The following is a 230,686-nucleotide window of genomic DNA, read 5'->3' on the forward strand; positions in this document are numbered from 1 at the left end:
GGCCTTTTGATCGACCAGATCGGCGAGGTGTTGCGGCTGCCCGACGACGGCCGTGAGGACAACCCGGTCAACCTCGATCCCCGCATGGCCAAGCTCGCCGGCGGCGTCCACCGCCTCGACGGCCAGCTCATGGTCGTCCTCGATATCGATCGCGTGCTCGAACTGGTGCCTGATGCCAAGGCGGCCTGAGACGGGCCGATAGAACAGAAGAACTGAAACATCCCGCCGGGGATGAGGAAGTAGAGGTCGCAGATGAGAACGTGTCTTGTTGTCGATGACTCCAGCGTCATCCGCAAGGTCGCCCGCCGTATCCTGGAAGGGCTCGATTTCCAGATCGTCGAAGCCGAGGACGGCGCCAAGGCGCTCGAAGCCTGCAAGCGCGCGATGCCCGAGGCCGTGCTGCTCGACTGGAACATGCCTGTGATGGACGGCTACGAGTTTCTCGGCAATCTCCGCCGCATGCCCGGCGGCGATCAGCCCAAGGTCGTGTTCTGCACCACAGAGAACGATGTCGCGCATATCGCACGCGCGCTGCATGCCGGCGCCAACGAATACATCATGAAGCCGTTCGACCGGGACATCGTCACCGCGAAGTTCCAGGAGGTCGGGCTAATCTAAATTCTACCTTCGATCCGGCGGCAGAAGCCTTCGGCTCAACGGTTGTTGTGCGTCGTGTTGCGTCGCTGGTGAAGTCATGAGTGTTGCGTTGACAAGTACTGTGGTCCCGACATCGACCCGATCCGACAAGGTGCGGGTGATGGTCGTTGACGATTCCGTGGTCATCCGCGGGATGATCTCGCGCTGGATCGGCGCCGAGCCGGACATGGAGGTCGTGGCCTCGCTGCGCACCGGCCTCGATGCCGTCAACCAGCTCGAGCGCTTCAACCCCGACGTTGCGGTGCTCGATATCGAGATGCCCGACCTCGACGGCATCTCGGCGCTGCCGCAGCTCCTGGCCAAGAAGCGCGACCTCGTCATCATCATGGCCTCGACGCTGACCCGCCGCAACGCGGAGATCAGCCTGAAGGCGCTCTCGCTCGGCGCGTCCGATTACATTCCGAAGCCTGAGAGCACGCGCGAGGCCACCGCCGCGGAAACTTTCCGCCACGACCTGATCCAGAAGATCCGTCATCTCGGCGCCAAGGCGCGGCGCAGCACGGTGCACACCACGGCGAGCCCGCCGCTCGCGCCCGGACATGACAAGCCGCGCACGGGGCTGGCCCCCGCCGCAGCACCCGCCCAGGTCGCGCGCCGTTCGTTCGGCCTGCTGCAGCCGAAGGTGCTGCTGATCGGCTCCTCCACCGGCGGCCCCCAGGCGCTGATGTCGCTGGTCGCAGAGATCGGCCCCGTGATCGATCGCGTGCCGGTGCTGATCACCCAGCACATGCCGCCGACCTTCACCACCATTCTTGCCGAGCACCTGGCGCGCACCAGCAAGCGGCCAGCGCATGAGGGGATCGACGGCGAGACCATCAAGCCGGGCCAGATCTATCTGGCGCCGGGCGGACGCCATATGCGCATCGTCCGCCACGGCATCGATGCCACGATCGCGCTCGATGACGGGCCGCCGGTCAATTTCTGCAAGCCCGCGGTAGATCCGATGTTCACCTCCGCGATCGATGTCTGGCAGGGCAGCATCATGTCGGTGATCCTGACCGGCATGGGCTCCGACGGCATGCGCGGCGGCAAGGACATCGTCGCCGCCGGCGGCAGCGTGATCGCCCAGGACGAAGCGAGCAGCGTGGTGTGGGGCATGCCCGGTGCCGCGGTCCATGCCGGCATCTGCGCAGCCGTGCTGCCGCTCAATCAGATCGCACCGAAGCTCGTTCGCGTGTTTGCGGGAGACCGTTCGTGACGCCGCTGGACTACGAGTATCTGCGTAAGCTGCTGAAGGAACGTTCCGGTCTCGATCTGTCGGCCGACAAGCAATATCTCGTCGAGAGCCGCCTGTTGCCCCTGGCGCGCAGATCGAACCTCGCCGGCATTCCCGAACTCGTCCAGAAGATAAAGGGCGGCGCCGAGATCCTCACGTCGGAGGTGGTCGAGGCGATGACCACCAACGAGACCTTCTTCTTTCGCGACAAGATCCCGTTCGACCATCTGAAAGAAGCGGTGCTGCCGGCGCTGGCGCAGGCTCGTGCCGCGCGCCGCAGCTTGCGGGTCTGGTGCGCGGCCTCGTCGACCGGGCAGGAGCCGTATTCGATCGCGATGCTGCTGAAGGAGATGACCGCGCTGTTCGCCGGCTGGCGCATCGAGATCATCGCCACCGACCTGTCGCAGGCGGTGCTGGAAAAGTCCAAGGCCGGCCTGTTCAGCCAGTTCGAGGTGCAGCGCGGGCTGCCGATCCAGCTGCTGGTCAAGCACTTCGTGCAGCAGGGCGAGTGCTGGCAGCTCAATGCCGATATCCGCGGCATGGTGCAGCACCGCCAGCTCAATCTGCTGCAGGACGTTTCGCATCTCGGCACCTTCGACGTGATCTTCTGCCGCAACGTGCTGATCTATTTCGATCAGCAGACCAAGGCATCGATCTTCGGCAAGATCTCCCGGATGCTCGAGCCCGACGGCGTGCTGGCGCTCGGTGCGGCGGAATCCGTGGTCGGCATCACCAATCTGTTCAGGCCCTATCCGGACCGCCGCGGGCTCTATCAGCCCAGCACCGCGCCCGTCGCGCGCGCCGGCGCCGCGCATGTGCTGAAGGCGGTCGCGTCCGCTGCTCGTTGAGCAGAATGCGCTGAGGCGGCGTCCGCTTTCTCCGTGTCATTGCGAGCGAAGCGAAGCAATCCATTCCGCCGCGAGCGAAGAAATGGATTGCTTCGTCGCTATCGCTCCTCGTAATGACGGCGATGCAAAGTCCATCTTCTCGGGATGACGGGGTGAAGACGCGCGCTTGCGTCAACGCCGCTACAAAATCGCGTGCGGCAGGAAGCGCGAAGTGTTGCCGGTGATCGGGTTCTCGTCCTCTCGGATCGAGAGCCCGCAGGGCGTGTGGTCGACCAGCCAGCTGCCGACCACCGGGTACTGCCCGGAGAAATTCGACAGCGGCGCGAGCGCCTGCTGGATGAAGCCCTCGGCGCCGTAGGGGCCTTGCTCCGCGACCAGCGTGATGCCGGCGCTGACCAGTTCGACATTGGCGCCCTCACGCGAATAGATCGGCTTGCGCACGAACGAGGTGCCGAGCTGCGCGGCCTGCGGGTCGTCCTCGAAATAGGCCGGCAGCAGGTTGGGATGATTTGGGAACATTTCCCACAACAGCGGCAGGATGCCCTTGTTGGAGAGGATCGCCTTCCATGGCGGCTCGATCCATTGCGTCGGTGCCGTCGAGAGGTTCTTGCCAAACGCGTCGTGGAACATCCACTCCCATGGATAGAGCTTGAACGCGAGCGCGATCGGGCGTTCGTCGAGGTCGACGAACTGGCCGTCATTGCGCAGCCCGATCTGTTCGATGTCGAGCAGCGTCGTCTTCAGCCCGGCCTGCGCCGCGGTATCCTCGAGATAGGCGAGCGTGCCGGCGTCCTCGGAATTGCCGGTCAGTCCGGTGAGATGCAGCGGGCGGGTCGCGCCGATCGTCTTCCAGGCCGCGATCAACGCTTCGTGGATCGAGTTGAACTGGTCGGCGCGCTTCGGGATGATGTTGCGTTCGATTGCCTGTTCGAGCCAGGTCCATTGGAACACCGCGGCCTCGAAGATCGACGTCGGCGTGTCGGCATTGTATTCGAGCAGCTTGGCTGGGCCGCTGCCGCTGAATTTGAGGTCGAGCCGGCCGTAGAGGCTCGGCTCCTTGCGGCGCCAACTCGCCGCGATCATATCCCAAAACGCCTCCGGTATCTTCATCCGGCGCAGATAGCGTTCATCCTTGACCGCACGCCCGGCGAGTTCGAGGCACATCGCGTCGATCTCGCCGGTCGGCGCCTCGATATCGCGCTCGATCTCGTCGAGCGTGAAGCCGTAATAGGCGCGCTCGTCCCAGTAACGTTCGCCGTCGATGGTGTGGAAGGTGAAGCCGGCGCTTTCGGCGGTCGCCTGCCAATCGTCGCGCTCGGAACATGCGATGCGTTGCATAAGGGAGTCCGTGATCTTCAGACGATGCGTGTCAGCTCGGTGTCAGCCGCCGCCGAAGCCGAACGCATGCGCAAACGAGCCGAAGCCGCCGCGGCTGACCGACGAAGTTGACGATGAACCCGACGAGGATGAAGAGCCGCCGGACGAGGAACTGCTGCTGTAGAAGCTGCTGCGCGACGAGCCGCCGCCTCCACCGCTGCCGCCCGATCCGGATGACGAACTGCGCGGCGCGCAATCGGCGCCGGGCTGCGGGACGGCCGGCGCGGTCACGCCCGCAGGCGTTGGTGGGATGGGCTGGCAATTCTGCCGCGGCATCAGCGCATAGGCGCCGCCGCCAACCGCGAGCGTGCCCATCACCAGCAGCGCGACATGGTTGGAGCGTTTGGAAGGCGGTTCCAATCGCGGCGGTACCGCCGGCACCACCGGCCGCCGCTTGCCGAATTCCGGGTTCGGTTTGCGCGCCATGGTCAGCTCAATCGCTCAGTAGATCATGCAGGCCGCGTTCAGCGCGCCTGCGGCCAGCGAGGACAGCCCGAGCCAGATCGCCGCCGCCATCTCGCCGGAGGCGATCCGCGCCGACAGGTTCGGCACCGGGATCTTGACGATGTAGAAGACGATGATCTGCACGATCAGCGCGATGATGCTCCAGATCATGCAGTCGATCACATTGGCCGAATGCGCGATGGCGCTGACAACAGGCAGCACGAAGCCGAGCAGGCTGAGGCCGAGCGCAATCGCCGCCGCCGGATCGTTGTCGCGGATCAGCTGGAATTCGTCATGCGGGGTGACGCGTGTGTAGACGAAGAGGTAGGCGACCACGGCGATCAGCGCTGTGCAGAAATAGACCAGGAACGCCGGCAGGCCGGCGAGGGATTGCAGGATCATGTGATGCGCCCGAACAGCCCTAGATAGTCATCCTATAGCTGATTGGTCGCGGTTCGCGAAGCTTCGGTTCGATTTGAGCTGTGGGCTGGCCGCCGACCGCCGGCAGAAAATTGCTGCGCGGCGGTGTGAGCCGCTTCACAGCGGTTTCAGCGATAGTCGTCTATACGATATGCAACCAGAAGTGAATGTCGCGAATGGGCTCGGTGATCCCGATGACGACCAGCTTTGGCAACGACATCCTGCCGATGTTTCGACCGGGGGACATCGCCTGCATGGCGCCGAAGGGCGTTCGGCTCGGCGACGCCGACTGGATCTGCGACCCGGCCGGCAATGATGACTTCGCCGATCATGCCAACGCACGCCGCGTCTTCGCTGCACTGTCGTCCGGCTTCATGCCGCCCGGTCACCGATGGTCGCAGGACGCGCTCGACACCTATGCGAGCTGGATGGGGGACGGATTCCAACCTTGAACGGATTGCAACCTTGAACCCCAACCTTGAATCCAATGTGGAGAGCAAGATGAGAAGATCGATCGACACGCTGCTCGTCTGTGGTCTGCTGGTGCTTCTCGGGCTTCCGGCTGCGGCGCAATCGCCGCCGAACCCTGCGATGAGCGCGCCGGATCAGGTCGCCTGGCAGCTCTTCATCCAGGCCAACACCCGCGCCGGCGGCAGCAATTCGACGTTCGAGACTTGGGCGAGCGATACCGATCTGTTCCAGCCCAATCCGCAGTTCCCGGCCGCAGCGACGCCGCCGTCGCTGCGGCCGCCGATCCTGCCGCAGGTGGCGCGCGAAGGCGTGCAGCAGAGCGGCGGATTGTTGCCGGCGCTGCCGCCGGGCGCCGCGCAGGGGCAGATGGAGGAAACGCGTCACAACAAGCCGACGTTCGATTTCATCGTGCAGAACAATCTCTACAAGCGCTCGGGCGTGAAGGCCGCCTTCGGCAAGCAGCTGTCGTTCCCGGTCGATTCGATCGAGGTGAAGGGCAATTGGATGCCGGTCAGCGACATTCCGCAATTCACCAACAACAAGGTGACGGTGGCGCAGGTGCCGCAGCTCTATCACGTCAACAGCGCGGCCGGCGTGCAGTACGCCCTGGTCTCGATGCATGTCATCAGCAAGCAGGTGCCGAACTGGACCTGGGCGACGTTCGAGCACCGTTTCAATCCGGGCCGCTGCGACATCATCGGTTGCCGCGATAATTTCGGCGCGCAGACCGCATTCGTGCCGTCGAACCGGATCGCCGGCCAGGGCTATCCGGATTGCGTGAAGACGGCCGCACTGACCGCGATGCTGTCGAGCGCGGATATCGATCCCGTCTACAACAACTACTGCCTGAAGGGATCACAGGCCGATTTCGTCGACAACGTCGGGCTCGACATCAGGGTCGGCAATTCCGTCACCGAGGACGGCTTCGTCGCGACGTCGTCCTGCATCACCTGTCACGGACGAGCGGCCTTCAAGGCCGACGGCACGCCGGCCTCGCAGGCGGGATTCCTGTCGTTCGGTCCGAATGGCCCGGTCGCTCCGCTCGGGCCGCTGCTGCCGGAATGGTACTGGAAGTTCTCGGGCCAGCCGCCGATCTTCGAAGGCAAGCCGGGCCTCACGCGCATCGCAACGGCTGCGGACTTCGTGTGGTCGATCCCGTTCTGCGCCTACGACGATACGCAAACTCCGGTACAGCCGACGCCATGTAGCGGCAAGTGAGATCGCAGCGATGGCGGGCGCCTCCGAGCGCAGGGTTCCGCTAGCCGGCAGCAACCGCGCCGCGCCCGTCGGTGCGACGCTGGTCGGCGATGTCGATCCCGATGGGCGGATCCCCATCGTGGTCTATGTGAAGCGGCGCACCCCCGACAAGTTTGCGCCGGGCAGCGCCGGTGATCTTGCCCGGCTCGCCGGGCCGATCACGCGGCACCAGCTCGCGACGGAGCGTCACCGCAGTCATGCCCGCGCCATCGCCCGCGTGGTGCGGCTGGCGGCCGAGCGAGGCTTGACCGTCGGCCGCAGCGATCCGGTCGCGCGCACGGTCGAGCTGCAAGGCACCGCGCGGCAGATGGCCGAGATCTTCGGCGCGACGCTGCGCACCTACCACGACGGCGAGCGCACGTTTCGCGCCCGCGTCGGCGGCCTGACGGTGCCGGCCGAGATCGCGCCATGGACCCGCGCCATTCTCGGCTTCGATCAGCGGCCGCTGCGGACCAGGACGCCGCTTGTGAGGGCCGAGGCCGACACGGGCAGCGGCAGCGGACTGTGGCCGACCGACGTCGCGGCGCTCTACGGCATTCCGCTCGATCGCGACGTGTCGTCGATCTGCGTCGGCGTCATCGCGCTCGGTGGCGGCTATCTCGCGAGCGATCTCGCCATGGCGGTGGCCGGCATGGACCGGCCGCCGCCGGTGGTCGTCAACGTGCCGCCGGCCGGCAATGATGGCAGCTTCGGCAGCAACGATGTCGCCGATCAGGAGATCGCGCTCGATCTCCAGGTGCTCGCCGGCCTGCTGCCGAAGGGCAAGATCGCGGTCTACTTTGCCGAGAACTCCGCCGCCGGTCTCACCGGCGCGATCCATCAGGCGGTGTTCGATGAGAAGCACGCGCCGCAGGTAATCTCCGTCAGCTGGGGTAGCGCCGAGAAATACTGGACCGAGCCGGGGCGCGACGCGATGCAGGCGGTGCTGGCCGATGCCGCGCGGCTGCGGGTCAGCGTGCTGTTCGCCTCGGGTGATCAGCTCGCGACCAGCGGCCTGACCGACGGCAAAGTCCATGTCTGGTTTCCCGCCTCGAGCCCCTATGCGACGAGCTGCGGCGGCACCCAGCCCGTGGGCAATGGGGCGGCCGCCGCGGAGGCGGTCTGGAACGCCGGCGCGGTCGGCACCGGCGGCGGCATCAGCGACGCGTTTCCCGTCCCCGACTATCAGTTGCATGTGACGCTGCCGGAATCGCAGAACGACGGCGCCATCAGGCGCGGCGTGCCCGATGTCGCCTGCGCGGCGTCGGCGAGCCCGGGCTACCGCATCATCGTCAACGGACAGGCAATGGCGATGAGCGGGACCAGCGCCGCGACGCCGCTATGGGCCGCGCTGGTCGCAATAGCTGTCGCCGCGCGCGGCGAGCAGATCGGCTTGCTCAACGCGGCGCTGTATTCCAACCCTGGCGCGTTCCGTGCGGTCGTGCAGGGCAATAACCGCGTCGGCGGCAGGGGTTACGATGCCGGCCCCGGTTGGAACGCCTGCACCGGGCTCGGCGTTCCGAAGGGCGCGGATCTGCTTGCCGCCTTGACCGCGATCCCGGTGGCGTAATTTCTCAAACAAAAACCCCGCCATTTGCGGCGGGGTCCAGGAGGTTTGCTGTAGAAAGCGAAGCGTCAGGCGGGAATGCGTTCGTCAGCCTCGTGCGGCTCGCGCAGCACGTAGCCGCGGCCCCACACGGTCTCGATGAAATTGCGGCCCTCGGAGGCGTTGGCGAGCTTCTTGCGGAGCTTGCAGATGAAGACGTCGATGATCTTCAGCTCCGGCTCATCCATGCCGCCGTAGAGATGGTTGAGGAACATTTCCTTGGTGAGCGTGGTGCCCTTGCGGAGCGAGAGCAGCTCCAGCATCTGGTATTCCTTGCCGGTGAGGTGGACGCGCTGACCGCCGACCTCGACCGTCTTGGTGTCCAGATTGACCACGAGATCGCCGGTCTGGATCACCGACTGGGCGTGACCCTTGGAGCGGCGCACGATCGCGTGGATGCGGGCGACCAGCTCGTCCTTGTGGAAGGGTTTGGTCATGTAGTCGTCGGCGCCGACGCCGAGACCCTTGACCTTGTCCTCGATGCCGGCGAGGCCGGAGAGGATCAGAATGGGAGTCTTGATCTTCGAAACCCGGAGCTGCTTGAGCACGTCGTAGCCGGACATGTCGGGCAGGTTGAGGTCGAGCAGGATGATGTCGTAGTCGTAAAGCTTGCCGAGGTCGACGCCTTCTTCACCGAGATCCGTCGTGTAGACGTTGAAACTCTCGGATTTGAGCATCAATTCGATCGACTGCGCGACGGCGCTATCATCTTCAATCAGCAAAACGCGCATGCCAGTCCCCTATAGTCGCCGCTCCGGGCGTCAGGTCGGCCGCACTTGCGGCACTCACAAAACGCCTTTGAACAACTGATTCGGATCCTGACGAGATATGGTTAACAAAAACTGATTCCTCGACGCAAGCTCTAACCGTGCAATTTTTGTCGAATCGCCCTAAGATATTGCGTAGAAGAAGCTTTTCCTAACCGCGCTCGTTCAGTTTCCACATTAAGAGCCGGGCCTAACCGACTCTCGCGACTCGCCCTTCTTCTGATGGGCGAGCGACCTCAGTCACCAAAGACAGTGACGCAATGATTAATGATGCGGGTAAACACGAAGTTAAGCGGCCGGAGCAAAATTGCCGAAACTTAAGGTTTTCGCAATGAAGGCACTCGCGGAGCAGATCGGCGACATCGACGGCGTCAATATTTATGGCCGCGTGGTCGGCGTCCGCGGGCTGATGGTCGAGATCGCCGGTCCCATTCATGCGATGTCGGTCGGCGCGCGCATCGTGATCGACGTCGGCGCCGGCCGCTCCATCCCGGCCGAGGTGATCGGCTTCTCCGGCGAGAACGCTGTGGTGATGCCGTTCGGCGGGCTCGAGGGCGTCAGGCGCGGCTGCCGCGCCGTGATCGCCAACGCGGCGAGCCAGGTGCGGCCGTCGCCGGCCTGGCTCGGCCGCGTCGTCAACGCGATGGGCGAACCGATCGACGGCAAGGGGCCGCTGGTCCAGGGCGCTTCGCCGATGTCCTACCGCAACTCGCCGCCCCCGGCACATTCGCGCAAGCGTGTGGGCCCGCCGCTCGACCTCGGCGTGCGCGGTCTCAATACTTTCCTGACCTGCTGCCGCGGCCAGCGGCTCGGCATCTTCGCCGGCTCCGGTGTCGGCAAGTCGGTGCTGCTGTCGATGCTGGCACGCAATGTCGATGCCGCGATCTCGGTGATCGGGCTGATCGGCGAACGCGGCCGCGAGGTGCAGGAATTCCTCCAGGAGGATCTCGGCGAGGAGGGGCTGGCGCGCTCGGTCGTGGTGGTCGCCACCTCGGACGAGCCGGCCCTGATGCGGCGCCAGGCGGCCTACCTCACGCTCGCCATCGCGGAATATTTCCGCGACGAGGACCAGGACGTGCTGTGCCTGATGGATTCGGTGACGCGCTTTGCGATGGCGCAGCGCGAGATCGGGCTCTCGGCGGGCGAGCCGCCGACTGCCAAGGGCTACACGCCGACCGTGTTCACCGAACTGCCGAAGCTGCTCGAGCGGGCAGGGCCGGGCACCGGCGAGGGCACCATCACCGCGATCTTCACCGTGCTGGTCGACGGCGACGACCACAACGAGCCGATCGCTGACGCGGTGCGCGGCATCCTCGACGGCCACATCGTGATGCAGCGGGCGATCGCCGAGCGCGGCCGCTACCCCGCGGTCAACATCCTCAAGTCGGTTTCCCGCACCATGCCGCGGTCCGCCGACCCTGAGTTCCTGCCCTTCATCAACAAGGCGCGGCAGGTGATGGCGACCTATGCCGACATGGAGGAACTGATCCGGCTCGGCGCCTACCGGCCGGGCTCCAGCCCGGAGGTCGACGAGGCGATCCGGCTGCACGAGCCGCTGGAGGCCTTCCTGCGCCAGGCCAAGGACGAAGCGACCAGTCTGGGCGATGGCTACCGGCAACTCGCTCAAATCCTGTCGGGTTTGGAAACGGAACGCTAACTTTGTCAGGCCATCATCCCCGGCACACCATAGCTATGCCGGCGGGGCCCAGCGGGGAGCCGGTTCTGTCCCGCGTTCAGAATTGGGACTTCTGGGGAGTATGAGTCGATGAAGTCACGTGAAACGCTGATCCGCCTGAAGAAGTTTCAGGTCGATGAAAAGCGCCGTCGGGTTACCCAGATCGAAGGCATGATCGCCGACTTCCAGCGCATGTCCGTCGAGCTCGAGCGCGAGATCCAGACCGAGCAGGAGCGCGCCGGGATCAACGATCCCTCGCACTTCGCCTATCCGACCTACGCCAAGGCCGCGATCCAGCGCCGCGAGAACCTGACCCGTTCGGCCGACGAACTGCGTACCCAGCTCGACGACGCCAAGGCGCTGCTGTCGGAAGCATTCGAGGAGCTGAAGAAGGTCGAGCTGCTCGACGAGCGCGACCAGGCGCGCGAACGCGCGGAGGAGAGTGCCCGTGAACAAGCCGACATGGATTCGATCGGCCTGATGCGGGCCCGGCTCGGCGTCATCGCCTGAACCTCGCTTTCCTCCGCTGACCAGATTGCGAGCCCGGGCCGATCACCCGGGCTTTTTGCTGGGCGCCTGTCCACAAGCCCGCCGTCTGTCGACCACTTGGCGGATCGTGGTGTCCCAAAATATGCTACCACCGGTCCGGACCAGATGATGATCGGCAGCGCGGTGGCAATGAGGCGGTGGGGGATGCAGGCTCGGAGGGCGCTGAATGCTGACGCCGGCTGAGCTCGTCTGGCTGATCGCCGCCGTCGCGAAGGGGGATCAGGCCGCCTTCGAGCGGCTGTACGCCGCGACCCGGGCGAAACTCTTTGGCGTCGTGCTCCGTATCTTGCGGCGTCAGGACCTCGCCGAGGAGGTCATTCAGGAGGCTTACGTCAAGATCTGGAACAGCGCCGGGCAGTTCAATCCGGCCCTGTCTTCGCCGATCACATGGATGACGTCGATTGCGCGCAACCGCGCCATCGATGTCGTGCGCAAGCGAGGCGAGACCTCGCTGGAAGAAGAGCCGGCGGCGATGGAAGTCGCCGCCGACCAGCCCGATCCGCTGGCGCGGCGGGAAATGACGGAAGAGTTGAAGCGGTTGCTGGAGTGCGTCGGTCGTCTGGAGCCCGATCGTCAGAAGCTCGTGCTGCTCGCCTATTACAACGGCTGGAGCCGCGAGCAGCTCGCCGCAAAGTTCGAGACACCGGTGAATACGGTGAAGACCTGGCTGCGCCGCAGCCTGATGGATATCCGGGAGTGTCTTGGACTCTGATTGATGGCCTATAGCGAAGACCATATCGCGCTCGCCGCGGAATATGCGCTCGGTACCCTCGATGCCGACGAGCGTACGCAGGTCGAGACCATGATGGCCGTCGACAACGAGTTCGCAGCCCTCGTGCAGGCCTGGGAGTTCAGGCTCGGGACGCTGAACCAGATGGTCGGCCTCGTCGAGCCGCGTCCGGTGGTCTGGGAGAACATCAAGGCGGCGATCGGCCATGCCGGCCCGCCGCAGGCGCCGCTGGTGCTGCCTGAGACGCCGGCCGCGACGGTGACGCCGCCGCCTGCGCCGACGACCGACGATCCCGAATTCGGCTCGGCGTTCGATCCGGAGCCGCCGCCGTCAGCCGGGATGCCGCAGTCAGCCGAGCCTAGGCGGCTGCCCGAGCTCCGGCAGCCACGGGTCGTCTTCGACGAGCGCAACGTGACCGCGCTTTCGAACCGCGTGAAGCGCTGGCGCGGCATCGCCTCGGCCGCGACCGCGATCGCGGCCGCGCTGCTGGTGACACTCGGATTGCAGATCTACCGGCCCGACGCCTTGCCGAACGCGATCCGGCCGAAGCCGCGCATCCAGACCGTCGAAGTGAAGACGCCGGCGCCGGCGCTCGCGCCGTCGGCGCAATATGTCGCGCTGCTGCAGGGGCCGAATGGCGGGCCGGCCTTCATCATGACCATCGATGGCGCGACCAAGAATTTCACGGTGCGCAAGGTCGACGCCGCGTCCGAGCCCGGCAAGAGCTTCGAGCTCTGGCTGATCTCCGACAGACTGCCGCAGCCGCGCTCGCTCGGCGTGATCGGCGCCGATGATTTCACTGCGCGCCCGGTGCTGTCGGGCTACGATCCCGATGTAATCAACGGCGCGACCTACGCGGTGACGGTCGAGCAAGCCGGCGGTTCGCCGAACGGCCAGCCGACCTCGGCGCCGATCTTCACCGGCAAGCTGATCGAGACCGTGCCGGGCGCGTCGGGGTCGCCGCGATAGGCGCGAACTCAATATTCCATTGTAGCCCGTCATTGCGAGGAGCGTCAGCGACGAAGCAATCCATCCTTCCGCGTGCTCGGTGACAATGGATTGCTTCGCTTCGCTCGCAATGACGTGGATGGAGTTTGTGCGTTTCAGGGTGTGACTTCGCGCAGCTCATCCGCAAAAAAAGAAAACGCCCGTGGGGAGCGGGCGTTTTCGATAGTCAACTTGGGGGTAGTTGGGGGTCTTAAATATCCACGTGGCGACTTTGGGGGGCTGTAAAGAACACCACGTGAATTCGTGAAACTCTCCTGTTAGCGGACCAGCGACGTGCCCGAACTAGTGATCGCGACCGGCTTGCCGGCCTTCATGACCCGCGCCGTCTGCGTGTAACCATCATCCGACGAGTTATGTGCCGCGATGCCAAAGCCCGCGACCAGGATACCGGCGAACAACGCCACGACCACAATCTTCAGGTGCGTCATACGATCGGCGCTGTAGATCGAGTGGTTCATGGAAGTCTCCTGCCGCCTTCCTGCTCTCGCTAAATCTGTCGGTTCGGTTTGTTGTCCGGTTCAACGTCTCGTGCCCCACTAACGTAGGATTTGCCGATTCCGTTCCCCAGAGGTCATCACAAGGGCGTGATGATACGTGATCAATCGCGATCAAAAGCTGCCTTCAGCTTCCAAAGCCAACATTAACTGCACGTAATATCAGTAACTTGCTAAGTATCCGGATCATATTACCCGATAAAGGGCCGTTCCGGATAGTTTCACATAAATCAGTTGCCTGTGGCGAGAAAGCACAGGCGAAAACGCAAGTGATTTGCGACGGCTAGAGCGATTTTGAGTGAAGCCTATCTCGCACTTGATGCGGGATGGACGCCGGGTTTGCGTGAAGAAAACGCGTCCAGACAAGAAGCCCTACACGCTGCCGACGGTCTTCAGCCGGGCCCGCGGATGGATCTCGGCCTGCGACAAAACGGTGGTCTGCGAGCGGAACCGTTCCACCAGAGAGCGAACGAACGGCCGGATCGCCGCCGATGTCACCAGTACCGGCGCCTCGCCTTCGCGCGCCGCCTGCTCGAAGGCGTTGCGCACGGCCGTCATGAATTCCGACAGCTTCGAGGGCTGCATCGCCAGGCTGCGGTCGTCGCCGGTGCCGACGATCGACTCGGCAAACGCCTGCTCCCAGCGCGCCGACAGCGCGATCAGCGGCAGGTAGCCGTTCGGCGAGGTGTTCTGGGCGCAGATCTGGCGCGCCAGCCGGGCGCGGACGTGCTCGACCATGGTGGCCGGATTGCGCGAGAACGCCAGCGCGTCGGCGATGCCCTCGAGGATGGTCGAGAGGTCGCGGATCGAGATCCGCTCGGCGAGCAGCAATTGCAGCACGCGCTGGATGCCCGACACCGTGACCTGGCTCGGGACGATGTCCTTGATCAACTCGCCCTGCTCCTTCGGCAGGTCCTTCAAGAGCTTCTGCACCTCGCCGTAGGACAGCAAGTCCGACATGTTGGTCTTCAGCAGCTCGGTCAGGTGCGTCGACAGCACGGTCGCGGCGTCGACCACGGTGTAGCCCTTCAGCGCGGCCTCTTCCTTCAGGCCGGCGTCGACCCATGTCGCGGGCAGGCCGAAGGTCGGCTCGATGGTGTGGATGCCGGGCAGCTGCACTTGGTTGCCGGCGGGATCCATGACCATGAACTGGCTCGGCCAGATCTTGCCGGTGCCGGCGTCGACTTCCTTGATCTTGATGGCGTAGCTGTTGGCCTCGAGCTGCACATTGTCGAGGATGCGCACCGCCGGCATCACGAAACCCATCTCGATCGCGAGCGAACGGCGCAGCGCCTTGATCTGCTCGGTGAGGCGATCGGTGCCGTCGGGGCCGTTGACCAGCGGCAGCAGCGCATAGCCGAGCTCGATCTTGAGGTCGTCGATCTTCAGCGCGGCGGCGATCGGCTCCTCCGCGGCGGCAGCGGCGGCGGCCGCGGCTGCAGCGGGGGCGGCGGCCGCTGCCGTTTCGGCCGCCTTGGCCGCGCGCTTCTGGTTGCGGGCATTCCAGGCCAGCGCCGCGGCGCCAGAGCCCAGCGCCAGGAACGGCAATGTCGGAATGCCCGGCAGCAGCGCCAGCACCAGCATGACGCCGGCCGACATACCGAGCGCCTGCGGATAGCCGGAGAGCTGGCGCATCAGCGCCTTGTCGGCGGCGCCGGTGATGCCGGCCTTGGAAACCAGGAGGCCGGCGGCGGTCGAGACGATCAGCGCGGGCACCTGGGTGACGAGGCCGTCGCCCACCGTCAGCACGGTGTAGGTGCGGGCGGCTTCGCCGAAGGAGAGGCCCTGCTGGGCGACGCCGATGATGATGCCGCCGACGATGTTGATGCCGACGATCAGGAGGCCGGCGATGGCGTCGCCGCGGACGAATTTCGAGGCACCGTCCATCGCGCCGAAGAAGCCGCTCTCGTCTTCCAGTGCCTTGCGGCGCTCCTTGGCGGCCTTCTCGTCGATCAGGCCGGCGGACAGGTCGGCGTCGATCGCCATCTGCTTGCCGGGCATCGAGTCCAGCTGGAAGCGTGCCGCGACTTCGGCGATACGGCCCGAACCCTTGGTGATGACCACGAAGTTCACGATCACCAGGATCGCGAACACGATGATGCCGATCACGAAGTTGCCGCCCATCACGAAGTTGCCGAACGCCTCGATGACGTGGCCGGCGGCCGCGGTGCCCTCGTGGCCGTGGCTCAGGATCAGGCGGGTCGAGGCCATGTTCAGCGACAGCCGCAGCATGGTCGAGATCAGCAGGATGGTCGGAAACGACGAGAATTCCAGCGGCGCCTGGATGAACAGCGAGGTCATCAGGATCAGGATCGAGACAGTGATCGAGACCGCCAAAAACAGGTCGAGCACGATCGCGGGCAGCGGCAGGATCAGCACCACCAGGATGGTGAGGACGCCGAGCGCCAGCGCGAGATCGCCGCGCTTGAGGATGTCGCCGATCTCGCCGAGACCAGGCAATCCGCCCTTGCCTGCCGTGCCTTGCCCCGCCGTGACGTCGACCATGGTAGCCGCTCTCCCCCGCGACTGGCGGCTACGGCCGCCAAGCGTCTGCGCGACGGCCGCAGGGCCGCCGTTCCGAAAGTGAGGCACCGCGCTGGCGTTCACGGGGATCTCCGCCCGTTAGACGCGTTCGACGACACTCGACTTCACTCGGCAATTCTTGCCGGGTGTATGGTTAGCAAAGGGTTAATAAATGCCGTCCAGGGGCCGCGCGGGACGTCGCAGGCTTCAGGTCACTGGGATTTTGGGCCAGGAGGGGCGGGACCCGCCCGGCGGTTCCGGGCGCGGGGGTCACCGGCCTCTATCGGAGCGCACCGAGCACGGTGCCCGAAGCTGCGATGATGCCGAGCCCGATGACGCTGGCGCGCCACAGCAATTGCCGCCGGGCGGCGCGCCGATCGTGGAAGGCCAGCCAGTCGTGGACAAAGCCGGCAGGGATGTCGAACACGACTGCCGCCTGATCGCGATAGTGCGTCTCATGCTCGCAATACATCGTCCGGACCGTCGGCACGCCCAGCCGCTCGAGCTCGCAATGCCATTCCCAGGCATGCTTGCCGTTCGTCCAGCGATTTTCGAACGGGATTACGTGTGATTCCATGACGAGCCTCCTGGCCCACCCTTGAACCTCACGTGGCAATCCTAGCTCAATCTACCGAGCGGCGCGAGATCGGCGTTGGCCTGGAGCCGGTCATGGCCGCCTTAATTGGCTGACTGCACCCATCTGCGCCAATGCGTCGGCTGGATGTCGAGTGGCTTGCTGCTGGCATGGTGGACCCACGCAGTGCCGTCGCGGTGGCAGGGGAACATGAGCGCGTGAACCATGCCGTCATAGTCGAGGACGCAGACCTCGAGCTCCCGGTCCGACGGCGCTGACGCAACGGGTAACCATTCTGCTGACAACGAATGCATGACGATCCTCCGGCAGTGTGCGCTTCGATCCGGCTACCTTGCGAGCTGCGCGCCATCCGACGGGATGATAGGTCCGGACGGCAAGCCGCCAATGTGAACCGGCTCGCATTGTAGCAGTTTTTCTCGTCAGTATGGATCGCGGCTCGACGGGCGATATTCCCGGTCGGGTGGACTGCGATTCCCGCGGCGCACAACGCAGATTGAACTTTAGCGGCCCGGTCCCCGACGAAACGCCAGCAACGCCACTCAGCCGCCAGAGGCCATCCATGACCAATCAGGCAGGTCGAACCGTGACGGCAGGATTTGCTGCCGCAATTGCGCTGCTGTCGCTGCCGGCATCGGCCGCAACGCTGCCGGACGACCGCGCCTGGATGATCCGCATGATCGCCTGCAAGGGTAACGGTGTCCTGATGGAGGTCTACCTGCCGCAATCGGTGGTCTTCGCGCCGCATGGCGGCATGGCCGCAGGCAAGACGGCGGATGGCTACTACACGCTCGATCTGACCGAGCTCAACAAGGGCAAGGATCTCGAGCCGGTGCACGTGACGATGAGCGCGGACAAGAAATTCGTCACCGTCGACCAGTACACGCGCGGCTTGCCGCCGACGCGCATACCGGTTGGCGGTGGCACCGTGGACTTCGACCACCGCTTTGGCCTCGATGCGAAGTGCGGTCCGTTCCAGGCACAGGATCCGAACTACGGCAATTGAGGCGCGTCACGCATCGGTGGGTTCGGCGCGTCCCCTTGTTGGTGCATGCCTAATCTCTCGGCAACGCGCTTGACCTCGAGGCAAATGCCGACGAAGTTCCGCGTGCCGTGGTAATTTCTTCTGAATATTCCCCCGAAGCCGCATTGTTCATTCCGGACTCGCGCCGGGCATGGCTGCGCCTCGCCGTCGCCGTCGTCATCGGCTCGCTCGGCAGCGTCGGCATGTGGTCGGTGGTGGTGGCGCTGCCAGCGGTGCAGACCGACTTCGGCGCGACGCGCGGAACGGCCTCGCTCGCCTTCACGATGGTGATGCTCGGCTTCGGCATCGGCCAGGTCGTGACCGGCAAGATCAGCGATCGCTTCGGCATCGTCGCCGCGATCGGCGCCGGGATCGGCATTCTCGGTCTCGGCTATATCGGCGCCGGCTACGCGCCGTCGGTCTGGGCCTTCATCCTGCTGCATTTCGCGATCGGCCTGTCGTCGGCTGCGACCTTCGGTCCGCTGATGGCGGAGGCCTCGCACTGGTTCGAGCGCTACCGTGGCCTTGCGGTCGCGATCGCCGCGAGCGGCAATTACATCGGTGGCACGGTGTGGCCGCCGCTGGTCAATTTCGGCATCCAGAGCGTCGGCTGGCGGACCACCCACATCGTGATCGGCATTTTCACCGCGGTCGCGATGATGCTTGCACTCATGTTGCTGCGCTTGTTGATGGGGGCGGCCGTCAGGCGCAACCATGTCAACGCGGCGCCGCCGCGGGTCGACATGCGGCTCTCCACCAATGCGCTGACCGCGATGCTGTCGCTCGCATCAATCGCGTGCTGCGTGGCAATGGCGATGCCGCAGGTCCACATCGTCGCCTATTGCGGCGATCTCGGCTACGGCGTGGCGCGCGGCGCCGAGATGCTGTCGCTGATGCTCGGCTTCGGCATCATCAGCCGAATCGGCTCCGGCTTCCTCGCCGACCGGATCGGCGGCATCCGCACGCTCTTGATCGGCTCGATCGCGCAGGGCACAGCGCTGCTGTTCTATCTGTTCTTCGACAGCCTGACCTCGCTCTACATCATCTCGGCGATGTTTGGCCTGTTCCAGGGCGGCATCGTGCCGAGCTACGCCATCATCGTGCGGGAGGCGATGCCGGCGTCGGAGGCTGCGACCCGGATCGGCATCGTGATCTTCGCCTCGGTGTTCGGCATGTCGTTCGGCGGCTGGATCTCCGGCGTGATCTTCGACGCCACCGGCTCCTACGCCGCTGCCTTCACCAATGGTCTCGCCTGGAACCTGCTCAATGTCAGCATCATGCTGCTGCTCCTGATGCGGGCGCGGCAGCGGCTCGCCATCGCCTGATCCATTAAAGATCGAGCGAGATCCGCGCGATCGCCTTTTCCAGGCGGTTCTTGATGGAGTCCATCTTGCCGGTGAGTTGCTGCAGCTCGCGCAGGTCGAGGTCGGCATAGACGAACTCGTTCAACTCCTTGCGCTGCGCCGACAGGTTCGCCATTTGCTTCTTCGCATGCTCGGTCAGCGACAGGTTCACGACCCGGGCATCCTCGGTCGAATTTTTGCGGCGCAGCAGGTTCTTCTTCTCGAGCAGCTTCGACTGCGTCACCACAAACGACTGATCGACGCGCAGCGCCCGCGAAACCGCGCCGACCGGCAGGCCGACGCTGCGGTCCTCGGCGTTCGCCAGCACCGTCATGATCATCCATTGCGGTCCGGTGACCCCGATCATCTTGGCCCAGATGCTGCGCAACTCGTCGAGTCGGATGCTGGTCGACACGATCTCCCAAGCCAAACGTTCAGCCGCGTCCTGCACTTTGTCGGTCGATCTGCGCTCGCTCATGGCGTTCCTTAACAAAAATTCATCTTCACCTATATCGGGCGATTTTTGAAGCTGGCCTGACAAAAATGTTCGTCGATGCGTTGCCTGAATGACACATGGGTGCGCAAACATATGGTGACTAACTAATATAAGTTGAATATGTGACTACCCGATTGCATTGTTCCCCGTCGTAGATGGGGGGCATCCACCATCTCACGCCTGCAGTGGCCGAGTTTGACCACGAGCATCTTGAAAATGGCTGCGCCGCAGCGGTTTTCGGGAGGGGAACGTTTGTCGCTTTGCCAGCAGTGCAAGGCATCACTTGGAGGATAGCATGAAGATAATTAAGGGCCTCTTGTTGGCCTCGGTGGCAACTCTCGCCGCGAGCAGTGGAGCCATGGCGGCCGATCTTCCGGTCAAGGCCAAGGCAGTCGAGTACGTGAAGGTCTGCTCGCTCTATGGCCCGGGCTTCTACTTCATTCCGGGCACCGACACCTGCATCAAGCTGGGCGGCTACCTGCGCGTCGACGTTCTGGCGAACACCAACTCGGACCACACCGGCAACTACGCCGGCGCGGGCGGCGCACAGAACCGCTTCACCAACGGATACACCTGGCGCTCGCGTGAAGACCTCAACGTCGACACCCGCACCGCGACCGAGTACGGCGTGGTTCGCACCTTCTTCGATGCGACCTTCAGCTGGACCTCGGACAGCTACGGCGCGGGCGCGGCGGCTGGCTCGACGGTCTACTCGCCGATCGGAACGTCTGCTGCGCCGAACAACGCAAGTTCGGGCGGTGTCGCCGCCGGCACGGTCGGCGTCTACTACGCCTTCATCCAGTTCGCCGGCTTCACCATGGGTAAGGCGGTCTCGCAGTTCGCGACGCCATGGGCCAACTATCCCGGCAACAACTTCGACGGTCTCGTCGGTGGCGGCGGTACGGTCACGGGTGTGAACCAGTTCACCTACACCGCGCAGTTCGGCAACGGCGTGTCGCTGGCTTTGTCGGCCCAGGATCAGTCGGCCTACTATCAGGCCGGCGTGCAGAATCTCGGCGTGCAGGGGACCGGCGCGCTCGGTCCTTACGGTGCGAGCGACTATGCCGGCACGATTGCTCCGGATCTGGTCGCCTCGCTCCGCGTCGACCAAGCCTGGGGTCTGTTCCAGGCGTCGTTCGCGGCGCATGACAATCACGCGGCCTATTACGGCGCCACCGAGTTGACCGGTCATCCCGACGACAAGTGGGGCTGGGCGGGTCAGCTGGCGCTGTCGATCAAGAACATCCCGACCGGACCCGGCGATACCATCAACGTCCAGGGCGTCTATACCAACGGTGCGACGCGCTACAACATCCAGGATCTCTCGGGGGCCGGTGCGTTCACCACCTTCGGCAACACCAGCGTTCCCGGTGCCTACCAGAGCATCGGCTTCGGCATCGCGCCGGACAGCGTGTTCGTCAGCGGCGGCTCGCAGCAGCTGATCACGACGTACGGCGTGCGCGGTGCATACGTGCACAACTGGAATCCCTATTGGAACACCAGTGTCTATGGTGCGTGGGCCCAGGTGAACTACAACGGCACCGCCAAGAGCTACATCTGCGGCCCGGGCGGGACCGGCGTGGGCGGCTCGTTCGGCGTCCTGATCGGCGCCACCTCGAACCTGACCTCGTGCAATCCGGACTACAGCGTTGCCCAGATCGGTACGCAGACCCAGTGGACCCCGGTGAAGAACCTGACCTTCTCGGCTGACTTCACCTACACCCATCTGGATCAGAACTACGCGGGCACGATCACCTACCCGGGTAGCGCTGCGATCGGCAAGCCGGCCGCGGTCTACTCCCTCAGCAACCAGGATACCTACATGTTGCTGCTGCGCGCGCAGCGCAACTGGTAAGGCCCGGTAGATCCGGACTTGATCGCGACCCAAAGCCTCGACGGGAAACTGTCGGGGCTTTGATTTTGAAAGAAGAGCCCAATATGTGATTTACTAACATTATTGCATCATGTACAAACCGTGTGTCGGTTGCTCTGCCGACCATGACGAGGAGATATCAGACTTCTTCATGAACTAGCCTCCAAGCCTCCGGCAATGCCCTGCCGGAGGCTTTTTATTTGCGATGAACGACGATGAATTCGCGATCTGTGAAGTCACGGCCGAGTGAAGTGCGGCACGCTGGTTCTCGCGATCTCGTGAGCGCGCTGCAAGTTCGCTGCACGAGGCAAGCGAGTTGGCGGTATCCTGAACATGACCGAGCATCTGCTCGGCAACGATTGCCGCAGCAACATTCCACTCAGGCATAAGCGCAACGCATTCCTGCGCCGCCATATCAACATTTGCCGCCGCCGAATTACTTCAATTATATGAATCAGTATTGGAATAATTTCTTGGGAGAGCCGGGTGATTGGCGTTCGCGATTTCAGCGCCGATTTCGCGCGGCCACCGAGGCGCCGGCACGCCGACGCCAATGGGCGGACTCGTATCGATAACGCGTACCGGCGGCAGAGCCGGGCTGCGAACGAGTTGACCAAATATGCGTGACCACTGTGGGGCGCGTGGTGCCTCGTCGAGCAGCGTCGAGTTCGATGACAAGGGCTGGCCCGCCTGGCCGGATCGCGAGGATCTGTCGGCGGAGTTCATCAAGCTGCTGGCCGCAGCACAGGAAGGCGGTTCGACGGTCTCCGAATGCTGGTTGACATTGAGCAAGATAAACCTCGCTTCGGAGAGCTCGTGGTCCGCGGAGTGGATCAAGACCGCGGAACGGAACGAGACGAGAGCCGAGCATTCGCTGCTGAACAACAATCTGGTCACCGCACGTCGCAACTGGCTTCGGGCTACGACCTACTTTCACGCCGCCGCAAGGCCTCCCGGATACGCCAACGATTTGCTGAACCGTGCCGTCGACGGCATGCGGCGGTGCGCAACCAGCTTCTTGAAGAGCCGGGTTCCGGTCGGCCAGGTGCTCTCGATTCCCTGGACCGAGGACCTGTCCCTTCAAGCCTACTATCTGCCGTCAGCCTTTCGCGACGATGGACCCGTCATCGTGTGCGTCGGCGAGCCGGGTTCCTACAAGGAAGAGTTGATCACCAAATACGCAGGTCATGCCAACGAGCGCGGGTTCTCGCTGCTCGCCGTGGATCTGCTGGGGACGCAGACGGCCTTGTCGCCGGAACGGCTCGAGGGCCACAAGTTCGAAGCCGCCATGAGCCGGGTGCTCGATTTTCTTTCGGAGAAGCCCGGTGTCGACAGCACGCGGATCGCCATCGTCGCGGACGCCTGCAACTCCTCCTTGGTCGCCCGCGCGGCCGCAAGTGACGCCCGCTTTGCCGCCGCGGTGTGCGACGCCGGAATTTGGGACTCGCACGAGAAGAGTTTCTTCTATCGGCAAGCCGGCGACGGCGAGCAGGCCGGATGGCTCGACGAAGCCAATGCGATCTCGCGGAGCATCGATTGTCCGCTCCTGGTCACCGCGGGCGAGGGCGGCTGGCTTCTTCCCGGCGCCCTGATCGAATTCGGCGATCAATTGAGCAGCATTCATCGCGACGCCAGCCTGATCCTGTTCAGGCGCGCCGAAACCGCTGCGATGCAGGGGCATATCGACAATCCTACTTTGGCGAATGAAGTCATCTTCGACTGGCTTGAAGACAGGCTTCGGCTGAGAAAAGGCTTGTCCTGAAGCGACCGGCCCAAGGCGACCGATGCGGCGCCGATCCGTGCGGTCACACCGCCTGGCCTGCCTTCTGCAATGAGCAGCCGGTGATCTTCAAACTGCCGTCGGCCTGCCGCTCCAGCGTATAGAGCGCCTCCCACGCCTCGCCATTGGCGTCGACGATCTGAACGCGCTGCGCGATCCGGTCGCCGTCGCTCTGCGCCGCGCCGAATTCGAAGCTCCTGTGGCGATAGACCGGCGCGTACTGGTTCTGCACCATCGACATGAAGATATCGGCCTGCGGAAAGATCTGCCGGATCGCCGGCGCGGCATAGGAATAGGCCGCCGCGGCATCGTCGCGGCCGAACGCCTGCTCCTGGGCGCGGATCACGCCTTGCGCGGTGGCGACGTCATCGGCGATCGCCGGCGAGGCGAGGGCGAACAGGATGGCGGCAATGAGGGCGATCGCGCGCATGCGGATGCTCCGTGGCGACTGCCCCAGCTTACGTGAAAGCCGGTCGCATGGTTTCACCAACGATCGATCTCCTCAGAAAATTGATCTGCCGCAAGGTTCCTTCCGGCCGGCGCACTAGCCTTGATTCGTCAACCTTGGAGGACTGCCATGACCCTCGATACCATTCTCGTTGTCATCGCCGTAACCATGATGTTCGGGACGGTCGCCTTCGTGATCGCCTATGGCGACAGGCAGACGCGCAATTTGTGACCGTAACAGCCCGCCATCCGACTCTTCAGCGGATCGAGCCCTTGAGATTGTCGATGTCGGGCGAGGGGCGGGCGGGAAACAGCCGCGCAGTCGAGGAGTTGTCGAGCCGGCGCTTGCATTTGGCTTCGTCGGCGCCGTCGTCGGTGCGCTTCTTGGCAAAGGCGTCGTCCTGCCGGTTGACGATCAGCATCGCGTGGTCGCGCTCGAGCGTATCCGGATTCTTGCGCTGCGCGTCGGAGCGGAATGCGCCGCCGATCATCTTGCCCGTCATCTCGTAATCGCAGCCGGCCCTCCAGTCGCCCTGGTCCCACTTCCATCCGACGGCCTTCAGCGTGCCGTCCTTCTCCGCGGTGACCTTGATGATGGCGTTGTAGGCGAGCCAGATGCCGGCCAGCCCGCTGCGCTTGTCGTCGAAGCCGTCGAGCAGCGCCAGGCGCTCGCGCTGCAAGCCGTTGACGTGATCGCGCGCATCGACGGTGAAGTGGACCTGCGAGCTCTGCTTGTTCCAGGCCGGATGCAGGAATTCCGGGAATTGTTCGGTCTGGCTCTTCACCCAGTTGCGCTGGTCGTCGATCAGCGCGCGTCGCGTCGCCGCGTCGAGCCGCGGCTGTAGCGTCTTCCAGGCGCGGTTCAGCCGCTGGTCGTTGTCGGCGAGATCAGGATCGGCGCAGATCTCCTCGTCGGTTGCGGTCTCGGGCCTGGTGCAGTCGAAGGTCGGCGCGACGAACGCGGTGTCGGCCTTGTCGGATGCCGCATCCTTGCCGACAGCAAAGTAGCTGCCGGTGACCTGCCACATCGACGAGCAGTCGTTGAGCCCGGCAAACTCCTCGTCATCGATGCTGCCGACGATCCGCAAGGTCTCGCCCTGGCGGCGGAGTTTTATTGAAGGTGGTTTGGCGGGGACGGCGGCCGCGTCTGTCTTGGGCTTGTCGGCGGATGCGTCCGCTTCGATCACCACGGCACCAGAGGGCCAGCCAGTCCCCGAGGTCTTCAACTCGGCGGTGAGCTTGCAGCTCCGCCTGCGGTCGCCGCCATAATCGCCGCGCAGATCGGCGGCGAGGCGATAGCCGCCGCCGTCGGCCGGCGTCAGCTTGACACTGCCGAACGCATTGACCCATGTGCCTGACAGGCCGCTCCGGCCGGATCCGATACCGTTGAGGGCTGCCGCCCGGCGCCGTAAAGCCTCGGCAAAAGCCTGCTTCAGCTCGTCCTCGTTGGCATCGGCGAGCACCTCGGCGGCGTCGATGATCATCTCGTTGAACCAGGCTTGGTCGCGCTTCAGCAGCGGCTTGACATTGGCCGGCAGCTTGCTAAGCGCCGCATCGAACGCCTTGTCGATCTGCGCCACGAGCTTGTCATAGCCGGCCTTCCTGCAGTCGGCAGTCTTGATCCGGTCGTCGCCGCTATTGCCGCACAGGCTGATCGTGGTCGGTGCGCTGCTCAAGGCCCGCAGATAATCGTCCATCGCCAGCGATGGGCCGCCGGAGGCAAGGACCGTGATGGCCGCGACGGCGGCGGCAAGCCATGGGGAGCGAGGCATCGATGTCACCCGCAAGGCCGCGACATGCGGCTCTTGCGGCTTGGGTCGCGCAGCGCCTGCGCCGGGTTCAAAATGTCGGCGGCGTGCAGGCCGAGATCACCTCGCATGGCTTGGCGCCGATGCAGCGGAAGCGGTGCGGGCGGCGGCTTTCGAAGTAATAGGCATCGCCGGCATTGAGCACCCGCCGCTCGTCGTCGACCGTGACCTCGAGCCGGCCCGAGACCACGATCCCGCCTTCCTCGCCTTCGTGCACCAGCGGCACCCGGCCGGTGTCGCTGCCGGGCTCGTAGCGCTCTTTCAGGATCTGCAACGCCCGTCCGAACAGGCTGTCGCCGATCTGCAGGTAGGAGATCGGCTTCTTGCCGATCTCGGTCAGCTCGTCGGCGCGATAGAACGCCTTGCGCGGCCGCTCCGGCTCGATCGCGAAGAACTCCGCAAGCCCCATCGGAATGCCGTCGAGGATCCGCTTCAGCGCGCCGACCGACGGGTTCATCTGGTTGGATTCGATCAGCGAGATCGTCGAATTGGTCACGCCGGAGCGCTTGGCGAGCTCGCGCTGCGACATCTTGTGCCGCGCGCGGATGAATCGAAGCCGACCGCCGATGTCGACGCTCATGACAGATCCCTGTTGCAGGTGTTGCGGATCGAACAAATCTTGGCAGACCGCCTCAGCAAGATCAATGGCTTGCGCTGCGACAGAAAAGGACTTGTTGAGTGCACCGAAGAGTGGTCCGACTACGCATCCCCAGCCCATGGAGTGCGCCGTGACCGTTCATCAGATTCCGAACACCATCAAGACCGATTCGTTCTGGATGCCGTTCACGGCCAACCGGCAGTTCAAGAAGGCGCCGCGGCTGTTCTCCTCCGCCAAGGGCATGTACTACACCTCGGTCGATGGCCGGCAGGTGATCGACGGCTCCGCGGGTCTCTGGTGCGTCAACGCCGGCCATGGCCGGCCGCAGATCGCAGCCGCGGTCGAGCGCCAGCTGTCGACGCTGGACTTCGCGCCCTCGTTCAACATGGGCCACCCGCTGGCGTTCGATTTCGCCGAGCGGCTCGCCGAGATCGCCCCGAAGGGGCTGGACCGGATCTTCTTCACCAATTCGGGCTCCGAATCGGTCGACACCGCGCTGAAGATCGCGCTGGCCTATCATCGCGCCGCCGGCCAGCCGACCCGCACCCGGCTGATCGGCCGCGAGCGCGGCTATCACGGCGTCGGCTTCGGCGGCATGTCGGTCGGCGGCATGGTCGCCAACCGCCGCCAGTTCGCGACCCATCTGCCGGGCGTCGACCACATCCGCCACACCCATGACCTCGCCCGCAACGCCTTCGCCAAGGATCAGCCCGACCATGGCGCCGAGCTCGCCGACGACGTCGAGCGGATGGTCGCGCTGCATGGTGCGGACACCATCGCGGCCGTGATCGTCGAGCCTGTGCCGGGTTCGACCGCGGTGCTGCCGGCGCCGAAGGGCTATCTGCAGCGGCTGCGCGAGCTCTGCACCAAGCACGGCATCCTGTTGATCTTCGACGAGGTCATCACCGGCTTCGGCCGCCTCGGCGCGCCGTTCGCCGCCAACTTCTACGGCGTGACGCCGGACATGATGACCACCGCCAAGGGCATCACCAACGGCACCGTGCCGTGCGGCGCGGTGTTCGCCAGCCGCCAGATCCATGACGGGCTGATGGTCGGTCCTGATAACGCCATGGAGCTGTTCCACGGCTACACCTATTCGGCGCATCCGGTGGCCTGCGCGGCGGGTCTTGCCACGCTCGACATCTACAAGGACGAGGGTCTGTTGACCCGCGGCGCCTCGCTCTCCGAATACTGGCGCGATGGCCTGCATTCGCTCAAGGGCCTGCCGAACGTCGTCGACATCCGCAATCAGGGCCTGATGGGCGCGGTCGAAGTCGCACCGCGCGAGGGCGTCGTCGGCGCGCGCGGCTACGACATCATGGTCGACTGCTTCAACCGCGGCCTCTACTTCCGCATGAGCGGCGACTCGCTCGCGCTGTCGCCGCCCTTGATCGTCGAGAAGTCGCACATCGACGACATCGTCTCGATCCTCGGTGACTCCATCAAGCGGGTGGCCTGATAATTGCTAGCTGGCTGATCGCTAGCTCTACAAATTGCTGTCGCCGTTGCGAAGCAGAGTGGTTTCGCAGCGGCGATTGCGTTTTCGCTGCAGGATGTGAGGAAAAGTGAAGGTCCTGGTTCTCGGCAGTGGCGTGATCGGCGTCACCTCGGCCTATTATCTTGCGCGCGCCGGCCACGAGGTGACGGTGATCGACCGTCAGCCGAAGCCCGCGCTCGAAACGTCCTTTGCCAATGCCGGCGAGGTGTCGCCGGGCTATTCGTCGCCCTGGGCCGGCCCCGGCGTGCCGGTCAAGGCGGTGAAGTGGCTCTTGATGAAGCACGGCCCGCTGGTGATCCGCCCGAAGCTCGATCCCGTGATGTGGCTCTGGCTTCTGAAGATGCTGCGCAACTGCACCACGGCGCGCTACGCGGTGAACAAGAGCCGGATGATCCCGATCGCGGAATACAGCCGCGACTGCCTGCAGGCGTTGCGCAGCGAGATCGGCATCAAATACGACGAGCGCGCGCAGGGCACGCTGCAGCTGTTTCGCGAGCAGGCCCAGCTCGACCACACCGGCGACGACATCGCCGTACTCAAGCAGTATGGCGTCCCATTCGAAGTGCTCGACCGTGACGGCTGCATCAAGGCAGAGCCGGCGCTGGCCGGCGTGAAAGAGAAATTCGCCGGCGGGCTGCGGTTGCCGCATGACGAGACCGGCGACTGCCACATGTTCACGCAGGCCCTAGCGCTGGAAGCCGAGAAGATCGGCGTGCGCTTCAACTTCAATATCGGCATCGACGGCTTGAACGCGGATGCCACCCGCATCACCGGCGTTGCCACCAGTGCCGGCCTGATGACCGCCGACGCCTATGTGCTCGCGCTCGGCAGCTACTCGCCGCATCTGGTGCGGCCGCTCGGCATCTCGCTGCCCGTCTATCCCGTGAAAGGCTATTCGATCACGGTGCCGATCAAGGACGCGGCGGGTGCGCCGGAATCCACCGTGATGGATGAGAGTTACAAGGTCGCGATCACCCGGCTCGGCGATCGCATCCGGGTCGGCGGCACCGCGGAGATCTCGGGCTATTCGACCAAGCTCTACGACGCGCGGCGCGCGACGCTGGACCATTCGCTGACCGATCTGTTTCCGCGCGGCGGCGATCTTCCGAAGGCCACCTTCTGGTGCGGCCTGCGCCCGATGACGCCGGACGGCCCGCCGGTGATCGGCGCGACACGGTTTGCCAATCTGCATCTCAACACCGGCCACGGCACGCTGGGCTGGACCATGGCCTGCGGCTCGGGCCGGGTGCTGGCCGACATGCTGTCCGGCAACAAGCCCGAGATCGACACCAAGGAGCTGTCGATCAAGCGATACGACGCGAGGTTCGGCTGACCACTCAAGCGGGCGGGCTAGTCGTAGCCCGCGCGCCTGATCAGCGGCGGGGCAGTGCCGGCGAGAGGCGAGGCTGGCCTTCCTCGGCGATGTCCCAGCTGCAATTTGCGCGCGCACCGGGCCTAGGCGATGTCGAACTCGTCCTGCATCGCCGTCACGGTGTCGCGCAGTTCTCTTTTCTTTGCCTCATCCAGCGCGGTCTGTCGCGTGCCGCCGAGATCCCAACTTGGGCTGTAGCCCTTCAGGCGGATCAGCTTCAGTCCTTTGACGCCGGATCGCCTTTCCAGTTCGGCCGTGATCTCGTGCTGCATCTGAAGTGCTTTCATCGGGCATCTCCGGGGAACGCTGTTTCCGCTCAACAGGGCAGCCCGCATCATGTTCCTCGCGCTGCGCTGAACGTGAACCTGCTGCCCAGGAACGACTGCCTCGCGGACTTCGTTGCTCCGGCTCGAACCAGGAAAGGATGTCACATGAAGAAATTGGCTATGATCGGGTTGGCCGCGGCGATGGTGCTCTCGACACCGCTCGCCTTTGCGCAAGGAGCGGGTGGTGGAGCAGGCGGGGCCGGGGGCGGATCGGCTGGCGGCGCGGGCGCAGGGACGGGAAGTTCGAGCTCAGGAACCGGCACCGGCACCGGCTCGTCGGGCACCGGCGGCACCACGGGAATGGGAACGGGCTCGGGCATGAGCAATCCACCCGGCAGCAGCACCGGCAACATGAACAACCCCGGCAGTTCGACGCCGAATTATTCGACCGATCCGAATAACAATTCCGCGACCGGGACCGGAACGTCGAACCTTCCAGGCAACAACAGCGGAACGCGGACCAATCCGCGATAGTCATAAAAGCCCCGCCTCGCGCGGGGCTTTTCGTTGCCCAGGATCGATCAACGAAAAGCCCGGCACGCCGGCCGGGCTGGATCGCAAATATTCACTACAGCAAATATGAGTTTGGACTTAGCAATGTGCCGATCTAGCCGAAAGCCGGCCAGTTGGTCTGTGCACTTTGGCACATTTGCCGGGGGCTTCTTTCGACTGCTCCGGTAGGCTATGCTTGGCGCGGTTTTCGCTTCGGTTTCTTCGCAGGCTTTGCCGTCGGCGCCTTGTGATCGGGCTGCACCCGCAAGCCGTCCACGAACACATCGAGCAGCCTGAGCGCCGTGGTCTGCCAGCCCGGCTGGTCGTGCATGTAGCACATGCCGATCAGCGCGCGCAGCACGTCCTCGGCGCTGATGTCGTCGCGAATGGCGCCGGCGGCGACGGCGCGCGCGAGCAGGGTGCCGATCGCCTTGGTCAGGCGATCGAACGAATAGGCTTGTAGCTCGCTCGAGCCGGCCGCGACCAGCGCCAGCGCTGCGACCATGCCCTTCTTGGTCGCGACGAATTCAACATTGGCGCGCAGCCAGCGCCGCAGCGCCGCAACCGGCTCGGGCGCGCATTGCAACTGCTCGGCAAGATCGCCGAGCTGCGCGACCTCGCGGCGATAGACCGCCTCATACAGCGCCTCGCGGGTCGGGAAGTGGCGATACAGCGTGCCGATGCCGACGCCGGCATGGCGCGCCACGGCCTCCAGACTCGCCTCGTTGCCGCCGGCCGAGAACACAGCCTTGGCCGCTTCCAGCACGCGCTCGCGGTTGCGCACCGCGTCGGCGCGCGGCTTGCGGACTATTTCTGGTGAAGAATCGGCCATCCTTTTCTTTTCATCCTCCCTTGTAAACGGAGGATGCCTCCGTATATGGCGGACCAGCACCGGGCCTGACAAGGCGCGCCGATCATGCATCGGCGGCCACGGGTTCGCGTTGCCTCGATTCAACCCGACCATACACGGATCGGAGCCCCGCATGAATCTTCCACTCAGTCTCACCATCAACGGCGTGCGCAGGGAAATTACCCTCGACGACCCCCGCGTCACCCTGCTCGACCTGCTCCGCGAGCGGCTCGACCTCACCGGAACCAAGAAGGGATGTGACCGCGGCCAGTGCGGCGCCTGCACCATCCTGGTCGACGGCCGCCGCATCAATTCCTGCCTCGCGCTCGCCGTCAGCCATGACGGCGCCGAGATCGTCACCATCGAAGGCGTCGGGCACGGCGGCGAGCTACATCCGGTGCAGGCCGCCTTCATCGCCCATGACGGCTTCCAGTGCGGCTTCTGCACCCCGGGCCAGATCATGAGCGGCATCGGCCTGATCGGGGAAGGCCAGGCCGGCGACGACCCGGAGCGGGTGCGCGAATGCATGAGCGGCAATTTGTGCCGCTGCGGCGCCTATCAGGGGATCACCGAAGCCGTGCTCGAGGCACAATCCAACATGACCGCCAGCAAGCAGAGGCGCTCCGCATGATGAACTTCGATTATGTCAGGCCGGCCAGCGTCGCGGACGCGATCGCGGTGGGCTCCGAGAAGGGCGCGAGCTATCTCGCCTCCGGCACCAATCTGCTCGATCTGATGAAGGGCGGCGTCAGCCGGCCGAGCCGTCTCGTCGACCTCACGCGGCTGCCCGGGCTCGATCGCATCGAGCATCTCGCCGACGGTGGCCTGCGCATCGGCGCGCTGGTGCGCAACGCCGATCTCGCGCATGACGCCGGCTTCGCGCGCAATTATCCCGCGGTCGCCGAGGCATTGTTGTCGGGCGCGTCTGCGCAGCTGCGCAATGCCGCGACGGTCGGCGGCAATCTGATGCAGCGGACCCGCTGCGCCTATTTCTACGACGCCGGCAGCGCCTGCAACCGGCGCTGGCCGGGTGCCGGCTGCGATGCGCTGAACGGCGAGAACCGCCTGCACGCGGTGCTCGGCTGGAGCGAGGGTTGCATCGCGACCCATCCGTCGGATTTCTGCGTGCCGCTGGTCGCGCTCGATGCCATCGTCGAGATCGAGGGCAAAAGCGGCCGGCGCGAGCTGCCGCTCGAGGCGCTGCATCGGTTGCCCGGTGAGACGCCGGAGCGCGAGACCGCGCTGGAACGCGGCGATCTGATCGTCGCGCTGCGCCTGCCGGCCGAGGCGCAGGGCTTTGCGAAGCATGCCCGTTACATCAAGGTGCGCGAGCGGACCTCCTACGCCTTCGCCGTTGTCTCGGCGGCAGCTAGCCTGCGCATCGAGGACGGCAGCATCCGCGAGGCGCGGATTGCGCTCGGCGGCGTCGCCGCCAAACCGTGGCGGGCGCGCGAGGCCGAGCAGGTGCTCGCAGGCGCTGCGCCGGATGTGGCTGCTTATCGCGAGGCGGCACGCGCCGCACTCGCCGGCGCGAAACCGTCCGGCGACAACGCCTTCAAGATCGAGCTCGCGCAGCGCATCCTCGTGCGCGCGCTCACCCTTGCTGCCGCAGGCACGCCGGACCGGATTCCCGCTTTGCCCGGCTCTCCCTTTTCCTCCGTTGCAGGAGCGTAACGCATGACGGTTGAACTCAGTCTGACCCGCGACCCCGCCCATATCAGGCACGGCTCGAATATCGGCCAGCCGATGACCCGCACCGACGGTGTGCTGAAGGTCACCGGCAAGGCGCGCTACGCCGCCGACAACCATCCGCCCGGCATGGTCTATGCCGTGATCGCGACCAGCTGCATCGCACGCGGCCGTGTCAAATCGCTCGACGTCGCCGCCGCCAAGCGCCATCCCGGCGTGATCGACGTGATGACGCCGGCGCACAAGCCTGAACTTGCCGAAGACCCCGACGCCAAGGGCAACCCGTTCGCCTTCCGCATGGAGCTGTTGCAGAGCGACGAGGTGCGCTACGCCAACCAGGCGATCGCGGTCGTGATCGCCGAGACGCTGGAGGCCGCGACCGAGGGCGCCGCGCTGCTGTCGCCGCGCTATCAGGTCGAGATCGCACGCGTCGGCCTCGACGCCGGCGAGCCCTACACGCCGCCGGTGGTCGGTATCGGCAATCCCGCCGAAGTCCGCCACGGCGACATCGACGCCGGCATCGCTGCCGCGTCGAAGCTGACCGATTCGACCTACGAAACCCCGGCGCAATATCACAACGCGATGGAGCCGCATGCGATCGTCGCGGTGTGGGACGGCGACCGGCTGTTCATCGATACGCCGAGCCAGGGCATGGGCTTCGCACAGATGCGCATCGCCGGCTTGTTCGGCATTCCGCCGGCGAACATCCACATCAACAGCCCGTTCCTCGGCGGCGGCTTCGGCTCCAAGGGGCTGATCTCCGGGCCGCAGGTGCTCGGGATCATGGCCGCCAGGCTGATCGGCCGTCCGGTGAAGCTCGTGCTGCGCCGCAGCCAGATGTATGGCCCGGTCGGCCATCGTCCGCCGACCCGCCAGCGCATCCGGATCGGCACCGACGATGCGGGCCAGCTCACCGCGATCAATCACGAGGCGCGCGTCACGACGTCGAGCTTCGACGATTTCTACGAGCCCGCCGCCGACGCCTCGCATACGCTCTATGCCAGTCCTGCGATCCGCACCGCGCACGAAGCGGTGCGCGTCGACACCGGCACGCCGCTGTTCATGCGCGCGCCGGGCGAGGCTACCGGCTCAATCGTGCTGGAGAGCGCGATCGACGAGGCGGCGTTCGCCTGCGGCATCGATCCGCTGGAGTTTCGGCTGAAGAACTACGCCGAGGTCGAGCCGACCACCGGCAAGCCGTTCTCCTCCAAGGCGCTGCGCCAGTGCTACGCCAAGGCCGCCGAACGGTTCGGCTGGGCGGGCCGTCCGTTGCAGCCGAAGCAGATGCGCGACGAGAACGGCTTTCTGGTCGGCTGGGGCATGGGTACCGCGACGTTCCCGGCGATCATGTTCCAGGGCAATGCGCGGGCGGTGATCCGCGCCGATGGCAAGGGCGTGATGGAGACCGGCGCGCACGACATGGGGCAGGGCGCCTGGACCGCGCTGGCGCAGATCTCGGCCGACTCGCTTGGTCTGAATTTCGATCAGCTGACGTTCCGCTCCGGCAGCTCCGATCTGCCCGATGCCGGCATCGCCGGCGGTTCGGGGCATACCGCAACCGTCGGTGCTGCGATCCACAATGCAGGTGCGGCCGTGATCGCAAAGCTCGCCGAGCTTGCGACCTCGGATGAGCGCTCGCCGCTGTTCGGCGCCGGCAATGCCGGCGTGGTGGCGCGGGCCGGGCGGCTGCACCGCCGCGACGACGATGCGCGCAGCGAAAGCTATGCCGAGATCCTGGCGCGCGCCGGCCTCGCCGAGGTCGACGCGACAGGCAGCGGGGCAGCCGATGCGACGGCGCAGTCGCAATATGCGATGCACGCGCACGGTGCTGTCTTTGCCGAGGTCAAGGTCGATCCGGAGCTCGGCCAGATCCGCGCCACGCGGCTGGTCGGCGCATTCGCTGCGGGCCGCATCATCAATCCGTTGCTGGTCGAGAGCCAGCTCCGCGGCGGCATGATCTGGGGCCTGTCCTTTGCGCTGCACGAGGAGGCGGTGATGGACCATCGTTCCGGCCGCATCCTCAATGCGAACCTCGCCGAGTATCATGTGCCCGTGAATGCCGACGTGCCGCCGATGGATGTCATCACCGTCGACGAGCACGATCCGCACGTGAACCCGCTCGGCATCAAGGGCGTCGGCGAGATCGGCATCACCGGCAGCGCCGGCGCCGTCGCCAACGCCGTCTTCCACGCCACCGGCATCCGGGTGCGGAATTTCCCGATCAAGATCGAGGAGATCGTGATGGGGTTGGGAAGCTAGCTTTCTCCGTCATTGCGAGCCACCCGATCGGCGCGAAGCGGCGCCGGATGACAGGCTCCGCGAAGCAATCCATATCACCGCGCATGCGGAACGATGGATTGCTTCGTCGCTTCGCTCCTCGCAATGACGGCAGCCGAAAATCACCCCGCCGCCGTCACGGAATTCACCCACAGCACCACGGCCTTGGCATCGCGGGCCGGATTGGAAAAGCGATGCGGCCTGCGGCTGGCGAAGCGGAAGCTGTCGCCCTGCTTCAGCGTCCAAGTCTCGCTATCGACGGTCAGCGTCATCTCGCCTGACAGTACGAGGCCAGCCTCCTCGCCGTCATGGGTGTAGAACTCGTCGCCGGTGTTGCCGCCGGGGTCGAGATGGACCAGGAACAGATTGAGCCGGCTCTCGCTGCCCGCCGGGCTCAGCAGCTGCTTTGAAATGCCGGTGCGCCACAGCTTCAGCTCGGCGCGCTGCACCTCCCGGGTGACAACGCCATTGGTGTTGTCATCCCGCGGCGCTGCGCCGAACAGCGCGGCGATGCCGACGCCGAGCACGTCGGCGAGTGTCGCCAGCACGCGCAGCGAGGGCGACGACAGGCCGCGCTCGATCTGGCTGATGAAGCCGATCGAAAGCTCGCTGCGCGCGGCGACAGTTTCCAGCGACAAGTGCTTGGTGCGACGCAGGTCGCGGATCCGGCGTCCGACCGCGAGATCCATCGCGGGTTCGGCCGGCTTCTTCACGGGCTTTTTGGCCGCACGGCGGGCTGTCACGAGCTTCGCTGCCGCGCCTTTGCGCATTCTCCTGCCGCCGCTCAAGTCAGTCCGCTTCCTTCATGTGCATGAAAACCGCTTGCATTGGCCGCGGTTTCGTGACCACAATTTCATATTGGTGAAAATAGGCCGGAACGGCGTGGCCCGCAACCAAAAGCGCCGAAACAGCGGGCGAGGCGGCACCGGCGCCAGTTTGGGAGTGGTGCGATGTCCTTTCAGCGTCTCGTTCAGGCCGCAGTCGCGGCGCTCGCCCTTGCCGTGAGCGCGCCGTCGGGCGCGCAGCAGGTGCTCAAGGTCGGCTCGACGCCGACCGGCATCCCCTTCACCTTCCTCGACACCAAGACCAATTCGATCCAGGGCATCATGGTCGATCTCGCCACCGAGATCGGCAAGGACGCCGGCTTCACCGTGCAGATCGAGCCGATGCAATTCTCGGCGCTGATCCCCTCGCTGACCGCGAACAAGATCGACATCATTGCCGCCGCGATGTTCGCCACCGCCGCGCGCAAGGAGGTGATCGACTTCTCCGAGCCGGTCTACACCTATGGCGAAGGTCTGGTGGTGCCGAAGGCCGACACCAAGGCATATGCGTCGCAGGAGGACCTGAAGGGCACGGTGGTCGGCGCCCAGGTCGGCACGGCGTTCGTCGACGCGCTGAAGAAGACCGGGCTGTTCAGCGAGGTCAAGGTCTACGACACCATTCCCGACATCCTGCGCGATGTGAATGCCGGCCGCCTCAAGGCCGGCTTCGCCGACTATCCGATCCTCGCCTACAACCTGCAGCAGGGCAATTTCGCGGACGTCCGGCTGGTCGACGGCTACAAGCCGGTCACCGTCGGCACGGTCGCGATCGGTGTCCGCAAGAGCGACACCGAGCTATTGGCCAAGATCAATGCCTCGCTGGCGAAGCTGAAGGCCAACGGCACGATCGCCAAGATCCTGGAGAAATGGGGCCAGAAGGCCAGCGCGTCGTGAAGGCCGGTGCTTCGGCGGAATTCAAGTGATCCGTCATCCTGAGGAGCCTGCGCAGCAGGCGTCTCGAAGGATGCACGGCCCGGCCGGTGGCCGTCGACCCTTCGAGACGCGTTGCGCGCTCCTCAGGGTGACGGAAACGATATTCGAGCGTGTGACGGGACTGGATATCTCTAACCGATGCAGAAATTCTTCCATGACGCCGTCGAGTTCGTGCCGATCCTGTTGCAGGGCGTCTGGCTGACCATCGTCGTCACGGTCGGCTCGCTCCTGCTGTCGACCGTGCTCGGGCTGGTGTGGGCCTTGATGCGGGTGTCGGGAATTCGCATCCTCACAGGGCTCAGCGCCGCGCTGATCAACGTGATCCGCGGCATCCCGATCATCGTGCTGCTGTTCTACATCTATTTCGTGATGCCCGATTTCGGCATCGCGCTGTCGGCGCTGCAGGCCGCGATCATCGGCCTCGGCATCGCCTATTCGGCCTATCAGGCGGAGAACTTCCGCGCCGGCATCGAGGCGATCGACAAGGGGCAGATCGAGGCGGCGCAGACCATCGGGATGGGCTGGTGGCTCACCATGCGGCGCGTGGTGCTGCCGCAGGCGGTCAGGATCATCCTGCCGCCCTACGGCAACATCATGATCATGATGCTGAAGGACTCCTCGCAGGCATCGACCATCACGGTGGCCGAGCTCGCATTGCAAGGCAAGCTGATCGCCTCCTCGACCTTCAAGAACACCAGCGTGTTCACGCTGGTGGCGCTGATGTATCTCACCATGAGCATCCCGCTCATCCTGCTGGTTCGGCACTTCGAGAACAAGGCGAACCGCAAATGATCGAGCTGCGCGACGTCCACAAGAGCTTTGGCAAGGTCGAGGTGCTGAAGGGCATCACGGCCTCGGTCGCCAGGAGCGAGGTGGTCTGCATCATCGGTCCGTCCGGCTCCGGCAAGTCGACCATCCTGCGCTGCATCAACGGGCTCGAGAGCTACGATCGCGGCGAGATCAGCGTCGAGGGCGCACGCGTCGACAGCAATGACCGCTCGATCGTCGCGATCCGTACCCAGGTCTCGATGGTGTTCCAGCGCTTCAACCTGTTTCCGCACCGCACCGCGCTCGAGAACGTCATCGAGGGCCCGCTCTATGTGAAGAAGGAGCCGCGCGAACAGGCGATCGCCCGCGGCCGCGCGCTGCTGGCGCAGGTCGGCCTTGCCGACAAGGCCGAGGTGCATCCGCCAAAGCTCTCCGGCGGCCAGCAGCAGCGCGTCGCGATCGCGCGAGCGTTGGCGATGCAGCCGAAGGCGATCCTGTTCGACGAGCCGACCTCGGCGCTCGATCCCGAACTGGTCGGCGAGGTGCTCTCGGTGATGCGCAAGCTTGCCGATGACGGCATGACCATGGTGGTCGTTACCCATGAGATGGGCTTTGCCCGCGACGTCGCCGACCGGGTGCTGTTCATCGACGGCGGCGTCGTCGTCGAGCAGGGCGCCGCCAAATCCGTCCTCAACCAACCGCAACACCCGCGCACCCAGGATTTCCTGCGCCGCGTGCTGCACCCGTTGTGATTGGAAGATGATGTCGTCTGGTCGAGTCGTTGCATCAACGGTTCACCTCTCCCCTTGTGGGAGAGGTCGGATTGCATCGTCAGATGCAATCCGGGTGAGGGGTTACGCTCTCTCGTGGGACCTGAATCCCTCACCCGCGCCTTCGGCGCGACCTCTCCCCGATGGGGAGAGGTGAAACGCGAGCTCCAGTCATGACCGCAATATCACGCCTGCCGCTGCCACCGAGTCTCTACGCCGACACCGCGGTGGAGGCGACGCCGACGCCACCGCTGACATCGGACAAGAGCGTGCCGGTCGCGATCATCGGTGGCGGCTTCACGGGTCTGTCCACCGCGCTGCATCTCGCCGAGCAGGGCGTGTTCGCGACCGTGCTGGAGGCGCAGGAACCGGGCTGGGGCGCCTCCGGCAACAATGGCGGCCAGACCAATCCCGGGCTGAAGCACGACCCCGACCAGATCGAGCAGGATTTCGGCGCCGATCTCGGTCGCCGCATGATCGAATTTTCCTACGGCACCACCAACTTCACCCACGATCTGATCCGCCGCTACCAGATCCCCTGCGAGGCGCGGCAGAACGGCACGCTGCGCGCCGCCTACAATGAAGCCAGCGCGACCGCGATCGAGACCACGGCCAAGCAGTGCATCCGGCGCGGCATGCCGGTGAAACTGCTCAACGCCGCCGAGCTGCGCGAGATGACCGGCAGCGACCGCTATCTCTGCGCCATGCTGGATGCGCGTGGCGGCGACCTGCAGCCGCTGAGCTACGCGCGCGGCCTGGCGCGTGCCGCGATCGGCGCCGGCGCCGCCGTCCATGGCGAGACGCCGGCGCTGTCGCTCCGCCGTGATGGCGGCCGCTGGCGGATCGAAACGCCGCGTGCAATCGTCCATGCCGACAAGGTGCTGCTCGCGACCAACGGCTTTACCGACGATCTCTGGCCGGCGCTCCGCCGTACCATCGTGCCGGTGTTCTCGTCGATCGCGGCGACCGCGCCGCTGTCCGACGCGGTCGCAGCCTCGATCATGCCGGGCCGCCCGGTGCTCTACGAAAGCGGCCACATCACGGTCTATTACCGCATCGACCAGCACAACCGCCTCTTGATGGGCGGCCGCGGCCCGATGCACTGGATCAGCAAGTCGACCGACGTCGCCTACCTGATTCGCTACGCCGAGCGGCTGTGGCCGCAGCTCAAAGGCGTCAGCTGGACCCATGGCTGGAACAGCCGTCTTGCCATCACCGCCGATCACTATCCGCACGTCCATGCGCCGGCCGAGAATCTGCTGATCTCGCTCGGCTGCAACGGCCGCGGCGTCGCGCTCTCGACCGCGATGGGCGCGCAACTCGCCCGCCGGCTGATCGGAGGTGCGAATGCCGAGATCGACATGCCAGTGACCGGCATCAAGCCGATCCCGCTGCACGCCTTCTGGCGGGTCGGCGTCACCACGGCGGTGCTGACCGGGCGGGTGAGGGACCGGCTCGGTGTGTGAAGGATTTAACACAATTACAGAATGTGCTGGGCTAATCTGACGCGTCGGATATATTCGCAGTCTTTATTGAAAGGCTGTTCATGCAGTGCGAGCGATGCGGTCATGCAAACCGGGCTGGCAACGATTATTGTGAAGATTGCGGTGCGCCGTTAGGCCTCAAATGTGATTCCTGTCACCATGTGAACGGGCCGTCCAGCCGCTTCTGCGGCCGCTGCGGAACCGTGCTCACCGCGACAGCCGCCCGTCCCGACGTGCCCTCGCAGCGGATGCTCCGTTCGCTCAGCAGCAAGGGCGGCGAGCGCAAGAACCTCACTCTGCTGTTTGCCGATATCCGCAATTCGACCAATCTGATCGACAGCCTCGGTGATCCCGAACTCGGCATGCGGCGCCTGGAGCCGGTGCTCGACCTGATGAAGGAAGCCGTCCACCGCTACGACGGCATCGTCAACAAGATTCAGGGCGACGGTGTGATGGCGCTGTTCGGCGCACCGCCGCGCCCCCATGAGGACCATGCGGTCCGCGGCTGTCTCGCCGCTCTTGCGATGCAGGATTCGGTTGCACGGCTGGGCGATCCCGGCATGCAGATCCGGGTCGGGCTGCACACCGGCGAAGTCGTCGTTCAGACGGTGGAAAACACCATCTATCAGACCTACGACGCCGCCGGCGCCAACGTCCATATCGCCAACCGGATGGAGCAGATGGCGGATGAGGGGGCGATCCTGGTCACCCGCGACACTTATCTCGGCGCCAGGCAATTCGTCGAGGTCCTGCCGCTCGGTATGCAGACCATTCGCGGCATCTCGACGCCCGTGGAGGTCTTCAGGCTGACCGGGCTGCTCAATGCGCCCGCGAGCGACGTCTTCCGCAGCGGCCGGCGCCTGACCTCGATGGTCAACCGAGTCGCGCAGACGGCGGCGCTCGACCATGAGCTGTCGCGTGCGGTTGGCGGCGCCGGCCGGGTCGTCGGCATGGTCGGCGACGCCGGCATCGGCAAGAGCCGGCTCTGCTTCGAGTTCACCGAAAGCTGCCGGCGCAAGGGTATTCGCGTCTACGAGGCCCGTGTGCTGGCGCACGGGCGCGCAACACCGTTCCAGCCCGTGCTCGAGCTGCTGCGCGACATCTTCGGCATCCGCAACAAGGAGCCGGTCGAGACCTCCCGGCGTCGCGTCATCGACCGGTTTGCCGAGATGGGCTCGTCGGACCAGGAACTGCTCGTGATGCTCGAGTTTCTCGGGCTCGCCGATCCGGAGCGGCCGGCTCCAAAGCTCGATCCGCGCGCGCTGAAGCTGCAGCTGCTCGATCTCGTTCGAACGCTGGTGCGTGTCCGCCCCGGTGATACGCCGACGGTCGTCCTGATCGAGGATTTGCACTGGATCGACGCCGCGAGCGAGGAGTTCATCGAGACGCTGGTCGATGCGACCGTCGGCACCCCGACCTTGCTCGTGGTCAATTTCAGGCCCGGCTTCGCCGCTCCGTTCATGCAGCGTTCCCATTACCGTCAGATCGCGATACCTCCGCTGCCTTGGTCCGATTCGAACGAGCTGCTGCGCGAGCATTTTGGCAAGCATCCCTCGCTGGCCGCGCTGAGCAGCAATGTCATCGAACGGGCGCAGGGCAATCCGTTCTTCATCGAGGAACTTGCCAACACCGTCGTGGAACGCGGCAATGTCGAGGGCGAGCGCGGCAATTACCGGCTCAAGCACGGCGTCGACGCGGTGCCGCTGCCCGCGACGGTGCAGGCCGTCGTTGCCGCCCGTATCGATCATCTCGAGGAAGTCGCCAAGCAGGTGCTCGAAACGGCGGCCGTCATCGGCCGGCTTGTCGCGATGTCGGTGCTGCGTCCGGTTGCGGCGCTGCCGAACGACGATCTGCAGAACGCCATCGCGCAGCTCCGGCAGGCCGAGCTGCTGTACGACCTGCCGCCTTACGACAAGGGACTGCTGGCGTTTCGCCATCCATTGATCCAGGAAGTGGCCTATGCAACCCAGTTGCGATCGCGGCTCGTCACATTGCATGCCACCGTCGCCAAGGCGATCGAGAGCTTCGACTGGGGCAAGCTCGACGAGTTTGCCGGGTTGCTCGCCTATCACTACGAGGCCGCGGGCCAGCCACTGGAGGCGGTCTCGCATTTGCAGCGGGCGGCGCGCTGGATCGGCAAGACCAACTCCGCCGAGGCGATGAAGAGCTGGAAAAAGGTACGTGCCCTGCTGCAGGACCTGCCTTCGTCCGAATACGTCGACCGGCTGCGGGCGATGTCGAGCGGCCAGATCCTCAATTTCGGCTGGCGCGAGGGGATGTCCGCCGAAGAGGTCAAGCCCTACGCCGAGGAGGCGATCAAGTACGCACGCGCGGCGGACCCGGTGCACGAGCCGATCCTGCTCGGCGCCTATGGCAGGATCCTGGCCGCGACCGCGGCCGCCGACGACTATGTCAATCTCGTGCAGGGCGCCTTGAAGCTCACCTCCGGCACCGGAGACGTCGGACGATTTGCGACGGTCAACGCCATGCTGAGCCAGGCGTTCTTCCTGTCGGGCCGCCTCGGCGAGGCGCTGGATGCCGGGCAGGTCGCGGTCGACGCCATCGCCGAGCAGGGTGGTTTTCACGACAACGTCACACTCGGCCTCAACCCGAACCAGATTCTCGGCTTCGACGTCGAGCATTGGATCAAGTGCCTTGGCACCAGGATTCTGGTTCGGCTGGGCCGGTTCGATGAGGCCGAACGGCGGATTGCCGAGCTGTTGCGGGCCGAGCCGGAACGCTTCGCGGCCGTCGTGCAGTTCATTCCACATTTCGCGATGGTGGAGATGGGCTGGAGCCGCGGCCGGCCGGAACTCGCAAAGCCGCATGCGGCGAGGATCGCCGAACTGGCCGAGCAGTCCGGAACGCCCTACCTCAGGGTTGCCGCGGTCGCCAGTGCCGGCCTCGCCAGCGGCGCTGCCGGCGACTTCAAGGTCGCCGCGGCCCAGCTTCGGGAGGCAATCGACTTTGCACGCTCCGCGCGAGCCGGGCTGGAATTCGAGGCTCGCATGCTCGCCGATCTGGCCGAAGCGCTGTATCGCGCCGCCGACCATCACGCGGCCCTGCAAACGGCGGACGAGGCGCTGATGGTCGCGCGGCGAAGGACCGATCGCATCGCCGAGCTGCACGCGACCGTCATGCGCGGCCTGATCATCTGTGCCTTGGGCAGTACGTCACATGATGAGCTTGACGAGATTGTCGGCGGCGCTCAGAATCTGCTCGATGTCTCCGGGGCAGTCTACTTCACGCCACAACTCGATCAGCTTCGATTGCACCTTGAGCGACGCCACTAACGCGACGATTTTTTCATTTCTGGAAACAGCGTACTGAGGGGGTTTTTGATGGGACGGATGATTCAAGACGATACGACGCGCGATGTGCTGGACATGCTGAACAAGCGGTTTGGTCCCGGCGGGATCATGGAGATGGTCGAGCTGCAAAAGGAGTTCGACATCTTCTCTTCCGATCATCCCCTCGAGCAGTCCTTCAGGCTGATCGGGATCGAGCCGGCGGACCGGGGCGAGCGGCAGCGTTGGTACAACTTCCTCGGCACGCTGAAGGACTATCCGTCCGATCAGCCCAATGTGAACGGATACAAGCGGGTGATCCAGGCGTTCCGGCAAGCGCTCACGCAGAGCCCGTATCTGCCGGTGCTCGTGAGCGTTCACGCCATGAAGGAAAACCCGCAGGTGACGTTTGCGGCCGATGGCAGCGCGCCGCTGATCTACTCGACCCAGTCGTATCGGGTGCTGTCGATCCCGACCAAGCCGAGCCAGGTCGCCCGCAAGGAGCTTGCGGCGGTGGCAAAGCAACGGCGGGCCAAGAAGGCCGCCAAGAAATGAGTGAGACATGAGCATGGCAACGGAGACCGCAGGTTCCGGCGTCGACGGCAACCGGGCGCGGTTCTCCGGTCTGTGTGCCGATGTCGAATCCTACTACAGCGCGCGGGTCGCCAAATACGGCGCCACCCCGCGCGGAGTGGACTGGTCTTGCCAGGCCACCCAGGACCTGCGTTTCGTCCAGCTGCTCAAGCTCTGCGATTTTTCCGCGCCGTTCAGCCTGAACGACATCGGCTGCGGATACGGCGCGCTGTGCGCCTATCTCGCGAAGCGCCACCCGCAGGCCGCGATCGACTATCTGGGGATCGACCTGTCGCTCTCCATGGTCAGCCGCGCGCGCCGCCGTTTCTCGGCGTCGGGACGGCGTTTCAAGGTCGGCAAAGTCAGTCCGCGTCGCGCGACCTATTCGGTCGCGAGCGGCATCATGAACATCAATGTCGGCGGCTCCCGTGCATCATGGGAAGCGTTCGTCGCCGAAATGCTGGCCGACCTCTGCCGCGCCAGCCTGCGCGGCTTCAGCGTCAACTTCATCATCGGCGAGGTCGCAGGCACGGCGGATGCGGATGCAGCACCAGTGCAGCTCTATCGCACCAGCCCCGAGCCTTGGATCCAATATTGCGAACGGGAGCTCGGCTGCACTGTCGAGACGATCGACGGCTACGGCATGAACGAAGTCACCCTGCTGGCGCGGTGCAACGAGTCCTGATCGGACCGCGTCCGCGCTCAGCGCGTTCCCGCTTCGCCCAGATGCTTTCTGAAGAACGCGACGGCCTCGGCGTGCAAGCGCTGATGAAACGCGACGCGATCGAAACCGGGCGCGTCGGTGCAGATGCTTGGAATCTTCTCGGCCTCCTTCGGTGTGCAGGTTGCAAGGAAAGAGAAGTGCTTTGCGTCCTTCACCAAATGATAGTCGGGCGGCGACGGAAGCATGTCCCTGACGTCGGCGGCGCAACAGCCCGACAGACCGTCGCCGCTTTGCGCGGGATCCGAGCTCCAGAGTTGCACGGGGATCGTGACAGTCTTGAGGTTCTCGACCGCGAAGAACAGCACCGGATATGGGTCGACGATGATCGCGGCCTTGATCCGTGGATCATGGACCACCGGCCCGCTCGGGTGCAGTCCAGCTCCGAGTTCCTTGCATGCTCGCAAGCTCGAGGCCTGGCAGTTCGGCAGTCCCTCGCGGAGATCGGGTGCGGCGCCGATCGCGACAAGGCCGGTGTACCCGCCCCAGGAAAACCCATAGAGACCGATGCGTGCGGCATCGATGCGCGCCGCGTCCGGCCAGCTTCCGAGGGCGTAATCGATTGCGCGCTTGATGTCGGCAGGGCGCTCGACGGTGACGGCAAGACTGTCCGTCCCGCTGGTGTCGCGCTCGGTATCGGTCGGATGATTGATCGTCAGAACGATGAATCCTGCATCCGCCAGCGCCGCGGCAGTGTCGTGATGACCGCCAAGCCATCCACGCCTTCCATGCGAGATCACGATAAATGGCAGCTTGTCGCCCACGATCGGGCAGTCGTTCACGCCGAAGAATGTCCTGCCACCGCGGGCATCGATCTCGTGCGGCGTCTCCGCACAGGGATGCCATATGAGCCCTCGGATCGCGGGGCCGTCAGGACCGGCAGGCACGTCGAAGGCTCGTAGCCCGGCGGCCTGTGCCGCAGAGAGGCCAAGCAACAGCAGCGCGGACAATATCAAGGGAAGATGACGCATCACGATCGCTTGTCGAGAATTCGCAGTTCGGCGGTGGCGGTGGCGACGGTGATGTTTTCGGCGTCGGTCAGATCGGCCTCGACGATCATGTCGCGCCCGGTCTGCGAGATGACCTTCGCCTTCGCCGTGATCGGACCAACTCGCGCCGGCTTGAGAAATCGCGTGGCGAGGGCTTTGGTCACCACCGTCTGTGTTGCGGGAAGTGCTGCAAGCGCGCCGAGGCCCGTGGCCGAGTCCAGCATTGCGGCGAGGAAGCCGCCCTGGATCGTGCCATGGCGGTTGGTGAACAAGGGTTTCGCCTCGAAGCGGATCGAGGTGGTCTCGCCGTCGAAGCCCAGCCATTCGCGTCCAAGGAGCTGCGCGCCGGGCGGTACGTCTGCACTTGCTTCACTCAATTCGGTCACCGCGCTTGCTGCTCGGCCGCCTTCGGAAACAGCGGCCGGAAGAACGACCGATCGTACCGCGTGAAGCAGCCCGTCTCCTTTGCGAAGGCGATCGCCTTCTGAACGTCCGGATCGGCTGCGGAATCCTTTCGATATTGCTCGTAAGCGGCGAGGCTGGGAAAGCTGAACATCGCCAGCGCGACGTCGCTCGCGCCTTCGGATGGCAGGAAGTAGCCGTGATGGATGCCGCCAAACCGCGGCAGCAGGTCGAGCCACATTGCAGCATAGGCTTCGAACTCGGCGAGCTTGCCCAGCCTGACCTCGTAACGCAGGTAACAGGTAATCATCCCGCAGTGCTCCGAACCGTCGTCGAACTACCCGTCGTCACTATATCCCGGCGGTGGATTCGCGCCACTCCGGGCGTGCGCTCGATCGGGCAATCATGTCGCGAGAATGCGGAGCCGGATCCCATCCTCACCTGTCATCGCCCGGCCCGTGCGCAATTGCGCACATGGACCGGGCAATCCAGCGCGCCGCCGGAACGGCGGCGATGACGGATGTCCGCGCCTTCACCGCTCCGCGATCGCATCGCTCCACGGATGAAACGGCTCGCTGGCGCCGCTGTTGGTCGTGCCGTCGCGCAGCACGATGCTGGGGCAGGCGAACTTCTTCGGCTGGGTCTGGATGCGCGCCTCCTCATAGTCGAAGCGGCCGCGCAGCGCTTCACGCACAGCCTGGGGCAGGCGCACATCGCCGATCACGATGGCGCCTTCGCTGGCGTCGATCCGCGGCTGGTGGATCGCCGCGTCGAGGTCCATCCCGAAATCCATCACAAAGGAGAGCAGCTGCGACACCGCCGGCAGGATGCGGCGGCCGCCGGATGCGCCGGCGGCAAGTCGGCGACCGTCGGCAGCCTCGGCCACCACGGGCGTGTAGTTGGTCAGGCAGCGCTTGCCGGGCGCGAGCGAGTTCGGATTGCCTTGCGTCGGATCGAACCACATGATGCCGTTGTTCATGGTGAGGCCGGTGTTCGGCGTCACGAATTTGGAGCCGAAGGTCGACAGCAGGGTTTGCGTCACCGCGGCCATGTTGCCGTCGCGATCGACCGCGGAGAAATGCGTGGTGCAGCTTGGCGCGACCGCCTCGGCGCCGAGCGCGCGGCGGCCGTCGACATCGCCCATGTCCTTCAGCCGCTCGCGATAGGCGGCCTGCAGCGCCTCGGCGTACGCCGTATAGGCCGTCGCATCCGGACCGCCTTGCGCGGGCGCGAGCGCCTTTTGCAGCAGACCGAGCGTGCGCGCCATGGTCGGACCCGCGGTCAGTTCCGGCGTCGCGTAGACCGTGCCGCCGCGATAGGGGATCTTGAGCGGCTCGCGCAGATGGGCGCGGAACGAGGCGAGATCGCGCACCGACAGCGCACCGCCGGCGGCCTGGATATCGTCGGCGAGGCTGCGCGCCAGGTCGCCCTCGTAGAAATCGCGAGGGCCGGCTGCGGCAAGCTGCGCCATCGTCGCCTGCAGCCTGTCCTGTGGCATGCGGACCTCCGAGCGGATGCCCCATTGCGCATTCGGCGGCAGGCCGTCCAGCAGATATGCCGCGGCGCTGGCCGGATAGCGCCGCAGATCGGCGGCCGAGCTTGCGATCATGTCGGTGGTCCACCAATCCACCAAGAGGCCTTCGCCGGCGAGCTTGACGCTCGGCGCCAGCAGGTCCTTCCACGGCATTTTGGCGTGACGGCGATGCGCCTCTTCCATGCCGGCGACGACGCCGGGCACCGCGATCGAGCCGGGACCATGCAGGTTGCGGTCGTCCTTGACCCGCGCCCACGGGAACAGGTCGGAGGCCGCGCCGCCGGTCAGCGGATAATCCTCGAGGCGCAGGCCGTCCGGCGCGCGCATGCCGTAGTCGATCACCTCGACGCGGTTCTCCTTGGCGCGATACAGCACCATCGCGCCGCCGCCGCCGGCGCCGCTCATCCATGGCTCGAGCACGCCGAGGGCAAAGGTGGTTGCGATCACGGCGTCGACGCAATCGCCGCCCGCGGCCAATACCTCCGCGCCGACTTCGGCCGCCTTGCGCGATTGCGCGGCGACGATGCCGCCCTTGGCGCTGACGGCCGGCTTGCGGATCACTTGCGAGTTGGAGAACTGGTCGGACATGGCGTTGCTTTCGCTGTTCTTGTTGCGGGCGGGACACGTTGGCGTAGCATGCCAAGCTTGGCGCTGTCAGTGCAACAAGAACCAATTTCGGGGAGCGGAAAATGAGCAGTGTGAAGCGCGAACGGGACGGCAAGGTCGGGATCCTGACGCTGAACGATCCGGCCAGCCTGAACGCGATGACGCCGGAACTGCTCGGCGATCTCGCACGCGCCGTCGGCGAGATGGGCATCGAACCCGGCATCCGCGCCCTGATCCTGACCGGGGAGGGACGCGGCTTCTGCTCCGGGCAGAATCTCAAGGCGTTCAACTCGCTCGGCGACAATATCTATACCGGCGTGATGAAGCATTACTGGCCGGCGATGCAGGCCTTGCGCGAATGCCGGATGCCGGTGGTGGTCGCGGTCAACGGCGTTGCGGCCGGCGGCGGCTTCAGCCTGGCGATGTCCGGCGACATCATCCTGGCCGCGCGCTCGGCGAGCTTCATCCAGGTGTTCAGCCGGATCGGCCTGGTGCCTGACCTCGGCTCGACCTGGCTGTTGCCGCGGCTGATCGGGCGCCAGCGCGCGCTCGAGCTGATGCTGCTGAACGAGCCGCTGCCGGCCGAGCGGGCCAAGGAGTGGGGACTGGTGCGCGACGTGGTCGATGACGCAAGGCTGCTCGAGGAGGCGAGGGCGCTCGCCGGTCGCCTCGCGGATGGCCCGACCCGCGCGCTGGTCGCGACACGGCAATTGCTCGAGGAGAGCGAGCACGCCAGCTACGCCGATCAGTTCCGCCGCGAGATCGAGCTGCAGCAGGTGATCCGCGAAAGCGCCGACGCGAAGGAAGGCCGCCAGGCCTTCGTCGAGAAGCGCAAGGCGCAATTCACGGGGCGCTAGGCCTTGGTGGTGGGCAAATCAGCCGATCGCAATCGCGATCTTGCCGAAATGCGCGCCGCTCGCCATGTGAGCGAACGCGTCCTTGACCTGGTCGAATGCGAACACCTTGTCGATCACGGGCTTGACGCCGTGCATGCTGATGCCGTCGCACAATGCCTGCAGATCCTCGATCGAGCCGACGGTGACGCCCTGCAGCCGCTGCTGCTGCATCACCATCAGCGGCAGCCTGCTGTCGGACGAGGCGGGACCGGCGAGCACGCCGATGAAGGCGATGGTGCCGCCGATCTTCGTCGCGCGGATCGACTCGTTCAGCGTGCCGACGCCGCCGACCTCGACGACGAGATCGACGCCGCGCCCGGTTACTTCGCGCGCCTTCTTGCCCCAGTCCGGCGTGGTCTTGTAGTTCAGCGTGACGTCGGCGCCGAGCTCTTTCAGCCGCGCGATCTTGGCGTCGCTGGAGGAGGTCGCGACGACGCGGGCGCCGCACATCTTGGCGAATTGCAGCGCGAACAGCGAGACGCCGCCGGTGCCCTGGGTCAGCACCGTCTGTCCCGGCTTGATGTCGCCGAGCTTGACCACGGCGCTCCACGCGGTGAGGCCGGCGCAGGGCAGCGCCGCGGCCTCGACGTCGTTCAGATGCTCCGGCGTGCGCACCAGCGCGTGCGCCGGAAACACCCGGTATTCGGTCAGCACGCCGTCGACGCTGCCGCCGAGCGCTGCGCGCATCCGCGCCTCGCTCGGCGCGCCGCCGAGCCAGCTTTCGAAGAAGCTGCCGATCACGCGATCGCCGGCCGCAAAACTCCTGACCCCGGCGCCGACCGCCTCGACCACACCCGCGCCGTCGGAGACCGGCACCAGCGGAAACTTCTGGCGCGAGCCGTAGCCGCCCTTGACCGTGAGCAGGTCGCGATAGTTCAGCGTCGCCGCCGTCAGCCGCACCAGCACCTCGCCGGGGCCGGCCTGCGGAACCGGCTTGTCGACCAGCGCAAGCGCGTCGACGCCGCCGGGGCCTTGCAACTCATAGCATTTCACGGGACGTCTCCTGCTGCGTGTTGTGATGGGCGGCGCCGGGCGCCGCCGCGCTTTCACCGAGCATATGTCAGGCCTGCCGTGCGTGGCCATAGCGCGCGTTCTAGCCGATGGAATGGCGCCCATGTCCGAACGGATTGGCGCTGCCGGAAAATACCGCCAATGTGCCGTTGATGACGTGAGCGAGCGGAGGTGACGATGGCTGCCTTGCTTGAGACGAAACGCAATCCAATCGCGGCGTTCGCGCGCGGCGCGATCTTGCTTGCCGCTGCATTGATCTGTTGCAGCGTTGCGATGGCGGCGGATGACAGCCTCTACCGCGCGCAGACCGTCGTCACTGGCCAGGGCGAGCCTAACCGCATCATCGGGTTCGGTGCATGCCTGGAGGACGTGCTGATCAAGGTCTCCGGCCAGCCGATGCTGGCAAGCGACCGTCGACTGGCAGGCTACAAGTCCAGGGCGCGGGCGTTCGTCAGCAGTTTCGACTATCACGACCAATATGCCGGCAAGCCGCATCATGACGAGCAGGGCACCCGCGACCGGCCTTACGACCTGACGGTCGCTTTCGACCAGAACAAGATCGACGGCATTCTCGGCGAGCTCGGCCTCAAGCCGTGGCGAGCGCAGCGGCCGGCGCTCGGCGTCTTCGTCGAGATGCTGCACGGCCCGAAGGACTATGTCGTCACGTCGGACGGGACGCAGTCCGATCTGCAGCGCGATGCGCTGGCGGCTGCGGCCGGCAAGCGCGGCATGCGCGTCGTGCTGCCGGATACGGCTGCCGTGACGCGCGCCAACGTCGCGGCGGCCGGGCTCCTGAAGATGCCGCCCGCGCAGTTGAGCCCGATCGTGGCGCCGCAGGGCGGCGAGGCCATTCTGGTCGGGCAGCTGGTCTGGGACGACAAGGATCTCGGCTGGGCCACGCAATGGCGGATGGGGTGGCGCGGCAAGGACTACAGATGGCAGTTTCGCGGCGTCACCTTCGATGAGGCCTTCCGCCGCGGCGTCGGCGGCGCCGCGCAGGTGCTGTCCGGCAATGGCGATCCGGGCCGATCGAAATGAACGTGCTTCAGCCGGCGTAGCCCAGCGTCTGCGACGGGTACTCCCCGAACATCGCGCGGTAGTATTGCGAGAAGCGCCCGAGCTCGATGAAGCCCTGTTCGATCGCAACCCTGGACACGGTGGTCTGCTCCGGCGTGCTTTCGCGCAGGATCTCGCGGACCGTGCAGAGCCGCTTGTAGCGCAGGAAGGTCACCGGACCGACGCCGAACACCTCGTGGAAAGCGCGGTGCAGGCTGCGCCGCGACAGCCGAAGCTCGGTGCAGATTTCCGAGACATGCACCGGGCGGGCGCCCGCGGCATGCAGATAGTCCTCGACGTCGCGGACCAGCCTCATCGCCGACGGCAGATAGCTGGTTCCGTCTGGCGGCAACGATGTGATCGCCGTCGGCCTGATGCAATCGATGATCGCGCGCTTCCAGAACTCGGACGAGGTGTCCGACAGCGCGTCCGGATACCGGGCGAGATGCGCGATGATTTGCGGCAGCCTGGTCGCCCCAGCCATGCCGAGCGCGGGGTCGGCGCGAAAGTGGTTCTTGGCTTGCCATGTTTCGGCATCCGCCAGCCGCGGCTCGTCGCCGAATATGTCGGGCAGATCGGCCATGTCGAAGCGAATCGCGGCATAGGACGAGGCCTTGTGAAAGACGCCGTCGTGCTCGACCGAGGGAGGGATCACCAGCACGTCGGCCGGCTGCATGTCGAATGCCCAATGCGTGACGCGGTCGGTGGCGTTAAGCAGCATTCCGATGATCAGCTTGTCATCGGCCGAGGTGCGCTGGGTGCGGACCCCGACGTTGAATGCGCCGATGCTGAGCGAGAAATCGCCGATCCCGACATGGGACAACGTTCCGCGCAGCTTGCCGCGCTCAAGCTGCATGACCTCGACATGCGAGCCTCTGACGGCGTCGTGGAGCCCCTCGAAGCCGTCAAGCTCGCCGGTGTGAACCGTCAGGTGCTGGCCCATATCCACGCGTCCCACGGCGGAATCGTCGGTGGGATTCTTGCCGGTTTTGCCCGGGAAGGCAACGTGGACGACGGCACGGGATCGACGGGACGGGGCGTCGGTTGGTCAGACCGCGCGCCCCTGGGGGGCGGGACTGGCACAAAATGCATATCGCCCCGCCGCATGGCGGGCAATCGGTTGATCTTAAAGCAAATTGAGCAGCCGCTAGGTGCTCTGCGCCGGCGGCTAGGCCGCCATCAGGTGCTCAAGCGCAACAGCCTGCTCGCGGGTCTGGAATGCGATGGCGGTATGCGTGAAGCCCGACGAGGCCTGGGTCTGCGCGATGTGATTGAGAACCTCGGTGCCCTTGACCACGTGAAGGTCCATTCCGGGGCCGGCCGGGAAGATGCCGAGAACGACGTCGTAGGCGTCGACGATGGCCTTCAGCGCGCCACCCTTGTCTTCCGAAGCATCGATGAAGATACGAACATCCGCGGCGATACTACGAAGTTCGTCAAAGTCGATCACTGGAAGTCTCCTGTACGCAACTCACTGATCGATCCTAGCTACAACTTGCTTACTGAAACATAAATTACGCCGGGTTCCCTCGTGCGCTCACCGCACCGTGAATCGAATCTCGATCTGCGATCGGCCGCCGTCCCGGCTCGCCGCGTTCAGGCGCCGCTTGGCGGTCTCCGCTTTGCAATGCGCTTGACCGGTGCATGGGCCGGCGCGGCGTGTTCGGACGGATCTGCCATATGAGGAATGCGGTGCTCGATGTGATCGACGACACGGAAGAAGGTCTCCAGCGTCCTGGCGTCGAGGCCGGCCGTGAGGTTGCTGTGCCGGCGCAGGATTTCGTCGAGGCTGCGGTCGAGCAGCGCCACGCCCTGCGCCGTCAGGCGGATCTCGCTCCGGTTCCGGGCGCTGCCACGGACTGGGGTCAGCGCGATCAGCCCCTTCTTCTTCAGCGACGTCGTCTCGCGGCTGACGACGGCCTTGTCCAGCTGCGCGTTGGTCCAGATGTCGTAGGCGCTGGCGGGCTCATGCTCCCTGAGAAAGGACAGCACCCGCCATTCCGCGAGCGATACGCCGTAGGCCTGCGGGAAGAACGCGTTGGCGTTGGCGCGCAGCTTCGCGACCAGGCTCGACAGCACCGTCGGCACGTAGCGTTCGAAATCGATCACCAGTTCCGATCCCGCGTCCTCCTGCGGGGGGCGGCGCGGATCAGCGACTTTGGTACGACTTGTTGCAGTCCGGCTCTTCATTCTTTCACGAGTTGTGTGCGCGCGATCAAGACCAGGACCGCCGCGACCAGGAGAACGCCTGTGACCACGAGGAATCCGGTGGTGAAGCTGCCCGAGGCATCCTTGGCGCGTCCGATCACGATCGGGATCGTCGCGCCTCCGATGCTGCCGATCATGCCGACCAGACCGATCGCTCCCGGCGCGCTCTGCCGCGACATGTAGGACTGCGGAATGGTCCAGAACACGGCCTGCGTACCATAGACGCCGACATTGGCAACCATGAATCCGATGATGATCCAGGCCGGCGATGTGGAGAACGCAGCGATGGCGAAGCCCACCGCCGCGATCACGAAGGTCGTCGCGGCATAGTAGAACCGCTCACCGACGTGATCGGAGTGCCGCGACAGTGCAATCATGCCGATCAGGCCGGCGATCGGCGGGATCGCGGTGACGAAGCCGACCTGCGAATTCGGCAGGCCGAACGACTTGATGATCTGCGGCAGCCAGGGAAACAGCGACGCCAGCCCGCAGAACAGGCCGAAGTTGCACAGGCCGAACAGCAGCACCATCGGCTTGGTGATGGTCCTGAGCACGCCCTCGGCGTGCACCACGCCGGTTGCCTTGGCATCGCGCTCCAGCGCGCCGGTCAGCCAGTTGCGCTGCGCCGTCGACAGCCAGCTCGCCTGCTGTGGATGGTCGGTCAGATAGAAGATGCCGACGATCCCCAGGATCACGGGCGGCACGCCTTCGAGGATGAACAGCCATTTCCAGCCGGAAATGCCGAACACCCCGTTCAGCTCGAGGATGGCGCCTGAAATCAGCGAGGCGAAGATGTAGGAGATCGGTACCGCATAATTGAACATGGCGTTGTAGCGGGCGCGATAGCTGAACGGAAACCAGAGGCTCAGCAGCAGCATGACGCCGGGAAACAGGCCGGACTCGGCAAAGCCGAGGAAGCCGCGGAAAGCATAGAGGCTCAATGGGCCCTGCGTGAAGGCCATTAGCACGGTGGCGATGCCCCACAGGATCGCGATCCGCGTCAGCGTGATACGGGCGCCGTATTTGCTGAGGATGAGATTGCTCGGGATCTCGAAGATCGAATAGGTGAAATACATGATCCCGACCGCGATGCCGAACATCTCGGCATTGAGGCCGAGTTCCTTGTTCATCTGCAACGCGGCAAAGGAGATGTTGCCGCGGTCGAGAATGGCGAGGAAGTACATCGCCATCACGAACCACATCAGGCGCAGCGCGACCTTGCGGACGGTGCTGCGCTCGATCTCATCGGCGGTCGCACTCGCCCCCTTGTCCATCACGACTTCGGTCATCCGGCTTCCCCCCGATTCTTGATTATTTGACGGTCGCGCTATGCGGGCAGGCAGACTTCCAGCCTGTCGCCAACCACACGGACCGGATAGGTCTGGATGTCGACCTCGACCGGACTGGTCAGCGCCTCGCCGGTCCTGATGTCGAAGCGGCCCATATGCAGCGGGCATTCGATCTCGCAGCCGTCCAGCATGCCGTCGGACAGCAGCGCTTCCGCGTGGGTGCAGATGTTGCTGGTGGCGTAGTACTCGCTGCCGACGCGATAGAGCGCGATGTGGCGGCCTGCGATCTCGATGCCGTGGGGCTCGCCTTCGTTCAGCGCGCCGAGCGCGGCGGCCTCGTGCCAGATTTCCTGATCCGCCATATAGCCTCTCAAATGCTGTAGAAATCGAGCACGGTCGGGACCCGGTCATTGACCAGCGTGATGACCTTGCGCGTGATCTTCCAAATGTCGCCGTCACGCCGCAGCGTGTGCGCGTAGCGTCCATGGCGCAGATGCTCCTTGGCGACGCGCGGGTCGTAGACGTGGACCGAGAACACCGAGTGACAGGTGATCTCGCCAGGCGCGCTCTCGGACGCCTCCAGGTTCGAGATCTGGTGCACGGTGCGCGGCAACGGCAGCGCGGTGATCGACTTGCGCGACTCGATGCGCGCGATCCGCTCTTCCAGCCCGCGCCGTGCATCGTGGTAGAGCAGCGAGACCTGCGTCTTGGGATCGCTGGTGGTGGTGTATTCGTCGAGCCATCCCGGCACCCAATAGACGGCGTCCTCGCTGTACATCGCGACCCAATCGGTCCATTCGCCGGTATCGAGCAGGCGGGCCTCGCGGAAGATGATCGCGGCCGCGATCGCGTGCGCGTCGGCTTGTTCGATTGCGCTAGCAGCCATCATGCCGGCTCCCCCGCGGCGTGCTGCAACAGCCTGCGCCACTCGCGATAGCCGGGGTGGAAATTGGTCTCGCCGCCGAAGCTGGTGGGGCCGAACGACCATTCGGACGCCGTAATCCCGAGCTCGCGCGAATGCGCGCTCTCGCCGTGGCCGACGTCTGCAACGCCCCGCAGATAGCCTTGCGTGGGTGCGGCTGATGTCGCTTCATAGCCGGTCTGGCAGAATTCATACATCACGTTGTCGTCGGAGCTCGCGAGCCCCGAAGCGTTGAAGAAATCCTCGTAGTTGCGAATCCGAAGGGTGCGCGCCGCGGCGCTTTCGCCGACCGGAGCGAGACAATGCGACACCATCTCGGTCTTGTCCGGTGCCAGCGGCCGCCAGGTCCGCACCTGCGCCGACAGGATGTCGATCACCTGCAGGTTCGGAAAGATCGTGAGGTTGCGCTGGCGAAGCATCCACTTGGCGCGGGTACTGCCGACCCGCTGCCGCACCGCATCGAGACGCGCCGGGTCCATCCCGAGCGGACGGCCATAGAGCTGCGTTCGCTTGATCGACCAGTTCACGGCGTGGCCATAGTCGAAGCTGAAGCTGCCTTGTCCTTCCTGCTCGCCCTCCGGCTCCACCGTGAAGCCGGCGTCGGGTCCGGCGTTAGCGTTGCGCTTCTTCAGGATATCGACGTAGGAGCTGTGGGTGGTGGCGAAATGATAATAGTCGAGGCCGTTCTCGAACTGCAGCTTCCAGTTCGCATCGAACGTATAGGTGCTGGCGCCGGGCACGAACTCGACCTGGCCGCTGTCGCTCTGATCGATGATGAGGTCGAGGAAGGCGCGGGTGTCGCCGAGAAATTCTTCCAGCGGCGGGACGTCGGCCGAGAGGCTGGCGAACATGAATCCGCGGTATGAGCCGAGCCGCGCGACCGGGAGCAGGTCGTGGTTCTGGTTCGAGAATGACGGCGGATACTGCCCGCTCGCTTCCTCCGTCACCGAGATGTTGCGCCCGCTCGAGTCATAGGCCCAGCCATGATAGCGGCAGACATGGAATTTCTGCCGGCCCTGCTTGAACGGGCAGACGATCGTGCCGCGATGCCGGCAGGTGTTGAGGAACGCGCCGACCTTGCCGTCGGCGCTGCGCATCACCAGAATCGGATGCCGGCCGATATGGGTGGTGACGAAGTCGTTGGGCCGCGCGACCTGGGATTCCAGGCCGATGAAATTCCACGTGGCCTCGAAGATATGCCTGAGCTCGGCATCGAATACGTCCGGATCAGTGAATATCCGGCGATCGACCTCGAATATGCGTTCGCTGGGGCGGTCGTCAATCAGCCGGGAAATCTCGCGCAGCCGTGCCGCGTGGTTCTGCGAAGCAGCGTTCATCACGTCCTCCCTACGACTTGCCGCCGGCCGCAAGGCGCGTTCCGCGGCGGGAACAGCCGGCTTGATCGCCAATCTTGAACGACTCTATAGTTGTCATGACAACTATGGTCAAGGCGATTGGTGGACCTGACCGGACGCTGTGAGGCCGGGGCCGCGTGGAACGGGCGGCGGGATGCCGCGAATGGAGCCCGCGCGTGCAGCGCGGAATCATGCTCAGGTCTTGCGCGCCGGCGCGGTCAGGATGATCCCGTCATCGATCAAAGTGCGGCAGATCTTCTTCAACGTTGCAATCGCTTCGCGCGTCGCCCGGCTCACCGGCCGTCCGCGCGGCAGCGCCAGCACGCGGTCGGCGCGCATCCACGGCAACAACGCTGCCGATAGCACGCCGTCGGCCACTTCCTGGTGAATGCCGGAGAACGGCAGCAATGCATAGCCGAGGCCGGATGCCACCATGCGCTTCATCGGGGTGCTGTTGTCGACCCGCACCGCACAGCGCATTGTCGACGGGAACGGGTTGCGGCTGAGCGGGCCAACGGCGGCCGGCAAGGCGTCGAACTCTTTGCGGGTCAGCCTGCCGCGCTTCAGTAGCGGATCGCGCGCTGGCCCGATCAGAAACACCTGCTCGACAACCAGCGTTTCATAGTCGAGATGGTCATTGGGGGACGGCGTCGTCACGATCGCCAGATCGAGCTCGCCCCGCAACAGGCGTTCGGACGCGTTCTCGGTCAGGCCTTCATTCAACTCGAGCCGCACGCGCGGAAATTGCTTCACGAAGGCCTGGGCAAGCGGCGGGTAGAGGATATCGCCGAGGCTTGGCGGCGCGCCGATCCGCACCGTGCCGCTCGGCTCGCGATTTTCCGTGCGTACCTCGGCCTTGATGTCGTCGATGGTGCCAAGCAGCCAGCGCCCGCGCGCGAGCAGCACCTTGCCGGATTCCGTGACCGAGACGCCGCGTGCGCCGCGTTCGAGCAGGGCGCCGCCCAATTCGTCTTCGAGTTCCTTGACGTGGCGGCTGAGCGCCGATTGGGCGACGTTCAGCGTGCTCGCGGCGGCGGCAAAGCCGCTGCGCTCGGCAACGGCGACGAAATAGCGGATCTGCCGCAGGTCCATGACGGGGCACTCCATCTCAAATCGAGATGGATACCATATCAAACATATTCTTGTGAGATACCAAAAAGAGCGCAGTCTCTTCGCAACGGTCAAACGGAGGAGAGACGAGGATGGGCATCGCCACCGATGAGGCACGCCAGACGTCCGTATTCATCGCCGGCGGCGGGCCGGTCGGGCTTGCGATGTCACTGCTGCTCGATCGCTTCGGCATCGACTGCGTGGTGGTCGAGAAGAGCCCGACGACGACGGATCATCCGAAGTCGCGCGGCTGCTGGGTCCGCACCATGGAGATCTTCCGGCAGTGGGGGATCGAGCAGGCGATCCGCGAGCGCGGCCTGCAGGACAACTCCGACATGTTCGTGTTCCTCGACAGCATCGCGGGTCACGAGTTCGGCCGCACCCGTCCCGAGCCGAATGTCGGTCACACCCCCGCCTGGAAGAGCCTGGTTGCCCAGGACGCCGTCGAGGAGGAAATCCTGCGGGTGGTCGAGAAGTCCAGACACGCCACCGTGCTGTTCAACACGGCCTGTGAATCGTTCGAGGAGACCAACAGCGGCGTTAACGTCACGACACGTTGCGAGAAGAGCGGCGAGGTGACGCAGTGGACGGCGACTTATTTGATCGCCGCCGATGGCGCGGGCAGCCAGACCCGGCGCAGCGCCGGGATCGAGATGGTCGGGCCGTCCACGCTGGCGGTGATGTCGAACGAGTACTGGCGGGCCGACCTGTCGCGGCTGCCGATCGCGCGCGAGGCCGCCGGCTTCATCATCGTCCCTGACAGGCCCGATCTGCCGCGCGCCGCCATCCTGAACACCAACGGCCGGGATCGCTGGCTGACCGTGACGCAAATCGGCCTGACCAAGGACGATCGCGAGCGGCCTTGGACCGACCAGGAGTTCATCGAGATCGCGCGCGGTCATGTCGGCATTCCCGACCTCGATGTCACGCTTCTGAACCGTTCGATCTGGCGCGTCAGCATGCAGGTGGCCGAGACCTTTCGAAAGGGGCGGGTGTTTCTCGTCGGCGACTGCGCGCACCGCTTTCCGCCCACCGGCGGCTTCGGCCTCAACTCCGGCGTTCAGGACGCGCATAATCTCGCCTGGAAGCTCGCCTTCGTGCTCAAGGGCCTCGCGGACGAGAAGCTGCTCGACAGCTATTCCAGTGAGCGCCGCCCGATCGCGCAATCCAATGCCAATTTCAGCTACGGCAATCGGCTGCGGTTCGGGCTGACCGACGACGCCGTGCGTTCGCGCAATCCGGACCGGATCAGGTTCTGGATCAACGACATGGACAATCATTTGCACAGCATCGGGCAGAACCTCGGGCACAATTACGAGGAAGGCGCTGTCATCCCCGATGGCACCGTCGCGAAGGCGTTGAACTCCCGCTACTACACGCCGACCGACCGTCCCGGCGCGCGCTTTCCGCATATGTGGCTCGAGCCGTCGCGCAAGACATCGACGCTCGACTGGTTCGACAAGGAATTCACCGTCGTCACCGGGCCGCTCGGCGCCGAATGGCTCGAGGCGGGAAGGCAGGTGTCGGAGAAGACCGGCATGCCGCTATCGCTGAAACAGCTGCCGTCAGCCGACCCGGCGGATGGATTCCAGCTCGGCATGCGCGGCGCCGTGCTGGTGCGGCCCGATGGGCACGTGGCGTGGCGGATGCCGTGGCTGCCGTCGGATCCGGCGAAGGAATTGGCCGGCGCCCTTTCAACGCTGCTGCATTGACGGAGGCTCCGATGCAATCGTTCGAGTCCAGCGGCGTGGTCACGGCGTTTGAGAAGACCGGACGTGGCGAGCCGATCGTGTTGCTGCATGGCGGCGAGGCCGATCATTCGATGTTCGACGGCCTTGCGCCTGCCCTCGCGGCGGATTTCACGGTGATCGCTTACGACCAGCGCGATTCCGGCGCTACCAAAAATCCTCCGTCGTCCTATTCGCTGGCCGACCTGGCCGATGATGCCGCGGCCTTGATCAGGGGCCTCGGCTATGATCGCGCCCATGTCTTCGGAACTTCGCTGGGCGGACAGATCGCGCAAGTGCTGGCGGCCCGCCATCCCGGCTGTATCGAACGCCTGATCCTGAGCAGCACCTGGAAGGTCAACAGAAGCCCTCTCGACGTCAATGCGGATGTCTTCCGCACACTCGCGTCCTACCGCGCGGACACCGCCGGCAATGCGGCGAAGATCGCCGAGTTCTTCTTTCCACCTGACTATCTGCGCGCGCGGCCCGAGCTGATCGACATCTTCCGTGGCTCGAACCGCGACGACGGCCAGAAGGCACGACGCGGCGCCTTGCTCGCGCAGCCCGTCGCCGCCGATCTGACCGGCTTTGATCGTCCGACCTTGCTGCTCGCGGGCGGTGACGACCGGCTGATCCCGAACGCGGAGACATTTGCGCTCGCACGCGATCTTGCGCGCGTCGAGACGATGACCATCGCGGATGTCGGCCATGTCGCGTCGATCCAGGCCCCCGAGCGGGTGGCGGAAGCGGTGACGGCATTTCTCAGTTCAAAAAAGAAGGCGGCTTGACAACAACAGGGGGAGACCATGGCTGAGCAAACGCACGCTGTGCCGTTCGACGAAGCGCCTGTGACGACGCGCTACTGGCTATCGATCATCATCTTCGCCGTCACTGGCGTCGTCGATTTCTTCGATTTCTTTGTGGTCGGCTTTCTGGTCTCGGTGCTGGCGCCGAAATGGCACCTGACGTTCGGGCAGACCTCGATCATGCTGATGAGCGCCGGCATCGGTGCGATGCTCGGCGCGTTCGCCGCGGGGGTCCTCGCCGATCGCTTCGGGCGCAAGCCGATGGCGGTTGCCGGCGTCCTGCTGTGCGGCCTGACCTCGGGCGCCATCGCATTCATTCCGGAGGACGGCTGGGTCGCGTTTGCGATCCTGCGTTTCTTCGTCGGCTTCGGCCTTGCCGCGGGCGCGGCCGCGGCGGTTCCTGCCATCGTCGAATTCGCGCCGACCCGGCATCGCACGCTGGTCACGAGCCTCGTGGTCGTCCCGGTCGCGTTCGGAGTGCTGTCGGCGTCGGTGACGGCGAGCTTCCTGTTGCCGCTGGTCGGCTGGCGCGGCCTGGCGGCGGTCGGCTTCCTGCCGATCATCCTCGGGATTCTCACCATGATGATCATGCCGGAATCGCCGCGCTGGCTAATCAGCAAGGGCCGCGTGCGCGAGGCGCAGGCGAGCATCCGAAAGCTCTATCGGGTCGGCGGCGATGCGTTCGCCTTGCCGGCGTTGCCGCCGGCGAACCCGGCGACATTTGCCGATCTGTTTGCCGAGCAGCGGCGCTTCTGGCTGACGGTCCTGATCTGGTTCGGCGCCAGCACGGCAAACTATGGCGTCTTCCTGTGGGGGCCGACCATCGTGGCGTTGCTGCTCGGCGTCGCGCCCCAGGATGCGGCGAAGATGTTCATCTATGTCAGCCTCGCCGGCGTCGTTGGCCGGACCGGCTTTGCCTTTCTCGCCCATCGGATTGGCCGCAAGCCATGCGGCCAGTTGATGGGCTACGGCACCGCGATCTCGCTGGCGCTTGCTGCCTGTTTCCACAACGACTTTGCCGGCTCGGTCCCGCTATTCCTGGTCTTCCTGATCATCGGCGCCGTGTTCTTCGATGGTGGCTTCTCCAACATCGGGCCCTATCCGGCGGAGATTTTTCCGGTCCAGCTTTCGGGGCGCGCGGTCGGGCTTGCCCAGCTCTCGAACGGTGTCGGCAAGATCGTGGGTCCCCTGTGTCTCGCATTGATTGCCGGTGCGGACAATGTCGTGCAACCCAGCGCGACCGCGTCGGCGGTGGCGCCGGCGTTTTTGTTTCTCGCCGGCGCGGGCCTTCTGATCGGACTTGCCTTCACCTTCCTCGGCGTCGAGCCGCACGGACGTCCGGTCGCTCTGTTTGGTGACAACATGGGCTCGAACGCCGCGCCGAAACCGCTGGCAGCAAAAGCGTCCGCGGGACAGTGAAAACGAAAGGGCATATCATGGACAATGCGCTCGATACGATCGCAACGGCTGTGCCGTTCGATACCGCCAAGCTCGATCGGCTGATGGACGAGGCAGGGCTCGACATCCTGGTCGTCACCTCGCGTCACAATGTGCAGTATCTGCTCGGCGGATACCGCTTTTTCTTCTTCGACGTCATGGAAGCGATCGGCACGAGCCGCTATCTGCCGGTGTTCGTCTATCAGAAAGGCCACCCCGAGAACTCCGCATATATCGGTAACCGGATGGAGAAGTTCGAGCACGCGCTCGGACGGATATGGACGCCGGCCGTCAAGGCGGATGCCTGGGGAACGATCGATGCGATCGGCCTCGCCATCGATCACGTGAGAAAGCTCGGGGGCGCGACGAGGCGCATCGGCATCGAGGCAGGTTTTCTGCCGGCCGACGCCAGGGATCATCTGCTTGCCCGCCTTGGCCATGTCGAGCTCCGCGAGGCCCATTTCACGCTGGAACGGCTTCGTGCCGTGAAGTCGCCGGCCGAACTCGACCTCATCAAGGAGGCGTCCGAACGGGTTGTCGATGCGATGATGGCGACGTTCAAGGCCTGTGCGCCGGGCATGACCAAGAACGATGTCGTCGCCTGCCTGCGCCGTGAGGAGCAGCAACGTGATCTCGTCTTCGAATACTGCCTGATCGCCGCGGGCAAGAGCCATAACCGCGCGCCGTCGGACCAGCGTCTTGCGGAGGGCGACGTGATCTCGATCGATTCCGGCGGAAACTACCGGGGCTATATCGGCGATCTCAGCCGCATGGGTATTCTCGGTGAGCCCGATAGCGAGCTGTGCGAATTGCTGCAAGAAATCGAGGACATCCAGCAGGTGGCCCGGCGCGCCATCCGGCCGGGCGCCATGGGCGGCGACATCATTGCGGCGGGGGAGACCGCTGCCAGGTCATCGCCGCATCGCGCGGTGCTCGACTTCACCGCGCATGGCATCGGGCTTGTCAGTCACGAGGCGCCGCGCCTCACCGCGACCGGCCCGGTGCCTTACGCTGCCTATGACGCCGACCGGCCGCTCGAATGCGGGATGGTGATCTCGATCGAAACCGCGCTGCTGCATCCGGCGCGCGGCTACATCAAGCTCGAGGACACCCTGATTGTCGCGGAAACGGGCTGGGAGGCGCCCGGAGACCATTGCCGGGGGTGGAATTCGTCGCGTCTCATGGCGTGACGCGCTCAGCGCCGAACTTCGGAATACTAGAAGTGTATCCCTGAGTTGCCCGACATGTCAAGTGGCCCGGTCGCTCGGCCGCCGCCGGCTACTGTGCATGGGGTTGTTTTCGATATTTTTGGCAGCGGCGGTCTTTGCTTCACTCCAGCCTCCGGTCATGCGATGCTTCGACCCGGATGTAGCGGTCGGTTCGGTGCCGTCTGCTCGCCAGGTCGGCGCCGACGATGGGCAGGTGCAACCGATAAGGATTGCCTCCCATCGACAGCAGCGACCCGATGACCGCCAACGCGCTCCGTGACTACGCCCAAAGCATCCTGACCGCCCGTGTCTACGACGTCGCGGTGGAGACGCCGCTCGATCCGATGCCGCGGCTCTCGGAGCGTTTGTCGCGCACCGTCCTGCTGAAGCGGGAAGACTTCCAGCCGATCTTCTCGTTCAAGCTTCGCGGCGCCTACAACAAGATCGTCAGGCTGCCGGATGCGCAGCGGAGACAGGGCGTGATCTGCGCGTCGGCCGGCAATCACGCGCAGGGCGTGGCGATGTCGGCGCGCAAGCTCGGCATTTCCGCGACGATCGTGATGCCGCGGACGACGCCCGCCATCAAGGTGGAAGCCGTCCGGCGCCTGGGCGGCGACGTCGTGCTGCATGGCGACACCTTCGACGACGCGCAAACCAAGGCCAGGGAGATCGAGGTCGCGCGGGGCCTGACCTTCGTGCATCCGTTCGACGATCCCGACGTGATCGCCGGCCAGGGCACCGTCGGGATGGAGATCCTGCGCCAGCATCCCGATCCGATCGAGGCGATCTTCGTGCCGATCGGCGGCGGCGGGCTGGCGGCCGGCGTCGCCGCTTTCGTGAAGTTTCTCAATCCGTCGATCAAGGTCGTCGGGGTGGAGCCGGCCGACGCTGCCTCGATGGCGGCGGCGCTCGCCAAGGGGAGCGTCGTCGCGTTGGACCAGGTCGGGCTGTTCGCCGACGGCGTCGCGGTCCGCAAGGTCGGAGCGGAGACGTTCCGGCTCTGCCGCGACCTGCTCGACGAGGTCGTCACCGTCGATACCGACGCGATGTGTGCGGCCATCAAGGATATCTTCGACGATTTGCGATCGGTCGCCGAGCCGTCCGGGGCATTGGCGCTTGCCGGCCTCAAGGCCTATGCCGAACGCGGCACGCTGAGCGACGGGAGCCTGATTGCCGTCAACAGCGGCGCCAACCTGAATTTCGACCGGCTGCGCACGATTGCCGATCGCGCCGAGGTCGGCGAACATCGCGAGGCGCTGCTTGCGGTCACCGTGCCGGAGAAGCCGGGCAGCTATCGCCACTTCATCCGCATCCTCGGCTCGCGCGCCATCACGGAATTCAATTACCGCTTTGCCGAGACGACCGCGCCGGCGCAGCTGTTCGTCGGCATCGCGCTGAGCCGTGGCGAAGCCGAGAAGCGGGAAGTCATGGAGCTGCTGCGGCGCGAGGGCTATCCGATCCTGGATCTGAGCGAGAACGAGATGGCCAAGGACCATGTGCGCTACATGGTGGGCGGCCGCGCGCCGCTGCTCAAGGACGAGGTGATCTACCGCTTCGAGTTTCCGGAGCGTCCCGGTGCGTTGCTGAAGTTCCTTGAGAGCCTGGCGCCCGACTGGAACATCTCGCTGTTCCACTACCGCAATCACGGCGCCGACTACGGACGCATTTTGGCAGGCATCGAGGTCAAGCCAGGCGAGCGCGCGCGGTTCGTTCAAGCGCTCGATGCACTCGGTTATCCCTACTGGAACGAGAGCGAAAATCCGGCCTATCGCCTGTTCCTCTCCGCCGAGAAGGGATGAAGCGGCGGCAGGGTCTTACGCTGGTCCAGAGTAAAGAGGACGGTTGCCGGTCAAGACATCGGCGAGCCGAGACGCAATCCGCGCTGAAGGGAAAGGCTATCGGTATGACCCGTGAGGAACGACAATTGCGCGAGGCAATCATTGCCAAGTGCCGATGGATGAATGCGTCGGGTCTCAACCAGGGGACATCAGGCAATATCTCCGCCCGCTACAAGGACCGGATGCTGATCACACCGTCCGCAACACCGTATGATTCGATGAAACCGGAGATGATCGCGTCGATGCCGCTCGAAGGCGACTATGGCACGTGGGAAGGGCCGCTGCAGCCGTCTACCGAATGGCGCTTCCATCTCGACATCACGCGCGCCCGGCCCGATGTCGGCGCCATCGTCCACACCCACTCGACTTATGCGACCGTGCTTGCGATCGCGCGCAAGCCGATTCCGGCCTGCCACTACATGATGGCGGCATTCGGCGGCACCGACATCCGCTGCGCCGGCTACGCGCGCTACGGCACCAAGGAACTCTCGGATCACGCGATCTCGGCGCTCGAAGGTCGCAATGGCTGCCTGCTCGCCAATCACGGCATGATCGCGCTCGGCGCCAATCTCGACAAGGCGATGTGGCTCGCGGTCGAGCTCGAGACCATCGCGCGGCAGTACTACCTCTCGCTGGCGCTCGACTCGCGGATCATCCTGAGCGACGAGGAGATCGCCGATGCCGCGAAGGGGTTCTCCAGCTACGGGTTGCAGGTGCCAAAGCCGAACAAGGCCCGCGCGACCGCGCCGCGCCGCGCCCAGAAACGGCGCAGCAGCAAGCGATGACGGGCACTGCGCCGATCTAGGACGGCATGTGCAAGGAAGCGAGAAGCCCGGCTCCGATTGAACCGAACGAGCGCGCGACGAGCCGCAGATGGCTGGGCCATTTGACGGCCCCGTCAGCATGGGCAAGATTGATCGAGTCAAACTGTGCTTGCGGGACATTTCCGGTGCTCAATTCGGTTTCTGCTTTGCCCTCGTCGATCAACTGGGCGGGCTTACGCTCTGCCATGGCGGCGCTTCTCATCGCGTCGGCGGCTATATTCAGCGCACCTGCGTCCGCTCAAGTGGCGTGGCAAATGGCGACCGAGTATCCTCGCAGCAATATCTCCGGTGTTGGCTTGGAAAGATTCGCGGAGCTCGTGTCCGCGCAGACGAATGGATACGTTACGGTCCGCAATGCGTTCGATAACGAGTTGAAGATCAGCTCCGGCGAAATGTTGCGCGCGGCCCAGGCGGGGCGGATTGCCGGCGGCGACGCATTTGCAGGGCCGCTCGAGGCGTCCGATCCGGTGTTCGGCCTTCCGTCGCTGCCGTTTGTTGTCCAATCGATCGAGGCGGCGCGGACCATCAATGCGCGCGCGCGGCCGCTCTATGAGAAGGCGTTGGCCGCGCAGGGCCTCAAGCTCCTGTACATCACCATTTGGCCGTCCACCGGCCTCTGGAGTGTCCAGCCGATCTCTGCGCCGCCGGACCTTCGATCCATCGCCGCGCGGACCTATGATTACAATTCGGCCGAGGTGATGCGCGCGGTCGGTGCAACGGCGGAGTACCTTCCGTTCAACGAGGCAATCGCCAAGGTCAGAAGCCATGAGCTGAATGCCATCCTCACATCGGGCGACGGCGGGGCCGGCCGAAAGCTCTGGCAGGATCTGCCCCATTTCACGGCGATCAACTACGCGATTCCGATCTCGATCGCCTTTGTGAGGACCGATGCCTTTGAAGCCCTCCCGAAGAGGGTTCAACGCCAGGTGATGCAGGTGGCTGCCGAGACGGAACAAAGCCAGTTCGAGCTTCTGGCCAATCGGACCGCCGAGAATTACGCGCGCATGCGCGCCAATGGGGTTCAGATCACCGAGCCGGCGCCGGCCCCTGTTCTCGCCGCGCTCAAGCAGGGGGCGTCGGCGCCGATCGCTGCGTGGAAGGCCAAGGCTCCTCCGGAAGCCGTTGCTATCGTTGATCGCGCGCTGCAGCAGCAATAGGCGGCGGTGTCGTTGCGCGGGCGGTGCTGAGCCGCCGTGAGCAACGATGTAAGGTGCCGCTGTGTGCGGCGTGCAGCATTAGTTCGTGCGTCGGGTGCAGCCTTGCGGTGCATGCGCATTGACGATCGATGTGCCCATCGACGCGGACGCGGTCTCGACCCGAGGGCTCGCAAGATGCAGATTGCGTCGAACGTGAAACTCGAACGTGCCGGCGAGCGCCGTTTCGATGGCGGAAAGGTGCGTATCTCCATCGTCGAGCAGCGCGTGGCCATGCCCAGCCGAGAACAATGCGCCTGCAACGAAGATCGGAAAATAGGCGGTGCATCCGACGCCGAGATACCTGTCGTCGATGCGCCCGCTGAACCCATTCGGATCGCTCGGTTTGCGCGGGTCCCAGTTCGCCGGCGGCGCGACACCAAAGTTGCCGAAGCAGGGCGATAATTTCAGTTCCCGTCCCCAAGGCAGACGCGCGATATTGCGCGTGCGATCGAGCAGACGTGCCGGCAGCAGAAGTCCAGTGACGTTTCCCGCGCCACGCTTGTCGGGGTCCTCATGTTCCAACCCCAATCCGATCGCAGGCGGACATCGAGGACACGAACTTCGAGCACGTCACCCGGTTCGGCGCCCTCGATGTGGATCGGTCCGGTCAATAGCCGTGGCGCAGCTTCGTGGGAGCCGGGAATGTCGCTGCCGCCAAGCGGTTCGATCAGGTCGCGCACAAGATCGAAAGCTTCATCCGGTTCGGCCGAGAGCGTTTCGATCGTCACCCGATCACCCGGAGCGATCCTGATGACGGGACTGAGCCGACCGTCCCACGGTCCCCAATGAAGATGATCTGGTGTCGAGGTAAGATAATGCTCCACGGTCCATCCTTTCTTATTGGTTCTAGTTGACGCCTGTGCGCACGCCACCGCATCAGGCGGCCACTCCGACCCGATGATCGCCGTGAAAGCAGGCGATGCATGACGACGCTGTCAAAGTGACGGTGGCTTCATAAGCACGATTTGTGCCAAGAGCCGCTAGGCAGGACATCCTATCTACCGCCTTATAGTCTTTATGCTCTCCCCGCTTCGCGCCTGCATCTAGAACTTGCCGGGTCAACAGCGCGGCGGCTCGCGTCCGCTCGCGTAGCGAATGGGAAGAACCGTGACGCTCGGGAGCAACAGGCTGGAATGGCGGGCATCGCTCGTCGTTCATTGTGCCGCTTGGCGATCGCAAACCCACCGCATCTCGCGGGATGCTGAACCCGTCACGATTGGGACGTTGCGAAGATTCCGCTAGACGCATGGGACTAACATTAGTACGATAGGTCCAATTGGCAGGAAGGGCCTGCGGTTCGCTCCTCAGCCGCTGCCGGTTGCCGACAAGGAGGATGTTTTGCCGGATACACTGGTGGAGCCGTATACGCGGCTCAGAGAGAAGATGGCGCAGCGCGATCGAAGCCTGCGCGAAAAGGTGGTGTCGCTCGAGGAAGCGGCCGGCTTCGTCCAAGACGGCATGAAGGTGGGAATTGGCGGGTCGACCATGTCCCGCACGCCGATGGCGATGCTCTGGGAGCTGGTCCGCCAGCATCGCAAGGATCTTTCGATTTCGCGCTGCATCGTCTCGACGGACGGCGACCTCGTGTTCGGATCCGGCATTGCGAACCACGTCGTCACCAGCTGGTTCGCCCAGGGGATTCTCTGGGGTCTGTCCAAGGTGATGCGGCATCACGTGGAGAATGGCGGCAAGCGCTATGAGGAATGGAGCCACATGGCCGTCGGCATGCGCTTTCGCGCAGGCGGCATGGGCGTTCCGTTCCTGCCGACCCGCGCCATGCTGGGGTCGGATATCGTCGGTCAGCGCCCCGAGGCCAAGCAGATCGATTGTCCGTTCACCGGCGAGAAGCTGCTGCTGGTTCCCGCGCTCAACCCCGACGTCGCGCTGATCCACGTTCAGCGCTGCGACCCCTACGGCAACGCCCAGATCGACGGCCTGCAATTCATGGACATCGATCTCGCGCTCGCCGCCAACAGCGTGATTCTCACGACCGAGCGGATCGTCTCGAACGACCAGATCCGGCGCGCGCCGGACCAGACGAAGATCCCGTTCTTCTGCGTCGACGCGGTGGTCGAGGTTCCCTACGGATCGGCGCCCCACGAATGTTACGGCCTCTATGAGCCGATGATGCGGCACATGGAAGCCTATGTCACGCAGGTCAACGCGGATCCCGTGAAGGGCATGCAGGAATATCTCGACCGCTATTTCTACAGCCCGAAGTCCTGGAACGAATATCTCTCGCTGATCGGCATGGATGAGGTGTTGGAGGCAACGCAGAAGGGCAGGAGCATCTATAATGACTGAGGCGCAGCGCTACACCGCAAGCGAAATCCTCGCGATCTTGAGCGCGCGCCAACTGCAGGACGGGCACGTGGTGTTCGCCGGCATCGGCGTGCCGCTACTCGCTGCAACCCTGGCCCAGCGCACCCGCTGTCCGGCCCTCACCATTCTGTTCGAGGGCGGCGTGGTCGGCGCCTTCGTCGAGCCCGGCAAACTGCCTCCGTCGACCAACGACCAGCGCTGCACCAAGCGCGCCAACATGGTCCTCGGCAGCGCCGATGTCTTGCTGCTGCTCCAGCGCGGTTACGTCGATGTCGGTTTCATGGGCGGCGCCCAGATCGATCAGTTCGGCAATCTGAACTCGTCGTTCATCGGCGATCCGGCGAAGCCGAAGACGCGCCTGCCGGGTACCGGCGGCGGCAACGACATCTCAAGCCTGACCAACATGATCGTCGCGATGAAGCACGAGAAGCGTCGCTTCGTCGAAAAGGTCGACTTCATCACCAGCCCCGGTTTCATCCGCGGCGGCGCCAGCCGGCGCGACTCCGGCCTGCCCAGCGGCGGCATGTGGCGTGTGATCACCGAGCTCGCCGTGTTCGGCTTCGATGACAGGACCCGGCGCATCAAGGTGCTGGCGCTCAATCCCGGCGTCAGCCGCGAGGAAGTGCAGGACAATACCGGCTTCAGGCTCGACTTCGACGAGAACCTCCACGTCACGTCGCCGCCGACCGATCACGAACTCGAGACGCTGCGGGTGCTCGATCCCGACCGTCTCTTCACCGCTTAAAGCTACACCAAGTCCGGAGATCTATTGATGACCACGCTCGCCAACACGTTTGGTATTGCCGCGCGCAACTTCACCGCTTATCCCGAAATGCCCAACGCCCGGGCGCTCGTCGAGTATGGCGTTCGTGTCGAGGAGCTCGGCTACGATTCGGTCTGGGTCTGGGATCACATGCTTCTCGGCGTCGATCCGAACTTCCCGATCATCGACTCCCTGACCACGCTGACGGGCATTGCCGCGCGCACCAAGCGGATCAAGATGGGCACCGGCATCCTGGTGCTGCCGCTCCGCAACGCCGTGGCGCTCGCCAAGCAGCTCTCGAGCATGGATCAGCTGTCCGAGGGCCGCCTGATCATGGGCATGGCGTCCGGATGGTACAAGCGCGAGTTCGACGCGCTCGGCATTCCCTTCGAGAAGCGCGGCAAGATCATGGATGAAAATCTCGAGATCATGCGCCGGCTGTGGACTGAAGAATCGGTTTCGGGCGAATACATGCGCCACAACATTTCCAAGGCGGTGATGTATCCCAAGCCGGCGCAGCCGCAAATTCCGCTGCTGATCGGCGGCTACGCCGATCCCGTGCTGAAGCGCGCCGCACTGAACGGGGACGGCTGGCTCACCTACTTCTATCGTCCCGCCGACTTCAAGAAGTCCTGGGACAAGATCATCAATTTCGCCAAGGAGGGCGGCAAGGATCCGTCGACTTTGAAGAACGCCTCGCAATTGCCGATCATGATCGGCAAATCGCGGCAGGCGGTCGAAGCCGACATGATGGACTGGCTCAACAAGGAGTGGGATTTCCCGGCTCACAGCGATTGCAGCCGCGAGAGCGCCATCATGGGCTCGGTCGATGAATGCGTCGCCCAGCTGCGTGAGCACATTGCGCTCGGCGTTCAGAAGATCATCTTCGTCCCGTACAAGTATCAGGCGGACCAGGTCGAAACCATCGCGCGTGAGATCATCCCGCGCCTGCGCGCCAAGTAACCAACCCGGAAACGATCAACACAGGCGACAAGCAGATGACTGACCCCGTACGCAAGAAGATCATCGACAAGGTCGACGCTTCGAAGGATCACGCGATCAAGTTCCTCCAGGATATGGTCGCGATTCCGAGCGTGACCGGCGACGAAGCCGCGATCCAGAAGCACATGCACGGCTACCTGACCGAGATCGGTCTTGACGTCGACATGTGGGAGACCAATTGGGACGAGCTGAAGAAGCATCCCGGCTATCGCCCGGTCGATCGCGGTTATGAGAATCGTCCCAACATCGTTGCGACCCTGAAGGGCACCGGCGGTGGCCGCTCGCTGCTGCTCAACGGTCATACCGACGTGATCCCCGTCGGCAACGGCGAGGGATGGAGCGACAATCCGTGGTCGGCTTCGATCAAGAACGGGCGCATCTACGGCCGTGGCTCGTGCGACATGAAGAGCGGCGTTGCCAGCCATGTGCTTGCGGTCCAGTACCTGAAGGAACTTGGACTCACGCCGAAGGGCGATGTCATGATCAACATCGTCATCGACGAGGAAGTCAGCGGGCACGGCACGCTCGACACCGTCATCCGCGGCTACAAGGCGGATGCCGGCATTTCCGGCGAAACCAGCGACCTGTTCGTGCAGCCGGCCTGCATCGGGCGCATCTGGTTCCAGATCGACATCGAAGGCAAGCCTGCCGGTATCCAGCAGCGCTACCTCGGCATCAGCGCCATCGAGCTCGGCAACAAGATCGTGAAAGCGGTGCAGGAGCTGGAAGATGAGCGCGTTGCGACCGTCAAGCATGCGCTCTACCCGAGCGCCATCGACTCCTTGCCCTGCATCATCGGCAGCTTCCAGGCCGGCAACTATCCGAGCGCCTTCCCGGCGAGCGCCGTTCTGAAGGGATCGATCGGCACCGTGCCGAGCGAGGACCACGAGGGCGTCAAGCAGAGCCTCGTCAGGAAGATCGCCGAGGTTGCGGCTCAGGATCCCTGGATGAAGGACCATCCGCCCGTGGTGAAGTTCGTCGGTTACGACGCCGAGGCTTCCGAGATTCCGGTGCAGCATCCGATCGTGCAGACCGTCTGCGACGTCTATACGGAGGTGACCGGCAAGAAGCCGACGATCTCGGGTCGCCAGGGGGCGGCGGATACGCGATTCCTGAACAAGTACGCGAACACGCCAACCGTGATCTTCGGACCCGGTTCGACGGCGGTCATGCATGCGAATGACGAGTATGTCTCGATCGATGATTACCTGACGGCCATCAAGGTCATGGCGCTCAGCATCCACGACTGGTGCAACTCCGCCCCGGCCAAATAATCAAAAGGCCGGATCAATCGGAAAGGGGGCCCGCGGTTTGGGCCCCTTTTTTTGGCGGCGTCGGTGGTGCGAACTCGCTATTGTCGCACGCGGGAGGGTTCTCCAGACTCGACGCTCAATCGTGGTGATGCTATCATTGCGATAATAGAATGAATCTCGTTCGAGCAGTCGATTGCTTCGGACGCGGACGATAGAGAGGGCGCGGAGTGGGAAAGCAGGGCGTTGGAGTTTCGATTGCCCGAAAGGAAGATGATCGCTTTCTTCGCGGGCGGGGCGAATATGTCGGCGATATTCGCTTGCCCGGCATGCGCGACGTCGCGTTCGTCCGTAGTCCGCTTGCGCATGCGCGGATCAAGGATATTCGCATCCCGTCACATCTCCGCAGCAGCGTGTTCATTGCGTCGGATATCGCGGCCGACACGCGCCCGATTCGCGCCGTGTCCGGATTGCCGGGCTTCAAGCCCTCCGATCAGCCGATCCTGGCGTTCGAGAAGGTCCGTCAGGTCGGCGAATTGATCGCGATGTGCGTCGCCGATACCCGCGCGGAAGCCGAGGACATTGCGGCTGCCGTCGAAATTGATTTCGAGGAGTTGCCGGCCGTGCATGACATGCTGCTGGCGCGGCGTCCGGACTCCGCCCTGGTGCACGAGGAGTGGGGCGACAATGTCTTCCTCGAGACATTCGTCGACATCAACATGGAGGCGGCCTACGACGCTCCGATCAAGATCACGCGCGAGATATCGACCGCGCGGCAGAGCATGGCGCCGATGGAAGGCCGCGGCACGGTCGCTGTGTGGCACAAGCGGATGGATCAGCTCGTGCTCTACACCGGAAATCAGCAACCGCACATCGTGCGCAACGGTCTGTCGGAGTGCCTCAAGCTCGAGCAGCTGAATATCCGCATCGTCTCGCCCGATGTCGGCGGCGGCTTCGGCTACAAGGGCATCGTGCTGACGGAGGATGTTTGCCTCGGTTGGCTCGCCATGCGCTGCGGCTATCCGGTGCGCTGGATTGAGGATCGTCGCGAGCATTTGACGGCGGGGGCGAATTGCCGCGAGCATCACTACAACATCACCGTCTATGCCGATCGCGACGGGAAATTGCGCGGTGTCGAGTGCGAAGCCTCGGTCGATTCAGGTGCCTATTCGTCCTATCCGTTTTCGGCCTGTCTCGAAGCTGCGCAGATCGCCAGCATCCTGCCCGGCCCGTACGACTTCCCGTCCTATCGCTGCCGCACCTGGTCGGTCTCCACCAACAAGTGCCCGATCCTGCCTTACCGCGGCGTTGCCCGCACCGGCGTTTGCTACGCGATCGAGCTGATGATGGACGCGATCGCACACGAATGCGGTCTTGAACCCTACGAGGTGAGGCTCAAGAACCTGGTGCGGCCGGAGCAGATGCCGTTCGACAACATCACCAAGAAGCATTTCGACAGCGGAAATTACCCGGAGTCGTTGCGGCAGGCTCTCGCAAAGATCGACTTGCCCGGTCTGCGTGCGCGCCAGAAAAAAGGTGAGCCAGACGGTCGGCTGATCGGGGTCGGTCTATCCGTCTATTGCGAGCAGGGCGCGCACGGCACGTCGGTCTACGCAGGCTGGGGCATCCCGATGGTTCCGGGGCACGAACAGGCGACCGCCCGCATGACTCCCGACGGCGGCCTCGAGCTGCGCATCGGCGCGCATTCGCATGGTCAGAGCATGGAGACCACGCTTCCGCAGGTTGCGCACGAGATCCTTGGCATCGACATCGCGCGCATCAAGCTGGTTCACGGCGACACCGAGTACACGCCTTACTCGACGGGCAGCTGGGGATCGCGCTGCGCGGTGATGTCCGGCGGCGCCGTTGCGACCGCATCGCGTGAGCTCGCCAAGCTCATCAAGGGCATTGGCGCGCATCTGCTGCAGACCGAGGTCGAGAACGTCAAGCTCGAGAATGGCGCGGTCGTTGGTCCGTCCAACAGCGTGAAGATCGACGAAATCGCGCACACCTGGTACCGCCGGCCGCAGGACCTGCCGGCAACCGTCGATCCGCGGGGCCTGGAAGTCACCATCGGCTACAAGCCGGCGCGCGATTCCGGCACGTTCAGCTATGCAACCCATATCGCGGTGGTCGCCGTCGATCCCGAACTGGGCGATATCGAGCTGATCGACTACGTGGTCGTCGAAGACGGCGGCCAGCTGATCAATCCTATGGTCGTCGACGGTCAAATCTACGGCGGGCTGGCGCAGGGCATCGGCACCGCGATGTATGAAGAGATGAATTTTGATAGCTCGGGGCAGCCGCTCGCTTCGACCTTTGCCGACTATCTGCTGCCAGGCCCGACCGAAGTGCCGGCGCCCAAGCTTGGCCACATGGAGACGTTGGCGCCCTATACGGAATTCGGTGTCAAAGGCATCGGCGAGGGCGGTGCCATCGCGCCTCCAGGCGCGATCGGCAATGCGGTCAATGACGCATTGCGGCCTCTTGGAGCCCAGGTCTTGCACACGCCAATGACGCCACGGCGTGTTCTCGAAGCCATTCGGACCGCGGCCGAGCGCCGCGAGGAGAAGGCGCCCAAAGTTGCGGAAGGGTTGCCGGCGTGAAACCTGTCAATTTCGACTACGCACGCCCCGATGCGATCGACGCGGTGATCAGACTCATCGCGGACGACAGCAGGACCGTCAAGATGATGGCCGGGAGCCAGTCGCTCGGGCCGATGTTGAATCTCAGGCTCGTGCAGCCCGATCTGATCGTCGACCTGACCGGGATCGAGGAGCTGCGTTGTTTCAGTGATGGGGCGGACGAAATCTCGATCGGGGCTTGTGTCACGCATGCCGATATCGAGGATCTCCGCGTCACCGACGTCACCCGCGGCGCGCTGCCGACAGTGGCCAATGGCATCGCATATCGCGCGGTGCGCAATCGCGGCACCATCGGCGGAAGCTTGACGCATGCCGATCCGTCGGCCGACTGGCACTCGATCCTCGCTGCGGTAGGCGCGAAGGTCGTGCTGCGTGGTCCGGCCGGAGAGCGGATCGTGACCGTTGAGGACTACATGGTGGGCGCGCTGGAAGCCGACCTGCGCCCCGGCGAAGTTCTGGTTCGCGTTGTGGTGCCGCGACTGAGCAAGTCGGCGCGCTGGGGCTACTACAAGAGCTGTCGCAAGACCGGCGAATTCGCCCACGCGATAGGCGCCTTCATGACCGACCCCGATCGTGGCGTCAGCCGTGCGGTGATCGGCGCAACGGAGAGCCGTCCGGTCGTCATTGCCAAGGCATGCAATGTAATCGGCGACGGTCGCGCGCCGCGTTTGAGCGACAGTTTCGACGGCAGGGCCGTCGGCGAGATTTTGGAGAAGGCAGGGATGGTCGATCCCCTGGACAAGCAAACCCACGTCGCCGCGCTGCGCCGCGCGATCGAGCAGGCGCGGCCGCAATGAGCATCTGTAGCCTCAACGTCAACGGAAGCGCGGTCAGCGCGGAGATTCAGCCGCGGACGCATCTTGCGGATTTTCTCCGCGAGAAGCTCAATCTGACCGGCACCCATCTGGGCTGCGAGCACGGCGTCTGCGGCGCGTGCACGCTGCTTGTCGATGGCGTGCCGACGCGCTCCTGCATCACCTTCGCGCTGGCATGCCAGCAGGCAGACGTCACGACGATCGAGGGGCTTGACGACGACGAGATCACGCGCGAGCTGCGTGCGGCCTTTACAAGGGAACACGGCCTCCAATGCGGCTATTGCACGCCGGGGATGGTCGTGTCGGCGCGCGATGTCGTGCTGCGCATGCAGGACCCCAGCGAGCGCGACATTCGCGTGGCCATGAGCGGAAACCTTTGTCGCTGCACCGGCTATGTCGGCATTGTCCGTGCGATCCAGGGTGTGATCGCGGATCGCCGGGAGCGAGGGATCGCGGCGATTCCAAACGGAAACCGGACGCGCCTTGGACCGTCGGGCTCCGGCAATGCGACCCCGGTGACTGCGGCTTCCGTCCGGCCCAAGGCAAACGCCGCACCAGCTGTGAAAAAAGCAGAAGCTCCGGCGGCGGCCTCGCTCAGGGATACGAGCTGGAAGCCGCAAACGACCTTCATGCAGAGCTTCACCGTCGGGCATCCGGTCGATGACGTCTGGAATTTCTTCTCCGACATCGGTGCGGTCGCGGCTTGCCTGCCGGGCGCATCGCTCGCCCGAGAGCCGGTCGATGGTCACGTCGACGGCCAGATCAAGATCAAGGTCGGGCCGATCTCTGCCGAATTTCAGGGCATCGCCGACGTGACGCGCGACGATGCGACCCGCACCGGCACGATTGTCGGCGCAGGCAAGGACAAGCGCAGCAACTCCTCGACCCGCGGTCTGATCGGCTATGCCGTCAAGCCGGGTGACGCGGAAAGCCAAACCAGGGTCGATCTCAACATTGGCTTCACTTTGACTGGGGCCCTGGCGCAGTTCAGCCGCTCGGGCCTGATCCAGGATGTGGCCGGACGAATCATCGCTGTCTTTGTCCAGAACCTCGAGACAAGGCTCTCCCATCGATCGGGAGGGGGCGAGGGTGAGCCGGCCATGGTCAGGGAATTCGACGCCGGCGCGCTCATGCGATCGATGGCGTTGGATTATCTGAGACGCGGGCTTCGATGGCTGTTGCGACGATCCTAGTTGTTCGGCGATAAAAACTCGCCTTTGGCGATGAAATGGACTATCTTACTATCATGAATAAGCTAGTCCCAAACTACGAGCGCAGCCGGGTCCCCCTCTACGTGCAGGTCGCATCGGTGATGCGTCAGCGTGTCGAGTCCGGGCAATGGCAAGAGGGCGACAAGATCTCGACCATCGAGGAGCTGGAAACCGAATTCGGTGTCGCGCGCGTTACGGTCCGGCAGGCGATCGAGATGTTGCGGAACGAGGGTCTTCTCGATGCGCAGCAGGGTCGTGGGACCTTCGTGTCCGGACGGCCCAAGAATCGTCACTGGCTGAACTTGGCCAACGATTTCGAGTCGATGGTCGATTCCGTCAGGAACAATGTCCTCAAGCGCGTCTATGTCGAGGAGAATGCGGAGCCGCCCCGGCTCGCCGCGCATGAAGGAAAGGCTGCCGCCGGCTACGCCTTTCTCAGAAGCGTTCAGTACAACGAGGACGAGCCGTTTTCGGTCGTCAATCTCCATCTGGCGCGCAACCTCTATCTCAAGGACCGCAAGCGCTTCACCCACACGGCTGCGCTGACCAAGATCATGGAGATGGACGACATCACGCTCGCCCATGCCCATCAGGTCGTGACAATCGGCGTGGCCGATCCCGAAACGGCCGAGCTGCTCAAGATCGGCCTCGGTGAACCAACTGCCGATTGTCGCCTGGTGTTGGTCGACAGCAACGACATCGCGGTCTACGTCGCCAATATCCATTATCATCGCAGTTGCTTCGCGCTTCGTTCCGATCTTCTTGAAAAATCGAAGAAGCGAACGAAAGCCTGAGGAGGGAGCGGGCGCAAGACCCGCTCCTCATTGCCGCTAAGCGAGGATGCTCGCCGGCGAAGCTCCCACGATCTCCGTGTAGCGCTTCTGGTCGGTCGCGCCTTCGGTGTTGATCAGCAGCACACGCGATGCCTGGTTCAAGCCCAGCTTTTCACGCGTAACGCTGCTCTTGGCGGCGCGCCAAAGGCCAGCCAGTCCCGCGGCGCCGCTTTCGCCGGCCACAATGGCAGGGTCGCCGCCGGTCGGGTGCGCGAGCCGGCGCATCGCTGCCGCGGCGCCTTCTTCGCCGACCATCATGAACGCATCCGCCTTTCGCGACAGGATGCGCCACGCAACCAGAGAAGGCTCGTAGCATTCGAGCATCGCCATGATCGTTGGCTCGCCATGGGCGATCTTGATCGGCGCGCCCGCAACGGCGCTTTGATAGAGGCACGCAGCCCGTTCGGGCTCTACGACCACGAATGTCGGCCGGCTCTTGCCGAAGACGACATCGAAGTAACCGGCGACTGCCGCCGCGAGGCCTCCGACTCCGGCCTGGACGAAGACATGGGTGGGCGCCTCCGGCTGCTGCCGGAGGATCTCGTTCAGCATCGCCGTATAGCCCTGCATGACCAGTCCGGGGATGCGCTCATAGCCGGGCCAGGACGTATCAGAGACGACGATCCAGTGATTGTCCTGGCAGACCTTGTCGGCGACAGCGACGGAGTCGTCGTAGGTGCCGGGCACCCGAACGATTTCCGCGCCGAAGCGGGCAATCGCCTGTACGCGCTCGTCCGTGACGCCGGAATGCACGAAGATGACCGCCTTGGCTCCGACCATCTGCGCGCCGGCTGCGACCGATCGGCCGTGATTTCCATCGGTGGCACAGCCGACGGTCAGGCTGCGCGCGATCTCGCGGATGGCAGGGGTCCCGATCTCGCTGATGTCCACCGCGCGGCCCAGCTTGCTGCCGGCATGCTCCAGCAGTAGCCTGACGACGGCGTAGGATCCGCCCAGGGCCTTGAAGCTGCCGAGGCCGAGCCGATGCGATTCGTCCTTGATATGGATGGACTTCACCTCGAATTCGCGGGCGAGCGCCGGCAGCGATCGCAGCGGCGTTTCGGCGTGGTTCGGCCGGAAGCTGAGAAAGCGCTCGACTTCGCTGGCTTCCTCACGCGCCAGCGTAGCGGCATCCGCCGGGTCCAGCGGTTGCTCGTGAGATGAACTTGTATTCGACAGGAACATTCGAACCGGCCTTCGCGATGAGTTGTTTGGTGGAGCAGCCGCCGCTGATCGGTCGTATCGTCGTCGGGCAGCCTAGCTTGCCAGAGAGTTGAATACATACTATCGTTGGTATGATAGTTCAATGCGGTTCTCACGACCCCCGTACTGTCTTCGTAGTCCAAACCAATGTTCGGAAAAGCGGGAAAATTGTCTAGGTAAACATATTGTCATACTAACAATAGGATGTTATAGCTCAAGCGCACGAGGTGACGGATGACCATATCGATCAACTTGAACGCCGACATGGCCGAAGGGTTCGGCGCCTACGACATCGGCGACGATGCCGGAATCCTTGAGATCATCGGATCGGCCAATATCGCCTGCGGCTTTCACGCCGGTGACCCGCGGGTGATGCGCAACGTCGTGCGCGAAGCCAAGCGCCTCGGCGTCACGATCGGTGCGCATCCCGGCTTCAACGATCTCTGGGGCTTCGGGCGTCGACGCATCGATATGCGCCCCGATGACCTCGAATACATGGTCGCCTATCAGATCGGCGCGCTGCAGGCGATGGCGGCCTACGAGGGCGAGCGGGTCACCCACCTCAAGCCGCACGGCGCGCTCAACAACATGGCCGCCGAAGACGCCGAATACGCGCTGGCCATCGGCCGCGCCATCAAAGCCGTCGATCCGCGCATCATCTATGTGGCGCTGGCGGGGTCAGAGATGGAGAAGGCCGGCCGCAAGCTCGGACTTGCCGTCGCGATCGAAGGCTTCTGCGATCGCCAATACGACGACGACGGTAATCTGACCTCGCGCAAGATCGCGGGCTCGGTCATCAAGGACGCCGCGGTCGCGACCCGGCAGGTGCTGGACATGGTGTTGAACAACACCATCACCTCCCGCAACGGCAAGAAGATCAAATGCAAGGTCCATTCGCTGTGCGTCCACGGCGACGAGCCCACGGGCGTCGCTACGGCCCGTGCGGTGCGGGAAGGCCTCGAGAAGGCCGGCGTCAAGCTCGTGCCGCTCACCGAAATGCCCCTCGACTAATCCTGGAAAGGCCACCGAGACATGAACACGAAGCCGACGATTGCCATCCTTGGAGGAACCGGTGACCTGGGATCCGGCCTCGCAAAATGCTGGCTTGCGGCCGGTTACAAGGTCATTCTCGGTTCACGCTCCGCGGAGAAGGCCCGGAGCACGGCTGAGACCATGACCGGTGACGTCGCGGGCGACGACAATGCCGCCGCTGCCAGGGCTGCCGACATCGTGGTCGTTGCTGTGCCATTCGCCAGCCATGATACGACGCTGAACGAAGTCAAGGACGTGGTTCAGGGCAAGATCGTGGTGGATGCGGCGGTCCCGCTGGTGCCGCCGAAAGTGTCGGTCGTCCAGCTTCCGTCCGCCGGATCGGCCGCGCAGATCGCGCAGCAGTTGCTGGGACCCGGCGTGCGCGTCGTCTCCGCGTTCCACAATGTGGGCGCGACCAAGCTGCACCAGGGGGGCAAGGCAGATTGCGACGTTCTGGTCTTTGGCGACGACAAGGCGGCGCGCGACATCGTCATTGGTCTTGCGAACGAAGTTGCATCCGCGGGCATCGACGGCGGCGTGCTGGCAAACTCGGCGGCGGCGGAGGCGCTGACATCCGTGCTGATCGGGATCAATCGGCGCTACAAGGTGCCCGGTGCCGGCATCCGCATCACCGGCCTGTCTGCGAGCCCGGGTGTCTGATCCATGCCTGTGGGGACGCGAGTCGAATACATCGCCCTGCAGGACATTCGGCGCGTCGAGCCGGGCGAGGATCTTGCCGCGCTCATCAGGCAGAGCCTCGCCGGGATGTCCCTAGACCTGCAGCGGGGCGACATCCTCGTCATTGCGCAGAAGATCGTCTCGAAATCGGAAGGGCGCTACGTTCGGCTGAGCGACGTCGAGCCGTCCGCGCAGGCGCTCGAACTCGCAACGACGGTCGGCAAAGACCCGCGCTTCCTCGAGGTCGTGCTTCGCGAATCCGCAGAGGTCGTCAAGACCCGGCCGAACGTCGTCATCGCCGCCCACCGGCTCGGCTTCGTCATGGCCAACGCCGGGATCGATCAATCGAACATCGAGCATCGTGACGACGAAGAGCGCGTCTTGCTGCTGCCCAAGGATCCCGACGGATCCGCGCAGAAGCTGAAGGTCGCGCTGGACGCAGCCGGCGACCTCGATCTTGGAATCATCATCAACGACAGCTTTGGCCGCCCCTGGCGCAACGGTGTCGTCGGGGTGGCGATCGGCGCGGCCGGCATTCCCTCGCTGCTGAGCCAGATCGGTGTCCCCGACATGTTCGGCCGGGCGATGCGCGTGACCGAGATCGCCATCGCCGATGAGATCGCCGGCGGCGCTTCACTCCTGATGGGGCAGGCGGGCGAGGGGATGCCGATCATTCTCGTCCGTGGCCTCACGCTTGATGGACCGGTCTCACCCGCGGCCGCGCTCGCGCGGCCCAAGAGCCAGGACATGTTTCGATGAGTGGCGCCGACCTCAACGTTGTTGCGCTTTGCGGCGGGGTCGGCGGCGCTAAGCTGGCCTATGGCCTCAATCGCTTGCTGGGCGCCAAGCTCGCCGTTGTCGTGAACACGGGCGACGACTTCGAGCATTTCGGTCTCACGATCTCGCCGGACATCGACACGGTCATCTACACGCTCGGCGAACTCGCCGACGAAGAGCGTGGCTGGGGACGCGCCGGCGAAAGCTGGAATTTCATGGAGGCGCTCGGCGGCCTCAAGGGCGAGACCTGGTTTCGTTTGGGCGACCGCGATCTTGCCATGCACGTCTTGCGCTCGCGCGCGCTCGGCGCCGGCGTCACCTTGACCGACTTCACGGGCAGGATTGCATCGCATCTCGGCATTGAGGCGCGCATCCTGCCGATGACCGACGATCCGTTTGCGACGATCGTCGTCACGGCCGATCAGAGGCTCGCGTTTCAGCGTTATTTCGTCGAGCTGCAGGCCCGGCCCGAGGTCAGGAAGATCGAATTCCAGAACCCCAGCGGTGCAATCGCGACCGACGCCGCGCTGCGGGCCATCGGCGCCGCCGATGCCATCATTGTCTGTCCATCGAATCCGTATCTCAGCATCGATCCGATCCTGGCCGTTCCCGGTATCCGGGCGGCCCTGGACACGACCAGGGCCCCCATTGTGGCGGTCTCGCCGCTGGTCGGCGGCCGCGCCATCAAGGGACCGACCGTGAAGATCATGAACGAGCTCGGCGTCGCGACAAACTGCGCCTCGATCGTCAGGCACTATGGCTTCCTCGACGGTCTGGTGATGGATCGAGAGGATCAGGCCGACGCCGGTGCGATCGGGATTCCCGTGCATGCGACCAACACGATCATGCGCGCGAAGGAAGAGCGTGTTCAGTTGGCACGCGAGTGTCTTCAGTTTCTTGATCGACTGAAAGGTTGAGCGAAGCGATGGACGATTCCGAAACCTGGGCGCTGGTGCCGGTCAAGCGGTTCAGTCAAGCAAAGAGCAGGCTGGGCGATATCCTGGTGGCGACCGAGCGCGCAAAACTGGCGCAAGCCATGCTGTGCGACGTGCTCGGCAACCTGCGGGATACGCGCTCGCTGGCCGGCATCGCCGTGGTGAGTGCCGATCCCGAGGCGTTCGCGATCGCCAAGCGTTTTGGCGCGGCCATGATCTTTGATGAGGTCGAGACCGGCGTTAATGCCGCGGTGCGGCGCGGTCTCGATGCGTTCCGGCCGTACGGGCGGCGGGTTCTTGTTGTCCCCGCCGATATTCCGTTCGCCCGTCCGGAGGACTTCGAACACGTCATCCGGTTGCTGGACCACACGCCGGTCGTGCTCGTACCTGCACTCTACGATGGTGGCACCAATGCCCTGGCGATGCGGGCGCCCGACATGCTGGAGCCTCGATTTGGCGAAGAGAGCTTTCGCGCGCACCGCGACCTGGCGCGGCAGCGGCAACTGAGCTGCAGCGTGTTCAAGTCCCATGGCATCGGCAAGGACATCGACTGCCCGATCGATTTTGGTCCGTATCTGATCTCGTCGCAAAACCTCGGAACGACGGGTTCGCTTCTTGATGACCTCAGAATTGCCGAGCGCTTCGGCATCGACGACCATCCCGTTCCCGTGAGGCTGTTCTGATGACGTCCGTCTCGAGTCTTCCGTTCGACCGTCGCCTGTCCCGAAGCGAGGCTTACAGGCTCATCGATCTCACTGACATCGACGAGCTTCTGACGACTGCCGCCAGGCGAAGGGATACCGCGCACGGTGATGTCATCACCTATTCGCCCAAGGTATTCATCCCGCTCACCCAGCTCTGCCGCGATGTCTGTCACTACTGCACGTTCGCTCACGCGCCGCGTTCGAACGTCAAACCGTATCTCTCGGTCGACGAAGCCGTCGCGATCGCCAGGGCCGGCAAGGAAGCCGGCTGTCATGAGGCGCTGTTTACGCTCGGTGACAAGCCGGAGCTTCGCTACCGCGTCGCGCGTGAGGAGCTGACAAGGCTGGGCCACGAATCCTCGCTGTCGTATCTCGCCGAAGTTGCAAGGGCGGTGTTCGAGCAGACCGGCCTGCTGCCTCACGTCAATCCCGGGATCATGAGCGAGCTCGATCTTGCCATGCTGCGCAAGGTCTCGGTCTCGCAGGGCATCATGCTGGAGTCCGCGTCCGACCGGCTTTGCGCGAAGGGCGGTCCGCACTTCGGATCGCCGGACAAGGTGCCGGCCGTCAGGCTTCAGACGATCAAGACCGCCGGTGAGCAGGCCGTTCCCTTCACCTCGGGAATCCTTATCGGCATCGGGGAGACCCGGGCCGAACGGATCGATGCGCTGCTTGCGCTGCGCGACCTGAATGATGCGCATGGCCATCTGCAGGAGATCATCATCCAGAACTTCCGGCCGAAGGTTGGCACGCGCATGGCCAATGCGCCGGCACCCTCCGTGGACGATCATCTCTGGACCATCGCCATCGCCCGCCTGATCTTCGAGCCGGAGATGAACATTCAGGCGCCGCCGAACCTGAGCCCGGCAGCCCTGGGGCGCGTCGTTGCGGCAGGGATCAACGATTGGGGCGGCGTGTCGCCTGTCACGCCCGACCACGTCAATCCCGAAGCACCATGGCCGCATCTGCGGCTGCTGGACGCTGCAACACGGTCCACCGGCAAGCGGCTCGAGAAGCGGCTGCCGATCTATCCGAGCTTCGCACGCTATCCGTCGCGCTGGCTCGACACCAAGCTGCTGAAGTCGGTCCTCGATCGCATCGACGGCGACGGATTTCCGCGCAGCGACGACTGGCATCCGGGCCACGTCGGCGGGATTCCGTCGCGCGAGCTCGGATGGCTGAAGTCCGCACCACGCATCGGGCATGGCGGCGAGGTGACATCCGTAATCGCCAGGGCTCAGCGCGGCAATGAGCTGTCGGAAGGCGAGATTGTCAGGCTGTTCCGCGCTCACGAGACCGACTTCACCAGCATTTGCCGGGCGGCCGACGAATTGCGCAGCAGCGTCAACGGCGACGTGGTGTCCTACGTCGTCTGCCGCAACATCAATTACACCAACATCTGCTCCTTCAAATGCCAGTTCTGCGCCTTCTCGAAGGGGAAGATGAGCGAGAATCTGCGCGGGCGGCCTTACGACCTCGAGATGTCCGAAGTCGCGCAGCGGGTCACCGAGGCCTGGGACCGCGGCGCCTCCGAGGTGTGCATGCAGGGCGGCATCCATCCTTCCTATACCGGGCAGAAGTATCTGGATATCTGCCGGGCCGTGAAGGGCGCCGTTCCGGCCATGCATCTTCATGCGTTCTCGCCGCTCGAGATCCATCAGGGCGCGCACACGCTCGGCATTTCCGTCGCCGAGTTCCTGCAGGAGCTGAAGGCGGCAGGCCTCGGCACTTTGCCGGGAACGGCCGCTGAAATCCTCGACGACGAGGTGCGCGAGATGCTCTGCGCGGACAAGATCAGGACCCAGCAGTGGCTCGACGTGATGCGCACGGCGCATTCGATCGGGCTCCGATCGACGGCCACCATCATGTTCGGCCATATCGAGCGTTACGACCATTGGGCGCGGCATCTGCTCCGGCTGCGACGCCTGCAGGCGGAGACCGGCGGATTTACCGAGCTCGTACCGTTGCCGTTCGTTCACATGGAAGCGCCGGTCTATCTCAAGGGCCGGGCGCGTCCGGGCCCGACATTCCGCGAGGCGGTCCTCATGCACGCGGTGTCGCGCCTCGTCCTCAATCCGCACATCACCAATATCCAGGCGTCCTGGGTCAAGATGGGACCGGAGGGGCTGCGGCACTGCCTTTCGGCCGGCGTGAACGACCTCGGTGGTACTCTGATGGATGAAAGCATCTCGCGGTCGGCCGGCGCCTCGCACGGCCAGGAGATGACGCCGCAGGAGCTCGAATCGATCATCGTTTCGGCAGGCCGTGTGCCGCGTCAGCGCACGACGACCTACGGCGTCGCGGACGAGGTGCGGAGGCAGCGCTCATTTGACGCGGTCCGCGAGCGGCAGACCGGCACCGAGATGCGATCCGCGGGGTGCTAAAGGACCCGGAAGGCCGCGAGAGCAGAGAACTCTCCAACAGGGATGTTTGAAAATGGCGTTTGTGATCGAGCCGAATATTGTCGACAGGAAGGGCTGGCGGCAGGCTGCGGCGCAGGCGCGCAGACTTAACCTGAAGCTGCCGACCTTCTCCCAGCTCGCGCACCCACCGCTTCCGTCGGCCAAGGTGTGGGAGGACATCGCGGCGGTAGGACCGGACGAGCCGAGTGCCGCGAACCTCTGGCGCATGCACTGGTACAATGCGGAAAACCGCCGGGGCAGGGACCTGGTGCCGGGCCATATCGTGCTGCCGAAGGAGATCACCGGCGTCGATGCCAAGATCATCGTGCTGCTCGGTGACCGCTTTCCGATGATCGGCGCACACAAGGTGCTGCCGGCCTATGCTGCCTTGATCGAGCAGCTCGTGACCGGGCGCTTCGATCCGTCAAGGCAGAAGGCCGTCTGGCCTTCCACCGGCAATTACTGTCGCGGCGGTGTCGCCGTTTCACGGATCCTCGGCTGTCGCGGCGTGGCCGTCTTGCCCGAAGGCATGAGCCGGGAGCGCTTCGAATGGCTCGAGAAGTGGGTCAGCGACCCTGCCGACATCATCCGGACACCCGGCACCGAGAGCAACGTCAAGGAGATCTACGACAAGTGCGCGGAGCTCAGGCGGGACGACAGCAACATCATTCTCAACCAGTTCTCGTCGTTCTCGAACTATCTCATCCACTATGAATGCACGGGACGCGCGGCGGAAGATGCCTTCAAGGCATTCAACCAAGACGAGAGCCACGAACTGGCGGCCTTCGTCTCGGCGACCGGATCCTCGGGGACGATCGCCGCGGGTGATTTTCTCAAGACGCGCTGGGGCTCGAAAGTCGTTGCCGTCGAGGCGCTCGAGTGTCCAACGATGCTCAACAACGGCTATGGCGAGCACAACATCCAGGGGATCGGCGACAAGCACATTCCGCTGATTCACAATGTCATGAACCTCGACTTCGTCGTCGGGGTCTCGGACCGAGCCACGGACCAGCTCAATCTGCTGTTCGGCTCGAAAGCGGGCCGGGATTATCTCGAGACGCGCCGCGGACTCGACCCCGTGCTGGTGCGCGCCTTTGACCATGTCGGCATCTCCGGGCTCGCCAACGTCATCGCCTCGATCAAGCTGGCAAAGCTGATGAACTACGGGCCCGAGAAGGCCATCGTCACCGTGGCGACGGACAGTGCCTCCATGTACGGCAGCGAACGCAGGCAGTTCGAAGAGAAGCACTACGCGCGTGGTCTTGATCAGGTGAATGCCGCCGAAATCTTCGGCGCCTGCCTGCTCGGCGCCGCATCCGACAATGTTGTCGAGCTGACGGAGCTTTCACGACGCGCTGTCTTCAACCTCGGCTACTACACCTGGGTCGAACAGCAAGGCGTTTCAGTCGCCGATTTTGAGCGACGCCGGTCGCAGTCCTTCTGGAGCAAGATTCAGGACAGCCTGGGCGAATGGGATCAACTCACCATCGAGTTCAACAAAGAAGCGAGTTTGGCGAACGCCTGATCCGCACGCGCGGCATCGTGTCCGTCGAAGGAGTTTCGAAATTGGTCTAGCCGAAAGCAATCGCGCAAATGATGAGCGGCCTGCGTCAAATGAGGGCAATGCAAAACAAAAATAGAGCAGGGCGCCTGCTTGACGACAGATCAGAAGTATCTTTAAGATACTAATAATAGGATGATAGGATCATCATCGCGGTGACGAATGGCCAGCATCCATAAGCTGGCGCGCTGCACCGGTGTTTCGTTCCCTAGGCATGGCTCATGCGAGCACAGGAGGAAAGATGAGGCGAGCACACGGATTGATTACGGGCGCGGCCCTCGCCGCGGCGATGTCGACCGCACTGGTGACGGGCGCGGCGGCTCAGACCATCAAGATCGGTGTCAATGAGCCGCTCACCGGTCCGTTCGCCGCTTCCGGTACGTACGTCGTGAACGGCGCCAAGATTGCCGCCGACGAAATCAACGCCAAGGGCGGTCTGCTCGGTCGCAAGATCGAGTTGGTCATCGAAGACAACAAGAGCAATCCGACGGAGGCCGCAGCCGTCGCCGAGAAGCTGATCACCGGCGACAAGGTGCCAGTGATCATGGGCGCCTGGGGCTCGAGCCTGACGCTCGCGGTGATGCCGAAGCTCATGGAATACAAGGTCCCGATGGTGGTGGAGACCTCGTCCTCCAGCAAGATCACGACGTCGGGCAATTCCTACATCTTCCGTATCTCACCGCCGTCCTCGGTCGAGGCGACCGAGTTCAAGTCCATCATGCCGTCACTCGGCATCAAGAAGGCCGACTTCCTCGTCATCAACAATGACTGGGGCCGCGGATCGGCCGAGGACTTCGGCAAGGTCATGAAGGCCCAGAACATTCAGGTCGGCCTCGTCGAGATCATGGATCAGGCCGCGCAGGACATGAGCGCCCAGCTTGCCAAGATCAAGGCGACCGACTCGGACACGATCATGGTCACGACCGCGGTCGAGCAACTCACCCTGGTGTTGAAGCAGGCCGCCGCGCTCGGCATCACCAAGCGAATCGTCACCACCGGCGGCTCGCAGAATCCGGATCAGCTGATCGAGCAGGCCGGCGCCGCGGCGAACGGCTCCATGCATCTGACGACCTTCGCGCCCTGGTATCCGGACAAGACCCCTGACCCGGCAGCGACGAAGTATTTCCTCGGCGAATGGAAGAAGCGCGGCTATGCGATCGCCGGAGCGACCGAGAGCTTCCGCGGCTACGACGGTATTCGCACCATCGCCAATGCGATCCAGCGGGCCGGCAAGGCAGAGCCTGCGGCGATCACCGATGCGCTTTGGACGACCGACTTTGCCGGCCTGAATGGTCAGATCAAGTTCCAGAAACAGGGGCCGGCCGGCAAGGAAAGCGGCCAGAGCATGCCCAATCTCTATCTGATCAAGATCGAGAACGAGAAGATCGTCCTGTCCGGCTCCTGAGCTCGACGACTTGCGGAAGGCGCCGCCATAATTGGTGGCGCCTTGGCACTGCCTCGCCCATTGAACATGCTCTGAAGAGAGGATCAGCGGTCGTCCGGCCGGGAAATCAGCATGACCGAGCTTCTGCAACACATCGTCAACACGCTCATCCTGGGCAGCACCTACGCGCTGCTGGGTATTGGGCTCACGCTCATCTTCGGCATCATGCGCGTCGTCAATTTCGCGCATGGCGAGCTGTACTCCTTCGGGGCCTATGCGCTGTATTTCGTCGGTGTGATGCTCGGCCTGAATTTCTTCCTTGCGCTGATCGTGGCGGTCGTGTTGGGCTGCTTTGCTGGTGCACTGATCGAAGTCGTCCTGTTGCGCCCGATGCGTGGCGCGGACATCGATACGACCATGCTGGTCATGATCGGCGCCATGATCGTGATGCAGAATGGCGAGCAGTTCGTCTGGGGTGGCGTTGCGAAGTCGGTTTCGACGCCGTTTCCGGAACTTCCGCTCGTCGTTGGTTCGATTTCGGTGTCCTGGTTGCGCCTGTTCGTCTTCTGCGCGGCCCTCGCCCTGATCGGCGTGTCCTATCTCCTGATCAACCGCACAAAGCTCGGCAAGGCAATGCGCGCGACCTTCCAGGATCGTGACGCCGCGGCGCTCATGGGCGTCAACATCCAGTTCATCTACATGGCGACGTTCGCGATCGGCTCGAGCCTCGCGGCAGCGGCGGGCGCATTGCTTGGGCCGGTCTATGTCATCTCCCCGCAAATGGGCAATCTCGCATCATTGAAGGCTTTCGCCATCGTCATCCTGGGCGGTCTCGGCAGCATCGGCGGGGCCACCATCGGCGGCTTCCTGCTGGCGCTGGCTGAGGAGCTTGGTGCCGGATACGTTTCGTCGGGCTACCGCGACGCCATGGGCTTTCTGATCATCATAGCCGTTCTCCTCTTCAAGCCGACCGGCCTGTTTGCACGCGCGGAGCGGATCGGATGAATCGCCTGATCCGCTATGTGGCGCTCGCAGCGTTCGCATCAGTCCCGCTTTGGCTGCACGATCCGTATCTGCTGAACGCCTTCATCACGACGGGTATCCTCATCATTGCGGCGATGAGCCTCAATCTCTTGCTCGGGTACACGGGACAGCTGAGCCTGGGTCACGTCGCATTCTTTGGCATCGGAGCCTACACCAGCGCGCTGGTGTCGCTGGGCTTCGATGTCGAATTGATCGGCGGTATCCGCGTGGTTCACGAACCCTGGCCGGTCTGGACCGGGTTCGTGATCGGCACGCTGGTTGCCGCGCTCTGCGGCTACGCCGTCGGGAAGCTATCCTTCAAGGTGCGAGGTGCCTACTTCGTCATCGTGACCATCAGCTTTGCGGAAGTGGTCCGGCTGATCGCGCTGAACTGGGTCGAGTTGACCCAAGGGCCGCTGGCCTTGACCTCGATCCCGCCAATGACGCTGGGGCTGCCCGGGGTCGGCTATCTCGACTTCTACAGCAAGCAATCCAACTACTACCTCGTGCTAGCCGTCCTTGTGGTGTCCTACATCGTCATCCAGCGTCTCGTCTGCTCTCGTGTCGGGCGGGCAATGATCGCGCTCAAGGAGAACGAGTCGCTCGCGGTCTCGGTAGGGATCGACGTGACCCGCTATCTGGTGCTGGCCGCGGTCTTTTCGGCGGGCATCGCGGGGGCCGCCGGCAGCCTCTACGCCCATTACCTCAAGATCATCGATCCCGACGTGTTTGCGTTTCTCTACACGGTCACGATGGTGATCATGGTGATCTCGGGCGGCAAGGGCACCCTCGCGGGCCCCATCGTCGGCGGCCTCATCTTCGGCTTCATTCCGGTCGCCGCCCGGTCTTTCGCCACCCCTGAGATTCAGTGGATCCTGTATGGCCTGCTGATGATCATCATCGTCTTCGTGCTGCCCAAGGGAATTGTCCCCGCCATCGAGAAGTGGTTCGCAGCGTCTGGCGCCCGCGCCGATCCTGAGCCGCTCCAAGCCAAGATGCACGACGCGCCATGAGCATTATGCCCGCCAATACCCCGCAGCCGGTTCTGTCCGTTGAACATATCGCCGTGCATTTCGGCGGGTTGATTGCGATCACCGACATGAGCTTCGTCGTCAACCAGGGTGAAATTGTCAGCCTGATCGGACCGAACGGCGCCGGCAAGACGACGGCCTTCAATGTCATCACCGGCTTTCTGCGGCCGACCAAGGGCGAGGTGCGCTACAAGAATACGTCGCTGAGTAACCTCAAGCCGCATGAAGTCACGTCACTTGGCCTGGCGCGGACCTTTCAGCGTACCAGCGTGTTCCAGAGCGTGACCGTGTTCGAGAATGTGATGATCGGCTTGCACCGGCGCAGCCGGTCGACGCTGCTGGATACGCTGCTGGCACTGCCGCGCGAAGGGCGCGCGGAGGCGGAGCTGAGGAATCTGGCGCACGAACTGCTCGAGATCGTAGGGATCGCGCGCCGTGCGGACGAGCTCGCGGGGTCGCTGTCCTACGGTGACCAGCGTCTGCTCGGCGTCGCGCTTGCACTTGCAACGGACCCGTCGATGCTTTTGCTGGATGAGCCGGTGTCAGGCATGAACGCGACGGAAACCGCCCGGTTCATGGAACTGCTCAACAGGCTGCACGGCCGCGGCATGTCGATATTGCTGGTGGAGCACGATGTGCCCATGGTCATGGGCGTCTCCGATCGCATTGTCGTGCTCAACTACGGCCGCATCATTGCCGAAGGGCCGCCTGCGGCGATCCGCGGCAATCCCGAGGTCATCCGTGCCTATCTGGGTGAAGGAGCCAGCCGGCATGCTGCACATTAACGGTCTGGTTTGCCGGTATGGCAAGGTCGAGGCGCTCAAGGGCGTCACCTTGTCGATCGGGCAGGGACAGTTGGTCGCGCTGATCGGAGCGAACGGTGCCGGCAAAAGCACGACGTTGCGGGCGATCTCGGGAATCCTGCCGTCGGCGGCCGGACGTATTACGTTCGACGGGCACGACATTACGAAGTGCTCGGCGCGGGAAATCCTGGGCAAGGGAATCGCGCATTGCCCTGAGGGGCGGCGTGTGTTCCCTGATATGACCGTCGACGAAAATCTCGACATGGGCGCGTATCTGCGCTCCGACCGTCGGGAGATCGCGGCAGATCGGGAGCGGATCTTCGCGATGTTTCCGCGACTGGCCGAGCGCCGCCATCAGGTGGCGGGAACGCTATCCGGCGGCGAGCAGCAGATGCTGGCGATCGGGCGCGCGATCATGTCCAAGCCCAGGCTCATGATGTTCGACGAGCCATCGCTCGGTCTGGCCCCCAACATCGTCGAGCAGGTGTTCTCGATCATCGATGGCATCAGGAAGTCCGGGACGACGATCTTGATGGTCGAGCAGAACGCCTACTCGGCGCTCGAGATGTGCGACTATGCATATCTTCTGGAGACCGGTTCGATCGTTCTATCCGGCAGCGGCAAGGATCTGATTGACGATGAGCATGTGCGGTCCGCTTACCTGGGTGGCTGACCGCAGGTGAACCGGAGCCCGCCAGATCCGATCCGGTCCTGCCGCGACGGCGCGGCGCCCAGGATGAGTTCAAGGGAAGGCCATGCCTCACCTGAAGACGAGCAAATCCACATCAGCAAGGCCTGGGGCACCGACATTCGACGTTCGCCGCGTTGCGGATGATCTGCAGCCGCCGTCTCACCAAACTCATCAGCTTGGACCGGGGAGCCGCCGTCATTGAAGTGAATAACCGGCATGCCGACGGAAATCGACGCGGCCACATCAATCCGCAAGCCGTCCTGGTTGCTGTGCATCGTTGTCGTCGTCCTCATCAAGAGCGAGCGAACCAGCAAATAGTCCATGGTCCTACACATCGTACTAGGTGATGAATGACGGACAAGTTCAAAGTTTCGACGTCCTGTGCCTAAGATCGCAGCGTCGTCCCCTGGTGACATGTGGGAGCGCGCAAAAAGCGGCCCGCTTCGATAACGAAGCGGACCGCTATGATTTGCACAAATGCAAAATCCGGTCGGCTAGGGCCGCTCGAGCATCCCGCCGTCGAACAGCGTCGGGATGTACCGTGGCGCCTCAATCGCAGCCATGAAGCGATGTTTTGTTGCGACCGGATCGAGCGAGATCGGGGGCCGTACGACTTCGATGTCGGGCTCTGTCGCCAGAATCAGGACTCCGACGCCATCGCGCTTCTCGGCCGCGGCGATGCGGGCAGCGAGTGCGCCCGGCGCATTCAGATTCTCGGCGTGCTGGATTCCCGAGGCGCGCGCCAGTTGTGCCAGATCGAGCGCTGCGTTGGTCAGGGCCTGGCCGCCCGAAGCTGCGTGAACGCCGTTCTGGATCAGGAGGATGGTGAGATTGGATGGGTTCATCGCGCCAATCGTAACGAGCGCGCCCATATGCATGAGCAGGGCGCCATCGCCCTCAACCGCAATGACCGGGCGGTCCGGTTGAGCAATCGCCAGGCCCAGCGCCAGCGGGAGGGTTAGTCCCATGGCGTCTTCGAAGTAGAAGTTCTCCGGCGCGTGATGCAGCGATGCCCACAAATACGAGGCATTGCCGAGCGACGTCACGACGAGCGCGCGGGACGGCAGACTGCCGGGAAGCACCCTGTAGTAATCGGTGCGGGTCGGTCGTGCATTGGTCACCACTGGATATCCTCCCGACCCATCAGCTGGGCAAACGGACACGAAGCTTCCTCCGCATAGGTTGCGGCATGTTCGATCTGCGGACCGATCGGACGGTATCGATCGGTGCAGGCATGGGCGAGGCCGATGCCACGGAAGACCGGCTCCGTCGCTCGGCCCTTCGGTATGTGGTAGAACACCGGATCGTCGGGCGTGCCCCGGTAGGACACCAGCATCAGAAGCGGGAATTGGTAACGCTGCGCGAGCGACACCATGCCCGCGCCCATGCTGAGCACGCCGGCATTCTGCACCAGCAGGGCGGTGCGGACGCCGCCGAGCCGGCTTCCGCAAGCGATCGCGAGCGCCTCCTCCTCATGGGTTGCGCGCACCAGCGTCATGCCCGGCTCCCGGTCGATGCGAGTGAGAATTTCGCCCAGCCAGCTGTCGGGGACGGAGACGACGGTGCCGAATCCAAGACGCTTGAGCGCATTCAGAACGGCCGACGGCCGATGGGCCTCTAAAGCTTCCGTCGATGTCGTCATCGACTGCCTCCGCGATTTCAACCAACGTCGAGCGCAGGCTAATCGCAAAAGGTACTATTGTCGATAAGACAAACCTATTGCAGGTCGATGGGCCGCCTGATAAAAGGTACTATTAAGCAGATGATAAGTTTAATTTCATGACCGAGGATTGCAGCTGCAGCCGGGCGCTGCATTCCTTCGCTGGAGGGAGACTGCACCTATGCTTCGCCTTTGGTCTGTGTTGATCGCTGTTCTGATTGCGTTGCCGGCTCACGCACAAGACAAGCTCGTTGTCAGTATCTGGGGCGGCAGTTGGCGTGATCTGGTGGCCGAGACGGTTGCCAGGAAATTCACCGCCGAAACCGGCGTGCCGGTCGAATTCATCACTGGCGGCACGATCGATCGGCTGAACAAGGAAAAGCTCGCCAAGGGAAATCCCGAAAGCGACGTGACGTTCACGACCTCGCATGTCGGGTGGCTCTATGCCAATGACGGGTTGTTCGAGGCGATCGATACCTCGAAGATCCCCAATGCGAAGAATCTCGCGGACGAGGCGCGGATCAGTCCCTATCACCTCGGCGCCTGGGCTTATGTCTACACGATCGGCTACCGCCCCGATCTGATCAAGGATACCAAGTTCGAGAGCTGGAGCGATCTCTGGAAGCCGGAGCTGAAGGACAAGCTCGCCGCTCCGGATTTCGATCCCGGCCACATCATTGCAGTCTCCGCCATTCTTGCCGGCGCCGACCCGGCCCATTGGGAAAAGGGCGAGGAGAAGCTCAAGGCGCTGAAGCCAAACTTCAAGGCGTTCTACACCAACGACGCCAACAGCCAGCAACTGCTCGCGAGCGGCGAGACGCCGGTGCAGATCGTGCTCTCGATGAACGCCTACTACATGATCGGGCAGGGCATTCCGATTGCACTCGCGATGCCGAAGGAAGGCGCGGTGCTGGGTATCGACACCGTCGCGATCATGAAGGGGTCGAAGAAGGCGGACCTCGCGTACAAGTTCATCAACACGCTCTATGACCCCGACATCCAGGCCGAGATTTCGAAGCAGAAAAAGGGGAGCCCGGCAGTCCTCAACGCGAAGATCGACCCGGACATCGCCAAGCTTCCTGGCGTCTTCACGTCGGCGGAGCAATGGAAGCAGCAGATCAACATCGACGCCAAGCTGCGCGCCGGCAAGACGGCGGAATGGCGCAAATGGTTCGCCGAAAACATCATGAACTGATCCGTTGCCAGATCGGCCCCGCTCATGAATCAGCAGCCATTCGTGCGCATCTTCACAGCGCCGGCGACGCTGTGTGCCGTCGGATTCCTCGCGGCGATGGCTGCGGTCCTGCAGTACAGCCTCAGGGCCTACGTGCCGGGATCGCTCGATCCCGGCGGATTGACGCTGGCGAATTTCGCTGACCTCCTGAAACCACTCTATGCGCGCGTGTTTCTCGATACCGTCGTCGTGTGCGCGATGACCGCGGTCGTGACGTTGATCGTCGGATATCCGCTGGCCTATGCGCTGGTGCGCGTCGAACAGCCGATCCTACGATCCATTCTCCTCGTGATTGTCGTGACGCCGCTGTTTCTGGGCGAGGTCGTTCGCACCTATGCGTGGATCATCGTCCTTGGCAACAACGGCTTCATCAATTCGTTGCTGATGTCGCTCGGCCTCATCGGCAAGCCGCTGCAGCTGATGTTCACGTCATTCGGCGTTGTGGTCGCTCTCGTGCACGTCACGCTACCGGTCATGGTCATCATGCTGGCCGCCGGACTATCCCATATAGACCGCGACTATCCCCGAGCGGCCGAAAGTCTGGGAGCCGGGCCCATTCGCGTGTTCCTGACGGTGACATTGCCGCTGTCGCTGCCGGGCGTGGTCGCCGGCACCACGACGGCATTCGCCTGGACATTCTCGGCATTCGCCACGCCGCAGTTGATCGGCGGCGGCCGCGTCAATATGATCTCAAATCTGGTCTACCAACTTGGGTTCTCGAGCTTCAATTTCCCCTTCGCCGCGACGTTGTGCGTGGCCGGGCTGGCTTTGACGGCTCTGGTGCTTGGACTTCTTCGGCTTGCCTCCCGCCCGCTTCGGAAGATCGAGGTGCACTGATGACCCCGCGCTCGACCTATCAGAAAGTGCTCGGCTGGATCGGATTGCTGACGGTGTTCGTCATCGTCGCGTTTCTCATCTTGCCGGCAGCGGTCGTGACGATCGCCGCGTTCAACGACAAACCCATCCTGTCGTTTCCGCCGCAGACCTGGTCGTGGCGTTGGTTCGGTCGGGCCCTCGCCTACGAGGATTTCCGGCAAGGGTTCTTCAACGGCCTGATCGTCACGACCTGGAGCTCGACGATCGCGCTGTGCGTCGGCGGCATGTTCGCATTTGTCATCGATCGCTACGAGTTTCCGCTCAAGTCCGCCATCGAGGGAATCCTCATCTCGCCCCTGGTGATTCCGCATTTCACGGTCGGGCTCGGCTTTCTCATCCTTGCGGCGCAAGTCGGCCTGAGCCGCGGCTTTGCCATCGTCGTGATCTGCCACGTCATCCTGGTGCTGCCGTTTGTGTTGCGCAGTGTGTACGTGTCGCTGAGAAATCTCGATCAGAGCTACGAACACGCGGCATCAAGCCTCGGCGCCGGACCGCTTCGTGTCCTGGCCACCGTCACCCTGCCGCTGCTGCTGCCCGGGCTCGTCAGCGGCTGGCTGTTCGCGGCGATCCTGTCGTTCAACGAGTTCACGGCTTCGCTGTTCGTGACCTCGCAACGCACCCAGACGCTTCCCGTCGCGATGTACAATTACGTGCGCGAGTTCGCCGATCCATCGATGGCGGCATTGTCGGTCATGTACATCGTCGGGACCGCCGCCCTGATCGCCTTTGCCAATGCGTTCCTCGGGCTCGGCAAGGTCCTCAATATCGAGCAGTCTCACTAGGGAGCACGGATCTTGAAGCCGTCTGCGAATCTTGAAGGGGAACAAGCGGCGGTCCATTTCGACGTCGTGAGCAAGCGATTTGACGATGTGGTGGCCTTGAACGACGTGACGCTCGGCATCGGCCGCAGCGAGTTCGTGACGCTGCTTGGTCCATCGGGATGCGGCAAGACCACGCTGCTCAAGCTGGCCGCTGGCTTTCTGGGGCCGGACGGCGGTTCGATTTCGATCGAAGGCAAGCGCGTGAACGACATTCCGACCTACCAGCGCGGCATCGGCATGATGTTTCAGAACTACGCGCTGTTTCCGCACATGAGTGTGGCGGAGAACGTCGCTTACGGCCTGAAGACGCGGCGCGTCCCCAGGGCTGAGCGCGACAAGCGCGTCGCCGATGCGCTGGCGCTGGTTAAGCTGATGGGCATGGAGAACCGCAAGCCCAGGCAATTGTCCGGTGGCCAGCAGCAGCGCGTTGCGCTCGCGCGCGCGCTCGTCATCAATCCGACCGTGCTGCTGCTCGACGAGCCGTTCTCGGCGCTGGACAAGAGTCTGCGGAGCTCGATGCAGGTGGAGTTGCGGGAGATTCAGCGCAAGCTGGGCCTGACCACGATCTTCGTGACGCACGATCAGGGCGAGGCCCTGAGCATGTCCGACCGCATGGCGGTGATGTCCGAGGGCCGTATCAGGCAACTCGGAAGCCCTGTCGACGTCTATCGCAGCCCGGCGGACCCGTTCGTCGCCAGCTTTGTCGGCGACAACAACAGGCTGCGCGGCCAGCTTGTGAGCATACAGGCCGAGCAAGCGATCGTCGCACTTGGCGATGCCCTGGTGCAGGTGCCGGGCGAGCGCCTGTCCGGGCTCGAGAAGTCCGCGGCGGTCGACTTGTTCGTCCGCCCCGAGCAGTTCAGGATTGTGGCGCCCGGGGAGCCGTGCGTCATCAAGGGGAGCGTTGTTGCCCAGATCTACCAGGGTGGCCACGTCGATCTTCAGATCGAGTGCTCTGGAAGCGTTGGGGACCGGTTGCTGGTGCGATCTCCGGGGGAGCAGGCCGTTCTGCGCTGGCCAATGGGGGCGCCTGTCGGCGTAGCTATCCAAGCAGATCGATGTTCCGTCTTTCCGGCAGCCTGATCGTAATCGTCTTCGCAGAAGGTGAAGGAATCAAGCTTGCGGGATATTGTGAGTCTTGGCTGGGCGGCGCCCATCTTGTTGTTTCCTGCGATGTCGTTAGCGCCGTTGTCACCGGGCATGTGGTCGCGCAACTCCGGAGAGAATGCTTGAGTGAGCCTCGATCAACCACAGCAGCGGGGGCGATCAGCACGTACATCGCGGCAAAGGATCGAAACCTGCCCCTGCTGATGAAGCGTGCGTTCGTGCCGGATTGCGAGCTTCAGATGCAGCTCCTGACCGACGCAATCTCCTTTCCAAGCTCCGCTCACGGCTTGGAGAACGTCACCGATGTTCTCGTAAGAAGCTTCGGATTGCAGTACGACAATGTGCGCACCTTCTGCCTTTCACGTCCTGCCGTCGATCGCACTCCGCGGTTTCAGTGCGACTGGCTGGTGGGAATGTCGAACAGGTCGGACGGCGGCGTGCGCGTCGGGTGCGGTGAGTACACTTGGGATTTCGATGCCGCCGGAGACGGTCGCGTCAAGCGGCTATTCATCAAGATTGAGTTGATGTGCGTGCTGCCGGCCAGCTATCAAGCGCCCGTCCTGCAATGGCTCTCGCTGGTTCCCTATCCCTGGTCGTCATGCAGCGAGGCGTGGGCTGGTTTGCCGTCAATCGACGCCTTGACACCGATTGCTCAATTCCTTCGGCGGGAGCCACGCAACTGACTGCGGCAGTTGAACGCTGCAGAACCGTCCATCGATTTCAGGCCTTGGTGACGAAAGCACGCCAGAGGCCACGAGACGCCGCTCGATAACCTGCATACAAGCCGTTACGGCGATGGCGGACGGTGGTGTAGGTCACCGTCCGCCTGCGCCGTTACTGCGAGACCAGCTCGCAGCCGCCCTCGCCGAGCGGGCGGAACGCCTGTTCCGCGGGTATCGTCGCGACGATGTCGTAGTAGTCCCATCGTCGGTTCGAGGCTGCCGGTGTCTTGACGCGCGCCAGGTACATGTCGTGCACGAACTGGCCGTCTGGGCGCACCGTGCCGCGCGCGAACGCGTCGGCAACGGGCAATTCGCGTATCTTGGCTGCGACGGCAAGGCCATCGTCGGAATTTGCGGCCTGAACCGCGCGCAGGTAGTGACGCACGGCCGAATAAACTCCGGCTTGGGTCATGGTCGGCATCCGCCCAACCTTCTCAAAGAACTTGTTGGCCCACGCCCGCGACTCGGCATCGCGATCCCAGTAGTATGCGGTCACGAACTGCAGGTTCTGCGCGGCTGCGAGGCCCATCGCGTCGACGTCGGTGAGGAATATGGTCGGTGCCGCCAATGCCTGCCCGCGGGTGATGCCGAATTCGGCGGCCTGCTTCACCGAATTGGTCATGTCGGCGCCGGCGTTGGCCAGCGCAATCACCTTGGCGCCGGACGCCTGCGCCTGCAGCAGCACCGAACCGAAGTCTGCGGTGTTGAGCGGGTGGCGTACCTCGCCGACTACCTTGCCGCCCCCGTTCTCGACTGCGCGGCGCATGTCGGCGGCGAAGGCGTGGCCGAACGAATAGTCCACTGCGATCAGAAACCAGCTGTCGAGCCTCTGCGCTGTGAGCGCCCGCGCGAGACCGTAGCCGTTGGTATAGCTCGTGTAGACCCACTGGAATGAGGTCCGCGTACAGGCCTTGCCGGTGAAGTCCGAGGAGGCAGACGCGTTCAGCACGATCTTGTTGCGTTCCTTGGCGAGAGCGGTCACCGCGAAACCGACGCCGGAATTTGAAATGTCGGCGACGGCATCGACTTTCTCCGTGTCGAACCAGCGCCGCACGATGCCAAGCCCGATGTCCGGCTTGTTCTGGTGATCGGCCGAGACGATCTCGACCGGCACGCCGCCGATGCTGTTGGCGAATTCCTCTGCCGCCATCTTGGCCGCGACGACCGAGCCTTCGCCGCCGAGATCGGCATAGGCGCCGGAGCGGTCATTGAGGACGCCGATGCGGATCACATGGTCGGACATCGCGGCGTGCGCGACGGGAATGTGCAGCAGCGTCGCGGTCATGGCCGCGCATAGGGTCCTGAGAGTGGTTGTCATGGTCGGGGGTTCCTCCGGGGGCGTCTTGTTTGCCGTTCGGCTTTGTTGCGTGGTACGCAAATTTGCTTGTGCTCGACGCGGAGAGCCGTAGGCATCTCTAGCAGTTTCGGCGCGGGCCACAATGTAAATTGCTTATAGAGCAATTTTTATTGACAGAGAAGCAAATTAGAGAGAGGGTCGGAGCAATGAAAACGCAGGACGAGACGCTGGCGAGGCTTGGAGCACGCATTCGCTCGCTGCGGGAGGAGCGTGGCATGAAGCTGAAGGATCTGGCCGACAGCACCGGGCTGTCCGATGCCTTCGTGTCGCGCCTCGAGCGTGGGCAGGTGTCGAGCTCCGTTGCCAATCTGATCCAGATCGCGCAGGCGCTCGACATCGGCGTCAGCGAGTTGTTCGCCGCGCCGCAGGACCAGTCGCGCAGCCACGTCACGCTGCATCGCCATGGTGACGATGGCGAAGACCAGAGCATCCCGAGCACCGGTTACCGCTGGCGATTGTTCGCGGGCGGCATGCCGAACGATGACCTCGAGGTATTTCACCTCTCGTTCCCGCGCAAGAACCGGATGGACCTGATGGTGTCTCATCCGGGGCAGGAATACTGCTACGTGATCAGCGGTCGCATCCGCTTTCACGTCGGCGCCGAGGTGTTCGATCTTTCGCCCGGTGAAGGCATTTTTCTCAACTCCGAGCTGCCGCACCGCGCCGACAACATCAGTGAGGACGAAGCCCGCATCCTGATGGTGGTCGCGAAGTCGCCGCAGAAGGTCGAGCATTTCGACTGGTGGCGCGTGCCGAGCGCCGCCGCCCCACCTCGATCACCCAAGAGCAAGCCCCAAGGAGACTGATCCATGCAGACCGCAACCGCGACCGGCAGGCACCTGCCGTATGAGGCGAAGCACATCGACGATGTGGAGTGGGAGACCATCCGCTGGCCCGGCGAGACCGGCAAGATGCTGTTCCACCCGCGGCCGGAGCGGCCGACCGAGCCGAACGCGGGCATCCTGCGGCTGGAGCCGGGCGCGCATCATCCGATCCACAATCACGAATTCGCGCAGGTCTGGTACATCCTGAGCGGCGAATTCCGGATCGACGACAATGTCTACACGCAGGGCACGATGATCTTTCATCCGGACCCGCATTTCGAAGGCAAGTTCGAGACCGCGACCGGCGGTGATATCCTGATCGTGCAGTATCCCGGTCCGACCACCGGCGGGCGGCCGATCTATGCGGGGCGCTTCAACATGGAGCAGCGCCGCGACATCTCCGAAGAACGCACCGATCTCTGATCGATCGACGCAACGGACGACTGGCCATGGCGCTGATCACCTATCTGACCACCATTCGCTTCGGCTTCGGCGAGGCGGATGCGCTCGGCGACGAGATCGCAGCGCTCGGTATCCGTCGGCCGATGCTCATCACCGACCGCGGCATCGTCGCGGCCGGCCTGGCGGAGCGCGTGAACGCCCCGCTCGGCACTGCGCCTGTCGTGTTCGACGCGACGCCGCCGAACCCGACCGAGCGCGCGACGCTGCAGGCGCTCGCACGCTATCGCGAGGCCGGATGCGACGGCCTCGTCGCGCTCGGTGGTGGCTCGCCGATCGATCTCGCCAAGGCGGTGGCGCTGCTCGCCACCCATGCCGGTCCGCTGGCGCAATATGCCGCGATCGACGGCGGCGTCGCGCGGATCACCGCCGCCGTCGCGCCGGTGATCGCGATTCCGACCACTGCCGGCACCGGAAGTGAGGTCGGTCGCGCGGCCCTCATCACGCTCGGGGACGGCCGCAAGGTCGGCCTGATCAGTCCGCATCTGATCCCGGCGCGTGCCATCTGCGATCCGCTGCTGACGCTCGGCCTGCCGCCGGCAATGACGGCCGCAACCGGCATGGACGCACTGTCGCATTGCGTCGAGACTTTTCTGTCGCCGCGCTTCAATCCACCAGCGGATGCGATTGCGCTCGATGGCGCCGCGCGCATCGTCGGCCATCTCAAACAGGCCGTGACGGCGGGCGATGACCGCGACGCCCGCGCCGAAGTGATGATGGGCGCGCTGCAGGGCGGCCTGTGCTTCCAGAAGGGCCTTGGCGCGGTGCACGGGTTGTCGCACGCGCTTGGCAACCTCGCGTCGCCGAGCCTGCATCACGGCACACTCAATGCGGTGCTGATGCCTGCCGTGATGCGCTACAATGGTCCGGCGATCGCGGCCAGGCTGCCGCGGCTGCGGCTGGCGCTCGGTCTGGCTGATGATGCCGACATCGCCGCGTTCTTCGATGCGCTCAATGCCGAGCTCAATCTGCCGCGCGGCCTGCGTGCCATGGGTGTGCCGGCCTCGGTGTTGGACGACATGGCGGAGAAGGCGGCGAAGGATCATTCCACCGCCACCAATCCGCGTCCGGTGGATGCCGACGGCTATCGCGCCATTTTCCAGGCGGCCTGGGAGTGAATAGAGCGCAGCGATGATTCTGGCCGGCGATGCCGAACGGCTCCATCGCCGCAGCGCACGTGGGTCCCAGAGCCAAGGTTCTGGTGCGAAACTGTTGCGGTCATCGGCGTTCGAAATTGAAAGAGTTGGACATCTGCTGCGATCGGCGATGTGTCGATTTTAACCTTCGGATCTTCAAGCCGATAATCCGGGAAGGTCGGGCTAGAAGGTCACGGTGACGACGATGGTGTCGGCGTAGGCTCCTGGAGGGGGCGAGATTTGCGGTGGAACGCGCCCATAGACTGAAACGTTCTGGTTCAACGCTGTTCCTGTGCCAAGCACGCAGGTACTGGCGCCGGAAGTGCAGGTCGTGGCGGATGTCGTACTCGTCCAGGCACCGGTCCGCGCCGCATCTGTATAAAGATTATAGTTGATGAAGCTGGAGTTTGCCTGCATGCGCCGCTGGCTGCCGCTTGCGTGTAGTCCGTTGTCGAGGCCGATCGAGTAGGGGGTCGTATTGGTGCACTTCACCGAAATCGTCCCAACGCCGTCAATATTCGACGTCAACAGCGAAGCGTTACCGAAGTTGAGCGGCGTGGTCGAAACAATGCAATTTCCGGCGATTGTCGCCGTCCATGGTGAGGAGCCTGCATTTGTCGTCGTTCCCGGGTTCGACGAACAATTCGGGCTTGTAAGAAGGTAGGCCGCGTAGGCGACGACCGGAGAGTTCGTACTCCAGACGTAGGTCCCAGGTATCGTTGCCTGTTGATTGGCGAGGAAGCGTCCATAAACGGTCAGGCTTTGTTGCGCGGGCCCGCCCAAAAGAGGAAGGCTGAGATTGATGCTGACGCCACCGGAGCCATACGCGGTGGTTCCGTATCCCCAGGATCCCCAGACCTGCGTGCGCCCGGAATCCGAATAGAGCTCGTGCATTGCCGTATTCGCTCCACTTCCCAGCGATCGAACCGAGCTGCTGCTGTTGGGCGCCCCCTGGTTGAATTGCACACACGCATTGACCGTGCAGCCGAGCGCGCAGCCGCTGCATGTTACGGTAAATGTCGAAGTCGTATCGACGGCGCCGCCCGCCAGAATGTCGACAGATCCGTAGTTGCCGGACGCCGAGGTAACGGAGCAGCTTTGGGCGTGGGCCGAAAACGATGCCGCAAATTGCAGGAGCAAGGCGAAGAGCAAAGTTCGCTTTGAGCCGATGACCACGATTTCGATCTCACAATGCGCGTTGGTCGGAACGAATGATCGAGGGAGATTGACGTCCGAAGACGCTGTTTACGCATGAATGACTGCATCATCGGCACGCGACGCCAGGAATCCGGACCTGTTCGCCGGGCCTCGGAACAAACGCAAACGTTGCGTGGCAGCGCATGCCAGCTAACTCGATTTCGGCTTCGTTCATTGACGATAGCCCCTTGATATAGGCCTGTCCGTCGTAGCCTACGACAAACCCGCCTCCGCCAGTCATCTGGCCGACGGCCCCGGCCGGCAGAACGCGATTGTCAGGCCCGACAAAGGTAACCAGCGCAGCCGTGGTCTCCTTGCGGACGTCGAATCTGACGAGCATCCCGGCGCGATCGGCCGGAGCGACGATGTCATGTGTCGTCGCTGCTTCGTCGTCGACCGGAAGGTTCGTCGGGTCGATCGCAATCTTGTTCTTCTGGTAGGACCGGAGCGTCGGGATCAGCAGCATGCCGCTGGAATCGGTGACACCCGCCCGGCGGTTCTCGCTGAGGACCTCGACATCCGGCACGCCAGTCGCGACCACCGCGAAACTGTCATCGATCCAGTTCGAAAGGAAAACGCCACCCCCCATGGTCGTGATCGACCCACGCAGTTCCAGTGATCCCACGCTGCCGGATCCGGCCTGGCTTGCGCCTGCCTGGATGGTGCCGTAGCTCGACCTGTAGGAAGCCGTTGCCTCCCGGTACCTCGATGAGCCTTCGGAATCGTGGATGCGCCAGCCGTAGCTGCCGGGCTCCGGCCCAAGCGACTTGACGGCATCGACGGTGCCGGTTGTACCGCCCCGTCCACTCGAAACCCCGGTCGTAACAGAAGCTGAGTCGCCAAAAGGGATGCTCAAACCGGCGAACACGCCGGTATTTCTTTTGGCACGAAAATCGTGGAAGACGGTGGAGAATATCGACGCATTGTAGGGCAACGTACGCGAGTAAGAGGCCGTCACGATATTGGAACGATGGCCTGAGTCATCGCGCAGACCGACAAAGCTTGCACTCAGGCTGGCCCGGGGGTCGAACGGCATCGGAGCGCTGAAAGTGATGCGATCGAGTGCGACCGGCGCACGGGCGCTGCCATAGATGCCGGTCACATAGGCAAACGAGTTCGACAACGAGGCAATACTGCCGGGCAGGTAGTTGAACAGACCGTTCAGATTTTGCAGGCCCCCGTTCAACGCCACGATGTTTTGCAATCTTGCGGTCACCGAGGCAAGGTCGTCATAGGTGCCGAAGGTGTGCTGCGAACTCGCCGAAATGCTCACGCCGAAGAGCCGCGTCTCATAGGAAGCGTAGCTCTGCAGACCGCGGTTCGTGCCGCTTCCGCTGCCGGCCAAGGCCACGGCGGCGACACCGATCGTCCCGGTCCTGAAGATACCGCCGATGCCACCATTGATCACGCCAGCTCCGCCTTCGACGTGCGCCTCTGCCGTCAAGCCATCGTAGATACCTCGTCGCAGGGTCGCAGAGCCGACCGGCGAGCCGATGTAGACGTCACTGCTCGAGCCGTAGGACAGCCGCGGCAATCCGCCCTCCACCGACCAGCTGCTCAGCCCGGGCGCAAGCAGGCTCGAGGTCGCATAAAACGGCGCTGACGTCTGGATTTCGTGACCTGCGGAATCCCGCACCACGAGTTGCGTCGTACCGGCGCCGGAAATCAGCGGTACGTTGTTCACGCTGAAAGGGCCGGACGCGACGTCCTGAGAAAATGTCTTGATGTTGTTGACATAGACATCGACGGTTGACGGCACTGCCGCGCTTCCGCCGATGGTCGCGAGCGGCGCGGTAATGAGATCGGGCCGCAGGGCAAAATCGCGCTGAGCCTGAAGGCCACCGATCCTGATCGGCCGCGACCAGGCCGGTCCACCGTTGATCGTATCCCCAGCAACGTAGCCGATCATCCGGTCCTGGTCGGAATACTGGAAAGACGAATTCAGCCGTGTCGCCTGCGCAGGCTGCTGCGGACCAGTGCGGACGATCGCCGACTGTTCGGCGGTGCCGTATGGCGAAAACGCCCGAGCATCGAGCAAAAGCGATGTGTTACCGACCCCGATCAATCGCGGGGTAGCTGCGTTACTGGTTGAACTCAACAGGTCATAATTCAGCACCGCACCGGGATCGGCCCGCGCCCTTGGCAGGTTCCCGCCGGAGCCGCCTGCGTCAAAGAGCTGCGGCTTGCGTCCGGCTTCGTCGACGGCAATGAATATCCGCTGTGTTCTCTCCTCATATCGATACTTTAGGGTCGGGATATCATCCAGTGCGATGATTTCGCCCAGTCGATGCGATGGGCCCGGTTGCAGGCCGAGGCTTTCAAGTTCCTCTACCGTTCCGCCGATACGGCCGTCGTCGAACCGCACGAATGATCCGATTGTTCGGGCTGGCATGGAGTTGATCACGACATCGAGTTGCAGATTTGTCTGGTTTTCTCCCGCGTGCGAACGCCCGGCACAGAGGACCATGCCGAGGAGTGCTAAGACGGACGCAAGCGTGGAGCCTCTTCTACCGCCGAGTAGGCGACTCAATAACCGCATGAGTCTGGCCCTTGTCCGTTTCCGCCGTGACAGAGATGGATCCGCCAGATCCGAAGCCGCGAGGATATTTCGGCGTGGCCCAACTCATGGAGGAATGTCCGAGGACGTAGCCGAGGAGACCGTTGCCAAAGGACAAGGTAGCTCCCGAAGAGTCCTTAAGCCGCAAGTTTGCGATGCGTAGCCGCTCGTCGCCGGCATTGCTGGTCACGACGGTCAGTTGGCCGGCTTCAGTACGGAGCGCCCAGGTAATTTGTGGCCGGCTGATCTCGCGACCACGAAAAAACGCCGGGATCGACTGTCGTACCAATAGATTGACGCTGCGACCTTGGCTGCCTCCTGCTCGCGGCAATTGGTCGACGATGACACGATAGCTTTCTTCGCCATTGACCGGCTGTTTCGACACCCGCACAACCCGCACGACGTAGTCTGAATGAGGTGTCATCCTGACGGCCGGAGGTGATGCTACCACATCGGTTGTCGGTTCAAGACTCTCCTTGCCGTCGGACTGCGACCAGCGAAGCACGCGGGTCTGGACCTCGACGTCGGCATCTTCGTCATTGCGCAGCGTCAAGGAAGCCGCCGCCGCCGGCGCATTCAGTTCCAGGAGAACCGGCTCAACGCGAAGCGCGGCGGCATGGGCAACCTCCATGCATGCCAAGCTTGCGGCAAACGCGGCCAGCAGCGTCGGATTTTGATGCATCGCGATGCCCAATCGATTTCGAAATCGTGCGCTTAAAAGGCTTTTCGTCGATACGCAGATGCAACGGAATAACGGGCCGCTGCTGCGGCCCTTCTTCAATAGGTGATGGTCATGACCACCGTGTCCGTATAGGTGCCGGTGCTCGGTGCGGTGCCGGTAGCGGGAACGGTGCCGTAAATGTTGATCGTCTGCGCCGATCCGTTACCGGTGCCGAGAAAGCAGCCGTTCGTGGTCGTGCAGGCGGTGCTGCTGGTAGCCGTGGTCCAAGGGTTGGTATGGGCTGAATCAGTATAGAGATCGTAGTTGATAAAATTCCCGGCATTCGCCATCCGCCGCTGGCTGCCGGACACATTTGCTCCGTTGTCCATGGCGATGGAGTACGGACTGCCATTGGTGCAGGTGACCGAGACGGTTGTGCTGCCCGACTGCAAGGTGGTCGCGAGCGTTGTGCCGGACACGCTCCCGAAATTGAGCGTCGCAGCGTTGATTGTGCAAGACGCGGTGATGGTGATCTGAACGGTCAAATTTGCGGTCGATGTGCCGGCCTGGGCGGACGTTTGATAACCGGATGCCACGGCAACGAAGAGTGCGAACGCTCCCGTTCGCGCAGCCTGTCCCATTCGTCGCTTCAGCAAAGGTCCGCGGTCGTCGCGGATGCGAATCGTTCGACAAGGAGCGAAAACCCGGCGGGCCGCTCTCCTAGTCAGCCGGCAAACGTCTTCGGTATCTTCCAATGAATTCGTTTTCATCGCCAATTGTGCCCGGACACGCAGGCCATCGTCGTCAAACAAAAAATCAAAATTGAGTAAATTTTGAATGAGCGAAAGCTTCGCCGGGCCTGATCGAACTATCGACAACTATGGCCCCATCAAAAACTATAATGGTCGGCAAAGTCGGCCGGCGGATTCAGAGCTTGGGGCTCAGTCCGCCACCCTCTGAACTCGCTGGTGGGCCCGGCAGGACTCGAACCTGCAACCAGACCGTTATGAGCGGCCGGAAAAGGGATGCTGCCGTTGATTTTTCAGCATTTTTTGTGATGTTTGGCCGCGTTTATCGCTCTTGGAGGGATCGTTTCTGGTGCGAAACTGGTGCGGTTGGCTTAGCCTGCGACCCCGACCGCTGAACGGCTTGGCTCGTGGGTTCGACTTCCACTCTCTCAGCCATCTGCGCGATTTTGTGCGATCTCGTACGCTCGATCGCTCCGCCGCTGGTCCACAGCGAAAGCTGAGGTTGGAGCTGCGAAGCATGGCAGGGGGTGGCCAGCCTGGACTCCGCGAGGGCCGGATGCCTCCTAGGCGCACGCGCTTTCATGCTAGTGCTTCCGGTATTTGCCAATGGTCAGGCCGATGGTGGCGGTTCTCGATGGATCGACCCTTATTGGCTTGTTTCCAATTTCACAGCAAAGTTTCGGCCGTCGACGGTGGTCAGCCGGATCGTGGCGTTCTGCGAAGCAGGGGGAAGCGCCGATTCCAGCGGCAATCGGATCACGGCCTTGGCCCCCATGCGCGCGACGAGTCCGTGCGGGCCTGGAATGATCTGGTTGTAGGCAAACTCGTTTTCGATGTGGTCCCGGGACAGGGCAGCGAGAGCTGCCGCGTCCCACTGGGCCAGGGCCTTGCCTGAGCCATCCTCCAGCTTTGCTTCGACGATGTATACTGGCGCTTCGGGTGTGCCGGCATCGAGGTAAGCACGGACCTTCACCGCGTTTCCGTTGATGGTCGCCCCGTCCAGGCTGAAATGGGTTACAGACGGGCTTACTGGGCCTGGGTGGAAGGGCGTCAGCACGGCACCCCGATAATGACTGTAAAGCCCGACGATGAAGATGGTGGCGATGAGGAACAGCGAGACGGCCAGCCCGTGGTATCCGCGTTCCGAGAGCGGCAGCGGCAGGCTTCCGCTGTTCCACCGAAACCATCCGCGTGCTGCGAGTTGCGGATGATGCCTCAGCAGTAGATTGTCGAGCGAATAGGCACTGCTGCCGTTGAGCATGAGGGCGCAGGACATGGCGATGTTGCAGGCTGCCATGGTCCATCCCTCGAGACATACGGCTCCTATCCAGCCGAACATCACCATCAACAGCACCGAGAAGCCAAGCGCGCCGACAGCGGCGATGCGCGTCATGAAGCCGGCAATAAGCATGATGCCGGCGAGCAGTTCGCCGACACTGAACAGTATAATCGCCGGATAAAGAATATCGAAATGCCTGAGCATGAAGGCGATGATTTGGTCCGTGCCGAAAAGTGCGCCGGGCATTGCGTCTTGCAGCTTGTTCGCCATCCACTCGTGACCACTGGGATCGAGCTTCTCGGGGTCATAGATGAAACGACGCGATCCCCCACCCCAGTAAATGAAACCCTCGACGACTCTCACCGTCAGCAGGCCGAGAGCGGCTCCCCGCCAGTTGGTCTCATCCAAGGCCTCGATGGAGACGCTGCGGCGCGTCGGGTGTTCCGTCGCGGCCGCCACGCTTGCGCTGGTCGTCATCGCGCTTCCCCCAAAGGTCATTCCCGTCCGCATCCTAGTCCATAATTTGGCCTCATGCTAATCTAGTAACCGAGTCACGGGTGCCTGCCGCGTCAGTGGCGCTCGCGCGAACGGTCTGGAGCGACTTCCTTGCGATATTCGCCAGGCGACAAGCCGTATCGGCGCTTGAATGCCTTTCCGAAGGCCGAGAGATCGGAATATCCGCAATCGAATGCGATCAGGCCTACCGGCCGCCAGGCGTGAGTTTCGATGAGTGTGTGCGCGCGCGTCAGCCGGATCTCCCGCAACAGGGCTCCGACATGCGTGGACCGATCGGCGAATAATCGGTAGAGATGCGCTCGTGAACATCCTATCGCCGCCGCGATCTTGGCTGCAGTCAGTTCGTGGTGCGAAGCATGTGCTTCGATATAGCGTCTTGCTGCCGCGAAGAAATATTCACCGACTTCATTCTCCTCGTGGACGCTCCGCGCAACGGACGAGAGCACGGCAACCGCCAGCGAGGTCGTTGCGTGCATCGCCGCTGCGGCCTCCGCCCCGTCCAGGCCGGCGCAATAACGTGACATGGTCTCGAATTGGGCAAGCAGAATCGGTGTCAGGCCGTTCCTGGGTAACTCGACAACGGCCCCGTCAAGCAGCGTGGAACTGCGGCCGAGCAAGCTCATGACGAGCGGGCGGGGAAGAGCGACCAGGGCGAGTTCGTATCTGGTGGAGGACACTACGAGGGGGCGGTCACAGTCCAACAAGATCAACCCACGGTTGCAGTCCAGATCCGTCGTGCGCCCATCATGGCTGACGTTGAAGGAGCCTAAGCGAACGTGTCCCACAAGCACAAAGCCGCTTTGACGCCTGCCAAAGCTGCAAACGATCGGATCGCCCCTGACATGGAAGAACGCGACACCATCGCGATCCCTGCAGCACAACAACTCGCTGCGGAAATCGCTCCCGCCGCTTGTCTCCGGCCGCGAGATGTCACAGCAGACAAACAGGTCACGCCAGTAATCCAGCCGATCGGCGACCGGCACCGAAGATGTGGTGAGCCTGGCGAACGATGTGGGACGGCGGCTACCGATCGCCGTGAATCGTAGCTCATCGCTCCCTGCGCCCGACTGCATTCCAACCGCTCAACTTCCAAATTCCGGATGCTGCGGGCGACGTTTGACCGCAGCACGAGCCTGGATGGCTAACAAAACGCGAGGACCCGCGCTGTGCCCAACGTCTCAATTGCGGGTTCCATGGATATTTATTTGCTGCTCGAACCGGCACGCCGCGAATCGAACAACAGGTTGGCAACGACCGTCGCGCATTCGATTTCGTGGTTGCCCAACCAGGCGGCGATCTTGAGCCCGCTCTGCAAGATGCTGGCAGTCACGCAAGCGCAAGGCTGTCACGTCACTGGCGCCGTTAGCTGTGTCCGCGACGGGCGAATCTGTGCATCGCACCGACCAAGGCATTCGAGCGGGCGCTCTCCCTTAGCCATGCCTGCGATTTCCCGCGCAGCTCTCCCGGCGTCAGTCCGAACTTGCGGCGGAACGCCCGCACAAAGGTGGAGTCGCTGCTGAAATGAAGATCGATCGCGAGGTCGAGTAACCGCGTTTTCTGTCCGTCGGGCTCAGCCAATCGCCTCATGGCGAGATTTAGCCGTTGATCCTGGACGTAACCCGCAAGGCCCCCTTCCGGCTTGAACATCCGATAAAGGCTGGCGCGCGAAATGCCGAAGCGATCGCAAAGGTCTTCGGCAATCAGCGGCTGACTCTCAAGATGGGTTTCGATATAGCGCTTGATCATGGCGAGGAATAGCCGGCGGTCCGTCCGCTCGACATCACCCTCAGTATCCGCCACGCTTCCTATCGCGTCGGCGATAAGACCGCCGATTGCGTCAATCAAAACGGTGGGATCACCCTCTTCATTCTCAGCGCAGCGCCAAATGTCGGCATACAGACGCGCCAAAGGCGACGTCGTGCGCCGATCGTATCGATACAGCAACCCCGTCGCGGAATCCGGGTGGGCAAGGCGCGGCGACAAAACCGATCGCGGTACGACCAATGCCCGCACGCGGCAGCGACGATTGGCACCCTCGACCAGAACGATCCGGCTCGATTGCGCCATATCGACCAGGAAAATGTCGCCAGCCCGCAGCGTCAATTCGAGGCGGTCCGAGCTGAAAACCATTTCTCCTTCGGTGCATTCGGCGATTTGATAGACGTTCACGCCACCGAGGGCGACGTGCGCAGCCGTGCGCTCGTAGCGTACCCCGGTTGTAGCGGAGTCGCTCAGCAACACGCCCCCGGTGACCCTCGGCAGCCAGATCGATCGCGCGGATACCTCGAAATCACCCTCGGAAGTGAGCGGGATGATCTCGGAAATGCCCTTCGTTCGCGCGCGCAATTGCTCCAACACGTCCGCACCGCGCCCTTGGAGTATCGACCGCATTTCCTCGAATCCGGATTCAACCTATGCCTGTAACGGTCGCGAAATGCCCTTGCAAGCGATCTTTGAGCGAATGCGATCACAATGCGAAGAGCAGCTGAAAACTCGAAACCTGACGCGAGGGCCGCGCTCGGTTGCCGTTGTGTTGCGACCTCAACAGTCATTCCTCGAATTCGCGCGTGAGGTACTGGGTACATAGACGGCAGCGGCGGAGCCGTATTTTCGCAAAATTCGAGGACCGGGCTTTGCGGTTTCTGAACCATCGTCAACGATTGCAAACCGAACTGCGCTACAGAGACGAAATGCCCAAATTTCGGAGACGGATGAACTAACGGGTGCCCGTGATGCCGTGAAAATCTCCCGACCATGACCCGCGTCGGGAGAGAAGACATGAACGAACTAAATGGATTGAGGGGATTGAGCGGTTATGACCTCGTCTATGCGGTCAGCCAGAGGACGATAAACAATCAGCTGGAGCTGTTATCGGCTCTCTCCGTTCTGCCGACCTCGTGGACGGCCGCCGATCCAGAAGGGTTCTGGGCTATCGACCTTAAAGTCGGGGCTCCGGCCGTCAACGCGGTCACCGGCAATGCCGGTGCAAGAGCGCTCAACGTCACCTTTCCCTTCACCGGGGGAACGATGACCTATTCGAGCCTCGGGCGCGATGGCGGCGGCAAGCCCTCGGTCGTCAAGAATACGATCCCGATGGCAGGATGGGGGCTCAAGGTCTCGGTGAATATGAGTCTTGCGGAGATCGCCCAGGCGGACATCGCGGCACACAAGCTCATTCCCGACGCCGTGAAGCGGCAGCTGACTGCTTTCACAGTCGACATGTACGACATCAGGCACCTGTTCCTCGACTTCGAGGACGCGGATCTGATCCTCGATAGCTACGAGTTCGTTCCGGCTGCCGGGGTCAAGATAGCCGATCTCGTCTCGCCGAATGTGATCACCCAGCTCCGGGCGGTCGTACAGAGCGTGATCGAGACCCTGCGCGGATCGAACAACCCGTTCATCCTTGGATACACGGCCACAAACAAGAAGGCGCCGACGGTGGACGCGATGTTCATACCGACCGGATCCAGCTACTCCATCTTCGCGGACGGCTCGGATCCTGGCCGGAGCAGTCTTAACTTCCTGTCGGAAACGAAGGGTCGTCCGGTTCCAACCGATGCCAGGTCGGGTCTCTTCGACGCCAATTGGCTCAATTCGGATCAGGTCCAAGGCGCCTATGTGATTGCCCAGCGCCTTGTGATGGGGCTGCTGGTACCGCCGGTGGCGCAGCTCTTCGGGTTTCAGCCGCAGAATTTCAAACAGTCCGGCAATAGCGTCACCGCGTCGGGGCCGGACCAATCCGGCAGGTTCACCACCATCACCTTTGTGCCGGTTGCGGGTGCGCCGAAATATTCCTGCCAGATCCGCGTGGCGTTTCGGGTCGATGCCGACGACATGGCTGGAAGCAACATCGGATATGCGGATGTCCAGATGTTCTGGAACGCCGACTTCGTCTTTGGCTTTGATCGTGCAGACAACCTGACCCTCAACGTCGAGAACAGCACGACAAGCCATCAGGTCCAGGAGCATCCCAACGCACTCGGGGAATTTGAGGGTGTACTCGCCATGATCGCGGATGCGGCCTTGTCGGCGATTACGAACAACTCCGTGAATGGCGTCTTTGAGCAAATGGCCAACCAGGCCTGGCCCAAAGTCATTTCGGCGCCGCTCGAGGCCAGCGGGATGAACCTGAAGTCACGCATCGTTCTCGCGGCCGGCTCCGAATTCCTTTTCAAAGACATCGCTGCGACGGAGCAAGGCCATCTCAAGTTGACGACAACGATCCGAAACTGAGCCCGGCCGGCAACGCTCCCTGGCACGATCCCGAAAGCCTCAATCTCTCCAGGAGAGAACGATGATCAACGTCAGCCTCCGCTCTGAAATCATGAAAGACTACATACCCGGAAGCGAGATTTCCGGTGACCGGGACATTGCCGCGGCGATGCAGAAGGACGGCACGCTCCTGCTGTTTTCCGTTGGCGTCAACGAGCACGTCTACATGCTCACCAAGGCGCCGGGATCGAGCACGGGGTGGGAACGGACCGACCTCAGTGCCGATCTGCCGGCGGGGCTCCGCACACTGCATCTGTGCGCGGCGCAGGCGGTTGACGGTTCGCCGATCCTGGCGATCGCAACCGCACCGCAATCGGGCGACCAGCGGACGGTCTATGTCGCCACGGACTTCACCCCCACGCCGAGGCCGAAGCGCTGGAGCCCGCGAGGCTCGCGCAGCGGCGTCGAGATCACCGCAATGACAACCGGCTCCACCGCCGACGGCCGGCCGGTGGTAGCCGTGGCGACCGTCGACGGGCAACGACGGCTGTCGACCTTCTTCCTCCATCCCGACCCGAAGGGAGGGGACACCATTTGGAAGGAGGTCCCTCTGCCGCTCAACGGCAGCGGTGTCGTTGATATGGCGATCGGCCATAACGCCAAGCTCGAGGCCGGCATACCGGGGCTCGAGGGCCTAATCTACACGCTGCTTCGCATTGATGATGCCACGACGCGCGTGATCGTGACGTCTTTCCCCGATTTCAGCATCTACAATCATGCCGTGCCGGTCACCATCAGTCCGACCGCCCTTGCGGCCATCGGCCTGCCCTCGGGCGATACACAGTTGTTTCTTGGCACCGACAGCCTTTACGGGCTCAGCCCGGACCAGCAGATGACGCAGGATGCGGCGGACGTGTCGGAAGCGTCCACCAGGATTGCGTCCATGGGGCCGGACGCCTCGGCGCTTGCGATGGCGGCCGGACGCCATCCCGACGGCCGACTGGAAATCTGGTGGCTGACCAGCAACGGCATTCTGTCCTTTGTCGAAGAGAAGCCTGCCGGGGGCTGGGGGCATCCGATCGCACTGCAAAAGCAGATCGGGGAAATGACGGCGTGGCGCAATCCCGTGAGCGGCGAGATCGATCTGTTCACCGTCGATGAGGACCACTCCCTCACTCACCTCGCGCAGGATAAGACGACGACGCTATGGTCGGCGCGATCGATCCTGTTGCCGGTCGATGCGCACGATCTGACCAAGACCGTGGAGTGCGATGCCTATACAACCCAGATCACGCTCAACGATGCGGATGGCTTCCCGCTCGCCAATCAGACCGTCAAGATCTCCGCTTCGTCGCTAAGCCTCGTCTCCATCGACGGCTCGCACTACTTCGTCGACCAATCCGGCCAGGCCGCCACGGTCGAGACAAACGCTCTCGGCATGCTCAGCGTCGCGACGGTGGCAAAGGGTCTCGCGACCCCAAGGATCCGGATCGCCGGCGATTTCATCAAGGAGGCGATCGACTTCGACCCCAAGGCGGTGGTGGGAAACCGACTGAAAAAAATCACTGCCGACGATTTGAAGGGGGCAACCATCACGCGGGGCAAAAAGCAGCTACCCCTGATTCCCTCGCATCAATCGGGCAAGCTTGACGACGCAGCCAAGTCCCTGCAGCAACTCGTCAAGGTGCAAACCCGCCTGTCGCAGCCCGGCAAAGCGGATGACGTCACTGTCGACGTCGGCGACGCCGGCCCGCAGGCATATGACATCCAACCGCTCAACAGCGCCGTGGCGACCCCTCTCGACGTTTCGCATCTGCAGAACGGGGTTGTTCTGACGCTTCGGACCGCCGCCGCCGCGCCGGGCCGCCTGGGCGCACCGGAGGGTATTTTCGACACGATCGATCACGCTTTCGGCGATGCATGGCAAGCCGTGACGAACGGCCTGTTCGACGTCGAGATGATCGTGATCGAGAAGGTCGATGACGGGCTGCGGATCGTCATCCACGGGTTGAAGAGCGCGTACTCGGCCGTGGTGAAATTCGCCGAGCAGGTCTGGAGCGTGATCGAATGGGTGTTTCACGAGATCGGCGCCCTGATCGACGAGCTGATCATGTGGCTGAGCTTCCTGTTCGACTGGGACGACATCCTCAACACCCATGAGGTGATGCGGACGATGGCCCAGCTCAGTCTCAAGCAGATGGAGGTTTCCGCTTCCACGGCCGCCACGGAGGTCGCCACCGCGCTGGATGTCCTTAGGGCGAAAGTCGTCGGCCAAAAACTCAGTCTGCCGGCGGGCGGCGTGTCTCATATGACCATCGCGGCCGTGGCTAAGACCGGCAACGGCGGAGATTTCACACGTGATCCGAAAACGAGCTGGATCATCGGGAAGCTGAACCGGCACACACTTGGCCGGGCGAGCGCGACGTATTCCGACCTGCCGCCGGACTCGATCACGGGTTTGCTCAAGGGCGTCGGTGAAGACGAGATCAAAGCCATCCAGGCGGCCTTCGAGGACGTCGCCAGCGATATTGTCAAAAACATCAGGAATTTCAATCTGGAAGAAATCTTCCAGCGCATGGTCGCCGCTTTCACGGGCGCGGTAATCGAGACGGCCAAGAACATCGTCGTCGCCATCTGCGACGTCACCGCGCTCGCGGTCAAAGCGGTCTCTGCCATCCTGAACGCCCATATCGACATTCCGGTGATTACCTGGATCTACGAGAATATCGTCGCGCGAGGGAGCAAACTGACGATCTTGGATGCCAGTTGCCTGATCGCGGCGATACCCGCGACGATAGCCTGCAAGTTGGCGCCCGGGTTCAAGAGAGCCCCGTTTTCGGGCGCACAGGCGGATGCACTCTCCCAGGCGGGGTCACTGGACGCCTTCGAGGCGACCCTCCGCGCTCAGTTCGGGTCTGCTCCCCGTGCTTCGTTTGGTCTGCAGGCGCAAGCATCCTCCTCTGGCTCTTTGCCGTGGGAAGCCACAGTAACCTTGTCGTATATCGCAGCAGCAGGTCGGTTTTTAACGGCCGTGTTGACTGGCCTTTCGCCGTTTGCTGGGGACTTCAGCAAATTCGTGAAACTCTTCTTAGCCGGACTGAAACTGTTTACCTGTGCCATCTCCTTTGTGACCACCCTGACCGCTCTTGCAAAGAATGAAATCGTCAGCGTCATAGAGCGTCTGGTGCTCGTGGATATTATGTTTCTGGCTTTTCTCTCTCTACAGTCAGCTACTGCTTCAGCCGAGCAGCAGGATGGACTAAGTGTTGTGGCATCTGTGCTTGGAGAGATTGGTGCCGTGGCGGTTTCGGTCAACTTCATCATCGCGAGCGTCCTTGAAAAGGGCGAGGGTGAAACGGACCGTGGACTCAAGTTTGGGATGATGTTCTCAAGCTTTTTCGCCACTCGCGTGGCGCCACTGCCTGCCTTCAAGGACAATACGCCGATGCTACGGGCATATTTTTACATCGCAAAGTCGGTGCAAGTCTTTCTCTTGTTGTCTTCCACGGCCCTCAATGTAGCGCGATCGTATCTCTCAACAAAAGCCGAGGTTCCGTATGTCGACGTATAAGGTTAGCCTATCCTATCCGCGCTACGGATAGGTCGAGCCTCTAACGGAGCTTTTTTATGAGAATTCAAGTTTATAGCATGCAACCGAAGCGTGCGCCGGGTTTTCGCTGGTCCCGCATCAGATCGGCCGCCGCCGCGCTTGCCCTCGCATGGCTCACGCTCTCTCCCGCATCGGCCGACGAGAGGGAAGGCAATGGCGGCCTCAAGATCGATATCCCGGCGAACATCAAGGAAGCGAAGATCGTCCTGAATGTCAGCCATCCCGCCTTTGAAGGCGATGAGCCGGCCGCACTCTCTTTCCTGCGCGTCATGACCGCCCACTTCCAAAAGGACGGCGTCAAGGCCCATATCGTCGCGGTCTTCCACGGTGCCTCCGGCTATATGGTTCTCAACGACGCCGTCTATGGTCGCGTGCGAAATTGGCCGGACGGCAATCCCTACAAGAAGCAAATCGCCGAACTTCAGGCGCTTGGCGTGCAGTTCGAGGAATGCGGAAAGACCATGATGGATAATCACTGGGTGAACAGCGACATGCTGCCCGGTGTGAAGATCAACGCCGGGGCGAACTTTCGTGTCGTCGAACTTGTCCAGCAGGGTTACGTGCAGTTGCAGCCTTAGCGTGAGATCGAAATGCCATCGCGGCTGTGTCCGCGCAGCGTCCGCGTTGCGATGCGGATGGCGGAAATCGCGATGCTCGATAACCAGCTGTGCTCACCTGACCCGCGCGTCCACAAAGTAGACGAGGCACGACTCGGGCGGCCGGCAAGTAGGCCGCAAGGGGGCGTTGCGACTTAGTGGAATGAGTGGCTGTGGATCGGCGCCACTTTCGGCTCGGGAAAAAGAGCATTTGCCGTAGCCCGACTGGTGGGTTTCAATCTCGAAAGATCGAAAATGCTTTATCTTTCGATGAGGATTGGCTGACACTCTCTCCGCCGCGAAAAAAGCTCCCACGGACGAGCGCCTGCTGAGTTTGATAGTCGTCAGCTTAGGCCGTAGCGGCAATCCAATCCCAGCGAAACTGCATTTTTCTATCGACGCAGCGGCAATACCGAATCGAAGTTGTTACGGTTTCCGTCGATCTTCCTTTCTCGCTTGGCGATCTTCTCCACGGCGTCCGAGAGATAATCCGGGTGATGATGGCCGTAGGTATTGAGCAGAACGTCAAGCGACATGCCTAGGTAGCCCGCAGCCTGCCATGGATCGGCACCACGCTGCATCAGCCAGGTCGCTGCCGTATGCCGGAGAGTATGAGGCGAGATGCCCACGCCGAGACCTGCGAGTCGCACGGCAGTTTTGAAGGCCGTCTTCACTGAGGTAACGGATTTTCCATTGAACTCCACAAAGTGTTTTGCGTGATGATCGATCTGGTGCCAACGCCTGAGATGCGCGAGCAGGCGCGGCGGGATCGGCACCGGTGGTTGCCGCTTGTTGGTTTTGGCATCGCCCTGGCGGCGCCGGTAGTATATGCCACGATCCAGGTCGACAAACGCCCGGCCGACTGCCGGCATGGACGAAGCTGCGGCGATAGCGCCGGCTCGAGATCCGCTATAGACGCCGATCAAGATGAACCGCGCCAGATGCCGCAAGGGTCGCTTTTCAGTCGCAACTTTCTGGCCTTTCAGTGGTCCCCGTGACATTTTCTGCATCTCACGGTATCGCCAACACGTCCAGATCAGCTTCGCGGCATCGGATCGTGTCAGCCACTTGTCGCGAGGCTCACCCTTTGCGGGCAAGGTGATCTTAACAATCCCTCGGTGATAGCCTTCCGCAGAATGATGATTGATTGCCGCGCGCAGATCCTCGAGATCGCGCCTTGAGCCGCCTTTATTACCACGCTCCTTCGCATATCGACGACACTGCTCGCCATCGACTTCGGCAAGCATTTTTGCGCCCCACCAGTCGTTCAGTCGCCCGATTCGCTTCTTGAATTTGCGTATGCCTGGAATGGTATCGTCGTCATCTTCCGTGACCTTGAACCGATCGCGAAGCTTGGCAAGTTCGGCATCGAGATAGATCGAGAGCACATCTCCGATCGGGATCGATTCAATGTCCTGGGCCTTGCGCTTGGGAGTGTATTTCGACGCAATATAGTCCTTCAGCTTTTGCTCCGCGGCCGTAATTTCATCTGAAGCGCAGCCTGTGCTGATATCCCTGCCGCCATCTCGGATGATCCAGGTTGCCCTATGGGTAATCCTGCCGGCTTTGTCTCGTCGGGCAGCTTTGAGTTGGAGCCTGGCTCCCTTGCTTTGACGCGGCATAATTCCCTCATTCTCTCAATATGAGAGAGAGTTGTGTAGTCCTTGCCCGCAATGCGCTCGATGATAAGCCTTCCGCGAGCGCTCTCTCGGCGCAGCCCCGAAGCGGTCATTGAACCGTCGGGAAATGCCATGGCCGCTGCTACCGAAAGGCGGAGCGGATCGTGCGGGCCAACGCTTTCCTGGCGCTTTGACAGGTCGATCATGTTATCGAAATCGCGCTCTGCGATGCAATAGATATGATCGGGTCTTACGCGAGTGGCTTCGTCGCGGCCTTATTCGTCTGAAGAGTGTGCTTGTCCTGAACTGTTTGGTGGATACGGGGATTGATGATGAGTGGCTGTGTTGATCACGACCAAAGCTCGGCTCGGTGCAGACGCTCTTGAAAGTCTTTCCAGATCTGCCGGACGTCTCGAGATCATCAGTGCCCATCGGCACATACAATCAACTCCCGGACACCAGCTCAATTGCGACAAGCGGCTGTTTGGGCCGGGATGGGCGGGCGCGAAGAATGTCTGGAGCGGGCGGGCCAACGTCATCCTAAGTGCGGATATCGTTCACTTCTGCGGTACGGCGTCTTCGCGCTCCTCCGTCCAATAAGGTTTGACTGTTTGAGGCTTTGCTACCGGCATTGACGCAAGTCAGGCGAGGCGGGGTCAATGGCTTCGTTTCTGAGTCAATGTCCGCAAGGCAGCCGGTAGGCCTCACGGGTCGCGTTGATTCGCCGGTTGGACGTATGGCCGCCCGTTGGAGGATCTGGGTCGCACAAGTCTATTGGGGCGGACGTCTCACCGATACTGGTAAATTTGACAGGTGGTGGGTTGGCTCGGCGAGCCGCCTAGCATGGCCCTGGCTTGGGATCGCCGATGTGGGCTTACCGGGAAACCATTGGTGCGCGTCCGGCTGTCGCCGCAGTGGGCTCTCGTCAACCGAGCCGCGCGGCGTCTCGGCCATTCGGCTTAGATCCCTTCTGTAATCCGAACTGGAAGGTCAAGCTCTTTCCGAGGCCCCCAGTGTCTCGTTTTTGGGTAGAAGCGGCCACCTCCAGATCAGCGGTTGAGCTTTCAATTTGACCCCACTACGCGGAAATAGGCGAGCCGGATGGCAACCTTCGACTAGATGGCTCATCGTGAGACAACCATCGCAAGACGTGATGCAAGCAGCTTTCCGATGAGTTTCATTGGGTATGTCTGATAGCTAGGAGCATCATGCGGAATTTCCGTGTTGACAAGACGGTACTTTGTTTGAGTCCTCATCTCGATGGGTGGGAGGTCACCATCAAATCGAGCGCGATACATCGACACCCAGTGGCCGCGGCCGAACTTCAAGAACATGCCCGAGTTGCAGCAGGACGCCACGAACCGCTGGGTAGGCGCACTGTCTTTGATCTTGTAGCCCACCAATAAGTCTGCGCCCGACACGCAACCAAACCGGTCGTCACGGTAGCTGAGATAAGGGGTGCCTCCGTCAGCGTCGAGGACACGTGCAGCATTCGGCAGCCTCTCGATCTCCTGGCCACCTTTCTGACAGTCGTCGCAGTAACACACCACACTCAAGATTGGCGTGCCAACAGCCTGGCACCGAACGCGACCGCAAACGCATGACGACATTCTGATCGTCTGATGTGCTTTCGCCATCTGGATCTTTCCTGCTTCCTGTGCAGACCTTCTTTCCAAGTCTATTGTCAACGACGCATAACATCAAACGAGCATCTGTATAACGGAACATGTTTGAATTGAATGACAGGGATGTTTGAAGTTGGCTCATCACTGCCTTCAATTGCTCGCCGAGGAATGCCTCCTTCTGAGGCAGGGGAGGAAGTGACGGCCTGGCGACGCACCGTTCCGTCGTCACGCTCTACTCGCAGGCATACGCCAGCGACCGGAGTCGTAAAGCGTCTCCGCCAGTTGGGTGACGATCGTTCGTTGCCGCTTACTGCTTCTGCCTGGTCCGCGCTTCTGTTCGGAGTCGACCCAAAATGGCTCGCTCCATGATGGGGTCCGGCGAGGCGAGGTCGTCCAAGCTCACAGCACGTGCTCGAATCCGCACGAATCGAAACGGACTGACCTACCCCACGTCCTCGGCAGAGCAGATGGCTACGCCGGGAACGATCCTTAAGTCCCGCATGCGGCAGGCGGCTGGCCGAAACGGAAGTCCGTGCCAGCCACCCACATACGGTGCAGGATGATGGCTAACTTTCTGGCGACAGCTACGCATGCTTTCTTCACGCCCATGCGCTTACCGCGCAAATCTTCTATGTCGGCGCCCATGCCCGTGTCGTCGGCAGCCAACCGGTGAAGACAGATTTGACCACGCACGCACCGGGTATCGAAGACACCCCGGCCGGCAAGGCGTGATCAGGTCGCCACGCCAATTGGGCCATCCAGATGCCCCTGGCCGACATTGAACCGCAGATCCGCGTCGGGCCGCAGATCTAGGACATTCCGATCAATCTATTCGAACGTCCGATGTTCGATGCTCGCGACCCTGATTCATCCATCTGACGCGGCAGAATCTTCCTTCACGCCGCGGGCGACGATCCGCAGTGACCCATCCGGCAGAGGTCGCTGCAGCTTCAAGGCGTCGCTTGAAGGAGCGGTCATCCAGGTCTCGACTTCCTCCGGCGCTGTCAGGATCACCGGCATCGCCTTCGGATGGATGGCGCCGACCTCGGCGTTCGGCTCCGACGTGAGGAATGCGAAGAGGTCATTGGTCGTTTCGCCTTCCTTGACCTTCCGGACCGACGTCCAGTTGGTCCAGATGCCGGCGAAGCACGCGAGTGGACGGGTCTCATCGAGCGCAAACCAGATATCGCCGCCTTCGGCCTTGTTGAACTCGCTGAAGGAGTTGAACGGCACGACGCAGCGATTTTCGGTCCCGAGCCATCGCGTCCAGTGCTTGCTCGTCACGTTGCGGATGTTGGTCGTGCCGCCGTCGGGCTCCATTCTGAGCAATTCCTTGAAATCGACCGTCTTGCCCTTGGCCTGCAGCTTCTCGGCTCGCTTCTTCGTGGCATCCATCAGCGCTTTTGACGACGACGGCATTCCCCATCGCGCCGTGGCGAGCTCGCGGCCTTGGGCCCCGTTGCGCACGATCGGCGCCTGGTAGTCCGGAAACACACCGGGCATCGGCGCCAGATTGCCGACATATCGGTTCACGACGCGGAATAGCGCGCTGATGGCGGCCTGGTTGGTCGTGATCGAGTAGAGATTGCACATCGGTCAAGGTGTAGTTCGAGAGTGGCGAGGTTGCCAGGCCAACTGTAGCAGAATAGCGGATGGACGCCGGCCCGCCTTGGCGCATTTCCGGCAGCGCAGCCGGCTGGCGAGATCGTGCACGAAGGTGGTCGGCGGATGCTTGATCGCGCCAAGGTCGACGTCACTCGGCGTCTTGCAGCGCGCACACCGGATCTCAAGCCAGGGAAAACCTCCATTCACAGCCTGATCGATGGTCGGTGACGGATCGATCGGTTCGCCGTCGCTCCACATCCGCTCATTCCAGCTTTCGCAAAGCAGCCTGTCAGCTTGCTGGATCATGGCCTCGCCCTTGGCCCGCATTTCCGTTGACTGGGCTGCCAGGATGTTGGCCATGGCTCGTGCCTTGCCGAGCTCTTTTGTCAGAGCCTTGCGATCGCCGCCCGACAGGGGGGTGGGGTGGTACTTCGGGGCCATCCGGACATCCAGGTGCTAACAGGTCGGATCGGCAATCCGGAGCAGTTACGGTGTCTCGAACGCCGGCCAGCACCCGTCTTCTTCATGCCTGCCGGTACGCTGCTGGCAGGTATTGTCGAGCAACCGCTGCGCCACGTCCTTCCAAAGCGCGTTGCCGCCATACAATCGGACTGCATCAGCCTTCTGGATTTCCACGGTCCGCTCGCAGCGGCGGCAGGAGATGCGCAGCAGGTGGCGTTGAATCTCGCAAAGACGTCGCTGCTGCTTCCGCGCCCCGCTCTCGTCGGCGCGAGGGTCCTTCAAGACCGATTCCCAATATTCCGCGGGAAGCGGCGCATCCGGAGGGGCAGAGGAGGGGGGCGGTCTACGGGCAGCTTCGGCGGCCAGTTTTTCCATCTGCTTCGGGGTCGGCATGCGCCAGCTCGCGGGTCGATCGGTCATCCCGAATTAGAACATAACAAGAACAAATGTCGAGTCCGCTCAGACCCTCATTTTGGAAAAAATCATCCTGATTGGAGTGGGGGTGATGTCGGAACCAAGCCGTGCCATTCGTCTTGAATCCAGCACGAGTAACGGAGTTTCCCCGCGATGGCCCCCCGCGCTAACTGGAAAGGCTTCCTGCGTCTTTCCCTCGTCACCTGTCCGGTAGCGCTCTATCCGGCCACGTCGGAATCCGAAAAGGTCTCGTTCAACCAGCTCAACCGAAAGACCGGCCACCGGATCAAATACGCCAAGGTGGACGCCGACACCGGCGAGGAGGTCGACAACGAGGACATCGTCAAGGGCTACAAGGTCGACACCGACACATTCATCGAGGTGACGAAGGAGGAGCTCGAGAACGTTGCGCTGGAATCGACGCGAACGATCGAGATCGACGAGTTCGTCGACCGCAGCGAGATTGATCCGCGCTATCTGATCCGCCCTTATTATCTGACTCCGGATGGCAAAGTCGGGCACGACGCCTTCGCCGTGATCCGCGAAACCATCCGCGAAATGAACAAGGTCGCAATCGGTCGCGTGGTGCTGACCAATCGCGAGCACATCATTGCGCTGGAGCCGCTCGACAAGGGGCTGATGGGGACGCTGCTTCGCTATCCCTACGAAGTTCGGTCCGCGGAGGAATATTTCGACGATATCCAGGACGTCAAAGTCACGAAGGACATGCTTGATCTCGCCAGGCACATCGTCAATCAGAAGGCGGGTCATTTCGAGCCAGACAAGTTTGAAGACCAGTACGAAACTGCCCTCATCGATCTCATCAATCAGAAGCGCGCGGGCAAACCCATCACCGCGAAGGCGCGCCCTCGAGGCGAGAACGTTGTCGACCTGATGGACGCGCTGCGCAAGAGCATTGGAAGAGACGGGGTGGCTGCAACAGAGGCGCCGAAGAAGCCAGGCAAAAAGCCGCGCAAGGCGGCGGCCAGCCAGAAGGAAATGCTGATGCCGATCGCAGGCAAGAAACCGGCGAAGGAGGCTGCGGCGAAGAAGCCGGCAGCCAAACCGCAGCGGAAGTCGGCTTAGTGTCGTGAAACATCCAAAAGCCGCTATCTTCGACCTGGACGGCACGCTTCTCGACTCGGTGGATCTCCACGCGCTGGCTTGGCAGGAAGCCATGCTCCAGTTCGGCCACGATGTGAGTTTTGAACAGGTACGAAGCCAGATAGGGAAAGGGGGAGACAAGCTCATACCCGCTTTTCTGTCCGCCGACGAACAACGCGAACATGGCAAGGACCTGGAGGAGTGGCGCGGCAATCGGTTCAAGAACGAATATCTGCCGCTTGTGCGTCCGTTCTCGGCGGTACCCGACCTGCTGCGACGTGTTCGCGGCGCCGGACTTCGGATCGCGGTTGCTTCATCGGCCAAGAAAGATGAAGTCGATAAGTATCTCGACATCGCTGGCATCACGGACCTGGTAGATGTGACGACGTCCTCAGATGATGCCGAGGAATCGAAGCCTGCGCCGGACATTTTCAATGTCGTTCTCAAGAAGCTCAAGATCGATGGCGCCGACGCTGTCGTGATCGGTGATACGCCGTACGATGCGGAAGCGGCTCGTAAGGCGGGAGTTCGCACGGTCGGCGTGCTCTGCGGAGGCTTCTCGGAAGACGAATTGAGGAAAGCCGGATGCGCGGAGGTGTATCCGGGGCCCGCTGCGCTACTAGCCTGTTTCGAACGATCTATGCTGTGCAACTAGCCAGTCGTCGGGCCTCAGTGCTCCTCGCCTGCTCAGCTCTCGATTGCTACTTGCATAATAGGAGCGACATGGCTGCGGTGAAAAAGACTTCCACGAGATCGACCTTGAGCGCGGGCATTCTCGCGTACCGCAAAGGTGTTCGTGGGCTGGAGGTACTGCTTGTTCATCCCGGCGGTCCATTCTGGCGTAACAAGGATGATGGCGCCTGGTCCATTCCGAAGGGCGAAATCAATGCCAACGATCCGCCGGAGAACGTCGCGCGCCGCGAGTTTGCCGAAGAGCTCGGCCCAAGTGCTTCGATTGGTCCACTCCATGCGCTGGGGGAAGTCCGACAGCGAGGAGGAAAGCGCGTCATCGCGTTCGTCGGCGAGGGCCGTTTTGACCCGGTGGCGCTGACCAGCAATACCTTTGAAATCGAGTGGCCGCCCCGAAGCGGTCGACGGCAGAGCTTTCCCGAAGTCGACCGCGCCGAATGGTTTGATATCGAGCTCGCGCGGACCAAGATGCTGTCCGCCCAAGCTGAGTTTCTTGATCGCCTCTTGGCGATCGTGGTTGAGGGCGTCGGGAAATGATGTTCAGGATTGGAATCATTTCGGACACGCACGGCCTGTTGAGGCCCGAGGCGGAACGAGGCCTGACGGGCGTCGATCATATCATCCATGCCGGCGACATCGGGCGCCCCGAGGTCGTCGACGCACTTCGCCGCATCGCGCCCGTCACGGCCATTCGAGGGAACGTGGACAGTGGCGCGTGGGCCCGCGACTACCCCGACACGAAACTCGTGCGCCTGGCGGGAAAGTCGATCTATGTTCTGCACGATTTGAAGACGCTGAAGGCCGATTCCGGCGCCGGCATCGACGTCATTGTCTCCGGGCATTCCCACGTGCCGAAGATCGACACGGTCGGCGGCGTTCTTTACCTGAATCCCGGCAGCGCGGGACCCCGGCGTTTCAAGCTGGCGATCACGCTCGCGACGCTCGAGGTCACGCCTGAGGGCATACGACCGGAGATCCACGACCTGGGAGGCGACTGAGTGTCACCGCGGAGGGAATTCACGGCGAAGTGGCGAGTGCGTCAGCCCTTCCGTTTGTCGGCTACGCCCGAAGAGAAGCGCTATTTGCGCGGACGTTCTCGCTCGCGCACGACATCCTTCGCTCGCTTGTCTGACCTGAGCCCAAGGTAGACGGGCTGGCGTAGTTCGCCCTTACGCGTCCACTCCGCAAATTTGACCTCCGCAACCAACGAGGGCTTGACCCAGGTCGTGGCGGCCTCGTCTTTCACTTTGGCAGCGAAGGGAGATTTTGGGGTTGTCAGCTTCACGAGCCTGGCATGAAGGTCTTCCAGGACCTTGTGGCTGAAGCCAGTGCCGACATGTCCGATGTAGCGCCATTTGTCGTCTTCCCGCACGGCGAGGACCAGGGCGCCGAAGAACGGCCTGGTGCGCTTGGGCGCTGTGAACCCGGCGATCACCACTTCCTGCCGCTTTGCCGTCTTGATCTTCAGCCAATCCGCCGTCCGGCTTCCGGACGCATACGCGCTGTCGGCGCGCTTCGCCATGATGCCTTCCAGACCCTTCCGCTCGGCCTCGGCGAAGAATTTCGTGCCGTTCGCTTTGCGGAGACGGCTGAAGGCGATCAGCCGGTGGCGCGGCAGGATCGCTTTCAGCCGCTCCTTGCGCTCTATAAGAGGCCGTTTGCGCAAGTCAACTGCGTTCTGAAACATGAGATCGAAGGCGCAATACAGGAGATTCGCTTCATGACGCAGCGCGTTTTGAAGCAGCTGGAAATGCGAGACGCCGTCTTTTCCGATCGCGACGAGTTCGCCGTCGATCACGGCGTCGCCCTTCACGCCCTCCAGCGCTTGGGCGACTTCGATATAGCTGCGGCTGATGATTTTGCCGTTGCGGCTGTAGAGCGAAACCTTGCCCCGCCGGATTTCCGCGATCATCCGGAACCCATCGTATTTATCCTCGAAAACCCAGCCGGGGTCGTCGAACGGCGCATCGGTAAGCGTCGCGAGCATCGGCTGTAGGCGCTTGGGCAGGGTCGACGTCCGGCTCATTCAAGGGCCAATCCTTCAGAGCGTGTTGCGTAATGCACGGACGGCCTTCAAGAATGAAGGAACGCCTAAAGCCATGGCATGTTCCCTCGCACGCCGCGATAAACATAGAGTGTGCGACCTCAACTATCGAACGGGGGGCCTGATTAGACCGATGGCCAGAAAACTGAAAACCTACCAGACGTCGCTGGGCTTCTTCGATCTGGCGATCGCCGTTCCTTCCATGAAAGCGGCGTTGGAAGCGTGGGGCGCAGACAGCAATCTCTTTCATCAGGGCGCGGCAAAGGAAAGCGATGATCCTGATGTCATCGCTGCGACCATCGCAAAGCCCGGCGTCGTGCTCAGGCGCCCCGTCGGATCTGACGGATCTTTCAGCGAACATGCCGAGTTGCCAACTGATCTCGGCGACGACAGACCAACTAAAGCTGCCCGCAAGTTGAAAGGCCCCAAGGCGAAGAAGCATTCCTCGCGCCCCGTCGACAAGGTTGCGGAGCGCAAGGCCGCTCTCGACTACGACCGGGAGGAGAAGCGCCGCGAGCTTGAACAAGCGAGGGAGGAGGCGGCCAGGCAGAAGGAGCGCGAACGCCGTCAGCAGGCGGTCGACAAGGCGCAAGCTGCGTTTGATAAGGCAGAGCAGGAGCACGCGAAGCGGGCCGCTTCCATCCAGGCCGAGGTCGAGGCTATCGAGAGGAGGTCGCAGGCCGAAGAAACCCGCTGGGATAAGGAGAAGGCGCGATTGGAAGCTGCGCTGCGGCGGGCGCGGAGCTAGCTAGGTCAATGTGCGCAAAAAGGGTGGCGAAAAAGCTGGTCCCTGAAATGGTAAAGGGGGTTGGCGTCGAGGCTCGGCACAAGCCCTTCTATAGCGCTCAGCTAGCCTGGAGGGCATTCCGGGCAGGTATCACCGATGGAGTTCAGCACGTCGAGCACCTCCGCCGCAGCTGCATCAGGGGAGATGCCTGATGGCGGGTCTCCACGCGCGATATCAAAGGCCCGCTCTCGTGCGTGCGGATCGGCGCGATCCTGCATCCAACCGTGTTCGTTGCACTCGTGGATTGCGCCCGCTTCCTGGAGTACCTGGATCGCCCATCCCCGCAGGGTCTGTATGGCTGGCCTTCGTTCTCGCGTCGTCAACATTGAGATAGCTCCTGCTACGACGAATCCTTAAGTCTGTCATTCGTTCCCCGTTAGCACAGGGCGGCGATTTGTAATGAGGAGAGAGCATGGTTGGGCGTGTTATAACCGACACGCCACGGCTTCTCGAAGAGCCGCAATCGTTTCCTGTTGATTCGGATTTGAATGTTTGACGCACAACCAAATATTGCGAGGCAGTTGCTAATTCTCTCGCCTTGGCTCTCCTGGTTTTGGTTCGAGCGCGTGCGGCAAGCGCCGCGCGGGCTCTTGTGAACCGAGTCGCACGGCGTCTCGGCCATCCGGCTTCGATCCCTCGCGCAAGCAGTAGAATATAATGTGTCGCTTGCCGGAGGCACTCGCTCGCTGGCCCTGCCGGCACAGTGCATGCCGGCGTCGCTATCGCTGTCCCGCGCTCGGGTGCCTTGTTAACCGGTCTCGCGACTGCAGTCGCCTCGGTGCCCGCGGTCATTGCATGCCCGCGTCGCTATCACTGCCTTCTCGTCGGCTGCTCTTTGATTAGGTCGCTTTTGGCTTGATTTAACTTCGTTTGCGCTACCCAGCATTCTCACACTTGAGAGCATCACCATTGCGATCACTTAACCACCGCACCTTCGGTGCGGGGACGGCCGCTTCGCGAAGACATTGAAGGGGCGCTGCCCCTCGCGCGCGCCAGGGTAAAGCGCCGGCTGGCGCCGGCGCCGCCCCGAGCGGTCTCCCCGGTCTTCCGCGCTGCTTTCACGTTGTCGACTTTCGATGATGTGACACACGCTTGTGCAGACCCGCTTCTCACGAAGCGGCCCTTCGGGCGGGTGATACCCCACCGCTCGGGTCGCCCTGGCACTCGCTACCCCCGGTCTCGCCGACGGGCAGGGGTGCAGGCGCGTGGTGCGCCTTGCACCCATGGAAGCAAAAGGAAGAATGATCATGTCGGCCAAGTCAATTGGAATACCTGATGGAACAGAGGTTCGGATTCCGCTCGGCAAGCTCAAGAAGTCGCCGAAGAATGCGCGCAAGACGCCGCACAGCGAGGCGGCGATCCAGGCGTTGGCGGCGAGCATCGCCGTCAAAGGCATGCTGCAGAATCTGGTTGTCGAGCCGGAGGTCGATGGCGAGGGGGCGGCGACAGGGTTCTTTTGCGTGACCATCGGAGAGGGCCGGCGGCTGGCACAGCTGCTGCGGGTGAAGCGCAAGGAAATCAAGAAAAACGAGCTGATCCGCTGCGTCATCGACACCGCGAACGACCCTCACGAAATCAGCCTGGACGAGAACGTCACCCGGGAAAGCATGCACCCGGCCGATCAGTTCGAGGCTTTCAAGAAGCTTGCGGACGAGCGTGGTTTTGGTGTGGAGGAGATCGCGGCGCGCTTTGGCGTCACCGCGCATGTGGTGCGGCAACGCCTGCGGCTCGGCGCGGTTTCGTCCAAATTGGTGCAGCTCTATCGCGGTGGCGATCTGACGCTTGAGCAACTGATGGCGTTTGCCATCACCGATGATCATGCCCGGCAGGAAGCCCTCTATGAGCGCCTGCCCTTCGACCCGGATGCTGCCACCATCCGCCGTCTGCTCACCGAAACCCACGTTCCTGCCACGGATCGGCGTGCTCGTTTCGTCGGGCTCGAGGCCTATGCGGAGGCGGGCGGCACCGTGCTGCGCGACCTCTTCACCGAGGATCGCGGCGGCTATCTGGAAGATGTGGCGCTGCTCGATCTGCTGGTGACGGCAAGGCTCGGCCGCGAGGCGGATCGGTTGCGGGCGGCCGAGGGATGGAAGTGGACGGAGCCCTATCTCGACTTCCCGCATGCCCACGGCATGCGCCGAACGTATCCGCATCCGGTCGAGCTGTCTGCGGAGGATCAGGCCGCGCTTGAGGCCGTTCAGAGCGAGTTCGACCGGCTGACCGAGCAGTATCAGACGGCCCAGGAACTGCCTGACGAGGTGGACGCGCGGTTCGGCGAGCTGGAGACCGAAATCGAGCGGCTGGAGGCAAAGCGGCAGGCCTACGATCCCGCCGACGTCGCGCGCGGCGGCGCCTTCGTGGTCCTCAATCACGACGGCACGGTGCGGGTCGAGCGGGGTTTCATCCGCCCCGAGGACGAGAAACCCGAGGGCACAAACGGACAAGACGGCAACGCTCAGGCCTCGGAAGAGGAGGGCGAAAGAGGCGTCGAAGCTGCGCACGACGGTGAAGAAGAGGAGAGTGCCAGCGACGAGGAGGACGAAGATCAGCGGCTGTCCGACACGCTGGTTCGTGACCTCACAGCGCACCGGACCTTGGGGCTGCGCCTCAATTTGAGTGAACAGCCGGAGGTCGCCATCGTGGCGGTGACCCATGCGCTGGCGGCCCAAATCTTCTACTTCGGGGCCAATGCGCATGTGGTCGGCATTCAACCGGTGAAGACGGATTTGGCTGTGCATGCGGCCGGAATCGAGGACACGGCGGCGGGCAAGGCGTGGTCGGATCGGCATGCCAATTGGGCTAGGCAGATGCCCAAAGACCCGAGTGGGCTGTGGGAATTCGTGGCTGAACTCGACCACGACAGCCGCATGTCCCTGTTCGCGCATTGCGCAGCATTGACCGTCAATGCGGTCAAACTGCCGTTCGACCGGAGGCCGCGCGCCCTCGTCGCAGCCCGGCATTTGGCCGAGGCCGTGGGCCTCGACATGACCGGATATTGGCGGCCGACGGTCGGCAGCTATCTTGGCCGCGTCACCAAAACTGGCATTCTGGAGGCCGTCCGTGAAGGCGTCAGCGAGGAGGCCGCGGAGCGCTTGTCGGGCATGAAAAAGACCGAGATGGCGGCCGCCGCCGAGCAGCTGCTGGTGCCAACCGGCTGGCTGCCGTCCTTGCTGCGGACGGTCAGGACGGATCAGGTGGCTGCGCCAGACGAGGCGCAGGGTAGCGACTTCTGTTCACAAGCTGCGGAGTAAGTGGCGAGCCGGGGTCGCAAGGACGGCCCCGGCAAGCTCCAAATTTGCGGCCGCGCACCTGACGGTGCGCGGCCGGTTTAGTTGAAGCGAAGCGGCGATTGCCGACGCTGATCACCCCTCACATGCGGGCCAGGATCCATCCGATCCACGCCTTTTGCCGCGGCCGGAGTGGCTGCCTCGTGCCTTCCTTTGCCCGAGCTAGGCGGTCAGGCCGGGGGCTGAGATCGTGTCCGGACCTTGTGAGGCGAGACGCAATTGCGGCGGATACTCTTGGCGCCGCCGTTGTTCTCCCAAGCGAAAATGCGGTTGAGTTCGCGCTCGTTTCCTGGTGCGTCGTTCCTGTCATTGATGCGCGGACGTCGGCCTTTCTTGATCGATCCCGCCGTTTTCCCGGTGCTGCGGTGGGCGCCGGTAGCCATGCTAATCCCGGTCAGTTTGGGCGTGGGCTCGCGTCCAACGCACCGTCGAATGGCTGATCAGGCCCGAGGGACGGCAAGAGCCTCGATCGCCTTCCCGCAACAGCTCACGCCTGCTTTTTTCCCCTGCCGCGAAGCGGCGGCATTCCTCGCGCAAGACAAAAAAGCAGGCTTTCGCCGTCCTCCGCTGCCGCTGCGGGCCCAAGGGCTGCGGGCCGATCGCTCCCCCGGGCCAAGGATCGCCATCGAGGCTGCGATGGGCGCGGCCCGAGCAAAACAGAGGAAGATTATCATGGCGACCATCGGCACCTTCACCGCTTCGGACAACGGCTACAACGGCTCGATCAAGACGCTGACGCTGAACATCAAGGCCAAGTTCACGGCCTCCGAAAAGGATAACGACAAGGCTCCCGACTACCGCATCTTTGCGGGTAGCACCGAGTTCGGCGCCGCCTGGAAGAAGACCGTCCGCGACAGCGACCGCGAATATCTCTCGGTCAAGCTCGATGATCCGAGCTTCCCGGCTCCGATCTACGCTTCGCTGGTCAAGGTCGAAGGCGAGGAAGGTTTTAGCCTGATCTGGTCGCGCCGCAGCGGCGACTGATCGCTCCGGATCATCGGCCCCGCCTCCTCGGAGGCGGGGCTTTTTGCGTTGCTTGCGCCGCTTTGGAAGGAAAAGGGCAGCTTTTTGCGCTCGGAAGAGGAGCTTTCCCGCGCAAGAACTGCGATCAACGGGGGCGATTTCTGATCGGCTTTTGGGCCGAGGGATCGCGATTTTTCGTCGGATCGAGCTTTGATTTTCGATCTTCGGAGACGCTATTTCACCCATCTCACGCGCGGTAATGTTGCTTCAGCTCGCGCCCTCAGGGCTCAAATTGCCCGTCGTTTTTCGAGCGAAAGGGCTCAATTTGGTGCGGCTCCGATCGAGCACTCGAGATTGACTTAGCAATTTGAGCTAAGCTAGGCGCACGAAGAAGACGGTAGGGGGTCTCGGCAAGATAAAAGCACTGTCGCCGATGTGCGGCTAAGTGGTTGTCTGCACATCCAGGATTTATCACCAATGGCGCTGCGCTCGTCACCACTGTGTAGGCAAATACCTAGTTTGCTTGTTAAAAATCGTTCCCATGCTCCAGAAGCATTGTCGTATCAGAAGTCCTGCAGTCTTGCCGGAAGCAATTCGATTCGATGGTCGGCGTGGTCTTTCATCGGATGCTGCCGCGAACCTCGTAACGAGCGCTCGCTTATTGTGCTCTAGCGATACGATCGCTGAGCTATCTAAACGTCAGCCGCGATACATTGTAGACGTAGTCTTGAGCGCCAACTGAATCGGCTATTTTTCGAGGTCATGTTGGATGTACGGAGGAGGTTGATGAACTTGATCGTCCCAATCGGCGACAATGCTGCGCTTCAAGGTTTCGACTTCAGCGTAACCAGCAAGCACACCTAGGCTTCCGCTGTCAGCCGCGCGATTGCTTCCTTCACTAGGTCCAATGAACGTTCAAGCCGATGCAGGAGAGCCAGTAGATCTGCGGTTGTTGCCTCCTCCATTCGGAGGTTTGTGTCAGCGACCGCTCGAGCAACCAGATCGTCGACCAGTGCAGTTGCTGCACCGTTCCCCAGTGTTGCCTCGACCTGTCCAGACGGGGTCAGGGCAATCAAGATCTTCGATCGCGCGAGAATTGCTTTTTCAGCGAGCAGGACGGGTAGTTGAACGGTACAGAGTACCTCGCCCGTTTCGATAAGCCGGTAGCCAGCATTGTACGATTGGCGAACGACGGGGGCGTCGCCAGATTCCAATTCAAAAAACGCCTCAGCTGACCCAATCTGAAGTTTCACGTCGTTCGCCCACTGAACGCGCACCGCTCCTATTCGTAGCAAATTCCCGGGTCGAATGTAACTTAAAAGCGGTCGCCTTAAAGGCGTCAGTTTGGCCCAAGTGTCCATGTGAAGCGGACGCACAAAGGCCCCTTGCGCGATATTCTGGCGAAAAACATGCGCCGCCTTCGGGCTGCGCGTGGTCTGAGTCAGGAGGCGCTGGCGCACGAGAGTGGGTTGAATAGGACCTATCTCAGCGGGGTTGAACGTTCTGAACGAAATGTGTCGATCGACAACGTGGCCCGGATTGCTAATGGTCTCGATATCGAGCCTTGGAAGCTGCTCAAGGACGAATAGGAATAGCTCGTTCGCTTAATACGAACGAAGAACTCACGGCTCTGTGCGGCCTGGGTTCACGGCAAGCTCGGTGAACGGCCAGGAAAGAGGAGCTGCTCGAAAAGAGCACTGCTCCTTTCGGAGAGGCCATAGGTCTTTCACGATCACGAACGTCCTATGCGGATAGGGACGGTCGGTTTCACCAGCCCGGACCACGTCAAAGAACTGGTAACTGCTCACGCGGGGCGCGTGGCTTCGGGCCTTGGAGTACCGAGTCGCAGCATCATCCACCTTCATCACCGTGCGTCGAAAAATGAGCAATTTCACTTGCTTCAACGCTAAGTCGTTGATTCTCCATATATATGGATAAAAACCCGGTTCCTCGAACTAGATCTTGTGGTTTCTCTTTTTGTTCCTACATTGAGGTTATGTGTCATTACTCGGGGACGAGAAATGCTCGCGCCTAACACTGCACCGATACTGGACGACCTTCTGCTCGACGTCGTGACGATCATCGAACTCAGCGACCATGACCGGGAGGTCGCAGAGAACCGATATCGCAGGCTGAAGCCCCACTTGGAGCGACCCATCAGCCCGCTTCGCGAGGCGCTGATGAACAGCGTCAGCATGTTGTACGCGCAGGGGTCGATGGCGATCGGGGCTACGATCGTCAGCGGGACTGACGAGGATCGGTTCGACGTCGATGCGCTGGTAGACATGACGACGCCGGCAGATTGGTCTGACGACGATGCCCTGAACCATCTGTTCGACGCCCTTCAGGGCTTCCCCGACGTGCGAAAGATCGTTCGGTGTACCCGCTGCGTGCAGATGCAGTTTGCCTTCATGCACATGGACGTAACCATTCTCGACGCCGCGAAGTTGCCGCGCCCTGAGCGAGTCGGGGAGATATTCCACAGCCCCGACACCGGGACCGGATATCGCGTGCCCTCTAACCCGTTCGGCTTCTCGAATTGGTTCCGCAATGAGGTGACGAAGCCGACATACGAGTTCGAGAAGTCGCTGCAGTCGCGCCGCCGCCTATACGGCGTCGATCGGTTGCAGCAGTCTCCCATCAAGGCGGAACTCGAGCAAGAGAATCTGCCCGATGTCATTCCGCCTCGCCTCGACTCGCAGCAGGTCTTGGCACTGAAGCTGATGAAACGGTTCCTGAACCTCAGGTACGAAAGGCGTAGCATCCGCAAGCCGCCGTCTATCTACCTGACCAAGCTGGCGGTCACCTGCGGCTACGAGCCGGCTGGTCTGACCGCGCAGCTCGAGCGCTTGGCCGCCAAAGTGAAGGTCGAAATGGACGCAGCTCTCGCGGCGAACTCGGGTCCCGACGAGCGGAATCCCAGCTATACACCGGATCGGCTGAATGATCGCTGGCCCAGCGTCCAGGCTGATCGCAAGACTCTGAGTGACGACATGGACTATCTCATCAATGCGCTCAGGATTGCCCGCACGGCTGAGATGAAGGACATCGCAGCAATCTTCGATACGCTGTTCGGCGAGAGAGTCAGCCGTCGCACGATGGAGACGTTCGCGAAGCGCCTCGACAAGAGTTCTGGCCGAGAGACCTTCCGATACGAGCGCGGGAGCGGGACAATCATCCCCGTCACCGCCTCTGCCGCTGCCGCCGTGGCCAGCACGGCCGTTGCCGCTCCTTCGCATCGCTTTCACGTCGAGGAGTAATGCGGGGGCTCTCGTGTCATCAGAAGCCCCGGACCGTGGGCGCTCAGAACGCGCGCATGGCCGGGCGCTGGCCCGAGTTCAGGCTAAGGGTCTTCAACAAAGACCTCGTGGCGTGGGATGGTCCGATACGCGGAGCGCAGAAGTGGTATCGAGTGCGCGTCCTTTGGCTGGTCGACGGCTCCTACAAGCCATATGTCGTTCTCCGCGATCCACCTCTGCGGCCCCAAGACGGCGGCACATTCGAGCAGATTCCGCACCTTCTATTTGACGGCGACAATCCCGCGAACTCTGGTCTTTGCCTCTTTGACCCCGACGGCGGCGAATGGTCGAATAGATTGTTGATCGCCGATACCACGATTCCATGGGCGGCGGAGTGGCTGCTGTACTACGAGCTGTGGCATCTTACGGGCGAGTGGCGAGGAGGCGGAGTTGGTCACGAGAGCATCGCCGAGGCGCGGGCAGCCAGCATTTACCGACAGGCGAGCCCACTCGCTGAAGGAGCGACGCAAGAGGCTCCCTTGGCCGAAAGAAAAGCCGTTCAGAATTCTGTCACTTGATGGGGGCGGTATCCGCGGGATTTATGCGGCGACCATTCTGTCGCTGATCGAGAAAGAGATCACCGACGGCGAGCCGATTGCCGACTATTTCGATACCATCGCCGGCACGTCCACCGGCGGCATAATCGCGCTGGGGCTCGGGCTCAAGAAACCTGCTGCAGCGATCGAGAAGCTGTACGTCGAGGATGGTCACCTCGTCTTCCCTGAGTGGTGGAGAAGGCGACCCCTACGTCGGCTCCTCCGACAGCTTCGCGCTTCGCTGCACGACCACACTGAGCTGGAGCGTCTACTCTACGAGACGTTCCGTGACGAGACGATCGGCGACTCCTTCACGAGGCTCGTGATACCGGCCTTTCTGGGGCCGAAGACGCAGATCGCGGTGCTCAAGACCGACCATCATGAGGACTTCAAGAGGGACTACGCGATGGCGGCCTGGGAGGCTGCGCGCGCCACCTCTGCTGCGCCGACGTTTTTTCAGGGGCATTCCGCCGCCGACGACTACGTCTTTCTTGACGGTGGCATCTGGTCGAATAATCCAATCATGGCGGCGGTAGTCGATACCCTCTCCGCCTACGATGTGACACGCGAGCAGATCGAAATCTTCTCGATCGGCACCGGCAATGCTCCGTACGACATCGGCTCGTTTGCACTGCGCGGAGGTCTGTTTCAGTGGCGAGAGATCATCAAGGGCGCGATGTTCCTTACGACTGACAATGCGCAGGCTCAGGCTTGCCTGCTGCTCGGACCAGAGAATATTCTGCGATTGGAGCCGAAGGGAGCAGCGGCAGAGATCGACCTCAACGACTGGAGTGGCGCAAAGAATGTGCTTCCGTCCTTGGGGAAGTCGGACTACGAGTCCAATAGGACGCGCATCGCATCATTATTCGTCGAGAAGGTCGCTCCCCGTCACCGGTTCTACACTTCGGTCAAGTAGTTCCTCGTTGGCGTCCGCTGCGTCAAGGGCGCGCTATTGGTCATTGTCAGGATTTCGGCGCGCGCCACCAAAGCTGCAGGCTCAGACGAGATGAAGGAACCATTTCGTCATCATTCCTTTGGGACGTTCGTAAGGAAGATTTCCCAATCGTAATATTGCGCGTCATGGGGATAAGCGCGCCTCTGTCCACGCGCCGACATTTCTTCGCCGCTGCTCCAGCGATAGTACGATGATGACAATGTAGTAGGCGAGTGGTAGTTCTTACAAAATTGCGCCGCAAGGTTGTATCCATAATATGGTTTGCTTGCCGGGAGCAAGTATGGGGAAGCCAGAAGAACCCTACATCCGGATAATTGTCGAAACTTACCGCGAGATCGGGAGTGGATTGCACGGCGATTTGCATGTCCGTCCGATCGCTGGACAGGGAATCTCTCGGGATCTCCGAGTTAGGTTTCCGAAAGCGCTTAGACGTGCGCATGCGCTTGGTACGCACTTTCTAGTGTACGCGAAGCTAACCGATAGGGAGGGGGGCAACGAATTCGTCCACACGAACCACGCTTGGGATGTGGAGGTGCTCGGACTGCCGGGAACCTACGAGATGAAAAGTTAGTGAAGGACGTTCGGCTATCCGATACGCCGGAAGAAAGAATTTGGTGGCACGGCATCGGACGACTTGCCCGCAGAGGTCTCAATAAAAGCCGCTGAGCAACTATTCGAGAGTCAACCGGCGATACAAAACTTCGATAGTCTCAGAGAAGTTCGGGTAATCGATAGAGCAGGCGCCGGGCTGTTGGCCAGCCTGCGTTGACGAAGATATCAAGGCAGGAGATTAGGCTCTCGCGCCGATCGGAGCTGACAAAGATGCCGCGGTGGTCGGCCAGATATGTCCCTACGATCGTCACAAACCGATTGACCGCCATCGGCTCGAACTCGTAACCATGCCGTGGACCGCCCGTGAGAAGCGCATGCGCGATGAGATCGAAGACGGTCTCAGGATCGGCAGGCCGAAGAAAATCCAATAGCTCGATGAGGTAGTAAATCGTATGGGGGACGGCAACATCGCCAAGACGTCGGATGATCGGTGTTGCATCGCGCAGGAATGCTCGCTTGGGCTCGATGCCGGCCAGGGGAACGTCTTCGCTGGCCTGCGCCGCTGCGCCCGATGAGAAGTAGAGCTGGTCGCCAATCTGATCGATGAGACGTGCACAGGCGCGCACGCGTTTGCTGTCTGGTTCCGTGAGTTCGGCGCCGCCCTTGGTATAAAATGCTTCGAGACAAGACGCCGCGCGCGCCACGATTTCAGCTGCAAGCGCCAGGAAATGCGCTCGGAGCTTGACCTCGATGGTTTTGCGCGATTGGTAGCCGCTGGTGATATGACCACGCATGCTCGCAACGACACGCCCGAGCTCGGCATCATAGGTCTCCGGTTCGGCAAGCCATGCCTGGATTAGGCTGTGGGCACGCGGCCGGTCGTACCGGGTCCACAGAAACGTGACTACGCTGGCAATCCCCTCGACCATGCTATCGCCATGCACGTCCTCTTCATTTCCGGCGCGCGGGTGAAGCTTCAATGCGAGATCTTCGACGCGCTCCACGTCATGGTGAATTGCCCAGCAGAGGAAGCCGGTAAGGGCGTTGAGGACAGCCTTGTCGGTGGCGCACTCAACATATTGCTCAGCAATCCGCCAGAGATCCGCTCTCCTAAATTCCCAAAGACACCCGAAATGGTTGGCGAACTCGTAGCGAACACCGGCGTTCGGGTCGTTGGAGAAGGGCTCGACGGCAGGGAATACATTATCTGCGAACAGCTGCGAGATCGTGCAAAGGCGCAAGGCTGCATCGGTGGCTGAGGCGCGCGGCCCGCGATCGATGGACTTGCCCGGCACGGCTTCCGGGCGGGGATTGGTCAGCATCGGCGATACCAGCGACCACAATCGAGCCGCCATCATGGGGCTTTTCCTCAATGTGTCCTGCTCGCGCGCGAGCTTCGGAAGCACGTAACCAAGCTGATCCTCCGCGTGCTCGGTGATGCGCAGCGCGACGCCGTCGGTGCCGGCGCTGTGGATGGCGGCCGCCACGGCCTCAGCCGCCGCAAGCCGGTTCTGGAGGTCGCCGCTTCCTACATCCATGATTTCGATGAGGCGAAGGATCTTCGCATTGGCTGGCGCCTTTGCGTCGACGCCTTCCGGGAGCCAGTAGTAGGGCTCGACCGGCAAACTCCTCATTTCGAATTCGTAGGTTCGGCGATTATCGGTCGAGATGTTCTGGGCCGTAGCCGCCACGATAAACCGACGGGCTTGCTCCGTGGCAAGGTGGGCCGAGCCAATGGCGCCAAAGAGACGGCCAAGAAATACTAGCTGCGCGCGTTCGGGATTCTTAAAGTTCTGGTACGTGACGCCGCAGATTCTCTCTTCAAATCGGAGTCGTTCCGAATGATCGATCAGAGGGTAGACCGCGGCGACGACGTCGATGGCGTCCTTGGCCGTATCTGACGACCGCAGAATCGGCGTCGAGCTCGCATAGGGCCAAAGAATCCTGCCAAGTACTGCCGCTCGCCCGGCACCGACGAGAAACAGGCGCGACCAGAGCACGAGCGGCTTTGCATGGCGAATGACATATTGCGTAAGCGCTCGAGCATCGTCATCGCTCGCCGTTTCAAGGCGTGTCTTGAAGGCCAAGAGCATACCGCCTGCATTGTCCGCATGCGCGTGGCGATCGTTGGGATCGGATGCCCAGATGTGGCTGTCATCCTCGATTAACGCCAACGTAACACCGGCAGTCGGGACTTCGATAGTGCGAACGTCTCCGTATTTTTGTCGAGCGTAGCCTGCAAGCGCGGCACTAATGGCGCGGATAGCCGTTTCCGGCTGCGCTTTCAGGAAGCGCGGCACGACCTCCTTCAACTCCCATTTCGCGTGGTCGTAATCCTGTCGCCTGTTGCTGGTTAGGGCGAGGATCTGGCTTGAGCCTATTGACGTCGCGCTGTCATCGCTCACGTTGTAGCCGAAGACCACCCCAAATATCTCAACCAGGAAGTCGGGATCAGCATCCAGAAGCAACTTAGCCTGACGTGCCAGAGCCGGTATGTCCTCATGCGCATGGGACTCAAGGCGCCCGGCCGCAAGCGTCTTCGCCAAGAGGGCGCGCGACGCCGCCGTGTCCGAACGATAGCTTTGCACGACCAGCTCGATCGCGATAGGCAGCAAGGTCACGGCGGCGGGACGATCGAGGGCATACGCAAAAAGCGCGCGTGCCGCGAGGCCGAAATCGGCCTGAATGGCGGGGTCTGTGAGACGATCACTGAACCGCGTAAGCAAGGTGCGGAGCGGCCACGCGAGCCCCTCAAGATCGCTGCTTATGCGCGCGGCAAGATGACACCATGCAGCATTCACGACTAGAAGCCCGTCATCAACGCGCACAATGATTGAGCCCACCACATGTGCGAAGGCGACGCTTGCCGTTTTCCGGCTGGCATCGTTCTGCAAAAGTAAGAGGAATCCTTGCAAATCATCCTTATGCCGGGGCTGCTCCGATGCTATGCGGGCTGCAATGCTGCGCGCCACTGGGTCGACGCTGGTGCCTCCGGCGAATTGAGAGACGGCCGCCCAGAAGGCCTCGCGGGCGGGGTCGTCGGTCTCCCAAAGCGCTTGCAATGCAAAACCAATAGCAGGCGCCAGCATGAGCGACAAGCTGCGGTCATTGCGCAGGCGGTCGACGGTTGCCGCAACATCCAACGGGTCGATGAAGAGGCGGCTCGCCGCGTAATCGAACAAGATGTGGTGCCGGAAGCCGATCAATCGCACATCGGACAACTGCATCACGACGCCATCCTTCTGAACGGCGTCGAAGGCGTCGGGGTCCGGCGCTGCTGCCGTTGTGCGCCGTGCCCGCAAGGTTCGATCGGTGACCATTTCGGCGACCGCTGCGCGGAGACAGAGCTCAGCGCCACTGCCGTGTTGTTCGACGCGCTTGCGCCAATAGAGCGCAAGCAGTGCGACCTGCGATGCGACGCTATGGAACGTCTCGGGCGTGGCGCCGTTCGTGATTAGCTCGGCAAGCAGCCGCGTGTTGAAGGGAACACGCGCTAGATCGCGCAGCTTCTCGCCGCCGCGCGTTATTGCCTGGTCCAGAGACGGCGCTTTGGCGCGCAACGCCGAAAATTCGGCATCGGTCCACGGGGGCACGGTGATGTGACGGATATCGAGAAAGTCTTTGCTCGCATAGGCCGCGGATGGCGGTTTCCCCTTGAACAAAGCACGGAAGTGTTCGCCCATCCGCAAATCGAACGAGCGAATGGAGGCAATCACTCTCCAGCGAGCCGAGGGATGCCTGACGACGGCGTCGATTAAGCTGCGAAAGACATGCTCGCCTGCGCCGCCTCGCGTGGCATCCAGCGCATCGATGAACAGAAATGCAGGTTTTGACCCCGGCCAATTTTCGAGGACGTCGACGATGCGGTGTTCGAGCCCAAGCTCGACGCGCATACCCTCCACCGAGGCAACCGGCAACTGATCGGCCGCAAGCTCAACGACATCGTATTTTTGTTCGCGGAGAGCAGCTGCCGCAGCGCTGATGACGGCACTTTTACCTGAGCCGGGCTCGCCAATAACAAGGAAAGAACCGTTTTGTGCGGCTTCCATCATCGCTTGCGTGACGTGCCGCGAGACGGTGATGTCAAGGCCGGAAACAGTCGTTTTTTCAAATTCCGCCAACCGACGGCTGGTCTCCGCGCTGAAGCGGGCCAGTTGCGCCACATCCACCTCGTAGCGCGGCGGCGCTTTGAGCGAGATGCCAAGAGCGGACAGAGCAGTGCGAAACTGCACGGGGCCGTCCCCGAGCCTGGCTTCCATCAGGTGCTGACAATGCTTTTCGATCGCAATGAAAGCATTGGCCCCTGTACTCGGTCGGGTGACGAGATGGCCGGCTCCGGCGATTGCTGCGGCACGGTCGGCGCCCGCCATGTCGAACGAAATCACAAAAACAAGGGGAAGGAGCACACGAAGGTCGCTCTCGCGGGCGGACGCCTTGGTGAAGGTCTTCCACTCCGCTTTTAGCGCTTTGACGAATGTCGTCAACGCGTCGCTCTGCGCCTTAGGCAAGGGCGCCGCGTATCGCGCGCGGCGGGCGTCCAATGCGCGAGCGAGGTCGCGGGTTACGCTGCCACTCGATGTCGGGCCTGCCGCCAGTAGCAAGCGATCTTTGGATGGATCCAGCGGCCGATCCCATCCATTCTTCCCGCGGCCCCTTTTGGCGCTATGCCAGAGGCGGATCATTTGCCCGGCGGTTTTCCGCAGGTCGCTGTCGGCCTTGGCGGAGAGCGTGACTCCGGTCTTGGCCTGGATAAAGATCCAGCCGCCGACATCGGTCTCGATCCCGCAATCGTCGACCGCCGCTTCACTTTCAAATCGTATCCCGCAAGCCTTTGCGTCGCCCAAGCCAAGGCGGTCATCCAAGACAGTCTCGGCGAGCATCTGGACTGCGAAAACGGCGCCAACGGAGGCTTGGAAGGTCACGCCTGCTGTCGTTGCATTGCCGCCAGCCCTTGCCAGGTCAGCAGACTCCTTCTTCGGACTTGCTTGGGACGCGGATTTGCGGCCCGGCAAGATCTGTCCCTTGCCTGGCTTGTTGGTGGTCTTCTTGGCAGGCCCCTTAGATGCCGTTTTTTTCTTGAGCGTCGTCCGTTTGGGCGGCGTGGCTCGCGTCTTACCCTTTGCCATGAGCCACGAATTTAGGTTACGGCGCGCCCGCCGCAAGCGAGCTCAAATCGGCAATACTTTCAAGGGTCTGACTAGTTCTTGGAGATGAGGTTGCCTTGGCCGCGGTGATTCGCTTCGGCAAAAGGCCGTCTTCTTGTCTCCGGCTTCGCTAGGCGTGCAGATGGAGAGCTGAGCGCCGGTCGGATGTTTCCTGTACTGGAATCGATATTCCGCTGCTGGGCAAACCGGAAATCCTTCGGCATGGCGTTGTGGGTGCGCTCATTCGGGCGGGCGCTTATGCGGATCGAGCTAGCGATCCGGCCAAGGATGAAAATGCCAGTCGACGAAAAGGCCGTCTCCCTGCATTTCGAGCCACAGCAGCTTGGGCGTTCGTACCGAAAGGCACCAATTGGCGGGAAATGCACCTAAGCCCTTCCTCATCTCCGTAACCTTTTGAAATCACACACAATGAACCCTCCCTCCGAGCGCACCATAAACCCACAACGGAGACACGTCGCCACAATGGACTTCACACTGGTCGAGCACCCGGCTCGGGAATTTGGCGAGGAGATCGCGCAAAGGTATTCGTTTAGCTCACAGACGACGGTCTGCATGATTACCGGAACAGGTCGGCTCTTTGAGGCGCCGTTTCAGTCGCTATAAGCGGTTTCTTGCCCCAAGGGGACATGGCTCGAGTTGATCTGACATCAAATTCAATCTCCACTTGGATATGGATGTGGTTATAGCGGTTGATCCGCCTTGGACTGACAAATTGGAATTTCGAGCTCTGTTGCTGAGCATGGCTACTGTCAAAATCTCGCTATCAGTTCCGCGGCAGCTTTAAGATCGGTTGTGTCAAACCCTTCTGTGAAGCGGTCGTAGATCGGCTGCAGAAACGCAATGGCTCGCTTGCGTTCTCCTTGACCGGCGAGGTTTCGGGCAAGGTCTGTTGCCGATCGCAATTCGAAGGAACCGGCACCCTGTGCCCGTGAAAGCCTAATCGCCTCCCTCCAGCAGCTTTCTGCGTCTTCATGTGCCTGGATCGATTGAAGGAGAACACCCTTCACACGCAGCAATTCCGGCAACTGGAACAGTTCGCCGCTTTCCTCGACGCGGCCGATCGTTTCATCGACAATCTCCAGGCCTGCGGCAGCCTGACTGAGCTGGGCCAAGCCCAGCGCGAGCTCCATGTTGAACTCGGTGGTGAGAAGTTCGTGACGAGCGGCATGGATCGGCTTGAGACCGGCGCGCAAATCATCGACGCCTTGCCGCACTTTGCCTTGATGGATAGCGAGTTCTGCCTTGCGACATCGTGCGATCGCCATCAGAGGACCCATAGCATTGGCTTCAGCCAACGTATAACAGCGGTCAATATAACGCTGGGTCGAATCGAGGTCGCCGCGCCAAAGTGAAACGGTAGCGGCGCCCGCCAGGACCAGCGCTAGAGCGGCCGAATGCCCAGTTGCCTCCGATAGCGCGACTGCCTGTCTGATGCGTTCAGCGGCCTGGTCGGGATATCCTTGCAGCCACAACGTCCGCGCCAGAGCTACGATAGACCGGTAATGCGGATCATAGCCAAGCAGGACCGAACTCTGCTGAGAGTTCAGGATCATTTCGGTTACAGCCTCAAGCTCAACTCGCGAGCCGCCTAGATCTCCCGAGAACTGCAAAGCCATACCGCGGGCGGAATGGGCCAACGCTTTAATCGCAACGTCATCGGTTCGTTCGCCGAGGCTGCGACATCTCTCAGCATACTCAAGCAGTAGCTTGAAGTGCCCGCTGCGACCATGGAAAATGTACTGCATGTTGAGTAGGCCAGCTTCATAGAGCGTATCCCCGTTTGATTCCGCGATTGCCAGGCTCCGATTGAGAGCGTCGTTGACCGCATCCGTCTCGCCGTACATCTGGGACGATGAAACGCCCAAACCTGCCTGAAGTCGCATTTCGTCCGAGCTACCAACCGTCTCCGCGTTGAGCGCCACAAGTCCGCGTTGCGACCAGCGGTGACACTCGGGAAGCAATGACATTGCCAAAAATACTTCCGCCGCCGCAGCGGCAAGCCTGATTCCAATCCGCGGATCGCCGTCTTCGCCGAAAGACCATTCTAGCGCAGCGCGCACATTATTCATTTTGGAAAAATGGTGAGTTCGTTCCTGCCCACTCGAGAACGTCGACCAATCACGCCCTCGTCGTTCCAGCCATTCGATGCAATAGTTGGCATGCCTTGTGGCGAGCTCTTTTGCCTGAGCGTCATCGATTTGGACGTCAAGCGCATACGCGCGCGTGGTGTCCAGAAGACGATAGCTCATGACAGTACCGATCGGGCGCGTCGCGACCATCGACTTGCTAATCAGGCTGTCGATGGTGTTGAGAATGTCCTCTCGGCTAACGTCTTGCCCGCAGACCGCGGTCACGGCATCGAGCGTGAAATGCCCTACGAACACGGCAAGACGACGAAGGATAGCCCGCTCCAGGTCGGAGAGCAGGCTATAGCTCCAATCTATCGTGGCGTGGAGTGTCCTCTGCCGCGGCGGCGCGCTTCTTGGTCCGAGCCAAGAGAGCGCCAGCCGCTGATCCAGCAGTTCCGCGGTGCCATGCACACCGTAAGTCTCCACCCGCCGGGCCGCGAGTTCAATCGCAAGAGCAACGCCATCGAGCCTGCGACACATGTTTGCAACGACAGGCGCCTCGTCGTCGCTGAAATGCAACTGTGCTCCGCTGGCGCGTGCACGTTCGACAAAGAGTTGCACTGCTGGAAACGTCCGGGCCACTTCCGCAGTAAGCCCCGTGCCCTCAGGGGGGTAGGCGAGCGCGTCGAGCCGATAGACATGCTCCCCATCGGCCTGCAGCGCCTCTCTGCTTGTCGCCAGAAGATGGACTTTCGGCGCAGACCCAAAAATCGAAGATGCGAAAGCTGCAACCGACTCCACGAGGTGCTCACAGGTATCAAAGATCAGCAAAATTCGTTTATCTCGTAGAAAGGCAGCGATACTGGGCGCCGCATTTTCGGACTGCACCGACAAGCCCAGCAGGGAAGCAACGATGATTCCTACCAGCCCGGGATCGCTCACCATGCTCAAATCTACGAAAACTACGGCTCCATCGAAGCTTTCCATCAACTGATGACCGACTGCGATCGCGAGCGTCGTCTTGCCGACACCGCCTGCTCCCACGATTGTGACGAAGCGCGACGTGCGTAGTCGAGCGGGGATTTCATCGATTTCAACCTCGCGGTCGATCATCGGCAGGCGTATCGGCAGATTTGCGTGCCGGAACGGCGCCGGACCTGCTATCCCCATGTTCTGGGTGGGCGACCGCGAGATCTCCGCAACGAACGAATAGCCGCGTCCAGATGAATTCACGATATAGCGTTGGCCATTGCTGCCGTCGCCGAGCGCCTTGCGCAGATTCGCCATGTGAAATCGGAGGCTGCCTTCCTCAACAACGAGGCCAGGCCAGACCTGCCGCAACAGATCGGCTTTGCTGATCAGTTCGTTGGGACGCGACACAAGCGCGACCAGGAGATCGTAAGCCCGACCACGGAGTTCGACGCGTTCACCGTTCTTAGTCAGGAGGCGCTCGGCGGGTATCAGGCTGAACGGACCGAACGCGATGATCTCCTTATGCTGTTCTGTCGGCATTGAAAATCATTGTTCTTGGCGATTGGCGTCACGTCGACAGTTCAGACGGGCGGTCTGCAGTCCGATGCCATCGTTATATCCGATGCCCGTACCGAATTGTAGCGCACACTGCAGTGCACTCGCCATTTCAAATTACTCATTAGTGCCAATTGGTTATGAGATCGCCAGCGGCTGTCCCGGCCGCGGCGGCCGCCCTTGGGAAAGCGCATCCCAGCCCGCCGCGCTGGCGACAGCTAACGATCGCTAACAATCCATAACGAGCTAATCCCGGAGATCTGGCCCAGTGTTTTTACGGGGCGAGCGACGCAACCGGTCGGGTCGCCAACAACGATCAGGGAGATGCAAGATGACGAACCAGTCCGAAAACGAGCGTATGAACCCCGACCGCCGTCAATTGCTCGGCGCCGTTGCCATGAGCGCGATCGTCGTCGGGGTATCCGGCTTACTCCCCTCGCAGGCGGCTTCCGCGGCGGCAGACGCGGCAATTCGGCCCTTCCGCATCAATATCCCCGAACACGATCTCGTCGATCTTCGGCGCCGTCTGGCAGCGACCAAGTGGCCGGACAGGGAGACCGTCCAGGACCAATCGCAAGGCGTGCAACTGGCGACGATCCAGCGGCTTGTGCACTACTGGCGAGACTATGACTGGCGCAAGGTTGAGGCGCGCTTGAATGCCTTGCCGCAGTTCACCACCAGAATCGACGGCGTCGATATCCACTTCATCCACGTGCGCTCGAAGCATGAGAATGCGCTCCCCCTCATCATCACCCACGGCTGGCCCGGTTCGATCATCGAACAATTGAAGGTCATCGATCCACTGACGAACCCCACCGCGCATGGTGCCAGCGCGTCCGACGCATTCGATCTCGTGATCCCGTCGCTGCCCGGTCACGGCTTTTCGGGCAAGCCGACCGAACTCGGCTGGGACCCGATCCGCATCGCTCGTGCCTGGATCATGCTGATGAAGCGCCTTGGATACACCCAGTTCGTTGCCCAGGGCGGAGACTGGGGCAACGCCGTTACCGAGCAGATGGCGCTGCTGGCGCCGCCGGAACTGATCGGCATTCACACCAACATGCCGGCCACTGTCCCCGCCGAAGTCGAAAACGCGCTCCACGGCGGCCCGGCGGTGTCGGGCCTCTCGGACGACGAGAAACACGCCTATGACCAACTCGATTACTTCTACAAGCATGGGCTGGGCTACGCCCAGGAAATGGCGGGGCGGCCGCAGACGCTCTATGGGCTCGCGGATTCTCCTGCCGGCCTCGCCGCCTGGATGTTGGATCATGACGCGCGGAGCCTCGCGCTCATCTCACGCGTGCTCGATGGAAAATCGGAAGGCCTGACCCGGGACGACATCCTCGACAACGTGTCGCTCTACTGGCTGACGAACACGGCCGTATCATCGGCGCGGCTGTACTGGGAAAGCAAGCTTCCGTTCTTCGCTCCGAAGCATGTCGCCATTCCCGTAGCCGTCAGCGCGTTTCCCGAAGAGCTCTACCAGGCTCCGCGAAGCTGGGCCGAGCGCGCCTATCCCAAGCTTGTCCACTACAACAAGCTCGACAAGGGCGGGCACTTTGCCGCCTGGGAGCAGCCGAAGTTGTTCTCGGACGAAGTCCGGGCCGGCTTCCGGTCGCTGCGCAAGTCGAGCTGACGCATCCAGGCACATCCACCGAACCCGACAGGAGACAACTATGACCCTTCACCAAGCAACCACCGCGCAGGACCCCGGCAAGGTGATCTATACCGCCAGGACACACACCGTCGGCGGTCGCGAAAATGGCACCGCGCGCAGTTCTGATGGCCGGCTCGACGTCAAGATCTCGCCGCCCGGCGCGGTACACGCCGGCACCAATCCCGAACAGCTGTTTGCCGCCGGCTGGTCAGCTTGCTTCGAAAGCGCAATCGGGCTCGCGGCCCGCAAGCGCAAGGTCACTCTGAGCGAAGTCACCATCGACGCTGAGGTCGACCTGCATCTGGCCGGCAGCGACAACTTCTCTCTCAGCGCCCGTCTCGACGTCAGCCTGCCCGGCGTTGGCCAAGACATGGCCGAGCTGCTTGTTAAGGACGCCGAGCAGCTCTGCCCCTACTCTAAGGCCACGCGCGGCAACATCGATGTGACCATCCGCGTGGTTTGAACGACCGGCGTCTGCTTCATCGCTGGGCGCCGCGCCATCCACCACAACCAGTTTCGTACAACGGAGGCCCGCGATTGCGTCGCGCGGGTCTCCGAGCGGGGACGTGCGCCCCGGACAACCTCACGACGTGCAACTTCTCAGGAGATCAAAACCATGACCACCAACCAGATCGTCGACTCCAGCTTCACCGCCATCATCAACGCACCCATCAGCAAGATCGATATCCCGGCCTGGTGCTTCAACCTGTCCGAAAAGGAGTACCAGGGCTGCTCGCCGGCGCACATCGCCGCCGGCTTCACGACCGCACCCGACGGGAAGCGCATGTCGATCAACGTCGAAACGATCGGCGGCAGCCTGATGGTGCAGCATTACGTGGAAACGGTAGGCGAGAAGAACCACCTGGTTCTCGACTCGACCTCGGACGTGTTCACACCTACCGGCCGCACGACGATCCACGTGACCTGGGAACTGACGGCCCGCGAAATCGAGCCCGGAAAATGCGAGTTCACCAACCGGGTCCGATCATACGCCACCGACGAATTCATGGAGTTCATCGGCAAGCAAGGTATCCCGTTCGACCTATTCCGGGCGCAGCGCCAGCCGGCTTCGATCGCTCACAATCAGGGCGAGACGCCCCTGTTCGCGGCGAGCATCGAGCGCGCCGCAATGAGCAACAATTAACACCTAACCGCGGCTGTGCCGTCAGTCGGCGCAGCCGCCATGGAGGCTTCCATGACCGACCTTTTCTACGACAACAACGTCACCGCACTTCTCGTAGTCGACCCGTATAACGACTTCATTTCCGAAGGCGGCAAGATCTGGCCACGGATCAGAGCCGTAGCGGAGGCAAACAATTCCGTTCCGAACATGCAGCAGGTGCTCCATGCGGCGCGCGAGGCGAAGCTGCGGGTTTTCTACGCCATGCACCATCGCTACCGACCCGGCGACTACAGCTCATGGAAGTACGTTGCCCCTGTGCAGCGGGCGGCATGGAAGAACCGCAGCTTCGAGTTCGGCAGTTGGGGCGGCGAATTCCGCGCAGAATTCGTTCCGGCTCCAGGCGAGATCGTCGCCAGCGAGCACTGGTGCTCCAGCGGATTTGCCAATACCGATCTCGATCTCCAGCTCAAGCGGCACGGCATCCAGCGGCTCATCGTCATCGGACTGATCGCGCACACCTGCATCGAAGCGACCGTTCGTTTCGCCGCCGAGCTCGGATACGACGTCACGGTCGTCAAGGACGCCGTAGCGGATTATTCGGCCGAAATGATGCACGCGGCGCTCGAAATCAACATGCCGAACTACGCCAGCGCGATCGTGACCACGAAAGAGATCCTCGATGCGCTGTCGATCGAGTCCCTTCCGGTATTCGATCCGGCGGGCGTCGACTGAACCCGGCGATCAGGAAAACGTCGCTAAGCCAAGTGGAGAACTCAAATGTCTGAGAATATCGATCATCATCGACGCAATCTCGTCGGCATGGCCGCAGCGACGTTTGCCGCGGCCCAATTGATCGGAATTGGAGCGGTGCGGGCTGAAAGCCGGCCGGCTCGTGCGACGCGTCCGGCTCCGGCAAATGACGGCGTGTTCGCCCCACTCAAGCAGATCAAAGCGGGGTTGCTGGACGTCGGTTACGTCGAGGCCGGGCCGATTTATGGTTCCGCCATCATCCTGCTCCATGGGTGGCCGTACGATATCCATAGCTTCGCCGAGGTGACGCCGCTGCTCGCTGGAGCCGGTTATCGGGTCATCGTTCCCTACCTGCGGGGCTACGGCACGACACGCTTCCTGTCGAACGATACGTTACGGAACGGGCAGCCCGCGGCGATCGCGGCCGACATCGTCGCGCTGATGGACGTGCTCGACATCAAGCAGGCCACGCTTGCCGGCTTCGACTGGGGCGCCCGGACAGCGAATATCATTGCCGCCGCATTCCCCGAGCGTTGTAGAGCAATGGTATCGGTGAGCGGCTACCTGATCTCGAGCCAGGAATCCGGCAAGGCTCCGTTGCCGCCATCCGCGGAACTGCAATGGTGGTACCAGTTCTATTTTGCGACCGAACGGGGCCGCGAAGGATACGAGAAATATCGCGATGAATTCTCGAAGCTGATCTGGAAGACGGCGTCGCCGCAGTGGAAGTTCGACGACACGACGTTCGATCGCACTGCGCAGTCGTTCGATAACCCCGACCATGTCGCGATCGTCGTTCACAACTATCGATGGCGCATCGCCCTGGCGCAGGGAGAATCACGGTACGAGCGTCTCGACCGGATCATCGCCTCATCTCCAAATATCGGCGTACCGACCATTACAATGGAAGGGGATGCCAACGGCGCACCGCATCCGGCGCCGGCGGCCTATGCCAGGAAGTTTTCCGGCCGGTATGAACATCGCGAAATCCAGGGCGGTATCGGCCACAACCTGCCGCAGGAGGCACCACAAGCCTTCGCATCCGCGGTCATCGATGCCGCGGCGATGGCTTAATGGGGCAAGTCGGTGCGGTTGGAAGTCTGCTTGAGGGCAGAAACCGCAGACCCGGGTTCGATCGGAGACCGTTTTCGAAATCTGCCGATGGGAGCTTGGCTATGACAACAGCAGAGAGCGTCGAGCGGAGACTTGCAGCGGTGCTGGCCGCTGACGTTGCCGGCTACTCGCGCCTAATGGGCGCCGACGAAGTTGGAACGCTGTCCGCCCTGAAGGTCCTGCGGCGCGACCTTGTCGATCCCGAGATCGCTGCGCACAAGGGCAGGATCGTCAAGACGACTGGCGACGGAGTGCTAGTCGAGTTCGCAAGTTCGGTCGACGCCGTAACGTGCGCCATTACGATCCAGCGGAGAATGGCCGACCGTGCACCAGGCGGCGCCGACCCGCAACTCCAGTATCGGATCGGCATCAATATCGGCGATATCATTGTCGACTTCGACGACATCTTCGGTGATGGCGTCAATGTCGCGGCACGGCTGGAGGGTATTGCAGAGCCCGGTGGCATCTGCGTTTCGTCCTCCGTGTACGAGCAGGTGCGGGGCAAGGTCAACGTAGATTTCGTCGACCGCGGCGAGCAAAACCTGAAGAACATCTGCCACCCAACCCGCGCTTACACCGTCTGTCCGAGGGAAAGTCATGCGCGGCGGGCCGCGACATCGGTTTCGGCGCCCCGGCTTTCTGTGGTGGTCTTGCCCTTCACGATTTTCGGAGAAGACCCCGCACACGAACGCTTTGCCGATGGCCTTACCGAAAGCCTAACCACAGACCTGTCGCGCATCAACGGTTCACACGTCGTCGCGCGGAATACCGCGTTTTCATTCAAGGGCGAATCCGTCGACGTGAGAGCATTGGGACGCGATCTGAACGTCCGGTATGCGCTGGAAGGATCGGTGCAATCGGGTAGCAATCGTCTTCGAGTGAACGTGCAGTTGATCGACGCTGCGACCGGCAATCATCTTTGGGCTGAGAGGTTCGACAAACCGGTCGCAGATCCGTTCGACATGCAGGACGAAATCGTGGCGAGACTCGCCAACGCGCTTAGCACGCAGTTGATCGCGGCCGAAGCGCGTCGTGCCGAAGCGCAACTGCAGCCGGATGTGATGGACCTGTATTTACAAGGCGTTGCCGGCCGCAACAGAGGTCCCACGCCCGAACATCTGGCATCGGCCAAGGGATTTTTCGAGAGAGCTCTGGCCCTAGAGCCGGACAATGTCGAGGCGCTGGTTGGGACGGCCTACGTCGAAGCGATCAGCGCCGGCTCGTTCGTGGCCGACGACCGCATCGAGCGGCTTTCGCTCGCGGAAGCGGCTCTGGTTAGAGCTTTGTCGCTGGTTCCGGACCATGCCCAGGCGCACATGGTGTTGGGCTTTGTCCAGATCTCCACCAATCGCGCAGCACAAGGCATTGCGGAATGCCAACAGTCGTTGTCGCTGGACCGAAACCTGGCGGCCGCCCACGCATGGATCGGTATCGCCAAGGTTTACATGGGGCGCGCCGATGAAACCGAAGCCCACATCCGGGAAGCGCTTCGGCTCTCCCCCCGTGACGCCGGAGCATTCCGTTGGCTCCACTTTATCGGCGTAGCGAAAATGCAACTCAACGCGGACTCCGAGGCAGTTGCCTGGCTGCGCCGCGGCCTGGAACTCAATCGCAACTACGCCATCGGACATTTCCGCATCGCCGCCGCGTTGGCCCGACTTGGACATCTCGATCAGGCACGAGCCGCTGTGAAGGCTGGGCTGGCACTTGATGCGAGTTTCACCATTCGTCGATTTCGCTCGCACTTCGCCAGCGACGACCGGACCTACCTCTCGGCCTGCGAGAGCGCCTGCGAAGCAATGCGAATGGCCGGGATACCCGAAGGATGATCACACGATTTCACATTCGATACATCAAAGGAGAAGTACGATGACGCAGATTACCATCGACAAATCGTCGCCAGCCCTATGGACGGCAACCTTCGATAATCCACCGATCAACCTGATCGATCCGAATACCGTCGGCGAGTTGCAGGAACTGGTTACGGCTCTTGAAACCGACAGCGGCGTAAAGGTCGTCGTATTCCGTAGCGCAGACCCGGATTTCTTTCTGGCGCATTGGGACGTGCTGGTTGACAAGGCGAAGGTTGCGGCGATGCCGCCCGGGCCCACCGGCATGCATCCATGGGCCGACGTATTGGTGCGGCTCTCACGGGCCCCCGTTGCTTCGATCGCGGAGATTCGAGGTCGCGCGCGCGGCGCGGGTAGCGAGTTCGCCCTCGCCTGCGACATGCGCTTCGCCAGCCGCGAACGCGGAATTCTGGGACAATTCGAAGTCGGCATGGGCGCGGTGCCCGGCGGAAACCCGATGGCGCGGCTTGGCGGTCTCATGGGTCGGGGACGCGGGCTGGAAGTTATCCTGGGTGCCGACGATTTCCCGGCCGACCTCGCCGAACACTACGGCTATGTAAACCGCGCCCTTCCTGACGCCGAGATCGAGACCTTCGTCGATTCTCTCGCCCGCCGTCTGGCCTCATTCGAAAAACACGCGCTCGTCGCGGCCAAGGCGCTCATGGACGAGGTCACGCTGCCGCCCGAGGACGTATTCCGGCATGCGTTGTCGGCGTTCTTCGCGTCCACAGCTCACCCGGCGACCCGAGCGCGCGGCGCGTCACTGATCAAGCGTGGCCTCCAAACCCGTACAGCCACCGAACTAAACCTCGGCTGGGCGGTGGCGGACTCCTTGCCGTGATTTGGGACTTTCTGAAAACGGCTAGCCAAATCAGCTAAGCTGTCAGCTAAGAGGTAGCTTGGCGACCACGCCCGTTGCTCTTTTGACGTCGGCAGACCAGTCGGCATCGCTCGCGACCGCGAGGTCAACCCAAGCTTCGTCGGTCTTTGTTGTGCGCCAAAGAAGCATTTTGGCCCCGTCGCGGCCAGACGGATTGCGAAGCTTGCCAGTACGGCTGTCGACAACTCTTAGAATGGTCTCAGCCACTTCTAGGGGTGAAGTCGGATCTTCAAGCGAAGCATCGAAGTAGGCAAGCAACCTTCGGATCGATGAATAATAAGGGTGATCCACGGGAATGGAAGGCTTTGGCTTGGTTGTCATCGGAGTAGCAACAACACCTGGCTCTATCATGGCGACTCGAACGTCGAACGGTCTAAGTTCTTGAGCTAGGCTCTCACTCAATCCCTCTAATGCCCATTTTGTCGAAGTGTACGGTCCGAGCGCTGCCATACCGAACTGCCCGGCGACCGACGTGACGTTGACGATGCAACCGGTGCGCCGTTGCCGCATGGAGGGCACGACCGCCTTGATGCATCTTACCGCACCAAAGAAATTGGTTTCCATCGACTGGCGGAATACTTCCATCGGCGCCAGTTCGACAGGCCCGGTTCCCGGAACACCCGCATTGTTCACGAGGATGTCGACCTCGCCAACTTCTGTCGATATTTGGCGGAAGGCTTCGTTGACGGAAGCGTCGCTATCTACGTCGAGGCGAATGAGCTTAACCGGGAGTTCTTCCCTGGATACTATCGCTCGAAGCTCGTCACCACGATCGAGATTTCGCATGCCGGCAAACACCAGATGGCCCGAGCGCGCCAGAGTAGCGGCGGTTGCGAGACCGATACCGCTGCTGGTCCCGGTAATTACGGCGACACCCATCTGGCTGGCCCCTGTTTCCGTAGGGTATCATATCGAGGTTTTCCTTCCGGTGTCATCGGGGTTATCGCGGAAACCGATCGCGCGCCGTTGCGCAGTCGTGCGACGACAACGTTGCGGATGGCGCACGAAGACGGCTTGGTCCGTCGGTTAAAGCCGACGCAGGCGAAGTTCAGCGTAAAATCTGCGTCGTCATTGCGGACAACCTTGGCTCAAAAAGTTCATTTCCGAGATTGAGCCTTTAGCGGACATAGCCTTCGCTGCGAGGAAGACCGTAGCGATGGAAGTGGGAGCGCGAACCGTCCTCACGAACGAAAAGAGGACGTACCTGGTGCGGTTTCTGGTGCGGCAGTCGCGCTGGCCGCAACCAGGATCCAGTAAGGTATTGATCTCATTGGTGGGCCCGGCAGGACTCGAACCTGCAACCAGACCGTTATGAGCGGCCGGCTCTAACCATTGAGCTACAGGCCCCGCCGCCTTGCGGGGCCGCGGGGTGCGGCCGGCAACGGTGCGGGCTTCGTTTACAGGCTGCGCGGGGTTTCGGCAATGCCGCTGCCGGAACCCGTGCCGCAAGCCGCCCATCTGCCTCCCGAACCTCCGCCCTCAATCCACCGAGACGCCGGCGAACTCGACGACCTTGCGCCACTTCTCGGTCTCGTCGGCGACCAGCCTGCCGAATTCGGCCGGGGTCATCGGCTTCGGGATGCCGCCCACCTCGGCGAGGCGCGCCACCAGCTTGGGGTCCTTGAGGGCCTCTCCGACCGCCTTGTTGAGGATGTCGACGATTTCCGGCGGCGTGCCCTTCGGCGCCGAGATGCCATAGAATCCGACCGACTCGAAGCCCGGCACGGTCTCGGCGATCGCCGGCACATCAGGTACGCCCGGCCAACGCTTCGGCGAGGTGACGCCGAGCGCACGGACGCTGCCGCCGCGCGATTGCTCCAGCGCCGACGGCAGATTGTCGAAGATCAGCTGCACCTTGTTGGAGATGATGTCGGGAAAGGCGATCGCGGATCCACGATACGGCACGTGCTGCATGTCGCACTTGGTCATCGCCTTGAACAGCTCGGCCGACATATGCACCGAGGTGCCGTTGCCGGACGAGGCGTAGGCGATCTTGCCTGGGTTGGCCTTGCAGTAGTCGATGAACTCCTGAACGGTCTTCACCGGCATCGCGTTCGAAACCACCAGCATGTTGGTGAGCTGCATGATGCTGGCCACCGGCGTGGTGTCGCGCAGGAAGTCGTAGGGCAGCTTCTTGTAGAGCGAAGTCGAGATCGCGTTGTTGGGCGCGACGAACAAGAGCGTATAGCCGTCCGCCGGCGCGTTGATCGCGGCGGCGGCTGCGATGTTGCCGCCGGAGCCGGCGCGATTCTCGACCACGAATTGCTGGCCGAGATGATCCGACAGCCACTGGCTCATGATGCGCGCCACGATGTCGACCGGGCCGCCGGCGGCAAACCCGATCAGCCAGCGCACCGGACGGTTCGGATAGTCGGACGCGGATGAGGGGGCAACGGAGCCAAGGCAACAAATCAAACCAAGCAATGCGGCACGTGCGAACCGGAACATCGTCTCTCCCGTCATTTTCTTGTGACTGTTGTCGTCATGGTTTCACAAAACGCCGGCTTTGCCTACGATCCCGCCCGTGCGACGATAGTCGCGCTCATCTGCAATGCTTGAGGCTCGGCATGAAATTCGCTGCTATGATCTGCGCCGGCGCGCTGCTGCTCGCGGGCGGTGCGGCGGCGCAAGAGGGGAGCAAGACCATTTCCAAAACCACGATCAGTTTCGCCACGGCGACGCCGGGTGGCGGCTTTCCGCTCTATGGCAATGCCTTCGCCGAGGTGATGAACGCGGCCGATGCGACGTTGTCGATCGAGCCGCGCAACACCAAGGGCTCCAATGAGAACATCCCGCTGCTCGAGGCCGGCAGCGTCGACATCGCAACCGTCGCAGGTGAGCCGTCTTACGAGGCCTTCATGGGCATCGGCCGGCCGAAGGCCACCAGGCTGAAGATCCTCACGGCGATGTACTCGAGCCCGGGCATGTTCGTGGTGCGTGCCGACAGCCCCTACAAGACGATCCAGGACCTGGTCGGTCAGCCCGTGGCGTTCGGCGCCAAGGGTTCCGGCCTGCCGATCCTGTCGCGCTACATTCTCGACGGCATCGGGCTGAAGCAGGACGAGGACTTCAAGCCGATCTATCTCGACCGTGCCGGCGATGGCCCTGCGATGGTCGAGGACGGCCGCGCCGCGGCGCTGTGGGGCGCCGGCGTCGGCTGGCCCGGTTTCAGCAAGATGGCGGAGAGCGCGACCGGCGCGCGCTTCATCGCGCCGACCGCCGACGAGATCGCCCGCATCCGCGCCAAGCACACCTTCCTGAAACCGCTGACGATCGCAGCCGGCAGCTATCCGAAGCAGACTGCTGCGATTAACTCGGTCGGCTCCTGGAGCTACATCCTGGTGCGCGAGACGTTGCCGGACGACATCGCCTATCGGCTCGCGAAGACGCTGCACGGCGTCGAGGCTGATTTCTGCAAGAAGCTCGCCCAGGCCTGCGAGACCACGGCGGCGAACACCGTCGCCGCCGCGCCCGATATCAACCTGATCCATCCCGGCGTGCTCAGATACTTCCGCGAGATCGGGGCGGTGAAATAGCGCGGCGAATGGTGAGTGGCGAGTAGCTGACGATCGCATCTATTCGCTACCTCTTATTCGTCATTCGCCGATCTCATTTCTTCGCCATCGCGCACGCCGGGTCCGGCGGACCGAACGCATCCTCGCCGGAGATTTTGGCGAGGATCTTGTAGTAGTCCCACGGATATTTCGACTCGGCCGGGGTCTTGACCTGCACCAGCCAGAGATCGTGCACCATAAGATTGTCCTCGCGGAGCTTTCCGTTGCGGGCGAAGAAATCCTCGACCGGCTTCTCGCGCATCTTGGCCGCGACCTTGAGCGGATCGTCGGTGCCGGTCTCCTTGATCGCGTTCAGATACGCGGTCACCGAGGAGTAGACGCCGGCCTGCCACATCGTCGGCATCCGGTTCATCTTGGCGAAATAGCGCTTCGACCATTCCCTCGTCTTGTCGTCCATGTCCCAGTAGAACGAGGTGGTCAGCAACAGGCCCTGCGCGGCCGACAGGCCGATCGAATGGACGTCGGTGATCAAGGCCAGCAGCGCGGCCATCTGCTGCCCGCCGGCGAAGACGCCGAACTCGGCGGCGGTCTTGATCTCGTTGGTGTTGTTCGGCGGTCCGCCGGCGATGCCGATGATCTTGGCCTTCGAGGCCTGCGCCTGCAGGATGAAGGATGACAGATCGGGCGTCGCGAACGGCGGACGCACCGCGCCGAGCACCTTGCCGCCGTTCTTGGTCACGATCGCGGAGGCGTCCTTCTCCAGCGAATGGCCGAACGCATAGTCGTCGGTGATGAAGAACCAGCTGTCGCCGCCGCGCTTCACCACCTCCTGCGCGGTGCCGACCGCGAGCGCACGGGTGTCGAACACCCACTGCATCGCGTAGGGCGAACAGAACTTGCCGTGGAAGTCGGTGGCGCCGGTCGAATGCGTGATGAACAGCTTCTTCTTCTCGTTGGCGATGTTCTGTACCGCGAGCCCGACCGCCGACACCGGCACGTCGACGATCAGGTCGACCTGATCGACGTCATACCAGCGCCGCGCGATGGTCGCGCCGATGTCCGGCTTGAGCTGGTGATCGCCGACGATCACCGAGATCGGCTTGCCGAGCACCTTGCCGCCGAAATCGTCGACCGCCATCTGCGCGGCGGTGACCGAGCCCTGTCCGGTCGGCGTCGAGGCCGGGCCGTTCATGTCGGTCAGCACACCGATCTTGACGGTGTCGTCGGATACCTGCGCCGATACGGCCGAGGAGGCCAGCAGCGCGGCTGCGAGCATCCCGAACATGGCAAGTCTGGCGGCGTTCATTGTGTCTCCCTCCTGAATTGGCGCATTGGCCATTATGATTGTGCCGGGCCTCTGGAACCCGGTCATATTGGTTTCTTTTGCAACTAGTTTGGGGTCCGCGTCAACGCGCCATCGGTCTAATGACGAAGGTCCGGACCGGCCCGAGGCAGTTTCTTTCGGGGCCGATTCAGTCCATAGCGGGCCATGATCACCGCCCAGCGCCTTCCGGCTTCGCTCACCCCGCTCGATGCGGTGCTGACCGCCCTGCTGCGCGACCTCGTGCCGGTCCAGCCGATCGAACTGCCGCCGGCCGACGCAGTGCACTGCGTCGCGGCCGAGATGCCGGCCCCGCGCGCCTATCCGCCGCACGACGTTGCCGTCGGCGACGGCTGGGCGATGCGCGCCCATGATCTCGTCGGAGCGTCCTCCTATGCACCGTTGGCGCTGGCCGGACCTCCGGTCTGGGTGGCGGCCGGCGCGGCGATGCCCGACGGCACCGACTGTGTCGTCGATGCCGATGCCGTCGACACCTCCGGTCCGCTGCCGCAGGTGCTCGCCGAAGCCATCCCGGGGCAGGGCGTCCGGCGTGCCGGCAGCGACATCACGGTTGGGCGTGCCGTGATGCCGGCGGGCGAGCCGCTGTTGCCGCGCGGTCTGTTGCTCGCGCGCGCGGCTGGAGTGAACCTGTTGCGCGTCCGACGGCCTCGGCTTCGCATCGTCAACATCTGCAACGGCCAGCTGACCGCACAACTGGTCGCCGACACCGCACGTCTCGCGGGCGCTGAGATCGTCTATGCCGAGGCGACACCCGATGCGACGGCGATCGCTGACGCGCTCGAGACCGCCGGCTGCGACCTGATCGTCACGATCGGCGGCACCGGCGTTGGCCGCACCGATGCGGCGGTGAATGCGCTGGCGAGCTGCGGCACGCTGCTCGCGCATGGCATTGCGCTGCAGCCCGGGCGCACCGCAGCGGTCGGCCGGATCGACACAACGCCGGTCGTTGCCCTGCCGGGCGCGCCGGATCAGGCATTCGCGGCCTGCTGGGCGATCGCGCTCCCGGCGCTCGATCGCCTGTCCGGCCGTCGGGCGCGCCAGACACTGCCGCTGCCGCTGGAACGCAAGATCGCCTCCGGCGTCGGCATTGCAGAGGTCGTGTTGCTGACGCGCCGCCAGGGCTGCTGGGCCGCGCTTGCGACCGGCGACCTGTCGCTCGATGCGATCGCGCGTGCCGAAGGCCTGCTGATCGTGCCTGGCGCCGCGGAGGGCTTTGCTGCGGGCACGATCGTCGATGCCTATATGTTGCGGGAGTGAGTTCCCGAGATGACCAATATTTTCACGCCGAAACCCAACCCCTCCATCGAGCAGGACCAGTTCCTGACCATCCTGTCGCGCGAGGAAGCGATCGGGCGCTTCGAGGCGGCGCTGTTCCCGCGCCAATTGCCGTCCGAGACGCGGCAGCTCGCCGACGCGCTCGGCCGCGCGCTTGCGGCGGATGTGGTGGCGCCGATCGACGTACCGCCGTTCGATCGCTCCAATGTCGACGGCTTCGCCGTGCGCTCGGCCGATCTTGCACGCGCTGGCGAGGGTGCCCCAGTGCACCTCGCGGTGAATGACGAGATCATTTCGTGCGGCGTCGCGCCGACCCGGCCGGTGCTGCCGGGCACCGCGACCGCGATCGCGACCGGGGGCCCGGTGCCGCGCGGCGCCGATGCGATCGTGATGGTCGAGCACACCCAACCCTCCGGCAGTGATGCGATCGAGGTTCGCCGCGCGGCGTCGCCCGGGCAGTTCGTGTCCTATGCCGGCTCCGACATCGCGCGCGGCGAGGCGCTGTTGCGGGCGGGCACGATCATCGGCTCGCGCGAGATCGGCATGCTCGCGGCCTGCGGCATCGCCGAAGTCGCGGTGACGCGACGGCCGCGCGTTGCGATCCTCTCGACCGGCGACGAGCTGGTGCAGCCTGGTGAGACGCTGCGGCCGGCCGCGATCTACGACACCAACGGCGCGATCGTCACCGCGGCGATTGCCGAGAACGGCGGTGACGCGTCGTTCCATGGCGCGATCGCGGACAATGAGGCGATGCTCGAAGCCGCGATGCGCAAGGCGCTCGCGGACAGCGACATGCTGGTGCTCTCGGGCGGCACCTCCAAGGGCGCGGGCGACGTCTCGCACCGCATCGTCACGAGGCTCGGCAAGCCCGGCATCATCGCGCATGGCGTGGCGCTCAAGCCGGGCAAGCCGCTGTGCCTTGCGGTCTGCGACGGCAAGCCGGTGGTGATCCTGCCGGGCTTTCCAACCTCGGCGATGTTCACCTTCCACGACATGATCGTGCCGGTGCTGCGGCGAATGGCCGGGCTGCCGCCGCGGTCGGATGCCAAGGTGGCGGCGAAGGTGCCGGTGCGCATCGCCTCCGAGCTCGGGCGCACCGAGTTCGTGATGGTGTCGCTGGTCGAGGGCGCCGACGGCCTGATCGCCTATCCCAACGGCAAGGGCTCGGGGGCGATCACTTCGTTCGCGCAGGCTGACGGTTTCCTGAAGATCGAGGCGCTGGCCGACCAGCTGCCGACCGGCAGCGACGCCGAGGTGACGCTGTTCACGCCGCATGTGCGGGTGCCTGATCTCGTGATCGTCGGCAGCCATTGCATCGGGCTCGATCTCGTCACCGCGCCGCTGGCCCATGCCGGCCTGGTGGTGCGTTCGATCGCGGTCGGCAGCCTCGGCGGCCTCGCCGCCGCAAAACGGGGCGAGTGCGATCTCGCTCCGATCCATCTGTTCGACGACAAGACCGGGACCTACAACACGCCGTATCTGGCCGATGGCCTCGAGCTGGTGCCGGGCTGGCGGCGCATGCAGGGCATCGTGTTCCGCAAGGACGACACGCGCTTTGCCGGTTTGAGCGCAGAACAGGCGGTGCGCGCCGCGCTGGCCGATCCCGCCTGCATCATGGTCAACCGCAACCAGGGTGCCGGCACCCGGATCCTGATCGACCGCCTGCTGGCAGGCAGCCGGCCCGACGGCTACTGGAATCAGCCGCGCTCGCACAATGCGGTTGCGGCCGCGGTGGCACAGCATCGCGCCGACTGGGGCATGACCATCGCACCGGTCGCGGCGGCCTCCGGGCTCGGTTTCATTCCGCTTGCCGAAGAGCATTACGATTTTGCGCTGGTGACAGTGCGCAAGCAGCGGCCCACGGTGCAGGCTTTCCTCGACGCACTGGCATCTGATGAGGGGCGCGCCGCGTTGACCGAGGCGGGGTTTAGGCCGGCGTAGGCGATCGGCGCCAGATTCACCGCTGTCGTCCCCGCGAAAGCGGGGAGCCATAACCACAGGGTTGGTTGTTGAACAGAGCTGTGGCCCCAGTGTCGCGCAACAATTGAGATTTGGGGCAATATGTCCTGGCTTTCGCCGGGACAACACCGAATGTCTGGCTCCGCTTGTCAGTCATACTTCGGCACTCTCGCGACATGAATCGTCCGAGCTTTGGATTTCGTTCGACCCTCTCTCATCAGAGGGCGCAGGGAAAGCCGGGTGCCGATCGCACCCATGGGCCCCGTGCAAAGGGTAGAAAGCACGGGGGTAGGACCACAGGTGTAACCGGAGCAATCCGGCTTTCCCTGCGCGATGGGTTACGGCTTACTTCGTGCTCTCCCCGGCGAGACTGGGCTTGCTTGTCACCGCCTTCGCAAAACGCTTGCGCGTTTCACGAGAGGACACCTGCCGCTAGGGCGTCAGGACCACACGACTTCACCGTCCGCTTCACATGCTCTCGTCTCCAGCATGATCGGCGTCCACCGCATCTCACCGCAACACCCGTGACGATGCGCAGCGCCCCTCGATCGGGTGAGACGACGAACTTATAGCACTGAGTTGGTTTTCGGATAAAGCGAAATATTTTCGCGGCCGGGGATTGACAGGTTTCTGTTGAGTTGCCCGTCGGGTAATTTTGCCGCAGGTCCCGGTGCGATTGCGAATCCGGTTCAGTGCCGCATGGCCATCTCGACGAACTCCAGCACGGAGCGCGGGACCTCGTCGTATTCGACGAAACGGCGCCGAAGCTCGTCGGCAATATCGGTGGTGACGTCGCGCGACCATCCTTCGCTGGTATTGAAGGCTATGATACGGACCGGATGGCTGTACTGGTCATCCAGGAGACGGCGGATCAGCGTCTTCCGGTCGGTGCCTTCCTCGTCGGTCTCGCACCAGGCGCGGCCAAGCCGGCCGAAATCGTTGAGCACCAGATAGGTGTCGTGGTCGATTTGGTGCGGCACGATCGAAGGCGAGCGAGGCATGGAGGTGCTCCAGTACGCCACAATATCGTGTTCCGGTCACCCGGTGCATTGGAAACTTCGAGGTATATCCGCTGGATAGTCTCCAAAGGCGATCCGCAAGGGGCCGATCACTCGCGCAGCTTGCGGTCCAGGAAGCCGACATAGGAGTTATCCGGATCCAGCTTGAGGGCCAGGCGAAGCGCGGCACGGGCGGCGGACTTGTCGCCGTCAGCCGTGGCCTGGTGCTCATCCAGGATCGCATTGGCCACCGTGCGCGCGGTGTCGAGGCGGGCCTCGTCGATGGACTTATCGGCAAGATAGGTTTCGACCGGCTCGCGGAGGCGCTTCAGTTCGTCCACGCTGACCGAGCTCAGCGGATACCAGTTGTAATATTCGAGGCGTGGCCGATCGTCCGTGAGGCTCGGCACATCCCTGACAAAGGCCGCGAGTTTTTCATCGGCGGCGATGAACGTCGCCAGGAAATCCTCAGACGAGCGCAGGCCGTTGGCTGTCAGGTCCTCAGCCACCCCAGGCTTCGACATGCGCGCGGCGAGCACGCCAGGATCGATTGTCAGCGGTTCATCGGAGGCGATGGCCACGCCTTCCATTCTGGACGGCAACCACAGGGAGACGTGCTTGAACTGGCCCATCATGGCCTTGAGGATCATCTTCGGAAGAATGCCGCGGTTGAAATCCAGCGGCACCCACTGCGCAAGGACGGCGCCGGGACGCATCTTCTGTTTTGCCAGCGCATAGAATTCCTCTGTGTAGAGGTTGATGACGCCGGCGTCATGGGGGGGCGGCGGCTCGAGGGTGATGACGTCGAATGTCTCGTTTGTTCCCAGCAGGAAGTGGCGTCCGTCCGCGACGATCTGATGGACCTTGGGATTCTGGTAGAACCGCTTGTTGATCGGCACGAAGTGAGGCGCAAACTCGAACACGGTCGGAGCCAGATCGACCGCGTCGATGGATTTTAGTTCCTGGTGCGTGCTGACCGCACCCACCGTGGTTCCGGTCCCGATGCAAATGACGACAGCCGTTTCAACCGGGCCCGGGTGCAGCAGAATCGGATAGTGCCCCATTGCCGCCATGTAGCGTCGTCCCTCGGGACGGTTGTTGGCATAGCTCTTCGAATTCACCACGAGTTGCTGATAGGTGCCCGCCGCCTTCTCGCGATACTCGACCACCGCAAATGTTGCTTGTTTGGTTTCGCGCAACTCGAGGACATTGCCGCCTTCGATCGCGGTCAGGACCCGTTCGAGATAGTGCGGGGTGAAGAGCAGGAGCGCCGCAGCGATGATGCCTGCTGCGACTGCCCCTTGTCGCCAAAGGCTGCCTTCTTTCAGAAGACCCGGTTGCGATACGGTGGCCGCAACAAAGAGCACGACGTTCAGAGCGATCAGGACGGTGAGCGCCCCCTGGCTGCCCAGATAAGGGATCAGAAGAAACCCTGCCGCCAGGGAGCCCAGCACGCCGCCAATCGTGTTCAAGGCGTAGAGCGTGCCGATCCGGCGGCCCAGCGCGCTCATCTGCATCACGGTCAGTTCGCTGGCCAGGGGAAAGCTGATGCCGATCAGCGTGGTCGGCAGCAACAGGGCAACGGCGCAGATCAGGAAGAATGAAACATCGCCTCCCAAAAGCTCCTGCGCCGGGACTGGAACGAGGCCTGATACGATGGGAGACAACGCCGCTCCCACGGTGCGCGCCTTGCCGAGGATTCCGACGGTTAGCGTGGCCGCAACCGCGATGAGCAGCTGCGTGACGGCGAAGTACCGCAGCAGTTGATCCTTGCGCGGCGCGAGCAGCCTCGCGCAGATCAGGGCGCCGATCACCAAGCCCAGCAGGTAGACACCGAGCATGCCCGAGAAGGCGTAGACACTCGAGGTGCTGACATTGGTCAGGAAGCGGAACCAGACGACCTCATAGGCGATGGACACGAATCCGGAGCACGCGAAGATCGCGATGAGGATGGACGTTTTGCCAGGCCCGGGCACGGCGGTTTGCGCCGGCGCTTCTGCGGCGACCGGCGACAGCGGGCTTGCGCCGCGCGCGAGCAGCAGGGCCACGCCGCCGACGCAGACGTAAAGGCCTGCTGCGACAAGGCCCGATCCCGTGATCCCCCAGAGGCCCATCAGGACAAAGCCGACGGCCAGGGTGCCGATCGCCGCGCCCAGGGTGTTGAACCCGTAGAGCAGGCCGATGCGATTGGCGAGATCGGTTTGCGTGCGGGTCAGGAATTTCACGAGGAAGGGCAGGGTCGCACCCATCAGCATGGTCGGCAGCGACAGGACGGCGAGCGACAGGGCGACCATCAGCGGCAACCGGAACGGGGACTCCAGGTCCAGCATGGGCGCCAGCCAGCCCACCCATGTCGACCAGTGCGACAGGAACGCGGTTACCGCCAGGGAAACGACCGCGAGCGCGAGTTCGAGAAAGCCGTATATTTTCAGGGGGCGGCTGACGGTGTCGGCGACTCGGCCCCCGAAAGCGCTGCCCAGGGAGAGACCGAAAAAGAAGCTCGCCACCGTAACGCTTACGGAGACGGTCGCGCTTCCCAGCACGAATTGCAGTTGCTTGAACCAGAGAACCTGCAGGATCAGGGATGCCGCGCCCGATGCCAGAAAGATCGCGGTGACCAGAACCCTGTTCTTCAGGCTTATGGCGTCTCGAACACCATCGTGATTGGGCACTGGAGAGGCCTCCCATTGATCGGGAGAACTGGTACGGCAAATGCCGTTAAGATTGCCCTTATGGGCGGTCTGCTCGGGTTTGCGCTGCCGCGCGCGCAACCCGTCCAGGAGCCTCCCAAGGCGATCCCGGGAGCCTGATCCATCGCCACCCGCTGGCAGGGCTGGCATGACATTGCGTCAAGGCTGATATAAGCAGCATTGGACGTTATATGTCTGCGGAGATTGCGTATGAAGGTGATAGGCCTCGCGGGCTGGAGCGGAGCCGGCAAGACCACCCTGCTGTCGCGGGTGATCCCCCATCTGCTTGGCCGGGGCTTGCGCGTCTCCGTGATCAAGCACGCCCATCACGAATTCGACGTCGACATTCCCGGCAAGGACTCCTGGGTGCACCGGCAGGCCGGCGCGACCGAGGTGCTGGTGTCCTCGACGCGGCGCTGGGCGCTGATGCACGAGCTGCGTGGCGCGAGTGAGCCGCGACTGCCGGAACTGCTCGCCAAGATGGCGCCGGTCGATCTGGTCGTGGTCGAGGGCTTCAGGCGCGAGCCGGTCAGCAAGATCGAGGTGTATCGCGCCGCCAACGGCAAGCCGCTGCTGTTTCCCGACGATCCGTGCGTGGTCGGGATCGCCAGCGACGTCGCGGTTGAAACCACGCTGCCGATCGCGCATCTCGACGACATCGAGGATGTCGCCGAATTGATGCTGCGTTCCGCGATTCCCGTCGACGATGTGCTCGCTTCGGCTCCGGCCGACAGCTGAACATGGTTGAGGAAGCGTCGGCGTTGACGACGCGGGGCGGCTTCGCCAAGGTCCGATCATGACAACGACGAAGCTCGATCTCACCGGCCTGAAATGCCCGCTGCCTGCGCTGAAGACGCGCAAGGCCCTCAGGAGCGTGACGGCGGGTGATTTCCTCGAAGTGCATTGCACCGATCCGCTTTCGGTGATCGATATCCCGGCACTCATCCAGGAGACCGGCGACAAGGTCGAAATCACCGAACGAAGCGAGGTTCGGATCGTTTTCCTGATCGAGAAGACGAATGGAATGATAGATAATTCAAATGCTGCAGCGCCACGTACGCGCTAGATCCAGCCTGATATCTACCTTTTGCCTATCGACACCTATTTCCCCTTCTGCACGAATTGATAATCTCCGCCGGCCTGTGCAGGTGGAGCCGTGCCCGGATGTGGGCACGTGGACGGACAAAACCGGCCTGCGCCCGGATCGGGCGGCACGGCTTGGCATATCCGTTCGCATTGGGGGTTAACATTTCCGGAGTGCGCGTGGTTGGTCCCGGCGCACCGAGGGAATGTGCGGAGCAGTCGGGCCGGCGGTTGCCGCAACGGGCTGAGACGGGATCGAAGACGCAGATGCGCCTGACGAAACGGCGACTGCAGGGGAGGAGTCAATGACCACAGTGAGCAGCGCCGGACGCTTATCCGCGGCAGGTGCAGGTTTCCTCGACAAGGAACACACGATCGCGACCGCCGGCTTCAACCGCTGGCTGGTGCCGCCGGCCGCGCTGTGCATCCATCTGTGCATCGGCATGGCCTATGGCTTCTCGGTGTTCTGGCTGCCGCTGTCGCGCGCGATCGGGCTGACCGCGCCGAAGGCGTGCCCGGATATCTCGCTGGTCCAGGAGCTGTTCACGACGACCTGCGACTGGAAGGTCGCGAGCCTGGGGTGGATGTACACGCTGTTCTTCGTGCTGCTCGGCGTCTCCGCCGCGATCTGGGGTGGCTGGCTTGAGAAGGTCGGTCCGCGCAAGGCCGGCTTCGTCGCTGCGCTGTGCTGGGCCGGCGGTCTCGTGATCGGCGCGCTGGGCGTCTACACGCACCAGCTCTGGCTAATGTGGCTCGGCTCCGGCGTGATCGGCGGTGTCGGCCTCGGCCTCGGCTACATCTCACCGGTGTCGACGCTGGTGAAATGGTTCCCGGATCGCCGCGGCATGGCGACCGGCATGGCGATCATGGGCTTCGGCGGCGGCGCCATGATCGGCGCGCCGCTCGCCGACAGACTGATGAACTATTTCAAGACCCCGACCTCGGTCGGCGTCTGGGAGACTTTCCTCGCGATGGGCGCGATCTATCTCGTGTTCATGATGATCGGAGCGTTCCGCTATCGCCTCCCGCCGACCGGCTGGCAACCGGACGGCTGGACGCCGCCGGCGAAAGCCAACGCGATGATCTCGAGCAAGAACGTCCATCTCGACAACGCGCACAAGACGCCACAGTTCTGGCTGATCTGGGGGGTGCTGTGCCTGAACGTGTCGGCCGGCATCGGCGTGATCGGCATGGCCTCGCCGATGCTGCAGGAGATCTTCGCCGGCAAGCTGATCGGGCTGCCCAATGTCGGCTTCAACGCGCTCGACGCGTCGCAGAAGGCGCAGATCGCGGCGATCGCCGCCGGCTTCGCTGGCCTGCTGTCGCTGTTCAACATCGGTGGCCGTTTCTTCTGGGCGTCGCTGTCGGACAAGATCGGCCGCAAGAACACCTACTATACGTTCTTCATCCTCGGCATCGCGCTCTACGCGCTGGCGCCGACCTTCGCCGCGATGGGATCGAAACTGCTGTTCGTGCTCGGCTTCGGCATCATCCTGTCGATGTATGGCGGCGGCTTCGCCACCGTGCCGGCCTATCTCGCCGACATGTTTGGCACCCAGTTCGTCGGCGCGATCCATGGCCGACTGCTGACGGCGTGGTCGACCGCGGGCATCATCGGCCCGGTCGTGGTGAACTATCTCCGCGAATTCCAGCTCGCCGCCGGCGTGCCGCGCGACCAGCTCTACAACACCACGATGTACATCCTGTGCGCCATGCTGATCGCCGGCCTCATCTGCAATTACATGATCAAGCCGGTCGATCCGAAGTGGCACATGAGCGACGCCGAGGTGGCGAAGCTGCAAGCCGCGACGGCGACCGGAGGCAACGGCGCGACCGGATCGTTCGGCATCGGCAAGGGTGGCCTCGATGGCAGGGCGGCGCTGTTCTGGCTGTTCGTCGGCATTCCACTGGCCTGGGGCATCTACATGACGCTGCTCAGCGCGGTCAAAATTCTCTGATCGCGACCATCATCGCCGCGGGCCGCCGGTTCTCCGGCGCCCGCGGCGACCGCTCAATTTCATGAATAGAAATCGCATTGGGGATTTCAATGTTTCGCACCCGGATTTGCCTTGCCGCCGCGCTGCTCGCCGTAGGGCTCCATGCCGCGTCGGCCCAGACGGCGGCGCCGGCAGCGCCGGCACCGGCCGCCGCCACCACGGCCAAGCCGTCGAAGATCAAGCTCACGATGGAGAAACTGAAGGCCATGAAGGCGCAGTGGCGCGCCAACAAGCCGAAGCTCAAGGCCTGCCGCAAAGAGGTGAAGCAGAAGGGCCTGATCGGCGACGACCGCTGGTTCTACATCTCGGACTGCATGGCCAGGAGCTGAGCCACGTCGTTCCGAGCGCGTTGAACTTGAGCGGAGGGATTGCGCCCCCACAGGCGAGATGCTCGATGGAGCAGCGGGCCGCCGATCACTCCGCGGCCGCAGGTGTCACCTTGGCGGGCTCCAGCGCTGCCGCGATCGCCTCATCGACGCGTTCCAGCCAGATGAACTCCAGCTTGGCGCGGGCGCCGGCAGGGATGTCGTCGTAGTCGCGCTTGTTGCGCGCCGGCAGCATCACCCGGGTCAGGCCGGCGGCCGCGGCGGCGACCACCTTCTCCTTGATGCCGCCGACCGGCAGCACGAGGCCGCGCAACGAGATCTCGCCGGTCATCGCGGTGTCGCTGCGCACGGTGCGATCGGTCAGGAGCGAGGTGAGGGCGGTGAACATCGCAACGCCCGCGCTCGGGCCGTCCTTCGGCGTGGCGCCGGCGGGAACGTGGACGTGGATGTCGCTCTTCTCGAACACCGCGGGATCGATCCCGAGTTGCGTCGCGCGGCTCTTCACCAGCGTCATCGCGGCCTGCACGCTCTCGCGCATGACGTCGCCGAGCTGTCCGGTGATCATCAACGCGCCGCGGCCCGGCGTGCGCGAGGCCTCGATGAACAGGATGTCGCCGCCGACCGGCGTCCAGGCAAGTCCGGTGGCCACGCCGGGAATGCTGGTGCGCTGCGCGATCTCGTTCTCGAAGCGCGGCTGGCCGAGCAGCGCCACGATGTCCTTCGGCGCGATGGTGACGTGGCTGGTGCTGCCGTCGGCGATCTGCACCGCGACATTGCGCAGCACCTTGCCGATCTCGCGCTCCAGGTTGCGGACGCCGGCCTCGCGGGTGTAGCTCTTGATGATCAGCCGCAGCGCGTCCGGCTCGATCTCGACCTGCTCGGCCTTGATCCCGTTGGCCTCGAGCTGGCGCCGCACCAGATAGCGCTTGGCGATCTCGAGCTTCTCGTCCTCGGTGTAGCCGGCGAGGCTGATCAGCTCCATGCGGTCGAGCAGCGGGCCCGGCACGCCGTCGAGCATGTTGGCGGTGGCGATGAACACGACACGCGAGAGGTCGAACGGCACGCCGAGGTAATTGTCGCGGAAGGTCGAGTTCTGCTCGGGGTCGAGCACCTCGAGCATCGCGGCCGACGGATCGCCCTGGATGCCGCGGCCCATCTTGTCGATCTCGTCCAGCATCATCACGCAATTGCGCGCGCCGGCCTTCTTGATCGCCTGGATGATGTTGCCGGGCAGCGCGCCGATATAGGTGCGGCGATGGCCGCGGATCTCGGCCTCGTCATGCACTCCGCCGAGCGAGACCCGCACGAACGGTCGCGACATCGCGCGCGCGATCGATTGGCCGAGCGAGGTCTTGCCGACGCCGGGAGGCCCGAGGAAGCAGAGGATCGGCGCCTTGCCGCCGGGGGCGAGCTTGCGCACCGCGAGATATTCGATGATGCGGCTCTTGATCTTCTCGAGGCCGTAATGGTCCTGGTCGAGGATCTTGCGCGCCTCCGCGATGTCGATCGGCTTCTCGTCCGGCAGGCTCCAGGGCAGGTCGATCAGCCAGTCGAGATAGCTGCGCACCATGCCGGACTCGGCGGCGGCCTCCGGCATCCGCTCGTAGCGGCGCAATTCCTTCTGCGCCTGGCTCTCGGCCTCCGGCGGCATCTTGGCCTCCGCGATCGCCTTGGTCAGCTCGGCGACCTCGGCCGCCTTGCCGTCGCCCTCGCCGAGCTGGCGCTGGATGGTCGCCATCTGCTCGCGCAGGATCGCCTCGCGCTGCCGCTCGTCGAAAACCGCCTTGGTCTTCTGCCCGATCTCCTGGCTCAGCCTCAGCACCTCGATGCGCTCGGCGAGATGCCGCGAGACCTTGTCCATCCGTGCGACGAGATCGATGGTCTCGAGGATGTCCTGCTTCTCCGCCGGCTTGATGTCCATGTAGGAGGTCGCAAGGTCGGCGAGCGTCGCCGGCGACGTCGTGCCCTGCAGCGCGGCGATCAGCTCGGGCGGTGTCTGCGGCAGCAATTGTGCGGCCTCCAGCGCCTGGCGCTGCAGATTGAGGAAGCGCGCCTCGATCTCCGGCGAGGTGGTGGTCGGCTCCGGAATCTGCAGCACGCGGGCGGCGAGGAACGGCGTGCCGGGCAGATAGTCGAGCACGCGCATGCGCTGCACGCCCTGGCAGACCAGATGGTGGCTGTCGTCGGCGCCGGTGATGTAGCGCACGATGTTGGCGATGGTGCCGACGCGGTAGAGCCCGTCGGGGCCGGGATCGTTGGTCTCGGGATCGCGCTGCAGCAGGATGCCGATCGGCCGCTGCTCGCGCACCGCCTGCTGGGCGGCGGCGATGGAAGTCGCACGCGCGATCGTGATCGGGATGATGACGTCCGGGAACAGCACGGTGTTGCGCACCGGGACGATGATCGTCGCGTCGCTCGGGATCGGCGCCGAGTTCGACGGGCTTGAAGGGTTGGAAGCAGCCATGTCGAAATCCCCTAGCTCGATTTTCCGAGCCGCAGGCCGACGCAGCCATGCGCGGCAAAGCGGCTGATGGTGTAGCGGCCGGTCGGCAGCGCGATGCGGCGTTCGAAGTGGCCCTGAGGCAGCTCGAGGCGCAGGATGCGCGCGTTGCGCAGCTCGGCGGGCAAAGTGCGGCGGCCGGAGATCACCAGCGTGCCGCCGTCGAGCGCGGCCTCGACCTCGTCGGGGTCGACCCCCGGCAGCGCGACCAGGATCAGGATCTCCTCCTCGGTCTCGATCACGTCCATCGGCGGTTCCCAGCTCGGCTCGCTGGTGCCCGCGCGCGGGTGTAAATTGAGGAAGCTCTGGTGCAACCGTTCGGCGCGGGCGAGCGCCTCGATCGCATCCGTCAGCATCCAGTTGGTCTGATCCTTGGGCCGCATGGGCACTCTCCACGTCGCATTGGGAGGCGAGGTTACCGGTCTTGCCGCCGACCGTAAACCGGCCCCTCGCGCCGCCGATCGAGGCCAAAATTGTCCGAAATCTCGCGATTTGCGATCCGCCCGGCGCGTCCGGCCGCTTATGCCGCGGCTATGTGACAGGGCTGCCGGTCCTCTCGAATTCCTACGGCCTTCCCAGCATCTTTGCCGTGACGCGGTGCGCTCGCGCGCCGCCACAGGAAGAAGGTGGGACATGACCTTGCTCCATTACCACGATGCCCGGTCGCATGGTTCGGCCGGTGCGATGCCAGCGACGCTGCAGCGGACGATCCGGCGGATCGGCCTCGCTTTCAGGACCGTTCACCGCGCCATCGCCGCCGCCAAGATCCATCGGCTGCGCAACGAGCTGTTGCTGCATCGCGGCCATGAGGATTGGGCACGCACCCATCTCCATGTCGGCCTGCTCGGCGGCGATGCCGAGAAATATCCGCGCGCGCCGGTCGTGCTCGGCGAGAAGTGGGACTACTGACATGAGCATGGTTTCATTCGTCGCCGCCCTGCTGCGCCGTGTCGCGGAAGGCATGCTCAAATTCCTCGCCTGGATCGGCGAGGAGCCGATCGGCGGCTACCGGCCCGAGGCGCATTACATGCGCGGCCCGGGGCCGGCGTGGCGGGCCAAGCATCAGCCACCTCAGGTGGCTTCGCTGCGCAGCGTCAGGTGATCGAGCAGGTTCATCGGAAGCGGGAAGACCACGGTCGATGAGCGTTCACCGGCGATGTCATGCAGCGCGGCGAAATAGCGCAGCTGCATCGCCTGCGGCTCCTGGGCGAGGATCCGGCCGGCCTCGACCAGCTTCTCGGCGGCCTGCTGCTCGCCCATCGCGTTGATCACCTTGGCGCGCCGCAGCCGTTCCGCCTCGGCCTGCTTGGCGATCGCCCGCACCATGGTTTCGTTGATGTCGATGTCCTTGATCTCGACCGCGGTGACCTTGATGCCCCAGACGTCGGTCTGCTTGTCGAGGGTCTCCTGGATATCGGCGTTCAGCCGGTCACGCTCGGCCAGCATTTCGTCGAGCTCGTGCTTGCCGAGCACCGAGCGCAGCGTGGTCTGGGCCAGCTGGCTGGTCGCGGCCATGTAGTCGCTGACCTTGATGATGGCGCGCTCCGGATCGACGATGCGGAAGTAGAGCACGGCGTTGACCTTGACCGAGACGTTGTCGCGCGAAATCACGTCCTGCGGCGGCACGACCTGCACCACCACCCTGAGGTCGACCTTCACCAGCTGCTGCACCACCGGAATCAGGATGATCAGCCCCGGGCCCTTCACCCCGGTGAAGCGGCCGAGCGTGAAGACGACGCCGCGCTCGTATTCGCGGAGCACGCGCACCGCCTGGGTCAGGAAGATGATGACCAGCAGTGCGATCGCCGCATAGGTGAAATAATCAAGCATCATGCTGTACCTCCTTCGCCGGCCGAAGCCGGCGCACGCCGCACGACCAGCGTCAAATCGATGATGTTGGCGACCTCGACCGTCTCTCCCGCTCGGAATGGCTCGGTGCCGCGCGCCTGCCAGCGTTCGCCGTTGGTGAAGACGTGACCCGTGGTCTCGGACCAGTCGAGCACCTCGGCCGATAGTCCGCGCATGGCTTGCGCACCCGTCCGCAGCGGACCGTTGCGCGCGCGGCGCAGCGCGCCGAGCACGACCAGAATGAGACCTGCGAACATCGCCGCGACGATGCCGATGAGCGGCCATGACAGGGCGTATCCGGGCGCCTCGATCCGAAACAGCATGGCGGCTCCGAGGACAAAGGCGACGATACCTCCGAGGCCAATCACGACGGTCGGGTTGAAGGCCTCGATCGCGAGCAGCGCCATCCCGACCAGCATCAAGGCGAAGCCGGCATAGTTGATCGGCAGCATGTTGAGCGCGTAGAGCCCGAGCAGCAGGCAGATCGTGCCGACAACTCCGGGCGCCACGGCGCCGGGGGACATGAATTCGAAGATCAGGCCGTAGATCCCGACCATCAGGAGAACGAATGCGATGTTGGGGTCGGTGATGACAGCAAGCACGCGCGAGATCCAGTTGGGATCGATGGCTTCGATCACGGCATCTTTGGTCGCCAGCCGTTGGGTCTTGCCGCCGGCGAGCTCCACCGTCCGGCCGTCGACCTGCCTGAGCAGATCGGCCAGATCGTGCGCGGTGAACTCGATGACACGGGCCTGCAGCGCGGCGTTGGTGGAAAGGGTGGCGGCGTCGCGCACCGCCTTCTCGGCCCCGTCGGCGTTGCGGCCACGCAGTTCGGCTAGGCTGCGGATGAAGGCGACGGCATCATTCGTCACCTTCGTCGTCATGGCATCCTTGGTCCCCGACGGGTTGCCGGTGTCCTTGTCCTTGCCGTCCTTGTCCGGGGTGCCGCCCGGCAGGCCCGGTAGCGGGCCGCCGATCTGCACCGGCGTCGCGGCGCCGATATTGGTGCCGGGCGCCATCGCCGCAAGATGGGTCGCATAGAGAATGTAGGTCCCGGCGCTCGCGGCATGGGCGCCGGAGGGCCCAACATAGCCGATCACGGGAACGGGCGAGGCCAGCACGTCGGTGATGATCTCGCGCATGCTGCTGCTGAGTCCGCCCGGCGTATTCATTCGCAGAATTACGATCTCGGCGTGCCGCTCGGCGGCCTTCGCCAGGCCATCCCTGACGTAACTGGCCGATGCCGGCCCGATCGCGCCATCGATTGAAATGGTCAGGGCAACGCGGTTGTTGTCCGCGGCCGTACCGGGACTGATGGAAACAACCAGAGCGACCAGCGCGGTCGCCACAACGAGAGCCGCCTTGAAGGTCTGCACGGCAAGCACTCCCTTGCCGTGGATATGGGATGCCGTTGCGGAACCTCAATATGGCGCGGTGTCACCGACGCCGTGCGCCGGTCCCGTTGTGCATTGCGATGGCCGGTGTCGGGTCGGCAAAGCTCACTGCGCAGCAGCGAGGTATTCGTCGGCAAGCTCAGCCATCGCCTGCGCGACTTCCGCCTTAGCCGTCGTATCCAGCTGCACGATCGGCAGTCGCGTCGTCGGCTGCATGTACCCCAGCAGTGCCAGCGCGAATTTCAGCGCGGCGGGGTGCTCGCGCTCCAGCAGCGTCGCGAGCGGCACCAGGCGCTGATGCAACTCGCGCGCCTGGTACAGCCGGCCCTCACGCAGATGCCGGGCCACCGCCACGCACAAATCGGGCGCGAGGTTCGATACCGACGAGATGCAGCCGTCACCGCCGGCGGCCATATAGGCGAGCGAGGTGGTGTCGTCGCCGGTCAGCATCCGGAATGTCGCCGGCAGGCGTGGACGAAGGCGCCTGAGGCGGGCGACATCGCTGCTGCCGTCGCGCAATCCAATGAGGCGGGGCGATGCGGCGAGCTCGACCAGCGTCTCGTCTGTCAGCCCCTTCACTGTCCGCGACGGGATGTCGTGCAGGATCAGGGGCAGCGTCGTGACCGCAGCGACGGCGCGGAAATGCGCAGCCATGCCTTGCGGCATCGGCTTGTTGTAATACGGCACGACCGACATGATGGCGTCGGCGCCGGCCGCTTCCGCGGCGCGGGTGAACGTGACGGCGCGATCCGTGGCGTTCGACCCGGCGCCGGCGATGATGCGGACCCGCCTGCGCGCGACGCGGGCTGCGATGCGAACCAACTCTGCGCGTTCCGCAGGCTCCAGCGTCGAGCTTTCACCTGCAGTCTCGCCGACCACGAGCGCCGTGGCGCCGGCTGCGATCTGACGCTCGCACAGCCGGCCGAATGCATCAGTGTCGATTTCGTCCTGGTGGGTGAAGGGGGTCGGAAGATCGGGGATGAAGCCCGACAGCCATTTGGCCGAATCCGCGTTCGCGGCCATGCTCGAAATGACTTTCGTAGTCGCTTTCGCAGTCATGGGAATGGCTCAAGCCACGCGGCTTGCGCGGAGGGGCGCGGTCTTGCCGTGCATGTCGAGCTCGAGCCCGCGCGACAGCTCGACGATCATTTCGGGGTGCTGGCCATTCTCGAACAGCGCGTATTTGACGGCCTGGGCGCGGTTGACGAACAGGCCGCCATAGAGGCCGTTCTGCTGCTGGGCGACCCACTGGCCGCGCTGGTTGCGGCCGATGAAGACGACGGTGGACGCTGCGCTACACGAGGGAGGTTCGACGAGTTTCACGGTGGTAGTCCTTCCAATCACAAGTCACGCGTTCAATGTCTGTTGTGACGGATATGAAATCGAGCGCGGCGGACGGCCGACTTCATAGGAGCGGCATAGGATTTGAGGGGTGAGCTTAGACGTGCTGGACGATGCCGGTGCCGAGCGCGCACAGCGCGACATAGGCGGTCATCTCGTCCCAGTGATTGAGATTTGCGGCAAACGGCATCTCGCGCTTCACCAGCCCCGCGAGTGCACAGATCAGCGCCGACATCCAGAGCAGCGTGACGAGGCCCCTGCCGAAGCCTGCGCCGGCGAACACGGCGAAGCCGATCATGATGGCCAGCCGGAAACCGAACCGGACGATGACCTGGACCGACTGCAGCTGCTGCGGCAGTTGTTTGGCGTTCACGACGTCGCCGCCATCAGCCGATATTGTCGATGAGCAGCGGCTCGTAGAGCGAGCTGATGCCGCGACGGACGGTCGGCACGCTGGTGCGGTTCTCGGGCGCGAAGATCCGCTGCGCCTCGACGAAGCCGCTCAGGATCGCGAGCGCAAGATCCGCATGGCGGGTCTCGATCGACTGGTCGAGCCAGTCAGGTAGCTCGCGTTCGCGCGACAATGCACAGTGCCACTCGCCCTCGTCATAGACCAGGCGGCGGACCTGCCATTGCGGCAGTTCGAGATCGAGCAGCGCGATCGCGGCATCGGTCCAGGCGCCGGACTGGATCAGGCGCTTGATGCGGGCGCTCTTGCCGCCGTATCCCGCCGAAGGAAATCGCCGGCAGGTCTGGCTAACGATGTCGGCGATGAGCTCGGCTGTGACGGCATAGGCATCGCGCAGCCGGTCGGCGAGGTCGGCGGAGGTGTTTTGGGATAGTACTGACATGGCGTCATCCCGTCGAAAGCGCGGCCCAACAAGGTGAGGCTCAAGGCATTGGCCGCACGCCCAAAATGGCCGCACAGCCATTTGAAAACGAGAGGAGGCAAGCGGCGGAGATATAGGGATTCCATAAAGATGAAACGGGCCTGGCGAAGGCGGCAAGCCCAGTGTCGGGGGACGATCGAACGTTTGGCTATTTTCCCATCGAGCAGCAAGGCGGGTTTGATTTTGGTCAAGCACATGGTCGTCTCCTGCTCGTAAGTTACGCTATAGAAGCGGAGCGCACCGGGTTTTTATAGGATTCCTATAACGTCCTTATGCGTCACATCTCGAAAACCTATGCTCCGGATGGCACCTCACCAGTATCCGGCGCGGAGCGTTTATAAGATCGCTCCGGGCCCTGTGATGCATAGGAGTCTCTCATGATGGACATTCTCATGGCGGCGCTGGCGATCGGCTTCTTCGCGGCCGGCATCGGCTACGCTTACGCCTGCGAACGGCTGTAAGGGAGGCGGCGATGATCTTCGATTACTCGCTCGCCGGCCTCGTCTCGCTCGGCCTGCTGTTCTACCTCACCTATGCGTTGCTGCGGCCCGAACGCTTCTAGGCGGTTCGCGATGTCTGCGCTTTGCACAATTCTGTTGGCCGACGCGGTGCTGACCGGGCTGTTGCTCGGCATGTTCGCCTCGCTGTTGCGCTTCGCCCCCATTCGAAAGGTTTGACGCAATGACCGTCATCGGTTGGATTCAAATTATTCTGTTCTGCGCGATCGTGGTCGCGCTGGTCAAACCGCTCGGCTGGTACATGACCCGCGTGTTCAACGGCGAGCGCACCTTCCTCTCACCCGTGCTGCGCCCGGTCGAGCGCGGCATCTACTGGGTCGGCGGCGTCGACGAGCGGCGCGAGCAGCACTGGCTGACCTATACTGTCGCCATGCTGCTATTCCATGTCGGCGGCTTCGCGCTCATTTACGGCCTGATGCGGCTGCAGGCGGTGCTGCCGTTCAACCCGGCCGGCCAGACCTCAGTTGCCGAAGATCTCTCCTTCAATACCGCGATCTCCTTCATCACCAACACCAACTGGCAGAACTACGGCGGCGAGAGCACGCTGTCCTACCTGGTCCAGATGCTGGGCTTGACGCATCAGAACTTCCTGTCGGCTGCGACCGGCATCGCGCTGGCGATGGCTCTGATCCGCGGCTTCACCCGTTCGTCGATGCGCACGGTCGGCAATTTCTGGGTCGACGTCACGCGCTGCACGCTCTACGTGCTGCTGCCGATTTGCGTCGTCTATGCGCTGTTCCTGGTCTGGCAGGGCATGCCGCAGACGCTTGGTGCCTATGTCGACGCCACTACGCTGGAGGGCGGCAAGCAGACCATCGCGCTCGGACCGGTCGCCTCGCAGGTCGCGATCAAGATGCTGGGCACCAATGGCGGCGGCTTCTTCAATGCCAACGCCGCGCATCCGTTCGAGAACCCGACCGCGCTGTCGAACCTCGTGCAGATGATCTCGATCTTCGCGCTCGGTGCCGCGCTGACCAACGTGTTCGGCCGCATGGTGAGCAATCAGCGCCAGGGCTGGGCGATCTTCGCTGTGATGGGCATCCTGTTCGTCGCCGGCGTTACCGTCACCTACTGGGCAGAAGCCAACGGCACCTCGGCGCTGCAGGCGCTTGGTCTCACCGGCGGCAACATGGAGGGCAAGGAGGTCCGCTTCGGCATCGTCGCGTCCTCGCTGTTCGCCGTGATTACCACAGCTGCGTCCTGCGGTGCGGTCAACGCCATGCATGACAGCTTCACCGCGCTCGGCGGCATGATCCCGCTGATCAACATGCAGCTCGGCGAGGTCATCATCGGCGGCGTCGGCGCCGGATTCTACGGCATGCTGCTGTTCGTCGTGTTGGCGATCTTCGTCGCCGGCCTAATGGTCGGCCGCACGCCGGAATATGTCGGCAAGAAGATCGAGGCGCGCGAGGTCAAGATGGCGATGCTCGCGATCCTGGTGCTGCCGCTGATGTACCTCGGTTGGACTGCCGTCGGCGTGGTGCTGCCGTCGGCGGTGGCATCGATGGCCAATGCCGGCCCGCATGGTTTCACCGAGGTGCTGTATGCTTATACGTCCTCGACCGGCAACAACGGCTCGGCCTTCGCGGGCCTCACCGGCAACACGCTGTTCTATAATCTGACGCTCGCCTCTGCGATGTTCGTCGGCCGCTTCTTCATGATCGTGCCGGCGATGGCGATCGCGGGATCGCTGGTCGAGAAGAAATCGATCCCGGCCTCGGCGGGCACTTTCCCGACCACCGGCGGGCTGTTCGTCGGCCTCGTCATCGGCGTGATCCTCATCATCGGCGGCCTCACATTCTTCCCGGCGCTTGCGCTCGGGCCGATCGTCGAGCACCTCGCCATGAACGCCAATACCTTGTTCTGATTGAATACGTCCGGAGTGACATCCATGGAAACCATGAAACTGCAGAAGCAGGTGACGGCGTCGACCATGCTCGACCCGAAGATCCTGGTGCCGGCGATCAAATCGGCCTTCGTCAAGCTCGATCCGAGGCTGATGGCGAAGAACCCCGTGATGTTCGTGGTCGAGGTCGTGGCTGCGTTGACCACCGTGATCTTCGTGCGCGATCTCGTCACCGGTAACGCCAATCTCGGCTTCACCTTCCAGATCATCCTTTGGCTCTGGTTCACGGTGCTGTTCGCCAACTTCGCCGAAGCCGTCGCCGAAGGGCGCGGCAAGGCGCAGGCGGAGTCGCTGAAGAAGACCCGCACCGAGAGCCAGGCCAAGCTGCTGACCGGCACCGACCGGACCTATCGCATGGTGCCCGGCACCTCGCTGAAGGTCGGCGATATCGTGCTGGTCGAGGCCGGCGACAACATCCCGTCCGACGGCGAGGTGATCGAAGGCGTCGCCTCGGTCAACGAAGCCGCGATCACCGGCGAATCCGCGCCGGTCATTCGCGAGTCCGGCGGCGACCGTTCGGCAGTCACCGGCGGCACCCAGGTGCTGTCGGACTGGATTCGCGTCCGCATTACCGCGGCGCAGGGCTCGACCTTCATCGATCGCATGATCAAGCTGGTCGAGGGCGCCGAGCGGCAGAAGACGCCCAACGAGATCGCGCTCAACATCCTGCTCGCGGGCCTCACCATCATCTTCGTGTTCGCGACGGTGACGATCCCGAGCTATGCCGCCTATGCCGGCGGCTCGATCTCGGTCGTGGTGCTCGTGGCGCTGTTTGTCACGTTGATCCCGACCACGATCGGTGCGCTGTTGTCGGCGATCGGCATCGCCGGCATGGATCGCCTGGTGCGCTTCAACGTGCTGGCGATGTCCGGCCGCGCGGTGGAAGCCGCCGGCGACGTCGACACGCTGCTGCTGGACAAGACCGGCACCATCACCCTCGGCAACCGCCAGGCGACCGCGTTCCGCCCCATCCGTGGTGTCACCGAGCAGGACCTCGCCGACGCGGCGCAGCTCGCCTCGCTCGCCGACGAAACGCCGGAAGGCCGCTCCATCGTGGTGCTCGCCAAGGAGAAATACGGCATCCGCGGCCGCGACATGCACGAGCTCGCCGCGACCTTCGTGCCGTTCACCGCGCAGACCCGGATGAGCGGCATCGATGCCGGCACCTCGTCGGTCCGCAAGGGTGCGGTCGACGCCATCCTCGCCTATGTCGACGGCGGGTCGCCCCGCACCCTCGCATCGGGCAACACCGTCCGTGCGGTCGCGGCGACGATGAGCGCAGAAGCGCGCGAGATCCAGGCTATTGCCGACGAGATCGCCAAGGCCGGCGGCACGCCGCTTGCGGTCGCCAAGGACGGCAAGCTGCTCGGCGTCGTGCATCTCAAGGACATCGTCAAGGGCGGCATCCGAGAGCGCTTTGCCGAATTGCGCCGGATGGGCATCCGCACCGTGATGATCACCGGCGACAACCCGATGACCGCGGCCGCGATCGCAGCCGAGGCCGGTGTCGACGATTTCCTGGCGCAGGCAACCCCCGAGGACAAGCTCAAGCTGATCCGCGACGAGCAGTCCAAGGGCAAGCTGGTCGCAATGTGCGGCGACGGCACCAACGACGCGCCGGCGCTCGCGCAGGCCGACGTCGGTGTCGCCATGAACACCGGCACCCAGGCGGCCCGCGAAGCCGGCAACATGGTCGACCTCGACTCCAACCCGACCAAGCTGATCGAGGTGGTCGAGATCGGCAAGCAGCTGTTGATGACCCGCGGTGCGCTGACCACGTTCTCGATCGCCAATGACGTCGCAAAGTACTTTGCGATCATCCCGGCGATGTTCCTCGCGTTCTACCCGCAGCTCCAGGTGCTGAACGTCATGCACCTGGCAAGCCCGCAGAGCGCGATCCTGTCGGCGATCATCTTCAACGCGCTGATCATCATCGCGCTGATTCCCCTGGCGCTGAAGGGCGTCAAGTATCGCGCCGTCGGTGCCGGTGCGCTGCTCAGCCGCAACCTGATGATCTACGGCCTCGGCGGCATTATCATCCCGTTCATCGGCATCAAGGCGATCGACCTCATCGTCGCCGCCCTGGGCCTGGCTTAAGGAGCCGCAATCATGTTGAGAGAAATCCGCCCCGCCATCCTCGTGCTGGTCCTGCTGACTGCGATCACGGGCCTTGCCTATCCGCTCGCCATGACGGCGATCGCCGGCGTCATCTTTCCGAAGCAGGCGCAAGGCAGCCTGATCGAGAAGGGCGGCAAGGTGATCGGCTCCGCCCTGATCGGGCAGGAGTTCAAGGAGGACAAGTACTTTCACGGCCGGCCGTCGGCGACGACGGCGCCCGATCCGAACGACGCTTCCAAGACCGTGCCGGCGCCGTACAACGCTGCCAATTCCGGCGGCTCCAACCTCGGCCCGACCAGCAAGGCACTGAGCGACCGGGTCAAGGAGGATGTCGAGAAGCTGAAGGCGGAGAATCCGTCGGCCAGCGTGCCGGTCGATCTCGTCACCGCCTCGGCCAGCGGCCTCGATCCCGACATCTCGCCGGACGCTGCGCTGTTCCAGGTGCCGCGGGTGGCCAAGGCGCGCAGCATGTCGGAGGACGCGGTGCGCGAGCTGGTGACGCAGAACACGCAGGGTCGCTTCGCCGGCGTGATCGGTGAGCCCCGCGTTAACGTTCTTGCGCTCAACCTGGCGCTCGACGCGGCAAAGGCGAAATAGGGGAGTAGGCCCGCTCTCGCAGGATGACTATATTGCGGTATGGCCAATCAGCGTGACCCCGATAAAAGACCCTCGCCGGATGCGCTGCTCGAGGCGGCGCGCCGCGAGACCGATCGGTCGGGGCGGCTGAAGATCTTCATCGGCGCCGCTCCCGGCGTCGGCAAGACCTATGAGATGCTCTCGAGCGCTCACGCCCGCCTCAAGGCGGGCGTCGACGTCGTGGTCGGTGTCGTCGAGACCCATGGACGGGTGGAGACCGAGGCGCTGCTGAGGGGTCTCGAGGTGATACCGCGGAAGCGGCTGACCTATCGCGACCAAACCATCGAGGAGATGGACCTCGACGCCCTGATCGCGCGGCGGCCGCAGCTCGCACTGGTCGACGAGCTCGCCCATACCAATGCGCCGGGCAGCCGGCATCCCAAGCGCTATCTCGACGTCGAGGAATTGCTGTCGCACGGCATCGATGTCTACACCGCGATCAACATCCAGCACATCGAGAGCCTCAACGACGTCGTCGCGCAGATCACCCATGTGCGGGTGCGCGAGACTGTGCCCGACTCGGTGGTCGATCGCGCCGATGCGATCGAGCTGATCGACCTTACGCCCGACGACCTGATCCAGCGGCTGAAGGAGGGCAAGGTCTATGTGCCCAAGCAGGCGGAGCGGGCGCTGGAGCACTATTTTTCGCCCGGCAATCTCACCGCGCTGCGCGAGCTGGCGTTGCGCCGCACCGCCGAACGGGTCGACGAGCAGCTGCTCACCCACATGCAGGCCAATGCGATCCAGGGGCCCTGGGCCGCCGGCGAGCGCATCCTGGTGTGCCTGAGCGAGGATCCGCGCGCGGCCGGCCTCGTGCGCTACACCAAGCGCCTGGCTGACCGGTTGCATGCGCAATGGACCGCGGTCAGCATCGAAACGCGGCGCAGCCTTCAACTCAGCGACGAGCAGCGCGACCGGCTTGCCGACACCATGCGGCTCGCTGAATCGCTCGGCGGCGAGGCGCTGACCCTTCCCGGCGTCGGCCGCCGCATCGCCGACGACGTAATCAATTTCGCCCAGGCCAACAACGTCACCCAGATCATCATCGGCAAGTCGACGCGCTCGCGCTGGTTCGAGCTGACGCGCGGTTCGGTGGTGCACGATCTGGTGCGCCGCGCCGGCAACATCAGCGTCAACGTGATCGCCGGCGACGAGCTGCCGGTCGGCAAGGCGGCGGTGCAGACCGCACAGCGCCAGGAGCCGTTCAATCCGCGGCCCTATCTGATGGCGCTGCTGCTGACGGCGATCGGGCTCGGCGCGGCCAAGCTGATCCAGCCGTTTTTCGGCATCGAGAATGTCGACCTCGTCTTCATCACCGCGGTGGTCGGTGCGGCGGCGCGCTACGGCCTGGGGCCGTCGCTCTTGGCCAGCGTCGCGGCCTCGCTGTGCTACAACTTCTTCTTCCTGCCGCCGGTCTACACCTTCACCATCACCGACCCGACCAACGTCGCGGCGTTCTTCTTCTTCATGCTGATCGCGCTGATCGTCTCCAACGTCGCGGCACGGGTGCGCACCCAGGCCGACACCGCGATCGGCCGCGTCCGCACCACCGAATCGCTCTACGCCTTCAGCCGCAAGCTCGCCGGCACCGCGACGCTCGACGACGTGCTGTGGGCGACCGCCTACCAGATCGCCCTGATGCTGAAGGTGCGCGTGGTGCTGCTGCTGCCGGAGGGCGGCATGCTGACCGTCAAGAGCGGCTATCCGCCCGAGGACCAGCTCGATCAGGCTGATCTTGCCGCCGCCAACTGGGCTTGGGGCAACGATCGCCCGGCCGGCCGCGGCTCCGACACGCTGCCGGGCGGCAAGCGATTGTTCCTGCCGATGCGCACCGGCCGCGGCCCGATCGGCGTGATCGGCATCGACGACGACCGCACCGGGCCGCTGTTGACCCCGGACCAGCGCCGGCTGCTCGACGCGCTGGTCGACCAGGGTGCGCTCGCGATCGAGCGCGTGCTGCTGGTCGAGGACATGGACCGGGTCAAGCGCACGGTCGAATCCGACCGGCTGCGCGGCGCGCTGCTGACCTCGATCTCGCACGATCTCAAGACGCCGCTGGCCTCGGTGCTCGGCTCGGCCTCGGCGCTGCGCGATCTCGGCGCCAGCCTGAGCGACGCCCAGAAGCACGATCTGCTCGCGACCGTGATCGACGAGTCGGAGCGGCTGAACCGGTTCATCGCCAATCTCTTGGACATGACCAAGCTGGAATCCGGCGCGATCGTGCCGAACACCGCGCGGCACGATGTGGGCGAGATCGTCGGCAGCGCGCTGCGCCGTGCCGCCAAGATCCTGGTGCATCACCGCGTCTCGCTGGAGCTTGCCGCCGACCTGCCGATGCTGGAGCTCGATGCCGTGCTGTTCGAGCAGGTGCTGTTCAATCTGCTCGACAACGCCGCGAAATACGCGCCCTCGGACACCACCATCTCGATCCGCGGCGTGCGCGACCGCGATGCCGTGACGCTGCAGATCCTCGATGAAGGCAACGGCATTCCCGCCGCCGAGCTCGAAAGCGTGTTCGACAAGTTCTATCGCGCCGAGAAGGGCGACCATATCCGCCCAGGCACCGGCCTCGGCCTTGCGATCTCGCGCGGCTTCGTCGAGGCGATGCGCGGCACGATCGCGGCCGCCAACCGCGCCGACCGCAGCGGCGCCGTCATTTCTATCCGCCTGCCGATCCCGGCCGACGCCAACGCGCTGGACACTGCTGCATGAACGCCACGCCGATCAAGGTCCTGGTCATCGACGACGAGCCGCCGATCCGCAAGCTGCTGCGGATGGGGCTGAGTACGCAGGGCTACGACATCCTCGAAGCCTCCAACGGCAGAAACGCGCTGGAAATGCTGGGCGAAGAGCCGGCGCTGATCATCCTCGATCTCGGCCTGCCCGATATCCAGGGCCACGACCTGTTGCGCATGATCCGCGGCCGCAACGAGAGCGTCCCGATCGTGGTGCTGTCGAGCCGCGGCGACGAGGCCGGCAAGGTGCAGGCGCTCGATCTCGGCGCCGACGACTACCTGACCAAGCCGTTCGGCATGGACGAATTGCTGGCGCGGCTGCGCGCTGCATTGCGCCACCAGCTGCAGGTGCAGGGCGAGCGCCCGGTGTTCCGCTCCGGCGATCTCTCGGTCGACCTGGTGCGCCGGATCGTCAAGGTCGGCGACAGGGAGATCAAGCTGTCGCCGAAGGAGTACGACCTGTTGCGCGTGCTGGTGCAGCATGCCGGCAAGGTGCTGACCCATCGCTTCCTCCTGAAGGAATTGTGGGACGAATTGACCGATGCGCAATATCTGCGGGTCTATGTGCGCCAGCTCCGCCAGAAGATCGAGGCCGACCCCGAGCGTCCGCAGTTCGTGCTGACCGAAACCGGCATCGGCTATCGGCTGCGCGCGGCGGACTGAGAGCTTCGGAACTTTCGCTCCCATCAAGGCTCGTTTTCCGTTACCGGGAGAACAAGCCATGGCAAGGAAATACTCGCGGAAGGCATCGGGCGATGTCGAGCGTGTCATGAAGAAACGCAAGGCCGGCACGCTGCGCAGCGGCCGCTCCAAGAAGAAGGTGAAGAGCCGCAAGCAGGCGATCGCGATCGGCTTGTCCGAGGCGCGCGCCAAGGGGCGGAAGGTGCCGAAGAAGGCATCCAAGAAGACAGCGAAGCGCAAGACGGCGAAGAAGCGGAAGACTGCGAAGAAGAAGTAGTCTTCGCATATCGATCCTCGTCATTGCAACGAGCGAAGCGGCGAAGCAATCCACCTCTCCACGCCGGGACAGATGGATTGCTTCGCGGAGCCTGTCATCCGGCGGCGCTGCGCGCCGACCGGGTGGCTCGCAATGACGTGAAGAGGCCTTACCCCGCCTTGCGCGATCGCGCGCTAGACCGGTGCGCCTTCTTGGCGGGACGGCGATGCGCAGCCGGCCGGCGGGCGCTTGAGCCTGCGCGCCTGGCGCCACCTTTCCGGTCCTTCAGGCTCTGCTTCAGCGCGTCCATCAGGCTCACCACATTGCTCGGCTTCTCCTCGCGCGCCGCGGCCTTGATCGGCTTGCCGGCGGCCTTGCGGCGGACCAGCGCCTTCAGCGCGGTCTCGTACTCGTCCTTGAATTTCGACGGGTCGAAATGCGCGGCCTTGCTGTCGAGGATGTGACCGGCCAGTTCGATCATGTCTTTGGTCACCTTCGGGCTCTTGATATCGTCGAAATAATCGTCGGCATCGCGTACCTCGTAGGGGTAGCGCAAGGTGGTGCCGAGCATGCCTTTGTCGAGCGGCTCGATCGCGATCACGTGCTCGCGGTTGGTCAGCACGATGCGCGCCAGCGCGACGCGGTCCTGGTCCTTCATGGCGTCGCGGATCACAGCGAACGCGTCGACGCCGGCCTTGCCGTCGGGCCTGATGTAATAGGGATGGTCGAGATAGCGCTTGTCGATCTCGCCCTCGGGCACGAAGCTGTCGATGTCGATGGTGTGGTTGCTCTCGATCTGCACCGCCTCGAGCTCGTCCTTCTCGATCTCGACATATTTGCCCTTGCTGACCTCGTAGCCGCGGCCCTTCTGGTCGCCGTCGACGACGTCGCCCGTCTCGCTATCGACCATCTGCTGCTTCAGCCGGTTGCCGGTCTCGCGGTTGATCATGTGAAAGCGGGTTTTCTCGACCGTGGTGGAGGCCGGGTAGAGCGCCACGGGGCACGACACCAGCGAGAGTTTGAGCGTGCCTTTCCAGTAGGCGCGGGGAGCGGCCATGATCGCCTCCAAACAGCTTGAGTTTGGAACTTGAACGGATACCGTAGGTTTTGGTTCCTGAAGGCCGCGCAGAGGCGGCGGCCACCGTTTGCGCCGAGGCGTGGACGTATAGCTGAGAAATCACGTGCCGCTGAGAAACCTCACCACCTATCGCAAGAAGCGCGACTTCGAGAAGACCGATGAGCCGTCGGGCGACGTCAAGGTCGCCCCCGGCCAGCAGCGGCGCTTCGTCATCCAGAAGCACGACGCGACGCGGCTGCATTATGATTTAAGGCTGGAGTTCGACGGCGTCTTCAAGTCCTGGGCGGTGACGCGCGGGCCGTCGCTCGATCCGCATGACAAGCGGCTGGCGGTCGAGGTCGAGGATCATCCGCTCGACTATGGCGATTTCGAAGGCACCATTCCGGAAGGCCAGTATGGCGGCGGCACGGTGCAGCTCTGGGATCGCGGCACCTGGGAATCGGACGATCCCGAGCGCGGCTTCAAGAAAGGCGATCTGAAGTTCACGCTGCATGGCGACAAGCTGCACGGCAGCTGGGTGCTGGTGCGGATGAAGAACGACCGCTTCGGCGGCAAGCGCACCAACTGGCTGCTGATCAAGCACCGCGACGAATATGCCGTCGATGGCAACGGCGAGGCGGTCCTCGACGAGGACCGCTCGGTCGCCTCCGGCCGCTCGATGGCAGAGATCGCGGCCGGCAAGGGCCGGGCGCCGAAGCCGTTCATGCTGGCCAAGGGGACCAGCAAGGGCAATGGCAAGGCCAAGGCCGATGCGGTCTGGCAGTCCAACCATGGCATGGCGGCGGACGCGCGCGCCAGGACCAAGGCGCCGGCGCCCAAGCAGAAACTAAAGGGACAATTGAAGGCGCCGCGGAAGGCGAAGGCCAAGCAAGTGACGGAGATGCCGGATTTCGTCGCGCCGCAGCTCTGCACCGCGGTCGAGAGCCCGCCCAGTGGCGCAGGTTGGTGCCATGAGATCAAGTTCGACGGTTATCGCGTGCAGCTCCGTGTGGAGGGCGGCGAGGCCGTGCTGAAAACCCGCAAGGCACTCGACTGGACCGACAAATTTGGCGCGATCGCCAAGGAAGCCGGCAGGCTGCCGGACGTGCTGATCGATGGCGAGATCGTCGCACTGGACAAGAACGGAACGCCGGATTTTTCCGCGCTGCAGGCGGCGCTATCGGACGGCAAAACAGACCAGCTGGTTTTCTATGCGTTCGACCTGCTGTTTGCCGGTACCGAGGATCTGCGTCCGCGGCCGCTCAGCGAGCGCAAGGCGCGGCTGAAGAAGGTGCTCGGGGCGCGCAAGGGCAAGAACCCCTTGATCCGCTATGTCGAGCATTTCGAGGAGAGCGGCGAGGCCGTGCTGGAGTCCGCGCGCAAGCTCGGGCTGGAAGGCATCGTCTCCAAGCGTCTCGACAGGCCATACCGGTCGGGCCGATCCGATGACTGGACAAAGGCGAAGGTTCGTGCCGGCCACGAGGTGGTCCTCGGCGGCTGGAAGACCACCAATGGCAAATTCCGCTCGCTGATGGCCGGTGTCTATCGTGATGGCCACCTGGCGTTTGTCGGCATCGTCGGCACCGGCTTCGGCCAGGACACCGTCCGTCGCATCATGCCGGCGCTGAAAGCGGCGGCATCCGACACCAGCCCGTTCGGCGGCAAGGACGCGCCGAAGAAGACCCGCGACGTGCACTGGCTAAAGCCTGAGCTGGTCGCCGAGATCGAGTTCGCCGGTTGGACCGATGCCGGCAATATCCGCCAGGCAGCGTTCAAGGGCCTGCGTCAGGACAAGCCGGCGCATGAAGTCGAGGCCGAGCGGCCGGTGGCAACCAAAGTGGTGAAGCCGATGGCGAAAGCAAAATCCGGCGAGGTCATGGGCGTCGCCATCTCGCATCCCGACAAAGCCTTGTGGCCCGACGCCGGCGACGGCAAGCCGGTGACCAAGCTCGACCTCGCCAACTATTTCGAGGCGGTCGGTGCGTGGATGATCTCCTACCTCAAGGGCCGGCCGTGCTCGATCGTGCGCGCGCCCGACGGCATCAAGGGCGAGACGTTCTTCCAGCGCCACGCGATGGCCGGCACGTCGAAGCTCCTCAAGCTCGCCAAGGTCTCCGGCGACCGCAAGCCCTATCTGCAGATCGACCAGGTCGAGGGCCTCGCGGCGGTCGCGCAGCTCGGCGGCCTCGAGCTGCATCCCTGGAATTGCGCGCCCGATGCCTATGACACGCCGGGCCGGCTGGTGTTCGATCTCGATCCCGCACCCGACGTCGCGTTCTCCGACGTGGTCGATGCCGCCAAGGACATGCGCCAGCGGCTCACCGCGGTCGGCCTCGAGAGCTTCTGCAAGACCACCGGCGGCAAGGGCCTCCATGTCGTGGCGCCACTGCTCGCAGGCGCCAAGGACAAGGTGACGTGGAAGGAAGCCAAGGCGTTCGCGCAAGGCATCTGCCAATGGATGGCGCAGGACGAACCCGAGCGCTTTCTGATCAACATGTCGAAGGCCAAGCGCACCGGAAAGATCTTCCTCGACTATCTGCGCAACGACCGGCTTTCGACCGCGGTCGCGGTGCTGTCGCCGCGGGCGCGGCCGGGCGCCACGGTGTCGATGCCGCTGACCTGGACCCAGGTGCGCGGCGACCTCGATCCGAAGAAATACACGGTAAGGACCGTGCCGGCGCTGCTCGCCAGGAGCAAGGCGTGGAACGGCTATGAGGATGCGGCGTCGTCGATCAAGGCGGCGATGAAGAAGCTCGGGGCGCACTAGCAAAGGTTTAAGCAAGCTTGTGCCGCTGGCGTAGTCGTCCTACCCGCTCGAAGGCAAGGTATCGAGTGCGCCGCGGCTTATCGGCTTAATCGCCAGCGCCTCTTCAAAACTGGTTCACCCGCGAAAGCTTTCGCGGGTGACGATAGTCATTGATATGACACGGCGCGCCGGGGGGGCGCTACAATCGTCCCAGCAGCAGCAGGATCAGCAGGATCACGATCACCAAGCCGAGACCGCCCCCGCCATAGTAACCGGTGCCGTAGAACGGTCCGCCGCCGATGCCGCTGAAGCCGCCAAGCAGCGCAATGACCAGAATGATAAGAATGATCGTTCCAATTGACATGTCAGTCCTCCTCAGCCCCGCGGGCTCGTCGTCGCTGCCCGTCGGGAAGGAAACAACCTGCAACTATGAAGGTTCCGGTTTGAGCGGTGCGATAAAACTGTGCGATCTTCCATTTGCTTTGGAACAGAACTACATCAACGGAAACCATGGAGGAGTGCACTGCGATGTCGGCTCCGCTGATCGTCTCGATCCCCCACAGCCTCGGCCGCGACGAGGCCATGCGCCGCCTGAAAACAGGCCTGTCGCGCGCAGCGGCGAACGTGCCGGTCATGAGCGTCGACGAGGAGCGCTGGGAGAATAACCGCATGAACTTCCGCGTCCATGCGCTGGGCCAGGTCGCGGCCGGATATCTCGATGTCGAGGACACCCATGTGCGGCTTGAGGTGACACTGCCGTGGCTGTTGCAACGGTTCGCCGAGGTCGCGCAGGTCGCGATTCAGAAGAGCGGGCAGCTGCTGCTGACCAAGCGCTGATGCGCGGCGCTAAAGCGCGATGAGATTGAGTTGAATCGTCATCGCGCTTTGGCTCCTTGTTTGAGCATGATCTTGTCGGAAAACCGCTTCACACTTTTCCGGATCATGCTCTAGCCATGCGCGCGTGCGCGTTTTGGGGCTTGCTTCGTTCCAGCCGGGGCCTTCGCCTTCAGCACCGTGACCGGCAGTTTTGCGAACAACCTCGAGAGCTGAACGTTGCCGTCGCCGCCGGGGAGCGCATATCCAGCCACGTCGATCTCGCCTTCAAAGGCCTCAGCGCGCGGCCAGCTGCGTCCACCTTGCGTGAACGGGGCAAATGATTTCGCCACCGCGACGATGACCGCATCGCGGCCATGGCGCCGTGCAAAGGCGATGACATGATCGCGATGCGCGCCGCTGACCGCGAGCGGCTGGTAGTCGCCGCTGGTGAAAATCTCGGGCAGCGCGTTGCGCAGCCGCAGCAGATGCCGCGTCCATGCGAACTTCAGGCGGCCGTCGCGCCAACTTTCCGCCAGTGCATCCCAATCCGACGCCTCCAGTGCCGCGAGCAGGTCAGCGCGTGCGGCAAAGTCGACCGGACGGCGGTTGTCGGGGTCGACGAGCGATAGATCCCAGCTTTCGGTGCCTTGGTAGAAATCCGGCACGCCCGGCATCGTCGCCTTCAGGGTGATCTGGCTCAGCGAATTCAACGCGCCGATCAGCGCGGTGCGCTGCGCCAGCGCCTCCAGCGCATCGAGGAATTCAGGCGAGGCCCTGCGATCGAGGATCCGCGCGATGAAGGTCTTCACGCCGGCTTCATACGGTTCGTGCGGATTGAGCCAGCTGGTCTCCTGCTTGCCCTCGCGCGCGGCCTTCAGGGCATAGGCCTGGATGCGGCCGACCAGCGACGGGTCGTCCGGGTCCCAGGCGCCGAGCAGGGCCTGATACAGCATGTATTCGAACGTCGCCGATGGAGCCCGCATCTCGCCGTCGAGCACCAGATGCGGCGCGTTGAGCACCTTCCAGCGCGCTACCGCGCTGGTCCATTCGCCGGGAATTTCGGCGAGCGCCATGATGCGGGCGCGGGCGTCCTCGCCGCGCTTGGTGTCATGGGTCGCGGTCGCCGTCATGCCGTGCGGCCATTCGCGGGCGCGGGTCTGCATCATGGCGTGGAAGGTCTCGGGCGCGATTGAGCCGGCGGCCGGATCGCCACCGACCTCGTTGAGCGCGAGCAGGCGGTGGTAGCGATAGAACGTGGTGTCCTCCAGCGACTTCGCCATCATCGGCCCGGTGAATTGCTGCACCTTCAGCGCGAAGCGGCGCACCCGCGGCGCGCTGTGCGGCGGCCGGCCGGGTTTCAGGAGGTCCATGGTCAGGGCATCGCGCAGGAAGTCGAAGATGCCTTCGTCCGCGGCGTACCAGTCGGCGCGGGCGCGCTCGATGGTCGCGCTGATCAGCGCGCGGTCATGTGCGGTCGGGCCGGAGGCGGTAAGATAAGTGCGATAGACCGGGAAGTGCAGCACGTAGAGTTCGAGCGCCTGCCGCAGGCTGTCGGCGGAGAAGTCGCGGGTCGAATAGTGCCCGCTGGCGATGCGCGCGACGAGCCGCGCCAGCACGGTGAATTCGCTGGTCAGCAAGGTCTCCAGCACGCGGCGCTTAGCCGCGCGCAGCACCGGCATCAGGTTCGGCGACTGGTTGCTGATCTGGCGCCAGATCTCGTTGAGCGGCTCGAGGCCGGTGCCATCGACCAACACCTGGCTGATCGTGTTCATCCATTCGTAGCCGGTAGTGCCGTGCACGCCGGCAAACTTCGTCAGCTTCTCATCCTCGCCGAGGATCTTCTCGATCACCATGTAGAACGGCTTGGCCTTGCCGCCCTGCGCAGAGCGGATCAGGCGGCGCAGCCGCTGGAAATATTGCGCGGGATCGCGCAGGCCGTCGATATGGTCGAGCCGCAGGCCTTGCAGCCGGTCCTCCGCGATCAGCCGCTTGACGAGGCTGTGGCTCGCCTCGAACGTGGCAGCGTCCTCGACCCTGAGGCCGGCCAGCGTGTTGACGTCGAAGAAGCGGCGATAGTTGATGTCGCTGGAGGCAAGCCGCCAGTGGCCGAGCTTGTAGTGCTGGCGTTCCAGCAGATGATGCAGCGCCAGCGTCTGGGTAGGCCGGTCCTCGGCGGCGCGATAAGCGTCCAGCCCGCGCGCGATGATCCCGGCACCGCCTTCGATCGCCTGGATCGCGGCCTTCAGGGCCGGTGCTTCCCTGCGGTTCGGGTGGCGCAGCCCGCGATATCTGGCGGCGAGCTCGAGCAGCGCGCGGCCGGCCGGGCTGTCCTCGGCGCCGGCCTCGCGGACGATGGTCCGCAGCACCTCGCCATAGCGCTCCGGCGCGATCGGCAGGCGGTGCTCGAAGTACCAGGCGGAGAAGCTGCCTTCGGTCGCTTCGTAGCGCAGTGCGATCTCGCCGCGCTCCAGGGCCTGACCATAGGACGAGCCGAGGATCGGCAGCAGCACGCCGCCGCGCGCACGATACGGCAGCTGGTCCCAGTCGATGTCGAAGGAGACCGCGTGCGGCGAGGCCGGTCCCCATTCCAGCACGTCGAGCCACCATGGATTGTCGGCAAAGTGCACGCCGACATGGTTCGGCACGAAATCCAGGATCAGGCCGAGGTCGTTCTGCTTCAGCGCGTCGCTGAGCCGCGCAAAGCCGTCTTCGCCGCCGAGTTCCGGATTGAACTCGGTGTGGTCGACCACGTCATAGCCATGTGTCGACCCTTTCCGCGCCTTCATGAAAGGCGACGCATAGACATGGCTGATGCCGAGCGCCTTCAGATACGGCGCCACCGCGGCGGCGGCATCGAAGTCGAAATCGGCGGTGAGTTGCAGTCGGTAGGTCGCGATCGGGATCGCCGGAGGCATTGTGCTATCCGATGTGCCAGCGCACCGCCCAGCCAGGGAGGTCGCCGGACAACGCGCCGCCCCAGATCACAGTTCCCTTCGGCTCCGCAACGCCGGCGATGGCCCGATCCGACAGATTGGCTGTGAGCCACAGCGTGCGGCCATCGCTCATCTGCCAATGCGCGGTCAGGAGATCGCCGGTGACGCGGTCGCCGCCGAAGCGCGCCCCAATGAGCCGCGGCGTGATCTCGCGCCGGCGCACGGCGAGCAGGTCGCGCACCAGCTTTAGGCGCGCGCGGGCGGGATCGCGGCCAAGCGCCGCCCAGTCGAGCGCAGCCGATCGCACCGTCGCCTCGGCCAGCGGGTCGGGAATGTCGTCGCCGTATTTGGCATAGGCCCAGGCGAACTCCTTGCGCCGGCCGGCGCGGACGGCATTGGCGAGGTCGCCCTTGAAATCGCAGAAGAACGGGAACGGCGTCGTCGCGCCCCATTCCTCGCCCATGAACAGCATCGGCGTGTTTGGCGCGATCAACGTGACCGCCAGCGCCGCCTCCATCGCCTCTGGCCTTGCGATGCTTTCGAGCCGATCACCGAGCGGCCGGTTGCCGATCTGGTCGTGGTTCTGCAGGAAGTTGATGAAGCAGGTCGGCGACAGCATACCGCTCGGTTCGCCGCGCGCCTTGCCGCCCCAGAACTCGGATACTTCGCCCTGGTAGACGTATCCGGACGACAGCGCGCGTGCGAGGTGCTGCTTCGGCGTCCGGTAGTCGCCATAGTAGCCCTGGCTTTCTCCGGTCAGCAGCACGTGCCAGGCGTGATGATAGTCGTCGTTCCACTGGCCGCGGAACTTGCCGTCCGGCGGATCCTCGGCGGCATCGAGCAGGCTTGCGATGTTGTCGCCGTTCTCGAGCACGAGGTTGATCTGCCGCCCGGTCTCGGTGGCGAGCTGGCCTGCGGCCTTGCTGAAGTCATGCAGGATCGATACTTCGCCGGCTTCGACGATGGTGTTGACCGCGTCGAAGCGCAGTCCGTCGAAGCGATAGTCGCGCAGCCAGCTCACGACGCTGCCGATCGCGAACGCGCGCACCTCGGGTACGCGATAATCGATGGCGCTGCCCCACGGCGTATGCGCGTCGCTGAAGAAGGCGGGCGCATAGCGGCCGAGATAATTCCCCTCGGGCCCGAAATGGTTGTAGACGACGTCGAGCATCACCATCAGCCCGCGCAGATGCGCCTCGTCGATCAGGGTCTTGAGGTCCTCGGGGCGGCCGTAGGTACTGTCGGGCGCGTACCACAGCACGCCGTCATAGCCCCAGTTGCGCTTGCCTGCGAAATCCGCCAGCGGCATCAGCTCGAGCGCGGTGATGCCGGTTGCGACGAGATGATCGAGCTTGTCGATCATGGCAAGATAAGTGCCCTCCCGCGTGAACGTGCCGACATGGGCCTCGAGAATGACCGCCTCATGCCAGGGGCGGCCGCGCCATTCCGTTGCGCGCCATTTGAAGGCTGAGTGATCGATCACCTCGCTTGGGCCGAACACGTCGTCCGGCTGGAACGCGGAGGCCGGATCGGGCACATCGACCTCGTCATCGATGCGGAATTTGTAGCGCGTGCCGGCGCGCGCGCCCGGGATCTCGGCGACGTACCAGCCGGCGGCATCGCGCGTGAGTGGATGCGGCTTATCGAGCAGGAGATCGACGCGTTTGGCCGCCGGCGCCCAGAGCCGCAAGCGCGTGCCATCAGGTGTCAGCTCAGGGCCGAAATGCCGTGCGCTCATGGGGAGCCTGCAAATGCCAGCACCGAGCGCGGCGGTGCCGTCATGTCGGCGCCGGCTGCGAATTGCTCGGCCGTTTGCTCTGCCTTGGTCGTGTTCAAGACCTGCTGCCAACTCTTGTATTCCGCCATCCTCGGCATCCTGAACACGATCTCCTGCGGCGCGGCATTCAGCACAATAAAGATCGGCGCGTGCCCTTGTTCCATCGGTCCCAGCACGTAGGCGAGGAACCGGCTCTCCGGGAATTTCCAGTCGGACTCCGTCATTTCCTCGGCAGCCGGCGTTAGCCAGAGCACGCCATAGCTGCCGTCGGTGCGGCGGCCGTCCAGCCAGCGCTGGCAGCGGATCTGGCTGAAGCGCTGGCGCAGCGCGGTGAGGTGGCCGATGAAGGCGATGGCGTCGTCGTCGGTGCCGAGATTCTCCCAGCCGATCCAGCCGGTCTCATTGTCCTGGCAATAGGCGTTGTTGTTGCCGCCTTGCGTGTTGGCGACCTCGTCGCCGGCGAGGATCAGCGGCGTGCCCTGCGCCAGCAGCAGGCAGGCCAGCGCATTCTTCCTGAGCTGGCGGCGCAGCGCGATGATCGCGGGATCGTCGGTCGGGCCTTCATGGCCGCAATTGTTGCTGTGGTTGTCGTTGGAGCCGTCGCGATTGTCCTCGCCATTGGCCTCATTGTGCTTCTCGTTGTAGCTGAAGAGGTCGGCGAGCGTGAAGCCGTCATGCACCGTGATGTGGTTGATGCTGGCGCGGGTCGCGCGGTTGTCGTGGTGAAACAGGTCGGAGGACGCGGTCATGCGGCCCGAGATGTCGCCGATCAAGCTGCCTTCGCCGCTCCAGTAGCGCCGCATCGCGCTGCGGTAGCGGTCGTTCCACTCCGACCATTGCGACGGAAAGCCGCCGACCTGGTAGCCGCCGAGACCCAGGTCCCAGGGCTCGGCGACCATCTTCACGGTCGCCAGCACCGGGTCCTGGCGGATCGCGGCGAGGAAGGGATGGTTGCGCTCGAAGCCGTTCGGGCCGCGCGCCAGGGTCGTGGCGAGATCGAAGCGGAAGCCGTCGACATGGCAGACCTCGACCCAGTAGCGCAGCGAATCCATCACCATCTGCAGCACGCGCGGATGGGTGAGGTTGACCGAGCTGCCGCAGCCGGTGAAGTCGTCGTAGAAGCGCGGGTTCTCGCGGTTCAGCCAGTAGTAGGAGGCATTGTCGATGCCGCGGAAGCACAGCGTCGGGCCCATGTGGTTGCCCTCGGCGGTGTGGTTGTAGACCACGTCGAGCAGAACCTCGATGCCGGCATCGTGCAGCCGCGCCACCGTGGTGCGGAACGAGTCCAGTGCATTGTCCTGGGCGTAGCGCGCCTCCGGCGCGAAGAACGCGATGGTGTTGTAGCCCCAGTAATTCGACAGCTTCTTCTCGACCAGCACGCGGTCGTCGATCAGGCCGTGGATCGGCAGCAGTTCGATGGTGGTGACGCCGAGCCGCTTGAGGTGATCGATGATCGCCGGCGACGACAGGCCGCCATAGGTGCCGCGCAAATTCGGCGGCACGTCCTCGCGCTTCTGCGTCAGGCCCTTGACGTGGGCCTCGTAGATGATGGTGTCTTCCCAGGGAATCTGCGGGCGGATCTCGCGGCGGCCCCAGTTGAAGCTCTCGTCGACCACCACAGCCTTCGGCATGCCGCGGGCATTGTCGCGCCGGTCGAACGAGAGGTCCTCGCGGGCGCTGCCGGTGCGGTAGGCAAAATGCGCATCGCTCCACACCAGCCGGCCGGCGAGCCGCCTGGCATAGGGATCGAGCAGCAGCTTGTTGGCGTTGAAGCGGTGGCCACGCTCCGGCGCGTACGGCCCGTAGACGCGGTAACCGTAAAGCTGGCCCGGCGAGACGTCGTTGAGATAGCAGTGCCAGACGTCCTCGGTGCGCTCCGGCATCTCGATCCGCTCGAGCTCGCGGCGGCCCTGGCCGTCGAACAGGCACAGCTCGACCTTCTCCGCATTCGCCGAGAACAGCGCAAAATTGGTGCCTCTGCCGTCCCAGCTTGCACCGAGCCGTGCGGACGTTCCCCCAGTCAGTCGCATGAGTCAGCTTTCCGGTACGAGGAAGATCGCAGCCAACGGCGGAATGGTCAGGCTCAACTCGGGCGCGGTACCTTCCGAAGCGCGGACCTCGCCGATATTGCCGACATTGGTGCCGCCGTAATGGGAGGAATCCGAGTTGAACACCTCGTGCCACTTGCCCGCGAACGGCACCCGGACGCGATAGTTGCGGTAGACGTTGGGCGAGAAGTTCAGGACCACCAGGCAGCGGGCGCGCGCGTCATTGCCCTTGCGGATCCAGCCGAACACGTTGTTGTTGGCATCGTCGGTGATGACCCATTCGAAGCCGGCCTGGTCGCAGTCGAGCTCATGCAGCGCCGGCAGTGCGCGATAGAGCCGGTTGAGGTCGCGGACCAATTTCTGGATGCCGCTGTGCCTCGGCTGCTGCAGCAGATGCCAATCGATCGAATAGTCGTGATTCCACTCGCGCTCCTGGCCGAACTCGCAGCCCATGAACATCAGCTTCTTGCCGGGATGGCCGAACATGAAGCTGTAATAGGCGCGCAGATTGGCGAAGCGCTGCCAGTCGTCGCCGGGCATGCGGCCGAGGATCGAGCGCTTGCCGTGCACGACCTCGTCGTGGGACAGCGGCAGGATGAAGTTCTCCGAGAAGGCGTAGTGCAGGCCGAACAGGATGTCGCCGTGATGGAATTTGCGGTGGATGGGATCCTTGCCGATGTATTTCAGCGTGTCGTGCATCCAGCCCATGTTCCACTTGTAGCCGAAGCCGAGCCCGCCATATTCGACCGGACGCGACACCTGCGGCCACGCGGTGGATTCTTCGGCCGCCGTCGTCGCCTGCGGGAAGCGCGCGTACAGCTCGGTATTGAAACGGCGCAGGAAGTCGATCGCCTCGATGTTTTCCCGCCCGCCATATTTGTTCGGGATCCAGCCCCCGGCGGGGCGGCTGTAGTCGAGATAGAGCATGGAGGCGACGGCATCGACGCGCAGCCCGTCGATGCCGTAGCGGTCGAGCCAGAACAGCGCGTTCGACACCAGGAAGTTGGTGACCTCGGTGCGCCCGTAATTGTAGATCAGCGTGCCCCAGTCGAGGTGCCGGCCCTGCAACGGATTGGCGTGCTCGTAGAGCGCGGTGCCGTCGAAATTGCCGAGTCCGTGCGGATCGTCTGGGAAGTGTCCGGGGACCCAGTCGAGCATCACCGCGAGGCCTGCGCCGTGGCAGGCGTCGATCAGCGCGGCGAAATCATCCGGCGAGCCGAACCGGCTGGTCGGGGCGAACATGCCGGTCGGCTGATAGCCCCACGAGCCGTCGAACGGATGCTCTGATATGGGCAGGAATTCGACATGGGTGAAGCCCATGTCGCTGGCGTAGGCCGGCAGCTGCTCCGCCATCTCGCGATAGGTCAGCCACTCATTGCGGCCCTTGCGTCGCCATGAGCCGAGATGGACCTCGTAGATCGACATCGGCGAGCTCAGCGCGTTGGCGCGGTCGGGCGCCGGGCGCGGGTGCGGGATCTTGCGCTCGTCGATCACGATCGAGGCGGTCTTCGGGCGCACCTCGGCGGCGAACGCCAGCGGATCGGACTTCAGCGGCAGATGCTGGCCGTTGCGCCCGATGATCTCGAACTTGTAGTGGTCGCCGACGCGTGCGCGCGGGATGAACAGCTCCCAATAGCCCGGGCCGCGCACCCGCATCGGATGCCGCCTGCCGTCCCAGAAATTGAAGTCGCCGACCACGCTGACCCGCCGCGCATTCGGCGCCAGCACCACGAAGCCGATGCCGTCGACGCCGTCGAGCGTCATCGGATGGGCGCCGAGCGTGTCGTAGATGCGCTGATGCGTGCCTTCGCCGAGCAGATAGAGATCGAAATCGCTCAGGATCGGCGGAAAGCGGTAGGCGTCCTCCAGTTCGACGATGTTGTCGCCGAAGCGGGCGCGGAGCTGGTAGCGCGTCGAGCCGTTCGGCAGGGGACCTGCGAACAGGCCCGCGTCATGGATCCGCGCCAGCGGTGCCGTTTCGCCATGTTCGCCGATCGCCTCGACATTGGTTGCATCCGGCAGGAAGGCGCGCACGACCTTGCGATCCCCCTCGGCGTGGAGCCCGAGATAGTGGAACGGATCGGAATGGCGGCCCTCGATGATGGCATAGGCCTCGGCGGGCAGTTTGTTCATGCAACCTCATGCGGCTGTTGCGCCAGGATCCTCAGCAGGCCGGCGAGCGGCACCCGCAGCCAATCCGGCCGGTTGGCCAGCTCATACTCGATCTCGTAGAAGGCTTTCTCAAGCAGGAAAAAGTTGAGCAGGCGATCGGCTGCCCTGGCCTCAGTGGGCCACAGGCGTTGCCCCGCCATGGTCTCGCGGTAGGCAGCCAGCAGGGCGTCCGTCGCCTGGTCGCGCCATTCGGCCAAAGCAAGGCTCACCCTGCCGCTCTCGTCGGGAGCGACCTTGAGCGCGCGTTCCAGCGCTGCGATCGCGGCATAGTCGATCGAGCGGATCAGGCCGGCGACGTCGCGCGCCGGCGGTGCCTTGCGGCGCCGCTCGGCGATGGTGCGGCCCGGTCCGCCGTCGAAATCGATGATGAAAACATCGTCCTTGACCACCAGCAGCTGGCCGAGATGCAGGTCGCCATGATGGCGGATGCTCAGCCCGTCGGTCTCGCGCGGCAACAGCGCCTTGAGCCGCTCCGGCAGCACGTCGTGCTGAGCCTGCAACTGATCGGCCAGCACTCGGTCGGCCTCCTTCAGGGAGCCGCGCCGCTGCTTCAGCGTGTCGAACACGCGCTCGGCGCGCGCCATGATCTCGTCGTTCCAGCGCTGCAGGTCCTCGGGCCTGGTCGGCTCGGGCGCGAAGTCCGCCAGGTCGCGGTTGCTGGCGAGCGCGATGTGCAGCTCGGCGAGACGCTTTCCGCTGTGCGACAGGTGACGCAGATAAGTGGCCTGATCGCCGTCCTCCTCCGGATGTTCGCTCGCCGCCAGCAGACGTTGTCGCTCGACCAGGCGGTCGAGGTGCGCGGCGCCGACGTTCCAGAGGTCGCCCTGGTTGACCACCATCGCGTGCAGCACCGCGATCGCGCTGCGATTGTCGCCGTCCACCAGTTCGGACGTGCCGAGCAACGCCGGCGTGTTGGGGAAATTGACCACTTCGGTGAGGAAGCGGCCCATCTCGATCTCCGGATTGATGCCGACCTCGAGCTTCCGGTAGATCTTGGTGACATACTCGTTGTCGACCAGCGCGGTCGAGTGCGGCTGATCGTTCTCGAACACGCGGATCCGCTCCGGCTGCCGCACCGGGCGGTCGGAGAAGCGGCTGGTCGGCCGGAATTCGAGCTTCAGGCCCTGCTCGCCCTCGTCGACAGTGAGGTTTTCCCGCAAATTGCGCAGGAACAGGCCGGTGAAGATCTGGTCGGTGGCGACATCGAGCAGCGTGCCCTCGCGCGCGCCCTGACGAACCGCAGCAAAGGCGCGCGGGTTGTAGCGCTCGCGATCGAAGCGCACCCATTCGATCTGCATCGGCAGCACGTAGCGGCTGGTGGTGCCGCGCTCGGTGGTTTCGAAGAAGATCAGCCAGGGCCGGTTGTCGCCGATGTCGCAGAACGGGATCGCGGCGACCAGCGTCGGCTGGATCGCCTTCGCGGAATGCTCCGGGTACCAGCGCGTGCGCGCGAGATGGCCGGGCAGCACTTCGTGCTCGAACACGCCGCGCTCCCGCGCCAGCGAGGTCCAGGTCGAATTGAGCGGCACCACCAGGGTCTCGAATTCCGGCACCGCCCGCGGCTTCACCGGCTCGGACTTGTCGCGCTCCTGCAGCTGGAACCAATAGAAGCCGTAAGGCGCCAGCGTGATCATGTACGGCAGCTCGCCGATTGCCGGGAAGCGCGTACGCCCGAGCATCTCGAGCGGAATGCGGTCCTTGAAGGCGGAGAGGTCGAGCTCGGTCGCCTGCGCCGAGCGCGAAAGGTTGGCGACGCACAGGATGACCTCGCCCTGGTACTGCCTGACATAGGCGAGCACCGAGCGGTTCTCGGGGCGGATGAAGGTCATGGTGCCGCGCCCGAAGGCAAGCGTCGACTTGCGCACCGCGATCAGCCGCTTGGTCGCCGACAGCAGCGACGACAGGCTGCGCGATTGCGCCTCGACATTGACGGCCTCATAGCCATAGACCGGGTCCATGATCATCGGCGCATAGAGCCGCGCCGGGTCGGCGCGCGAGAAGCCGCCGTTGCGGTCCGGCGACCATTGCATCGGGGTCCGCACGCCGTTGCGGTCGCCGAGATAGATGTTGTCGCCCATCCCGATCTCGTCGCCGTAATAGATGATCGGCGTGCCGGGGAACGACAGCAACAGCGAGTTCATCAGCTCGATCTTGCGTCGGTCGTTGTCCATCAGCGGCGCAAGGCGACGACGAATGCCGACATTGATGCGGGCGCGCGGGTCGTTGGCGTAGGTCGACCACAGATAGTCGCGCTCGACGTCGGTGACCATTTCCAGGGTCAGCTCGTCGTGATTGCGCAGGAACAGCGCCCACTGGCACGCCGACGGGATGTCGGGCGTCTGCCTCAGGATGTCGGTGATCGGAAAGCGGTCTTCCTGCGCGATCGCCATGTAGATGCGCGGCATCAGCGGGAAATGATAGGCCATGTGGCATTCGTCGCCATGGCCGAAATATTCCTGCACGTCCTCCGGCCATTGATTGGCCTCGGCCAGCAGGATCTTGCCCTTGGCATAGGCGTCGAGCTCCTGGCGCAGCCGCTTGATGATGGCATGCGTCTCCGGCAGGTTCTCGTTGTTGGTGCCGTCGCGCTCGCACAGATAGGGAATGGCGTCGAGCCGGAAGCCGTCGACGCCGGTGTCGAGCCAACGCTTCATCACCTGCACGATGGCGCGCACCACGCGCGGATTGTCGAAATTCAAGTCCGGCTGGTGCGAGAAGAAGCGGTGCCAGTAGAACTGGCCGGCCTCCGGATCCCAGGTCCAGTTCGACTTTTCGGTGTCGGTGAAGATGATGCGGGTATCGAGGTATTTCTGGTCGGTGTCGCTCCAGACGTACCAGCTGCGCGCGCTCGAATTCGGCGGGCTGCGGCGCGCGCGCTTGAACCAGGCGTGCTGGTCCGACGTGTGGTTGACGACGAGCTCGGTGATGACGCGCAGGCCGCGCCGCTTGGCCTCCTGGATGAAGCGCTTGAAGTCCTTCATCGTCCCGAAATCGGGATTGATGTCGCCATAGTCCGCGATGTCGTAGCCGTCGTCGCGGCCGGGCGAGGGGTAGAACGGCAGCAGCCACAGCGCGGTGACGCCGAGCTCCTGCAGATAGCCGAGCTTCTCCGTCAGACCTGTGAAGTCGCCGATGCCGTCATTGTTGCTGTCGGCGAATGCCTTGACGTGCAGCTGGTAGATGATCGCGTCCTTGTACCACAGCTGGTCCGCGGTCTCGGTCGCGACCTTCACGTCGGTGTTGACGGAGGAGAATACGTTCATGAGGGCCCCTTCAGGCGACACAGCGCAATAGCAACGCGGGATCGCGCGCAGGATCTAGACGCAGGCGGATGCCACCCCATTCGAGCGCATGGCGCTCGCCGGTAACAAGGTCTTCCACTTCCGTGACGGGGCGGCGGCCATCGCCGCAGCCGACCATGACGTCGCCGAGCGGAAGCCAGACCTCACGCGGCTCAGCCGACAATGCAATCGCGGCCGCGATCACATTGCCCTGATCGACTGCCTCCTTGACGAAGCCGATCACGCCGCCGTCATCGACATTGATAAAGCGCAGATTGGCGAATTGTTGCAGGGCCGGATTGCCGCGCCTGATTTGGTTGAGGCCCGCGATATAGGGCTTGAGGTTCCCGGCCCGATCCCAGTCACGAACCCTGATCTCGTATTTCTCGGAGTTGAGATATTCCTCGCGGCCGGGGATCGGCGCGTGCTCGAGCAATTCGAAGCCGCTATAGATTCCGTAGCTGCTTGAAAGCGTCGCGGCCAGCGCGAGACGCGACTTGAACATCCAGGATTCGCCGCTTTGCAGGTGGAAGGGCAGGATGTCAGGTGTGTTGACGAAGAAATTCGGCCGAAAGAAGTCACGATCGGGATAGGAGGTCAACTCGCCGAGATACTGTTCGAGCTCGAAGCGCTGCGTGCGCCAGGTGAAGTAAGTATAGGACTGCGTGAAGCCGAGCTTGGCGAGACCCTTCATCAGTTTTGGCCGCGCGAAGGCTTCGGAAAGGAACAGCACGTCGGCATCCCGATCCCTCACCTCGCGGATCAGCCATTCCCAGAATGCCAGCGGCTTGGTGTGCGGATTGTCGACCCGGAAGATCTTGACGCCCTGTTCGACCCAGAACAGCACGACATCGCGCAGCGCGCGCCACAGTGCGGCTGCGTCCTCGGAACCGAAATCCGGGTTGACAACGTCGTCCCAGCGCTGCGGCGGATGTTCGGCCGCGCGCATCGAGCCGTCCGGACGGCGCTTGAACCACTGCGGATGTGCGGTCAGCCAGGGATGATCGGGCGCGCACTGCACGGCGAAATCGAGCGCGACCTCGAGGCCGTGGGCATGGCATGCCGCGACGAAAGCGCGAAAATCGTCGAGCGTGCCGAGCTCCGGATGCACCGCGTCGTGGCCGCCCTCCGCCGCGCCGATCGCGTAGGGGCTGCCGGGATCGCCTGGCTGCGCGATGGCGGCATTGTTGCGGCCTTTGCGATGGGTCCGCCCGATCGGGTGGATCGGCGCCAGTAGCACGACGTCGAAGCCCATCGCGGCGATATCGGGCAACCGCGCGATGCAGTCTTTGAAGGTCGCGTGCACGCCCGGCGTCTTGCCCTGGCTGCGCGGAAACATCTGGTACCACGCGCCGCTGCGCGCCCGCGGCCGGTCGGCGGTGAGCGGATAGAGCTGCGACCGCATCAGGTCGCGGCGAAATTGGCTGCCGGCCATCGCCTCGCATAATTCGGGAGCGAGCAGCGCGCCGGGCTCGCCGGTCTGCAGAAAGATCTCGCACTGCCTGATGATGATCGCGGCTGCGGCAGGTCCCCCGGCTTGCGCCTGGGTCAGCATGCCCGCGCCTTCGACGGCATCCAGCGTGTGGTCGCCGCCGTCGCGCTGCTTCTGCTCGAAGCGATCCCGCCAGCTGGCGAATTCGTCGGTCCAGGCCTCGATCGCGAAGCTGTATCGGCCGGTCCGCTCGGGCACGAAGGCGCCGCCCCAGCGGTCATCGCTGTGCAGCGTCATGGGCGCACGTTGCCATTCGCCGTCGCCCTCATGCCGCCACACCAATGCCGCTGCGATCACATCATGTCCGTCACGGTAGATGTCGGCCCACACCTCGACAGGTTCGCCCGCAATGCGCTTGACCGCAAAGCGGCCGCCATCAACCGACGGATAGACATCGGTGATATGAAAAGTGCCATTGGCACTCTCGACAGGCCGGGTGGTTTTGTTCACGGTGATGCCGCCATTGAATAGGCAAATGAAGCCCCCGCGCCGGGAAGGAGGCACGCCAGACCCATATAGAAAGCCGCTCGCCGGGCAATGGTTCCCGGTGGGAACGCTGGATAGGGTAGAGCGTTGAACATCAACTATCCCTTTCCCGTATCTGTACAATTTAGCAACGATCCCAATACCGTTGCGAGCAGGCAGCGTGCCGAATGGACCTTTACGCCAAAGCCCAGACCCTGGGAATCCAGACCGAGTATATCGATGGTAGCGGTCACCGCCGTGTGACAACCCCCGAGGCGCTGACGGCGATCCTCGCGGCGCTGCCGCCCCAGACGCCGCGGCGGATCATCGCCGATCCCGTGGTCGTCAGAGGCAGCCATAGCGGACAGACGCAGCTCTCCGAGGCGGCCCGGCTTCCCGTGCAGTGGACGATCACCAATGGCGCCACGCTGCTCGCGCAGGGCGAGGCGCATGGGAGGAGCGTGGCGTGGCCATCCGGCCTGCCCGAGGGCGTGCACCGGTTGCAGCTCAAGGACGCATCGGGCAGCGAGGAGCTGCCGTTCCTGGTAGCGCCCGAGGCTGCGTTCGGCGGCGCGTTCGACCGCTGCTGGGTGATCGCGGTGCAGCTCTATGGCGTGCGGTCCGCCCACAACTGGGGCATCGGCGACTTCACCGATCTGCAGGGCCTGCTCGAATTCGCTCATCGGCTCGGCGCCGACGGTATCGGGCTCAATCCGTTACACGCGCTGTTCGACGATCGGCCCGGCGATTGCAGCCCGTACTCGCCGAACAGCCGGCTGTTTCTCAACGCGCTCTATATCGACGTCGCGAAGATTCCCGAATTCCACATCGATGCCGAGGCGCAAGCCGCGCTAGCGCAGCTTCGTAGCCGCGACATGGTCGACTATGTCGGTGCGGCCGCGCTGAAATGGCCGGCGCTGCGGGCCGCCTTCGCGGCCTTCAAGGCCAATCCGGGCCTCGGCCGCTGGCAGGATTTCGAGGCCTATCGCAAGGAGCAGGGCGCGCTGCTGTCGCGCTTCGCTTGCTTCGAGGTGATGCGGCACAAATTCATCACGCCGTGGTGGGAATGGCCGGACGAGTGGCGGCAGCCCAATGATGCGGCGTGCACGAAATTGCGCCGGGCGCGCGACACCGCCGCCGAGGTCGAGTTCGTCGAATTCGTGCAATGGACCGCGGACCGGCAGCTCGGCGCTTGCCAGGCGCTGGCGCACAGGCTCGGCATGCGGGTCGGGCTCTATCTCGACGTTGCCGTCGGCGTGCAGTCGGATGGCTTCGACGCCTGGAATGAGCAGACCGCGATCTCGCGTCACCTCGGCGTCGGAGCGCCGCCTGATCCGCTCAACACCGCGGGCCAGGACTGGGGACTTGCCGGCTTCAATGCCGCGGGCCTCGAGCAGCGCGCGTTCGAGCCGTTCAGGCAGATGCTGCGCGCCTCGATGCACCATGCCGGCGCCATCAGGCTCGACCATGCTTTCGGATTGAAGCGGCTCTATCTGGTACCGCGCGGCTTCGGCCCGGCCAACGGCGCGTATGTACTGATGCCGTTCGAGGCGCTGCTGGCGGCGACCGCGCAGGAGAGCGTTGCAAGCCGCTGCGTCGTGATTGGCGAGGACCTCGGCACGGTGCCCCCGGGGTTCCGCGAGCAGATGAACGGCTGGGGCATCTGGTCCTATCTCGTGATGATGTTCGAGACCGACGACCAGGGCACCTTCCGCAACGCCGACTACTATCTGCCGAACGCGCTGGTGACGTTCAACACCCACGACCTGTCGACCTATGCCGGCTGGCGTTCGTTCAGCGACCTCAAGACCAAGCGCGCGCTCGGCATCGATCCCGGCGAGACCGACGAGGGACGCTGGCACGCGCTCGGCCAGCTCGACGAGGTGCTGCACCGGCACGGCATCAATAGCCACGACTTCTATTCGGTCGCGAGCTTCTTGGCACGGACGCGTTCGCGGATGATGGCGGTTTCGATGGAGGATCTGCTCGGCATTGTCGAGCAGCCGAATATCCCCGGCACCGTCTACGAGCATCCGAACTGGAAACGGCGCCTGCCGGTCTCGCTCGAGCATCTCGCGTCGGCGATCGATATCGACGCGCTCAAGCGTGCAACCCGCGAGCGGTCGCACGCGGAATAACGCGGAGCACGGCGCGTGGCCTCTCGCATCGAAGACTATGGACTGATCGGCGACTGCGAGACCGCGGCGCTGGTCGGCCGTGACGGCTCGATTGACTGGCTGTGCTGGCCGGGATTCGACTCCGACGCCTGCTTCGCTGCGCTGCTCGGCACGTCGCGAAATGGCCGCTGGCTGCTGGCGCCCACTGGCGAGATCAGGCAGATCTCGCGGCGTTATTGGGACGATACGTTGATCCTGGAGACGCGGTTCGAGACCGAGGGCGGCGTTGTCGCGCTGATCGACTTCATGCCGCCGCGCGGCAATGCCTCCGACGTGGTTCGCTTGGTTCGAGGCATCAGCGGCCGAGTCAAGATGCACATGGAGCTGGTGATCCGCTTCGGCTTCGGGGTCGATGTCCCCTGGGTGAAGAAGAACCCGGACGGCGAGGGGCTGCTGGCGATCAGCGGGCAGGACATGACCGTGCTGCGCACGCCGGTTAGGACATCGGGCAAGGACCTAACCACGATCGCTGATTTCGAGGTAGGCGAGGGCGATACCGTGCCGTTCGTCATGACCTATGGCGCGTCCTTTCAGCAGCTGCCGGAGCCGATCGATCCGGAGGCGGCGCTAAAGGATACCGAGGACTACTGGAAGGAATGGTGCAGCCGTTCGACCTATGACGGCAGCCTTCAGCGCGATCTCGTGATGCGTTCGCTCATCACGCTGAAGGCGCTGACCTTCAGGCCGACCGGCGGCATCGTCGCGGCACCGACCACCTCGTTGCCGGAGAAGCTCGGCGGCGCGCGCAACTGGGACTACCGGTTCTGCTGGCTGCGCGACGCCACCTTCACGATGCTGGCTCTGATGAATTCGGGCTACACCGAGGAAGCGGCGGCTTGGCACAATTGGCTGCTGCGGGCCGCGGCCGGCGCGCCGGCCAACATGCAGATCATGTACGGCATCCTGGGCCAGCGGCGCCTCCTGGAATGGGAGGCCGGATGGCTGTCCGGCTATGAGGGGGCACAGCCGGTCCGCATCGGCAACGCCGCGCATGCGCAGCTTCAACTCGATGTCTATGGCGAGCTGATCGACGCGTTCCATCAGTCCCGCATGGCGAAGTTGAATCTCGACAAGGAAAGCTGGTCGCTCGAGTGCACCGTCGTCAGCCATCTCGCCGAGGTGTGGGACCAGCCGGATCATGGTATCTGGGAGCGGCGCGGCACTCCGAGACACTATGTGTTCTCCAAGGTGATGTGTTGGGTCGCCTTCGACCGCGCGATCAAGAGCGCGGAGCGGTTCGGTTTCAAGGGGCCGCTGGTCAAATGGCGGGTGCTGCGCGAGGCGATCCATCGCGAGGTCTGCCGGCGTGGCTTCGATCCTGATCTCGACAGCTTCGTCGAGAGCTACGGCTCGAAGCTGCTCGACGCCAGCCTGCTGCTGCTGCCGTCGGTCGGCTTCCTGCCGCCGGACGATCCACGCATCCGTGGCACGATCGCGGCGGTCGAACGCCACATGATGCGCGACGGCTTCGTGCTGCGGCACGATCCGCGCGAGGTGTCCGACGAAGTCCAGCCGATCGAGGGCGCATTCCTGGCCTGCAGCCTATGGCTCGCCGATGCCTATGTGCTGGCGGGGGACGTCGACAAGGCACAGACCATGTTCGACCGCGTCGTGGCGGTCGCCAACGATCTCGGGCTGCTGGCGGAGGAGTTCGACCCCGGCGCCGGCCGGCAGACCGGCAACTTCCCGCAGGCGCTGACCCATATCGCGCTGATCAATACCGCGCACAATCTCAGTGCCGCCAGGGCCGACGCCGAGAAGCCGGCGGTCCAGCGGTCGACCTGATCAGGGCATCCTGGGGGGCGCTGCTTCAGTGGAGCTGCAGCAACATGTCCATCGCGCGCGCGAAACCGTCGCGCTCGTTGGTCTCGGTGACATGCGTGGCGCGGGCCTTCACGTCGTCGCTGGCGTTGCCCATCGCGAACGAGACGCCGCTTCGCGCGAACATCGGCAGATCGTTCTGCATGTCGCCGATCGTGGCGACATTCTCGAGCGACACGCCAAGACGTTTCGCGATACCCTCGACGAAGGTACCCTTGTCGTGGCCGGGCGGGGTGACGTCGAGATAGTAGGTTTGCGAGCGGACCGCGGTGGCATCCTGGCCGACCATCTGCTGCATCTCCGCCTCGCAGCGCTGCAGCAGGGGCGCATCCGAGCTCGCGCCGACGATCTTGCAAGCCTGGTCGAGATAGGGCGTGAAATCGTCGACGATGGTCGGATCATGCTTGATCGTGCGCTGCTCGTGCGCGGTATATTCGCCGTCGGGATTTCGGGTCAGCCAGCGGTCGTTGGTGAACAGCCAGATGTCGATGCCGCGCTCACGGAGCAGCTCGATGCAGCGCCTGGCGATGGCCGGCGGGATCAGATGCTGTTCGAGCGGCTTCAATTGCGGATCGACGATCGAGGAGCCGTTGAAGGCGCCAATCGGCAGCGCGATCGCGAGCGGCGCGACCAGGAAGCCCATCCCGATGGTCGGCCGGCTGGAGACGATGGTGAAGCCGATGCCGGCCTCATGCAGCCTGCGCACGGCCGCCCTGGCGCCGCCGGTCAAGGTCTTGTCCTTGGTGAGCAGCGTGCCGTCGACATCGGACACGACAAGGGCGATGCGGGTCATGAGCGGTCCAGCTTCAGTTGATTGACGATGTCTGCGACGATGGTGTCGACCGAACGGTCGATCGCAACCGTGATCGGGCGCTCGTCCGGCGTCGGCGGCTCCAGCGTCTTGAACTGGCTGGCGAGCAAGCCCGGCGGCATGAAATGGTCCTTGCGCGCGGCCAGCCGCGTCGCGATCAGCTCCTGCGTGCCGTCGAGGAAGACGAGGCGGATATCGTCGCGGCCATGCACCAGGATGTCGCGATAGCTGCGCTTCAGGGCGGAGCAGGCGATCACGGCGGGTTCGCGGACGCCGCAGGTACGGTCGATCTCGGCGGCGATCGCGCGCAGCCAGGGCCAGCGATCCTCGTCGGTGAGCGGCTGGCCGGAATGCATCTTCGCGACATTGCTTGGCGGGTGGAAGCTGTCGCCGTCCTCGAAGCGCCAGCCGATCCTGATCGCGAGGCGGTCGGCGATGGTGCTCTTGCCCGAGCCGGAGACGCCCATCACGACCAGCGCGCAGGGGTTTTGCCCGTCACCCAAGAAAGTCACCCAAACAAATCATCAAACAGAATCCTCCGGCAGCGCAGCCTGATCGATCAGCCAGACGGTTTCGCCCAGCGATCGCGCGCGGTTTGCCGGCAGGTTCTCGCCTGCGAACAGGCGCGTCAAGATCGCGCGCTTAGTTTCGCCTGCCACCTCGAACAGCATCTCGCGGCAGGAGGCGAGCGCGGGCAGGGTCAGCGACACCCGCGGCACGAACGGTTCGACGTTGGCCTTCGGGACCCCGACCACCCAGCGCTGCGTCTCCTCGACCGCGGGATAGCCCGGAAACAACGAGGCGGTATGGCCATCGGGTCCGATGCCCATCAGCACGAGGTCGAACAGCGGCCGCTTCGGATCGAGCTGCTCGGCGCCATAGAACGCCATCAGCTCGTTCTCATAGAGCGCCGCGCTGATGTCGGGATCCCTGAGATCGGCGGTGTCGGTTGCGATCGGGTGGACGTTGGCGGCCGGAGCGCAGCGGTCGAGGAAGGCCTGGCGCGCCATGCTCATATTGTGCAGCTTGTCTTTGCGTGGCACCAGGCGCTCGTCGCCGATGAACCAGTCGACGCGGTCCCACGGAATCCTCGCGCGATAATCCGGCGTCGCCAGCAGCTGGTAGAGCGCCTTGGGGCTGGAGCCGCCGGTGAGGCAGACCGCGATCCGGCCGCTGTTCTGATCGAACCTGGCGAGCACCCGCTCGGCGGCCGTCTTCGCCAGTGCCGCTGGATCGGCGACCGTGATGATCCTGCGCTCGCCGGGCGTGGTCATCTCAGCTGAGCTTCCGCCAGCTGCGGCCATCGCGGGTCAGCAGCGCGTTGGCCGCCTCGGGGCCCTCGCTGCCGGCCTTGTAGGGCTGCAGGCCGCGCCCGCCGGCGCTCTTCCAGGCGTCGATGAAGGGCTGCACCGCCTGCCATCCGGCCTCGACGCTATCGGCGCGCTGGAACAGTAAATTGTCGCCGATCATGCAGTCATAGATCAGCGTCTCGTAGCCGGTCGACGGCTCGGCCTTGAAGTAGTCCTTGTAGCGGAACTTCATCTCGACGCCGTCGATGTCGATGGCCGGGCCAGGCACCTTGGTGTTGAATTGCAGCTCGATGCCTTCGGTCGGCTCGGTGGAGATGACGAGGTAATTCTGCGACAGGCGGTCGACCGCGGTGTCTCGGAACATCGCGAACGGCGCCTGCTTGAACTTGATCGCGATCTCGGTGCGCTTGGTCGCCAGCGCCTTGCCGGTGCGCAAATAGAACGGCACGCCGGCCCAGCGCCAATTGTCGATGGTCAGCTTCAGCGCGGCATAGGTCTCGGTCGAGCTGTCCGGCCTGACATCCGGTGTCTTGAGATAGTCCTCGATCTCGGCGTCGCCGATCCGGCCGCCGCGATACTGGCCGCGCACCGAGTTGGACAGCGCCTCCTGCGCGCTCTGGATCTGGATCGCGCTCAGGACCTCGGCCTTCTCGGAGCGCACCGCATGCGCGTCGAACCGCGCCGGCGGCTCCATCGTCACCAGCGACAGCAGCTGGAACAGATGGTTCGGCACCATGTCGCGCAGCGCGCCGGTGGCGTCGTAGAAGCTGCCGCGGTGGCCGACGCCGAGCTTCTCGTCGACGGTGATCTGGACGTGGTCGATGTGGTTGCGATTCCAGATCGGCTCGAACATGCCGTTGGCAAAGCGCAGCACCAGGATGTTCTGGACGGTTTCCTTGCCGAGGTAATGGTCGATCCGGTAGATCTGGTGCTCGTCCATCAGCTTCAGCAGGGCGGCGTTTAGCGCCCTGGCCGACGCCAGATCGGTGCCGAACGGCTTTTCGATGATCAGCCGCCGCCAGGCGCCGTTCTCCTCCAGCATGCCGGTGCGCCCGAGCTGCTCGCTGATCGGCAGGAAGGCGCTCGGCGGGGTCGCGAGATAGAACAGCCGGTTGCCGCCGGTGCCGCGCGCCGTCTCGAGCTTGTCGAGCCGTTCGTTCATGGCGTCAAAGGACGACGGATCCCTCGGATCGGCCTCGATCGCGGTGACGCATTCGAACAGCCGTTTCGCGATCGTCTCGTCGACCGGGCGGGTGGCGAACTTGCGCAGCCCCTGCATCAGGCTGTCGGTCAGCTGCTCGTTCGACATGCCCTTGCGGACGATGCCGACAACGCAGAATTTCTCCGGCAGCAGGTTGCCGGCGGCGAGATTGTAGAGCGCCGGGACCACCAGCCGGTGCGTCAGATCACCGGTGGCGCCGAAAATGATGAAGGAGCAAGGATCGGGTTTCTTCTGCACGTGACCTTCCGCGTTCAATTCAAGCCTTCTTCGGCGGCTCCTTGTGGCCGCCAAAACCTGCGCGCATCGCCGAGAGGATCTTCTCGGCGAATGTGTGATCCTTGCGCGAGCGGAAGCGGGTGTAGAGCGCGGCCGTCAGCACCTCCGCCGGCACTGCCTCGTCGACCGCCGCGTTGACGGTCCAGCGGCCTTCGCCGGAATCCTCGACGAAGCCGGAATAATTGTCGAGCGTGTGGTTCTGCGCCAGCGCCGAGGCCGTGAGGTCGAGCAGCCAGGATGGGATCACGCTCCCGCGCCGCCACACTTCGGCGATGTCGGCGATGTCGAGATCGAAGCGATGCTCCGGCGGCAGCGCCTCGATATTGGCGTTCTTCAGGATGTCGAAGCCCTCGGCATAGGCCTGCATCAGACCGTATTCGATGCCGTTGTGGATCATCTTGACGAAATGCCCGGCACCAACAGGACCGGCGTGGATGTAGCCCTGTTCGATGCGCGGATCCCGGCCCTCGCGGCCGGAGGTGCGCGGGATGTCGCCGATGCCCGGCGCCAGCGTCTTGAAGATCGGGTCGAGCCGGTCGACCACCTTCTTGTCGCCGCCGATCATCATGCAGTAGCCGCGCTCGATGCCCCAGATGCCGCCGCTGGTGCCGACATCGACGTAATGCAGCCCACGCTCCCGGAGTGCCTTGCCGCGGCGGACGTCGTCCTGCCAGAAGGTGTTGCCGCCGTCGATGATGACGTCGCCCGGCTGCATCAGCTTCGACAGCGCCTCGATGGTGGCTTCGGTGATCTTGCCGGCCGGCAGCATCACCCAGGCGGTGCGCGGCGCTTCCAGCTTGAGGACGAAATCCTCCAGCGACGAGGCGCCGGCGGCGTTGTCGGCGACCAGCGCCGCGACCGCCTTCGGATCCTTGTCGTAGACCACGGTGGTGTGGCCATTGCTCATCAGGCGGCGGACGATATTGCCGCCCATCCGCCCGAGGCCGATCATGCCGAGTTGCATCCCTGCCTCCGTCAGTTCAGTGCGGCCGAGATCGCGGCATCGAGTGCCGCAAGCCCGGAGGTGAGATCGCCCTTGAGATGCACCCGCAGCGCCCGCCGGCCGCGCTCGGTGAGCACGTCGAAATCGCCGCGCGCCTGCGCCGCCTTGATGACGCCGAAGCTCGCCTTCTGGCCGGGCACCGGAAGGTCCTGGCTGTCGTCGGTCGTGACCTGCAGGAACACGCCGCTGTCGGGCCCGCCCTTGTAGGCCTGCCCGGTCGAGTGCAGGAAGCGCGGGCCGAACTCGGCGCAGGTCGCCAGGTGCTTTGCGTCGCGCACTTTCAGCCGCATCGCCTGCATGGCGTCGATGGTGTCGCCGTCGCGCTCGATATAGGCGAGCAGGGCGACATAGTCGCCGCGGCCGGAGCGCGACAGGTGGGCCTTGATCCAGGAATTGAGGTCGCCATTGGCGCCGGCCTTGCGCAGATCCTCGGCGTTCTGCGCGTCGGTGTAGAGCTCGATCCCGTCCGCCGACGCCACCGGCTGCTCGGCCGGCAGCGATCCGGTCTTCTCAAACGCCGCCGTCAGCTCGCGGGTCTTGACCTTGGCGGCCTCGACGTCGGGCTGGTTGAACGGGTTGATGCCGAGGATCGAGCCTGCGACCGCGGTCGCAATCTCGAAGCGGAAGAACTCCTGGCCGATATGGTCGATCGACTTCATCACGATCCGGACGACGGGATGGCCGGCGGCCTCGAGCGCAGCGAGCTTGGCCTCATGCGCAGCATCGTGCTCGCCCTCGGTGCGCAGGTCGATGAAGAAGCGGTCGTTGCCGTAGACCACAGCATCGCCGATGGTCTCGCCCTCGATCGGGATCAGGCCCTTGCCGTCCTTGCCGGTCGATTCGGCGATCAGCTGCTCGGCCCAGGCGCCGAAATCGGCGACGTCGGGCGAGGCGAAGATCGTCACCTTGTCGCGGCCTTCCAGCCCGGCGATGCCCATTGCCAGTCCGAGCTGGACGCCCGGGTTTTCCTGCGGCGGCACGTCGGCGCCGCAGGAGCGCACCATGGCGAGCGTATGGCCGAGCAGGCTGCGGACGTCGATGCCCGCGGCCGCTGCCGGCACCAGGCCGAACGGCGACAGCACGGAATAGCGGCCGCCGATCGCGGGGTCGCCGTAGAAGATGCGGGCAAAGCCCTGCTTGATCGCGACCTTCTGCAGCGACGAGCCGGGATCGGTCACCGCGATGAAACGATGTCCGGCCTTGTCCTTGCCGATCGCCTTGGCCACCCGGTCGAAGAAATAGTCCTTCATCACATTCGGCTCGGTGGTGCCGCCGGACTTGGACGAGACGATGAACAGCGTTTTTGCGATATCGACATACTCCTCCATCGCGCGCACCTGCGCCGGATCGGTGGAGTCGAGCACGTGCAGCCGCGGGAAGCCGGACTTGTGCGGGAAGGTCTGGGCCAGGACCTCCGGCCCGAGGCTCGATCCGCCCATGCCGAGCACGACGGCGTCGGTGAAGTTCTGGCCCTTCACGCGTTTGGCGAAATCCTCGTAGTCGGCGACGTCGGCGGAAGCGGCGCTGGTCAGCCAGCCCAGCCATTTGTCCTCGTCATCGCCGGTCCAGACCGACTTGTCCTTGTGCCAGAGCCTTCGGATCTTGGCGGAGGCGCGCCAGTCCTCGGTGCTCTTCTCGACCGCCTTCGCGATGCCGGCGCCGAGCGCCAGCTTCTGCTGGTCGATGCCGCCGCCGAGCGAGGTCGCGCGCTTGTGGGCGACCGCGCCGTACAGCTTGTCGGCCGCGTCGGCGAACAGCTTGACGCCGTCCTTGACCAGCTCCTCGGTGATCGCATCGAGCGAGATGCCGGACTTCTCCAGCTGCTCCAGCACGTGGCGGGCGTCCGCGACATTCTCCTCGAGGCTGTCGCGGACCTTGCCGTGGTCGCGGAAGGCGTCGAGCGTCGCCGGCGGGACGGTGTTGACCGTGTCGGGGCCGATCAGCTCCTCGACATAGAGCACATCGCTATAGTCCTTGTTCTTGGTACCGGTGGACGCCCACAGCAGCCGCTGCGGCTTGGCACCCTTGGCGGTGAGCTTGTCCCAGCGCGCCCCCGAGAACAGGCGCTTGTAGTCCTGGTAGGCGAGCTTTGCATTGGCGATCGCGACCTTGCCCTTCAGCGCCGCGAGCCGCTCCTTCTCGGATGGGTCGTTGGCGCGCGCGATCTTCTCGTCGAGCTGCTTGTCGACGGCGCTATCGATGCGGCTGACGAAGAAGCTGGCGACGCTCGCGACATGGGAAGGATCGCCACCCTTGGCGACGTACTTCTCCAGGCCCTTGAGATAGGCCTCCGCGACCTGCCGATAGACCTTCTGCGAGAACAGCAGCGTGATGTTGATGCTGATGCCTTCGCCGATCAGATACTCGATCGCCGGCAGACCCTCCGGCGTCGCCGGCACCTTGACCATCAGGTTCTTGCGATGGACGTCCTTCCAGAGCCGCTCGGCCTCCACGATCGTGCCCTTGGTATCCATCGCCAGATAGGGCGACACTTCGAGGCTGACGAAGCCGTCGCCGCCATGGCTGTGGTCGTAGACCGGGCGCAGCACGTCGGCGGCATGCTGGATATCCACGACGGCAAGATGCTCGAACAGGTCGGCGACGGAGCGGTCGCCCTTCTTGAGGGCCTGGCCGATCGCCCCGTCATACTCGTCCGAGCTGCCGATCGCCTTCTCGAAGATCGAGGGGTTGGACGTCACGCCTTTGACGCCGTCGGTCTCGATCAGCCGCTTCAGGTCGCCCTTGGCGACGAAGCCGCGGGCGAGGAAGTCCAGCCAGACGGCCTGGCGGTGATTTTCGAGTGCTTTGACGGGGTTCATGGGTGCCTGTTCTCGTTCGATCGAGGGTCGATTTTTGGGTTCCCGGGCAGCTTTCGGGGGTGGAGGCGGATTGTCAACATGACTGGGGGCCCGGGCGGAATATCAGCATTCCCAAGGGATAACGCCATTCACAACAGTTCGATCCCCTCGGAGCGTGGTAGGAGCAGACCCTGATCTCGGCACATTTTTATGACGCGTGCGGCGCATGCCTGTGCGTCACGGCCGCAGCGCGCGTCAGGGCCGCAGGTAGAGGTAGCCCTCGGATTGCAGCTCGGCGAGCCGGACCACGCCGCCGCGCTCGGCGGCGACGAAGCCCGGGAGCAGGTCGGCGAGGGTGATGTTCTGCGATTTCATGGTGTTGCCGCAGGCGGCGAGCTCGATGCCATCCTTGGCGAACTGTCCGACACGCTTCGACAGGTCGGGATTGGCCGCCGCCGCATGAAACGCCTTCAGCGCCCGGCCATGCACCACGAGCGCGATCGTCACATGGCCGGGTCCGCCGACGCCGTCGAGATGGTTCTGGATGTTGCCGATCACGAAATTGACCTTGTCGAGGTCGTCGAGGTGGTAGGCCACCCTCAGCTTTGCCGGTGGTGGAGTCTCAGTAGCGGCGTTCGCCCGTGACGCCGCGAAGGCCGCGCCGACCGCCGAGAGCGTACCCCACAGGATGCTGCGTCGCTGCATGGCGTCCCTCGCGCAATTGTTGTCGACCGGGCCGAGCCTATCACTTGTGGCGGAGCGCAGCGAGTTCCTTGCGGTCGGTCACAAGTTCGGCGCATTCGCCTGGAGCCGCCCGATCGACGCGGAAGATCTTGTCATCGGCGCCGGCAAGCAGCTCTTCGCTCGCCTCATCGTCGGGCTTGTTGCGATTCCACATCCTGATGCTGGCGAGGCGTGCGATCGCGGACTTATCGTCCTTCGACAACGCCACGCTGATACCGCCGCCTTCACAATCCACGCCGCATTCGAAGCGGATTTCGTGTCCGGATTCGGTCGCAATCGCATGGTTGCAGTAGCCGCTGGAGTCGAAATTGCCGGGGCGATGACGATAGGTAACGCCAAGCCGGAACGAGTAACTGGTAGTCCCGTCCTCCGGCGCATCTTCGGCGGCGACGAGGAGCTTCATCGCGCTGACCTTCTGCTTCGGATGCTGCGCCAGATGATTTGCATCGTATCGCCGCACGAAGCAGGCATAGGCTTTCGCGCCCGGCGGGCCTGCAAACATCCTGTTGTCGAAGGCGGCCGCCTTGGCCTTGTCGATGCCTTCTTGCGCCTCGACGGTTAACGCCGCGCCGACGCAGGCTGCGGCGGCAAGTGCGACAACGAGGAATGTCTGCTTCATGACCGCCTCGGGAATAGCCGGCGTCTCCAAGCTGTCATCTTTACAGCGCGGCAATGGTGCCGCGTGGAACTGCGCGGGCTCGTTGGCTTAGTCGCGGCGACAAGGAGGCACGTTCAACGGCTTCTGAATGTTTGTTCATCCGAATCTGTGACGCGCACATCTTGACGCCAAGGCTGGACAGCCACACGTTTTCAGGGAGCCTAACGTTCATCGCCGGACGGGGAAGTTGCCCCGCTCGGATGTCCGTCTCGGAAGCCTGGCCCCGGTAAACCACGGATGTGGCTAAGGGGCTACAACCGCTAAAATCAGGTTACCAACGGGGGATATTGATGAACCATTAAGCTTCCTGCCTGTTGATAAGGCAGAGGCTGCACGCGCCGTGCATTGCCGAAATGAGTCGGTCGAGTGTCCAATGGACCCAGCGTGCCGACGCTGATTCGATCCTAGGACGCTCTGGTTGCGACTCGTGTCAGTCGTGCGGCGATACATATCGTGGAGATAGGGATCATGTACAACGATTCTTTGTTCAACGCCTTCGCAAGGTCGTTTGAAGCACGAAGCCAGACCGACATGTCGATGGCCGAGTATCTGGAGTCGTGTCGAAGTGATCCGATGCGATACGCCAATGCGGCCGAGCGGTTATTAGCGGCAATCGGTGAGCCCCAGATGATCGACACGGCCAAGGACCCACGCCTTGGCCGTATCTTTTTGAACCGTACGATCAGGTCGTATCCGGCCTTCGCCGGCTTCTACGGCATGGAGGACACGATCGAGCGCCTCGTCGGCTTCTTCCGTCACGCCGCGCAGGGCCTCGAAGAGCGCAAGCAGATCCTTTATCTGCTCGGACCGGTCGGCGGCGGCAAGTCGTCGCTCGCCGAGCGCATCAAGGCGCTGATGGAAATCCATCCGATCTACGTGCTGAAGGCGGGTGACGAATTGTCGCCGGTGTTCGAGAGCCCGCTCGGGCTGTTCGATCCCGAGCAGCTCGGGCCGATGATCGAGGAGAAGTACGGCATTCCGCGCCGCCGGCTCAGCGGGCTGATGTCGCCCTGGGCCTATAAGCGGCTGGAGGCCTTCGGCGGCGACATCTCGCAATTCCGCGTCGCGCGCATCCAGCCCTCCCGGCTGCGCCAGATCGCGGTCGCCAAGACCGAGCCCGGCGACGAGAACAACCAGGACATCTCCTCGCTGGTCGGCAAGGTCGACATCCGCAAGCTCGAGACCTACGCCCAGAACGATCCGGATGCCTACAGCTATTCCGGCGGCCTCAACCGCGCCAACCAGGGCGTGCTCGAGTTCGTCGAAATGTTCAAGGCGCCGATCAAGATGCTGCACCCGCTGCTGACGGCGACGCAGGAGGGCAACTACATCGGCACCGAGAACATCGGTGCGATCCCGTTCACCGGCATCATCCTCGCGCACTCCAACGAAGCCGAGTGGCAGAGCTTCAAGACCAACAAGAACAACGAGGCTTTCATCGACCGCATCTGCGTCATCAAGGTGCCGTACTGCCTGCGGGTCACCGAGGAGCAGAAGATCTACGAGAAGCTGATCCAGGGCTCCGAACTTGCCGCCGCGCCGTGCGCGCCGGCCACGCTGGAGACGCTGGCCCGCTTCTCGGTGATGTCGCGGCTGCGCAAGCACGAGAACTCGACGCTGTTCGGCAAGATGCGCGTCTATGACGGCGAGAGCCTGAAGGAATCCGATCCCAAGGCGCGCAGCGTTCAGGAGTACAAGGACGCGGCCGGGGTCGACGAGGGCATGGACGGCGTCTCGACCCGCTTTGCCTTCAAGGTGCTGGCCTCGACCTTCAACCACGATACCACCGAGGTCGGCGCCGACGCCGTGCATCTCATGTACGTGCTGGAGCAGGCGATCCGCCGCGAGCAGCTGCCTGACGAGACCGAGAAACGCTATCTCGAATTCATCAAGGCCGACCTCGCGCCGCGCTATGCCGAGTTCATCGGCAACGAGATCCAGAAGGCCTATCTGGAATCCTACGCCGACTACGGCCAGAATCTGTTCGACCGCTACGTCGACTACGCCGATGCCTGGATCGAGGACCAGGACTTCAAGGATCCCGACACCGGCCAATTGATGAACCGCGAGCTTTTGAACCAGGAGCTGACCAAGATCGAGAAGCCGGCCGGCATCGCCAATCCGAAGGACTTCCGCAACGAGGTCGTCAAGTTCTCGCTGCGTTCGCGGGCGCACAATGGCGGCAAGAATCCGAGCTGGACCTCGTACGAAAAGGTTCGCGACGTGATCGAGAAGCGGATATTCTCCCAGGTCGAGGATTTGCTTCCGGTCATCTCGTTCGGCTCCAAGAAGGACGGCGAGACCGAGAAGAAGCACGGCGAGTTCGTCGAGCGGATGGTGGAGCGCGGTTACACCGAGCGCCAGGTCCGCCGGCTGGTCGAGTGGTACATGCGGGTCAAGCAGGCCGGCTAATGCGCGATCCGGAAAGCCGGTAACGGCTTTCCGTCTCGTTACGTCCCTTCCAATAAGAATGCGATGCGACTGTCATGATCGCATCCGGTGAGGCAGATGCAACGTGGTCATGCATATCGTCGATCGGCGGTTGAATCCGGGTAGCAAGAGCCTGGAGAATCGCCAGCGCTTCCTGCGGCGTGCCAAGGCGCTGGTGCAGGGAGCCGTCAAGAAGTCGTCGCAGGACCGGGACATCAAGGATGTCCTGGAGGGCGGCGAGGTGACCATCCCGCTGGACGGCATGGATGAGCCGCGGTTCCGGCGCGAGGGCGGCACGCGTGACATGGTGCTGCCCGGCAACAAGAAATTCGTCGAGGGCGACTGGCTGCAACGCCCGAACCAGAGCGGCGGCAAGGGTTCCGGCGCGGGCGAGGGCGACAGCGAGGACGCGTTCCGCTTCGTGCTCAGCCGCGAGGAGTTCGTCGACCTCTTCCTCGACGACCTCGAATTGCCCGACCTTGCCAAGCGCAAGCTCGCGGAAACCGAGAGCGAGGGCATCCAGCGCGCCGGCTATGCGACCTCGGGCTCGCCCGCCAACATCTCGATCAGCCGCACCGTGAGCCGGGCCCTGGCGCGCCGCGTGGCGCTGCGCCGGCCGCGCAAGGACGAGATCGAGGCGCTCGAGGCGGAGCTTGCGGAGTGCGAGGACGAGACGCGCCGCCGCGAGCTGCTCACGCTGCTCGAAGCACTGAAGGCCAAGGCCAAGCGGATCCCTTTCATCGATCCGATCGACATCCGCTACCGCCGCTTCGAGACGGTGCCCAAGCCGGTGGCGCAGGCCGTGATGTTCTGCCTGATGGACGTCTCGGGCTCGATGTCCGAGCACATGAAGGATCTCGCCAAGCGGTTCTACATGCTGCTCTACGTCTTCCTGAAGCGGCGCTACAAGCATGTCGAGATCGTGTTCATCCGGCACACCGACCGCGCCGAGGAGGTGGACGAGGATACGTTCTTCCATGGACCGGCGTCCGGCGGCACGCTGGTGTCGAGCGCGCTGGTTGCGATGAATGACATCGTCCGCACCCGCTTCCGTCCCGCCGACTGGAACATCTATGCCGCGCAGGCTTCCGACGGCGACAACATGACCTCCGACAGCGGGGTGACCGGGCATCTGTTGACCGACAAGATCCTGCCGGTCTGCCAGTTCTTCGCCTATCTCGAGGTTGGCGAGGCCGCCAACTACACCTTCGACATGCCGGACTCCTCGCTCTGGACCCTCTATGAGCGTCTGCGCAACGAGGGCGCGCCGTTGTCGATGCGCAAGGTGAGCGAGCGCGGCGAGATCTTCCCGGTGTTCCAGGACCTGTTCAAGCGTCGCTCTACCAGTCAGGAAAGGGTATAGGTTGATGGGGTCTTCTGGCGAACGGCTGTTCGAGGGCGCCGACTGGGATTTCCAGACGTTGCAGCGGATTCACGATGCCTGCGAAGAGGTCGCCCGCAAGGAGCTCGGGCTCGACGTCTATCCCAACCAGATCGAGGTGATCACCGCCGAGCAGATGCTCGACGCCTATTCCTCGGTCGGCATGCCGCTGTTCTACAAGCACTGGTCGTTCGGCAAGCAGTTCGCCTTCCAGGAAGCCTCCTACCGCAAGGGCCTGATGGGCCTCGCCTATGAAATCGTGATCAACTCCTCGCCGTGCATCTCCTATCTGATGGAAGAGAACACCGCGACGATGCAGACGCTGGTGATCGCGCACGCGGCGTTCGGGCACAATCACTTCTTCAAGAACAACTATCTGTTCAAGCAGTGGACCGATGCGGACGGCATCCTCGATTATCTCGAATTCGCCAAGGGCTACATCGCGGCCTGCGAGGACCGCCACGGCCGCGAGACGGTGGAGCGGACGCTGGATGCCGCGCATGCGCTGATGTCGCATGGCGTCGACCGCTATCCCGGCAAGAAGACGCTCGACCTGCGTGCCGAGGAGAAGCGCGCCGGCGAGCGCCGGCAGCACGAGGAGGCCGTGTTCAACGATCTGTGGCGGACGGTGCCGAACACCAAGGCCAAGAGCAAGGCGACGCTCTCTGCCGAGCGGCGCCGCGCGCTGCTCGGCCTGCCGCAGGAGAACATCCTCTATTTCCTCGAGAAGACCGCGCCGCGCCTGCAAGGCTGGCAGCGCGAGCTGATCCGCATCGTGCGTCACATCGCGCAGTACTTCTACCCGCAGGGCCAGACCAAGGTGATGAACGAGGGCACCGCGACCTACGTGCATTACCGGATCATGAGCCGGCTGCATCAGCAGGGGCGGCTCACCGACGGCAATTTCCTCGAATTCCTGCAGTCGCACACCAATGTGGTGTTCCAGCCCGAGTTCGACGATCGCCGCTATTCCGGCTTCAATCCCTATGCGCTCGGCTTCGCCATGATGCAGGACATCGAGCGGATCGTGAAGAACCCGGAGAACGAGGATCGCGACTGGTTCCCCGACATTGCCGGCAAGGGCGATGTCGAGGGCGTGCTGCGCGAGATCTGGAGCAACTACCGCGACGAGAGTTTCATCAACCAGTTCCTCAGCCCGGCGCTGATCCGGCGCTTCCGCATGTTCCATCTGCACGACGACCCCGCGGAAAGCCAGGGGATCAAGGTCGATGCGATCCATGACGAACGTGGTTACCGCCGGGTGCGCCGCGAGCTGGCGCGGCAATACGATGTCGGCTTCGTCGACGCCAATATCGAGGTCATGGATGTCGATCTCGACGGCGACCGCCGCCTGATGCTGCGTCACACCACCGTGAAGGGCGCGCAGCTCAACGAGACCGACACGCGGCGCGTGCTGCAGCATCTCGCCGATCTGTGGTCCTACGACGTCGCACTGACCGAAGTCGATGGCACCGACAAGGTGCTGAAGGAATACGTCGTCAGCCCGCGCGCGGCTGCGGTCGCTGCTTGAGGATCACGCTCTCGCGATCATGAGCGCGGCGCACACCGCCGCGCGGAATGCTGGTCTTGCACGATGAACCTTCGTGTCTATCGAAGGCTCGCATCGCGAACATCCCGGCAACATTCCGGATTTTGAATCGCATCATGTTCCGTGCGCGAACGTGACTGCCGGCACGCGGAAATCTCGCGAGGCTTTCTTGGTGATTGCCGGCGCGCGGGCGCGATTGATAAGGTGCGCCGCGTCAAGAAAACCAAGAAAAGGATATGCTCTTGTCAACTCGCTCTTGCCTCACAGGCCTGCTCGCCGTTACCGCGCTGACGGCATCAACGATCTCGCTCTCCATTGCAGCCGATTCCGCAATCAAGATCGGAAACACCGCACCGTATAGCGGCCCGGCCTCCGCCTACGGCACGATCGCACGCGCCGAAGCCGCCTACTTCCAGATGCTCAACGACCAGGGTGGCATCAGCGGGCGCAAGATCGACTTCGAAAGTCTCGACGACGCCTATTCGCCGTCGAAAACCGTCGAGCAGACCCGCAAGCTGGTCGAGCAGGACGAGGTGCTGGCAATCTTCAGCGCGGTCGGCACCGCGCCGAACATCTCGGTGCAGAAGTACCTGAACATCAAGCACGTGCCGCAGCTGTTCGTGTCGTCAGGCGCGACGCGCTGGAACGATCCGAAGCAGTTCCCGTGGACCGTCGGCTTCAATCCGACCTACGAGCTCGAGGGCCGGCTCTACGCAAAGTACATCCTGAAGACCAGGCCGGACGCGAAGATTGCCGTCATCACGCCGAACGAAGACGCCGGCAAGGACTATCTCAGGGGCTTCAAGGACGGGCTCGGCGAGCATGTCGGCCAGATCGTTGCGGAGACCACCTACCTCACGACCGATCCGACCATCGATTCCCAGATGGTGACGATGCGCGAGTCCGGTGCCGACGTGTTCTTTGCCGAAGCGACGCCGAAATTCGCGGCGCAGGCGCTGCGCAAGGCCGCCAGCATGGGCTGGAAGCCGCTCACCATCCTGCCGACCGTCTCCAACTCGGTCTCCGCGGTGCTCGAGCCGGCCGGGCTCGAGAACGTCATCGGTGTCGTGACCGGGCTCTATCTCAAGGACCCGACCGATCCGCGTTGGGCCGACGATCCCGCGCAGCAGGAGTTTTCCGCCTGGATGAAGAAGTATCAGCCGAATGCCAGCCCGGGCGACCTATTCAACGTGCAGGGCTACACGGTCGCGCAGGTGATGGCGGCGGTGCTGAAGAACTGCAATGGCGACTACAGCCGCGACAACATCATCAAGCAGGCGACCAATCTGAAGCCGCTCGAACTACCGATGCTGCTGCCGGGCATCAAGGTGCAGACCGAGCCAGATAATGTCACGCCGATCCGCCAAATCCAGATGGCGCGGTTCGACGGCAAGTCCTGGGCGCTGTTCGGCGACGTCCTGAGCGACAAGTAGTACCAAACAGAAATCCGGCCTCTTGGCAGTGCCAGGAGGCCCGATTTGAAACCGAATTGAATGTCAGCGCAGGCTGGCGTTGATCTTGTCCAGCACGGCCGAGCCGGGGCAGAGCGCCTGCTCGTCCAGCGTGTTGAGCGGCGTCTCGACGGTGTCGAGATGGGTGTGCAGGTCCTCGGCGTCGGGATCGACGTAAAGCAGGCCGGTGACGATCTGGCCCTTGGCCGCGTGCTTCTGCAGGAAGGTCATTGCGCCGAGCCGATCGTGCGGATCGTAGTCGGCGTCGAGCTTGCGCAGCGCGAGCCGCGTGCCGTCATGCTGCTCGACGAGCTGCACGGTGCCGGGCGCGTAGTCGACGCTGATCGGCTCGCGGCCGACCAGCACGTCGAGCCGGTTCACCGCGTCATTGTGCTCGCGGACATAGTCGAAGCTCTTGGTCGAGCCGGCGTGGTTGTTGAAGGCGATGCAGGGGCTGATCACGTCGATGAAGGACGCGCCCTTGTGCCGGATCGCCGCCGCAATCAGCGGCACCAATTGCGTCTTGTCGCCGGAGAAGCTACGCGCCACGAAGGTTGCGCCGAGTTGCAGCGCGATCGCGACCAGATCGATCGCATTGTCGGTGTTGGTGACGCCCTTCTTGGATTTCGAGCCGCGGTCGGCGGTCGCCGAGAACTGGCCTTTGGTCAGGCCGTACACGCCGTTGTTCTCGACGATGTAGGTCATGTTGACGGCACGCCGGATCGAATGCGCGAACTGGCCGAAGCCGATCGATGCGGAATCGCCGTCGCCGGAGACGCCGAGATAGATCAGGTCGCGATTGGCGAGGTTGGCGCCGGTCAGCACCGACGGCATGCGGCCATGCACCGAGTTGAAGCCGTGCGAATTGCCGAGGAAATAGTCTGGCGTCTTCGACGAGCAGCCGATGCCGGATATCTTCGCCACCCGGTGCGGCTCGATCGAGAGCTCGTAGCAGGCTTCGATGATCGAGGCGGTGATCGAATCATGGCCGCAGCCGGCGCACAGGGTCGAAATCTTCCCCTCGTAGTCGCGATGAGTATAGCCCAGCTCGTTCTTCTTCAGGCCGGGGTGATGAAACTTCGGTTTTGCAATGTAGGTCATGTCACGGCCTTGCGGAGAGGGGTCACCTTGAGATGATCCTGGTGGTCGCCGATCGCGCTTGCGATGAAGCGTGCGGTGATCGGCGTGCCGTCATAGTGCAGGATCGGCACCAGCCGCACCGGGTCGATGCCGTTCTCGTTGACGATCAGTTGACGGAGCTGGGCGTCGCGGTTCTGTTCGACCACGTAGACGAAGTCGTGATCGGCGATGAAGCTCGCGACGCTGGAGTGGAACGGGAAGGCGCGAATGCGCATGCGGTCGAGCTGATGGCCGCGCGCCTCCAAAATCCCGATCGCCTCGTCCATCGCGGGCGAGGTCGAGCCGAAATACAGCACGCCGTACTTGGTCGGCTTTGCCGCGTTCGCCTGCAGCGGTCGCGGCACCATGTCCTGGGCGGTCTCGAACTTGCGCACCAGGCGCTGCATGTTGTCGGCGTAAACCGCGCCTTCCTCGGAATAGCGCGCGTAGCGGTCGCGCGAGGTGCCGCGGGTGAAGTAGGAGCCCTTGGTCGGATGCGTGCCGGGATAGGTGCGATAGGGGATGCCGTCGCCGTCGACGTCGAGATAGCGGCCGAAGTCGCGGCCTTCCTCGAGCATCTCCGCGGTCATCACCTTGCCGCGGTCATATTGCTTGGCATCGTCCCATTTCAGCGGGCGGCACAGCCGGTGATTCATTCCGATGTCGAGGTCGAGCATCAGGAAGATCGTGGTCTGCAGCCGCTCGGCGAGATCGAAGGAAGCGGCGGCGAACTCGAACGCTTCCGCCGGATCTTCCGGGAACAGCAGCACGTGCTTGGTGTCGCCGTGCGAGGCATAGGCGCAGGCGATCACGTCGCATTGCTGGGTGCGGGTCGGCATGCCCGTGGAAGGCCCGGCTCGCTGGATGTTCATGATCACGGCTGGGATCTCGGCGAAGTAGGACAGGCCGATGAACTCGGTCATCAGCGAGATGCCGGGACCCGAGGTCGCGGTGAAAGCCCGCGCGCCGTTCCAGGAGGCGCCGATCACGATGCCGATCGAGGCGAGCTCGTCTTCGCCCTGCACGATGGCGTATTTCGCCTTGCCGGTCTCGGGATCGTGGCGGTACTTCTTGCAGTGGCTGGTGAAGGCTTCCGCCACCGACGACGACGGCGTGATCGGATACCAGGCACACACGGTCGCGCCGCCATAGACGGCGCCGAGCGCGGCGGCGCTGTTGCCTTCCACGAAAATGCGGTCGCCGACCTTGTCGGACTTCTTGACCCGGAGCCCGATCGGGCATTTCAGGTTCTGCAGCGCCCAGTCGCGGCCGAGATGCAGCGCATGGACGTTGGAGGAGAGCAGCTTCTCTTTGCCCTTGTACTGCTCGCCGATCAGCTGCTCGACCAGCTTGGGATCGAGGTCGAGCAGGGCGCAGAGCGCGCCGAGATAGATGATGTTCTTGAACAGCTGGCGCTGCCTGGGATCGGTGTAGGTCGAGTTGGTGATCGCGGTCAGCGGCACGCCGATCACCGTGATGTCCTCGCGGAATTTCGACGTCGGCATCGGCTTGGTCGAATCGTAGAACAGATAGCCGCCGGGCTCGATCGAGGCGACGTCCTTGTCCCAGGTCTGCGGGTTCATCGCCACCATCATGTCGACGCCGCCACGGGCGCCGAGATGGCCGTCCTCGGTGACGCGCACCTCATACCAGGTCGGCAAGCCCTGGATGTTGGAGGGGAAGATGTTGCGCGGCGACACCGGCACGCCGTGACGCAGGATCGAACGCGCGAACAGTTCGTTGGCGGAGGCCGAGCCCGAACCGTTGACGTTGGCGAAGCGGACGACGAAGTCGTTTACGCTGCTGATCGGGCTTTGGACTGACATGTTGATCCCGCTTGAACCATATCGATGAGGTACTTCTGCATGTCCCAGGCGCCGGTCGGGCAGCGCTCGGCACACAGCCCGCAATGCAGGCAGACGTCTTCGTCTTTCACCATGACGCGGCCGGTCTTCAGGTCGCCGGAGACGTAGAGCGCCTGGTCGTGATGCGGCGAGGGCGCCTTCAGGCGCTGCCGCAGGTCGTCCTCTTCGCCATTCTCGGTGAAGGTGATGCAGTCCATCGGACAGATGTCCACGCAGGCGTCGCACTCGATGCACAGCGGCGCGGAAAACACCGTCTGCACGTCGCAGTTCAGGCAGCGCTGCGCCTCGCCGAGCGCGAGCTTGAGGTCGTAACCGAGCTCGACCTCGGTGCGGATGTCCTTCAGCGCGACCACCTTGTCGCGATGCGGCACCTTGAAGCGCTTGTCGGCGGAGATGTCGTTGTCATAGCTCCATTCGTGGATGCCCATCTTCTGCGAGGAGACGTGCACTTCGGGCAGCGGGCGCTCGTTGATGTCCTCGCCGGACAGCATCCGGTGGATGGACAGCGCGGCGTCATGGCCGTGCGCCACCGCCCAAATGATGTTCTTCGGCCCGAACGCCGCGTCGCCGCCGAAGAACACCTTCGGATTGGTCGAGACGAACGTCTTGGGGTCGACCTTCGGCATGTGCCACTTATCGAATTCGATGCCGCAATCGGCTTCGATCCAGGGGAACGCGTTCTCCTGGCCGACCGCAACGAGCACGTCGTCGCAGGGGATGGTCTCGTCCGGCTCGCCCGACGGCACCAGGTTACGCCGACCCTTGGCGTCGTATTCGGCCTTCACCTTCTGGAAAGTGACGCCGATCAGCTTGCCGGCCACATGCTTGAACGCCACCGGCACCATGTAGTTGAGGATCGGAATGTCCTCGTGGATGGCGTCTTCCTTCTCCCACGGAGAGGCCTTCATTTCCTCGAAGCCGGAGCGGACGACCACCTTGACGCTCTCGCCGCCGAGACGGCGCGCGGTGCGGCAGCAATCCATCGCGGTGTTGCCGCCGCCGAGCACGATGACGCGGCGGCCGATCTTGTCGACATGGCCGAACGACACGTTGGCCAGCCACTCGATGCCGATATGGATGTTGGCGGCGGCTTCCTTGCGGCCGGGAATGTCGAGCTCGCGGCCGCGCGGCGCGCCGCTTCCGACGAAGATCGCGTCATAGTTCTCGGCGAGCAGCTGCTTCAGGCTGTCGATGCGCTGGCCGCCCTTGAAGTCGACGCCGAGGCCCAGGATGTAGTCGGTCTCCTCGTCGATCACGCTGTCGGGCAGACGGAATTTCGGAATCTGGCTGCGCATCATGCCGCCGGCCTTGGGATCGCCGTCGAACACGGTGCAGTGATAGCCGAGTGGGGCAAGATCGCGCGCCACCGCGAGCGAGGCGGGGCCGCCGCCGACCAGCGCGATGCGCTTGCCGTTCTTCGGGCCGGGCTTCGGCAGGCGGTGCTTGATGTCGTCCTTGAAATCGGCGGCGACGCGCTTCAGGCGGCAGATCGCGACCGGATTGTCCTCGACCCGGCCGCGACGACACGCGGGCTCGCAGGGTCGGTCACAGGTGCGCCCGAGAATCCCGGGGAACACGTTCGACTTCCAATTGATCATATAGGCGTCGCTGTAACGCCCCTCAGCAATCAACCGGATGTACTCGGGAACGGGGGTGTGTGCGGGACAAGCCCATTGGCAATCGACTACTTTATGAAAGTAATCCGGCGCCGAGATATCAGTCGGTTTCATTCCTACCTTTGACCCGCGCGAAAATGCCTGGCCGCGCGGCCTTATCGTTGACGACGAACGCTCACACGGCGTTGTTCTGGTTTTTGAATTGGATCATAGGCTTATCTTATTAGAGCCGTTCCAGAGAAGGCAAAGGCTAAATTGTCCGATCATCAGCTTTCGCGCGGCTGATGCGCGTGTAGCGTTAATCTCGATTGCGTTATGTCGCGGTGCAGCATGGTCTGCACCGCGATGCCGCGTGTGTTGAGCATGATTTCCGCGCAAGCGCAGCGCGTTGCTCGCGAGCCAAAACCGCTTCGCACTTTGCCGGATTGAGCGTCAGCCGCGCGGAAGATCGCTCTTCGCGATATCCCACAACAGCCGGTAGACGCCGCTGGTGATCACGAGCGGCTTCAAGGCAGGGTTGCCGGTGATGCTTGCCGCGGCTGCAGGCACCGCGCTGACATCGGTGGCGTCGATCAGGACGAACCAGTCGCCGGCGCCCGGATCGGCTTTCCCGGCGTCCGGCGTCAGCGGCTTCGAGAGCACGGGGTCATTCTCGAGCAGATGCATCGAAATGATGCCGTCGCGCGCGGCGGGATCGAATTGCTCCCGCAATGCAGCGCGGAGTTTGTCCGCTCCATCGGCGGGCGGGCGCAGCCGGATGATGCCGAGCGCCGCGCCTCTGCCGACGCCGCGGCTGATCGTGATGCGCGCGACCCCGCGGATCATGTTCTGGAAGCGCGCGATGTTGGCCTTCGACCAGTCGGTCTGGTTGGCGAGCGCCTTGCGGTAGGCCGGGCTCTCGAGCACTGCGAAGGTCGCGGTCGAGTAGAGGCTGAGATATTTCGGCTTGCCGTCATGGGCGACGTAGCGTCGGGCCTCCAGGAAGCCGTCGATCGCGACTCGTTCTTCGAGGTGCTCGCGATCGTACCAGCGGTTGAATTCAGCTTCGTGTAAGCTGTCGATATCCATCGAGGTCAGCAGCATGCCTTGTCCGGCGATCGGCATCGAGTGCTCCTTTTTTGCCTGTTTTATCTGCGCAATATCGCCTGATCGCGCCCGCCCGGGAAGCCGATTCAGGGGCGCCCGCGACCGTGCAGACCAAGGATTGCCACAATTGCCGCAATCCTGTTCAGCGCGCATTCACGGAAGTAGCCTTTCCATCCGTAACGCCAACTCTTGAGAAGAAAAGGGACGACCACTATGGCGCGCATTCTGTGGGCTCTGATCGTCGGTCTGGTGTCGCTCGTGTCGCTTCCCGTCCATGCGCAGGATCAGGAGAAACGCCTTGCGCTCGTCGTCGGCAACGGCGCCTATCAGGCCGGTGCGTTGCAGACCGCCGCAAACGATGCCGGCCTGATCGCGCAGACATTGCAGGCCGCCGGCTTCGACGTGGTCGGGGCGCGCGATCTCGACGGCGAAACACTGCGCAAGTCGTTCCGCGATTTCATCCAGAAGGTGCAGGATGCAGGGCCCAATGCGGTGGCCTTCGTCTATCTTGCCGGCTACGGCGTGCAGCTCACCGGCGAGAACTATTTCGTGCCGGTCGATGCCAAGATCGCCCGCGACACCGACGTCCCGGTCGAGGCTATCCGCCTCTCCGACTACAGCCATCAGCTCTCGGCGTTGCCGATCAAGGCCGGCGTCATCGTGCTCGATGCGGCGCGCAGCAATCCCTTCGCCAAGGACGGCCAGCCGCTGGCCGGCGGCCTTGCGCTGGTCGATCCTGATCCGAAGATGCTGATCGCCTTCAATTCGGCGCCCGGCACCGTCGCCCCTGACGGCGCGCCGCCTTACGGGCCCTATGCACAGGCGCTGGCGGAAATGATTCGCGCCGGCGGCCTGACTCTGCCCGAAGTGTTCGACCGCGTTCGCCTGCGCGTCAACGAAATGACCAAGGGCGGCCAGATCCCATGGAATGCCCAGAAGGTCGACGCGCCCTTCATGTTCTTCGAGCGCAAGCCGGACGCGCCGCCGCAGCAGGTCGATGCCGGGCTGCGCACCAAGCCGATCCGCGATTTCCCGGCGCGGGACGCCTATGCCGCGGCGCTGGAGCGCGACACGCTGCAAGGCTACGAGGACTATCTGCAGGCCTATCCGACCGATCCGCTGGCCAAGCGCGTGCGGGCGATCGTGGCGGCGCGGCGCGAGGCCATCACCTGGCGGCGCACCTACAACGCCGACACGCCTGACGCCTATTGGTCGTACCTGCGGCGTTATCCGCGCGGGCCGCATGCCTACGACGCCCGGCGCCGGCTCGCCTATCTGTCGGCCGCGCTGGAGCCGCCGCCGCAGTTCACGGCGCTCGACTACGACGTGCCACCGCCGCCGCCCGACGAGGTCGTCTATGTCGACCGCCCGGTGCTCTACTACAGCGATCCGGTGTTCGACTTCGCGCCACCGCCACCGCCGCCGGTGTTCTTCCTGCCGCCGCCGCCGCCCGACTTCGTCGTGCTGCCGCCGCCGCCACCGCCAATCGGCCTGTTCGTGCTGCCGACGCCGTTCTTCGTGGCGATGCCGGCCTACGTCGCCGCACCGGCCTATGTCGTGCCGCCGCAGAACAACATCGTGTTCAACAACATCC

196 protein-coding genes, 1 tRNA gene and 1 pseudogene (1 of these 198 cut by a window edge) are annotated in these 230,686 nt (G+C 63.6%); 112 read left to right on the plus strand and 86 right to left on the minus strand.

Annotated elements, in window-relative coordinates; translation table 11 throughout:
* The 4 genes from AKN83_RS14150 to AKN83_RS14165 form a co-directional block, all read left to right on the plus strand.
* Nucleotides 1-189, plus strand: a 189-nt coding sequence (locus tag AKN83_RS14150; RefSeq protein WP_172803551.1) for a chemotaxis protein CheW, incomplete at its 5' end; no start/stop codon positions are given.
* Nucleotides 190-252: 63 nt separating this feature from the next.
* On the plus strand, nt 253-618 hold the full coding sequence (locus AKN83_RS14155) for a response regulator (RefSeq protein ID WP_018273268.1): 366 nt from the start codon (nt 253-255) through the stop codon (nt 616-618).
* A 76-nt stretch (nt 619-694) separates the two neighbouring features.
* A complete protein-coding gene (locus AKN83_RS14160; protein WP_050401134.1) occupies nt 695-1,855 on the plus strand; it encodes a protein-glutamate methylesterase/protein-glutamine glutaminase in 1,161 nt (386 codons plus the stop codon).
* Nucleotides 1,852-2,721: a CheR family methyltransferase gene (locus AKN83_RS14165; protein WP_050401133.1), complete on the plus strand. Its 870-nt coding sequence runs from the start codon at nt 1,852-1,854 to the stop codon at nt 2,719-2,721. The genes AKN83_RS14160 and AKN83_RS14165 overlap by 4 nt, the downstream gene beginning before the upstream one ends.
* A gap of 180 nt (nt 2,722-2,901) precedes the next feature.
* On the opposite strand, the gene AKN83_RS14170 is transcribed toward AKN83_RS14165, so the two are convergent.
* From AKN83_RS14170 to AKN83_RS14180, 3 genes are read right to left on the minus strand one after another with little or no spacing between them, the layout of a single operon-like run.
* Entirely contained in the window at nt 2,902-4,059 is a 1,158-nt protein-coding gene (locus tag AKN83_RS14170; protein WP_050401132.1) for a glutathionylspermidine synthase family protein, read from the minus strand.
* A 42-nt stretch (nt 4,060-4,101) separates the two neighbouring features.
* Nucleotides 4,102-4,524, minus strand: a complete 423-nt coding sequence (locus tag AKN83_RS14175) for a hypothetical protein (RefSeq protein WP_050401131.1) — start codon at nt 4,522-4,524, stop codon at nt 4,102-4,104.
* 15 nt (nt 4,525-4,539) lie between these two features.
* Nucleotides 4,540-4,944: a DUF350 domain-containing protein gene (locus AKN83_RS14180; protein WP_050401130.1), complete on the minus strand. Its 405-nt coding sequence runs from the start codon at nt 4,942-4,944 to the stop codon at nt 4,540-4,542.
* A 212-nt stretch (nt 4,945-5,156) separates the two neighbouring features.
* On the opposite strand from AKN83_RS14180, the gene AKN83_RS14185 reads away from it, so the two are divergent.
* Genes AKN83_RS14185 through AKN83_RS14195 form a run of 3 tightly spaced genes read left to right on the plus strand, consistent with a single transcriptional unit; the run spans nt 5,157 to nt 8,239 of the window.
* A complete protein-coding gene (locus AKN83_RS14185; protein ID WP_157113381.1) occupies nt 5,157-5,414 on the plus strand; it encodes a hypothetical protein in 258 nt (85 codons plus the stop codon).
* Nucleotides 5,415-5,463: 49 nt separating this feature from the next.
* Entirely contained in the window at nt 5,464-6,651 is a 1,188-nt protein-coding gene (locus AKN83_RS40555; protein ID WP_172803552.1) for a hypothetical protein, read from the plus strand.
* Between the two features lie 10 nt (nt 6,652-6,661).
* Nucleotides 6,662-8,239 (plus strand): S53 family peptidase, encoded by a 1,578-nt coding sequence (locus AKN83_RS14195; protein WP_050401127.1) that lies wholly within the window; start codon nt 6,662-6,664, stop codon nt 8,237-8,239.
* Between the two features lie 65 nt (nt 8,240-8,304).
* On the opposite strand, the gene ctrA is transcribed toward AKN83_RS14195, so the two are convergent.
* Nucleotides 8,305-9,006, minus strand: coding sequence for a response regulator transcription factor CtrA (gene ctrA, locus AKN83_RS14200; protein ID WP_016848562.1), 702 nt, complete (start codon nt 9,004-9,006; stop codon nt 8,305-8,307).
* Between the two features lie 367 nt (nt 9,007-9,373).
* Here ctrA and fliI point away from each other — a divergent pair, with 367 nt between their 5' ends.
* The 4 genes from fliI to AKN83_RS14220 all read left to right on the plus strand — a co-directional run bounded on the left by fliI (nt 9,374) and on the right by AKN83_RS14220 (nt 12,965).
* Entirely contained in the window at nt 9,374-10,699 is a 1,326-nt protein-coding gene (gene fliI / locus AKN83_RS14205; protein WP_050401126.1) for a flagellar protein export ATPase FliI, read from the plus strand.
* 108 nt (nt 10,700-10,807) lie between these two features.
* Complete coding sequence (fliJ, locus tag AKN83_RS14210) at nt 10,808-11,227, plus strand: flagellar export protein FliJ (RefSeq protein ID WP_050401125.1); 420 nt, start codon at nt 10,808-10,810, stop codon at nt 11,225-11,227.
* 205 nt (nt 11,228-11,432) lie between these two features.
* A complete protein-coding gene (locus AKN83_RS14215; protein ID WP_050401124.1) occupies nt 11,433-11,978 on the plus strand; it encodes a sigma-70 family RNA polymerase sigma factor in 546 nt (181 codons plus the stop codon).
* A 3-nt stretch (nt 11,979-11,981) separates the two neighbouring features.
* A complete protein-coding gene (locus tag AKN83_RS14220; RefSeq protein WP_050401123.1) occupies nt 11,982-12,965 on the plus strand; it encodes an anti-sigma factor in 984 nt (327 codons plus the stop codon).
* Nucleotides 12,966-13,261: 296 nt separating this feature from the next.
* On the opposite strand, the gene AKN83_RS14225 is transcribed toward AKN83_RS14220, so the two are convergent.
* The 3 genes from AKN83_RS14225 to AKN83_RS14235 form a co-directional block, all read right to left on the minus strand.
* Nucleotides 13,262-13,462: a hypothetical protein gene (locus AKN83_RS14225; RefSeq protein ID WP_050401122.1), complete on the minus strand. Its 201-nt coding sequence runs from the start codon at nt 13,460-13,462 to the stop codon at nt 13,262-13,264.
* A 408-nt stretch (nt 13,463-13,870) separates the two neighbouring features.
* Nucleotides 13,871-16,003, minus strand: a complete 2,133-nt coding sequence (flhA, locus tag AKN83_RS14230) for a flagellar biosynthesis protein FlhA (RefSeq protein ID WP_050401121.1) — start codon at nt 16,001-16,003, stop codon at nt 13,871-13,873.
* Between the two features lie 298 nt (nt 16,004-16,301).
* Entirely contained in the window at nt 16,302-16,598 is a 297-nt protein-coding gene (locus AKN83_RS14235) for a hypothetical protein (protein ID WP_050401120.1), read from the minus strand.
* Nucleotides 16,599-17,175: 577 nt separating this feature from the next.
* Between AKN83_RS14235 and AKN83_RS14240 the strand changes: the two genes are divergently transcribed.
* Nucleotides 17,176-17,619, plus strand: a complete 444-nt coding sequence (locus AKN83_RS14240) for a hypothetical protein (RefSeq protein WP_050401118.1) — start codon at nt 17,176-17,178, stop codon at nt 17,617-17,619.
* Nucleotides 17,620-17,762: 143 nt separating this feature from the next.
* Nucleotides 17,763-18,962, plus strand: a complete 1,200-nt coding sequence (locus tag AKN83_RS14245) for an MFS transporter (protein ID WP_244521986.1) — start codon at nt 17,763-17,765, stop codon at nt 18,960-18,962.
* A gap of 4 nt (nt 18,963-18,966) precedes the next feature.
* On the opposite strand, the gene AKN83_RS14250 is transcribed toward AKN83_RS14245, so the two are convergent.
* Nucleotides 18,967-19,458 (minus strand): MarR family winged helix-turn-helix transcriptional regulator, encoded by a 492-nt coding sequence (locus tag AKN83_RS14250; protein ID WP_063695345.1) that lies wholly within the window; start codon nt 19,456-19,458, stop codon nt 18,967-18,969.
* Nucleotides 19,459-19,771: 313 nt separating this feature from the next.
* On the opposite strand from AKN83_RS14250, the gene AKN83_RS14255 reads away from it, so the two are divergent.
* Complete coding sequence (locus AKN83_RS14255; protein WP_063695346.1) at nt 19,772-21,331, plus strand: porin; 1,560 nt, start codon at nt 19,772-19,774, stop codon at nt 21,329-21,331.
* 637 nt (nt 21,332-21,968) lie between these two features.
* The gene (locus tag AKN83_RS14260; RefSeq protein ID WP_050401116.1) at nt 21,969-23,111 is read left to right on the plus strand and encodes an alpha/beta hydrolase family protein; all 1,143 of its coding nucleotides are present in this window, start codon (nt 21,969-21,971) and stop codon (nt 23,109-23,111) included.
* A gap of 43 nt (nt 23,112-23,154) precedes the next feature.
* On the opposite strand, the gene AKN83_RS14265 is transcribed toward AKN83_RS14260, so the two are convergent.
* The 3 genes from AKN83_RS14265 to AKN83_RS14275 all read right to left on the minus strand — a co-directional run bounded on the left by AKN83_RS14265 (nt 23,155) and on the right by AKN83_RS14275 (nt 25,964).
* Nucleotides 23,155-23,559, minus strand: a complete 405-nt coding sequence (locus AKN83_RS14265) for a DUF4864 domain-containing protein (protein WP_050401115.1) — start codon at nt 23,557-23,559, stop codon at nt 23,155-23,157.
* 274 nt (nt 23,560-23,833) lie between these two features.
* A complete protein-coding gene (locus AKN83_RS14270) occupies nt 23,834-25,348 on the minus strand; it encodes a lysozyme inhibitor LprI family protein (RefSeq protein ID WP_050401114.1) in 1,515 nt (504 codons plus the stop codon).
* Between the two features lie 67 nt (nt 25,349-25,415).
* Entirely contained in the window at nt 25,416-25,964 is a 549-nt protein-coding gene (locus AKN83_RS14275; protein WP_050401113.1) for a cupin domain-containing protein, read from the minus strand.
* Nucleotides 25,965-26,112: 148 nt separating this feature from the next.
* Between AKN83_RS14275 and aptA the strand changes: the two genes are divergently transcribed.
* Both aptA and AKN83_RS14285 read left to right on the plus strand, forming a co-directional pair.
* Nucleotides 26,113-27,441, plus strand: coding sequence for an omega-aminotransferase AptA (aptA, locus tag AKN83_RS14280; RefSeq protein WP_050401144.1), 1,329 nt, complete (start codon nt 26,113-26,115; stop codon nt 27,439-27,441).
* 106 nt (nt 27,442-27,547) lie between these two features.
* The gene (locus AKN83_RS14285; RefSeq protein ID WP_050401112.1) at nt 27,548-28,813 is read left to right on the plus strand and encodes a D-amino acid dehydrogenase; all 1,266 of its coding nucleotides are present in this window, start codon (nt 27,548-27,550) and stop codon (nt 28,811-28,813) included.
* Between the two features lie 122 nt (nt 28,814-28,935).
* Here AKN83_RS14285 and AKN83_RS14290 read toward each other — a convergent pair whose 3' ends face one another.
* A complete protein-coding gene (locus AKN83_RS14290; RefSeq protein ID WP_050401111.1) occupies nt 28,936-29,139 on the minus strand; it encodes a hypothetical protein in 204 nt (67 codons plus the stop codon).
* 144 nt (nt 29,140-29,283) lie between these two features.
* Here AKN83_RS14290 and AKN83_RS14295 point away from each other — a divergent pair, with 144 nt between their 5' ends.
* Entirely contained in the window at nt 29,284-29,652 is a 369-nt protein-coding gene (locus AKN83_RS14295; RefSeq protein WP_050401110.1) for a hypothetical protein, read from the plus strand.
* Between the two features lie 208 nt (nt 29,653-29,860).
* Here AKN83_RS14295 and AKN83_RS14300 read toward each other — a convergent pair whose 3' ends face one another.
* Nucleotides 29,861-30,502: a TetR/AcrR family transcriptional regulator gene (locus AKN83_RS14300; RefSeq protein ID WP_050401109.1), complete on the minus strand. Its 642-nt coding sequence runs from the start codon at nt 30,500-30,502 to the stop codon at nt 29,861-29,863.
* 151 nt (nt 30,503-30,653) lie between these two features.
* On the opposite strand from AKN83_RS14300, the gene AKN83_RS14305 reads away from it, so the two are divergent.
* The 3 genes from AKN83_RS14305 to AKN83_RS14315 are packed head-to-tail and all read left to right on the plus strand — an operon-like array spanning nt 30,654 to nt 34,468.
* Complete coding sequence (locus AKN83_RS14305; RefSeq protein ID WP_050401108.1) at nt 30,654-31,151, plus strand: (2Fe-2S)-binding protein; 498 nt, start codon at nt 30,654-30,656, stop codon at nt 31,149-31,151.
* Nucleotides 31,148-32,194 carry an FAD binding domain-containing protein gene (locus AKN83_RS14310; protein WP_050401107.1) on the plus strand — a complete coding sequence of 349 codons (1,047 nt, stop codon included), beginning with the start codon at nt 31,148-31,150 and terminating at the stop codon, nt 32,192-32,194. The genes AKN83_RS14305 and AKN83_RS14310 overlap by 4 nt, the downstream gene beginning before the upstream one ends.
* Before the next feature lie 3 nt (nt 32,195-32,197).
* Nucleotides 32,198-34,468 carry a xanthine dehydrogenase family protein molybdopterin-binding subunit gene (locus tag AKN83_RS14315; protein WP_050401106.1) on the plus strand — a complete coding sequence of 757 codons (2,271 nt, stop codon included), beginning with the start codon at nt 32,198-32,200 and terminating at the stop codon, nt 34,466-34,468.
* 140 nt (nt 34,469-34,608) lie between these two features.
* Here AKN83_RS14315 and AKN83_RS14320 read toward each other — a convergent pair whose 3' ends face one another.
* On the minus strand, nt 34,609-35,256 hold the full coding sequence (locus tag AKN83_RS14320) for a cupin domain-containing protein (RefSeq protein ID WP_050401105.1): 648 nt from the start codon (nt 35,254-35,256) through the stop codon (nt 34,609-34,611).
* Between the two features lie 180 nt (nt 35,257-35,436).
* Between AKN83_RS14320 and AKN83_RS14325 the strand changes: the two genes are divergently transcribed.
* The 7 genes from AKN83_RS14325 (at nt 35,437) to AKN83_RS14355 (ending at nt 43,810) form a co-directional block, all read left to right on the plus strand.
* On the plus strand, nt 35,437-36,204 hold the full coding sequence (locus AKN83_RS14325; RefSeq protein ID WP_050401104.1) for an ABC transporter substrate-binding protein: 768 nt from the start codon (nt 35,437-35,439) through the stop codon (nt 36,202-36,204).
* Nucleotides 36,205-36,381: 177 nt separating this feature from the next.
* On the plus strand, nt 36,382-37,035 hold the full coding sequence (locus AKN83_RS14330) for an amino acid ABC transporter permease (protein ID WP_050401103.1): 654 nt from the start codon (nt 36,382-36,384) through the stop codon (nt 37,033-37,035).
* Nucleotides 37,032-37,763, plus strand: a complete 732-nt coding sequence (locus AKN83_RS14335; protein WP_050401102.1) for an amino acid ABC transporter ATP-binding protein — start codon at nt 37,032-37,034, stop codon at nt 37,761-37,763. Before AKN83_RS14330 ends, AKN83_RS14335 begins: the two co-directional genes overlap by 4 nt.
* A gap of 191 nt (nt 37,764-37,954) precedes the next feature.
* A complete protein-coding gene (locus AKN83_RS14340) occupies nt 37,955-39,247 on the plus strand; it encodes an NAD(P)/FAD-dependent oxidoreductase (protein ID WP_050401101.1) in 1,293 nt (430 codons plus the stop codon).
* A gap of 80 nt (nt 39,248-39,327) precedes the next feature.
* Nucleotides 39,328-42,558, plus strand: coding sequence for an adenylate/guanylate cyclase domain-containing protein (locus tag AKN83_RS14345; RefSeq protein WP_050401100.1), 3,231 nt, complete (start codon nt 39,328-39,330; stop codon nt 42,556-42,558).
* 48 nt (nt 42,559-42,606) lie between these two features.
* Nucleotides 42,607-43,107 (plus strand): hypothetical protein, encoded by a 501-nt coding sequence (locus tag AKN83_RS14350; RefSeq protein WP_083992062.1) that lies wholly within the window; start codon nt 42,607-42,609, stop codon nt 43,105-43,107.
* Nucleotides 43,108-43,114: 7 nt separating this feature from the next.
* Complete coding sequence (locus AKN83_RS14355; RefSeq protein ID WP_083992063.1) at nt 43,115-43,810, plus strand: methyltransferase domain-containing protein; 696 nt, start codon at nt 43,115-43,117, stop codon at nt 43,808-43,810.
* Nucleotides 43,811-43,827: 17 nt separating this feature from the next.
* Here AKN83_RS14355 and AKN83_RS14360 read toward each other — a convergent pair whose 3' ends face one another.
* The 4 genes from AKN83_RS14360 to AKN83_RS14375 form a co-directional block, all read right to left on the minus strand.
* Nucleotides 43,828-44,817 carry an alpha/beta hydrolase family protein gene (locus tag AKN83_RS14360; protein WP_050401098.1) on the minus strand — a complete coding sequence of 330 codons (990 nt, stop codon included), beginning with the start codon at nt 44,815-44,817 and terminating at the stop codon, nt 43,828-43,830.
* A complete protein-coding gene (locus AKN83_RS14365; RefSeq protein WP_430641545.1) occupies nt 44,817-45,212 on the minus strand; it encodes a PaaI family thioesterase in 396 nt (131 codons plus the stop codon). The genes AKN83_RS14360 and AKN83_RS14365 overlap by 1 nt, the downstream gene beginning before the upstream one ends.
* A gap of 5 nt (nt 45,213-45,217) precedes the next feature.
* Nucleotides 45,218-45,547 (minus strand): NIPSNAP family protein, encoded by a 330-nt coding sequence (locus AKN83_RS14370; protein WP_050401096.1) that lies wholly within the window; start codon nt 45,545-45,547, stop codon nt 45,218-45,220.
* Between the two features lie 222 nt (nt 45,548-45,769).
* Nucleotides 45,770-47,359, minus strand: coding sequence for a gamma-glutamyltransferase (locus AKN83_RS14375; protein ID WP_050401095.1), 1,590 nt, complete (start codon nt 47,357-47,359; stop codon nt 45,770-45,772).
* A gap of 101 nt (nt 47,360-47,460) precedes the next feature.
* Between AKN83_RS14375 and AKN83_RS14380 the strand changes: the two genes are divergently transcribed.
* A complete protein-coding gene (locus tag AKN83_RS14380; protein ID WP_050401094.1) occupies nt 47,461-48,234 on the plus strand; it encodes an enoyl-CoA hydratase-related protein in 774 nt (257 codons plus the stop codon).
* Between the two features lie 18 nt (nt 48,235-48,252).
* Here the strand turns inward: AKN83_RS14380 and AKN83_RS14385 are convergent, their stop codons facing one another.
* Nucleotides 48,253-49,266 carry a zinc-dependent alcohol dehydrogenase family protein gene (locus tag AKN83_RS14385; protein WP_050401093.1) on the minus strand — a complete coding sequence of 338 codons (1,014 nt, stop codon included), beginning with the start codon at nt 49,264-49,266 and terminating at the stop codon, nt 48,253-48,255.
* Between the two features lie 195 nt (nt 49,267-49,461).
* Between AKN83_RS14385 and AKN83_RS14390 the strand changes: the two genes are divergently transcribed.
* Entirely contained in the window at nt 49,462-50,322 is an 861-nt protein-coding gene (locus tag AKN83_RS14390; RefSeq protein WP_050401092.1) for a DUF2066 domain-containing protein, read from the plus strand.
* A 7-nt stretch (nt 50,323-50,329) separates the two neighbouring features.
* Here the strand turns inward: AKN83_RS14390 and AKN83_RS14395 are convergent, their stop codons facing one another.
* The 8 genes from AKN83_RS14395 to AKN83_RS14430 form a co-directional block, all read right to left on the minus strand.
* The gene (locus AKN83_RS14395) at nt 50,330-51,283 is read right to left on the minus strand and encodes an AraC family transcriptional regulator (protein ID WP_050401091.1); all 954 of its coding nucleotides are present in this window, start codon (nt 51,281-51,283) and stop codon (nt 50,330-50,332) included.
* Between the two features lie 225 nt (nt 51,284-51,508).
* Nucleotides 51,509-51,790, minus strand: coding sequence for a hypothetical protein (locus tag AKN83_RS14400; protein WP_050401090.1), 282 nt, complete (start codon nt 51,788-51,790; stop codon nt 51,509-51,511).
* A 146-nt stretch (nt 51,791-51,936) separates the two neighbouring features.
* Nucleotides 51,937-52,449: a MarR family winged helix-turn-helix transcriptional regulator gene (locus AKN83_RS14405; RefSeq protein ID WP_050401089.1), complete on the minus strand. Its 513-nt coding sequence runs from the start codon at nt 52,447-52,449 to the stop codon at nt 51,937-51,939.
* 77 nt (nt 52,450-52,526) lie between these two features.
* Nucleotides 52,527-53,837 (minus strand): MFS transporter, encoded by a 1,311-nt coding sequence (locus AKN83_RS14410; protein ID WP_050401088.1) that lies wholly within the window; start codon nt 53,835-53,837, stop codon nt 52,527-52,529.
* Nucleotides 53,838-53,875: 38 nt separating this feature from the next.
* Nucleotides 53,876-54,199, minus strand: a complete 324-nt coding sequence (locus AKN83_RS14415) for a non-heme iron oxygenase ferredoxin subunit (RefSeq protein WP_050401087.1) — start codon at nt 54,197-54,199, stop codon at nt 53,876-53,878.
* A gap of 8 nt (nt 54,200-54,207) precedes the next feature.
* The gene (locus AKN83_RS14420) at nt 54,208-54,723 is read right to left on the minus strand and encodes an aromatic-ring-hydroxylating dioxygenase subunit beta (RefSeq protein ID WP_050401142.1); all 516 of its coding nucleotides are present in this window, start codon (nt 54,721-54,723) and stop codon (nt 54,208-54,210) included.
* A complete protein-coding gene (locus AKN83_RS14425; protein WP_050401086.1) occupies nt 54,723-56,096 on the minus strand; it encodes an aromatic ring-hydroxylating oxygenase subunit alpha in 1,374 nt (457 codons plus the stop codon). The genes AKN83_RS14420 and AKN83_RS14425 overlap by 1 nt, the downstream gene beginning before the upstream one ends.
* 213 nt (nt 56,097-56,309) lie before the next feature.
* Nucleotides 56,310-57,206: a LysR family transcriptional regulator gene (locus tag AKN83_RS14430; RefSeq protein WP_050401085.1), complete on the minus strand. Its 897-nt coding sequence runs from the start codon at nt 57,204-57,206 to the stop codon at nt 56,310-56,312.
* 110 nt (nt 57,207-57,316) lie between these two features.
* On the opposite strand from AKN83_RS14430, the gene AKN83_RS14435 reads away from it, so the two are divergent.
* From AKN83_RS14435 to AKN83_RS14460, 6 genes are all read left to right on the plus strand, one after another.
* The gene (locus tag AKN83_RS14435) at nt 57,317-58,936 is read left to right on the plus strand and encodes an FAD-dependent monooxygenase (protein ID WP_050401084.1); all 1,620 of its coding nucleotides are present in this window, start codon (nt 57,317-57,319) and stop codon (nt 58,934-58,936) included.
* A gap of 11 nt (nt 58,937-58,947) precedes the next feature.
* Nucleotides 58,948-59,739 carry an alpha/beta fold hydrolase gene (locus tag AKN83_RS14440; protein ID WP_050401083.1) on the plus strand — a complete coding sequence of 264 codons (792 nt, stop codon included), beginning with the start codon at nt 58,948-58,950 and terminating at the stop codon, nt 59,737-59,739.
* Between the two features lie 18 nt (nt 59,740-59,757).
* A complete protein-coding gene (locus tag AKN83_RS14445) occupies nt 59,758-61,176 on the plus strand; it encodes an MFS transporter (protein ID WP_050401082.1) in 1,419 nt (472 codons plus the stop codon).
* Nucleotides 61,177-61,193: 17 nt separating this feature from the next.
* Nucleotides 61,194-62,384, plus strand: coding sequence for a M24 family metallopeptidase (locus tag AKN83_RS14450; protein WP_050401081.1), 1,191 nt, complete (start codon nt 61,194-61,196; stop codon nt 62,382-62,384).
* Between the two features lie 275 nt (nt 62,385-62,659).
* Nucleotides 62,660-64,201: a threonine ammonia-lyase, biosynthetic gene (ilvA, locus tag AKN83_RS14455; RefSeq protein WP_050401080.1), complete on the plus strand. Its 1,542-nt coding sequence runs from the start codon at nt 62,660-62,662 to the stop codon at nt 64,199-64,201.
* Between the two features lie 104 nt (nt 64,202-64,305).
* Complete coding sequence (locus tag AKN83_RS14460) at nt 64,306-65,025, plus strand: class II aldolase/adducin family protein (protein ID WP_050401079.1); 720 nt, start codon at nt 64,306-64,308, stop codon at nt 65,023-65,025.
* Between the two features lie 16 nt (nt 65,026-65,041).
* Here AKN83_RS14460 and AKN83_RS14465 read toward each other — a convergent pair whose 3' ends face one another.
* Complete coding sequence (locus AKN83_RS14465) at nt 65,042-65,251, minus strand: hypothetical protein (RefSeq protein ID WP_050401078.1); 210 nt, start codon at nt 65,249-65,251, stop codon at nt 65,042-65,044.
* A 67-nt stretch (nt 65,252-65,318) separates the two neighbouring features.
* On the opposite strand from AKN83_RS14465, the gene AKN83_RS14470 reads away from it, so the two are divergent.
* Nucleotides 65,319-66,221, plus strand: coding sequence for a TRAP transporter substrate-binding protein (locus AKN83_RS14470; protein ID WP_347336824.1), 903 nt, complete (start codon nt 65,319-65,321; stop codon nt 66,219-66,221).
* A 174-nt stretch (nt 66,222-66,395) separates the two neighbouring features.
* A complete protein-coding gene (locus tag AKN83_RS41865) occupies nt 66,396-66,662 on the plus strand; it encodes a hypothetical protein (RefSeq protein WP_347336825.1) in 267 nt (88 codons plus the stop codon).
* Nucleotides 66,663-66,664: 2 nt separating this feature from the next.
* Here AKN83_RS41865 and AKN83_RS41185 read toward each other — a convergent pair whose 3' ends face one another.
* The gene (locus AKN83_RS41185; protein ID WP_244521987.1) at nt 66,665-66,988 is read right to left on the minus strand and encodes an acetamidase/formamidase family protein; all 324 of its coding nucleotides are present in this window, start codon (nt 66,986-66,988) and stop codon (nt 66,665-66,667) included.
* Between the two features lie 655 nt (nt 66,989-67,643).
* Here AKN83_RS41185 and AKN83_RS14480 point away from each other — a divergent pair.
* The 8 genes from AKN83_RS14480 (at nt 67,644) to AKN83_RS14515 (ending at nt 77,062) form a co-directional block, all read left to right on the plus strand.
* Nucleotides 67,644-68,564 carry a CoA transferase subunit A gene (locus AKN83_RS14480; protein ID WP_050401075.1) on the plus strand — a complete coding sequence of 307 codons (921 nt, stop codon included), beginning with the start codon at nt 67,644-67,646 and terminating at the stop codon, nt 68,562-68,564.
* Entirely contained in the window at nt 68,557-69,327 is a 771-nt protein-coding gene (locus tag AKN83_RS14485; protein ID WP_050401074.1) for a CoA-transferase subunit beta, read from the plus strand. Before AKN83_RS14480 ends, AKN83_RS14485 begins: the two co-directional genes overlap by 8 nt.
* 27 nt (nt 69,328-69,354) lie before the next feature.
* Nucleotides 69,355-70,308, plus strand: coding sequence for an LLM class flavin-dependent oxidoreductase (locus AKN83_RS14490; RefSeq protein ID WP_050401073.1), 954 nt, complete (start codon nt 69,355-69,357; stop codon nt 70,306-70,308).
* A gap of 35 nt (nt 70,309-70,343) precedes the next feature.
* Complete coding sequence (locus AKN83_RS14495) at nt 70,344-71,621, plus strand: ArgE/DapE family deacylase (protein WP_050401072.1); 1,278 nt, start codon at nt 70,344-70,346, stop codon at nt 71,619-71,621.
* Between the two features lie 206 nt (nt 71,622-71,827).
* Nucleotides 71,828-74,203, plus strand: coding sequence for a xanthine dehydrogenase family protein molybdopterin-binding subunit (locus AKN83_RS14500; RefSeq protein WP_050401071.1), 2,376 nt, complete (start codon nt 71,828-71,830; stop codon nt 74,201-74,203).
* The gene (locus AKN83_RS14505) at nt 74,200-75,039 is read left to right on the plus strand and encodes an FAD binding domain-containing protein (RefSeq protein WP_050401070.1); all 840 of its coding nucleotides are present in this window, start codon (nt 74,200-74,202) and stop codon (nt 75,037-75,039) included. The genes AKN83_RS14500 and AKN83_RS14505 overlap by 4 nt, the downstream gene beginning before the upstream one ends.
* Complete coding sequence (locus tag AKN83_RS14510; RefSeq protein WP_050401069.1) at nt 75,036-76,250, plus strand: xanthine dehydrogenase family Fe-S subunit; 1,215 nt, start codon at nt 75,036-75,038, stop codon at nt 76,248-76,250. Before AKN83_RS14505 ends, AKN83_RS14510 begins: the two co-directional genes overlap by 4 nt.
* 53 nt (nt 76,251-76,303) lie before the next feature.
* Nucleotides 76,304-77,062, plus strand: a complete 759-nt coding sequence (locus AKN83_RS14515) for a GntR family transcriptional regulator (RefSeq protein ID WP_050401068.1) — start codon at nt 76,304-76,306, stop codon at nt 77,060-77,062.
* A 36-nt stretch (nt 77,063-77,098) separates the two neighbouring features.
* Here AKN83_RS14515 and AKN83_RS14520 read toward each other — a convergent pair whose 3' ends face one another.
* Entirely contained in the window at nt 77,099-78,286 is a 1,188-nt protein-coding gene (locus AKN83_RS14520) for a diaminopropionate ammonia-lyase (protein WP_050401067.1), read from the minus strand.
* Nucleotides 78,287-78,538: 252 nt separating this feature from the next.
* Here AKN83_RS14520 and AKN83_RS14525 point away from each other — a divergent pair, with 252 nt between their 5' ends.
* From AKN83_RS14525 to AKN83_RS14580, 12 genes are all read left to right on the plus strand, one after another.
* Nucleotides 78,539-79,315 carry a LamB/YcsF family protein gene (locus AKN83_RS14525; protein WP_083992067.1) on the plus strand — a complete coding sequence of 259 codons (777 nt, stop codon included), beginning with the start codon at nt 78,539-78,541 and terminating at the stop codon, nt 79,313-79,315.
* A 21-nt stretch (nt 79,316-79,336) separates the two neighbouring features.
* A complete protein-coding gene (gene npdG / locus AKN83_RS14530) occupies nt 79,337-79,996 on the plus strand; it encodes an NADPH-dependent F420 reductase (protein WP_050401066.1) in 660 nt (219 codons plus the stop codon).
* 3 nt (nt 79,997-79,999) lie between these two features.
* On the plus strand, nt 80,000-80,773 hold the full coding sequence (gene cofE, locus AKN83_RS14535; RefSeq protein WP_050401065.1) for a coenzyme F420-0:L-glutamate ligase: 774 nt from the start codon (nt 80,000-80,002) through the stop codon (nt 80,771-80,773).
* Nucleotides 80,770-81,708, plus strand: coding sequence for a 2-phospho-L-lactate transferase (gene cofD / locus AKN83_RS14540; RefSeq protein ID WP_050401064.1), 939 nt, complete (start codon nt 80,770-80,772; stop codon nt 81,706-81,708). Before cofE ends, cofD begins: the two co-directional genes overlap by 4 nt.
* Before the next feature lie 8 nt (nt 81,709-81,716).
* A complete protein-coding gene (gene cofC, locus AKN83_RS14545) occupies nt 81,717-82,409 on the plus strand; it encodes a 2-phospho-L-lactate guanylyltransferase (RefSeq protein WP_050401063.1) in 693 nt (230 codons plus the stop codon).
* A complete protein-coding gene (gene cofH, locus AKN83_RS14550) occupies nt 82,409-84,814 on the plus strand; it encodes a 5-amino-6-(D-ribitylamino)uracil--L-tyrosine 4-hydroxyphenyl transferase CofH (protein ID WP_050401062.1) in 2,406 nt (801 codons plus the stop codon). The genes cofC and cofH overlap by 1 nt, the downstream gene beginning before the upstream one ends.
* A 52-nt stretch (nt 84,815-84,866) precedes the next feature.
* The gene (locus AKN83_RS14555; protein ID WP_050401061.1) at nt 84,867-86,357 is read left to right on the plus strand and encodes a pyridoxal-phosphate dependent enzyme; all 1,491 of its coding nucleotides are present in this window, start codon (nt 84,867-84,869) and stop codon (nt 86,355-86,357) included.
* A 277-nt stretch (nt 86,358-86,634) separates the two neighbouring features.
* Entirely contained in the window at nt 86,635-87,798 is a 1,164-nt protein-coding gene (locus tag AKN83_RS14560) for an ABC transporter substrate-binding protein (RefSeq protein WP_050401060.1), read from the plus strand.
* Between the two features lie 111 nt (nt 87,799-87,909).
* Nucleotides 87,910-88,782, plus strand: coding sequence for a branched-chain amino acid ABC transporter permease (locus AKN83_RS14565; protein WP_050401059.1), 873 nt, complete (start codon nt 87,910-87,912; stop codon nt 88,780-88,782).
* Nucleotides 88,779-89,813, plus strand: coding sequence for a branched-chain amino acid ABC transporter permease (locus AKN83_RS14570; RefSeq protein WP_050401058.1), 1,035 nt, complete (start codon nt 88,779-88,781; stop codon nt 89,811-89,813). Before AKN83_RS14565 ends, AKN83_RS14570 begins: the two co-directional genes overlap by 4 nt.
* Entirely contained in the window at nt 89,810-90,616 is an 807-nt protein-coding gene (locus tag AKN83_RS14575) for an ABC transporter ATP-binding protein (RefSeq protein WP_050401057.1), read from the plus strand. Before AKN83_RS14570 ends, AKN83_RS14575 begins: the two co-directional genes overlap by 4 nt.
* The gene (locus AKN83_RS14580; protein ID WP_050401140.1) at nt 90,603-91,307 is read left to right on the plus strand and encodes an ABC transporter ATP-binding protein; all 705 of its coding nucleotides are present in this window, start codon (nt 90,603-90,605) and stop codon (nt 91,305-91,307) included. Before AKN83_RS14575 ends, AKN83_RS14580 begins: the two co-directional genes overlap by 14 nt.
* On the opposite strand, the gene AKN83_RS14585 is transcribed toward AKN83_RS14580, so the two are convergent.
* The 3 genes from AKN83_RS14585 to AKN83_RS14595 all read right to left on the minus strand — a co-directional run bounded on the left by AKN83_RS14585 (nt 91,292) and on the right by AKN83_RS14595 (nt 92,967).
* Complete coding sequence (locus AKN83_RS14585) at nt 91,292-91,648, minus strand: hypothetical protein (RefSeq protein WP_063695347.1); 357 nt, start codon at nt 91,646-91,648, stop codon at nt 91,292-91,294. The two genes, AKN83_RS14580 and AKN83_RS14585, sit on opposite strands and share 16 nt — an antisense overlap.
* 171 nt (nt 91,649-91,819) lie before the next feature.
* Nucleotides 91,820-92,446 carry a thiamine pyrophosphate-dependent enzyme gene (locus AKN83_RS14590; protein ID WP_157113387.1) on the minus strand — a complete coding sequence of 209 codons (627 nt, stop codon included), beginning with the start codon at nt 92,444-92,446 and terminating at the stop codon, nt 91,820-91,822.
* Nucleotides 92,443-92,967, minus strand: coding sequence for a thiamine pyrophosphate-binding protein (locus tag AKN83_RS14595; RefSeq protein ID WP_050401054.1), 525 nt, complete (start codon nt 92,965-92,967; stop codon nt 92,443-92,445). The genes AKN83_RS14590 and AKN83_RS14595 overlap by 4 nt, the downstream gene beginning before the upstream one ends.
* A 199-nt stretch (nt 92,968-93,166) precedes the next feature.
* On the opposite strand from AKN83_RS14595, the gene AKN83_RS14600 reads away from it, so the two are divergent.
* The 5 genes from AKN83_RS14600 to AKN83_RS14620 are packed head-to-tail and all read left to right on the plus strand — an operon-like array spanning nt 93,167 to nt 97,706.
* On the plus strand, nt 93,167-94,180 hold the full coding sequence (locus AKN83_RS14600; protein ID WP_050401053.1) for an extracellular solute-binding protein: 1,014 nt from the start codon (nt 93,167-93,169) through the stop codon (nt 94,178-94,180).
* Nucleotides 94,181-94,204: 24 nt separating this feature from the next.
* On the plus strand, nt 94,205-95,056 hold the full coding sequence (locus AKN83_RS14605) for an ABC transporter permease (protein ID WP_050401052.1): 852 nt from the start codon (nt 94,205-94,207) through the stop codon (nt 95,054-95,056).
* Entirely contained in the window at nt 95,056-95,877 is an 822-nt protein-coding gene (locus AKN83_RS14610) for an ABC transporter permease (protein ID WP_050401051.1), read from the plus strand. The genes AKN83_RS14605 and AKN83_RS14610 overlap by 1 nt, the downstream gene beginning before the upstream one ends.
* A gap of 12 nt (nt 95,878-95,889) precedes the next feature.
* Nucleotides 95,890-96,999, plus strand: coding sequence for an ABC transporter ATP-binding protein (locus tag AKN83_RS14615; protein WP_050401050.1), 1,110 nt, complete (start codon nt 95,890-95,892; stop codon nt 96,997-96,999).
* Nucleotides 96,975-97,706, plus strand: a complete 732-nt coding sequence (locus AKN83_RS14620; protein ID WP_244521989.1) for a hypothetical protein — start codon at nt 96,975-96,977, stop codon at nt 97,704-97,706. The genes AKN83_RS14615 and AKN83_RS14620 overlap by 25 nt, the downstream gene beginning before the upstream one ends.
* A 151-nt stretch (nt 97,707-97,857) precedes the next feature.
* Here AKN83_RS14620 and AKN83_RS14625 read toward each other — a convergent pair whose 3' ends face one another.
* On the minus strand, nt 97,858-99,063 hold the full coding sequence (locus tag AKN83_RS14625; RefSeq protein WP_050401049.1) for an ABC transporter substrate-binding protein: 1,206 nt from the start codon (nt 99,061-99,063) through the stop codon (nt 97,858-97,860).
* Nucleotides 99,064-99,191: 128 nt separating this feature from the next.
* Between AKN83_RS14625 and AKN83_RS14630 the strand changes: the two genes are divergently transcribed.
* From AKN83_RS14630 to AKN83_RS14640, 3 genes are read left to right on the plus strand one after another with little or no spacing between them, the layout of a single operon-like run.
* A complete protein-coding gene (locus AKN83_RS14630) occupies nt 99,192-99,908 on the plus strand; it encodes a helix-turn-helix domain-containing protein (protein WP_157113388.1) in 717 nt (238 codons plus the stop codon).
* Between the two features lie 3 nt (nt 99,909-99,911).
* Nucleotides 99,912-100,349, plus strand: coding sequence for a cupin domain-containing protein (locus AKN83_RS14635; protein ID WP_050401047.1), 438 nt, complete (start codon nt 99,912-99,914; stop codon nt 100,347-100,349).
* Between the two features lie 26 nt (nt 100,350-100,375).
* Nucleotides 100,376-101,503: an iron-containing alcohol dehydrogenase gene (locus AKN83_RS14640; RefSeq protein WP_050401046.1), complete on the plus strand. Its 1,128-nt coding sequence runs from the start codon at nt 100,376-100,378 to the stop codon at nt 101,501-101,503.
* 201 nt (nt 101,504-101,704) lie between these two features.
* Here the strand turns inward: AKN83_RS14640 and AKN83_RS38275 are convergent, their stop codons facing one another.
* From AKN83_RS38275 to AKN83_RS14675, 7 genes are all read right to left on the minus strand, one after another.
* The gene (locus AKN83_RS38275) at nt 101,705-102,697 is read right to left on the minus strand and encodes a Csu type fimbrial protein (RefSeq protein ID WP_083992068.1); all 993 of its coding nucleotides are present in this window, start codon (nt 102,695-102,697) and stop codon (nt 101,705-101,707) included.
* 88 nt (nt 102,698-102,785) lie between these two features.
* Nucleotides 102,786-105,083 (minus strand): fimbria/pilus outer membrane usher protein, encoded by a 2,298-nt coding sequence (locus AKN83_RS14650; RefSeq protein ID WP_172803553.1) that lies wholly within the window; start codon nt 105,081-105,083, stop codon nt 102,786-102,788.
* 142 nt (nt 105,084-105,225) lie between these two features.
* Complete coding sequence (locus tag AKN83_RS14655; RefSeq protein ID WP_050401044.1) at nt 105,226-105,969, minus strand: fimbrial biogenesis chaperone; 744 nt, start codon at nt 105,967-105,969, stop codon at nt 105,226-105,228.
* 83 nt (nt 105,970-106,052) lie between these two features.
* On the minus strand, nt 106,053-106,814 hold the full coding sequence (locus AKN83_RS14660) for a Csu type fimbrial protein (RefSeq protein ID WP_157113389.1): 762 nt from the start codon (nt 106,812-106,814) through the stop codon (nt 106,053-106,055).
* Between the two features lie 517 nt (nt 106,815-107,331).
* The gene (locus tag AKN83_RS14665; protein ID WP_050401042.1) at nt 107,332-108,441 is read right to left on the minus strand and encodes a TQO small subunit DoxD; all 1,110 of its coding nucleotides are present in this window, start codon (nt 108,439-108,441) and stop codon (nt 107,332-107,334) included.
* A 92-nt stretch (nt 108,442-108,533) separates the two neighbouring features.
* Nucleotides 108,534-109,553 (minus strand): helix-turn-helix transcriptional regulator, encoded by a 1,020-nt coding sequence (locus tag AKN83_RS14670; RefSeq protein ID WP_050401041.1) that lies wholly within the window; start codon nt 109,551-109,553, stop codon nt 108,534-108,536.
* A gap of 289 nt (nt 109,554-109,842) precedes the next feature.
* Nucleotides 109,843-110,871 (minus strand): AraC family transcriptional regulator, encoded by a 1,029-nt coding sequence (locus AKN83_RS14675; RefSeq protein WP_050401040.1) that lies wholly within the window; start codon nt 110,869-110,871, stop codon nt 109,843-109,845.
* A gap of 387 nt (nt 110,872-111,258) precedes the next feature.
* On the opposite strand from AKN83_RS14675, the gene AKN83_RS14680 reads away from it, so the two are divergent.
* The 3 genes from AKN83_RS14680 (at nt 111,259) to AKN83_RS14690 (ending at nt 116,883) form a co-directional block, all read left to right on the plus strand.
* Complete coding sequence (locus tag AKN83_RS14680) at nt 111,259-112,716, plus strand: hypothetical protein (protein WP_157113390.1); 1,458 nt, start codon at nt 111,259-111,261, stop codon at nt 112,714-112,716.
* 61 nt (nt 112,717-112,777) lie between these two features.
* Nucleotides 112,778-116,266 carry an Ig-like domain-containing protein gene (locus AKN83_RS14685; RefSeq protein ID WP_050401038.1) on the plus strand — a complete coding sequence of 1,163 codons (3,489 nt, stop codon included), beginning with the start codon at nt 112,778-112,780 and terminating at the stop codon, nt 116,264-116,266.
* A 56-nt stretch (nt 116,267-116,322) separates the two neighbouring features.
* Nucleotides 116,323-116,883 (plus strand): DsrE family protein, encoded by a 561-nt coding sequence (locus AKN83_RS14690; RefSeq protein ID WP_083992071.1) that lies wholly within the window; start codon nt 116,323-116,325, stop codon nt 116,881-116,883.
* A gap of 410 nt (nt 116,884-117,293) precedes the next feature.
* Here the strand turns inward: AKN83_RS14690 and AKN83_RS14695 are convergent, their stop codons facing one another.
* From AKN83_RS14695 to AKN83_RS14720, 6 genes and pseudogenes are all read right to left on the minus strand, one after another.
* On the minus strand, nt 117,294-118,523 hold the full coding sequence (locus tag AKN83_RS14695) for a site-specific integrase (protein ID WP_050401036.1): 1,230 nt from the start codon (nt 118,521-118,523) through the stop codon (nt 117,294-117,296).
* 1,121 nt (nt 118,524-119,644) lie between these two features.
* Entirely contained in the window at nt 119,645-120,157 is a 513-nt protein-coding gene (locus tag AKN83_RS42245) for a GFA family protein (RefSeq protein ID WP_050401035.1), read from the minus strand.
* 477 nt (nt 120,158-120,634) lie between these two features.
* A pseudogene (locus AKN83_RS39640) lies at nt 120,635-120,760 on the minus strand (IS110 family transposase); the annotation flags it as partial.
* Between the two features lie 252 nt (nt 120,761-121,012).
* Nucleotides 121,013-121,738 carry an SOS response-associated peptidase gene (locus AKN83_RS14710; RefSeq protein ID WP_050401034.1) on the minus strand — a complete coding sequence of 242 codons (726 nt, stop codon included), beginning with the start codon at nt 121,736-121,738 and terminating at the stop codon, nt 121,013-121,015.
* 3 nt (nt 121,739-121,741) lie between these two features.
* Nucleotides 121,742-122,191 (minus strand): hypothetical protein, encoded by a 450-nt coding sequence (locus AKN83_RS14715; RefSeq protein WP_050401033.1) that lies wholly within the window; start codon nt 122,189-122,191, stop codon nt 121,742-121,744.
* Between the two features lie 45 nt (nt 122,192-122,236).
* Nucleotides 122,237-122,632, minus strand: a complete 396-nt coding sequence (locus AKN83_RS14720) for a hypothetical protein (RefSeq protein ID WP_172803554.1) — start codon at nt 122,630-122,632, stop codon at nt 122,237-122,239.
* Between the two features lie 147 nt (nt 122,633-122,779).
* Between AKN83_RS14720 and ku (AKN83_RS14725) the strand changes: the two genes are divergently transcribed.
* From ku (AKN83_RS14725) to AKN83_RS14740, 4 genes are all read left to right on the plus strand, one after another.
* Nucleotides 122,780-123,712 carry a non-homologous end joining protein Ku gene (ku, locus tag AKN83_RS14725; RefSeq protein ID WP_050401032.1) on the plus strand — a complete coding sequence of 311 codons (933 nt, stop codon included), beginning with the start codon at nt 122,780-122,782 and terminating at the stop codon, nt 123,710-123,712.
* Nucleotides 123,713-123,716: 4 nt separating this feature from the next.
* Nucleotides 123,717-124,385, plus strand: coding sequence for an HAD family hydrolase (locus AKN83_RS14730; protein ID WP_050401031.1), 669 nt, complete (start codon nt 123,717-123,719; stop codon nt 124,383-124,385).
* A gap of 68 nt (nt 124,386-124,453) precedes the next feature.
* Nucleotides 124,454-124,957 (plus strand): NUDIX hydrolase, encoded by a 504-nt coding sequence (locus AKN83_RS14735; protein WP_050401030.1) that lies wholly within the window; start codon nt 124,454-124,456, stop codon nt 124,955-124,957.
* Nucleotides 124,954-125,418 carry a metallophosphoesterase family protein gene (locus AKN83_RS14740; RefSeq protein WP_050401029.1) on the plus strand — a complete coding sequence of 155 codons (465 nt, stop codon included), beginning with the start codon at nt 124,954-124,956 and terminating at the stop codon, nt 125,416-125,418. Before AKN83_RS14735 ends, AKN83_RS14740 begins: the two co-directional genes overlap by 4 nt.
* Before the next feature lie 80 nt (nt 125,419-125,498).
* Here the strand turns inward: AKN83_RS14740 and ligD (AKN83_RS14745) are convergent, their stop codons facing one another.
* A complete protein-coding gene (ligD, locus tag AKN83_RS14745; protein ID WP_050401028.1) occupies nt 125,499-126,446 on the minus strand; it encodes a non-homologous end-joining DNA ligase in 948 nt (315 codons plus the stop codon).
* 151 nt (nt 126,447-126,597) lie between these two features.
* Between ligD (AKN83_RS14745) and AKN83_RS14750 the strand changes: the two genes are divergently transcribed.
* Nucleotides 126,598-127,212: a cell envelope biogenesis protein TolA gene (locus tag AKN83_RS14750; protein WP_050401027.1), complete on the plus strand. Its 615-nt coding sequence runs from the start codon at nt 126,598-126,600 to the stop codon at nt 127,210-127,212.
* A 101-nt stretch (nt 127,213-127,313) separates the two neighbouring features.
* Here AKN83_RS14750 and AKN83_RS41190 read toward each other — a convergent pair whose 3' ends face one another.
* A complete protein-coding gene (locus AKN83_RS41190; RefSeq protein ID WP_083992072.1) occupies nt 127,314-127,577 on the minus strand; it encodes a hypothetical protein in 264 nt (87 codons plus the stop codon).
* A gap of 915 nt (nt 127,578-128,492) precedes the next feature.
* Between AKN83_RS41190 and AKN83_RS14755 the strand changes: the two genes are divergently transcribed.
* Both AKN83_RS14755 and AKN83_RS14760 read left to right on the plus strand, forming a co-directional pair.
* A complete protein-coding gene (locus tag AKN83_RS14755) occupies nt 128,493-130,502 on the plus strand; it encodes a ParB/RepB/Spo0J family partition protein (protein ID WP_157113392.1) in 2,010 nt (669 codons plus the stop codon).
* Between the two features lie 708 nt (nt 130,503-131,210).
* Nucleotides 131,211-131,522, plus strand: a complete 312-nt coding sequence (locus AKN83_RS14760; RefSeq protein ID WP_050401026.1) for a DUF736 domain-containing protein — start codon at nt 131,211-131,213, stop codon at nt 131,520-131,522.
* Nucleotides 131,523-132,361: 839 nt separating this feature from the next.
* Here AKN83_RS14760 and AKN83_RS14765 read toward each other — a convergent pair.
* Entirely contained in the window at nt 132,362-132,754 is a 393-nt protein-coding gene (locus tag AKN83_RS14765) for a hypothetical protein (protein WP_157113393.1), read from the minus strand.
* 132 nt (nt 132,755-132,886) lie between these two features.
* On the opposite strand from AKN83_RS14765, the gene AKN83_RS14770 reads away from it, so the two are divergent.
* The 4 genes from AKN83_RS14770 to AKN83_RS14780 all read left to right on the plus strand — a co-directional run bounded on the left by AKN83_RS14770 (nt 132,887) and on the right by AKN83_RS14780 (nt 136,252).
* On the plus strand, nt 132,887-133,090 hold the full coding sequence (locus AKN83_RS14770; protein ID WP_347336826.1) for a helix-turn-helix domain-containing protein: 204 nt from the start codon (nt 132,887-132,889) through the stop codon (nt 133,088-133,090).
* 432 nt (nt 133,091-133,522) lie between these two features.
* Complete coding sequence (locus tag AKN83_RS14775; protein ID WP_050401023.1) at nt 133,523-134,761, plus strand: nucleotidyltransferase domain-containing protein; 1,239 nt, start codon at nt 133,523-133,525, stop codon at nt 134,759-134,761.
* 56 nt (nt 134,762-134,817) lie between these two features.
* The gene (locus AKN83_RS42250; protein ID WP_488226120.1) at nt 134,818-135,318 is read left to right on the plus strand and encodes a type II CBASS E2 protein; all 501 of its coding nucleotides are present in this window, start codon (nt 134,818-134,820) and stop codon (nt 135,316-135,318) included.
* Nucleotides 135,254-136,252, plus strand: coding sequence for a CBASS cGAMP-activated phospholipase (locus AKN83_RS14780; protein WP_063695412.1), 999 nt, complete (start codon nt 135,254-135,256; stop codon nt 136,250-136,252). The genes AKN83_RS42250 and AKN83_RS14780 overlap by 65 nt, the downstream gene beginning before the upstream one ends.
* A 749-nt stretch (nt 136,253-137,001) precedes the next feature.
* Here the strand turns inward: AKN83_RS14780 and AKN83_RS14790 are convergent.
* Nucleotides 137,002-141,969, minus strand: a complete 4,968-nt coding sequence (locus tag AKN83_RS14790; protein ID WP_063695350.1) for an NACHT domain-containing protein — start codon at nt 141,967-141,969, stop codon at nt 137,002-137,004.
* A 788-nt stretch (nt 141,970-142,757) separates the two neighbouring features.
* Entirely contained in the window at nt 142,758-145,589 is a 2,832-nt protein-coding gene (locus AKN83_RS14800) for an ATP-binding protein (protein ID WP_050401019.1), read from the minus strand.
* A gap of 346 nt (nt 145,590-145,935) precedes the next feature.
* On the opposite strand from AKN83_RS14800, the gene AKN83_RS14805 reads away from it, so the two are divergent.
* The 7 genes from AKN83_RS14805 (at nt 145,936) to AKN83_RS14835 (ending at nt 152,941) form a co-directional block, all read left to right on the plus strand.
* A complete protein-coding gene (locus AKN83_RS14805) occupies nt 145,936-147,243 on the plus strand; it encodes an epoxide hydrolase family protein (protein ID WP_050401018.1) in 1,308 nt (435 codons plus the stop codon).
* A 40-nt stretch (nt 147,244-147,283) separates the two neighbouring features.
* A complete protein-coding gene (locus tag AKN83_RS14810) occupies nt 147,284-147,727 on the plus strand; it encodes an organic hydroperoxide resistance protein (RefSeq protein ID WP_050401017.1) in 444 nt (147 codons plus the stop codon).
* Between the two features lie 153 nt (nt 147,728-147,880).
* A complete protein-coding gene (locus AKN83_RS14815) occupies nt 147,881-148,408 on the plus strand; it encodes a hypothetical protein (protein ID WP_050401016.1) in 528 nt (175 codons plus the stop codon).
* A 51-nt stretch (nt 148,409-148,459) separates the two neighbouring features.
* On the plus strand, nt 148,460-149,119 hold the full coding sequence (locus AKN83_RS14820) for a cysteine hydrolase family protein (protein WP_050401135.1): 660 nt from the start codon (nt 148,460-148,462) through the stop codon (nt 149,117-149,119).
* A 45-nt stretch (nt 149,120-149,164) separates the two neighbouring features.
* The gene (locus AKN83_RS14825; protein WP_050401015.1) at nt 149,165-150,211 is read left to right on the plus strand and encodes an alpha/beta fold hydrolase; all 1,047 of its coding nucleotides are present in this window, start codon (nt 149,165-149,167) and stop codon (nt 150,209-150,211) included.
* Nucleotides 150,212-150,312: 101 nt separating this feature from the next.
* Nucleotides 150,313-152,079 (plus strand): adenylate/guanylate cyclase domain-containing protein, encoded by a 1,767-nt coding sequence (locus AKN83_RS14830; protein ID WP_050401014.1) that lies wholly within the window; start codon nt 150,313-150,315, stop codon nt 152,077-152,079.
* A gap of 40 nt (nt 152,080-152,119) precedes the next feature.
* Entirely contained in the window at nt 152,120-152,941 is an 822-nt protein-coding gene (locus AKN83_RS14835) for an enoyl-CoA hydratase/isomerase family protein (protein ID WP_050401013.1), read from the plus strand.
* Nucleotides 152,942-152,983: 42 nt separating this feature from the next.
* Here AKN83_RS14835 and AKN83_RS14840 read toward each other — a convergent pair whose 3' ends face one another.
* From AKN83_RS14840 to AKN83_RS14850, 3 genes are all read right to left on the minus strand, one after another.
* On the minus strand, nt 152,984-153,859 hold the full coding sequence (locus AKN83_RS14840; protein ID WP_050401012.1) for an SDR family oxidoreductase: 876 nt from the start codon (nt 153,857-153,859) through the stop codon (nt 152,984-152,986).
* A 392-nt stretch (nt 153,860-154,251) separates the two neighbouring features.
* Nucleotides 154,252-154,327: transfer RNA gene (locus AKN83_RS14845), tRNA-Ile, on the minus strand.
* Nucleotides 154,328-154,459: 132 nt separating this feature from the next.
* Entirely contained in the window at nt 154,460-155,428 is a 969-nt protein-coding gene (locus AKN83_RS14850) for a Bug family tripartite tricarboxylate transporter substrate binding protein (protein WP_050401011.1), read from the minus strand.
* Between the two features lie 119 nt (nt 155,429-155,547).
* Between AKN83_RS14850 and AKN83_RS14855 the strand changes: the two genes are divergently transcribed.
* Entirely contained in the window at nt 155,548-156,516 is a 969-nt protein-coding gene (locus tag AKN83_RS14855) for a TAXI family TRAP transporter solute-binding subunit (RefSeq protein WP_050401010.1), read from the plus strand.
* A gap of 73 nt (nt 156,517-156,589) precedes the next feature.
* On the opposite strand, the gene AKN83_RS14860 is transcribed toward AKN83_RS14855, so the two are convergent.
* Entirely contained in the window at nt 156,590-157,801 is a 1,212-nt protein-coding gene (locus AKN83_RS14860) for an ABC transporter substrate-binding protein (RefSeq protein WP_050401009.1), read from the minus strand.
* 183 nt (nt 157,802-157,984) lie between these two features.
* Here AKN83_RS14860 and AKN83_RS14865 point away from each other — a divergent pair, with 183 nt between their 5' ends.
* Nucleotides 157,985-159,094, plus strand: coding sequence for a molybdopterin-binding protein (locus tag AKN83_RS14865; protein ID WP_063695352.1), 1,110 nt, complete (start codon nt 157,985-157,987; stop codon nt 159,092-159,094).
* A 9-nt stretch (nt 159,095-159,103) separates the two neighbouring features.
* Nucleotides 159,104-161,053, plus strand: a complete 1,950-nt coding sequence (locus tag AKN83_RS14870) for a molybdopterin biosynthesis protein (protein ID WP_063695353.1) — start codon at nt 159,104-159,106, stop codon at nt 161,051-161,053.
* Nucleotides 161,054-161,760: 707 nt separating this feature from the next.
* Here the strand turns inward: AKN83_RS14870 and AKN83_RS14875 are convergent.
* Both AKN83_RS14875 and AKN83_RS14880 read right to left on the minus strand, forming a co-directional pair.
* Nucleotides 161,761-162,072 carry a hypothetical protein gene (locus tag AKN83_RS14875; RefSeq protein ID WP_050401007.1) on the minus strand — a complete coding sequence of 104 codons (312 nt, stop codon included), beginning with the start codon at nt 162,070-162,072 and terminating at the stop codon, nt 161,761-161,763.
* A 107-nt stretch (nt 162,073-162,179) separates the two neighbouring features.
* Nucleotides 162,180-164,741: a fused MFS/spermidine synthase gene (locus tag AKN83_RS14880; RefSeq protein WP_063695354.1), complete on the minus strand. Its 2,562-nt coding sequence runs from the start codon at nt 164,739-164,741 to the stop codon at nt 162,180-162,182.
* Nucleotides 164,742-164,969: 228 nt separating this feature from the next.
* On the opposite strand from AKN83_RS14880, the gene mobB reads away from it, so the two are divergent.
* From mobB to AKN83_RS14900, 4 genes are all read left to right on the plus strand, one after another.
* A complete protein-coding gene (mobB, locus tag AKN83_RS14885; RefSeq protein WP_050401202.1) occupies nt 164,970-165,497 on the plus strand; it encodes a molybdopterin-guanine dinucleotide biosynthesis protein B in 528 nt (175 codons plus the stop codon).
* 58 nt (nt 165,498-165,555) lie between these two features.
* Entirely contained in the window at nt 165,556-165,825 is a 270-nt protein-coding gene (locus tag AKN83_RS14890) for a sulfurtransferase TusA family protein (protein ID WP_050401201.1), read from the plus strand.
* A gap of 322 nt (nt 165,826-166,147) precedes the next feature.
* The gene (locus tag AKN83_RS14895) at nt 166,148-167,800 is read left to right on the plus strand and encodes an OFA family MFS transporter (protein WP_050401200.1); all 1,653 of its coding nucleotides are present in this window, start codon (nt 166,148-166,150) and stop codon (nt 167,798-167,800) included.
* Between the two features lie 89 nt (nt 167,801-167,889).
* Complete coding sequence (locus AKN83_RS14900; RefSeq protein WP_050401199.1) at nt 167,890-168,168, plus strand: hypothetical protein; 279 nt, start codon at nt 167,890-167,892, stop codon at nt 168,166-168,168.
* 85 nt (nt 168,169-168,253) lie between these two features.
* Here the strand turns inward: AKN83_RS14900 and lon are convergent, their stop codons facing one another.
* Both lon and AKN83_RS14910 read right to left on the minus strand, forming a co-directional pair.
* A complete protein-coding gene (gene lon / locus AKN83_RS14905) occupies nt 168,254-170,629 on the minus strand; it encodes an endopeptidase La (protein WP_050401198.1) in 2,376 nt (791 codons plus the stop codon).
* 11 nt (nt 170,630-170,640) lie between these two features.
* The gene (locus tag AKN83_RS14910; RefSeq protein WP_050401197.1) at nt 170,641-171,048 is read right to left on the minus strand and encodes an Hsp20/alpha crystallin family protein; all 408 of its coding nucleotides are present in this window, start codon (nt 171,046-171,048) and stop codon (nt 170,641-170,643) included.
* A gap of 250 nt (nt 171,049-171,298) precedes the next feature.
* Here AKN83_RS14910 and AKN83_RS14915 point away from each other — a divergent pair, with 250 nt between their 5' ends.
* A complete protein-coding gene (locus AKN83_RS14915; protein WP_050401196.1) occupies nt 171,299-171,574 on the plus strand; it encodes a hypothetical protein in 276 nt (91 codons plus the stop codon).
* A 1-nt stretch (nt 171,575) separates the two neighbouring features.
* On the plus strand, nt 171,576-171,767 hold the full coding sequence (locus tag AKN83_RS14920) for a hypothetical protein (RefSeq protein WP_050401195.1): 192 nt from the start codon (nt 171,576-171,578) through the stop codon (nt 171,765-171,767).
* Here the strand turns inward: AKN83_RS14920 and AKN83_RS14925 are convergent.
* The 6 genes from AKN83_RS14925 to AKN83_RS14950 all read right to left on the minus strand — a co-directional run bounded on the left by AKN83_RS14925 (nt 171,737) and on the right by AKN83_RS14950 (nt 176,099).
* Nucleotides 171,737-172,498, minus strand: coding sequence for a slipin family protein (locus AKN83_RS14925; protein ID WP_050401194.1), 762 nt, complete (start codon nt 172,496-172,498; stop codon nt 171,737-171,739). The two genes, AKN83_RS14920 and AKN83_RS14925, sit on opposite strands and share 31 nt — an antisense overlap.
* Entirely contained in the window at nt 172,495-173,889 is a 1,395-nt protein-coding gene (locus tag AKN83_RS14930; protein WP_050401204.1) for an NfeD family protein, read from the minus strand. Before AKN83_RS14930 ends, AKN83_RS14925 begins: the two co-directional genes overlap by 4 nt.
* Before the next feature lie 123 nt (nt 173,890-174,012).
* A complete protein-coding gene (dapA, locus tag AKN83_RS14935; RefSeq protein WP_172803555.1) occupies nt 174,013-174,966 on the minus strand; it encodes a 4-hydroxy-tetrahydrodipicolinate synthase in 954 nt (317 codons plus the stop codon).
* A gap of 9 nt (nt 174,967-174,975) precedes the next feature.
* On the minus strand, nt 174,976-175,230 hold the full coding sequence (locus tag AKN83_RS14940) for a hypothetical protein (protein WP_050401192.1): 255 nt from the start codon (nt 175,228-175,230) through the stop codon (nt 174,976-174,978).
* 115 nt (nt 175,231-175,345) lie between these two features.
* On the minus strand, nt 175,346-175,621 hold the full coding sequence (locus tag AKN83_RS14945) for a hypothetical protein (RefSeq protein ID WP_083992074.1): 276 nt from the start codon (nt 175,619-175,621) through the stop codon (nt 175,346-175,348).
* A 13-nt stretch (nt 175,622-175,634) separates the two neighbouring features.
* Nucleotides 175,635-176,099: a hypothetical protein gene (locus AKN83_RS14950; protein ID WP_050401191.1), complete on the minus strand. Its 465-nt coding sequence runs from the start codon at nt 176,097-176,099 to the stop codon at nt 175,635-175,637.
* 511 nt (nt 176,100-176,610) lie between these two features.
* Between AKN83_RS14950 and AKN83_RS14955 the strand changes: the two genes are divergently transcribed.
* The 7 genes from AKN83_RS14955 to AKN83_RS14985 all read left to right on the plus strand — a co-directional run bounded on the left by AKN83_RS14955 (nt 176,611) and on the right by AKN83_RS14985 (nt 185,009).
* Nucleotides 176,611-176,700: a K(+)-transporting ATPase subunit F gene (locus tag AKN83_RS14955; protein ID WP_016846764.1), complete on the plus strand. Its 90-nt coding sequence runs from the start codon at nt 176,611-176,613 to the stop codon at nt 176,698-176,700.
* Between the two features lie 119 nt (nt 176,701-176,819).
* Nucleotides 176,820-178,523, plus strand: a complete 1,704-nt coding sequence (gene kdpA / locus AKN83_RS14960) for a potassium-transporting ATPase subunit KdpA (protein ID WP_050401190.1) — start codon at nt 176,820-176,822, stop codon at nt 178,521-178,523.
* 24 nt (nt 178,524-178,547) lie between these two features.
* Nucleotides 178,548-180,659, plus strand: coding sequence for a potassium-transporting ATPase subunit KdpB (gene kdpB / locus AKN83_RS14965; protein WP_063695355.1), 2,112 nt, complete (start codon nt 178,548-178,550; stop codon nt 180,657-180,659).
* A 12-nt stretch (nt 180,660-180,671) separates the two neighbouring features.
* Nucleotides 180,672-181,277, plus strand: a complete 606-nt coding sequence (locus tag AKN83_RS14970; protein WP_050402069.1) for a K(+)-transporting ATPase subunit C — start codon at nt 180,672-180,674, stop codon at nt 181,275-181,277.
* Nucleotides 181,278-181,316: 39 nt separating this feature from the next.
* Nucleotides 181,317-184,028 (plus strand): sensor histidine kinase, encoded by a 2,712-nt coding sequence (locus AKN83_RS14975; protein ID WP_050402070.1) that lies wholly within the window; start codon nt 181,317-181,319, stop codon nt 184,026-184,028.
* A complete protein-coding gene (locus tag AKN83_RS14980) occupies nt 184,025-184,714 on the plus strand; it encodes a response regulator (protein ID WP_050402071.1) in 690 nt (229 codons plus the stop codon). The genes AKN83_RS14975 and AKN83_RS14980 overlap by 4 nt, the downstream gene beginning before the upstream one ends.
* Nucleotides 184,715-184,772: 58 nt before the next feature.
* Complete coding sequence (locus AKN83_RS14985) at nt 184,773-185,009, plus strand: DUF6496 domain-containing protein (protein WP_050402072.1); 237 nt, start codon at nt 184,773-184,775, stop codon at nt 185,007-185,009.
* A gap of 148 nt (nt 185,010-185,157) precedes the next feature.
* On the opposite strand, the gene ku (AKN83_RS14990) is transcribed toward AKN83_RS14985, so the two are convergent.
* On the minus strand, nt 185,158-186,045 hold the full coding sequence (ku, locus tag AKN83_RS14990) for a non-homologous end joining protein Ku (protein ID WP_050402108.1): 888 nt from the start codon (nt 186,043-186,045) through the stop codon (nt 185,158-185,160).
* Between the two features lie 124 nt (nt 186,046-186,169).
* Here ku (AKN83_RS14990) and ligD (AKN83_RS14995) point away from each other — a divergent pair, with 124 nt between their 5' ends.
* The gene (ligD, locus tag AKN83_RS14995) at nt 186,170-188,812 is read left to right on the plus strand and encodes a DNA ligase D (protein ID WP_050402073.1); all 2,643 of its coding nucleotides are present in this window, start codon (nt 186,170-186,172) and stop codon (nt 188,810-188,812) included.
* Between the two features lie 178 nt (nt 188,813-188,990).
* On the opposite strand, the gene AKN83_RS38290 is transcribed toward ligD (AKN83_RS14995), so the two are convergent.
* Nucleotides 188,991-189,155 (minus strand): DUF3309 family protein, encoded by a 165-nt coding sequence (locus AKN83_RS38290; RefSeq protein ID WP_021080901.1) that lies wholly within the window; start codon nt 189,153-189,155, stop codon nt 188,991-188,993.
* A 164-nt stretch (nt 189,156-189,319) separates the two neighbouring features.
* On the opposite strand from AKN83_RS38290, the gene AKN83_RS15000 reads away from it, so the two are divergent.
* On the plus strand, nt 189,320-189,628 hold the full coding sequence (locus AKN83_RS15000; protein ID WP_050402074.1) for a polyhydroxyalkanoic acid system family protein: 309 nt from the start codon (nt 189,320-189,322) through the stop codon (nt 189,626-189,628).
* A 110-nt stretch (nt 189,629-189,738) separates the two neighbouring features.
* Here AKN83_RS15000 and treY read toward each other — a convergent pair whose 3' ends face one another.
* From treY to AKN83_RS15030, 6 genes are read right to left on the minus strand one after another with little or no spacing between them, the layout of a single operon-like run.
* The gene (gene treY, locus AKN83_RS15005) at nt 189,739-192,522 is read right to left on the minus strand and encodes a malto-oligosyltrehalose synthase (RefSeq protein ID WP_063695356.1); all 2,784 of its coding nucleotides are present in this window, start codon (nt 192,520-192,522) and stop codon (nt 189,739-189,741) included.
* Nucleotides 192,523-192,526: 4 nt separating this feature from the next.
* The gene (treZ, locus tag AKN83_RS15010; RefSeq protein WP_050402075.1) at nt 192,527-194,278 is read right to left on the minus strand and encodes a malto-oligosyltrehalose trehalohydrolase; all 1,752 of its coding nucleotides are present in this window, start codon (nt 194,276-194,278) and stop codon (nt 192,527-192,529) included.
* The gene (gene glgX / locus AKN83_RS15015) at nt 194,275-196,347 is read right to left on the minus strand and encodes a glycogen debranching protein GlgX (RefSeq protein WP_050402076.1); all 2,073 of its coding nucleotides are present in this window, start codon (nt 196,345-196,347) and stop codon (nt 194,275-194,277) included. Before glgX ends, treZ begins: the two co-directional genes overlap by 4 nt.
* Nucleotides 196,348-196,350: 3 nt before the next feature.
* Nucleotides 196,351-198,498 (minus strand): 1,4-alpha-glucan branching protein GlgB, encoded by a 2,148-nt coding sequence (gene glgB, locus AKN83_RS15020; protein ID WP_050402077.1) that lies wholly within the window; start codon nt 198,496-198,498, stop codon nt 196,351-196,353.
* Nucleotides 198,495-201,800 carry a maltose alpha-D-glucosyltransferase gene (treS, locus tag AKN83_RS15025; protein WP_050402078.1) on the minus strand — a complete coding sequence of 1,102 codons (3,306 nt, stop codon included), beginning with the start codon at nt 201,798-201,800 and terminating at the stop codon, nt 198,495-198,497. Before treS ends, glgB begins: the two co-directional genes overlap by 4 nt.
* Nucleotides 201,801-201,810: 10 nt before the next feature.
* A complete protein-coding gene (locus AKN83_RS15030; protein WP_050402079.1) occupies nt 201,811-203,760 on the minus strand; it encodes an alpha-1,4-glucan--maltose-1-phosphate maltosyltransferase in 1,950 nt (649 codons plus the stop codon).
* 203 nt (nt 203,761-203,963) lie between these two features.
* Between AKN83_RS15030 and malQ the strand changes: the two genes are divergently transcribed.
* Together malQ and AKN83_RS15040 are read left to right on the plus strand one after the other, a co-directional pair.
* Nucleotides 203,964-205,913 carry a 4-alpha-glucanotransferase gene (malQ, locus tag AKN83_RS15035; protein WP_050402080.1) on the plus strand — a complete coding sequence of 650 codons (1,950 nt, stop codon included), beginning with the start codon at nt 203,964-203,966 and terminating at the stop codon, nt 205,911-205,913.
* A gap of 15 nt (nt 205,914-205,928) precedes the next feature.
* Nucleotides 205,929-207,737, plus strand: coding sequence for a glycoside hydrolase family 15 protein (locus tag AKN83_RS15040; RefSeq protein WP_050402081.1), 1,809 nt, complete (start codon nt 205,929-205,931; stop codon nt 207,735-207,737).
* A gap of 25 nt (nt 207,738-207,762) precedes the next feature.
* Here AKN83_RS15040 and AKN83_RS15045 read toward each other — a convergent pair whose 3' ends face one another.
* The 8 genes from AKN83_RS15045 to AKN83_RS15080 all read right to left on the minus strand — a co-directional run bounded on the left by AKN83_RS15045 (nt 207,763) and on the right by AKN83_RS15080 (nt 216,556).
* Nucleotides 207,763-208,566, minus strand: a complete 804-nt coding sequence (locus AKN83_RS15045; RefSeq protein WP_050402082.1) for a Cof-type HAD-IIB family hydrolase — start codon at nt 208,564-208,566, stop codon at nt 207,763-207,765.
* Nucleotides 208,563-209,051: a gluconokinase gene (locus AKN83_RS41195; protein WP_050402083.1), complete on the minus strand. Its 489-nt coding sequence runs from the start codon at nt 209,049-209,051 to the stop codon at nt 208,563-208,565. Before AKN83_RS41195 ends, AKN83_RS15045 begins: the two co-directional genes overlap by 4 nt.
* A 57-nt stretch (nt 209,052-209,108) precedes the next feature.
* On the minus strand, nt 209,109-209,858 hold the full coding sequence (gene pgl, locus AKN83_RS41200) for a 6-phosphogluconolactonase (RefSeq protein WP_050402084.1): 750 nt from the start codon (nt 209,856-209,858) through the stop codon (nt 209,109-209,111).
* 1 nt (nt 209,859) lies between these two features.
* Nucleotides 209,860-211,353, minus strand: coding sequence for a glucose-6-phosphate dehydrogenase (gene zwf, locus AKN83_RS15060; RefSeq protein ID WP_172803556.1), 1,494 nt, complete (start codon nt 211,351-211,353; stop codon nt 209,860-209,862).
* Nucleotides 211,354-211,372: 19 nt separating this feature from the next.
* Nucleotides 211,373-212,356: a phosphogluconate dehydrogenase (NAD(+)-dependent, decarboxylating) gene (gene gnd, locus AKN83_RS15065; protein WP_050402086.1), complete on the minus strand. Its 984-nt coding sequence runs from the start codon at nt 212,354-212,356 to the stop codon at nt 211,373-211,375.
* Nucleotides 212,357-212,367: 11 nt separating this feature from the next.
* On the minus strand, nt 212,368-215,214 hold the full coding sequence (locus AKN83_RS15070; RefSeq protein WP_050402087.1) for a bifunctional transaldolase/phosoglucose isomerase: 2,847 nt from the start codon (nt 215,212-215,214) through the stop codon (nt 212,368-212,370).
* A 234-nt stretch (nt 215,215-215,448) separates the two neighbouring features.
* Nucleotides 215,449-215,898 carry a DsrE family protein gene (locus AKN83_RS15075; protein ID WP_050402088.1) on the minus strand — a complete coding sequence of 150 codons (450 nt, stop codon included), beginning with the start codon at nt 215,896-215,898 and terminating at the stop codon, nt 215,449-215,451.
* A 40-nt stretch (nt 215,899-215,938) separates the two neighbouring features.
* Nucleotides 215,939-216,556 carry a hypothetical protein gene (locus tag AKN83_RS15080; protein WP_050402089.1) on the minus strand — a complete coding sequence of 206 codons (618 nt, stop codon included), beginning with the start codon at nt 216,554-216,556 and terminating at the stop codon, nt 215,939-215,941.
* Nucleotides 216,557-217,063: 507 nt separating this feature from the next.
* Between AKN83_RS15080 and AKN83_RS15085 the strand changes: the two genes are divergently transcribed.
* The 4 genes from AKN83_RS15085 (at nt 217,064) to AKN83_RS15100 (ending at nt 223,388) form a co-directional block, all read left to right on the plus strand.
* Nucleotides 217,064-219,007, plus strand: a complete 1,944-nt coding sequence (locus AKN83_RS15085; RefSeq protein ID WP_050402090.1) for a PrkA family serine protein kinase — start codon at nt 217,064-217,066, stop codon at nt 219,005-219,007.
* 109 nt (nt 219,008-219,116) lie between these two features.
* On the plus strand, nt 219,117-220,388 hold the full coding sequence (locus AKN83_RS15090; protein ID WP_050402091.1) for a YeaH/YhbH family protein: 1,272 nt from the start codon (nt 219,117-219,119) through the stop codon (nt 220,386-220,388).
* 4 nt (nt 220,389-220,392) lie between these two features.
* Nucleotides 220,393-221,937, plus strand: a complete 1,545-nt coding sequence (locus AKN83_RS15095) for a SpoVR family protein (RefSeq protein WP_050402092.1) — start codon at nt 220,393-220,395, stop codon at nt 221,935-221,937.
* Nucleotides 221,938-222,191: 254 nt separating this feature from the next.
* On the plus strand, nt 222,192-223,388 hold the full coding sequence (locus AKN83_RS15100; protein WP_172803557.1) for an ABC transporter substrate-binding protein: 1,197 nt from the start codon (nt 222,192-222,194) through the stop codon (nt 223,386-223,388).
* Between the two features lie 63 nt (nt 223,389-223,451).
* Here AKN83_RS15100 and AKN83_RS15105 read toward each other — a convergent pair whose 3' ends face one another.
* From AKN83_RS15105 to AKN83_RS15120, 4 genes are all read right to left on the minus strand, one after another.
* Nucleotides 223,452-224,507: a 2-oxoacid:ferredoxin oxidoreductase subunit beta gene (locus AKN83_RS15105; RefSeq protein WP_050402093.1), complete on the minus strand. Its 1,056-nt coding sequence runs from the start codon at nt 224,505-224,507 to the stop codon at nt 223,452-223,454.
* On the minus strand, nt 224,504-226,351 hold the full coding sequence (locus AKN83_RS15110) for a 2-oxoacid:acceptor oxidoreductase subunit alpha (RefSeq protein ID WP_050402094.1): 1,848 nt from the start codon (nt 226,349-226,351) through the stop codon (nt 224,504-224,506). The genes AKN83_RS15105 and AKN83_RS15110 overlap by 4 nt, the downstream gene beginning before the upstream one ends.
* Nucleotides 226,321-228,120 (minus strand): FAD-dependent oxidoreductase, encoded by a 1,800-nt coding sequence (locus AKN83_RS15115; RefSeq protein ID WP_050402095.1) that lies wholly within the window; start codon nt 228,118-228,120, stop codon nt 226,321-226,323. Before AKN83_RS15115 ends, AKN83_RS15110 begins: the two co-directional genes overlap by 31 nt.
* Nucleotides 228,121-228,438: 318 nt before the next feature.
* Nucleotides 228,439-229,110 carry a DUF4286 family protein gene (locus AKN83_RS15120; RefSeq protein WP_050402096.1) on the minus strand — a complete coding sequence of 224 codons (672 nt, stop codon included), beginning with the start codon at nt 229,108-229,110 and terminating at the stop codon, nt 228,439-228,441.
* A 195-nt stretch (nt 229,111-229,305) separates the two neighbouring features.
* Here AKN83_RS15120 and AKN83_RS15125 point away from each other — a divergent pair, with 195 nt between their 5' ends.
* On the plus strand, nt 229,306-230,686 hold the 5' portion of the coding sequence (locus AKN83_RS15125) for a caspase family protein (RefSeq protein WP_050402097.1). It continues 923 nt past the right edge of the window; only the first 1,381 of its 2,304 coding nucleotides appear in the window; the start codon lies at nt 229,306-229,308; its stop codon lies off the right edge, out of view.

Source organism: Bradyrhizobium embrapense, from assembly GCF_001189235.2.
GTDB classification, from domain to species: domain Bacteria; phylum Pseudomonadota; class Alphaproteobacteria; order Rhizobiales; family Xanthobacteraceae; genus Bradyrhizobium; species Bradyrhizobium embrapense.

What these genes read in the sequence shown, in the direction of transcription:
- AKN83_RS14155 (WP_018273268.1), top strand. Translation starts at nt 253, where the DNA reads ATGAGAACGTGTCTTGTTGTCGATGACTCCAGCGTCATCCGCAAGGTC.
- AKN83_RS14160 (WP_050401134.1), top strand. Translation starts at nt 695, where the DNA reads ATGAGTGTTGCGTTGACAAGTACTGTGGTCCCGACATCGACCCGATCC.
- AKN83_RS14170 (WP_050401132.1), bottom strand. Translation starts at nt 4,059, where the DNA reads ATGCAACGCATCGCATGTTCCGAGCGCGACGATTGGCAGGCGACCGCC.
- AKN83_RS14175 (WP_050401131.1), bottom strand. Translation starts at nt 4,524, where the DNA reads ATGGCGCGCAAACCGAACCCGGAATTCGGCAAGCGGCGGCCGGTGGTG.
- AKN83_RS14180 (WP_050401130.1), bottom strand. Translation starts at nt 4,944, where the DNA reads ATGATCCTGCAATCCCTCGCCGGCCTGCCGGCGTTCCTGGTCTATTTC.
- AKN83_RS14185 (WP_157113381.1), top strand. Translation starts at nt 5,157, where the DNA reads ATGACGACCAGCTTTGGCAACGACATCCTGCCGATGTTTCGACCGGGG.
- AKN83_RS40555 (WP_172803552.1), top strand. Translation starts at nt 5,464, where the DNA reads ATGAGAAGATCGATCGACACGCTGCTCGTCTGTGGTCTGCTGGTGCTT.
- AKN83_RS14195 (WP_050401127.1), top strand. Translation starts at nt 6,662, where the DNA reads ATGGCGGGCGCCTCCGAGCGCAGGGTTCCGCTAGCCGGCAGCAACCGC.
- ctrA (WP_016848562.1), bottom strand. Translation starts at nt 9,006, where the DNA reads ATGCGCGTTTTGCTGATTGAAGATGATAGCGCCGTCGCGCAGTCGATC.
- fliI (WP_050401126.1), top strand. Translation starts at nt 9,374, where the DNA reads ATGAAGGCACTCGCGGAGCAGATCGGCGACATCGACGGCGTCAATATT.
- fliJ (WP_050401125.1), top strand. Translation starts at nt 10,808, where the DNA reads ATGAAGTCACGTGAAACGCTGATCCGCCTGAAGAAGTTTCAGGTCGAT.
- AKN83_RS14215 (WP_050401124.1), top strand. Translation starts at nt 11,433, where the DNA reads ATGCTGACGCCGGCTGAGCTCGTCTGGCTGATCGCCGCCGTCGCGAAG.
- AKN83_RS14220 (WP_050401123.1), top strand. Translation starts at nt 11,982, where the DNA reads ATGGCCTATAGCGAAGACCATATCGCGCTCGCCGCGGAATATGCGCTC.
- AKN83_RS14225 (WP_050401122.1), bottom strand. Translation starts at nt 13,462, where the DNA reads ATGAACCACTCGATCTACAGCGCCGATCGTATGACGCACCTGAAGATT.
- flhA (WP_050401121.1), bottom strand. Translation starts at nt 16,003, where the DNA reads ATGGTCGACGTCACGGCGGGGCAAGGCACGGCAGGCAAGGGCGGATTG.
- AKN83_RS14235 (WP_050401120.1), bottom strand. Translation starts at nt 16,598, where the DNA reads ATGGAATCACACGTAATCCCGTTCGAAAATCGCTGGACGAACGGCAAG.
- AKN83_RS14240 (WP_050401118.1), top strand. Translation starts at nt 17,176, where the DNA reads ATGACCAATCAGGCAGGTCGAACCGTGACGGCAGGATTTGCTGCCGCA.
- AKN83_RS14250 (WP_063695345.1), bottom strand. Translation starts at nt 19,458, where the DNA reads ATGAGCGAGCGCAGATCGACCGACAAAGTGCAGGACGCGGCTGAACGT.
- AKN83_RS14255 (WP_063695346.1), top strand. Translation starts at nt 19,772, where the DNA reads ATGAAGATAATTAAGGGCCTCTTGTTGGCCTCGGTGGCAACTCTCGCC.
- AKN83_RS14260 (WP_050401116.1), top strand. Translation starts at nt 21,969, where the DNA reads ATGCGTGACCACTGTGGGGCGCGTGGTGCCTCGTCGAGCAGCGTCGAG.
- AKN83_RS14265 (WP_050401115.1), bottom strand. Translation starts at nt 23,559, where the DNA reads ATGCGCGCGATCGCCCTCATTGCCGCCATCCTGTTCGCCCTCGCCTCG.
- AKN83_RS14270 (WP_050401114.1), bottom strand. Translation starts at nt 25,348, where the DNA reads ATGCCTCGCTCCCCATGGCTTGCCGCCGCCGTCGCGGCCATCACGGTC.
- AKN83_RS14275 (WP_050401113.1), bottom strand. Translation starts at nt 25,964, where the DNA reads ATGAGCGTCGACATCGGCGGTCGGCTTCGATTCATCCGCGCGCGGCAC.
- AKN83_RS14290 (WP_050401111.1), bottom strand. Translation starts at nt 29,139, where the DNA reads ATGAAAGCACTTCAGATGCAGCACGAGATCACGGCCGAACTGGAAAGG.
- AKN83_RS14295 (WP_050401110.1), top strand. Translation starts at nt 29,284, where the DNA reads ATGAAGAAATTGGCTATGATCGGGTTGGCCGCGGCGATGGTGCTCTCG.
- AKN83_RS14300 (WP_050401109.1), bottom strand. Translation starts at nt 30,502, where the DNA reads ATGGCCGATTCTTCACCAGAAATAGTCCGCAAGCCGCGCGCCGACGCG.
- AKN83_RS14305 (WP_050401108.1), top strand. Translation starts at nt 30,654, where the DNA reads ATGAATCTTCCACTCAGTCTCACCATCAACGGCGTGCGCAGGGAAATT.
- AKN83_RS14310 (WP_050401107.1), top strand. Translation starts at nt 31,148, where the DNA reads ATGATGAACTTCGATTATGTCAGGCCGGCCAGCGTCGCGGACGCGATC.
- AKN83_RS14315 (WP_050401106.1), top strand. Translation starts at nt 32,198, where the DNA reads ATGACGGTTGAACTCAGTCTGACCCGCGACCCCGCCCATATCAGGCAC.
- AKN83_RS14320 (WP_050401105.1), bottom strand. Translation starts at nt 35,256, where the DNA reads ATGCGCAAAGGCGCGGCAGCGAAGCTCGTGACAGCCCGCCGTGCGGCC.
- AKN83_RS14325 (WP_050401104.1), top strand. Translation starts at nt 35,437, where the DNA reads ATGTCCTTTCAGCGTCTCGTTCAGGCCGCAGTCGCGGCGCTCGCCCTT.
- AKN83_RS14330 (WP_050401103.1), top strand. Translation starts at nt 36,382, where the DNA reads ATGCAGAAATTCTTCCATGACGCCGTCGAGTTCGTGCCGATCCTGTTG.
- AKN83_RS14335 (WP_050401102.1), top strand. Translation starts at nt 37,032, where the DNA reads ATGATCGAGCTGCGCGACGTCCACAAGAGCTTTGGCAAGGTCGAGGTG.
- AKN83_RS14340 (WP_050401101.1), top strand. Translation starts at nt 37,955, where the DNA reads ATGACCGCAATATCACGCCTGCCGCTGCCACCGAGTCTCTACGCCGAC.
- AKN83_RS14345 (WP_050401100.1), top strand. Translation starts at nt 39,328, where the DNA reads ATGCAGTGCGAGCGATGCGGTCATGCAAACCGGGCTGGCAACGATTAT.
- AKN83_RS14350 (WP_083992062.1), top strand. Translation starts at nt 42,607, where the DNA reads ATGGGACGGATGATTCAAGACGATACGACGCGCGATGTGCTGGACATG.
- AKN83_RS14355 (WP_083992063.1), top strand. Translation starts at nt 43,115, where the DNA reads ATGAGCATGGCAACGGAGACCGCAGGTTCCGGCGTCGACGGCAACCGG.
- AKN83_RS14360 (WP_050401098.1), bottom strand. Translation starts at nt 44,817, where the DNA reads ATGCGTCATCTTCCCTTGATATTGTCCGCGCTGCTGTTGCTTGGCCTC.
- AKN83_RS14370 (WP_050401096.1), bottom strand. Translation starts at nt 45,547, where the DNA reads ATGATTACCTGTTACCTGCGTTACGAGGTCAGGCTGGGCAAGCTCGCC.
- AKN83_RS14375 (WP_050401095.1), bottom strand. Translation starts at nt 47,359, where the DNA reads ATGTCCGACCAGTTCTCCAACTCGCAAGTGATCCGCAAGCCGGCCGTC.
- AKN83_RS14380 (WP_050401094.1), top strand. Translation starts at nt 47,461, where the DNA reads ATGAGCAGTGTGAAGCGCGAACGGGACGGCAAGGTCGGGATCCTGACG.
- AKN83_RS14390 (WP_050401092.1), top strand. Translation starts at nt 49,462, where the DNA reads ATGGCTGCCTTGCTTGAGACGAAACGCAATCCAATCGCGGCGTTCGCG.
- AKN83_RS14395 (WP_050401091.1), bottom strand. Translation starts at nt 51,283, where the DNA reads ATGGGCCAGCACCTGACGGTTCACACCGGCGAGCTTGACGGCTTCGAG.
- AKN83_RS14410 (WP_050401088.1), bottom strand. Translation starts at nt 53,837, where the DNA reads ATGACCGAAGTCGTGATGGACAAGGGGGCGAGTGCGACCGCCGATGAG.
- AKN83_RS14415 (WP_050401087.1), bottom strand. Translation starts at nt 54,199, where the DNA reads ATGGCGGATCAGGAAATCTGGCACGAGGCCGCCGCGCTCGGCGCGCTG.
- AKN83_RS14420 (WP_050401142.1), bottom strand. Translation starts at nt 54,723, where the DNA reads ATGGCTGCTAGCGCAATCGAACAAGCCGACGCGCACGCGATCGCGGCC.
- AKN83_RS14425 (WP_050401086.1), bottom strand. Translation starts at nt 56,096, where the DNA reads ATGAACGCTGCTTCGCAGAACCACGCGGCACGGCTGCGCGAGATTTCC.
- AKN83_RS14430 (WP_050401085.1), bottom strand. Translation starts at nt 57,206, where the DNA reads ATGGACCTGCGGCAGATCCGCTATTTCGTCGCCGTTGCCGAGCGCAGC.
- AKN83_RS14435 (WP_050401084.1), top strand. Translation starts at nt 57,317, where the DNA reads ATGGGCATCGCCACCGATGAGGCACGCCAGACGTCCGTATTCATCGCC.
- AKN83_RS14440 (WP_050401083.1), top strand. Translation starts at nt 58,948, where the DNA reads ATGCAATCGTTCGAGTCCAGCGGCGTGGTCACGGCGTTTGAGAAGACC.
- AKN83_RS14445 (WP_050401082.1), top strand. Translation starts at nt 59,758, where the DNA reads ATGGCTGAGCAAACGCACGCTGTGCCGTTCGACGAAGCGCCTGTGACG.
- AKN83_RS14450 (WP_050401081.1), top strand. Translation starts at nt 61,194, where the DNA reads ATGGACAATGCGCTCGATACGATCGCAACGGCTGTGCCGTTCGATACC.
- ilvA (WP_050401080.1), top strand. Translation starts at nt 62,660, where the DNA reads ATGACCGCCAACGCGCTCCGTGACTACGCCCAAAGCATCCTGACCGCC.
- AKN83_RS14460 (WP_050401079.1), top strand. Translation starts at nt 64,306, where the DNA reads ATGACCCGTGAGGAACGACAATTGCGCGAGGCAATCATTGCCAAGTGC.
- AKN83_RS14465 (WP_050401078.1), bottom strand. Translation starts at nt 65,251, where the DNA reads ATGGCAGAGCGTAAGCCCGCCCAGTTGATCGACGAGGGCAAAGCAGAA.
- AKN83_RS14470 (WP_347336824.1), top strand. Translation starts at nt 65,319, where the DNA reads ATGGCGACCGAGTATCCTCGCAGCAATATCTCCGGTGTTGGCTTGGAA.
- AKN83_RS41865 (WP_347336825.1), top strand. Translation starts at nt 66,396, where the DNA reads ATGCAGATTGCGTCGAACGTGAAACTCGAACGTGCCGGCGAGCGCCGT.
- AKN83_RS14480 (WP_050401075.1), top strand. Translation starts at nt 67,644, where the DNA reads ATGGCGCAGCGCGATCGAAGCCTGCGCGAAAAGGTGGTGTCGCTCGAG.
- AKN83_RS14485 (WP_050401074.1), top strand. Translation starts at nt 68,557, where the DNA reads ATGACTGAGGCGCAGCGCTACACCGCAAGCGAAATCCTCGCGATCTTG.
- AKN83_RS14490 (WP_050401073.1), top strand. Translation starts at nt 69,355, where the DNA reads ATGACCACGCTCGCCAACACGTTTGGTATTGCCGCGCGCAACTTCACC.
- AKN83_RS14495 (WP_050401072.1), top strand. Translation starts at nt 70,344, where the DNA reads ATGACTGACCCCGTACGCAAGAAGATCATCGACAAGGTCGACGCTTCG.
- AKN83_RS14510 (WP_050401069.1), top strand. Translation starts at nt 75,036, where the DNA reads ATGAGCATCTGTAGCCTCAACGTCAACGGAAGCGCGGTCAGCGCGGAG.
- AKN83_RS14515 (WP_050401068.1), top strand. Translation starts at nt 76,304, where the DNA reads ATGAATAAGCTAGTCCCAAACTACGAGCGCAGCCGGGTCCCCCTCTAC.
- AKN83_RS14520 (WP_050401067.1), bottom strand. Translation starts at nt 78,286, where the DNA reads ATGTTCCTGTCGAATACAAGTTCATCTCACGAGCAACCGCTGGACCCG.
- AKN83_RS14525 (WP_083992067.1), top strand. Translation starts at nt 78,539, where the DNA reads ATGACCATATCGATCAACTTGAACGCCGACATGGCCGAAGGGTTCGGC.
- npdG (WP_050401066.1), top strand. Translation starts at nt 79,337, where the DNA reads ATGAACACGAAGCCGACGATTGCCATCCTTGGAGGAACCGGTGACCTG.
- cofE (WP_050401065.1), top strand. Translation starts at nt 80,000, where the DNA reads ATGCCTGTGGGGACGCGAGTCGAATACATCGCCCTGCAGGACATTCGG.
- cofD (WP_050401064.1), top strand. Translation starts at nt 80,770, where the DNA reads ATGAGTGGCGCCGACCTCAACGTTGTTGCGCTTTGCGGCGGGGTCGGC.
- cofC (WP_050401063.1), top strand. Translation starts at nt 81,717, where the DNA reads ATGGACGATTCCGAAACCTGGGCGCTGGTGCCGGTCAAGCGGTTCAGT.
- cofH (WP_050401062.1), top strand. Translation starts at nt 82,409, where the DNA reads ATGACGTCCGTCTCGAGTCTTCCGTTCGACCGTCGCCTGTCCCGAAGC.
- AKN83_RS14555 (WP_050401061.1), top strand. Translation starts at nt 84,867, where the DNA reads ATGGCGTTTGTGATCGAGCCGAATATTGTCGACAGGAAGGGCTGGCGG.
- AKN83_RS14560 (WP_050401060.1), top strand. Translation starts at nt 86,635, where the DNA reads ATGAGGCGAGCACACGGATTGATTACGGGCGCGGCCCTCGCCGCGGCG.
- AKN83_RS14565 (WP_050401059.1), top strand. Translation starts at nt 87,910, where the DNA reads ATGACCGAGCTTCTGCAACACATCGTCAACACGCTCATCCTGGGCAGC.
- AKN83_RS14570 (WP_050401058.1), top strand. Translation starts at nt 88,779, where the DNA reads ATGAATCGCCTGATCCGCTATGTGGCGCTCGCAGCGTTCGCATCAGTC.
- AKN83_RS14575 (WP_050401057.1), top strand. Translation starts at nt 89,810, where the DNA reads ATGAGCATTATGCCCGCCAATACCCCGCAGCCGGTTCTGTCCGTTGAA.
- AKN83_RS14580 (WP_050401140.1), top strand. Translation starts at nt 90,603, where the DNA reads ATGCTGCACATTAACGGTCTGGTTTGCCGGTATGGCAAGGTCGAGGCG.
- AKN83_RS14585 (WP_063695347.1), bottom strand. Translation starts at nt 91,648, where the DNA reads ATGGACTATTTGCTGGTTCGCTCGCTCTTGATGAGGACGACGACAACG.
- AKN83_RS14595 (WP_050401054.1), bottom strand. Translation starts at nt 92,967, where the DNA reads ATGACGACATCGACGGAAGCTTTAGAGGCCCATCGGCCGTCGGCCGTT.
- AKN83_RS14600 (WP_050401053.1), top strand. Translation starts at nt 93,167, where the DNA reads ATGCTTCGCCTTTGGTCTGTGTTGATCGCTGTTCTGATTGCGTTGCCG.
- AKN83_RS14605 (WP_050401052.1), top strand. Translation starts at nt 94,205, where the DNA reads ATGAATCAGCAGCCATTCGTGCGCATCTTCACAGCGCCGGCGACGCTG.
- AKN83_RS14610 (WP_050401051.1), top strand. Translation starts at nt 95,056, where the DNA reads ATGACCCCGCGCTCGACCTATCAGAAAGTGCTCGGCTGGATCGGATTG.
- AKN83_RS14620 (WP_244521989.1), top strand. Translation starts at nt 96,975, where the DNA reads ATGTTCCGTCTTTCCGGCAGCCTGATCGTAATCGTCTTCGCAGAAGGT.
- AKN83_RS14625 (WP_050401049.1), bottom strand. Translation starts at nt 99,063, where the DNA reads ATGACAACCACTCTCAGGACCCTATGCGCGGCCATGACCGCGACGCTG.
- AKN83_RS14635 (WP_050401047.1), top strand. Translation starts at nt 99,912, where the DNA reads ATGCAGACCGCAACCGCGACCGGCAGGCACCTGCCGTATGAGGCGAAG.
- AKN83_RS14640 (WP_050401046.1), top strand. Translation starts at nt 100,376, where the DNA reads ATGGCGCTGATCACCTATCTGACCACCATTCGCTTCGGCTTCGGCGAG.
- AKN83_RS14665 (WP_050401042.1), bottom strand. Translation starts at nt 108,441, where the DNA reads ATGACGACCAGCGCAAGCGTGGCGGCCGCGACGGAACACCCGACGCGC.
- AKN83_RS14670 (WP_050401041.1), bottom strand. Translation starts at nt 109,553, where the DNA reads ATGCAGTCGGGCGCAGGGAGCGATGAGCTACGATTCACGGCGATCGGT.
- AKN83_RS14675 (WP_050401040.1), bottom strand. Translation starts at nt 110,871, where the DNA reads ATGCGGTCGATACTCCAAGGGCGCGGTGCGGACGTGTTGGAGCAATTG.
- AKN83_RS14680 (WP_157113390.1), top strand. Translation starts at nt 111,259, where the DNA reads ATGAACGAACTAAATGGATTGAGGGGATTGAGCGGTTATGACCTCGTC.
- AKN83_RS14685 (WP_050401038.1), top strand. Translation starts at nt 112,778, where the DNA reads ATGATCAACGTCAGCCTCCGCTCTGAAATCATGAAAGACTACATACCC.
- AKN83_RS14690 (WP_083992071.1), top strand. Translation starts at nt 116,323, where the DNA reads ATGAGAATTCAAGTTTATAGCATGCAACCGAAGCGTGCGCCGGGTTTT.
- AKN83_RS14695 (WP_050401036.1), bottom strand. Translation starts at nt 118,523, where the DNA reads ATGCCGCGTCAAAGCAAGGGAGCCAGGCTCCAACTCAAAGCTGCCCGA.
- AKN83_RS42245 (WP_050401035.1), bottom strand. Translation starts at nt 120,157, where the DNA reads ATGGCGAAAGCACATCAGACGATCAGAATGTCGTCATGCGTTTGCGGT.
- AKN83_RS14710 (WP_050401034.1), bottom strand. Translation starts at nt 121,738, where the DNA reads ATGTGCAATCTCTACTCGATCACGACCAACCAGGCCGCCATCAGCGCG.
- AKN83_RS14715 (WP_050401033.1), bottom strand. Translation starts at nt 122,191, where the DNA reads ATGGCCCCGAAGTACCACCCCACCCCCCTGTCGGGCGGCGATCGCAAG.
- AKN83_RS14720 (WP_172803554.1), bottom strand. Translation starts at nt 122,632, where the DNA reads ATGACCGATCGACCCGCGAGCTGGCGCATGCCGACCCCGAAGCAGATG.
- ku (WP_050401032.1), top strand. Translation starts at nt 122,780, where the DNA reads ATGGCCCCCCGCGCTAACTGGAAAGGCTTCCTGCGTCTTTCCCTCGTC.
- AKN83_RS14735 (WP_050401030.1), top strand. Translation starts at nt 124,454, where the DNA reads ATGGCTGCGGTGAAAAAGACTTCCACGAGATCGACCTTGAGCGCGGGC.
- AKN83_RS14740 (WP_050401029.1), top strand. Translation starts at nt 124,954, where the DNA reads ATGATGTTCAGGATTGGAATCATTTCGGACACGCACGGCCTGTTGAGG.
- ligD (WP_050401028.1), bottom strand. Translation starts at nt 126,446, where the DNA reads ATGAGCCGGACGTCGACCCTGCCCAAGCGCCTACAGCCGATGCTCGCG.
- AKN83_RS14750 (WP_050401027.1), top strand. Translation starts at nt 126,598, where the DNA reads ATGGCCAGAAAACTGAAAACCTACCAGACGTCGCTGGGCTTCTTCGAT.
- AKN83_RS41190 (WP_083992072.1), bottom strand. Translation starts at nt 127,577, where the DNA reads ATGTTGACGACGCGAGAACGAAGGCCAGCCATACAGACCCTGCGGGGA.
- AKN83_RS14755 (WP_157113392.1), top strand. Translation starts at nt 128,493, where the DNA reads ATGATCATGTCGGCCAAGTCAATTGGAATACCTGATGGAACAGAGGTT.
- AKN83_RS14760 (WP_050401026.1), top strand. Translation starts at nt 131,211, where the DNA reads ATGGCGACCATCGGCACCTTCACCGCTTCGGACAACGGCTACAACGGC.
- AKN83_RS14775 (WP_050401023.1), top strand. Translation starts at nt 133,523, where the DNA reads ATGCTCGCGCCTAACACTGCACCGATACTGGACGACCTTCTGCTCGAC.
- AKN83_RS42250 (WP_488226120.1), top strand. Translation starts at nt 134,818, where the DNA reads ATGGCCGGGCGCTGGCCCGAGTTCAGGCTAAGGGTCTTCAACAAAGAC.
- AKN83_RS14790 (WP_063695350.1), bottom strand. Translation starts at nt 141,969, where the DNA reads ATGGCAAAGGGTAAGACGCGAGCCACGCCGCCCAAACGGACGACGCTC.
- AKN83_RS14800 (WP_050401019.1), bottom strand. Translation starts at nt 145,589, where the DNA reads ATGCCGACAGAACAGCATAAGGAGATCATCGCGTTCGGTCCGTTCAGC.
- AKN83_RS14805 (WP_050401018.1), top strand. Translation starts at nt 145,936, where the DNA reads ATGACGAACCAGTCCGAAAACGAGCGTATGAACCCCGACCGCCGTCAA.
- AKN83_RS14810 (WP_050401017.1), top strand. Translation starts at nt 147,284, where the DNA reads ATGACCCTTCACCAAGCAACCACCGCGCAGGACCCCGGCAAGGTGATC.
- AKN83_RS14815 (WP_050401016.1), top strand. Translation starts at nt 147,881, where the DNA reads ATGACCACCAACCAGATCGTCGACTCCAGCTTCACCGCCATCATCAAC.
- AKN83_RS14820 (WP_050401135.1), top strand. Translation starts at nt 148,460, where the DNA reads ATGACCGACCTTTTCTACGACAACAACGTCACCGCACTTCTCGTAGTC.
- AKN83_RS14825 (WP_050401015.1), top strand. Translation starts at nt 149,165, where the DNA reads ATGTCTGAGAATATCGATCATCATCGACGCAATCTCGTCGGCATGGCC.
- AKN83_RS14830 (WP_050401014.1), top strand. Translation starts at nt 150,313, where the DNA reads ATGACAACAGCAGAGAGCGTCGAGCGGAGACTTGCAGCGGTGCTGGCC.
- AKN83_RS14835 (WP_050401013.1), top strand. Translation starts at nt 152,120, where the DNA reads ATGACGCAGATTACCATCGACAAATCGTCGCCAGCCCTATGGACGGCA.
- AKN83_RS14840 (WP_050401012.1), bottom strand. Translation starts at nt 153,859, where the DNA reads ATGGGTGTCGCCGTAATTACCGGGACCAGCAGCGGTATCGGTCTCGCA.
- AKN83_RS14850 (WP_050401011.1), bottom strand. Translation starts at nt 155,428, where the DNA reads ATGTTCCGGTTCGCACGTGCCGCATTGCTTGGTTTGATTTGTTGCCTT.
- AKN83_RS14855 (WP_050401010.1), top strand. Translation starts at nt 155,548, where the DNA reads ATGAAATTCGCTGCTATGATCTGCGCCGGCGCGCTGCTGCTCGCGGGC.
- AKN83_RS14860 (WP_050401009.1), bottom strand. Translation starts at nt 157,801, where the DNA reads ATGAACGCCGCCAGACTTGCCATGTTCGGGATGCTCGCAGCCGCGCTG.
- AKN83_RS14865 (WP_063695352.1), top strand. Translation starts at nt 157,985, where the DNA reads ATGATCACCGCCCAGCGCCTTCCGGCTTCGCTCACCCCGCTCGATGCG.
- AKN83_RS14870 (WP_063695353.1), top strand. Translation starts at nt 159,104, where the DNA reads ATGACCAATATTTTCACGCCGAAACCCAACCCCTCCATCGAGCAGGAC.
- AKN83_RS14875 (WP_050401007.1), bottom strand. Translation starts at nt 162,072, where the DNA reads ATGCCTCGCTCGCCTTCGATCGTGCCGCACCAAATCGACCACGACACC.
- mobB (WP_050401202.1), top strand. Translation starts at nt 164,970, where the DNA reads ATGAAGGTGATAGGCCTCGCGGGCTGGAGCGGAGCCGGCAAGACCACC.
- AKN83_RS14890 (WP_050401201.1), top strand. Translation starts at nt 165,556, where the DNA reads ATGACAACGACGAAGCTCGATCTCACCGGCCTGAAATGCCCGCTGCCT.
- AKN83_RS14895 (WP_050401200.1), top strand. Translation starts at nt 166,148, where the DNA reads ATGACCACAGTGAGCAGCGCCGGACGCTTATCCGCGGCAGGTGCAGGT.
- AKN83_RS14900 (WP_050401199.1), top strand. Translation starts at nt 167,890, where the DNA reads ATGTTTCGCACCCGGATTTGCCTTGCCGCCGCGCTGCTCGCCGTAGGG.
- lon (WP_050401198.1), bottom strand. Translation starts at nt 170,629, where the DNA reads ATGGCTGCTTCCAACCCTTCAAGCCCGTCGAACTCGGCGCCGATCCCG.
- AKN83_RS14910 (WP_050401197.1), bottom strand. Translation starts at nt 171,048, where the DNA reads ATGCGGCCCAAGGATCAGACCAACTGGATGCTGACGGATGCGATCGAG.
- AKN83_RS14915 (WP_050401196.1), top strand. Translation starts at nt 171,299, where the DNA reads ATGACCTTGCTCCATTACCACGATGCCCGGTCGCATGGTTCGGCCGGT.
- AKN83_RS14920 (WP_050401195.1), top strand. Translation starts at nt 171,576, where the DNA reads ATGAGCATGGTTTCATTCGTCGCCGCCCTGCTGCGCCGTGTCGCGGAA.
- AKN83_RS14925 (WP_050401194.1), bottom strand. Translation starts at nt 172,498, where the DNA reads ATGATGCTTGATTATTTCACCTATGCGGCGATCGCACTGCTGGTCATC.
- dapA (WP_172803555.1), bottom strand. Translation starts at nt 174,966, where the DNA reads ATGACTGCGAAAGCGACTACGAAAGTCATTTCGAGCATGGCCGCGAAC.
- AKN83_RS14950 (WP_050401191.1), bottom strand. Translation starts at nt 176,099, where the DNA reads ATGTCAGTACTATCCCAAAACACCTCCGCCGACCTCGCCGACCGGCTG.
- AKN83_RS14955 (WP_016846764.1), top strand. Translation starts at nt 176,611, where the DNA reads ATGATCTTCGATTACTCGCTCGCCGGCCTCGTCTCGCTCGGCCTGCTG.
- kdpA (WP_050401190.1), top strand. Translation starts at nt 176,820, where the DNA reads ATGACCGTCATCGGTTGGATTCAAATTATTCTGTTCTGCGCGATCGTG.
- kdpB (WP_063695355.1), top strand. Translation starts at nt 178,548, where the DNA reads ATGGAAACCATGAAACTGCAGAAGCAGGTGACGGCGTCGACCATGCTC.
- AKN83_RS14970 (WP_050402069.1), top strand. Translation starts at nt 180,672, where the DNA reads ATGTTGAGAGAAATCCGCCCCGCCATCCTCGTGCTGGTCCTGCTGACT.
- AKN83_RS14975 (WP_050402070.1), top strand. Translation starts at nt 181,317, where the DNA reads ATGGCCAATCAGCGTGACCCCGATAAAAGACCCTCGCCGGATGCGCTG.
- AKN83_RS14980 (WP_050402071.1), top strand. Translation starts at nt 184,025, where the DNA reads ATGAACGCCACGCCGATCAAGGTCCTGGTCATCGACGACGAGCCGCCG.
- AKN83_RS14985 (WP_050402072.1), top strand. Translation starts at nt 184,773, where the DNA reads ATGGCAAGGAAATACTCGCGGAAGGCATCGGGCGATGTCGAGCGTGTC.
- ku (WP_050402108.1), bottom strand. Translation starts at nt 186,045, where the DNA reads ATGGCCGCTCCCCGCGCCTACTGGAAAGGCACGCTCAAACTCTCGCTG.
- AKN83_RS38290 (WP_021080901.1), bottom strand. Translation starts at nt 189,155, where the DNA reads ATGTCAATTGGAACGATCATTCTTATCATTCTGGTCATTGCGCTGCTT.
- AKN83_RS15000 (WP_050402074.1), top strand. Translation starts at nt 189,320, where the DNA reads ATGTCGGCTCCGCTGATCGTCTCGATCCCCCACAGCCTCGGCCGCGAC.
- treY (WP_063695356.1), bottom strand. Translation starts at nt 192,522, where the DNA reads ATGCCTCCGGCGATCCCGATCGCGACCTACCGACTGCAACTCACCGCC.
- treZ (WP_050402075.1), bottom strand. Translation starts at nt 194,278, where the DNA reads ATGAGCGCACGGCATTTCGGCCCTGAGCTGACACCTGATGGCACGCGC.
- glgX (WP_050402076.1), bottom strand. Translation starts at nt 196,347, where the DNA reads ATGCGACTGACTGGGGGAACGTCCGCACGGCTCGGTGCAAGCTGGGAC.
- glgB (WP_050402077.1), bottom strand. Translation starts at nt 198,498, where the DNA reads ATGAACAAACTGCCCGCCGAGGCCTATGCCATCATCGAGGGCCGCCAT.
- treS (WP_050402078.1), bottom strand. Translation starts at nt 201,800, where the DNA reads ATGAACGTATTCTCCTCCGTCAACACCGACGTGAAGGTCGCGACCGAG.
- malQ (WP_050402080.1), top strand. Translation starts at nt 203,964, where the DNA reads ATGGACCTTTACGCCAAAGCCCAGACCCTGGGAATCCAGACCGAGTAT.
- AKN83_RS15045 (WP_050402082.1), bottom strand. Translation starts at nt 208,566, where the DNA reads ATGACCCGCATCGCCCTTGTCGTGTCCGATGTCGACGGCACGCTGCTC.
- AKN83_RS41195 (WP_050402083.1), bottom strand. Translation starts at nt 209,051, where the DNA reads ATGGGCGTCTCCGGCTCGGGCAAGAGCACCATCGCCGACCGCCTCGCG.
- pgl (WP_050402084.1), bottom strand. Translation starts at nt 209,858, where the DNA reads ATGACCACGCCCGGCGAGCGCAGGATCATCACGGTCGCCGATCCAGCG.
- gnd (WP_050402086.1), bottom strand. Translation starts at nt 212,356, where the DNA reads ATGCAACTCGGCATGATCGGCCTCGGGCGGATGGGCGGCAATATCGTC.
- AKN83_RS15070 (WP_050402087.1), bottom strand. Translation starts at nt 215,214, where the DNA reads ATGAACCCCGTCAAAGCACTCGAAAATCACCGCCAGGCCGTCTGGCTG.
- AKN83_RS15075 (WP_050402088.1), bottom strand. Translation starts at nt 215,898, where the DNA reads ATGCAGCGACGCAGCATCCTGTGGGGTACGCTCTCGGCGGTCGGCGCG.
- AKN83_RS15080 (WP_050402089.1), bottom strand. Translation starts at nt 216,556, where the DNA reads ATGAAGCAGACATTCCTCGTTGTCGCACTTGCCGCCGCAGCCTGCGTC.
- AKN83_RS15085 (WP_050402090.1), top strand. Translation starts at nt 217,064, where the DNA reads ATGTACAACGATTCTTTGTTCAACGCCTTCGCAAGGTCGTTTGAAGCA.
- AKN83_RS15090 (WP_050402091.1), top strand. Translation starts at nt 219,117, where the DNA reads ATGCATATCGTCGATCGGCGGTTGAATCCGGGTAGCAAGAGCCTGGAG.
- AKN83_RS15095 (WP_050402092.1), top strand. Translation starts at nt 220,393, where the DNA reads ATGGGGTCTTCTGGCGAACGGCTGTTCGAGGGCGCCGACTGGGATTTC.
- AKN83_RS15100 (WP_172803557.1), top strand. Translation starts at nt 222,192, where the DNA reads ATGCTCTTGTCAACTCGCTCTTGCCTCACAGGCCTGCTCGCCGTTACC.
- AKN83_RS15105 (WP_050402093.1), bottom strand. Translation starts at nt 224,507, where the DNA reads ATGACCTACATTGCAAAACCGAAGTTTCATCACCCCGGCCTGAAGAAG.
- AKN83_RS15110 (WP_050402094.1), bottom strand. Translation starts at nt 226,351, where the DNA reads ATGTCAGTCCAAAGCCCGATCAGCAGCGTAAACGACTTCGTCGTCCGC.
- AKN83_RS15115 (WP_050402095.1), bottom strand. Translation starts at nt 228,120, where the DNA reads ATGAAACCGACTGATATCTCGGCGCCGGATTACTTTCATAAAGTAGTC.
- AKN83_RS15120 (WP_050402096.1), bottom strand. Translation starts at nt 229,110, where the DNA reads ATGCCGATCGCCGGACAAGGCATGCTGCTGACCTCGATGGATATCGAC.